This window comes from Pseudogemmobacter sonorensis, from assembly GCF_042762395.1.
In the GTDB taxonomy this organism is placed as follows: Bacteria; Pseudomonadota; Alphaproteobacteria; order Rhodobacterales; family Rhodobacteraceae; genus Pseudogemmobacter; species Pseudogemmobacter sonorensis.
In genome coordinates this window covers 1-167,306 of sequence record NZ_JBEFZE010000007.1, presented here as the reverse complement: position 1 = coordinate 167,306, position 167,306 = coordinate 1, and the positions used below count along the sequence as shown (strand labels likewise).

The 167,306-nt window shown below is 67.2% G+C and carries 151 protein-coding genes, 6 tRNA genes and 5 pseudogenes; 73 read left to right on the top strand and 89 right to left on the bottom strand.

Annotation, left to right across the window (positions count from 1 at the left end; translation table 11 throughout):
- The 4 genes from ABNX41_RS08175 to ABNX41_RS08160 form a co-directional block, all read left to right on the top strand.
- Window positions 1–240: hypothetical protein (locus tag ABNX41_RS08175; protein ID WP_438669227.1), on the top strand; the 240-nt coding region annotated here is incomplete at its 5' end.
- A 136-nt stretch (window positions 241–376) separates the two neighbouring features.
- Window positions 377–1,258 (top strand): hypothetical protein, encoded by an 882-nt coding sequence (locus ABNX41_RS08170; RefSeq protein ID WP_438669226.1) that lies wholly within the window; start codon window positions 377–379, stop codon window positions 1,256–1,258.
- A 287-nt stretch (window positions 1,259–1,545) separates the two neighbouring features.
- Window positions 1,546–2,619 (top strand): plasmid recombination protein, encoded by a 1,074-nt coding sequence (locus ABNX41_RS08165; RefSeq protein ID WP_438669225.1) that lies wholly within the window; start codon window positions 1,546–1,548, stop codon window positions 2,617–2,619.
- 187 nt (window positions 2,620–2,806) lie between these two features.
- On the top strand, window positions 2,807–3,685 hold the full coding sequence (locus ABNX41_RS08160) for a tyrosine-type recombinase/integrase (protein ID WP_438669224.1): 879 nt from the start codon (window positions 2,807–2,809) through the stop codon (window positions 3,683–3,685).
- A 62-nt stretch (window positions 3,686–3,747) separates the two neighbouring features.
- Here ABNX41_RS08160 and ABNX41_RS08155 read toward each other — a convergent pair.
- Window positions 3,748–3,821 (bottom strand) — tRNA-Cys (locus ABNX41_RS08155).
- Window positions 3,822–4,522: 701 nt separating this feature from the next.
- Here ABNX41_RS08155 and ABNX41_RS08150 point away from each other — a divergent pair.
- Window positions 4,523–4,852: pseudogene (locus ABNX41_RS08150) on the top strand (transposase); the annotation flags it as partial.
- A 28-nt stretch (window positions 4,853–4,880) separates the two neighbouring features.
- Here ABNX41_RS08150 and ABNX41_RS08145 read toward each other — a convergent pair.
- Window positions 4,881–8,594 carry a vitamin B12-dependent ribonucleotide reductase gene (locus tag ABNX41_RS08145; RefSeq protein WP_438669223.1) on the bottom strand — a complete coding sequence of 1,238 codons (3,714 nt, stop codon included), beginning with the start codon at window positions 8,592–8,594 and terminating at the stop codon, window positions 4,881–4,883.
- Between the two features lie 720 nt (window positions 8,595–9,314).
- On the opposite strand from ABNX41_RS08145, the gene eno reads away from it, so the two are divergent.
- From eno to ABNX41_RS08090, 11 genes are all read left to right on the top strand, one after another.
- Entirely contained in the window at window positions 9,315–10,595 is a 1,281-nt protein-coding gene (gene eno, locus ABNX41_RS08140; protein WP_438669222.1) for a phosphopyruvate hydratase, read from the top strand.
- Between the two features lie 929 nt (window positions 10,596–11,524).
- Window positions 11,525–12,070 (top strand): pseudouridine synthase, encoded by a 546-nt coding sequence (locus tag ABNX41_RS08135; protein ID WP_438669221.1) that lies wholly within the window; start codon window positions 11,525–11,527, stop codon window positions 12,068–12,070.
- Entirely contained in the window at window positions 12,067–12,558 is a 492-nt protein-coding gene (locus ABNX41_RS08130; protein ID WP_438669220.1) for a cupin domain-containing protein, read from the top strand. The genes ABNX41_RS08135 and ABNX41_RS08130 overlap by 4 nt, the downstream gene beginning before the upstream one ends.
- A gap of 569 nt (window positions 12,559–13,127) precedes the next feature.
- A complete protein-coding gene (rarD, locus tag ABNX41_RS08125; RefSeq protein WP_438669219.1) occupies window positions 13,128–14,159 on the top strand; it encodes an EamA family transporter RarD in 1,032 nt (343 codons plus the stop codon).
- A 162-nt stretch (window positions 14,160–14,321) separates the two neighbouring features.
- Window positions 14,322–15,323 (top strand): type I glyceraldehyde-3-phosphate dehydrogenase, encoded by a 1,002-nt coding sequence (gene gap / locus ABNX41_RS08120; RefSeq protein ID WP_438669218.1) that lies wholly within the window; start codon window positions 14,322–14,324, stop codon window positions 15,321–15,323.
- Window positions 15,324–15,378: 55 nt separating this feature from the next.
- Window positions 15,379–15,522 (top strand): hypothetical protein, encoded by a 144-nt coding sequence (locus ABNX41_RS08115; RefSeq protein WP_438669217.1) that lies wholly within the window; start codon window positions 15,379–15,381, stop codon window positions 15,520–15,522.
- Window positions 15,523–15,609: 87 nt separating this feature from the next.
- Window positions 15,610–16,611, top strand: a complete 1,002-nt coding sequence (gene gap / locus ABNX41_RS08110; RefSeq protein WP_438669216.1) for a type I glyceraldehyde-3-phosphate dehydrogenase — start codon at window positions 15,610–15,612, stop codon at window positions 16,609–16,611.
- A 188-nt stretch (window positions 16,612–16,799) separates the two neighbouring features.
- A complete protein-coding gene (locus ABNX41_RS08105) occupies window positions 16,800–16,976 on the top strand; it encodes a hypothetical protein (RefSeq protein ID WP_438669215.1) in 177 nt (58 codons plus the stop codon).
- A gap of 140 nt (window positions 16,977–17,116) precedes the next feature.
- A tRNA-Gly gene (locus ABNX41_RS08100) sits at window positions 17,117–17,190 on the top strand.
- Window positions 17,191–17,259: 69 nt separating this feature from the next.
- Entirely contained in the window at window positions 17,260–17,574 is a 315-nt protein-coding gene (locus ABNX41_RS08095; protein ID WP_438669214.1) for a hypothetical protein, read from the top strand.
- 120 nt (window positions 17,575–17,694) lie between these two features.
- Window positions 17,695–18,048 (top strand): RidA family protein, encoded by a 354-nt coding sequence (locus ABNX41_RS08090; protein ID WP_438669213.1) that lies wholly within the window; start codon window positions 17,695–17,697, stop codon window positions 18,046–18,048.
- 152 nt (window positions 18,049–18,200) lie between these two features.
- On the opposite strand, the gene pgi is transcribed toward ABNX41_RS08090, so the two are convergent.
- The 4 genes from pgi to ABNX41_RS08070 all read right to left on the bottom strand — a co-directional run bounded on the left by pgi (window position 18,201) and on the right by ABNX41_RS08070 (window position 22,838).
- Window positions 18,201–19,808, bottom strand: a complete 1,608-nt coding sequence (gene pgi, locus ABNX41_RS08085) for a glucose-6-phosphate isomerase (RefSeq protein ID WP_438669212.1) — start codon at window positions 19,806–19,808, stop codon at window positions 18,201–18,203.
- Between the two features lie 10 nt (window positions 19,809–19,818).
- Window positions 19,819–20,490, bottom strand: coding sequence for a 6-phosphogluconolactonase (gene pgl, locus ABNX41_RS08080; protein ID WP_438669211.1), 672 nt, complete (start codon window positions 20,488–20,490; stop codon window positions 19,819–19,821).
- Entirely contained in the window at window positions 20,487–21,941 is a 1,455-nt protein-coding gene (gene zwf, locus ABNX41_RS08075; protein WP_438669210.1) for a glucose-6-phosphate dehydrogenase, read from the bottom strand. Before zwf ends, pgl begins: the two co-directional genes overlap by 4 nt.
- 177 nt (window positions 21,942–22,118) lie before the next feature.
- On the bottom strand, window positions 22,119–22,838 hold the full coding sequence (locus tag ABNX41_RS08070) for an MgtC/SapB family protein (protein WP_438669209.1): 720 nt from the start codon (window positions 22,836–22,838) through the stop codon (window positions 22,119–22,121).
- A 175-nt stretch (window positions 22,839–23,013) separates the two neighbouring features.
- Here ABNX41_RS08070 and ABNX41_RS08065 point away from each other — a divergent pair.
- Window positions 23,014–23,090, top strand: a tRNA-Arg gene (locus tag ABNX41_RS08065).
- A gap of 406 nt (window positions 23,091–23,496) precedes the next feature.
- On the opposite strand, the gene ABNX41_RS08060 is transcribed toward ABNX41_RS08065, so the two are convergent.
- The 10 genes from ABNX41_RS08060 to iscR all read right to left on the bottom strand — a co-directional run bounded on the left by ABNX41_RS08060 (window position 23,497) and on the right by iscR (window position 32,202).
- Window positions 23,497–24,717, bottom strand: coding sequence for a cysteine desulfurase (locus ABNX41_RS08060; protein WP_438669208.1), 1,221 nt, complete (start codon window positions 24,715–24,717; stop codon window positions 23,497–23,499).
- Window positions 24,710–25,309 carry a YIP1 family protein gene (locus ABNX41_RS08055; protein ID WP_438669207.1) on the bottom strand — a complete coding sequence of 200 codons (600 nt, stop codon included), beginning with the start codon at window positions 25,307–25,309 and terminating at the stop codon, window positions 24,710–24,712. The genes ABNX41_RS08060 and ABNX41_RS08055 overlap by 8 nt, the downstream gene beginning before the upstream one ends.
- Window positions 25,306–25,803 carry a YIP1 family protein gene (locus ABNX41_RS08050; RefSeq protein ID WP_438669206.1) on the bottom strand — a complete coding sequence of 166 codons (498 nt, stop codon included), beginning with the start codon at window positions 25,801–25,803 and terminating at the stop codon, window positions 25,306–25,308. The genes ABNX41_RS08055 and ABNX41_RS08050 overlap by 4 nt, the downstream gene beginning before the upstream one ends.
- 9 nt (window positions 25,804–25,812) lie before the next feature.
- Entirely contained in the window at window positions 25,813–27,099 is a 1,287-nt protein-coding gene (sufD, locus tag ABNX41_RS08045; RefSeq protein ID WP_438669205.1) for a Fe-S cluster assembly protein SufD, read from the bottom strand.
- The gene (gene sufC / locus ABNX41_RS08040; RefSeq protein WP_438669204.1) at window positions 27,099–27,878 is read right to left on the bottom strand and encodes a Fe-S cluster assembly ATPase SufC; all 780 of its coding nucleotides are present in this window, start codon (window positions 27,876–27,878) and stop codon (window positions 27,099–27,101) included. Before sufC ends, sufD begins: the two co-directional genes overlap by 1 nt.
- Before the next feature lie 10 nt (window positions 27,879–27,888).
- A complete protein-coding gene (locus tag ABNX41_RS08035) occupies window positions 27,889–28,497 on the bottom strand; it encodes a hypothetical protein (RefSeq protein ID WP_438669203.1) in 609 nt (202 codons plus the stop codon).
- Window positions 28,498–28,551: 54 nt separating this feature from the next.
- Window positions 28,552–28,905, bottom strand: a complete 354-nt coding sequence (locus ABNX41_RS08030; protein ID WP_438669202.1) for a hypothetical protein — start codon at window positions 28,903–28,905, stop codon at window positions 28,552–28,554.
- A 3-nt stretch (window positions 28,906–28,908) separates the two neighbouring features.
- The gene (gene sufB / locus ABNX41_RS08025) at window positions 28,909–30,465 is read right to left on the bottom strand and encodes a Fe-S cluster assembly protein SufB (RefSeq protein ID WP_438669231.1); all 1,557 of its coding nucleotides are present in this window, start codon (window positions 30,463–30,465) and stop codon (window positions 28,909–28,911) included.
- Between the two features lie 67 nt (window positions 30,466–30,532).
- Window positions 30,533–31,579: a cysteine desulfurase family protein gene (locus ABNX41_RS08020; RefSeq protein WP_438669201.1), complete on the bottom strand. Its 1,047-nt coding sequence runs from the start codon at window positions 31,577–31,579 to the stop codon at window positions 30,533–30,535.
- A 104-nt stretch (window positions 31,580–31,683) separates the two neighbouring features.
- A complete protein-coding gene (gene iscR / locus ABNX41_RS08015) occupies window positions 31,684–32,202 on the bottom strand; it encodes a Fe-S cluster assembly transcriptional regulator IscR (protein ID WP_438669200.1) in 519 nt (172 codons plus the stop codon).
- A 424-nt stretch (window positions 32,203–32,626) separates the two neighbouring features.
- On the opposite strand from iscR, the gene ABNX41_RS08010 reads away from it, so the two are divergent.
- From ABNX41_RS08010 to typA, 7 genes are all read left to right on the top strand, one after another.
- Window positions 32,627–33,286: an alpha/beta hydrolase gene (locus ABNX41_RS08010; RefSeq protein WP_438669199.1), complete on the top strand. Its 660-nt coding sequence runs from the start codon at window positions 32,627–32,629 to the stop codon at window positions 33,284–33,286.
- Window positions 33,287–33,290: 4 nt separating this feature from the next.
- Window positions 33,291–33,554 (top strand): hypothetical protein, encoded by a 264-nt coding sequence (locus ABNX41_RS08005; protein WP_438669198.1) that lies wholly within the window; start codon window positions 33,291–33,293, stop codon window positions 33,552–33,554.
- A 7-nt stretch (window positions 33,555–33,561) separates the two neighbouring features.
- Window positions 33,562–34,767, top strand: a complete 1,206-nt coding sequence (locus ABNX41_RS08000) for an HD domain-containing protein (protein WP_438669197.1) — start codon at window positions 33,562–33,564, stop codon at window positions 34,765–34,767.
- A gap of 154 nt (window positions 34,768–34,921) precedes the next feature.
- Window positions 34,922–36,136, top strand: a complete 1,215-nt coding sequence (locus ABNX41_RS07995; RefSeq protein ID WP_438669196.1) for an NADP-dependent isocitrate dehydrogenase — start codon at window positions 34,922–34,924, stop codon at window positions 36,134–36,136.
- Window positions 36,137–36,310: 174 nt separating this feature from the next.
- Window positions 36,311–36,913, top strand: a complete 603-nt coding sequence (locus ABNX41_RS07990) for a YitT family protein (protein ID WP_438669195.1) — start codon at window positions 36,311–36,313, stop codon at window positions 36,911–36,913.
- Window positions 36,914–36,975: 62 nt separating this feature from the next.
- Entirely contained in the window at window positions 36,976–37,590 is a 615-nt protein-coding gene (locus tag ABNX41_RS07985; protein WP_438669194.1) for a YitT family protein, read from the top strand.
- 92 nt (window positions 37,591–37,682) lie between these two features.
- Window positions 37,683–39,500, top strand: coding sequence for a translational GTPase TypA (typA, locus tag ABNX41_RS07980; protein ID WP_438669193.1), 1,818 nt, complete (start codon window positions 37,683–37,685; stop codon window positions 39,498–39,500).
- Between the two features lie 146 nt (window positions 39,501–39,646).
- On the opposite strand, the gene uvrA is transcribed toward typA, so the two are convergent.
- The 7 genes and pseudogenes from uvrA to ABNX41_RS07945 all read right to left on the bottom strand — a co-directional run bounded on the left by uvrA (window position 39,647) and on the right by ABNX41_RS07945 (window position 51,936).
- On the bottom strand, window positions 39,647–42,499 hold the full coding sequence (gene uvrA / locus ABNX41_RS07975) for an excinuclease ABC subunit UvrA (protein WP_438669192.1): 2,853 nt from the start codon (window positions 42,497–42,499) through the stop codon (window positions 39,647–39,649).
- Between the two features lie 302 nt (window positions 42,500–42,801).
- Window positions 42,802–43,359: a class I SAM-dependent methyltransferase gene (locus ABNX41_RS07970; protein WP_438669191.1), complete on the bottom strand. Its 558-nt coding sequence runs from the start codon at window positions 43,357–43,359 to the stop codon at window positions 42,802–42,804.
- A gap of 30 nt (window positions 43,360–43,389) precedes the next feature.
- Complete coding sequence (lpdA, locus tag ABNX41_RS07965) at window positions 43,390–44,787, bottom strand: dihydrolipoyl dehydrogenase (protein ID WP_438669190.1); 1,398 nt, start codon at window positions 44,785–44,787, stop codon at window positions 43,390–43,392.
- Between the two features lie 76 nt (window positions 44,788–44,863).
- Window positions 44,864–45,460 (bottom strand): DUF924 family protein, encoded by a 597-nt coding sequence (locus ABNX41_RS07960; RefSeq protein WP_438669189.1) that lies wholly within the window; start codon window positions 45,458–45,460, stop codon window positions 44,864–44,866.
- Between the two features lie 358 nt (window positions 45,461–45,818).
- Window positions 45,819–47,066: pseudogene (locus ABNX41_RS07955) on the bottom strand (MFS transporter); the annotation flags it as partial.
- A 242-nt stretch (window positions 47,067–47,308) separates the two neighbouring features.
- Window positions 47,309–48,337 (bottom strand): annotated as a pseudogene (queA, locus tag ABNX41_RS07950) (tRNA preQ1(34) S-adenosylmethionine ribosyltransferase-isomerase QueA); the annotation flags it as partial.
- Complete coding sequence (locus tag ABNX41_RS07945; RefSeq protein ID WP_438669188.1) at window positions 48,337–51,936, bottom strand: AsmA-like C-terminal region-containing protein; 3,600 nt, start codon at window positions 51,934–51,936, stop codon at window positions 48,337–48,339. The pseudogene queA and the gene ABNX41_RS07945, both read right to left, overlap by 1 nt.
- Window positions 51,937–52,513: 577 nt before the next feature.
- On the opposite strand from ABNX41_RS07945, the gene ABNX41_RS07940 reads away from it, so the two are divergent.
- The 3 genes from ABNX41_RS07940 to ABNX41_RS07930 all read left to right on the top strand — a co-directional run bounded on the left by ABNX41_RS07940 (window position 52,514) and on the right by ABNX41_RS07930 (window position 55,248).
- Window positions 52,514–52,987, top strand: a complete 474-nt coding sequence (locus ABNX41_RS07940; protein WP_438669187.1) for a peroxiredoxin — start codon at window positions 52,514–52,516, stop codon at window positions 52,985–52,987.
- Between the two features lie 427 nt (window positions 52,988–53,414).
- Window positions 53,415–54,758: a DUF5930 domain-containing protein gene (locus ABNX41_RS07935; protein WP_438669186.1), complete on the top strand. Its 1,344-nt coding sequence runs from the start codon at window positions 53,415–53,417 to the stop codon at window positions 54,756–54,758.
- Window positions 54,748–55,248 carry a bactofilin family protein gene (locus tag ABNX41_RS07930; RefSeq protein ID WP_438669185.1) on the top strand — a complete coding sequence of 167 codons (501 nt, stop codon included), beginning with the start codon at window positions 54,748–54,750 and terminating at the stop codon, window positions 55,246–55,248. The genes ABNX41_RS07935 and ABNX41_RS07930 overlap by 11 nt, the downstream gene beginning before the upstream one ends.
- A gap of 94 nt (window positions 55,249–55,342) precedes the next feature.
- Here the strand turns inward: ABNX41_RS07930 and ABNX41_RS07925 are convergent, their stop codons facing one another.
- The 5 genes from ABNX41_RS07925 to ABNX41_RS07905 all read right to left on the bottom strand — a co-directional run bounded on the left by ABNX41_RS07925 (window position 55,343) and on the right by ABNX41_RS07905 (window position 63,133).
- Complete coding sequence (locus tag ABNX41_RS07925; RefSeq protein ID WP_438669184.1) at window positions 55,343–56,104, bottom strand: DUF2189 domain-containing protein; 762 nt, start codon at window positions 56,102–56,104, stop codon at window positions 55,343–55,345.
- A gap of 451 nt (window positions 56,105–56,555) precedes the next feature.
- On the bottom strand, window positions 56,556–57,677 hold the full coding sequence (prfB, locus tag ABNX41_RS07920; protein WP_438669183.1) for a peptide chain release factor 2: 1,122 nt from the start codon (window positions 57,675–57,677) through the stop codon (window positions 56,556–56,558).
- A 101-nt stretch (window positions 57,678–57,778) separates the two neighbouring features.
- On the bottom strand, window positions 57,779–60,316 hold the full coding sequence (locus ABNX41_RS07915) for a penicillin-binding protein 1A (protein WP_438669182.1): 2,538 nt from the start codon (window positions 60,314–60,316) through the stop codon (window positions 57,779–57,781).
- Window positions 60,317–60,460: 144 nt separating this feature from the next.
- Entirely contained in the window at window positions 60,461–61,786 is a 1,326-nt protein-coding gene (locus tag ABNX41_RS07910; protein ID WP_438669181.1) for an N-acetylmuramoyl-L-alanine amidase, read from the bottom strand.
- A 183-nt stretch (window positions 61,787–61,969) separates the two neighbouring features.
- Window positions 61,970–63,133, bottom strand: coding sequence for a pyridoxal phosphate-dependent aminotransferase (locus ABNX41_RS07905; RefSeq protein ID WP_438669230.1), 1,164 nt, complete (start codon window positions 63,131–63,133; stop codon window positions 61,970–61,972).
- Between the two features lie 93 nt (window positions 63,134–63,226).
- On the opposite strand from ABNX41_RS07905, the gene ABNX41_RS07900 reads away from it, so the two are divergent.
- A complete protein-coding gene (locus ABNX41_RS07900; protein ID WP_438669180.1) occupies window positions 63,227–63,994 on the top strand; it encodes a DsbA family protein in 768 nt (255 codons plus the stop codon).
- A 24-nt stretch (window positions 63,995–64,018) separates the two neighbouring features.
- On the opposite strand, the gene ispG is transcribed toward ABNX41_RS07900, so the two are convergent.
- From ispG to ABNX41_RS07880, 4 genes are all read right to left on the bottom strand, one after another.
- Entirely contained in the window at window positions 64,019–65,161 is a 1,143-nt protein-coding gene (gene ispG, locus ABNX41_RS07895) for a flavodoxin-dependent (E)-4-hydroxy-3-methylbut-2-enyl-diphosphate synthase (protein WP_438669179.1), read from the bottom strand.
- Window positions 65,162–65,368: 207 nt separating this feature from the next.
- A complete protein-coding gene (locus ABNX41_RS07890) occupies window positions 65,369–66,580 on the bottom strand; it encodes a helix-turn-helix domain-containing protein (protein ID WP_438669178.1) in 1,212 nt (403 codons plus the stop codon).
- Between the two features lie 121 nt (window positions 66,581–66,701).
- Complete coding sequence (gene hemA, locus ABNX41_RS07885; protein WP_438669177.1) at window positions 66,702–67,931, bottom strand: 5-aminolevulinate synthase; 1,230 nt, start codon at window positions 67,929–67,931, stop codon at window positions 66,702–66,704.
- Window positions 67,932–68,527: 596 nt separating this feature from the next.
- Window positions 68,528–68,932, bottom strand: a complete 405-nt coding sequence (locus tag ABNX41_RS07880) for a hypothetical protein (protein ID WP_438669176.1) — start codon at window positions 68,930–68,932, stop codon at window positions 68,528–68,530.
- A gap of 216 nt (window positions 68,933–69,148) precedes the next feature.
- On the opposite strand from ABNX41_RS07880, the gene ABNX41_RS07875 reads away from it, so the two are divergent.
- Together ABNX41_RS07875 and ABNX41_RS07870 are read left to right on the top strand one after the other, a co-directional pair.
- Complete coding sequence (locus tag ABNX41_RS07875) at window positions 69,149–70,555, top strand: M20/M25/M40 family metallo-hydrolase (RefSeq protein WP_438669175.1); 1,407 nt, start codon at window positions 69,149–69,151, stop codon at window positions 70,553–70,555.
- Window positions 70,552–71,028, top strand: coding sequence for a GNAT family N-acetyltransferase (locus ABNX41_RS07870; protein ID WP_438669174.1), 477 nt, complete (start codon window positions 70,552–70,554; stop codon window positions 71,026–71,028). The genes ABNX41_RS07875 and ABNX41_RS07870 overlap by 4 nt, the downstream gene beginning before the upstream one ends.
- 390 nt (window positions 71,029–71,418) lie before the next feature.
- Here ABNX41_RS07870 and ABNX41_RS07865 read toward each other — a convergent pair.
- From ABNX41_RS07865 to ABNX41_RS07850, 4 genes are all read right to left on the bottom strand, one after another.
- Window positions 71,419–71,495, bottom strand: a tRNA-Asp gene (locus tag ABNX41_RS07865).
- A 30-nt stretch (window positions 71,496–71,525) separates the two neighbouring features.
- Window positions 71,526–71,602, bottom strand: a tRNA-Asp gene (locus ABNX41_RS07860).
- Window positions 71,603–71,867: 265 nt separating this feature from the next.
- Window positions 71,868–72,806 (bottom strand): pirin family protein, encoded by a 939-nt coding sequence (locus ABNX41_RS07855; RefSeq protein WP_438669173.1) that lies wholly within the window; start codon window positions 72,804–72,806, stop codon window positions 71,868–71,870.
- Between the two features lie 438 nt (window positions 72,807–73,244).
- A tRNA-Val gene (locus ABNX41_RS07850) sits at window positions 73,245–73,320 on the bottom strand.
- Window positions 73,321–73,945: 625 nt separating this feature from the next.
- On the opposite strand from ABNX41_RS07850, the gene ABNX41_RS07845 reads away from it, so the two are divergent.
- The 4 genes and pseudogenes from ABNX41_RS07845 (at window position 73,946) to ABNX41_RS07830 (ending at window position 78,241) form a co-directional block, all read left to right on the top strand.
- Complete coding sequence (locus ABNX41_RS07845) at window positions 73,946–74,710, top strand: esterase/lipase family protein (protein WP_438669172.1); 765 nt, start codon at window positions 73,946–73,948, stop codon at window positions 74,708–74,710.
- Between the two features lie 852 nt (window positions 74,711–75,562).
- Complete coding sequence (locus ABNX41_RS07840; RefSeq protein WP_438669171.1) at window positions 75,563–76,624, top strand: metal ABC transporter solute-binding protein, Zn/Mn family; 1,062 nt, start codon at window positions 75,563–75,565, stop codon at window positions 76,622–76,624.
- A gap of 221 nt (window positions 76,625–76,845) precedes the next feature.
- A pseudogene (locus ABNX41_RS07835) lies at window positions 76,846–77,106 on the top strand (hypothetical protein); the annotation flags it as partial.
- A gap of 28 nt (window positions 77,107–77,134) precedes the next feature.
- A complete protein-coding gene (locus ABNX41_RS07830) occupies window positions 77,135–78,241 on the top strand; it encodes a metal ABC transporter ATP-binding protein (RefSeq protein ID WP_438669170.1) in 1,107 nt (368 codons plus the stop codon).
- Between the two features lie 153 nt (window positions 78,242–78,394).
- Here the strand turns inward: ABNX41_RS07830 and ABNX41_RS07825 are convergent, their stop codons facing one another.
- From ABNX41_RS07825 to ABNX41_RS07800, 6 genes are all read right to left on the bottom strand, one after another.
- A complete protein-coding gene (locus tag ABNX41_RS07825; protein ID WP_438669169.1) occupies window positions 78,395–79,600 on the bottom strand; it encodes an ABC transporter permease in 1,206 nt (401 codons plus the stop codon).
- The gene (locus ABNX41_RS07820) at window positions 79,597–80,523 is read right to left on the bottom strand and encodes an ABC transporter ATP-binding protein (protein WP_438669168.1); all 927 of its coding nucleotides are present in this window, start codon (window positions 80,521–80,523) and stop codon (window positions 79,597–79,599) included. Before ABNX41_RS07820 ends, ABNX41_RS07825 begins: the two co-directional genes overlap by 4 nt.
- A gap of 11 nt (window positions 80,524–80,534) precedes the next feature.
- Entirely contained in the window at window positions 80,535–81,800 is a 1,266-nt protein-coding gene (locus ABNX41_RS07815) for an efflux RND transporter periplasmic adaptor subunit (protein WP_438669167.1), read from the bottom strand.
- A 383-nt stretch (window positions 81,801–82,183) separates the two neighbouring features.
- Window positions 82,184–83,734, bottom strand: a complete 1,551-nt coding sequence (locus ABNX41_RS07810) for a TerC family protein (RefSeq protein WP_438669166.1) — start codon at window positions 83,732–83,734, stop codon at window positions 82,184–82,186.
- 1,013 nt (window positions 83,735–84,747) lie between these two features.
- Window positions 84,748–85,860: a 3-dehydroquinate synthase gene (gene aroB / locus ABNX41_RS07805; protein WP_438669165.1), complete on the bottom strand. Its 1,113-nt coding sequence runs from the start codon at window positions 85,858–85,860 to the stop codon at window positions 84,748–84,750.
- Between the two features lie 3 nt (window positions 85,861–85,863).
- Window positions 85,864–86,406 carry a shikimate kinase gene (locus ABNX41_RS07800; protein ID WP_438669164.1) on the bottom strand — a complete coding sequence of 181 codons (543 nt, stop codon included), beginning with the start codon at window positions 86,404–86,406 and terminating at the stop codon, window positions 85,864–85,866.
- Window positions 86,407–86,638: 232 nt separating this feature from the next.
- Between ABNX41_RS07800 and ABNX41_RS07795 the strand changes: the two genes are divergently transcribed.
- From ABNX41_RS07795 to ABNX41_RS07765, 7 genes and pseudogenes are all read left to right on the top strand, one after another.
- On the top strand, window positions 86,639–86,773 hold the full coding sequence (locus ABNX41_RS07795; protein WP_438669163.1) for a hypothetical protein: 135 nt from the start codon (window positions 86,639–86,641) through the stop codon (window positions 86,771–86,773).
- A gap of 1 nt (window position 86,774) precedes the next feature.
- Window positions 86,775–88,424: a hypothetical protein gene (locus tag ABNX41_RS07790; RefSeq protein WP_438669162.1), complete on the top strand. Its 1,650-nt coding sequence runs from the start codon at window positions 86,775–86,777 to the stop codon at window positions 88,422–88,424.
- A 137-nt stretch (window positions 88,425–88,561) separates the two neighbouring features.
- Window positions 88,562–89,656, top strand: a complete 1,095-nt coding sequence (locus tag ABNX41_RS07785) for a site-specific tyrosine recombinase XerD (protein ID WP_438669161.1) — start codon at window positions 88,562–88,564, stop codon at window positions 89,654–89,656.
- A gap of 716 nt (window positions 89,657–90,372) precedes the next feature.
- Window positions 90,373–92,283 (top strand): ABC-F family ATP-binding cassette domain-containing protein, encoded by a 1,911-nt coding sequence (locus ABNX41_RS07780; RefSeq protein ID WP_438669160.1) that lies wholly within the window; start codon window positions 90,373–90,375, stop codon window positions 92,281–92,283.
- A 725-nt stretch (window positions 92,284–93,008) separates the two neighbouring features.
- Window positions 93,009–93,626, top strand: a complete 618-nt coding sequence (locus ABNX41_RS07775) for a nitroreductase family protein (protein ID WP_438669159.1) — start codon at window positions 93,009–93,011, stop codon at window positions 93,624–93,626.
- Window positions 93,627–94,600: 974 nt separating this feature from the next.
- Window positions 94,601–94,696, top strand: a pseudogene (locus ABNX41_RS07770) (hypothetical protein); the annotation flags it as partial.
- Complete coding sequence (locus tag ABNX41_RS07765; protein ID WP_438669229.1) at window positions 94,676–94,963, top strand: FadR/GntR family transcriptional regulator; 288 nt, start codon at window positions 94,676–94,678, stop codon at window positions 94,961–94,963. The pseudogene ABNX41_RS07770 and the gene ABNX41_RS07765, both read left to right, overlap by 21 nt.
- Before the next feature lie 417 nt (window positions 94,964–95,380).
- Here the strand turns inward: ABNX41_RS07765 and rhaI are convergent, their stop codons facing one another.
- On the bottom strand, window positions 95,381–96,655 hold the full coding sequence (gene rhaI / locus ABNX41_RS07760; protein ID WP_438669158.1) for an L-rhamnose catabolism isomerase: 1,275 nt from the start codon (window positions 96,653–96,655) through the stop codon (window positions 95,381–95,383).
- A 5-nt stretch (window positions 96,656–96,660) separates the two neighbouring features.
- Window positions 96,661–98,763, bottom strand: coding sequence for a bifunctional rhamnulose-1-phosphate aldolase/short-chain dehydrogenase (locus ABNX41_RS07755; RefSeq protein WP_438669157.1), 2,103 nt, complete (start codon window positions 98,761–98,763; stop codon window positions 96,661–96,663).
- 190 nt (window positions 98,764–98,953) lie between these two features.
- On the opposite strand from ABNX41_RS07755, the gene ABNX41_RS07750 reads away from it, so the two are divergent.
- The 7 genes from ABNX41_RS07750 (at window position 98,954) to ABNX41_RS07720 (ending at window position 106,071) form a co-directional block, all read left to right on the top strand.
- Complete coding sequence (locus tag ABNX41_RS07750) at window positions 98,954–99,763, top strand: DeoR/GlpR family DNA-binding transcription regulator (RefSeq protein ID WP_438669156.1); 810 nt, start codon at window positions 98,954–98,956, stop codon at window positions 99,761–99,763.
- A 29-nt stretch (window positions 99,764–99,792) separates the two neighbouring features.
- Window positions 99,793–100,785 carry a rhamnose ABC transporter substrate-binding protein gene (gene rhaS, locus ABNX41_RS07745; RefSeq protein WP_438669155.1) on the top strand — a complete coding sequence of 331 codons (993 nt, stop codon included), beginning with the start codon at window positions 99,793–99,795 and terminating at the stop codon, window positions 100,783–100,785.
- Between the two features lie 70 nt (window positions 100,786–100,855).
- Window positions 100,856–102,385: a sugar ABC transporter ATP-binding protein gene (locus tag ABNX41_RS07740; RefSeq protein ID WP_438669154.1), complete on the top strand. Its 1,530-nt coding sequence runs from the start codon at window positions 100,856–100,858 to the stop codon at window positions 102,383–102,385.
- Window positions 102,382–103,371 carry an ABC transporter permease gene (locus ABNX41_RS07735; protein ID WP_438669153.1) on the top strand — a complete coding sequence of 330 codons (990 nt, stop codon included), beginning with the start codon at window positions 102,382–102,384 and terminating at the stop codon, window positions 103,369–103,371. The genes ABNX41_RS07740 and ABNX41_RS07735 overlap by 4 nt, the downstream gene beginning before the upstream one ends.
- Window positions 103,368–104,354 carry an ABC transporter permease gene (locus ABNX41_RS07730; protein ID WP_438669152.1) on the top strand — a complete coding sequence of 329 codons (987 nt, stop codon included), beginning with the start codon at window positions 103,368–103,370 and terminating at the stop codon, window positions 104,352–104,354. Before ABNX41_RS07735 ends, ABNX41_RS07730 begins: the two co-directional genes overlap by 4 nt.
- A complete protein-coding gene (gene rhaM, locus ABNX41_RS07725) occupies window positions 104,354–104,668 on the top strand; it encodes an L-rhamnose mutarotase (protein ID WP_438669151.1) in 315 nt (104 codons plus the stop codon). The genes ABNX41_RS07730 and rhaM overlap by 1 nt, the downstream gene beginning before the upstream one ends.
- On the top strand, window positions 104,665–106,071 hold the full coding sequence (locus tag ABNX41_RS07720) for an FGGY-family carbohydrate kinase (RefSeq protein ID WP_438669150.1): 1,407 nt from the start codon (window positions 104,665–104,667) through the stop codon (window positions 106,069–106,071). Before rhaM ends, ABNX41_RS07720 begins: the two co-directional genes overlap by 4 nt.
- Window positions 106,072–106,733: 662 nt before the next feature.
- Here ABNX41_RS07720 and ABNX41_RS07715 read toward each other — a convergent pair.
- A complete protein-coding gene (locus tag ABNX41_RS07715) occupies window positions 106,734–107,159 on the bottom strand; it encodes a GFA family protein (RefSeq protein ID WP_438669149.1) in 426 nt (141 codons plus the stop codon).
- A gap of 120 nt (window positions 107,160–107,279) precedes the next feature.
- Entirely contained in the window at window positions 107,280–107,828 is a 549-nt protein-coding gene (locus tag ABNX41_RS07710) for a helix-turn-helix domain-containing protein (protein WP_438669148.1), read from the bottom strand.
- Between the two features lie 87 nt (window positions 107,829–107,915).
- Here ABNX41_RS07710 and ABNX41_RS07705 point away from each other — a divergent pair, with 87 nt between their 5' ends.
- The 3 genes from ABNX41_RS07705 to ABNX41_RS07695 all read left to right on the top strand — a co-directional run bounded on the left by ABNX41_RS07705 (window position 107,916) and on the right by ABNX41_RS07695 (window position 109,629).
- Window positions 107,916–108,620: an AzlC family ABC transporter permease gene (locus tag ABNX41_RS07705; RefSeq protein ID WP_438669147.1), complete on the top strand. Its 705-nt coding sequence runs from the start codon at window positions 107,916–107,918 to the stop codon at window positions 108,618–108,620.
- A complete protein-coding gene (locus ABNX41_RS07700) occupies window positions 108,613–108,906 on the top strand; it encodes an AzlD family protein (protein WP_438669146.1) in 294 nt (97 codons plus the stop codon). The genes ABNX41_RS07705 and ABNX41_RS07700 overlap by 8 nt, the downstream gene beginning before the upstream one ends.
- Before the next feature lie 147 nt (window positions 108,907–109,053).
- A complete protein-coding gene (locus tag ABNX41_RS07695; RefSeq protein ID WP_438669145.1) occupies window positions 109,054–109,629 on the top strand; it encodes a retropepsin-like aspartic protease family protein in 576 nt (191 codons plus the stop codon).
- A gap of 449 nt (window positions 109,630–110,078) precedes the next feature.
- Here ABNX41_RS07695 and ABNX41_RS07690 read toward each other — a convergent pair whose 3' ends face one another.
- A complete protein-coding gene (locus tag ABNX41_RS07690) occupies window positions 110,079–110,570 on the bottom strand; it encodes a DNA polymerase III subunit chi (protein WP_438669144.1) in 492 nt (163 codons plus the stop codon).
- Window positions 110,571–110,631: 61 nt separating this feature from the next.
- Window positions 110,632–112,104 (bottom strand): leucyl aminopeptidase, encoded by a 1,473-nt coding sequence (locus ABNX41_RS07685; RefSeq protein ID WP_438669143.1) that lies wholly within the window; start codon window positions 112,102–112,104, stop codon window positions 110,632–110,634.
- A gap of 212 nt (window positions 112,105–112,316) precedes the next feature.
- Between ABNX41_RS07685 and lptF the strand changes: the two genes are divergently transcribed.
- The 6 genes from lptF to rsmA all read left to right on the top strand — a co-directional run bounded on the left by lptF (window position 112,317) and on the right by rsmA (window position 120,070).
- On the top strand, window positions 112,317–113,441 hold the full coding sequence (lptF, locus tag ABNX41_RS07680; protein ID WP_438669142.1) for an LPS export ABC transporter permease LptF: 1,125 nt from the start codon (window positions 112,317–112,319) through the stop codon (window positions 113,439–113,441).
- Window positions 113,438–114,535, top strand: a complete 1,098-nt coding sequence (gene lptG / locus ABNX41_RS07675; protein WP_438669141.1) for an LPS export ABC transporter permease LptG — start codon at window positions 113,438–113,440, stop codon at window positions 114,533–114,535. Before lptF ends, lptG begins: the two co-directional genes overlap by 4 nt.
- Window positions 114,535–116,718 (top strand): LPS-assembly protein LptD, encoded by a 2,184-nt coding sequence (locus ABNX41_RS07670; RefSeq protein ID WP_438669140.1) that lies wholly within the window; start codon window positions 114,535–114,537, stop codon window positions 116,716–116,718. Before lptG ends, ABNX41_RS07670 begins: the two co-directional genes overlap by 1 nt.
- A 113-nt stretch (window positions 116,719–116,831) precedes the next feature.
- Window positions 116,832–118,157 (top strand): peptidylprolyl isomerase, encoded by a 1,326-nt coding sequence (locus ABNX41_RS07665; protein WP_438669139.1) that lies wholly within the window; start codon window positions 116,832–116,834, stop codon window positions 118,155–118,157.
- 13 nt (window positions 118,158–118,170) lie between these two features.
- Window positions 118,171–119,190, top strand: coding sequence for a 4-hydroxythreonine-4-phosphate dehydrogenase PdxA (gene pdxA / locus ABNX41_RS07660; protein WP_438669138.1), 1,020 nt, complete (start codon window positions 118,171–118,173; stop codon window positions 119,188–119,190).
- A 43-nt stretch (window positions 119,191–119,233) separates the two neighbouring features.
- Window positions 119,234–120,070: a 16S rRNA (adenine(1518)-N(6)/adenine(1519)-N(6))-dimethyltransferase RsmA gene (gene rsmA, locus ABNX41_RS07655; protein WP_438669137.1), complete on the top strand. Its 837-nt coding sequence runs from the start codon at window positions 119,234–119,236 to the stop codon at window positions 120,068–120,070.
- A 1,199-nt stretch (window positions 120,071–121,269) separates the two neighbouring features.
- On the opposite strand, the gene ABNX41_RS07650 is transcribed toward rsmA, so the two are convergent.
- From ABNX41_RS07650 to ABNX41_RS07590, 13 genes are all read right to left on the bottom strand, one after another.
- The gene (locus ABNX41_RS07650; RefSeq protein WP_438669136.1) at window positions 121,270–122,286 is read right to left on the bottom strand and encodes a DUF4167 domain-containing protein; all 1,017 of its coding nucleotides are present in this window, start codon (window positions 122,284–122,286) and stop codon (window positions 121,270–121,272) included.
- Between the two features lie 291 nt (window positions 122,287–122,577).
- Complete coding sequence (gene prmC, locus ABNX41_RS07645; protein WP_438669135.1) at window positions 122,578–123,417, bottom strand: peptide chain release factor N(5)-glutamine methyltransferase; 840 nt, start codon at window positions 123,415–123,417, stop codon at window positions 122,578–122,580.
- A 380-nt stretch (window positions 123,418–123,797) separates the two neighbouring features.
- On the bottom strand, window positions 123,798–124,853 hold the full coding sequence (gene prfA / locus ABNX41_RS07640; protein WP_438669134.1) for a peptide chain release factor 1: 1,056 nt from the start codon (window positions 124,851–124,853) through the stop codon (window positions 123,798–123,800).
- Window positions 124,854–124,884: 31 nt separating this feature from the next.
- Window positions 124,885–125,838, bottom strand: a complete 954-nt coding sequence (locus tag ABNX41_RS07635; RefSeq protein ID WP_438669133.1) for a hypothetical protein — start codon at window positions 125,836–125,838, stop codon at window positions 124,885–124,887.
- On the bottom strand, window positions 125,835–126,809 hold the full coding sequence (speB, locus tag ABNX41_RS07630; protein ID WP_438669132.1) for an agmatinase: 975 nt from the start codon (window positions 126,807–126,809) through the stop codon (window positions 125,835–125,837). The genes ABNX41_RS07635 and speB overlap by 4 nt, the downstream gene beginning before the upstream one ends.
- A 193-nt stretch (window positions 126,810–127,002) precedes the next feature.
- Window positions 127,003–127,428, bottom strand: coding sequence for a DUF6636 domain-containing protein (locus ABNX41_RS07625; protein ID WP_438669131.1), 426 nt, complete (start codon window positions 127,426–127,428; stop codon window positions 127,003–127,005).
- Window positions 127,429–127,540: 112 nt separating this feature from the next.
- Complete coding sequence (locus tag ABNX41_RS07620) at window positions 127,541–128,707, bottom strand: M20 aminoacylase family protein (RefSeq protein ID WP_438669130.1); 1,167 nt, start codon at window positions 128,705–128,707, stop codon at window positions 127,541–127,543.
- A gap of 926 nt (window positions 128,708–129,633) precedes the next feature.
- The gene (locus ABNX41_RS07615; RefSeq protein ID WP_438669129.1) at window positions 129,634–129,909 is read right to left on the bottom strand and encodes a hypothetical protein; all 276 of its coding nucleotides are present in this window, start codon (window positions 129,907–129,909) and stop codon (window positions 129,634–129,636) included.
- Window positions 129,906–130,409, bottom strand: coding sequence for an N-acetylmuramoyl-L-alanine amidase (locus ABNX41_RS07610; RefSeq protein WP_438669128.1), 504 nt, complete (start codon window positions 130,407–130,409; stop codon window positions 129,906–129,908). The genes ABNX41_RS07615 and ABNX41_RS07610 overlap by 4 nt, the downstream gene beginning before the upstream one ends.
- An 84-nt stretch (window positions 130,410–130,493) precedes the next feature.
- Entirely contained in the window at window positions 130,494–130,853 is a 360-nt protein-coding gene (locus tag ABNX41_RS07605; RefSeq protein ID WP_438669127.1) for a hypothetical protein, read from the bottom strand.
- Window positions 130,850–130,972, bottom strand: a complete 123-nt coding sequence (locus tag ABNX41_RS07600; protein ID WP_438669126.1) for a hypothetical protein — start codon at window positions 130,970–130,972, stop codon at window positions 130,850–130,852. Before ABNX41_RS07600 ends, ABNX41_RS07605 begins: the two co-directional genes overlap by 4 nt.
- The gene (locus tag ABNX41_RS07595; RefSeq protein WP_438669125.1) at window positions 130,969–134,067 is read right to left on the bottom strand and encodes a hypothetical protein; all 3,099 of its coding nucleotides are present in this window, start codon (window positions 134,065–134,067) and stop codon (window positions 130,969–130,971) included. The genes ABNX41_RS07600 and ABNX41_RS07595 overlap by 4 nt, the downstream gene beginning before the upstream one ends.
- Before the next feature lie 73 nt (window positions 134,068–134,140).
- Entirely contained in the window at window positions 134,141–135,112 is a 972-nt protein-coding gene (locus ABNX41_RS07590; RefSeq protein WP_438669124.1) for a hypothetical protein, read from the bottom strand.
- A 240-nt stretch (window positions 135,113–135,352) separates the two neighbouring features.
- Here ABNX41_RS07590 and ABNX41_RS07585 point away from each other — a divergent pair, with 240 nt between their 5' ends.
- The 5 genes from ABNX41_RS07585 to ABNX41_RS07565 all read left to right on the top strand — a co-directional run bounded on the left by ABNX41_RS07585 (window position 135,353) and on the right by ABNX41_RS07565 (window position 137,200).
- Window positions 135,353–135,643 carry a hypothetical protein gene (locus ABNX41_RS07585; RefSeq protein WP_438669123.1) on the top strand — a complete coding sequence of 97 codons (291 nt, stop codon included), beginning with the start codon at window positions 135,353–135,355 and terminating at the stop codon, window positions 135,641–135,643.
- A complete protein-coding gene (locus ABNX41_RS07580) occupies window positions 135,640–135,984 on the top strand; it encodes a hypothetical protein (RefSeq protein ID WP_438669122.1) in 345 nt (114 codons plus the stop codon). The genes ABNX41_RS07585 and ABNX41_RS07580 overlap by 4 nt, the downstream gene beginning before the upstream one ends.
- Window positions 135,985–136,234: 250 nt before the next feature.
- Window positions 136,235–136,525, top strand: a complete 291-nt coding sequence (locus ABNX41_RS07575) for a type II toxin-antitoxin system RelE/ParE family toxin (RefSeq protein ID WP_438669121.1) — start codon at window positions 136,235–136,237, stop codon at window positions 136,523–136,525.
- The gene (locus ABNX41_RS07570; RefSeq protein WP_438669120.1) at window positions 136,526–136,819 is read left to right on the top strand and encodes an addiction module antidote protein; all 294 of its coding nucleotides are present in this window, start codon (window positions 136,526–136,528) and stop codon (window positions 136,817–136,819) included. It abuts the gene before it with no gap.
- A gap of 81 nt (window positions 136,820–136,900) precedes the next feature.
- Window positions 136,901–137,200, top strand: a complete 300-nt coding sequence (locus tag ABNX41_RS07565; protein ID WP_438669119.1) for a HigA family addiction module antitoxin — start codon at window positions 136,901–136,903, stop codon at window positions 137,198–137,200.
- Between the two features lie 19 nt (window positions 137,201–137,219).
- On the opposite strand, the gene ABNX41_RS07560 is transcribed toward ABNX41_RS07565, so the two are convergent.
- A complete protein-coding gene (locus ABNX41_RS07560; protein WP_438669118.1) occupies window positions 137,220–137,768 on the bottom strand; it encodes an Arc family DNA-binding protein in 549 nt (182 codons plus the stop codon).
- 81 nt (window positions 137,769–137,849) lie between these two features.
- Between ABNX41_RS07560 and ABNX41_RS07555 the strand changes: the two genes are divergently transcribed.
- From ABNX41_RS07555 to ABNX41_RS07530, 6 genes are all read left to right on the top strand, one after another.
- Complete coding sequence (locus ABNX41_RS07555) at window positions 137,850–138,020, top strand: Arc family DNA-binding protein (RefSeq protein ID WP_438669117.1); 171 nt, start codon at window positions 137,850–137,852, stop codon at window positions 138,018–138,020.
- Between the two features lie 72 nt (window positions 138,021–138,092).
- Window positions 138,093–138,509 carry a hypothetical protein gene (locus ABNX41_RS07550; RefSeq protein ID WP_438669116.1) on the top strand — a complete coding sequence of 139 codons (417 nt, stop codon included), beginning with the start codon at window positions 138,093–138,095 and terminating at the stop codon, window positions 138,507–138,509.
- Entirely contained in the window at window positions 138,506–138,976 is a 471-nt protein-coding gene (locus ABNX41_RS07545; protein ID WP_438669115.1) for a hypothetical protein, read from the top strand. The genes ABNX41_RS07550 and ABNX41_RS07545 overlap by 4 nt, the downstream gene beginning before the upstream one ends.
- On the top strand, window positions 138,973–139,764 hold the full coding sequence (locus ABNX41_RS07540) for a Rha family transcriptional regulator (protein WP_438669114.1): 792 nt from the start codon (window positions 138,973–138,975) through the stop codon (window positions 139,762–139,764). The genes ABNX41_RS07545 and ABNX41_RS07540 overlap by 4 nt, the downstream gene beginning before the upstream one ends.
- On the top strand, window positions 139,764–140,516 hold the full coding sequence (locus ABNX41_RS07535; RefSeq protein WP_438669113.1) for a hypothetical protein: 753 nt from the start codon (window positions 139,764–139,766) through the stop codon (window positions 140,514–140,516). The genes ABNX41_RS07540 and ABNX41_RS07535 overlap by 1 nt, the downstream gene beginning before the upstream one ends.
- Window positions 140,516–141,022 (top strand): hypothetical protein, encoded by a 507-nt coding sequence (locus ABNX41_RS07530; RefSeq protein WP_438669112.1) that lies wholly within the window; start codon window positions 140,516–140,518, stop codon window positions 141,020–141,022. The genes ABNX41_RS07535 and ABNX41_RS07530 overlap by 1 nt, the downstream gene beginning before the upstream one ends.
- Window positions 141,023–141,202: 180 nt before the next feature.
- Here the strand turns inward: ABNX41_RS07530 and ABNX41_RS07525 are convergent, their stop codons facing one another.
- Window positions 141,203–141,583, bottom strand: coding sequence for a helix-turn-helix domain-containing protein (locus tag ABNX41_RS07525; protein WP_438669111.1), 381 nt, complete (start codon window positions 141,581–141,583; stop codon window positions 141,203–141,205).
- Window positions 141,583–141,879, bottom strand: coding sequence for a type II toxin-antitoxin system HigB family toxin (locus ABNX41_RS07520; RefSeq protein ID WP_438669110.1), 297 nt, complete (start codon window positions 141,877–141,879; stop codon window positions 141,583–141,585). Before ABNX41_RS07520 ends, ABNX41_RS07525 begins: the two co-directional genes overlap by 1 nt.
- Before the next feature lie 129 nt (window positions 141,880–142,008).
- Here ABNX41_RS07520 and ABNX41_RS07515 point away from each other — a divergent pair, with 129 nt between their 5' ends.
- The 5 genes from ABNX41_RS07515 to ABNX41_RS07495 all read left to right on the top strand — a co-directional run bounded on the left by ABNX41_RS07515 (window position 142,009) and on the right by ABNX41_RS07495 (window position 144,984).
- On the top strand, window positions 142,009–142,761 hold the full coding sequence (locus tag ABNX41_RS07515; protein WP_438669109.1) for a hypothetical protein: 753 nt from the start codon (window positions 142,009–142,011) through the stop codon (window positions 142,759–142,761).
- Window positions 142,762–142,903: 142 nt separating this feature from the next.
- Complete coding sequence (locus ABNX41_RS07510; RefSeq protein ID WP_438669108.1) at window positions 142,904–143,491, top strand: YfjT/YkfB family phage-associated protein; 588 nt, start codon at window positions 142,904–142,906, stop codon at window positions 143,489–143,491.
- Complete coding sequence (locus tag ABNX41_RS07505) at window positions 143,467–143,838, top strand: Rap1a/Tai family immunity protein (RefSeq protein WP_438669107.1); 372 nt, start codon at window positions 143,467–143,469, stop codon at window positions 143,836–143,838. Before ABNX41_RS07510 ends, ABNX41_RS07505 begins: the two co-directional genes overlap by 25 nt.
- A 33-nt stretch (window positions 143,839–143,871) precedes the next feature.
- A complete protein-coding gene (locus tag ABNX41_RS07500; protein WP_438669106.1) occupies window positions 143,872–144,219 on the top strand; it encodes a hypothetical protein in 348 nt (115 codons plus the stop codon).
- A gap of 147 nt (window positions 144,220–144,366) precedes the next feature.
- Complete coding sequence (locus ABNX41_RS07495; protein ID WP_438669228.1) at window positions 144,367–144,984, top strand: hypothetical protein; 618 nt, start codon at window positions 144,367–144,369, stop codon at window positions 144,982–144,984.
- Here ABNX41_RS07495 and ABNX41_RS07490 read toward each other — a convergent pair.
- From ABNX41_RS07490 to ABNX41_RS07370, 25 genes are all read right to left on the bottom strand, one after another.
- On the bottom strand, window positions 144,884–147,139 hold the full coding sequence (locus tag ABNX41_RS07490) for a hypothetical protein (protein WP_438669105.1): 2,256 nt from the start codon (window positions 147,137–147,139) through the stop codon (window positions 144,884–144,886). The two genes, ABNX41_RS07495 and ABNX41_RS07490, sit on opposite strands and share 101 nt — an antisense overlap.
- Complete coding sequence (locus ABNX41_RS07485; protein ID WP_438669104.1) at window positions 147,139–149,055, bottom strand: transglycosylase SLT domain-containing protein; 1,917 nt, start codon at window positions 149,053–149,055, stop codon at window positions 147,139–147,141. The genes ABNX41_RS07490 and ABNX41_RS07485 overlap by 1 nt, the downstream gene beginning before the upstream one ends.
- A gap of 76 nt (window positions 149,056–149,131) precedes the next feature.
- Window positions 149,132–150,202 (bottom strand): hypothetical protein, encoded by a 1,071-nt coding sequence (locus ABNX41_RS07480; RefSeq protein WP_438669103.1) that lies wholly within the window; start codon window positions 150,200–150,202, stop codon window positions 149,132–149,134.
- Window positions 150,156–150,608: a hypothetical protein gene (locus tag ABNX41_RS07475; RefSeq protein WP_438669102.1), complete on the bottom strand. Its 453-nt coding sequence runs from the start codon at window positions 150,606–150,608 to the stop codon at window positions 150,156–150,158. Before ABNX41_RS07475 ends, ABNX41_RS07480 begins: the two co-directional genes overlap by 47 nt.
- Window positions 150,609–150,622: 14 nt before the next feature.
- Window positions 150,623–152,044 (bottom strand): hypothetical protein, encoded by a 1,422-nt coding sequence (locus ABNX41_RS07470; protein WP_438669101.1) that lies wholly within the window; start codon window positions 152,042–152,044, stop codon window positions 150,623–150,625.
- A gap of 38 nt (window positions 152,045–152,082) precedes the next feature.
- On the bottom strand, window positions 152,083–153,024 hold the full coding sequence (locus ABNX41_RS07465) for a phage adaptor protein (RefSeq protein WP_438669100.1): 942 nt from the start codon (window positions 153,022–153,024) through the stop codon (window positions 152,083–152,085).
- Window positions 153,025–153,032: 8 nt separating this feature from the next.
- The gene (locus ABNX41_RS07460; protein WP_438669099.1) at window positions 153,033–153,887 is read right to left on the bottom strand and encodes a hypothetical protein; all 855 of its coding nucleotides are present in this window, start codon (window positions 153,885–153,887) and stop codon (window positions 153,033–153,035) included.
- A 68-nt stretch (window positions 153,888–153,955) separates the two neighbouring features.
- The gene (locus ABNX41_RS07455; protein ID WP_438669098.1) at window positions 153,956–154,915 is read right to left on the bottom strand and encodes a phage major capsid protein; all 960 of its coding nucleotides are present in this window, start codon (window positions 154,913–154,915) and stop codon (window positions 153,956–153,958) included.
- A 41-nt stretch (window positions 154,916–154,956) separates the two neighbouring features.
- Complete coding sequence (locus ABNX41_RS07450; protein WP_438669097.1) at window positions 154,957–156,135, bottom strand: hypothetical protein; 1,179 nt, start codon at window positions 156,133–156,135, stop codon at window positions 154,957–154,959.
- Window positions 156,128–156,397: a hypothetical protein gene (locus tag ABNX41_RS07445; RefSeq protein ID WP_438669096.1), complete on the bottom strand. Its 270-nt coding sequence runs from the start codon at window positions 156,395–156,397 to the stop codon at window positions 156,128–156,130. Before ABNX41_RS07445 ends, ABNX41_RS07450 begins: the two co-directional genes overlap by 8 nt.
- A gap of 13 nt (window positions 156,398–156,410) precedes the next feature.
- A complete protein-coding gene (locus ABNX41_RS07440; RefSeq protein ID WP_438669095.1) occupies window positions 156,411–156,893 on the bottom strand; it encodes a hypothetical protein in 483 nt (160 codons plus the stop codon).
- Complete coding sequence (locus ABNX41_RS07435) at window positions 156,890–157,174, bottom strand: hypothetical protein (RefSeq protein WP_438669094.1); 285 nt, start codon at window positions 157,172–157,174, stop codon at window positions 156,890–156,892. Before ABNX41_RS07435 ends, ABNX41_RS07440 begins: the two co-directional genes overlap by 4 nt.
- 3 nt (window positions 157,175–157,177) lie before the next feature.
- Complete coding sequence (locus tag ABNX41_RS07430) at window positions 157,178–157,627, bottom strand: DUF2829 domain-containing protein (RefSeq protein WP_438669093.1); 450 nt, start codon at window positions 157,625–157,627, stop codon at window positions 157,178–157,180.
- Complete coding sequence (locus ABNX41_RS07425; protein ID WP_438669092.1) at window positions 157,624–157,965, bottom strand: hypothetical protein; 342 nt, start codon at window positions 157,963–157,965, stop codon at window positions 157,624–157,626. Before ABNX41_RS07425 ends, ABNX41_RS07430 begins: the two co-directional genes overlap by 4 nt.
- 3 nt (window positions 157,966–157,968) lie before the next feature.
- Window positions 157,969–158,283 carry a Gp49 family protein gene (locus tag ABNX41_RS07420; protein ID WP_438669091.1) on the bottom strand — a complete coding sequence of 105 codons (315 nt, stop codon included), beginning with the start codon at window positions 158,281–158,283 and terminating at the stop codon, window positions 157,969–157,971.
- A 78-nt stretch (window positions 158,284–158,361) separates the two neighbouring features.
- Entirely contained in the window at window positions 158,362–160,656 is a 2,295-nt protein-coding gene (locus tag ABNX41_RS07415) for a hypothetical protein (protein WP_438669090.1), read from the bottom strand.
- Window positions 160,657–160,670: 14 nt separating this feature from the next.
- The gene (locus tag ABNX41_RS07410) at window positions 160,671–162,197 is read right to left on the bottom strand and encodes a hypothetical protein (protein WP_438669089.1); all 1,527 of its coding nucleotides are present in this window, start codon (window positions 162,195–162,197) and stop codon (window positions 160,671–160,673) included.
- A gap of 33 nt (window positions 162,198–162,230) precedes the next feature.
- Entirely contained in the window at window positions 162,231–162,455 is a 225-nt protein-coding gene (locus ABNX41_RS07405; RefSeq protein ID WP_438669088.1) for a sigma factor-like helix-turn-helix DNA-binding protein, read from the bottom strand.
- A gap of 66 nt (window positions 162,456–162,521) precedes the next feature.
- On the bottom strand, window positions 162,522–162,917 hold the full coding sequence (locus tag ABNX41_RS07400) for a hypothetical protein (RefSeq protein WP_438669087.1): 396 nt from the start codon (window positions 162,915–162,917) through the stop codon (window positions 162,522–162,524).
- On the bottom strand, window positions 162,914–163,984 hold the full coding sequence (locus ABNX41_RS07395) for a hypothetical protein (RefSeq protein WP_438669086.1): 1,071 nt from the start codon (window positions 163,982–163,984) through the stop codon (window positions 162,914–162,916). Before ABNX41_RS07395 ends, ABNX41_RS07400 begins: the two co-directional genes overlap by 4 nt.
- Window positions 163,981–164,250, bottom strand: a complete 270-nt coding sequence (locus ABNX41_RS07390; protein ID WP_438669085.1) for a spike base protein, RCAP_Rcc01079 family — start codon at window positions 164,248–164,250, stop codon at window positions 163,981–163,983. Before ABNX41_RS07390 ends, ABNX41_RS07395 begins: the two co-directional genes overlap by 4 nt.
- Before the next feature lie 74 nt (window positions 164,251–164,324).
- Complete coding sequence (locus ABNX41_RS07385; protein ID WP_438669084.1) at window positions 164,325–164,822, bottom strand: hypothetical protein; 498 nt, start codon at window positions 164,820–164,822, stop codon at window positions 164,325–164,327.
- Window positions 164,823–164,837: 15 nt separating this feature from the next.
- On the bottom strand, window positions 164,838–165,332 hold the full coding sequence (locus ABNX41_RS07380; protein ID WP_438669083.1) for a hypothetical protein: 495 nt from the start codon (window positions 165,330–165,332) through the stop codon (window positions 164,838–164,840).
- On the bottom strand, window positions 165,329–166,354 hold the full coding sequence (locus ABNX41_RS07375) for a DUF1376 domain-containing protein (protein WP_438669082.1): 1,026 nt from the start codon (window positions 166,352–166,354) through the stop codon (window positions 165,329–165,331). The genes ABNX41_RS07380 and ABNX41_RS07375 overlap by 4 nt, the downstream gene beginning before the upstream one ends.
- Complete coding sequence (locus ABNX41_RS07370; protein ID WP_438669081.1) at window positions 166,351–167,163, bottom strand: adenine nucleotide alpha hydrolase family protein; 813 nt, start codon at window positions 167,161–167,163, stop codon at window positions 166,351–166,353. Before ABNX41_RS07370 ends, ABNX41_RS07375 begins: the two co-directional genes overlap by 4 nt.
- Between the last annotated feature and the right edge of the window lie 143 nt (window positions 167,164–167,306).

The following is a 167,306-nucleotide window of genomic DNA, read 5'->3' as shown; positions in this document are numbered from 1 at the left end:
GCCCCGCTCGGTGATCTGAGCGACCGCGTCACGCTTGAAGTCGTCGCTGAAAAAGCCTGTGCCCATCATGGCCTCCTTGCCTCAAAATTAGCAAAAAAGGCGGCCAAAAAACATGGGGCTATTAAAATCGGTCTTCACGGATTTGCAATCCGGATCGAAGCGTTGAAATCATTGAAGATGGCTGTAAACGCCCCCGGTTTGTTCACGGTCGAAAATCAACGGCTTATGAGCAGTGTGTAAACGGCCAAAACCGATTCTCGACCCGAGGTGAAAGTGCCGAAGCGGGGCACGCCCACCCCGGCAACAATCAAAGTCTCGACAGCTTTGGATTCTACATCAGCGGCCCCTGTGACGCAAGTTTTGTGGGGGTTGAACGATGAGCTATCATGTTGAATCCCGCTGTTCGAACCGGAAATTTGGCAGCGCGCCGCGCAAACAAATCGCGATGTATCTTGCGAACAAGGCAGGCGATGACGGGAGCGGCATCTGGTGTTCCAAGCACACCATCGCGCGGGACACCGAACTGAGCCTCGCGACTGTTAAGCGCACGATCCGCGATTTTCTGGCCGAGGGTATTCTGGTCGCAATCGGTATGCGTGAAACTTCGCGCCACGGTCAGACCGTGATTTACCGTATCGCACTCGAAGTGGTCGACGAACTGGAGCCGCTTCTACCCGCCAAGGCCATATCTGCAACCGGGGTCACAGTGAACCCGGTTCAGCCAGCACCTGCAACCGGTGTCAGGGTGAGCCCCCCACCGGGGTCACAGCGACCCCCAAACAATCCTATGAACAACCCTATGAATCATCCTCCCTCGCGGCATGCGCAGTCCGAGGCTGAAGAGGAAGATTTGCAGCCGATCTGGGATGCCTTCCCAAGCGACCGGCGCAGGGATCGTGCAGCGTGCAGGCGGCATCTTGCAGCGGCCTTGTCGGAGGCGTCCCGCGACGAGTTGGTCATCGCCGCAAAAGCCTATACCGAAGAAACTGCCGAGTACACCCGCAGGACCGTCATGTTCTTCGATAACTGGCTGCGTGTTGGCAGATGGCGGCGATACGTCGAGGCGCATCGTCAGCAACGCTCAGAGGCCGAGGCGCGGGACAAAGTGAACGATGAAACGATCATCGCGAACGCCGCCAAATGGATCCAAGAGCGCAGCGATATGTGCAGGCACGTCCCCCTCAAGCGCGCGGCAGAAGCTGTTAAGCGGGGGCTTGTCACGCGAGAACAAGCGCAAGCAGCGGGGGTGATGCCATGAGTTGGGGCAACACCATCGGCGCGGGTGTCTGCGCTGTCGCGTGGCTTGATCCGGCCAACGAGCATTGGCACAGTATACGAGGCAATCGCTTCGCAAACCCCGACCGCAGCGCCCACCACGAGGCTGGCGGAGGTCGGGGTTTGCAGCCTCCATCGGAGGCTTCGATCCGTAACGGATCGGCGGCGCAGCCGCTGGCTGGGTTGAGGGGCGCAGCGCCCTTACCGACATGTTGTTCACAACATAATAGTCGGTCAGTATTGCGTTTCTTTGGGAACGGGGGCTGACACATGGCCGGACCCCAGTTTTTCCATCTTCAATCCTATTCCCGCAAGCCCAACAAAGCCGGGCAATCCATCGCGCAGGTGCTGGGCGAAGCCGCCCGCTTGCCGGAATTCTCCCACCATGTGCCGGCCCCTAAGCCCTGCCGGGTGATCTTCGGGCTTTCGCCTGCCGAGGTCCAAATCCGACATGACGCGATGGTCGCGGCGGGCCGTTGCGAGGTCACGCTCAAGGACGGCATCACGGCAATGCGCGGCATCCGCAAGGATCGCCACACGTTGATGACTGCTGTGGCTTCGCACCCGTATCTGACGACGCAGATCAACGCCAATCCGGAAGCGCGCGCCGACTATGATGCATGGGTCGCCCGCAATGTGGCCTATCTGCGGGACCTTTTCGGCGATCAACTCGTCAGCGTGATCGAGCATAGCGATGAAGAGCATCCCCATATCCACGCCTATATCCTGCCCTTGGATGATCCCGCCTGCGAGGCGCGGCATTTGAACCCGTCTTGGGTGGCGAAGATTACAGCGGAAGACGCGGCACGGGCCGAGGGGGAGCCGGACAAGATCGCGGTGAAAATCGGCAATGCCGCCTATCGTAGCCGGGCGAGAGAGCTTCAGGACGACTATCACCTCCGGGTGGGCATCCCTTCGGGCCTGACCCGCACAGGGCCAAAGCGCAAGCGCCTGTCGCGCCAGCAGTGGCGCGAGGAGAAAGCCCAAGCCTCGCACATGGCCAAGATGATGCAGACGATCAAGGGACTGACAGATGACCTCGAAGGTCGGGAAGATGATTTGGCCCGCTCTATTAAGGTTGCGGCGGACGAACTGGCGGCGAGGCTCGATCAGGCCGAAGCCCTGCATAATGAGGCCGAGGACGACAGGCTTCTTGCCGCGCAGGAACGTGACCGGCTCGCGGTCCTTGCTGTGGCGCAGGAAAAGGAAGCAGCAGCCCGGCGGGCCGCTGCGGAGGAGGAGGCCAGAAGAGTTCGGGAGAAGGGTAAGAAAGATGCCGCAGATCTCGTCGCCAATGCCGAGCGGGCCGCGCTGAAAATCCGTCAGAATGTTGAGGTGTCCTAGCTTACCCAAAGGCGTCCACGCAGTACGCAAGGTGCGCGCGGATGGGGTTGTCTTCCACTTCTACGCTTGGCGTGGTGGCCCAAAGTTCTGGAGTGACACAAAGCACTATCCGAACGAGCCAGCCTTCCATGCGGCTTTTGCAGAGGTGATCAAACTGCCGAGGCCCTCGGCCTATATGACCTCGACGATGGTGGACGACTTCCTGTCCTCGCCGCATATGCCGAAAGGAAAACGCACTAGAGACGATTATCGCAAATGGGCTCTGCGCTTCGCCGAGGCGTTCAAGGACGATCCTGCGGCGATGTTCGAGGAGCCGGAGTCGCGCGGCGAGGTCAATGAATGGCGCAAGCAGTGGGGCCATTCCCCGAAGCAATATGACTATGCCGGGACTGTCGTGACACGGGTTCTGAACTGGGCATGGAAGGATGCGGGCAGGATCAGGCAGCATCATTGCGCCGGATTTACAAAGGTTTATGAAGTGGACCGTTCTGAAATTGTCTGGACCGCAGCCCAACGCAACGCCGTTGTCGCTATCGCGCCCGAGTGGGTTACTCGCATACTGACGACGGCCTGCGAGACGGGCCTGCGAGTTGGAGATTTGATCCGGCTGTCGTGGTCGCATATCGAGGAAACACCGAAGGGGCGGCGCATCCGTGTGCGCACCAATAAGCGCAAACGGGCAGCCACTATCCCGGTGACGCCGGAAATGGGCGCTATTCTGGATGCGACACCTCGGGACAGGCTGCTGATCTTGGTCAACGCCAGCGGCGGCGTTTTGAAAGAGCATCGCGCTTCGGAGGGCTTGCGCCAGTGGCGTGACAAGGCTGGGTTGACGCCAGAGGCCTTGGGTTACGATCTACGCTTGCAAGACGCTCGTGGGACGGCTGCAACCCGCCTTCTCAACGCTGACCTGTCACTGGCCGAGATTGCCGCCCACATGGGCTGGAGCGTGCGCCATGCCGCAGCGATCATCGAGCATTACGCGAGGGTTTCACCGGACGAGTCTGACGCGGTTCTGGTCAAGCTGGCACGCGCCCAAAAGGGCACATCAGGAACAAAACTGTAAACGCAACTGTAAACGGCTGGGCCGTTCAGCAACGAGAGGATAGCTAAGTGTTTGAAAAGATTTGGAGGCGGGTACCGGAATCGAACCGGTCTTCACGGATTTGCAATCCGCTGCGTAACCTCTCCGCCAACCCGCCGGAACAGCCGCCTCATTAGGTTTTTCCGGCGCGGGCGTCAAGCCGTCATCACTCCGGCTGTCCGGCTCGTTGGTCTTGACGCCGCGACCGGACCTTAGCGATTTTTCTGGTCACGGCTCCGCGCGGAACGCTGCATCCTTGCCGAGAGGCTCTGGCTCCGAAACCCGCAGCCTATTGCAGGCGCAAGGCGGCGAGGTTTCACCTCGCAACACGGTGCGGCGGGATGATCCAAGGCGCCCTCCACTGCGTTTTTGAGGTCGGCTTGGGGTGACGCAGGCAAGCTGGACGACGGAAAACACATGCATAGCAAGATCTTGGTCACTTCGGCTGCAGTCATCCTCGGCGCGGCAACAGGAGCGCGGGAAGCCTCCCCCTTTGGCTGGGCGGCGGATCATTCCCCAGGTCTGGCGGAGGCGGGATGGGATTGGCGGCCCGGAGACCGGAGAGATGGTCTTTCGCGACGAGACCGAAGAGGCGCATGTTTGACCTTCGATGGGCCGCGATTTCTTGGCAAAGCCGCGGCAGCCCCCACGTCTTTTCGTGGATCAGGAAAGCGGCGCGACGACGGCTGCGTTTCACGAATCGGCTGAGGGTCGCAGCCTCCCTTTCCCCGGGCAAACCTATCCTGCCGCCTGAGTGATGGGTGCTCCTAGCGCCGTAAAGCTACCCGAGCATTCCGGTTCTCCGAGGACGGCTTTGTCCATATCGAGGGGGAAATCCCCAGGCTCGATGCCGAGATCGCCCGCCGGGCGAAAGAGAGCGATGTCGCCCGGCGCCTGATGACGTTGCCAGGGATCGGCCCAATTATCGCCACAGCCTTGGCCGTCCTTGCACCACCGCCCGAGACGTTCCGAAGGGCGCGGGACTTCGAAGCCTGGCTCGGCCTGGTGCCACGGAAGCATTCGACCGGTGGCAAACAACGGCTCGCGGCCACGACAAAGATGGGCGAGCGATCCCTGCGGCGCTTGCTGATCATCGGTGCCAACAGCGTCATCATCAAACGACACGTCCATGCCCGCGCCCGTCCGGGCATACGGGCATAACAGCGCCCGGACCGCCTCAGCTACACCCGGTCGTGCCGCCGCAGGTGTTGCATTTCAGGCAGGTGCCGTTTCGGACAAGCGTGTAATTGCCGCATTCGCCGCACGGGTCGCCGGTATAGCCCTGCATCTTGGCCCGGCTGCGCGCGCCCTCGGTGCCTGCCGCTTTCGGCGCGAAGGCCGGGGCGGCGTCGGCGAAGCCCGCGGCCCGGGTTTGCGGCACCAGAGTCTGCGGCACCAGCATGTTCAACGCGCTCACGGGATCGCCGCCGGTCGCATCCCCGCCGCGCAGGGGCATCAGCTCTTGCGGCAGGCGCTTTCTCAGATAGCCGGTCGAGGAGATCGACTTCAGCAGTTCCACCGATTTCACCGCCGCCGCCTCGCTGACCCGGTCGATGTTCGCGCCGCCCTGCCCCCGGCCTTCTCCCTCGCCCCCACCCTCGCCATGGCCCAGATCGTCGAAACTCGCGCCCTTGGGGGCGACATGGGCCAGATCGGTGCGGTCGAGGTAGGAGATCGCCAGCTCGCGGAAGATATAGTCGAGGATCGAGGTGGCATTCTTGATCGAATCGTTGCCCTGCACCATTCCGGCGGGCTCGAACCGGGTGAAGGTGAAGGCCTCGACGAATTCCTCCAGCGGCACGCCGTATTGCAGCCCGACCGAGACCGCGATGGCGAAATTGTTCATCATGGCGCGGAAACCCGCACCCTCCTTGTGCATGTCGATGAAGATCTCGCCCAGGCTGCCGTCCTGGTATTCGCCGGTGCGCAGATAGACCTTGTGGCCGCCGACCACCGCCTTCTGGGTATAGCCCTTGCGCCGTTCGGGCAGTTTCTCGCGATGCGAGCGGACGATTTCCCGCACGATCACCTTCTCGACGATCTTCTCGGCCAGCACCACGGCCTTTTCCTGCGCGCTGCCGGCGGCGAGGATCTCTTCCGCCTTCTCGTCGTCCTCGATCAGGGCCGAGGCCAGCGGCTGCGAGAGTTTCGAGCCGTCGCGGTAGATCGCATTGGCCTTGACGCCAAGCGAATGCGACAGCGCATAGGCGTCCAGCACATCCTCGATCCGGGCCGCATTCGGCATGTTCACCGTCTTCGAGATCGCGCCCGAGACGAAGCTCTGCGCCGCCGCCATCATGCGGATATGGCTTTCGACCGACAGGAACCGGGTGCCGGTCTTGCCGCAGGGATTGGCGCAGTCGAAGACCGGGTAATGCCGCGGCTGCAGGTGCGGCGCGCCCTCCAGCGTCATGGTGCCGCAGACATGGTCGTTCGCGGCCTCGATCTGGGCGCGGGTGAAGCCCAGGTGGCGCAGAAGGTCGAAGGTCGGATCGGCGAGCTTCGCCGCCGGGATGCCCAGGCTTTCCTTGCAGAAGGCCTCGCCCAGCGTCCATTGGTTGAAGACGAAGCGGATGTCGAAGGCTGCGGGCAGCGCGACCTCGATCTTCTCGATCTCGCGCGGGCCGAATCCGTGGCCGACCAGCGCGGTGTGGTTGATCGCGGGGGCCTGCGCCAGGCTGGCATGGCCCACGGCATGGGCGACGATCTCGGCCACCTGATGGGGCGCATAGCCAAGCGCCTCAAGCGCGGCCGGGACCGACTGGTTGATGATCTTGAAATAGCCCCCGCCCGCCAGCTTCTTGAACTTCACCAGCGCGAAATCGGGCTCGATCCCGGTGGTGTCGCAATCCATCACCAGGCCGATCGTGCCGGTGGGGGCAAGGACCGAGACCTGGGCATTGCGAAAGCCCTGCCGGGTGCCGAGCGCGAGCGCCTCGTCCCAGGCCGAGCGCGCCAGCGCCACCAGCGCCGGATCGGGGCAATTCTCGGCATCCAGCGCCACCGGGGCCACGTTCAGCCCGGCATATTCCCCCGTGCCCCAGGCGGCGGCGCGGTGGTTGGCGATTACCCGCAGCATGTGGTCGCGGTTCTTCGCGAAGCCCGCGAAGGCGCCAAGCTCGCCCGCCATCTCGGCCGAGGTGGCATAGGCGACGCCGGTCATGATCGCGGTCAGCGCGCCGCACAGCGCCCGGCCCTCGGCGCTGTCATAGCCCAGCCCCATGTTCATCAAGAGCCCGCCGATATTGGCATATCCCAGGCCCAGGGTGCGGAAATCATGCGATTTCTGCGCGATCTCCCGCGATGGGAACTGCGCCATCATCACCGAAATCTCAAGCGTCAGCGTCCAGAGGCGGCAGGCGTGGATATAGGTCTCGGCGTCGAAACCGCCGTCGCGATAGAAGGCCAGCAGGTTCATCGAGGCCAGGTTGCAGGCGGTATCGTCGAGGAACATGTATTCCGAACAGGGGTTCGAGCCCCGGATCGGCCCGTCCTCGGGGCAGGTGTGCCAGGCGTTCACCGTGTCGTGGAACTGGATGCCGGGATCGGCGCAGGCCCAGGCGGCATGGCCAACCTGGTCCCACAACGCGCGGGCGCGGACGGTCTTTGCCACCCCGCCATCGGTGCGGCGCAGCAATGCCCAGGGCAGGTCCTCGCGCACGGCGCGCAGGAAGGCGTCGGTCACCCGCACCGAATTGTTGGAATTCTGGCCCGAGACGGTGACATAGGCCTCGCTGTCCCAATCGGTGTCATAGGTGGGGAATTCGATGCTGTCGTAGCCCTGGGCGGCATATTGCAGCACACGGTTGGTATAGGTGTCGGGGATCATCGCCTTGCGGGCGGCGCGGATCGCGGCCTTCAGGGCGGGGTTCCTGGCGGGATCGACCGAATCCTCGGCCGAGCCGTCCCAGGCGCGGATGGCGGCGAAGATCTCGTTCAGGCGCAGCTCATGCGCCTTCGATCCGGCGACGAGCGAGGCGACCTTCTGCTCCTCGATCACCTTCCAGTTGATGAAAGCTTCGATATCGGGGTGATCCATGTCGCAGATCACCATCTTGGCGGCGCGGCGCGTGGTGCCGCCGGATTTGATCGCCCCCGCCGCGCGGTCGCCGATCCTGAGGAACCCCATCAGCCCCGAGGACCGGCCGCCGCCCGAAAGCCGCTCGCCCTCCGCGCGCAGCGAGGAAAAGTTGGTGCCGGTGCCCGAGCCGTATTTGAACAGCCGCGCCTCGCGGATCCACAGGTCCATGATGCCGCCCTCGTTCACCAGATCGTCCGAGACCGACTGGATGAAACAGGCATGCGGCTGGGGGCGGGCATAGGCGCTGTCCGAACGGACCGGGCGGCCCGTGCGCGGATCGACATGGAAATGGCCCTGCCCCGGCCCGTCGATGCCGTAGGCCCAATGCAGGCCGGTGTTGAACCATTGCGGGCTGTTGGGCGCCGCCATCTGCCGCGCGAGCATGTGCCGCATCTCGTCCAGATAGGCCCGCGCATCGGATTCCGAGCCGAAGCAGCCGCCCTTCCAGCCCCAATAGGTCCAGGCCCCCGCCAGCCGGTCGAAGACCTGCCGGGCCGAGGTCTCGCCGGTGAACCGTTCCGCTTCGGGCAAAAGCGCCAGCGCCGCCTCGTCGGGGGCCGAGCGCCACAGGAACTCGGGCACGCCCTTTTCGCGGATCTTCCTCAGCCGCGCGGGCACGCCCGCCCGGCGGAAATACTTCTGCGCCAGCACGTCCGAGGCGACCTGGCTCCAGCCCTCGGGCACCTCGACGGCGTCGTTGCGGAAAACGATCCGGCCATCGGGGTTGCGGATCTCGGAGCTGGTCAGCGTGAAGGCCATGGCGCCATAGGCGCCTGCGGCCTCGGTGGTCAATCTGCGCTCGATCTTCATGGCCGCACTGGTTCCCTTTGCACCGGGGCCCGGCCGCCGGTCCCGGCGGGCGCCCTGAAATTACGCCGAAGCAGCGCGGGCCGGTCGATTCCCGGCGCCGGGGCTGTGCAACGGGAAATCCCCTCCCGTCCCGAAGGGGCCGGGCGGGACGGCAAGGGGGTGAAACGCCTGCCGGATTGTCGGGATCCCTGCGCCCGCGGCGCGCTAGATTTTGTGGCCCGCCGCGCTGCCCGGACAAACTGTCGTAGAAACCGACCCGCTTCAACGCGTTTTTTGACAGGGGGTGCGGTTTTTTTCGCTTGACCCCGTCGACGGGCCCGGGCGGCGCCGGGCCTTCCCCGCCCCCCCTGCGCCGCCGCGCGCCGAACCCCTGCCGCCGCACGGCGGCGAGGGTGTTCGCGGCCGCGCGGAATTTTCGCCGAAAGTGCCGCCTCTTGGCGCGCGCGGCTCAGGCCGGGCATGAACGCTACGCGCCCGGCCTCCGATCCGCGCCCCCGGCGATTCTCCGCCGCGCCGCGCGCGGGCGGGACGGATCGCCGCAGCCCGGCCGCAGAGCGCCTCGAAGGCCGCGAACCGGCGGCCCCCGCCGGAACCGCCCGGGAATCGGGCAGCGGCACCGGCATGCCACGGCGCCCCGACTGTTAGCGCAAGCCGCCTTTCCCTGCGGCCCCGCTCCCGCTAAACCGGGGGCGCATTCAACCCCGTCGCGCCGGAGGCCCCATGAGCACGATCATCGACATTCACGCCCGCGAGATCCTCGACAGCCGGGGCAATCCCACCGTCGAGGTGGATGTGACGCTGGAGAGCGGCGCCTTCGGCCGCGCCGCCGTGCCCTCGGGCGCATCGACCGGCGCGCATGAGGCGGTGGAGAAGCGCGACGGCGACAAGACGCGCTACCTGGGCAAGGGCGTCCTTGAGGCCGTCGCCGCCGTCAACGGCGAGATCGCCGAGGAACTGGTGGGCTACGACGCCACCGAACAGGTCGGCATCGACCGCACCATGATCGAGATGGACGGCACGCCCAACAAGGCCCGCCTGGGCGCCAATGCGATCCTGGGCGTCAGCCTGGCGGTCGCGAAGGCGGCGGCGGAATTCTCGTCCCAGCCGCTTTACCGCTATGTCGGCGGCACCTCGGCCCGGGTGCTGCCGGTGCCGATGATGAACATCATCAACGGCGGCGAACATGCCGACAATCCGATCGACATCCAGGAATTCATGATCATGCCGGTCGGCGCCGAGAACATCCGCGACGCGGTGCGGATGGGATCGGAGGTGTTCCACACCCTGAAGAAAGAGCTGTCCTCGGCGGGCCTTTCCACCGGCATCGGCGACGAGGGCGGCTTCGCGCCCAACCTCTCCTCGGCGCGGGTCGCGCTCGACTTCATCCTCAAGGCCATCGAAAAGGCCGGCTATGCCCCGGGCGAGGACATCTTCCTCGCGCTCGACTGCGCCTCGACCGAATATTTCAAGGGCGGCAAATACGAGATGAAGGGCGAGGGGCTGAGCCTGACCCCCGAGGAGAACGCCGATTACCTCGTCGCGCTGTGCAACGACTATCCGATCATCTCGATCGAGGACGGCATGTCCGAGGACGACTGGGCGGGCTGGAAGCTTTTGACCGACCGGCTGGGCGGCAAGGTGCAACTGGTGGGCGACGACCTTTTCGTGACCAACCCGCGCCGGCTGGCCGAGGGCATCAAGGCGGGCGTGGCGAATTCCATGCTGGTGAAAGTCAACCAGATCGGCACCCTGACCGAGACGCTGGAGGCGGTCGAGATGGCGCATCGCGCGCGCTATACCAATGTGATGAGCCACCGCTCGGGCGAGACCGAGGATGCCACCATCGCGGATCTGGCGGTCGCGACCAACTGCGGCCAGATCAAGACCGGCAGCCTTGCGCGCTCGGACCGGCTGGCGAAATACAACCAGTTGATCCGCATCGAGGAATTGCTGGGCGAGACGGCGGAATATGGCGGCCGCGCGATCCTGAAGAACGCCTGAGGGCGGCGGGAGGATCGCGCCCGATACGCCTCGCGCCGCCGGGCGCGGATACGGCCTGACGGGGCCGGGCGCGGAGAACGCCCGAGCGCGCAGGACGCGCGCCCCGCTGCGGCGCAGCGCCGTGACATAGCCCGACCATGGACGGGCGCCCCCCGGGCGCCCGTTCGTCTTTTGCAAGCGCAATGTCTTGCAATCGCACGGTTCTGCAAACACTTCGGCCTGCAAGTCCGTGCCAGACCGCTGCGGGACGGGCCCGAAGTCGACCTCGCCAGGGCCACAGGGCCACAGGGCCACAGGGCCACAGGGCCACAGGGCCACAGGGCCAGGAAGCCGCCTCACCCAACGCCCTGGTGTCAACGCCTCCACCGACATCTTGTCCCCGACCAGCCTTCGCGCGACCCGCCTTCCCGGCTGTGTGGCGACCTGCCCACTCCGTTGCGCGGCCTGCCCTCTCCGACACTGGCGTGGCAAGGCCGGGCGGCACACCAACCCTCGGCGCTGCCCGGCACGGGGATCGGTCCCACTGGCTGCCACAGCAAGACCGGCCCGATGGACAGCGCCGGAAAGTCCGCTCGCATGAAAGCGGGACCGCCGCGCGACACGAGCCTACGATTGCGCCGAAAAGCCCCCCCCCTTACCTGCCGCGCCCCTTGGATCGGCTGATCTCGACCAGCCCGTGCGCTTGCCTCTCCGGGAGGGACCCGGAGCGGCCGGTCGTTGCAATGCCCGGTCCTGCGGCGCGACGCCCGGGCCCCTGCAGCGCCAGGTCGCAAGGGGGGCGCAGGGCACAGGGCCGGAACGATTCGGACCGGCCTGTACGTCGGCCCCATCTGCCTGGCCCCTGCCATCCGCCCGGTCTCCGGCGCCGGGGGGCGGAACCGCCCAACCCCGCCATTCCCTTTCCGGCCCCGTCATGGCACACCCATGCCATGCGCCGCCTGATCCTTCTGAACAAGCCCTATGACATGCTCTGCCAGTTCACCGACCTGAAGAGCCCCTCGCCCCGCCCGACGCTTTCGGCGGTGCTGGACCTGCCGGGGGTCTATCCCGCGGGCCGCCTCGACCGCGACAGCGAGGGGCTGGTGGTGCTGACCGACGACGGGCGGCTTCAGGCCCGGATCTCGGACCCGCGCCACAAGACCGCGAAGACCTATCTCGCCCAGGTCGAGGGCATCCCCGACGCCGCCGCGCTACGCGCGCTGGAAGAGGGCGTCACGCTCAAGGACGGCCCCACCCTGCCCGCCCGCGCCCGGCTGGTGGATGCGCCCGGCTGGCTCTGGCCGCGCGAGCCGCCGATCCGGGTGCGGCCGTCGATCCCCGACACCTGGCTGGAGCTGACGATCCGCGAGGGCCGCAACCGCCAGGTCCGCCGCATGACCGCCGCCGTCGGCCATCCGACGCTGCGGCTGATCCGCTGGCGGGTGGGCGACTGGACGCTGGAGGGCCTGGCCCCCGGCACATGGAGAGAGGCATGACCCCGGAAACCGACCCCGAGAAGACCCGCGCACCCGCCCCAGGCCCGGCAGCGGATGGAACGGCCCGAAACCTCATTGCCCGGCTCGACCTTCGGCCCCATCCCGAGGGCGGCTGGTATCGCCAGACCTGGATCGGCCCCGAGGTGACGCTTGCGGATGGCAGCCGCCGCGCTTCGGGAACGGCGATCCTGTTCCTCTTGCGCGCGGGAGAGCGCAGCCACTGGCACCGGGTCGATGCCGACGAGATCTGGCTCTGGCACGCGGGCGCGCCGCTTGCGCTGAGGATGGGGCTCGACAGCCACCGCACGACCCGGCTCGGCCCCGATGTGGCGGCGGGCGAAAGCGTGCAGGCCCTGGTGCCCCGGGGCTGGTGGCAGGCGGCCGAAAGCCACGGCGCCTGGACGCTGGTCAGTTGCACGGTCAGCCCGGGCTTCCGGTTCGAGGGCTTCGAACTCGCGCCCGAGGGCTGGACCCTGCCCCCGGCCTGATTGCCTCGCCGGAAAGGGAACGGCGCCGCCACGGGTCCGTCGATGAGGCGCAAGTGGCGCGAGGCTGGCCACAGAGTCGGCGCCCGCGCGCGGATCGACGCCCGGCGCTTCCCACGAGAGTGTTTGAGCGAGAGAATGCTGCAGCGCCCCCCCCGGTCGCGCCAGCAAAGGCTTTGGCAGATGGAAGTTCCTTCCTCAGCCTCGGGCGTTGAAACCGGATTGTTGGCACCCGTTCCGGCGATACGACCCCCGATGCCTCGGCGAGATAGCTATCCGGGACATGGTCGACCGATACCGGCTCCCCGATGCGGGTCGCGGGAGGCTCCCGAAGAAGGATGCGCTCGGGAATGGGGAATTGCTCTGGAAGCGGACCGGGACCAGCACACCGGACGGCCATGGGCGTCCCCCCTTTTCCCCGGGGCCAGAGCCCCCGAACCGTAACATCCGGCCGTGCGATCGACAACCGCCGGGCGTCGGCACCGGCCGGGATCGAGGCCGCGCGGACCGCGATTGTGTCCGGCACAAGATCGCCATGGCGCAGGGCCCGGCGCCGTCCTATGACCCGGGATATGGAAAACCCCGCCCCGAACAGCCTGCCCCCCGCCGTCGCGGGCCGATCCGCCGCCTTGGGCCCGGGCGCCGGTTACGAAGGCCCCGCCTTCGAAAGCGCCCAATCCGAAAGCGCCAGGTCCGAAAGCGCCAGGTCCGAAAGCCGGACCGGCTTTTTCTACGCCCTTGGCGCCTATCTGCTCTGGGGCCTGCTGCCGGTCTACATGAAGGCGCTGTCGCATGTGGCCCCGGTCGAGGTCGTGGCGCATCGGGTGATCTGGTCGGTGCCGGTGGCGCTTGGGGTCCTGATCTGGTTGGGGCGGACCTCGGACCTGCGCGCGGCGCTGCGCCAGCCCCGCATGCTGGCGATGGCCGCGGTGAACGCGGCGCTGATCTCGGTCAACTGGGGGATCTATGTCTGGGCCGTGGGCGCGGGCCGGGCGCTCGACGCCGCGCTAGGCTATTACATCAACCCGCTGTTCTCGGTCTTCCTGGGCGCCGTGCTTCTGGGCGAGCGGCTGCGGCCCACGCAATGGCTCGCGCTCGGGCTGGCCGCCGGGGGCGTCGCGCTGGTGACATGGGAGGCGGGCTCCCTGCCGCTGGTCGCGCTGTCGCTGACCCTGACCTTCGGCTTCTACGCCTATTTCAAGCGCGCCCTGCCGATCGGCCCCAACCAGGGTTTCGCGCTTGAGGTGCTGATCCTTCTGCCCTTCGGGATCGGCTTCTACCTGTGGTTCGCCCTGCGCGGCGAAAGCCATTTCCTGACCGGGAACGCGCTGGACAGCCTGCTGCTTCTGGGCTGCGGCGTGGTGACGGCGGTGCCGCTGATCCTTTACGCCAACGGCGCCAAGCGCCTGCGGCTGACCACCATCGCCATGATGCAATATATCGCGCCGACCATGATCTTCCTGACCGCCGTCTTCGTCTTCGGCGAGCCCTTCGGCGGGCGGCGGCTGCTGGCCTTCGGGCTGATCTGGTCCGGGCTTGCCATCTACACGCTGGCGCTGCGCGGGGGCGAGGGGCGGAGCGAGGGGCGAGGGCCCCAAGTCTAAAGGCATCGGGGCGAAAGCCCGGATGCGGGCCGTCAAGGTTAGCGCAAACAGCGCAGGTTTGCGCTAACAAACTGAAAATCCCGGGTTTTCAGGCTAGGCATACCAAGGCATACCGATTAGCAGAGCCCCAAAGCTGAGACTCGCAATCCCGGAGGCCCCGCCATGACCATCACCCTCGGCATCAACGGCTTCGGCCGCATCGGCCGCTGCACGCTTGCCCATATCGCCGAATCCGGTCGCAACGACGTGCAGGTCGTGGCGATCAACGCCACCGGCCCGGTCGAGACCAACGCCCATCTGCTGAAATACGATTCCGTCCACGGCCGCTTCCCCGGCACGGTGAAGGTCACCGACGGCGGGCTGGATCTGGGCCGCGGGCCGATCCGCATGATGTCGAGCTACGACCCCGAGACGCTGGACTGGGAGGGCGTGGACATCGTCCTTGAATGCACCGGCAAGTTCAACGACCGCGCCAAGGCGGCCGTTCATCTGGGGCGTGGCGCGAAACGGGTGCTGGTCTCGGCGCCCGCGAAGAACGTGGATCGCACCGTGGTCTACGGCGTCAACCATCGCGGCCTGCTGCCCGAGCATCTGGTGATCTCGAACGGGTCGTGCACCACCAACTGCCTCGCGCCGCTCGCCAAGGTGCTGAACGACGCCATCGGCATCGAATCGGGGATCATGACCACGATCCATTCCTATACCGGCGACCAGCCCACGCTCGACCGCCGCCACAAGGACCTCTACCGCGCCCGCGCCGCCGCCATGGCGATGATCCCGACCTCGACCGGCGCCGCCCGCGCGCTTGGCGAGGTGCTGCCCGAGCTGAAGGGCAAGCTCGACGGTTCGGCCATCCGGGTGCCCACCCCCAATGTCTCGGCCGTGGACCTGACCTTCATCGCCGAGAAATCCGTCACCGCCCAGGAGGTGAACGAGATCGTGCGCGAGGCCGCCCAGGGCCATATGGGCAAGGTCCTGGCCTATGACGAAGAGCCGAAGGTCTCGATCGACTTCAACCATACGCCGCATTCCTCGATCTTCGCGCCCGACCAGACCAAGGTGGTTGGCCGTTCCGTCCGGGTTCTGGCATGGTATGACAACGAATGGGGCTTTTCGTGCCGGATGGCCGATGTGGCCGCAGTGATGGGACGGCTGGCGGGCTGAACGGCCCGCGCCCCCGGTCATCGCGCTCGGGGCCCTTCAGCGATGTGAGGATGCCTTGACCAACCGCGCCGCCCTTGTCCTTGCCCTGGCGATCCTGGTCGCGCTGGCGGGGGATTTCCTTTTCACCGGCGGCAAGGGTGCCGTTTTTCTGGCCGGGCGCTTCCTCGACCTGATCGAATGGGTGGCCTTCTGGCGCTAGAGGCGTCAGACTGCGGTTGCATTCGTGTGGATGATGGCAAAGATCTGCCAGCACGCGCGAAAGACCGCAGCACCGGAGGTATTGGTCATGGTCGTAAAGGTTGCCATCAACGGATTTGGACGGATCGGACGCAATGTCCTGCGTGCCATCATCGAATCGGGTCGCACCGATATCGAGGTGGTCGCGGTGAACGACCTGGGCCCGGTCGAGACCAACGCGCATCTTCTGCGTTTCGATTCGGTCCATGGCCGTTTCCCCGGCGAGGTCGTCACGGGCGAGGACTGGATCGACGCCGGGCGCGGCAAGATCAAGGTCACCGCGATCCGCAATCCCGCCGAACTGCCCTGGGAGGGCGTCGACGTCGCGCTGGAATGCACCGGCATCTTCAATTCGCGCGAGAAGGCAGCCGCGCATCTTGAGAACGGCTCGAAGCGGGTGCTGATCTCGGCCCCCGGCGACGGCGCCGACAAGACCGTGGTCTACGGCGTCAACCATGACGTGCTGACCGCCGGGGATCTGGTGGTCTCGAACGCCTCCTGCACCACCAACTGCCTCGCCCCGGTGGCGAAGGTGCTGCATGACGCGATCGGCATCGAAAAAGGCATGATGACCACGATCCATTCCTATACCGGCGACCAGCCCACGCTGGACACGCTGCACAAGGATCTTTACCGCGCCCGGGCGGCGGCGCTCTCGATGATCCCGACCTCGACCGGGGCGGCCAAGGCGGTGGGGCTGGTGCTGCCCGAGCTGAAGGGCAAGCTCGACGGTTTCGCGATCCGGGTGCCGACGCCGAATGTCTCGGTGGTGGATCTGAAGTTCATCGCCGCCCGGGCCACCTCGGTCGGCGAGATCAACGAGGCGATCACCGCCGCCGCCGAGGGGCCGCTCAAGGGCGTGCTGGGCTATACCAAGTTCAAGAACGTGTCCTCGGATTTCAACCACGACCCGCGTTCGAGCGTATTCCACCTCGACCAGACCAAGGTGATGGATGGCACCATGGTCGCGGTGCTGTCGTGGTATGACAACGAATGGGGCTTTTCGTGCCGGATGGCGGATACCGCCGTCGCCATGGGCAAGCTGATCTGATCCCGGGATCAGACCGCAAACCGCCGCAAGGGGCCCCTTCGGGGGCCCTTTTCCATGGCGCCCGCCATGCCGCCAACGCATGGCGGGGTTGGCGGCGGCCCGGGTTGTTAGCGCAATCATCGCCGATTATCTCGGATGGGACATCGGGCGGGGCCGCATGGCCCTGCCCCAACCATAAAGGAAAAACCATGTTCGAGAAATTCCGCGAAGCCGCGCGCAGGCGCGCCCTTTACCGCCGCACCCGGGACGAGATCGCCCGCCTGCCCCGCGATGTCGCGCTGGATCTGGCGATCTTCCCCGAAGACGCCGCCCGCATCGCCCATGATGCGGTCTATGGCCCCCGCCGCGGCGGCAAGACGGCCTGAGCCGCCCCGCCCGCTCCGGCGGGCCCGACCTGCAGACCGCCCCGCTTGGGCGACAAGACGGCCCCGCCCGTTCCGGCATCCGGCAGCCCTTCGGGGACGCTTGCCATCCCGCCTCGCAGCCGCTAAACGGAACATGTGATGCGGGTATGGTGAAATGGTATCACACGAGCTTCCCAAGCTCTTGGCGCGGGTTCGATTCCCGCTACCCGCTCCACCCTCTCCCATCGGAACGACGATATCCACCGCACCGGCGCACGGCCCGGCCCCGAGAGAGACGTTTCGCATGACCCGGATCCCGTCCCGCATGGCCGTCCTGGCCGCAGCCCTCGCCTCCTCCTCCCCCGCCCTCGCAGCCGGCACGCCCCGGGCGTTCGAGGGCCGCTGGGATTGCCAGATCGGCGAATTCGTCTTCGACGGCATGCGCTACGATCCCGGCACCGGCCCGATCGAGATCCAGGAGATCGAACACGACGGCGATGTCTTCATCCTGCGATTCGCGGATGGCTATCAGATCTTCCTCGCCCTGCACCCGGACGGCACCATGGGATGGTTCTCGCCCGCCTCGGGCGAGGCCTTCGAATGCCGCCGCCTGGATTGAGCGGACCGCGCCGCGCCCCCGGCGGAGAGGCGGGTGGCGGGACGGCCGGCGGGCTTTCCTTCGCTCCCGCCAGGCTCTATGCGAAGGAGCACAAGACACCCATCCCCGCAGGAGAACATCATGTCCACCGAGATCAAGCGTATCGGCACCGGCGCCCGCATGTCCGAGGCCGTGGCCTATAACGGCATCGTCTGGCTGGCGGGCCAGGTCGGCAATCCCGGCGACAGCGTGGCCGACCAGACCCGCCAGTGCCTTGCCGAAGTGGACCGGATCCTGGCCGAGGCCGGGACCGACAAGACCCGCATCCTCTCGACCCAGATCTGGCTGGCCGACATGGCCGATTTCGCCGAGATGAACGCGGTCTGGGACGCCTGGGTTCCGCAGGGCGACACCCCCGCCCGCGCTACGGGTGAGGCGAAACTGGCCGCCCCCGCCTACAAGGTCGAAATCATCGTCACCGCCGCGCTGAAGTAAGCGCCCGGGCCAGAGGGCGGAAAGGGGGCCTGCGGGCCCCTTTTTCATTGCTCGATCCGAGGGCGCGAAGTGGACCGAGCCGCCGCACGGCCCCCGACCCTCGGGCCCCGCCGCCGCCCGGACCCGGCGGGCACAAAGCTGCTCAGGGCCGCTCAGGGCCGCAGGAAATCCAGCAATTGCGCGGTCGAGCCATCGCGGTCCCCCGCGCCCCCCTCCTTGCCCTGCAACACCGGATGCAGCGCCAGCGCCAGTTCCTTCCCCAGCTCCACCCCCCATTGGTCGAAGGAGTTGATGCCAAGGATCACCCCCTCGACAAAGACGCGATGCTCGTAAAGCGCAAGGATCTGGCCCAGCACGAAGGGGGTCAGACGCTCATAGGCGAGCGTGGTCGAGGGGCGGTTCCCCGGAAAGACGCGGTGGCGGGCCTGACGCTCAAGCTCCGCGCCCTCCATCCCCTTCTCCCGCAGCATCGCCCGCGCCTGATCCAGCGAGCGGCCGCGCAAAAGTGCCTCGGATTGCGCAAGGCAATTGGCGACCAGAAGCAGGTGCTGATCGGCCAGCTCCAGCTCATGCCCGTGTTTTCCGACCATGAATTCGCAAGGCACGATGCGGGTGCCCTGATGGATCAACTGGTAGAAGGCGTGCTGGCCATTTGTGCCGGGCTCACCCCAGACCACCGGGCCGGAATGCACCGCCAGATCGCTGCCGTCCATCGCGGTGCGCTTGCCGTTCGATTCCATCTCAAGTTGCTGGAGATAGGCCGGAAGCCGGGACAGACGCTGCTCATAGGGCAGGACCGCGCGGGTGGCATGGCCGCAGATCTGGTTGTGCCAGATCCCCACCAGCGCCAGCAGGACCGGCAGGTTACCCCCCTCGGGCGCCGCCAGGAAATGCCGGTCCATTGCCCGCCCGCCGGACAGGAATTCCTCGAACCGCGCGGGCCCGATGGCAAGGACCAGCCCAAGCCCGATCGGCCCCCAGAGCGAATAGCGCCCGCCGACCCAATCCTCGAAACCGAACACCCGTTCGGCTGCGATGCCGAAATCCGCGGTGCGCGCCAGCGCGGTCGAGACGGCGGCGAATTGCGCCCCCGGATCGCGCACCCGCGCCGCCATCCAGGCCCGGGCGGTTTCGGCATTGGCCATGGTCTCGACCGTGGTGAAGGTCTTCGAGGCCACGATGACCAGCGTCGTCTCGGGGTTCAGCCCCCGCAGCACGTCATGGACATGCGCGCCGTCCACGTTCGAGACGTAATGCAGCCGCGGCCCGTCGTGATAGGGCGCAAGCGCCAGCGTCGCCATCGCGGGGCCCAGGTCGGATCCGCCGATGCCGATGTTCACCACATCGGTGATCGCGCCGCCCTGCCCCCGGAACGCGCCCGAGCGGACGGCATCGGCGAAGGCGGCCACCCGCGCCTTGACCCTTGCGATGCCGGGGATCACATCCTCGCCATCGACGAGGATCCGGTGCTCCTCGCCCGCGCGCAGGGCGACATGCAGGACGGCGCGGCCCTCGGTCTCGTTGATCTTTCGGCCCGCGAACATCGCCGCGCGCTTCTCGCCCAGGCCCGAATCCCGCGCAAGCTGCAACAGAAGGTCGCGCGCGGTGTCGTCGATCGCGGTCTTCGACCAGTCGAACAGCAGCCCGTCGGCGCGGGTCGAGAATCGCTCGGCCCGCCGGGGATCGGCGGCGAAAAGGCCCATGATCGACCGATCCGCAAGGCTTGCGTGATGGGCCCGCAGGCCCGCCCATCTGTCCATGATCCAGACCTTATTCCGCCCAATGCACCTCGGCCTGATCCAGCACGACCCGGATCGGCGCCGCCTCGGGCGGCAGGCCGGTGGCCTGTTCTAGCGCAAGCTTCTTGGCCTCGCCAGTGATCAGCAGATGGATCTTGAAGGCGGCGCGCAGCACCGGCGCGCTCAGGGTCACGCGCGGCTCGACCGCCGCCTCGGCCCGCATCGCCACCAGCGGCGGCGCCTCGGGCGACAGCGCCTCGGCCAGCCCCTCGCCCCCCGGGAAAAGCGAGGCGGTGTGCATGTCCGCCCCCATCCCCAGCAGAAGGACAGAGACCGGCAGATGCGGCTCCAGCCCCCGGATCAGATCGGGCAGCGCCTGTTCGGGCGCGGCGGCGGGGGCGACCAGCGGGATCAGCCGCGCCCGCGCCGCGGGGCCCTGCAACAGCCGCTCGCGCAGAAGCCGCGTGTTCGAGCGGTCGGAATGATCGGGCACCCAGCGTTCGTCGTTGAGCACCACCGACACCAGCCCCCAGTCGAGATCGACGCCCGAGAGGATGTCGAAGACCGGCCCCGGCGTGGTGCCCCCCGGCACCGACAGCGTGGCCCTGCCCTCGCGCCGGATGAAATCGGCAAGCTCTCCGGCGATGGTATTGGCCAGCGACAGATACATCAGGTCGCGGTCGGGATAGGCGTGGAAATTCATGCCCGTATCTCTCTCCAGCGCCGCCCGTCGCGGTGCATCAGCATCAACGCATCCTCGGGGCCGGAGGTTCCGGCATCATAGGGCTGGGGCTTTTCGCCGCGCGATTCCCAGCCCTCGATCACCGGATCGGTCCAGGCCCAGGCCGCCTCGACCTCGTCGCCGCGCATGAAAAGCGTCTGGTTGCCGCGGATCACATCCATGATCAGCCGCTCATAGGCGTCGGGCGCGTCCTCCGCCGCATCGCCGAGCGCCTCGGCGAAGGACATGTCCAGGGGCACCTGCACCAGCCGCATGCCGCCCGGGCCCGGCTCCTTGATCATGACCTTCAGGTTGATCCCCTCGTCGGGTTGCAGCCGGATCACCAGCACGTTGTCGCGCCAACCGCGATGGTCGTCGAAGATCGAATGCGGCGGCTCCTTGAAGGTGATGGCGATCTCGGATTCGCGGGCGCGCAGGCGCTTGCCGGTGCGCAGGTAGAAGGGCGTGCCCTTCCAGCGCCAGTTCGAGATGTTCACCTTCAGCGCGATATAGCTTTCGGTCCGGCTGGCGGCGCTTTCGACATCCTCCAGATAGCCCGCGCCGCCCTGCCCGGCCAGATACTGGCCGCGCACGATATCCTCGGGCCGGACCGGATCCAGCGCGCGGATCACCTTGAGCTTTTCGTCGCGCACCGCATCGGGGTCGAAGTGATAGGGCGGCTCCATGGCGATCAGGCACAGAAGCTGCATGATATGGTTCTGCACCATATCGCGCATCGCGCCCGATTTGTCGTAATAGGCGCCGCGCCCGTTCACGCCCACGGTCTCGGCCACGGTGATCTGGACATGGTCGATATATTCCGACTTCCACAGCGGCTCGAACAGGATATTGGCGAAGCGCACCGCCATCAGGTTCTGCACCGTCTCCTTGCCCAGGTAATGGTCGATCCGGTAGATCTGGCTTTCGTCGAAATGTCGCGCCAGCGTGGCGTTCAGCGCGCGGGCCGAGGCGAGGTCGTGGCCGAAGGGCTTCTCCACCACGATCCGCGCCCCGGGCCCGGCGATGTCATGGGCGCGCAGGCGCTCGGCGATGGCGCCGAACAGCGCGGGCGTGACCGAGAAGTAGAAGGCCTGGATCACGTCGCCGCGGATCTCGCGCTTCAGCTCGCTCCAGCCGATCTCGCCGGTGGCGTCGATGGCAATGTAGCAAAGCCGGTCCAGAAAGCCCTCGATCGCCTCGTCCTGCCGCCGCGCGGGCGGGACGAATTCGGCGATGGCCGCGGCGACCATCTCGCGGAAATCGCCGGGCGACAACTCGCCCCTCGCGGCGCCGATGATGCGGCATTCGGGCAGGATCTGCCCGGCGAGGAAGCGCAGGTAAAGCCCTGGCAGGATCTTTCTGCGCGCCAGATCGCCGGTGGCGCCGAAGACGACAAGGTCGAAGACCTCGACCGGAATGACGCGAGACGCCATGGTTTCCCCCGTGCCGACGGCAAGCTGTTAGCGTTAACGGCGCCCTTCTAGACCGCCGCCTGTCCCCTGTCTAGCATCCGGGGCAAGGCCCGCAACCGCCACGCGCCATGGGCGCGCGCGAAATCCGGCGCCCGGGCCGGGACATGCCCGAAAAACATGCCCGATGCTGCGGGCGGATCAGCCCTCCTCCACCGCCTCCCACCTGACCCGGGCCAGGCCGGGCACGGCGGCGAGGTGCTGGACCGCCTGCTCCAGCTTCTGCCCGCCGCTGTCGTCGTCGGTCACGGTGGCGAGGAGCTCGATCCCCTCGGCTTCGTCCCCCTCCTCCGCGCCGCGCTTCAGGGCCCGCCTCTCGATCGCGCCCAGATGCAGCCCGCCGATGGAAAGCGTGCTGAGCATCAGGCTGCGGGTGGCCGCCTCCTGCGCGGGCGCGACGCTGACGCCGATGCGCCAGACCCGCACCCCAGGCATCCGCGCGGCCAGGCGGCGCTTGAGCCATTGCACGAAGGGGCGCAGCGCGAAATTGACGAAGACCACCATCCCGGTCGCCACCAGCGCGATCTGCCAATGCCCGCCCCCCGCCAGCAGCCCCACCGCGGCCGAGCACCAGAGCGTGGCCGCCGTGGTCAGCCCCTGGACGTTGAACCCGTCGCGGAAGATGATGCCCGCGCCCAGAAAACCGATGCCGCTGACCACCTGGGCGGCGACGCGGCTGGGGCTCATGTCGCCCTCGACCAGCATGGAGAACACCATATAGGCCGAGGCGCCGAGCGCGACGAGCGCATTGGTCCGCAGCCCCGCCTTGCGCTGGCGGATCTGGCGCTCGATTCCGATCAGCGCGCCGCAGCCAAGCGCGACCGACATGTTGATCGTGGCGGCAAGCAGGGTGACGGGCATGGCGCGCTCCTTGGTTCGGCGGCACAGCCTTGCACGGGTCGCGAAGAATTGTAACGCTTTTGTAACGGAACTTTCGGAATGCCGCCCATGCCGCACCTCGCAGAAAGAGGTTGCAACTGCGCGCCCCAACAGCTAGGGCTGCGCCACATCGTCCGGCATCGGCCAGGGCGATCTGGCACCCGTAGCTCAGCTGGATAGAGCGCTGCCCTCCGAAGGCAGAGGTCACAGGTTCGAATCCTGTCGGGTGCGCCATTTCGCTTTACCCATGCTTTCCCCTCCTAACATATTGAATGCTATAGTGGTTTCCGGAGTTCGAAACCCGTTTTTCCAGTCATGAGGCAACCTTTTGGCGAAGGTCAGTCTTAGCACCGTTCGCTTGTCTTCCAAACGATCAGAAACCTATAATTTACAATGGTTTGTGAGGAAAATCATCGCGAGTTCGAACATTTCTTCGAAGGTGCGACGCCGCCCCGGCCCGTTTGCCAGTTTTTCATCCACCGCCAGCTTGTCGCGTTCGAGCGCGACGATACGGCGCGCGCAGCCGCGTGGTCAGCGCGCCGCTTCATCCCTATATCATGGAGCTGATCGCCGCGCAGCACCGCAGCCCGGCATAACGGCGGCCCTGCGGCGAAGGCGGGGCGTCAAACCTGCAGGGCCGTCAGCCGAAGAGATCTCGGCAAAGCTCCAGCCCCGAGACCAGTGCCTCGACCTCTTCCTCGGTATTGTAGAGCCCGAACGAGGCGCGGCAGGTCGCGGAAACGCCGAAATGCTGCATCAAGGGCATGGCGCAATGGGTGCCCGCGCGCACCGCGATACCGCGCTTGTCAAGAACGGTCGATATATCATGTGGATGCGCGCCACCTTGAAGGGTGAAGCTGAAGATCGCCCCCTTGCCCGCCGAATTGCCCTGCACGTTGAGCCAGTTCAGCCCCGCCAGCCGCGCCCGGGCATGGTCGCGCAACCGACGCTCATGCGCGGCGATATTCTCCATGCCGAGGCCGGTCAGATAGTCGATGGCGACGCCCAGCCCGATCTGGTTGACGATGCCCGGGGTCCCGGCCTCGAACCGCATCGGCGGGGTGGCATAAGTGACCTCGTCGCGAAAGACATCGCGGATCATGTCGCCGCCGCCCAGGAAGGGGCGCATCTCCTCCATCCTCTCACGACGGATGAAGATCGCGCCGGAACCACTTGGCCCGTATAGCTTATGCCCGGTGATCGCGTAGAAGTCGCAGCCGATCGCCCGCAGGTCCACCTGCCTATGGACCGCTGCCTGCGAGCCATCGACCAGCACCGGAACCCCCCGCGCCCGCGCGCCCGCGCAGATCGCCGCGACATCGACCACCGTTCCGGTCACATTCGACATATGGGTGACGGCGACCAGCCGGGTGCGCGGCCCGATGGCGTCGATCACCGCCTGCGGGTCAAGATCGCCATTGGAGTCGCATTCGACCCATTTCAACACCACGCCCTGGCGTTCGCGCAGGAAATGCCAGGGCACGATATTGGCGTGATGCTCCATCACGCTCAGCACGATCTCGTCCCCCGCCTGCAGGCGCGGCGCCGCCCAGGAATAGGAGACGAGGTTGATCGCCTCGGTCGCACCCGAGGCGAAGACGATCTCCTCCTCGTCGGGGGCGTTCAGAAAGCGGGCGATCTTGCCGCGCACGGCCTCGTATTGTTCGGTCGCAAGATTGGAAAGGTGGTGCAAACCCCTGTGGACATTGGCATATTCCATCGAATAGGCCCGCGTGATCGCATCGATCACCACGCGCGGCTTCTGCGCCGAAGCGCCATTGTCCAGATAGACCAGCGGCTTGCCGTTCACCTCGCGCGACAGGATGGGGAAATCCGCGCGCACCTTGGCGATGTCATACATTTTGCAAAACCTCCGGGCCGATCAGGGCCGCCAGCAGGATGGAAAGGATCAAGATCATCGCGCAAGCCGTTGCGATTATGCCAAGAAACACCCATCTCATCGACGGGAAACCATGCAGTTCGGCGACAAATCCGGTCAGCAGCCACAGGAAGACCGCGACGCCGAGCGACATCAGCACCGCCGCCAGCCCGGGCAAGACCAGCATGACGCCGATCAGCGCCAGTTGCACCGCCAGCATCACCACTTCCAGCCAGGCCACCGCGAGAAGCGCCGCCTGGATGCCGCCGCGCCCTCCGGCCATGCGGCCGATCCAGCAAACGAGTTGCGCCATCAGAAGCAGAAATCCAAGCTGGATCAAGGCGGTGGAGATCGGACCTCCCATATCCAGCAGCGACGGGCCCGAGCGGCCGCCCGGCAGCAGCAGCCGCAGAAGATGCATGGCGAAAGCTGCCAGAACCGCCGCCAGCGCCAGCGCGGTCATCGCCGTGCCAGGCGGCAGCACCAGGCCGAGGATCAGCCGCATCGCCCGGCGCGGATCGGCCAGGCTCAGCCGCAAAAGCTCGCCCAAGCCGACACCGCCCCGCACCGTCATTGCCGCGCCGCCCGCAAGAGCCGCAGCCACAGCCACAGGAACCCCAGCCCGACCAGCACGCCAAGCAGATGCAACCCCGGCCCCGGCCCGACGAACCCCGCCACCAGCCCCTGCAGCAGCATCAGCGGCGCGGTGGCCAGAAGCGCCCAGAACAGCGCGATCCGCGCCCCGTAGCCCGAGACACGGACCCCGAACAGCCGCAGCAGAAGCTGCGACAGCCCCGCCACCGCGTAAAGCGCCAGCGGCGCGATGAAGAGCAGCGCGAAAAGGTTGATCCCCATCAGCGCCTGCAGGTCCGGCAGGCCCGGCTGGCCGGAAAGGCCGTTGAAATGCGCCTCGCGCGCCAGTCGCGGCCATTGCGCGACAAAGGCCAGCAGGCAGGCCCCCATCAGGACCGCGATCGCCCGATCCTCGCGCGGGCCCTGGGCCAGCCTGCGCGCCATCGCCTGCGCCGGGTGGCGCCAGGTCTGGAAGATCTCGGACGTGATGGACATCCGCCCGCCTCAGCCGCCGTGCCGGTTCAGCCAGCCCTCAAGCCGGCTGCGGATATCCTCGGCGATGGTCTCGTCGGCGATCTCCTCGATGGCCTCGGCCAGGAAGGCGAGCACCAGAAGCCCCTGCGCCGCCCGCTCGGGCACCCCGCGCGAGCGCAGGTAGAAGAGCGCCGTATCGTCGATCGCGCCCGAGGTCGAGCCATGCGAGCATTTCACGTCATCGGCATAGATCTCCAGCTCGGGCTTGGCGAGGAAATTGCTGTCCTCGTCCAGAAGCAGGGCCTGGCTGATCTGGTAGCCGTCGGTCTTCTGCGCGCCCTGTTTCACCAGGATCTTGCCCTGGAACACCCCGGTCGCGCCGTTGCGCAGGACCTTCTTGAACACCTGGCGGCTCTCGCACCGCTCGGCGGCATGGGTGATGAAGACGGTGTCGTCCTGAAGGAAGTCCCGGTTCCCCATCGCGGCGCCCGCGACATGGGCGATGCTGTCGTCGCCGGTCAGCTCCAGCACCGCCTCGTTGCGGGTCAGGCGGCCGTTCGCGGTCATGGTGAAGCTTTTGAACAGCGACTCGCTGCCCAGCCGGGCAAAGATATGGGTGACCGCGCGACGCTCGTGGTCGCGGCCCTGGGCGCGGATGTGGTGGAAGGCGGCGCCATCGGCCACTTCGACCTCAAGCACCGAATTGAACCGCGCCGCCGCAGGGCCATTCTCCAGCAGGGTGAATTCCGCGCCATTCTCAAGCTTGATGCAATGGTGGAGCATCGCATCGGAAGCATCTGAAACATGGTTGTAAATGATCGAGACCGGCTTTTCCGCCTTGCCCGTCACCCGGATCAGGATCCCGTCCGGGGCGAAGGCGGAATTCAGCGCCGCCAGAGGCCGTTCGACCGGCTTCTGCCCGCGCGCCTCAAGCACGCCGTAAAGCCCCTGGGCCCAGTGGATGTCGCGCGTCCCGGCCTCGGCCAGGCGCTCGATCTCCACCCCGGCCAGCGAAAGGTCGTCCGAGGCCGCGGCGTCGAAGACGCCATCGGTGAAGACGATCCGCAGCCGCTCGATCCCGTCGAAGATCGGGCTTTCGTCCGAGGCCTCGAAAGGCGCCGCCGCGACCGGAGCGGCCGAGGTCAGCGCCGCCGGATCGGTGTAGCGCCAGTATTCGTCGCGCCGGATCGGCAGCCCCATGGCGCCAAGCCGCGCCAGGGCCGAGGCCCGCGCCGCGCCCTGCCAGCCGCTGTCGGCAAAGGAAAGCCCGGCGATCCGCGCCGCCAGCGCGTCCTGTTTCAGTTTCGCCAATGCCATCACACCGCCCCGTTCCGTTCGGCCCCGTCCACTTCGGCCAGCAGATCGCCATAGCCGTTGTTCTCGACCTCAAGCGCCAGTTCCGGCCCGCCGGTCTTCACGATCCGGCCCGCCGCCATGATATGGACCACATCCGGTTTGATATGGTCGAGCAGGCGCTGGTAATGGGTGATGACGAGGAAGCTGCGCCCGGCGTCGCGCAAGGCGTTCACCCCGTCGGAGACCAGTTTCATCGCATCGACATCCAGGCCCGAGTCGGTCTCGTCCAGGATGCATATCTTCGGCTCAAGCATAGCCATCTGCAGGATCTCGTTGCGCTTTTTCTCGCCGCCCGAGAAGCCGACATTGACCGGACGCTTGAGCATGTCGGCGTCGATCTTCAGGGCCTTGGCCTTTTCGCGCACCAGTTTCAGGAAATCGCCCGCCGAAAGCTCTTCCTCGCCGCGCGCCTTGCGTTGCGCATTGGCCGCGGTGCGCAGGAAGGTCATGTTGCCGACGCCGGGGATCTCGACCGGATATTGGAAGGCCAGGAACAGGCCCGCCGCCGCGCGCGCCTCGGGCTCCATCTCCAGAAGCTCCTCGCCCTCCAGGCTGGCCGATCCCTCGGTCACCTCATAGCCGTCGCGGCCCGCCAGCACATAGGAAAGCGTCGATTTGCCGGACCCGTTCGGCCCCATGATCGCATGGACCTGGCCGGGGCCGATCTCAAGATCCACGCCGCGCAGGATGACCTTGTCCTCTTCCTCAAGCTTCACATGCAGGTTTTCGATCTTCAGCATCTCTCTCTCCTCAGACCGGTTGCAGCAGCGCCCGCATATAGGCGCGCAGCCGGTCCGGCGTCAGTTGAACGGGTTTCATCTCGAACCGGGCCATGCGCCCGATCATTTCCACGGGGGCCACGAGATCGGCGGCCTTGTGATAGGCCTCGCGCGGCAGGTAATCGTCGAAGAACAGCGTGACCGGACGGGTGATCCGATAGGCCACGGTCAGGAAGCAGCCCAGCCGGAAGCGACCGTCGACCAGCACGAGGTCCGGGTGAGAAAACCCCGGCAAGTCCCAGACCTTCAAGGCATAATCCGGCCAGCGGCGGAAAGCGGATTCGTCCAGCGGATGGCCCCATTCGCGGGTGGGCCCGATGTCGGCGTGATGGACATGCACCCGGGCCGCCGCGGCGGCGGGATCGCGGGCGAACCAGTCGCGCATCCGCCCCGCCCAGGCCGCATCCGATTCCACCGACCAGACCTCGGCCCCCGAACCGGCCGCGACCAGCGTCGAGCCGCCCGAGCCGTATTCCAGCACCACCCCGGCCCGCGCGCAGGCCGAAGTCCAGGCCCGGGCCTCGGCTTCCGGCAGCGTCAGTTCGGGGGGTGTGGGATCAATGCTCTGCAAGACGGCCATCTCACACGGGTCGAAACGCCGCCCATCGGGCAACGAAGGAAGGGGCGCCCAGTCTCATTCCGCCTGCTCCTCGGCCGCGCGCTTTGCTCTCGCAGCCGCCCGCAGGCTCGATCGCGCGGCAAGGGTCGTCAGAATGATCAGCGGGCCCACGGCATAAAACAGCGCCAGCACCGCCGCCCCGATCCCGCGCGAGGCACCGCGCGCGATCAGCCATTCCCCGACCACCGCCCCGACTGTGGCGCAGAGGGCGAAGGTCAGCACCACCACCAGGACGAATGGACCCGCCTGCGTCCGGCCCGCCGAATAGGGGCTCCGCCCGGCCAGCATTCTTGCCGCCCGGGCGTTCCAGCGCGCCTCCACCCGCTCGAACCAGCGCTCGGGCGCCGAGGAATAGGGCTCGCGCGACATGGATCAGCCCACCGAACCTTCAAGCGAGATCGCCACCAGGCTTTGCGCCTCCATGGCGAATTCCATCGGCAGCGCCTGAAGCACCTCCTTGCAGAAGCCGTTCACCACCAGCGCCACCGCCTCTTCCTCGTCCATCCCGCGCGAGCGGCAGTAGAAGAGCTGGTCGTCATCCACCTTCGAGGTCGTCGCCTCATGCTCGCAGCGCGAGGAATTGTTGCGGATCTCGATATAGGGCACGGTATGGGCGCCGCATTGATCGCCGATCAACAGGCTGTCGCATTGGGTGTAATTGCGCGAGCCCTTGGCCCGGGGATGGACCGAGACCAGACCGCGATAGATGTTCTGGGCGCGGCCCGCCGAAATCCCCTTCGAGACGATGCGCGATTTGGTGTTGCGGCCCAGATGGATCATCTTGGTGCCGGTATCGGCCTGCTGGGCGTTGTTGGCGATGGCGATCGAATAGAACTCGCCCTGGGCATCGTCGCCGCGCAGGATGCAGGAGGGGTATTTCCAGGTGATCGCCGATCCGGTCTCCACCTGCGTCCACATCACCTTGGCGCGGTCGCCCCGGCAATCGGCGCGCTTGGTGACGAAGTTGTAGATCCCGCCCACCCCGTTCTCGTCACCCGGATACCAGTTCTGCACGGTGGAATATTTCACCTCCGCATCCTCCAGGATCACGATCTCCACCACAGCCGCGTGAAGCTGGTGAGTGTCGCGCTTGGGGGCGGTGCAGCCTTCCAGATAGCTGACGTAAGACCCCTTTTCCGCGATGATCAGCGTGCGCTCGAACTGGCCGGTGTTCTCGGCATTGATGCGAAAATAGGTCGAAAGCTCCATCGGGCAGCGCACGCCCTCGGGGATATAGACGAAGGAGCCGTCGGAAAAGACCGCCGAATTCAGCGTGGCGAAGAAATTGTCCGATTGCGGCACGACCGAGCCGATGTATTTCTTCACCAGTTCGGGATAGTCGCGGATCGCCTCCGAGATCGGGCAGAAGATCACGCCCGCCTTCTTCAGCTCTTCCTTGAAGGTGGTCCCGACACTGACGGAATCGAACACCGCATCGACCGCGACGCGACGCTCGCCCCCCGGCGCCTCACCCTCGGGCGCCTCGACCCCGGCCAGAAGCGCCTGCTCCTTCAGCGGGATCCCCAGCTTGGCATAGGTCGCAAGCAGCTTGGGATCCACCTCGTCCAGCGATTTCGGCTTCACGTCCATGCTCTTGGGCTTGGCGTAGTAATACTGGTCCTGATAGTCGATCTCGGGATAGTCGAGCATGGCCCAGCGGGGCTCTTCCATCTTCAGCCAGCGCCGATAGGCGGCCAGGCGCCAGTCCAGCATCCATTCCGGCTCGCCGTTCTTTTCCGAGATCAGCCGCACGATGTCTTCCGACAGGCCCTTGGGGGCATATTCGGTCTCGATCTCGGTTTCCCAGCCGTATTTGTATTTCCCGGCCATGGCCTGGACCGTCTCGATGGTCTCGCGGTCGACGCCCTCGCGGACCTCGATCTCGTCCGCGCCGGAAAGCCCTCCGGCGGCGGCTTCGGCGCCATCCATGCGGGCCGCGTCCGGCCGGATCCCGTCCCTGGCCAATTCGCTGTCCATCACCTTCAACTCCCGTCCGTTACGCCAGGCGCATCCGCGCGCGGCCATAGGCCTTGGTCCAGCTTTCGGCGAACCGCAGCACGTCTTCCCTGGTCACGCCCGGCCCGATCGAGACGCGGACCGCCTGCGCGGCGCGTTCCTCGTCGAACCCCATGGCGCGCAGCACCTTCGAGACGCGCACCTTGCCGCTGGAACAGGCCGAGCCCGCCGAGACGGCGAAGCCCGCCAGATCCATCGCCATCACCTGGGTCTCGCCCTTCCATCCGGGCGCGATCAGGTTCAGCGTATTGGGCAGGCGCGCGACATCGCTGCCCACGGAAATAATGCCTTCCGCGCCGGCCATCAATGCTGATTCTAGAATATTTCTAATCTCGGCGACTTCCTCCCAGACCCCACCGGCCAGATCCCGCGCCGCCGCCTCGGCCGCCGCGCCGAAACCGGCGATGCCGATCAGGTTCTCGGTGCCCGCGCGCCGCCCGCTTTCCTGGCCGCCGCCGCGCAATTGCGGCGCCAGATCGACGCCCTGCCGCAAGACCAGCGCGCCGATGCCGCGCGGCCCCCCGGCCTTGTGGGCCGAGACGAGGCCCCCCTCCACCCCCAACCAGTTGAAGGCGAAGGCGATCTTGCCGAAACCCTGGGTCAGGTCCGAAACCGCCAGCCCCGCGGGCAGCTCCTGGATCACCCCGGTTTCGGAATTGGCCAATTGCAGCGTCGCGCGGCCCGGCTCTGGCACACTCACCCTGCCCCCGGCATCCACCGCGAGATCCGCGGCGCACCAGGCCGCCACAGCCTCATGCTCGACCGGCGCGCAAACCATCCCCCGGCCCGCGAGCGCCAGGGCCGCCGCCTCGGTCGCGCCCGAGGTGAGGACCAGATCCGCCCCCCCGGCGCCAAGCGCCTCCAGCACCTGGCCGCGCGCGCGCTCCATCAGCGCCTTGGCGGCCCGGCCCTCGGCATGAACCGACGAGGGATTGCCGACGACATCCATCGCCGCCGCCATGGCCGCCCGCGCCTCGGCCCGCAGGGGCGCCGTGGCATTCCAGTCGAGATACAACCGCGCCGCCATTCCGCCCGCGCCCCTTCATCTTGGCAAAAATATCCTCGGGGGTGAATTGGCCGCCAGGCCAAGAGGGGGCGGACAGCCCCCTTCCTTCCGCGCCTTCCCCCCAGTCAGCCCGCCGCCGCCTCTTCCTCGTCCACCACCCGGAACAGGTTCGGCACCGCCGGACAGGGCGTCAGATCGTTTCCGATCACATCCGACAGCCGGGTCTGGTGCAGGAACACATAGACATTGGCCGAAAGGCTCTGCCACAGCCGGTTGGTCAGCGACTGCGCCCGCGTCCCCGAGGATCCCCCCGTGGCGCCCGCGCCGGTATGCATCGCATCGACCGTCTCCTCGACCGCCTGCAGCACCTCGCTCACCCGGATGGCAGCGGGGCTGCGCGCCAGCCGATAGCCGCCGCCCGGACCGCGCACCGCCTCGACCAGGCCCGCGCGGCGCAGCTTGACGAAAAGCTGCTCCAGATAGGGCAGAGAGATATCCTGCCGCTTCGAGATCTCGGAAAGCGAGACCAACTCCTCCCCCGTCCCGCCCGCGCCGGTCGCCGCCTTGCGCGCCGCCTGCGCCTCGATCATCGCGAGATCGGCCAGCGCCACCATCGCGTAACGTCCCTTGGTCGAAAGTTTCAACGCCGCCTCTCCCTTCCAGATACGGGCCCTCGGCCCCTGGCCCGCCCGGGCCCGATCCAACCGCAATCCGGGCCCGACCGCAACGCGGGCCAAGCGCAATCCAAGCCCGCCCGCGAGTCGGACACCGCGAGTCAGACAATGACGCCGCCGCCCGGTCCGACCGCAAGAGCGCCATCGGCGCTCCGGCAGGCCGCCGCGCGGCACCGCCCCTGCCAGACGACGCCCGCCAGATAACACCGGCCGACTTCCCCGGGGCGATTGCCCACCCGGCTTCGCAGGCGATTCCCCAAGCAATTGCATTGACGCCGCCGGAAGCGGCCATTACCTCAGGTCCGATCCCAAAAGGCGATCCAGCCTTTTAGAACAGTTCTAATATCTTCCGGCATTTCCGTCAAGAAATCCCGGTGCATCCCAGGCGAGGCCCATGCCCGAAGTCATCTTTGCCGGCCCCGATGGTCGTCTCGAAGGCCGTTACCACCCCCAGAAGGACCGCGACGCCCCGATCGCCATCGTGCTTCATCCCCACCCCGCCTATGGCGGCACGATGAACAACAAGGTGGTGTATAACCTGCATTATGCCTTCTACAACCTCGGCTTCACGGTGCTGCGCTTCAATTTCCGCGGCGTCGGCCGCAGCCAGGGCGAATACGACCAGGGCATCGGCGAACTCAGCGACGCGGCCTCGGCGCTCGACTATCTCCAGGCGATGAACCAGAACGCCAAGCATTGCTGGGTGGCGGGGTTCTCCTTCGGCGCCTGGATCGGCATGCAGCTTCTGATGCGACGGCCCGAGATCACCGGCTTCGTCTCGGTCGCGCCGCCCGCCAACATGTATGATTTCACCTTCCTCGCGCCCTGCCCCTCCTCGGGGCTGATCATCAACGGCTCGGCCGACAAGGTGGCGCCGCCCAAGGACACCCGCAGCCTGGTGTCGAAGCTGCACGAGCAGAAGGGCATCACCATCACCCATACCGAGATCGAGGGCGCCGACCATTTTTTCAAGGACGAGGAAAGCCACATGAAGCCGATGATCGGCACGGTCTCGGATTACGTCCGGCGCCGCATGACCGAAAGCTCGCGCTGACGCCATGGCCGATTTCATCCAGAGCCTTGCCGACGATCTTGCCCGCGACGTGCTGGCCGCCCAGGCCGATCTGGGCGACGACCGTTTCTACGAACAGGTGGCGCGGGTGCTGATGGCCGCCTCACCGACACTGCAAGAGGCCTTCATGACCTCGATCCGCATCCGCCTGGCCGAGGCGCGCGGGCGCGACTTCCTCGACCGCGCGCTGCGGGCGCTGCGCGAAGGGGCCGAGGCCCCCGCCGCGCCGCGCGACACCGGCGGGCATTGAAGCGGCGATGACCGACCGTCTGGCCGCGCAATTCGCCTTTCTCGAAGAGGCCGACCGGCTGAAATCGGTCCTGCGCGCCAATGTGCTGCTTGACGGATCGCGGCCCGAAAACGTGGGCGAGCATAGCTGGCACCTTGCGCTTTGGGCGCTGGTGATGGCGGGGTCCCAGCCGGGCGTCGACCTGGCAAGGGTCGTCGCGATGCTGGTCCTGCACGACCTGCCCGAGATCGACACCGGCGACCAGCCGATCCATCTCGACCATGACGCGCCCGCCCTCGCCCGGGCCGAGGCGCAGGCCGCAAGGCGGATCTTCGGCCTGCTGCCCCCGGACATCGGCGCGCCGCTCCTGGCGCTCTGGCAGGAATTCGAGGCCGCCGACACCGCCGAGGCGCGGCTGGCCAAGCAGCTCGACCATGCCCAGCCGATCTTCCAGGTGCTGATGTCGCCCACGCCCCTGGCCGATCACCTGGCGGTGGTGCGCGACAACCTCGCCTCCGGCCGCGCCGCGCGCTTTCGCGACGAATGGCCCGAGGCCTACGCGCTGGCGCAGGACCTGCTGGCCGGGCGGCCCGGCACGGCCCCCGGGGAGTTGCGCGCGCGCCTGTCCTTCCTGGCCGAGGCCGACCGGCTGAAGTCTGTCCTCCGCGCGACCACGCTCTGCGACGGATCGCGGCGCGAGAATTCGGGCGAGCATAGCTGGCATCTGGCGCTCTACGCCATGATCCTGGCCGATCAGGCGCCCGGAACCGTGCGGATCGACCGGGTGATCCGCATGCTGGTCCTGCACGACCTGGTCGAGATCGACACCGGCGACGTGCCGATCCATTCGGCGGGCGGCACCGCCCATGCCAGCGCCGAGACGCTGGCCGCCGAGGCCCGCGCGGCGGATCGGATCTTCGGCCTGCTGCCCGCCGCCCAGACCCGCGAATTCCGCGCGCTCTGGGACGAATTCGAAGCCGCTGAGAGCCCCGACGCGGTCTTCGCCAAAAGCCTCGACCGGGTGCAGCCGGTGATGCAGAACCTCGCCTGCGGCGGCGGCACCTGGACCAGCTACGGCGTCAGCTTCGACCAGCTTGAATCGCGGGTGGGCGTCAAGATCGCCCGGGGCGCGCCCGGCATATGGCAATGGGTGCGCGCAAGGGCGCTGCCCTGGTTCGAAAACCGCGGCCTCGGCCCCGCCCCCTCGCTTCCGCCCGCGCCCGGCCCAGGATGAACGCGGCGCAGGTCGGGCCTGAGATCGGACAGAAGATCGGACCGGGCGAAAATCGGGCGAATACTCGGTATGCCATTGCATACCACCTTCCCCGGCCGGCAAGTTTGGGCTAGAACCCCGATCAGGCGAATCCCCAACAGCAAAAGGGCATGGCATGACCAAGATCAAGGTGGACAACCCCGTCGTCGAACTCGACGGCGACGAGATGACCCGGATCATCTGGGACTTCATCAAGAAGAAGCTGATCCTGCCCTATCTGGACATCGACCTGAAATACTACGACCTGGGCATCGAAGAGCGCGACCGCACCAACGACCAGATCACCATCGACAGCGCCAATGCGATCAAGCAATACGGCGTCGGCGTGAAATGCGCCACCATCACCCCCGACGAGGCGCGGGTCGAGGAATTCGGCCTCAAGCAGATGTGGAAATCGCCCAACGGCACCATCCGCAACATCCTGGGCGGCGTGATCTTCCGCGAGCCGATCATCTGCAAGAACGTGCCGCGCCTGGTGCCGGGCTGGACCCAGCCCATCGTGGTCGGCCGCCACGCCTACGGCGACCAGTATCGCGCGACCGACTTCCTGTTCCCGGGCAAGGGCAAGCTCACGCTGAAATTCGTGGGCGAGGACGGCACGGTCATCGAAAGGGACGTGTTCGACGCCCCCGGCGCGGGCGTGACCATGGCGATGTACAACCTCGACCAGTCGATCATCGACTTCGCGCGGTCGTCGTTCAACTACGGGCTGCTCAAGGGCTGGCCGGTCTATCTCTCGACCAAGAACACCATCCTCAAGGCCTATGACGGCCGGTTCAAGGACCTGTTCGCCAAGGTCTATGCCGAGGAATTCGAAGACAGGTTCAAGGCGGCGGGCATCCATTACGAACACCGCCTGATCGACGACATGGTGGCTTCGGCGCTGAAATGGTCGGGCGGCTATATCTGGGCCTGCAAGAACTACGATGGCGACGTGCAATCCGACACCGTGGCGCAGGGCTTCGGCTCGCTGGGGCTGATGACCTCGGTGCTGCTGACGCCCGATGGCAAGACCGTCGAGGCCGAGGCGGCGCATGGCACCGTGACCCGCCACTTCCGCCAGCACCAGAAGGGCGAGCAGACCTCGACCAATTCGATCGCCTCGATCTACGCCTGGACCGGCGGGCTGAAGCATCGCGCGAAACTCGACAACAACACCGCGCTGGCGAATTTCGCCGCGACGCTCGAAAAGGTCACCGTGCAGGCGGTCGAGGACGGCTTCATGACCAAGGACCTCGCGCTGCTGGTCGGGCCGGACCAGAAATGGCTCACCACCATGGGCTATCTGGAAAAGGTCGACGAATATCTCAACAAGGCGCTGGCAGGCTGATCTCGCCAACAACGCATCCCGAAAGGGCCGGTCCCCCGCGACCGGCCCTTTTCCTTTGCCCCTCCCCCTCTCGAAACGCCCCGGCTTTCTTCTTTGCAGAAATATCCCCGCCGGAGGCGCAGGCCGCACCCTGCGAAGACTTTACTCCCGGCGCGATCCGTCGCATCTGGTCTCATGAACAAAGCCGAGCGCCATACGATCTTCGACGATGCCCAGGGGCTGGTGTTCGGCACGCTGATGTGCGCGCTCGGACTGCAATTCCTGCAGCATGCGGGTTTCATCACCGGCCAGACCGCGGGCCTCGCGCTGGTGATCTCCTACGCCGGGCATTGGGCCTTCGGGCCGGTGTTCTTCCTCGTCAACCTGCCGTTCTACTGGTTCGGCTGGCGCAGGCTGGGCCCGGCCTTCACGGTCAAGAGCCTGGTCTCCGTCACGCTGCTGTCGCTGATGGCGCAGGCACTGCCGCATCTGATGGATTTCTCGCATCTCGATCCGCTTCTGGCCGGGGTGCTCTTCGGCTTCACCACCGGGGCGGGCCTTCTGGCGCTGTTCCGCCACGGGTCGAGCCTGGGCGGCATCGGCATCGTCGCGCTGATGGTGCAGGACCGCACCGGCTTTCGCGCGGGCTGGTTGCAGATGGGATTCGATGCGGTGCTCTTCGCGCTGGCCTTCCTGTGGATCCCGGCCGAGCGGGTGCTGTGGTCGATCCCCGGCGTGGTGATCCTGAACCTCGTGCTGGCGATCAACCACCGCCGCGACCGCTATATCGCCACCTGAAGCATGGCTGCCATGCGCCATGCGCAATGGACGGCGGGCCGGGATTGGCGCAGAATAAGGTCATGAAAGCTGACCTTTCCACCGGAAAACGCTATACCCTCTTCGAGGATGTCCAGGGCCTGATCGTGGCCTCGGCGCAGGCCGCGCTCGGCATCCACCTGCTGCGCGCGGCCGGGCTGGTGACCGGCGGCACGGCGGGAACGGCGCTGATCCTCGCCTATGCCTTCGACTGGAATTTCTCGGCGGTGTTCTTCTTGATGAACATCCCCTTCTTCGCCTTCGCCTGGATCGCGCGCGGGCCGGTGTTCTGCGCCAAAAGCGCGGGCACGGTCACCCTGGTCTCGCTGATGGCCGAGGCGCTGGAGCCCTTGCTGCAGGTCGCCCATATCCATCCCGCGGCGGCGGCGGCCCTGTTCGGGATCAGCGCGGGCGTCGGGCTTCTGGGGCTGTTCCGCCATTCCGGCAGCCTTGGCGGGGTCTCGATCGTGGCGATGATCCTGCAGGACCGCTTCGGCTTTCGCGCGGGCTGGACCCAGTTGACCCATGACCTGATCCTGTTCGCGATCGCGATCTGGCTGCTGCCGCTCGACCGGGTGGCCTGGTCGCTCCTCGGCGCGATGATCCTGAACGCGGTGATCGCCTTCAACCACCGCCGCGACTGGTATGTGGTGAACTGATCGCGGCCCTGATCGCGATTTCCCTGCACTGCGGCATTTCCAAACCCGGTTTCCTCGTGTATCTGCGGCACCGCAGCAAACAGGTAGAGCTAATGGACCTTCGCAATATCGCGATCATCGCCCACGTCGACCACGGCAAGACCACGCTGGTGGACGAACTCCTGAAACAATCGGGCACCTACCGCGAGGGTCAGGCCACGACCGAACGCGCGATGGACTCGAACGACATCGAACGCGAACGCGGCATCACCATCCTGGCCAAGGCCACCTCGGTCGAATGGAAGGGGCTGCGGATCAATATCGTCGACACCCCCGGCCACGCCGATTTCGGCGGCGAGGTGGAGCGGATCCTGAACATGGTCGATGGCGTCGTCCTGCTGGTCGATGCGGCCGAGGGCCCGATGCCGCAGACCAAATTCGTCACCTCCAAGGCGCTCGCGCTCGGCCTGCGCCCCATCGTGGTGCTCAACAAGGTCGACAAGCCCGATGCCGAGCCCGAGCGCGCGCTGAATGAGGTCTTCGACCTCTTCGCCAATCTGGGCGCCAGCGACGAACAGCTCGATTTCCCCCATCTCTACGCCTCGGGCCGCTCCGGCTGGGCCGACGAGACGCTCGACGGGCCCCGGAAGGATCTCTCGGCGCTGTTCGAGCTGGTGGTGCGCCATGTTCCCGCGCCCAGCCAGGTCGAAAAGGCCGACCAGCCCTTCTCGATGCTCGCCACCACCCTGGGCGCCGACAATTTCCTCGGCCGCCTGCTGACCGGCCGGGTCGAGAGCGGCACGCTCAGGACCGGCACCACCCTCAAGGCGCTCTCGCGCGACGGCGAGCGGATCGAGCAGTTCCGCGTCACCAAGATCCTCGCCTTCCGCGGCCTCGCCCAGACCCCGATCGAAGAGGCGGTGGCGGGCGATATCGTGACGCTCGCGGGCATGACCAAGGCCACCGTGGCCGATACGCTCTGCGCGCCCGAGGTCGAGACCGCCCTTCCCGCCCAGCCCATCGACCCGCCGACGATCACCGTCACCTTCGGCATCAACGATTCGCCCCTGGCCGGCCGCGACGGATCCAAGGTGCAAAGCCGGGTGATCCGCGACCGGCTGATGAAGGAAGCCGAGCAGAATGTCGCGATCAAGATCGCCGACACCCCCGGCGGCGAGGCCTTCGAGGTCTCGGGCCGGGGCGAACTCCAGATGGGCGTGCTGATCGAGAACATGCGCCGCGAAGGGTTCGAACTGTCGATCTCGCGCCCGCGCGTGATCTTCAAGGAAGAGGACGGCATCCGCATGGAGCCGGTCGAGGAAGTCATCGTCGATGTCGACGACGAATTCTCCGGCGCGGTGATCGACAAGCTGACCGGCGAGCGTAAGGGCGACCTGGTCGAGATGCGGCCCGCCGGCGTCGGCAAGACCCGGATCATCGCCCATGTGCCCTCGCGCGGGCTGATCGGCTATCACGGCCAGTTCCTGACCGACACCCGCGGCACCGGCGTGCTGAACCGGATCTTCCACGGCTGGGTGCCGCACAAGGGACCGATCCAGGGCCGCCGCCAGGGCGTGCTGATCTCGATGGAGAACGGCGTCTCGGTGGCCTATGCGCTTTGGAACCTGGAGGAGCGCGGCAAGCTCTTCATCGGTGCGCAGGAACAGGTCTATACCGGCATGGTCATCGGCGAGCATTCGCGCGACAACGACCTTGAGGTAAACCCGCTCAAGGGCAAGAAGCTGACCAATATCCGCGCTTCCGGCACGGATGAGGCGGTGCGCCTGACCCCGCATATCCGCCTCAGCCTGGAAGAGGCCATCGCCTATATTCAGGACGACGAACTGGTCGAGGTCACGCCGAAGATCATCCGGCTGCGCAAACGCCACCTCGACCCGCATGAGCGCAAACGCGCCAGCCGTTCGGAATGATCGAAGGCGGCGCCTGTCGGCGCCGTTTGCCTCCGGCGGGGATATTTAGGCAAAGAAGAAAAGCCGATCCTTTCTTCTTTGCACAAATATCCCACGGGGGTCCGGGGGTGTGAAACCCCCGGCATCGCCCGGGTCGGGCAAGGCGCCTATTCCGCCGCGACGCGCCTCGGTTTCAGCATTTCCTTGAGATAGCGCCCGGTATGGCTGGCCTCGCTCGCCGCCACCTTTTCCGGCGTGCCGGTGGCGACGATCATGCCGCCGCCGTCGCCGCCCTCGGGGCCGATGTCGATGATCCAGTCGGCGGTCTTGATCACATCGAGGTTATGCTCGATCACCACGACGGTATTGCCTTGTTCGACAAGCGAATGCAGCACTTCGAGGAGTTTCCTGACATCCTCGAAATGCAGGCCCGTGGTCGGCTCGTCCAGAATGTAGAGCGTGCGGCCGGTGGCGCGGCGCGAAAGCTCCTTCGAGAGCTTGACCCTTTGCGCCTCGCCGCCCGAGAGCGTCGTCGCCTGCTGTCCGACCTTGATATAGCCAAGCCCGACCTCGCACAGCGCCTCCATCTTGTCGCGAATCGACGGCACCGCCGAGAAGAAGTCGCGCGCATCTTCGCAGGTCATGTCGAGAATGTCGGCGATGCTCTTGTTCTTGAACTTGATTTCCAGGGTTTCGCGATTGTAGCGCTGGCCCTTGCAGGTCTCGCAGGTGACATAGACATCGGGCAGGAAATGCATCTCGATCTTGATGACACCGTCGCCCTGGCAGGCCTCGCAGCGCCCGCCCTTGACGTTGAACGAGAACCGGCCCGGCCCGTAGCCGCGCGCCTTGGATTCCGGCAGGCCCGAGAACCAGTCGCGGATATGGGTGAAGGCGCCGGTGTAAGTCGCCGGATTTGAACGCGGAGTCCGGCCGATGGGCCGCTGGTCGATGTCGATCACCTTGTCGAGATGTTCGAAGCCCTTGATCGTCTCGCAGGGCGCGGGGTTTTCATGCGCGCCGTTCAGGCGGCTCGCGGCGGTCTTGAACAGGGTCTCGATGGTCAGCGTCGACTTGCCCCCGCCCGAGACCCCGGTCACGCAGACGAATTTCCCCAGCGGGAAATCCGCCGTCACATCGCGCAGGTTGTTGCCGCTGGCCTTGACCACCGTCAGCTTCTTGCCGCTGCCCGCGCGGCGGGTTTTCGGCACCGCGATCTCGCGCGTGCCCGACAGATACTGGCCGGTCAGGCTGGCGGGATCGGCGGCGATCTCGGCCGGGGTGCCGCGGGCCACCACCTGGCCGCCATGCACGCCCGCACCGGGGCCGATGTCGAAGACGTAATCGGCCTCGCGGATGGCATCCTCGTCATGTTCGACCACGAGCACGGTATTGCCCTGGTCGCGCAGCCCCTTGAGCGTGGCGAGCAGCCGGTCGTTGTCGCGCTGGTGCAGGCCGATCGAGGGTTCGTCCAGCACATAGAGCACGCCGGTCAGCCCCGATCCGATCTGGCTCGCCAGCCGGATCCGCTGGCTTTCGCCGCCCGAAAGCGTGCCGGCATTGCGGGCCATGGTCAGGTAGTTCAGCCCGACATTCACAAGGAAACCAAGCCTTTCGCCGATTTCCTTCAGGATGGCGCGGGCGATTTCGTTCTGCTGGTGGCTCAGGCTGGCGGGGACCGAGAGGATCCAGTCGAGCGCCTCCTGGATCGACATCCGCACCACCTCGCCGATATGGAGACCGGCGATCTTCACCGCCAGCGCCTCGGGCTTGAGCCGGTAGCCGCCGCAAGCCGAGCACGGGCGGTTGCCCTGGTAGCGCTCCATCTCCTCGCGCGACCAGGCGCTGTCGGTCTCGCGATAGCGACGCTCCATATTGGGGATGATGCCTTCGAAGAGGCGGCGCACCTTGTAGACTCGGCCGGCCTCGTCATAGGTGAAGTCGATCTCCTCGCCTTTCGATCCGTAAAGGAAAAGCGCGCGGATCTGTTCGGGCAGGTCGCGCCATTTGGTCTTCTTGTCGAAACCGTAATGTTTCGCGAGGCAATCCACCGTCTGGGTGAAATAGGCCGATTTCGACTTCGCCCAGGGGGCGATGGCGCCCTGCGGGATCGAGAGGCCCTGGTCGGGCACCACCAGGCGTTCGTCGAAGAAGAGTTCCACCCCCAGCCCGTCGCAGGAGGGGCAGGCGCCGAAGGGCGCGTTGAAGGAGAACAGCCGCGGCTCGATTTCCGCGATGGTGAAGCCCGAGACCGGGCAGGCGAATTTCTCGGAATAGGTCTTCCGCTCGGCACCCTCATCGGCCAGTTCGATCACCGCGATGCCGTCGGCAAGGTTCAGCGCGGTGCGGAAACTGTCGGCAAGCCGGGTCTCCAGCCCCTCACGCACCACGATGCGGTCGACCACCACGTCGATATTGTGGCGGAACTTCTTGTCGAGCACCGGCGGCTCCTCCAGCTCGTGGAAAGTGCCGTTGACCTTGACGCGCTGGAAGCCCTGTTTGCGCAACTCAAGGAATTCCTTGCGATATTCGCCCTTTCGGTCGCGGATGATCGGGGCCAGCAGATAGGCGCGCGTCCCCTCGGGCATGGCCATCACCGCATCGACCATGTCCTGGACCTGCATCGCCGTGATCGGCAGGCCGGTGGCGGGCGAATAGGGCGTGCCGGTGCGGGCGTAGAGCAGGCGCAGGTAATCGTAGATCTCGGTCACCGTGCCGACGGTGGAGCGCGGGTTCTTCGAGGTGGTCTTCTGCTCGATCGAGATCGCGGGCGAGAGGCCCGAGATATGGTCGACATCGGGTTTCCCGGCCATGTCGAGAAACTGCCGCGCATAGGCCGAGAGGCTTTCGACGTAGCGCCTTTGCCCCTCGGCATAGATCGTGTCGAAGGCGAGGCTGGACTTGCCCGAGCCCGAAAGCCCGGTGATCACCGTCAGCCGGTCGCGCGGGATGTCGACATCGACCCCCTTGAGGTTGTGTTCGCGCGCGCCGCGCACCTCGATGAACTTCTGTTCCGCCATGGATCCACACCCCCAGGATTGCGCCAGAGATAGGGCAATCCCGGGTGTTTTCCAACCGGATTTTGTGAACTTTAGGCGAACATTTGCGGGGATGGGCGGGATCTGCCCGGATCGGGGCGGCCTTGGTCGGGTGGGCGGCAGGCAGGAAGGGGGCGCTGCCCCCTTGGGCGCGTGACGCGCCCTACCCCCGGGATATTTCGGCCAAGATGAAAGGGGGGAAGGGGAAGGTTTTTTAGCGTGCCGGGGTGTTGGCCTGGTGGGGATGGCGGATGAGGCGGCGACCCGGAGTTTTTTGGGGCGCCTCAGGCCTTCTGGCCCATGGCCCAGGCCACGACGGGAAAATCGGGATCGTTGTTCAGATCGTCTTCCGGGCGCGCCTCGGGTGGCCAGGGGGTTTCCAGGTTGCGCAGCGCGGCGGCGCGATTGCCCCATTGCGCGGTCATGATCGAATCCGGCTCGAATCCGGCCTCGGCCAGCAGGTTGCGCAATCCGCGCGCCGACCAGCGCGAGCAATCCACCGGCACGGCATGGAAGGGCACGAAGAACGGCACCGCCAGCCAGAACCAGCCGCCCTTTCGCAGCATGCGCAGCACGTTGCGGGTGGCGGAATGCGGGCGGTCGATATGTTCCCAGACCTGGTTGGCGAGGATCACGTCGAAATGCATCACCTTGCCGTCCTTGTCGCGGAACGGGCCCAGGCAAGGGTCGTGATCGGGGTAATGGAAGCTGCGAAAGCTGCGAAAGCCCAGTTTCGCCCCCCATTCGCCGGAGATTTCCGCCGCATCCAGCCGGGCGGGGCCGAGCGAGGCCAGCCAGTCGCGGCTGACCTTCTGCATCACGATGCGGTTGAGCGAGGTCATCGCCGCCCTCGCGCCCCTGCCCGCGCGGGGTCAGAAATGGATCGCGCGGCCATAGGCGTTCAGCACGGATTCATGCATCATCTCGCTCAGCGTCGGATGTGGGAAGACGGTCTCCATCAGTTCGGCCTCGGTGGTCTCCAGCGTGCGACCGACGACATAGCCCTGGATCAGTTCGGTCACCTCGGCGCCCACCATATGGGCGCCCAGAAGCTCGCCGGTTTTCGCGTCGAAGACGGTCTTCACCAGCCCCTCGGGCTCGCCCAGGGCGATGGCCTTGCCGTTGCCGATGAAGGGGAAGCGGCCGACGCGGATCTCATGGCCCGCGGCCTTGGCCTTGGCTTCGGTCAGGCCGACCGAGGCCACCTGCGGCGTGCAATAGGTGCAGCCGGCGATGGAGCCGGGCTTGATCGGATGCGGATGGCCGCCCGCGATCAGTTCGGCCACCATCACGCCCTCATGGCTGGCCTTGTGGGCAAGCCAGGGCGCGCCCGCGATGTCGCCGATGGCATAGAGGCCCGCGACGCCGGTGCGGCAATATTCGTCGGTCACGACATGGGTGCGGTCGACCTTGACGCCAAGCGCCTCAAGCCCCAGCCCCTCGACATTGCCGACGATGCCGACGGCCGAGATCACGGTGTCGAACTCCTGGGTGGCAAGTTTGCCGTCCTGCTCGATATGGGCGGTCACACCCTTGCCGGGATGGCGGTCGAGCTTCTTCACCGCCGCCTTCTCCAGGATCTTCATCCCCTGTTTGACGAATTGCTTCTTCGCGAAGCCCGAGATCTCCTCATCCTCGACGGGCAGGATCCGGTCCATCACCTCGACCACGGTGGTCTCGGCGCCGAGCGTGTTGAAGAAGCTGGCGAATTCGATGCCGATCGCGCCCGAGCCGATGACCAGGAGCTTCTTCGGCATCCGGCTGGCGACCAGGGCGTGCTTGTAGTTCCAGACCAGATCGCCGTCGGCCTCGAGCCCCGGCAATTCGCGGGCGCGGGCGCCGGTGGCGAGGATGATGTTCTTCGCGCTCAGCACCTCGGCGCCCTTCTCGGTCTTGACCTCGACCTTGCCGTTTCCGGCCAAAGTCGCCGCGCCCATCACCACGGTGACCTTGTTCTTCTTCAGCAGATGGCCCACGCCCCCCGCCAGTTGCTTGGCCACCCCGCGCGAGCGCGCGACCACGGCGGCGAGGTCATAGCCGATGCCATCGGCCTTGAGCCCGAATTCCTTGGCGCGATGCATCAGGTGGAACACCTCGGACGAGCGCAGGAGCGCCTTGGTCGGGATGCAACCCCAGTTCAGGCAGATGCCGCCAAGATGCTCGCGCTCGACCACCGCCACCTTCTGCCCGAGCTGGGCCGCGCGGATCGCGGCGACATAGCCCCCCGGGCCCGCACCGATCACGATGACATCGAAGCTTTGATCCGCCATTCCAAACCTCCCGTGGAAAAGTGGTTTACCCTTAAACTATACCCCTGATCCGCGCAACCGGGGCCGGGCCGGGGGCCTATGCGCCCTCTGCATGGCTTTCAGGGGCGTCGCGCAGGCTTTCGACCAGGGCGGCATAGCCGCCCGCATTCATGAAGCCGACCTCAGCCTCGGTGCTCTCGCGGCCGAGCGCGGCATTGCGGAAGGGAAAGCGGCCGAAGCGGCGGATGATCTCGCGATGCGCGCGGGCATGCAGCAGGCTTTCGGGGCTTTCCGGCATCCGCTCGGCGAAAAGCCGCAGGGCGAGATCCTGGTCGGCGGGGTCCTCGGAATGTTCGAAGGGCAGGTAGAAGAACTGCCGGTCGGGCTCGGGCGCGCCCATGTCCCAGCCCTCGTCCAGGGCGCGGCGGGCGGCGGCGCGGGCACGGGCATCGGTGGCGAAGGCCTCGGCCCGGCCGCGATGGATGTTGCGCGAAAACTGGTCGGCCACCACCAGATAGGCCAGCGTGCCCACCGTGCCGTCGACCCAATGCTCCAGCCCGCCGCCGTCGAGCGCCTGCCACAATTCGCCGAAGCGGGTGGCGCAGGCGTCGTCGATCTCGGGCGAGCCGAGATACCAGCCCTCGGGCCCGATCTCGCCCAGCCAGAATTCCAGAACCTCGACCGGATCCGACATGGCACCCCTCCCCGCCCCTTGGTGATGCGGGCGGGGGATCCGCGCCTAGCGGCCCTGCCCCTGCCCGTCTCGGTTGAGGCCAGACTGGCAGGGGATCGGTTGCGGCGCAACCTCGGCCTTGCGGGGAACGGCGGTTTTCGGGGTCTCAGCGGTTTTCCGGGTCGGGGCGGTTTTCGGGCGCGGGCGCCTCGGCGGGCTCACGCCCGGGGGCCCCGGGGCCTGCCTCCGGTGGCGGCGCGGTCGGCTCCGCCTCGGCAGAAGGCGCGGTCGGCTCCGCCTCCGGAAGCGGCGCGGTCGGCTCCGCCTCCGGCGCTGGTGCGGGCTGGATCACCAGCGCCTCGGCCGCCGCCAGCGCCGCCTCGGGCGTCTCGGGCGAGGGGCCGATGTCGGGCGCGGCCTCGATCACCGAGATCGCGGCCACGGGCGAGGCGGTCGGGGTCAGCCCCACGAACCCCCCGGTGACCGAAGGCGTCGCCCGCCTGCGCATCCGCCACAGGGCATAGCAGGCCTGAATCGCGTAAAGCAGGCCCATGAAAAGGAAAAACCCGCGCGGCCCGACCTCGCCCATCAGCCAGCCGGTGACCAGCGGGCCGAAGATCGCGCCGAAGCCGTTGAGGAAGATCAGCCCCGCCGAAGCCGCCGCCATCTGCTCTTTCGACAGATAGTCGTTGGTATAGGCGATGAGCAGCGAATACATCGGATAGGTGATGCCGCCCACCAGCGCCGCCACGAACAGCAGCGCCCAGAACGGCAGCGGGAAGAAGGCCGCCAGCGCAAGCACGAAGGCCCCGGTCAGCGCCAGCCCCAGCATGATCCGCCGCCGGTCCACCCGGTCCGACAGCCAGCCGACCGGATATTGCAGCACCAGACCGCCGATATAGAGGCATGAGGTGAAAAGCGCGATCTGCTTGACGCTCAGCAGGCTCATGGTGCCCCAGACCGAGGACATGCCGAACATCGCCGAGAACACGCCGCCCGAGATCAGCATCCCCACGCAGCCCAGGGGCGAGATCGCGAAAAGCTCGCGGAAGCCAAGCCGCGCGGTGCTCTCGAAAACCGGGGCCTGGGTCGCCGACAAGAGGATCGGCAGGAAGGCGAGCGAGACCAGCACCGAAGGGATCAGGAACAGCTCGTATCCCAGCGGATCGCCCCAGGTCAGCAGCACCTGGCTTGCGATGATCCCCAGCATCTGCACGATCATATAGGCCGAAAGCGTCTGGCCCCGCGTCTCGTTGGTGGCGGCGTTGTTCAGCCAGCTTTCGGCGGTGATGTATATCCCGGCGAAGCCGAAGCCGATGACGATCCGCATCAGCGCCCAGGCCTGCCATTCGACCAGCATCGGATAGACCACCAGCACCGCCGAGATCAGCGAGCCGAGCGCGGCGAAGACGCGCACATGGCCGACCCGGTGGATCAGATGCGGCGCCAGCCGCGACCCCATCAGGAAGCCGAGGAAATAGGCCGACATCACAAGCGAGATATGGAAGGTCGAAAACGCCTCCAGCGTGCCCCGGATCCCCAGAAGCGTGCCCTGCACCCCGTTGCCCAGCATCAGAAGCAGCACGCCCAGCAAAAGCGGCCAGGTCGTGATCAGGACGCGGATCATGCGGTCTTCCCCCCTTCTGCGCGACGGCCGATCCCGGCGCCGCCGTCTTGCGCGCCCATGTGCCGCGCGCGCCCGTCCGATGTGCCCGCGTCCGAGGTGCCCGCGTCCGAGGTGCCCGCATCCGGCGCGCCCGCCTCGGCAAGACCCGCCCCGGCAAGACCCAAGTCAGGACGCCCCACTTCCGGCGGCCCCACCACATCCGGCGCCCCGCCCTTCCCCTCATCCGCCCCCGGCACCGCATCCGGCACCAGCAGCGAGGCATCGCCGTAAGAGAAGAACCGATAGCCCTCCGCGATGGCATGGCCATAGATCCGGTCCATCCGGTCCTTCCCCATCAGGGCCGAGACCAGCATCAGCAGCGTCGATTTCGGCAGGTGGAAATTGGTCATCAGCGCATCGGTCACGCGGAACCGATAGCCCGGATATATGAAGATATCGGTAAACCCTTGCCAGGGCGCGATCTCTCCGCCCCGGGCGGCGGTCTCGATCAGCCGCAGGGCGGTGGTGCCCACCGCGATCACCCGCCCGCCCGCCGCCCGGGTGGCGGCGATCTCGGCGGCGGCGGTGTCCGAGACCTCGCCCCATTCGGAATGCATCCGGTGGGTGGTCACATCCTCGACCTTGACCGGCAGGAAGGTGCCCGCGCCGACATGCAGCGTCACCTCGGTGAAGGCTACGCCCATGGCCGCCAGCGCCTGCAACAGCGCGGCGTCGAAATGCAGGCTGGCCGTGGGTGCCGCAACCGCGCCGGAATGGCGGGCAAAGACGGTCTGGTAATCCTCGCGGTCCCGGGCGTCGGCGGGGCGTCGGGCGGCGATATAGGGCGGCAGCGGCATGGCGCCGGTCTCGGCCAGGGCGGCCTCGAACGCCTCGCCCTCGGCATCGAAGACGAGCGTCAGATCGGTTTCCCCCTTCGCCAGCACCCGGGCGGAGAGGCGGTCGGAAAAGCGGATCTCCTCGCCCTCGCGCAGCTTGCGCAGGGGCTTTGCCAGCGCGCGCCAGCCCTGGGCCTGGGGCTCCAGCAGGGTGACCTCGACCTTCGCCTCCGCCGCGCCGCGTCGGCGGGTGCCGAAAAGGCGGGCCGGAATCACCCGGGTGTTGTTCAGCACCAGCCGGTCGCCGGGGCGAAGGACCTCGACCAGGTCACGCACATGCAGGTCGGCGATCGCATCGCCCTGCGCCAAAAGCAGCCGCGCCGCCGTGCGCGGGCGGGCGGGGCGCGTGGCGATCAACGCCTCGGGCAGGTCGAAGTCGAAATCTGAAAGCCGCATCAGCCCCCGCCGTCCAGAACCGGCGCCGGGCGCCGGAATATCTCGCGGAACATCCCCGGGGTCAGGATCGACAGGGGATTCACGCCGACGCGCGGATTAGCAGCGGATCCGGTCAGGCGGTAGCTGAATCCGAACAGCCCCTCGCCCTTTCGGGTGAAGATCTGGCCGATGCCGTTGATCAGATAGATCGGCGAGATGGTGCCCTGGATGTCCACCGTTCCGGGCGCGCCGCCCCGGCCGTTGCGGTAAAGCCCCTCGAAGGAGATCCCCATCGAGGCGCCGATCGCCGCGCCCCGTTCGATCTGGATCCCGTCGGGATGGACGGTGAATTCCACGTCGCCCTCGGTGAAGACGATGCCCTGGCCGTTCAACTGCTCCAGAAGCCCGATGACCGAGGCGGCGGCCAGCATCTCGGCCAGGGCGGGCGCGTTCTGGACCGAGAGGGCGCCGAAGCTTGCCTGGCCGCGATAGCGCCCGGCCGCGCCCAGGGGTTGCAGGGTCAGGTCCAGACTGCCGCCCCGCCCGCCCCGGAAGATCCCCGCCGCCGCCATCACCCGCCCGGCATCCTGCGAGGTGATGCGAAGCGCGGTGCCGCCGTTCCAGGGCATGGCGGTGCCCGCGACCCGGCCCGCCCCATTGACGGCGGCGACGAAATTGCCGTCGAGCCCGCCCGATTTCGGGGTGAACTTGCCCGAGAATCCGGTCAGGGCCAGCCCCTGGCCGATCGACAGCCGGTCGAGATTGACCTCGATCGGGGCGGCCAGCGTCGCGCCCCCCGCCCCCGCTCCGGCCCCTGCTCCGGCCCCCGCGCCCTGCGGCAGGCCCGAAACCTCAAGCCGTCCGCCGGTCAGCCGCAGGGTCACGCCCGCGCCCTGGCCGTGCGCCCGGATTTCGGCGCTGGCGTCCAGCCAGCTTCCAGCCACCAGCCGGTCGAGCCGCATCGCCTCAAGCCCGCCGCCCGCGCGCAGGGTGATCGCGCCCTCGGCCACCAGCCCCGGCGCGGTCAGCGCGAAGCGGCTGACCTCGGGCACCGGGCCGAGGCGCGCGGTCAGTTCAAGCTGGCCCGCCGTGCCCGTGCCCTTGGACCAGCCCAGGGGCGGGATCCGCAGCCCGGCCCCGCGAAGACCGGAGGTGAGCCGCAGCACCGGCACGCCCCCCTTCGGCAGATCGACCGAGAATTCGGCGGGCGTCTCGCCGGTCAGCCAGCCCTCGGGCAGATCGACGCCCAGCTTGCGCAGATCCCCCGCGCCCAGCCCAAGGCTGCCGGTCAGCCGCGCCGGTGCCGCATCGGCGCCGAAGGGCTGGTCGAACCGCGCCGTCGCCGCCACGCCGTCCAGCGTGAACGCCCCCTCGACCACCATGCCGCGCGGGGTCACCCGCAATTCGGGCGCCTCGGCACGCACCACCCGCCCCGGCACCAGCAGGGTCGAGGAGAAGCCGCCGATCCGCCCGGTGACCTCGTAGGAGACATCGGCGGGCGCGACCCTGGGCACCATCGGAAAGCGCATCACCGTGCGCAGCCGCGCGCGCCCCTCGCCCAGGTCGACCGGGCGCCCGGCCTTCGAGATGAAGCGGAACGGCTCCTGGTCCAGCAGCGAAAGCGTGGCGGTCAGGCTGGCGTCGGTGTGCAGCGTGACCTCGGCCTGGGCCGGGCGCTGCGTGATGTCGAGCACCTGGAACACCGAGCCGCCGACATCGACCTGGCCCCCGGCGGCGGCGGTGACATGGCCGCCCTCCATCACCAGCGTATAGACATTGCCGAAGATCGAGGCCCGGCCATGCCCGTCCGAGATCGGCGGCAGGGTGCGCAGGAAGCGCACCTCGGCGCCCGAGAATTTGTAGTCGAGCGCGAATCGCGGCTCGCGCCCCGGGATCAGGCGCAGGGCGGCGGTCACATCGGTCAATTCGCCCTGCCCCACGTTCTGCGCCAGCCAGTCGCGGGTGCGCGGCACGGCGACCAGGGGCCAGAGCCGCATCAGCCGCTCGGTGTCGATCCGGTTCAACTCGACATCCAGCGCGCCTTCCCAGCCGTCCTCGGCAGGCATTTCGGCGGCAGGCATTTCGGCGGCAGGCATTTCGGCGGGGATCCCGCCCGGAAGGCTGGTCTCGTCGCCGGTCACCTCCAGCCGCCCCGAAAGCCGCATATATTCCTCGCCCTCGCGCAGGACCAGTTCCCCCACATCGGCGCGGAACGGCCGCAGCCAGATCCGCGCGCTGGCGACACCTTCGGAAAACCGCACCGGCGCCTCGAAAAGCCCCTCGGGGTCGACCATCACGCCCTTGAACTCAAGCTGCGTGACCAGCGCGTCGGGCAATTCCCCAGGCCCCGCGGGCGCGCCCGAGGCATCGACCAGATCGACGGTGCCGCCGGCCTCCAGCCGCAGCGAGGCGCTTTCCACCGAAAGCCGGTCCAGCACCACCCGCTGGGACCCGGGATCGTAGCGCAGGGCGGCCTCGCCGCGCTCGAAGGGGATGGCGCGCCCGCCGCCCGCGGGATGGATTCGGCCCTCGCCCACGCTCAATTCGCCCTCGAAGCGGCCCATCCGCCCCTCGACATCCAGCTCGCCCAGGATCCGGCCCGAGATCGGCGCCTCGATCACCTCAAGCAGCGCCAGAGGCGGCGCCTGCGCGGCAAGATCCCCGGCGTCGATCCGGTCGAGCGAGGCCCAGAACCGCGCCGAGGCATCCGATTTGGAGCTTTCGAGCGTCATGGTCACCCGCCCCGGCGAGCCGCCGTCGAGAAGCGAGACGCCCAGTTCCGCCGCCAGCGCATCGGCGCGGCTCTCGATCACCAGCCGCCCGTCGCCCATCTGCCAGTCCCGCCCGGCCCGCGCATCCTGAAGCGTCAGCGCCAGCGCCTCGCCCTCGATCACCCGCAGGCGCGACAGGACGGGGCTTTCGAACATGCGATGCAGCGCCTCCAGCGTCTGCGCCAGATCCTGCGCGCCCTCGGCGCCCGAAAGGCCGCCGAAACTCAGCCCGATCCGGCCCTCGGCATCGCGGGTGATCGCCATCCGCGCCCCGGTGACGCGGACCGAGGTGGGCCGCACCTCGCCGCGCAACAGCGCCCCGGGGGCGAGCGCCGCGCGGATTTCGGGCAGCGCGACCACCGACTGGCCCGAGCCCTCGATCAGCCGAAGGTCGCGCAGGGTGAATTGCGGCACCAGATCGCGGCCGACCGCGATCTCGACCCCCCCGAGCGAGATCGACTCGCCCTGGTTCAGATGGCTTTCGCCCAGAAGGGCGTTGAGCTGCCCCTCGATCCCCGCGACGGCGACGACCGGCAGCGGGATGACCCGCCCGGTCAGCACCACGCCCGCCCCCGCCACGCCAAGGACCAGCAGCGCGAGCACGAAGGCCAGCCGCAGCCCCAGGCGCAAGGCCGGACGGGCCGGCGCGCGGCGGCGGCGCTCCCGCCCGGCCGCGCCGCTATTGGCCTTGCCGCCACCATCCGGCGGAGCGATGGCGGGCGCGGGTGCGGGTGCGATCGGGGCGCGGGCTGCCGAGGCAACGGCGGGAACCTCGGGCGCCGGTGCCGGGTCTGCCGATGCCAATTCGACCGGCGGGGGCACTGCGGGCTCCGGCGCTGTCGGGTCCATGGCGGATCCGGCCGGTGCGGCTGCCGCCGGCGCAGTGGCTGCGGGGACCGATTGGACCAGTGCGGAAGCGGCGTCGACGGGCAGGGCCGCGACCGGCGCCGGGGCGGCAGGCGGCGAGTCGGCAGGCGCGGGGTCGACGGCGGCGGCTGCGGTGGTGGCAGCGGCATCGACCGGCAAGGCACCAACCGGCAGGGCACCGGCGGGCAGAACACCAACGGGCGGCGGCGCGGCGCCGATCCGCTCCGACCTGTCCTCCGTTCCGGCAGGGTCTTGCCCGATCCCGTTCAATTGCGCCCTTGCCTCTTGTCCCGCGCGCGCCCCGGCCCGCTTCGCCCGCAGTTCCCGGCGGCTTGAGCCGCGCTTTTCCGCCCCGACCGGGCCGGAGAGGCCGCCGCCCCCGAACCCCATGCCGGAAAGCCCTGTCCCGGGCCTCTCCCTCAAAGCCCCTTCCGACCCCCGAAGGTGGCCGGAAACGGGTGGTGCGACCCTCCGCCGACCCCTCCGCCCCTTGCCTTTATTCTGAACCGAAGACAACAAGAAGGGAAAGTCACATGATCCTGAAAGCAAGAGGCCGCCCATGACCCATCTGACCGCAGGCGACATCGCCCCCGACTTCACCCTGCCGCGCGATGGCGGGGCAAGCGTGACGCTTTCCGCCTTCCGCCCCGGCAAGGTGGTGCTCTACTTCTACCCCAAGGACGACACCCCCGGCTGCACGCTTGAGGCGCAGGATTTCACCCGGCTCGCCGATCGGTTCGCGGCGGCGCAGACGGTGGTGATCGGCATCTCGAAGGACAGCGTTACGGCGCATGACAAATTCTGCGCCAAGCACGGGCTGTCGGTGATCCTGGCCTCGGATGCCGCCGAGGGCGCGGGCGTTTCCGAAGCTTATGGCGTCTGGGGCGAGAAGAAGAATTACGGCAAGACCTACATGGGCATCACCCGCGCGACCTTCCTGATCGACGGCGCGGGCAAGATCGCCCGGGTCTGGCCCAAGGTCTCGGTCAAGGGCCATGCCGAGGAGGTGCTGGCGGCGGCCGAGACGCTCTGAGCCCGTTCCCGGCTTCGGCGCGGGCGGGACGGGACGCGCGGCCCCCGACCGCGACACCGATCCCGCCCGATCCGGCACGGCCCTGCCCATCACCGCACGACCCCGCCCGGACCGTCCATCGGCGCCGCCGGTTCCCCGAACCCGCGCAGATTTTCCGTCCATCGGCAGGATCTTGCCGACAATCCCGCCGGATCGGCACGGTTCCGGCCTCGGCCGGTCAAGATTGTTGCGGGGCTGTGATCGCGCCGCTAATCAGGTCGCGCCGGGGGGATGGCTTCGCCGGGGCCGGGACGAGGGGCGCGGTCGCCCCCTGCCCCGCCCATCCTCGCCCGCCCGGCCTCGCCCGCCCGGTCCCTGATGTCCGGGCCAGACAGACCGCCCCAGGCCGGATCGGCCAGCGGGCTTCCAAGGACCGGGACCGAACTTCGTGCTCACACGCATCGCCTTCCGCATCAATTCGGCGCTGGAACGCTACTTCCCCGAACAACGCCTGTTCCTGAAATCGGACCACGGCACCCATTTCATCCGGCTGCGCCCGCTGACCCAGACCTTCGTCGTCACCGTGGGCGCGCTTGGCCTCGCATGGACCATCGTCGCCACCGCGTTGATCATGATGCAGACCATCGGCGCCGGATCCGCCCGCGAACAGTCGCAGCGCCAGAGCCAGATGTTCGAGCAAAGGCTCGCCCTGCTGTCCTCGGACCGCGACCTGCGCGCGCAAGAGGCGGTCCAGGCCCAGGAGCGGTTCAACTTCGCCCTCGACCAGGTCTCGGCCATGCAGGAGATGCTGCTCGCCTCGGAAGACCGGCGGCGCGAGCTGGAGACCGGGATCGACGTGGTCCAGAACACCCTGCGCAGCGTCATCCGCGAACGCGACGAGGCCCGCGCCGAGATCGAGCGCCTCGGCCTCGTGATGAGCGAGCAGGGCAGCGGCGGCGCGACCGAAATGGGCCGGATCCGCGATACCGAACTGACGCTCGGCTATCTGACCTCTGCCCTTGGCCGCACCGCCGAGGAGCGCGACGCCAAGGAGGCCATCGCCGAGGCGACCCGGGCCGAGCTGATCGCCGCCGAACAGGACCGCCGCACCGAAAAGCTGCGCAACGACGCGATCTTCGCCAAGCTGGAAGAGGCGGTCGAGGTCTCGATCGGCCCCCTGGACAAGATGTTCCGCGATGCCGGGCTGAACCCCTCGGACCTGATCGCCACGGTGCGCCGGGGCTATTCGGGCAGCGGCGGGCCGCTGTCGCCGATCTCGGCCTCGACCATGGGCGGCGCGCTCACGCCGGAAGAGGCGCGCGCGAACGCCATCCTCAAGGCGATGGAAGAGATGGATCTCTACCGCATCGCCGCCTTCATGGCCCCCTTCGACAGCCCGATCAAGGCCGGGGGCATCCGCATGACCTCGGGCTTCGGCACCCGCAACGACCCGTTCGGCGCCGGAAGGCGGCGGCATGAGGGGCAGGACTATGCCGGGCCTTACGGCACGCCGATCCTGTCGACGGCCGACGGGGTGGTGACCTTCGCGGGCTGGCAGTCCGGCTACGGGCGTCTGGTGAAGATCCAGCACGCCTTCGGGATCGAGACCCGCTACGCCCATATGTCACAGATCCGTGTGCAGGTCGGACAAAAGGTATCGCGCGGAGACCGGATCGGTGATATGGGCAATTCGGGCCGGTCGACCGGCACTCATCTTCACTACGAAGTCCGCATCGGCGGCACCGCCGTCAATCCGATGAACTTCATAAGGGCAGCCAGAAATGTTTTCTAAGAGCCGTATCAACGAACCGGGCACCAAATCCGAGTCGGAAAAGACCAAGACGGCGGAGACCCCGGTGACCAAACCTACGATGGACTTCTCGACCTCTTCGCCCAAGGGCAAGACCGTGGCCTCGGTGCTGTCGTCTGACCTGACCGTGGTGGGCAATCTTCGCACCACCGGCGACATCCAGGTCGAGGGCACGGTCGAGGGCGACATCCGCGCCCATCTGCTGACCGTCGGCGAATCCGCCACCATCCGGGGCGAGATCGTCGCCGACGACATCGTGGTCAACGGCCGGGTGATCGGCCGGGTGCGCGGGCTGAAGGTGCGCCTGACCTCGACCGCGCGGGTCGAGGGCGACATCATCCACAAGACCATCGCCATCGAATCGGGCGCCCATTTCGAGGGCTCGGTCCAGCGCCAGGAAGATCCGCTGGCCCAGGGCCGCCCCGCCGCCCTGGCCCCGCCGCTGAAGGCCGAGGCCATCGAGGCCCCCTGAGGGATCCAGGCCCCCTGAAAGATAGGGACCCGGGCGATCCGGCCCGGCTTCGTTTCGCAAGGCCCCGCCCGTCCCGGCGGGGCTTTCGCATGTCTCAGCCGATGGCGCGGCGATAGAGATGCCAGCTCGCATGGCCGAAGACCGGCAGCACCAGGAACAGCCCCAGGAACCCGGGCAGCATCGCAAGGAAGGTCCCGGCGCCGATCAGCGCGCCCCAGCCCAACATCAGCCAGGGATTCTCGCGCACCAGCGCGAAGCTGGTGATCATGGCGGTGACGTAATCCACGTCGCGGTCCAGAAGCATCGGCAGGCTGACCACGGTCAGCGCGAAGAGCAGCGCCGCGAAGCCCGCCCCCACCAGCGTCCCGGCCACCAGGAAGGCAAGCCCCTCGGGCGTGGCGAGGATGGCGAGCGAGGTCGAGACGTTGATCATCGCCGCCCGGCCCAGAAACAGCGCGAAGACCATATGCGCCAGAAAGTTCCAGAACAGGAAATAGACCACGATCACCGCCGCCATCGAGGGGATCTGGCGGTCCTTCTGCCGGAAGACCACGGCAAGGATGCCGCGCCGGTCCAGCGCCTCGCCCCGCTCCAGCCGGCGCGAGATCTCATAGAAGCCGCAGGCGATGAAGGGCCCCAGGATGGGAAAGCCCGCGGCTGCGGGCAAAGTCCACCAGATCCGGCCCTCGGCGGTCAGGGCCCAGACCACGAGCCAGCCCCCCAGCACATAGACCCCCGCGAAGAACAGCCCCAGAAGCGGCGCGCGACGAAAATCGCGCCAGCCCCGGACCAGCGCCTCGCGCAGGTCCGCCGGTTCAAGATGCCCGATCACGGGCGGATCGGCTTCCGCGTTCATGTCGGCTCCTCCTTTCGGGCAACCTATGTGCCGGGGGGGGCTTCACAAACATGTATTTTCAATGCGATTTATGTGCCGGGCCGGGGGCACCCGGGGGTCGCCGAAAGACGCGCGGTTGCGGATCAGGCCGCAGGGCCCCATTCCGCAGCCCGTTCGCAGAACCGGGGCCTGACAGAGCGATGGAAACCCCATGCGGTGGCCCCGGCGGATCCGGGATCGCGCAAATCGGCACGATCAGGGCAGGAACATGCTCTGTCTGAGGTGATTTTTCACGATGCCGGAAAAAATTTGAGCCGGAAGAAAGCTTGCCTGAAGAGGCTTCCGCCGCAAGACAGTCCCCTCCAAGGCCAGCCCGCCCTCAAGGTCACCCAGCCCCCAAAGGCCAGCCCGGAACAATTTGACCGCAGCCCGCCCAGGCGACCCTTGCCCAGCCACCCCGACCCGGGCCGCTTCACTCCTCGGCGTCGGCCCGGCTCTTGCCTGCCATGTCGAGCGCGAGCGTCGCCGCCATGAACCCGTCCAGATCACCGTCGAGCACGCCCTGCGTGTCCGAGGTCTCATGCCCCGTGCGCAGGTCCTTCACCATCTGGTAGGGTTGCAGCACATAGGACCGGATCTGGTTGCCCCAGCCCGCATCTCCCTTGGCGTCATGGGCCTCGTTGGTGGCGGCGCTGCGCCGGTCCAGCTCCATCTGGTAAAGCCGGGCCTTCAGCGCGTTCATCGCGATCTCGCGGTTCTGGTGCTGGGACTTCAGGGACGAGGTCACCACGATCCCGGTCGGGAAGTGGGTGATCCGCACCGCCGAGTCGGTCTTGTTGACGTGCTGGCCGCCCGCGCCCGAAGAGCGGAAGGTGTCGATGCGGATGTCCTTGTCCAGCACCTCGATCTCGATATTGTCGTCGACCACCGGATAGACCCAGACGCTGGCGAAAGAGGTCTGGCGCTTGTCGCCCGACCCGAAGGGCGAGATCCGCACCAGCCGGTGGACGCCGCTTTCGGTCTTCAGCCAGCCATAGGCATTGTGGCCCGAGACCTTGTAGGCCACCGACTTGATCCCGGCCTCTTCGCCCGGGGTTTCCGACAGCAGTTCCACCGTGAAGCCGCGCCGCTCGGCCCAGCGGGTGAACATCCGCGCCAGCATCTCGGCCCAGTCCTGGCTTTCGGTGCCGCCCGCGCCCGCGTTGATCTCAAGGAAGGTGTCGTTGGCGTCGGCCTCGCCGTTCAAGAGCGCCTCAAGCTCTTTCGAGGCGGCCACGTCGACCAGCGCCTTCAGCGCCTCCTCGGCCTCGGCGACCAGCGCCTCCTCGCCCTCGGCCTCGCCCAGTTCGATCAGCTCGACATTGTCGTTCAGCCCGGCCTCGATCAGCTTGTAGCCGTTGACCGCATCCATCAGCGCCTGACGCTCGCGCATCAGCTTCTGGGCCCGGGCGGGATCGTTCCACAGGTCGGGCTGTTCGATCAGGGCGTTGAATTCCTCAAGCCGGTGGGGCGCCGTCTCCCAGTCCATCCTTTGCGCCAGAAGGCCCAGGGATTTGCGGATCTGTTCGATATAGCCTTGCGTTTCGGCGCGCATCTTTCACCCTCTCGATCTTCGGTGAGGCTCATATCCCCTGCCCCGTTGCGAGACAAGAGCGCGGGGGCGCTCCGCGGGCGCTAGGGGGGGGGAGGGAAGGCTCAGTAAAGCCCGCCCGAGGACACCGTGCCGAAATCGGCCTTGCCAGGAATGACGACGGTCTCGCCCGTGGAGGTGGTCACCGATTCCGACCGCGCCCCGGCGGTTTCGCCATAGGCGTAAAGCGGCAGGTTCTGGCCCATCTCGAACCCGCCATCCACCAACGCGCCCATGCCGAAGATCGGATCCTCGCCCTCGCGGAAATATTCCGCCACCACATGGTCGCCGGTGGCATTGTCGGGCAGTCGCGCGCCGGTGAAACGGTCGATCTTCACGAAATAGCCGCCCGGGGGCACCTTGAAGGCGGTGCCGCCATGCTTCTTGATCGCGGCGCGCATGAAGGTCTCGAACACCGGGCCGCAGGTGCCGCCGCCCGAGACGCTGCCAAGGCTTTGCGGCTGGTCGAAGCCGATATAGCAGCCCGCCACGATGTTCGACGTATAGCCGATGAACCACACATCCTTGGAATCGTTGGTGGTGCCGGTCTTGCCCGCCACCGGCACCGGCAGGTTGATGCCGCGCGCGGTGCCGCGCTTGACCACGCCCTCCATCATCGAGGTGAGCTGGTAGGCGGTGATCGCATCCATCACCCGCTCGCCCTTCGAGACCAGGGTGACGCCCGCGCCGCGCGGCAGTTCGGCCAGGGTGCAGTCCAGGCATTCGCGCCTGTCATGGACATAGACATTGCGCCCGTAGCGGTCCTGCACCCGGTCGACCAGCGTGGGCTCCACCCGCTCGCCGCCATTGGCGAACATGGCATAGGCCGCGACCATCTTGAACAGCGTCGTCTCCTGCGAGCCGAGCGCATTGGCCAGATAGGGCCCCAGCCGGTCGTAGACGCCGAACCTTTCGGCGTAGGAGGCGACGACATCCATGCCGATCTCTTCGGCCAGGCGGACGGTCATCAGGTTCCGGCTCTGCTCGATCCCGGTGCGCAGGGGCGTCGGGCCATAGAAGCGGTTCGAGGCGTTCTTGGGCGTCCACAGCCCCTGGGGCGTGTTCACCTCGATCGGCGCGTCGATCACGATCGTCGCCGGGGTGAAGCCGGAATCCAGCGCTGCGGCATAGACGAAGGGCTTGAAGGACGATCCGGGCTGGCGCATCGCCTGGGTGGCGCGGTTCCAGATCGAATGCTGGTAGGAAAAGCCCCCCTGCATCGCGATCACCCGGCCGGTGTTCACATCCATCGCCATGAAGGCGCCCTGCACCAGCGGCACCTGGCGCAACGTCCAGCGCATGAAGCCGCCGTCGCTGTCGCGGGTCATGCGGCGGACATGGACCACGTCGCCGGGTTTGAAATTGTCGTGGAAGCTGCCGCGCATCCATTCGATGTCGTTGCGCGGGACCACCTGCGGCTCGGCCCCGGTCTCGGTCACGCCCTCGATGCCGATCCGCATCTCGCGGTCGCCCACCTCGCGCACCACGGCGACGAACCAGCCGTCGATGTCGCGCGCGACCTCGACCGAGGCCAGCGCGGCGCGCCAGGCCTCTTCGCTTTCCAGCGCCTCGGCGGGGATGGTCTCGCCGGTGCCGCGCCAGCGGCCGAGGCCGCGGTCATAGCGTTCCAGCGCGCTGCGCAGCGCGCGTTCCGCCTCGCGCTGCAATTCGGGGTCGATGGTGGCGCGGATGGTCAGGCCGCCGTTGTAGAATTCGTCGCGCCCGAAATCGGCCGAAAGCTGGCGGGCGATTTCCTCGGTGAAATAGCTGCGGTCGGGCAGCGCGTCGCGGAAGGACGGGTAGTCGCCGCTCTGCACCGTCCTCAGGGGCAGTTCGCGCTCGGCCAGATAGGTGGCCTCGTCGATATAGCCGTTGTCCCACATCTCGCGCAGGACGTAGTTCCGGCGCCAGACCGCATCGTCATACTGGCGCACCGGATGCAGGTTGCCCGGCCGTTGCGGCAGCGCGCCCAGATAGGCGGCCTCGCCCGGGGTCAGCTCGTCCAGGGTCTTGTTGAAATAGGTCTGCGCCGCCGCCGCCACGCCGTAGCTGTTCAGGCCGAGGAAGATCTCGTTGAGGTAGATCTCAAGGATGCGATCCTTCGACAGCGTCTCGACCAGCCGGGTGGCCAGGATGATCTCGCGGATCTTGCGCTCGATCCCGCGGGTGCCGCGCCGCTCGCCCGAGAGCAGCATGTTCTTCATCACCTGCTGCGGGATGGTCGAGGCGCCGCGCAGGTCCTGCCCGCGCGAGACCACCGCGTCGCGCAGGGCCGAGATCATGCCCCCCGCGTCATAGCCGGCATGGGTGTAGAAATGCTTGTCCTCGGCCGAGATGAAGGCCTGTTTCACGAGGTCGGGAATATCCTCGGCCGGGACGAACAGCCGCCGCTCGCCGTTGTTGACGAATTCGTCGAGGATCCGGCCCTCGCCGGTATAGATGCGGCTGATGGTCGAGGGGGCATAGCCCGCCAGCACCTCATGGCTGGGCAGGTCGCGCGAATACATCCAGAAGATCGCGCCGATGGTCAGCGCGCCGAAGAAGATGCCCAGCGTGACCGCCGTGAAAATCGCCCCGAAGAACGCGCCGATGAATCGCAGCACTTCCAAACGTCCCCTTTGTCAGGCCCCTGCTATACCAGAGGGTCTTGCTGCTCGAAACCCCGCCGCGGGCCGGATCGGGCGGGATTGGCGGGATCACGCAGGCGAGATCACGCAGGATTGTGGCCCCCCCCGGGGAGGTCGCCATCAGTCCCCGCGCGCGGCGCGGATCGCCAGATCCTCGGCCGCCCAGTCCAGAAGCCCCGCCCGCAGCGCCTCGGCCATGCGGGCGCGCCAGTCGGGATCGGTCAGCCGCCGCAAATCGCGGGCCGAGGACATGAAGCCCAACTCGATCAGGATCGAGGGAATGTCTGGCGATTTCAGCACCGAGAAGCCGCCGCTCTGGCGTGGCTTGCGGTGCATGCGCAGATCCGCCCCGGTGATCGCGGTCTCCAGCGCCAGCGCCAGCCGCTCGGTCCGGGGGCGGGTTTCGGTCCGGGCCATGTCCATCAGGATCGTTGCCACCACGTCGTCCTGGTCCGAAAGGTCGATCCCGGCCAGAAGGTCGTCGCGCTCATGCCGTTCGGCCAGCGCGCGCGAGGCCTCGTCGCTGGCCTCTTCTGACAGGGTGTAGAGCGTGGCGCCCTGCGCCTCGCCCTCGGCCAGGGCATCGGCGTGAAGCGACAGGAAGACATGCGCGCCCGCCTCGCGCGCGACCGAGATCCGGGTCTCCAGCGGCACGAAGACATCCTCCTCGCGCGTCATGACCACGCGAAAGCGGCCGTCGCGCAACAGATGCTCCTTCAACTCGCGCGCGAAGGACAGCATCAGGTCGGCCTCCTTCAGCCCGTCCTTCTCGGCGCCGGGGTCGATGCCGCCATGGCCGGGGTCGAGGACGACGACGAAGGGCCCCTCGCCGCGCGCGGCGGGCCTGGGCAGATCGGCGGCATCGGGCAGGCGCCATTCCTCGGGCTCGGGCAGCGCGGCGGCGGCGGCGAAAGCGCCGGGATCGGCGGGCGAAAGCCGCAGCCGCACCTCGGCGCCGGCGCCCGAATGCTGGGCGCCGGTGCGCATCTCGGCCAGGTCGGCCAGATAGGGGCCGTCCAGTTCCAGCACCAGCCGCGACCAGCCCGCGCGGAAGGTGCCCGCCCGCAGCGTCACCGCCCGGGGCGCGGGCAGGCTCAGGCGCTCGATCCCGCTCCAGTCCACCTCGCGCATGTCGAGGATCAGCCGCGGCGGCGCATCCAGCACGCGCACCCGCCAGGGCACCGGCTGGCCGATGCCCAGATCGAGCGCCAGCCCCCGCCCCTCGGCCCGGATCGAGGAGGCCTGGGCGTCGAACCGCGCCAGCGCCGAAAGGCCCGTGCCGCCGTCTGCGGGGCCCGCTCCCGAAGATCCGGCATCAGGGAGGCCGACATCAGGGGGGCTGGCATCGGCGGTTCCGGCGTCAGAGGGCCCCGCCCCCTCGGCGCCCGCGACCGTCGGCGCGAAGGCCATCAGCATGCAAAGGAAAATCGCCTTGAGCCGCCCCATTCCCGCCCCGTCCTGTCGCCCGCGTCCCGTCGCCGGGGCCTGCCGTCTTTTCGTTTCGTTGCGGGACGCCCGCCCCCCGGCGCCACCCCCGGGAAATCCCGTCCCGGCGGATCCGGCGGCCTTCGCGCCGACTATCCGGCAAGGCGCGCGCGAAGTCCATTCAACTCGGCGCGGTCCCCCGTCCTAGCCCCCAGCCCGCCGCCCGGCCATGAAGGCCTTGAGCCGCGCGAGCCCCTCGACGATATCCTCGGTGCCGCGCGCATAGGAGAACCGCAGCCAGCGGGCGCCGCGCCTGGGGTCGAAGTCGAGCCCCGGCGTCACCGCCACCCCGGCCCGGTCCAGGATCTCGGCCGCGAAGGCCAGGCTGTCGGCGGTCAGTTCCGACACATCGGCATAGATGTAGAAGGCCCCGTCCGGCGGCGCGATCCGCTCGAACCCCGCCTCCTTCAGCCCGGCCAGCATCAGACGGCGGTTTTCGGCATAGACGGCGCGGTTGGCCTCCAACTCGTCGATGCAATCCAGCGCGGCCAGCGCCGCGACCTGGCTGACATGGGGCGGGCAGATGAACATGTTCTGCGCCAGCCGCTCGACCCGGCGGACCTGGTCCTCGGGGACCACCATCCAGCCGATGCGCCAGCCGGTCATCGAGAAATATTTCGAGAAGCTGTTGATCACCCAGGGGCTGTCCGAGATTTCCAGCGCGCTGACCGCGCGGTCGCCGTAATGCAGGCCGTGGTAGATCTCGTCCGAGACGAAGGGGATGCCCCGCCCCTCGGCCCAGCCGACCAGCGCCGAAAGCGCGCCATGGTCCAGCATCGTGCCCGAAGGGTTCCCGGGCGAGGCGACGATCAGCCCGTCGAGGTCGTGGCCCTCAAGATCGGCGGGGACGGGCTGCAGGCGGTTCTCGACGCTGGCCTGGATGCCGACGGGCGTCAGCGACAGCGCGCGCAGGATCTGGCGGTAGCTGGGATAGCCAGGCTCGCCCAGGCCCACCCGCGCACCCGCGTCGAAAAGCGCCGTGAAGGCCAGCAGGAACGCACCCGAAGAGCCCGGCGTCACCACCACCCGGCCGGGATCGAGGTCCACGCCATACCAGCGCGCGTAAAGCCGCGCGATGCCTGCGCGCAGTTCCGGCAGGCCAAGCGCCACCGTATAGCCAAGCGGCCGGTCCAGCGCCGAGGCCAGCGCGCGCCGCGCGCCCTCGGGCGCGGGGGTGCCGGGCTGGCCCACCTCCATATGCACGATATGGCGGCCCGAGGCCTCGGCCAGCCGCGCGCGCTCCATCACATCCATCACGATGAAGGGATCGACATCGCCTCTTTGCGAACCCTGCCTTGATCTGCCCATCATCCGCCCCTTATGGTCCGTCCTGCTTCCCGCTGCCGCCTGACTGCCTTCCGGCGGGGCGGTTGGTCAACCCCGGATCAGGATAAACCGACCATGCGCCCTTGCCTTTCCCTTGCCGCCGCCCTGCTCATCTCGGGCGCCGCCCTGCTGCCTTTCGCTGGGGCGCGGGCCGGGGGGCTTCTGGACATGACCGGGGAAGAGCGCGCGGCCTTCAACGATGCGGTGCGGGCCTATCTTCTGGAAAACCCCGAGGTGCTGCTTGAGGCGATGTCGGTGCTTCAGGTCCGCGAGGAGGCCCTTGCGGCCGAGCGCGACCTGCTGCTGGTCGAAGAGCATCGCGCGTCGATCTTCGAAAGCGCGGACGACTGGTCGGGCGGCAATCCGCAGGGCGATCTGGTCGTGGTCGAATTCATGGATTACCGCTGCGGCTACTGCCACCAGGCCTATGACGAGGTGCATGAGCTGGTGGCCTCGGACGGAAATATCCGCTTCGTTCTCAAGGAATTGCCGGTTCTTGGCGATGCTTCGGTGATGATCTCGAAATTCGCCATCGCGGTGCGGCAGCTTCATGGCGACGCGGCCTACAAGGCGGCGCATGACGCGCTGTTCTCGTTGCGCGGCGCCGCCGATCTGGCGACGCTGGAGCGGCTGGCGGCGGAACTGGGCCATGAGCCGGGCCCGATCATGGCCAGGATGCAGGATCCGGCGGTGCAGGCGGTGATCGACCGGAACTATGCCCTGGCCGGCGCCCTGGAACTGAGCGGGACGCCCACCTTCGTCATCGGCGAGGCGCTGGTGCGCGGCTATGTGGCGCTGGACGGGCTGCGCCAGATCGTCGCGGCGGAACGGCTGGACGGCTGATCGCGGGGGGCCCTCGGCGGCGCCTTACTGCGCCGCCTGGCTCGCGGCGGCGGCTTCGGCGGCGTCGATCTCTTCAGCGCGCTTCTCGACCAGTTCGACGATATGGTCGATCATCTCGGCATTCGACATCTTGTGGCTTTGCTTGCCGGCCATATAGACCATGCCGTTGCCCTTGCCCGAGCCGCCGCCGGTGAAGCCGATGTCGGTCATCAGCGCCTCGCCCGGGCCGTTCACCACGCAGCCGATGATCGACAGCGACATCGGCGTCTTGATATGTTCCAGCCGCTGCTCCAGCGCCTCGACGGTCTTGATCACGTCGAACCCCTGCCGCGCGCAACTGGGGCAGGAGATGATCTGCACCCCCCGCGTGCGCAGGCCCAGCGATTTCAGGATCTCGTATCCGACCTTGACCTCTTCCACCGGATCGGCCGAGAGGCTGACGCGGATGGTGTCGCCGATGCCGAACCACAACAGCGAGCCCAGCCCGATCGCCGATTTCACCGTGCCCGCGACCAGCCCGCCCGCCTCGGTGATGCCAAGATGGATCGGCGCGTCGGTGGCGGCGGCAAGCTGCTGATAGGCGGCGGCGGCCAGGAACACGTCCGAGGCCTTCACCGAGATCTTGTATTCGTGGAAATCGGCGTCCTGCAAAAGCTTGATATGGTCGAGCCCGGATTCCACCATCGCATCCGGGCAGGGCTCGCCATATTTCTCAAGCAGGTGACGCTCCAGCGAGCCCGCATTCACCCCGATGCGGATCGAGCAGCCGTGGTCCTTCGCCGCCTTCACCACCTCGGCCACGCGCCGCGCATCGCCGATATTGCCGGGGTTGATGCGCAGGCAGGCCGCGCCCGCCTCGGCCGCCTCGATGGCGCGCTTGTAGTGGAAATGAATGTCGGCGACGATGGGCACCGGACTTTCGCGGGTGATCTGGCGCAGCGCCGCGGTCGATTCCACATCCGGGGCCGAGACCCGGACGATATCGGCCCCCGCCGCCGCCGCGCGGCTGATCTGGTCCAGCGTGGCCGCCACATCGGGGGTCAGGGTGTTGGTCATGGTCTGCACCGTGATCGGCGCGTCGCCCCCCACCGGGACCGAGCCCACCATGATCTGACGGCTCTGGCGGCGCTCGATGTTGCGCCAGGGACGAATGGGGTTGAGACTCATGCTCCGGTCACTCCGAGGAACGTCTGGCACGATAGATAGACGCGAAGCCCCCGCGCGGCAACCGGCGGGGGCATCCGATCAGCGGAAGGTGACGCGGCGCATCGCTGGCCCCGGGCCGGATCGGCCCCGACCCAGGATCGGGCCGGACCGTGTCCCGGCCCGCGCCCCATCAAAGGGCCCAGGCCGACAGGCCCCGGCCCGCAAGCCCTAGTTGGTGGAAACCGCCGAAGAAGCATCGGCGGTCATGATCCGCTCAAGATCGCGGTCGCGGGCCTGGTCGGCCTCGGCGAAGCTGTCGGTCAGGGCCTCGGCGGAAAGCGCAATGTCCTTGACCACATTGGCGCCGGGGGCGGCCGGGCCGTAGGTCTCGCCATTGACGACGAAATAGACCCCGCCGGAATTGCCGGTGCGCAGCCGCGCCGGTTCCTCAAGCGCGGGCACCGCGAAACGCTCGCCCGCGTCGAGGATCTTTTCCAGCAGCACCGTGCCGTCGGCCGATACGATCCGCACCCAGGCCGGGCGCACCGCAAGCACCTCGACCCCGGGCTTGACCTCGGCGGTGACCTGAACGTCACCCCCCGCCAGCGCCTCGGCGACGGCGGCGTCGATACCGCCCGCCGCCACGCCGGACACGGTCGAGCCGCCCGCGCGCGGATCGATCGCAGCGATCGGGCCGTTGCGCGAGGTCAGGACCGGCACATCCAGCGCCTCGGGGCGGTAGAGGCGGTCGGCGGCATCGCTGGAAGTCCCCGGCACGGCGGCCGCCGCGGCCCCGGCATCGGCCATATCGGTCCCTCCCTGGGTTCCGACCGGGGCGGCGGGCCAGCCGCTTGGTTGCAGCGGGTCGATCGAGACCACCACCGAAGGCGCCTGATCCACCGGGGCAAGCTGAACGCGCTGCACCTCTTGCAACAGCGACCAGCCGCCGTAGCCGATGGCGCCGATCAGCACGACCAGCACGCCGAGCGAGCCGAGCGCGCCGGGCTCGATCCGGCTGAGCACCGATTCACCCTTGGGGATGAAGGCGGCGCTGGCCAGCGGATCGGCCTGTTCGTTGCGCACCCGCACCTGGGCCGCCCGCGCGGGCGCCGCGCCCGCCGACATGCCATGGGCCGGGGTGAAGCCCGCCTCAAGGCAGAAGCGGCGGAAGGCCTCGTCCGGGTCCATGCCCAGATAGCGCGAATAGGACCGCACATAGCCCGCGATGAAGCCCGGGCTTTCGAAGGCCGAGACATCGGCATTCTCGATGGCGGCGATATAGGTCGCCTTGATCTTCAGCTCGCGCTGAACATCCAGAAGCGATTTTCCAAGCGTGGCGCGTTCGCCCCGCATCAGGTCGCCCAGACGAAGATCGAAATCATCGAAGCCCTTCGGCTTCTCGTCTTCCGCTGCCTGAGGTTTTGACCTCCAGCCGATCATGCGAAACCTGTCCCTTGAGGTGCCTGCTTTTTGTCCCGGTGATGCCGCCGGGGCGACTCACCGGAAGTCGTATTGCGGAGACGCTAGCACAGGGCAAGCGGTTTTGCACATGCAGGATGGCTCAGGCCGAGGCTTCGGCGCGATTCAGCGCACAATGGCCCCAAAGGCTGTCGAGCGCCCGCACCAGCGCGTCCGTCTCGGCCGGGCCATGCACCGGAGAGGGGGTGAAACGCAGCCTTTCGGTGCCGCGCGGCACGGTGGGGAAGTTGATCGGCTGCACATAGATGCCGAACTGCTCAAGCAGCATGTCCGACAGCATCTTGCAATGGATGGGGTCGCCGACATGGACGGGCACAATATGTGACCCGTTGTCGATGATCGGCAGGCCAAGGCCGCGCAGCCGCAGCTTCAGCGCCGCCGCCTGCGCCTGGTGGCGTTCGCGCAGGGCCCGCCCGCCCGCGCCCTTCAGGAAGCGGATCGAGGCCGCCGCCCCCGCCGCCACCACCGGCGGCAGCGAGGTGGTGAAGATGAAGCCCGGCGCATAGGAGCGCACCGCATCCACCATCTTCGCACTTGCAGCGACATAGCCGCCGAAGACGCCGAAGGCCTTGCCCAGGGTGGCGTTGACGATGTCGATGCGGTGCATCTGGCGGTCGCGCTCGGCCACGCCCGCGCCGCGCGGGCCATACATGCCCACGGCATGGACCTCGTCCAGATAGGTCAGCGCGCCGAATTCCTCGGCCAGGTCGCAGACCTGCCTGATCGGGCCGAAATCGCCGTCCATGGAATAGACCGATTCAAAGGCGATCAGCTTGGGCGCCGCCGGATCGTCTGCCTCAAGCAGTTCGCGCAGATGGTCGAGGTCGTTGTGGCGGAAGACCCGCTTCTCGCCGCCGTAGCGGCGCACGCCCTCGATCATCGAGGCGTGGTTGAGCGCGTCGGAATAGATGATCAGCCCGGGAAAGATCAGCCGCAGCGTGGAAAGCGTGGCGTCGTTGGCGATATAGGCCGAGGAAAAGACCAGCGCCGCCTCCTTGCCGTGCAGGTCGGCGATCTCGGCCTCCAGCCGCTTGTGCCAGACCGTGGTGCCCGAGATGTTGCGCGTGCCGCCCGATCCGGCGCCGGTGGCGTCCAGCGCCTCGTGCATGGCGGCCAGCACCTCGGGGTTCTGGCCCATGCCCAGATAGTCGTTGCCGCACCAGACGGTGATCTCGCGCTCGGATCCGTCGGGGCGGGTCCAGACCGCCTTGGGAAACTGGCCGCGACGACGCTCGATGTCGATGAAGGTGCGGTAGCGCCCCTCGTCATGCAACCGTCCGAGGGCCCGGTCGAGAGCGGCAGAGTAATCCATGGGTCGCGTCCTCACGTCTTTGTGCGGGCCAGTTCATCATGCGGGCCGGTGGTGTTTATATCAATTCTAAACCCGCTGACCATCCCCGCCCTTGACCTGCATCAAGACCGGGCCAGGAAACAGAGGGCGAATTGTCGCCCCCCATATATAGCTTTTCCCCTGCCGGTGGTTTTCCGCGCCGGAGCGGTTTCCCGAACGTGAATACATGCCGAAGCGTTTTGCTGTCGGCGGTCTCCGGTGCAGTTGCGCCTTCGCGCCCCCCGGATTCCGTCCGCGGATGTCGGAAGAGCGCGACCCGCCTCAGAAGGCCCGGTCTTCCCGGCCAGTCTTTGGGCAAAGTCTTCCGGGCTCATTCGGTGATGCAATGGCGCCAATGTCGGCTCCGGGATCGGGTGGCCGGGGATCAGTCTCGAAAGACTCGTTTTTTCGGGCCGACATCAGAGATCAATTTCCGAGAACCATACGCCGGGGTCCTTCTCCGAAGGCCAATCTCCGGGGGCCAGCCTTCGCGAGATCGCCGCCGAAGGCGCCGCGCGACACGGGGCGAAACATCCCGGACGCCCCTCCCGACGCCCCTCCCCCGGCCCGCCCGCCGCTCAGGGCCGGGTTTCGACCTCAAGCACGATCTCGCAGGCCGCGCCGCCGCTCCGGGCCGCCTCGCAGGCTTTCAGCGCCTCGGCCGCCGCCGTGTCGGCATCGGGCAGTTCCGACAGCGCCACCGCCGAGGCCACCGGCTTGCCCGCGCGGATCAACCCCTCGGCCGGCGCCACCGCCAGCGCGGCATGGCCCGCGCCGCCCTGCACGAAGACCGCGAGCGCCTGGTCGTTCACCAGCACCAGCCGCAGCAGCGCCAGTTCCTCCGCCGTCAGGAAATCGCGCGGATGCAGCGTGACCGTGGATTTCCCCAGTTCCGCCGTCTCGACCGCATCCGCCTGCCCCGAGGCCGACACCGTTCCAAGGGCAAGCGCCAGCGCGGCGCCGATCATCGCAAACCGTTTCATCAGACCCTCCTCTTCAGGTCACACCCCATATACAGGCGGCAGCATATGCCAATTTCCACCCCCGCGTCCCGGTTCCGCCCATCCGGTCCGGGCCGGACGGCCCCGGTCGGGCGGCCGCGCGCACTGGCCCGCCCGGCCATAGCCGATCCCGGCGGCTCTGGACAGTGCCCGCGCGCCTGTTACGTTCGCGCCCACAACACGAAAAGGAGAAGGCCGATGGCCCCTCAACCCGAAGCGGCGGCGCGGATCGACGCCGTTCTTGCCCGTATCGACGCCGACCTGCCCGAGGCGCTGGAGCGCCTGCTGGCGCTTTTGCGCATTCCCTCGATCTCGACCGATCCCGCCTTCGCCGCCGATTGCACCCGCGCGGCCGGGCATCTGGTCGAGGATCTCGCCGCGCTCGGCTTCAGGGCGGAACTGCGCCCCACCCCGGGCCATCCGATGGTCGTCGCCCATGCGGGGGAGGAAGAGGCGGGCGGCCGCCACATCCTGTTCTACGGCCATTACGACGTGCAGCCGGTCGATCCCCTGAACCTGTGGAACCGCGATCCCTTCGACCCGGCGGTCGAGGAAACCGCCAAGGGCCGGGTGATCCGGGGGCGCGGCGCCTCGGACGACAAGGGCCAGCTCATGACCTTCGTCGAGGCCTGCCGCGCCTGGAAGGCGGTCCATGGCCGCCTGCCCGGCCGGATCACCATCTTCCTTGAGGGCGAGGAGGAATCCGGCTCGCCCTCGCTGATCCCCTTCATGCGCGAGAACGCGGCCGAGCTTTCGGCCGATATCGCGCTGATCTGCGACACCGGGCTTTACGACGACGAGACCCCCGCGATCACCACCATGCTGCGCGGTCTCGCCAAGACCGAATTCACCGTCCATGCCGCGAATCGCGACCTGCATTCGGGGATGTATGGCGGCGTGGCGCGCAATCCGCTGACGGTGCTGGCCAGGATCCTGGGCAATCTGCATGACGAGAACGGGCGCGTCACCGTGCCGGGCTTCTACGACGGCGTGGACGAGCTTCCCGATGCGCTGCGCGCGCAATGGCAGGCGCTGGCCTTCGACCATGCGAAATTCCTGGGCGATGTCGGCCTGTCGATCCCGGCGGGCGAGGTGGACCGCACCCCGCTTGAGATGATCTGGTCGCGCCCCACCGCCGAGGTGAACGGGCTTTGGGGCGGCTACAACGGCGCGGGCTTCAAGACCGTGCTTCCGGCCGAGGCCCATGCGAAAGTCTCGTTCCGGCTGGTCTGGCGGCAGGAGCCGGAGAAGGTGGTCTCGGCCTTCCGCGCCTGGCTCGAGGCGCAGCTTCCCGGCGATGTCACCGTGGAATGGCACGACGAGATCACCGGCAGCCCCGCTTCGGTGATGGAGATCGGCGACCCGGCCTTCGAGGCCGCCCGCGCCGCCCTCACGCAGGAATGGGGCAAGCCCGCCGCCTTCATCGGCTCGGGCGGGTCGATCCCGATCGCGGGCTATTTCAAGACCATCCTCGGCATGGATTCGATGCTGATCGGCTTTGCCCGCGACGACGACGGCATCCATTCCCCGAACGAGAAATACGATCTGGAATGCTTCCATCGCGGCATCCGGTCCTGGGCGCGGGTGCTGGCGGCGATCGCATGAGCGCGATCATCCGCACCGCCCGGGCCGGGGACGAAGCCGCCTGGCGGAGGCTTTGGGCCGAATATCTGGCGTTCTACGGCGTCGATCTGGCGCCCGGCGTCACCGATCTGACCTGGGGGCGGATCCTCGATCCGGCCTCGGCCCTGTCGATGCGCCTGGCCTTCGCGCCGGGGGGTGATGGCGGGGGCGAGGGGCAGGACGAGGGGGCGATGCTGGGCTTTGCCACCCATCACAGCCATTGCTCGACCTGGGTCGCGGGCGAGGATTGCTACCTGGAGGACCTGTTCGTCGCCCCCGGCGCGCGCGGCCAGGGCCTGGGCCGGGCGCTGATCGACGATCTGGCGGCGCTGGCGCGGGCGCGCGGCTGCCATCGGCTTTATTGGCATACCGACGAGAAGAACGCCCGGGCGCGGGCGCTCTACGACAGCTATTGCGAAAGCGACGGGCATATCCGCTATCGCTTCCGGCTGTAGCGGCGGTCCGCGCCTGGCGGCGGAACCGGAGCGGCGCGCGCCCCGCTTCGGCCTTTCCCGACCCGAGGATCGGGCCCGCGCGCGGTGGCGGTGAGTCGGGAACACGGGTCGCAAGCTCGGCCTACCGCTGGCCACGATCAGGCGGCTGAAAAAGCGGCAACGCGGCATGGAAGGCAGAGGAACAGATCCGAAAACGCCAGGAAATCCAATGCTTCCGGCCGGGCTGCACCAGTCGAGGAAGCGTTTCCGCCGCAACGCGGGCCGAAACCTTCCCGGCAGCCTGTGGCGCGCATTGCGTCAGGCGCCCCCCGGCACGGCCCACCAGCGCCATCGCAGCCTTCCACAGGCAACCGCCGATGGCTGCCCCGGATCTGCGAAGATAAATGAAAGTGGCGCGGTTGACGGGGCTCGAACCCGCGACCCCCGGCGTGACAGGCCGGTACTCTAACCAACTGAGCTACAACCGCGCATACGCTGCGGGATCATCTGGAAGCAAGTGGCGCGGTTGACGGGGCTCGAACCCGCGACCCCCGGCGTGACAGGCCGGTACTCTAACCAACTGAGCTACAACCGCCCTTGCTTCCCGGCGAACCGGGCGTGGAGGGGTAGATACTTGGGGTCGCGGGGCACGTCAAGCGCCGCCCGGCGAAATAATTCGGGATCGGGAGATCGGGGCATCCGGCCCGATCCGCCGCCGCCTTGGCGGATGAAACCGGCCCACCGGCGACCTGCCCTGCGGACCGACCCCCAAGACCGGGGCCCCAGACCCGGCCCCGGAACACCCGGCCCAAACCACCCGGGCCAAAGACGCGAGGGCCCGGGATCGGGGCCCCGGGACGTCAGCGCTCCGGCGCGGGAATGAATTCCTGGTCGTCCCCCGGCGGCAGGCTGAAGCGGCCATGCGCCCAGTCCCCGGCGCGCCAGGCCTCTTTCGCGGCATCTATCCGCTCTTTCGACGAGGCGACGAAATTCCACCAGATATGGCGCGGCCCGTCCATCGTGGCGCCGCCCAGAATCATCACCCGCGCGCCTCGGTCGCCCGCCCGGACCGAGACCCGGTCGCCGGGGCGGAAGACCAGCATCCGCCCGGCCTCGAAGCTCTGCCCGCCCGAGGTGACCTCGCCGGTCAGGACATAGACGCCTCGGTCCTCGTGGTTGTCGGGCAAGGGGATCGCCGCGCCGGGGTCGAGCAGCGCATCGGCGTAGAACACCTCGGACGGCATCTCCAGCGGCACGCGCGCGCCCCAGGCCTCGCCCAGGATCAGCCGCAGCTTCTTGCCCTCGCCCTCCAGCTCGGGCAGATCTGGCTTGCCGACATGGACGAAACCGGCTGGATCGTCCTCGCGGTCCTTCGGCACCGCAAGCCAGGTCTGAAGGCCGAACATCGACATCGGCGCGCGCCGCGCCGCGCCGTCGGTGCGCTCGGAATGGCTGATGCCGTAGCCCGCCATCATCCAGTTGACCGCGCCCGGCTCGATCCACTGGTCGGTGCCCAGGCTGTCGCGGTGATGCAGCCGCCCCTTCAGCAGATAGGTGACGGTGCCCAGGCCGATATGGGGATGGGGGCGCACGTCGATGCCCTCGCCGGTCAGGAATTCGGCCGGGCCCATCTGGTCGAAGAAGATGAAGGGGCCGACCATCTGGCGCTGCGCCGAGGGCAGCGCACGGCGCACCTCGAACCCGCCGAGGTCGCGGGCGCGGGGGACGATGACGGTTTCGATCGCGTCGACCTGGTCGCCGATCGGGATCGAGGGGTCGAGAATGGGGTTCCAGCTCATCAGGTGCCTCCTTCCGGTTCGCCTGACAGATGTAGCGCGAATCCGCTTGCGCAAGAATGCCGGGCCGCGCCATGGCATATGTGCGATTTCGCACACATCTCCGCCTTGGGCCCGGATCCTGTGCCCGATCGCCCGAAGTCGCGGGCCTGCCGGGCGGCATGGGACAGCGGTCGCTGCAGGATCCGGCGGGTGCGGGTCACCTTGGGGACGGGGCGCCTCGCTGCCATACGTCGGCAGATGGCGGAGGCCGGGGTGCCGATGGCGGAAATCAGCCAATATCCCGGGCGCTGGAATACGCGGATCGCCGCCTCTTTCCCTGCCCGATTCCCGCCACAGCATCTGTCGAAAGCGGCGGGAGCTGTCGGGCTTCGCAGAGGCGCGAAAGGTTTGGCGCCTCCTGGCGATGGACGCAGGACCCAAATAAATCATCAAAGTTTTTGGTGGGTGGTGAGGGGCTCGAACCCCCGACATCCTCGGTGTAAACGAGACGCTCTACCAACTGAGCTAACCACCCCAGGGGCGCAAGGCCGCCCCGACAGGCCTGCGGGCGGCGAAGCGGATCCTGCGCGGCAAAAGGCCCGGGCCGTGCCGTCGGTTCGCTGTCGCCACGGGCCGGGTGGATACCCTCGCACCGCGCGCGGCGCAAGCCCCGATACACCGGGGCGGTCCCGCAAGGCGCGCGGGCCTCGGAGGCATGATCCGCGGCAGCTTTGCGAGACCCCCGCCATCGGCCTCGCAAGGGGCCTCATGCGTCTAGGGACGCCCGAAGGGGTTGGTGGCGCGGGACATCTACCCTTCGCAGAGGAAGGACCGCGACGCAGCGGCGGCGCGGGCCCTTTCGGCCTCGGCCGCCGCGCCGCCTTCGGCAAGGGTTTGCGCGGCGGGTGGCACAGGGGCGCAGGCGCGGGCTTGCGGGGCTTGACGGCACGGCTCTCGGTGGGATGATCGCAACCATGGCAGGCGCGCAGATTCCAGAGAGATCGTTCCGGCAAGGCGGCTCGTTCCGGCAAGATGGACCGTTCCAATCGGGCGGATCACTCCGGCTCCCGGCGCTTTTGCGTCGGCGAGGCCCGGGCCCGGCGGCCCGGTTGCGGGGGCCCTCCCCCTCCCGCCTCGCTTGCGTCCTGGCGCTTTCCGCCTTGCCGTTCTGGCCCGGCACCGCCGTCGCCCAATCCCTGCCGACAGACGCCGCAGAAACCCCGACCGCCGAGACCGACTGCGTGATCCTGGTCCATGGCCTGGCCCGCAGCGAAACCTCGCTTCTGATCATGGAGGCGGCGCTTGAGGCCCAGGGCTATCTGGTGGTGAACCACGGCTACCCCTCGACCCAGGCCGGGATCGCCGAACTGACCGGAAGCCTGACCGGGGCGCTGGCGCGATGCGGCGCGGCGCGGGTCCATTTCGTGACCCATTCGATGGGCGGGATCCTGGTGCGCAGCCTGCTGGCGCAGGGCCATCCGGCGAATCTGGGGCGGGTGGTGATGCTCGCGCCGCCCAACCGGGGCTCGGAACTGGTGGACCGGATGGGCGAGATCGGCGCCTTCGAATGGATCAACGGGCCTGCGGGGCTGGAACTGGGCACCGGGCCCGAGGACCTGCCCGCCCGCCTGCCGCCGGTGGATTTCGAGCTTGGGGTGATCGCGGGCAGCCGCTCGATGAACCCGGTCTATTCGGGGATGATCCCGGGGGTGGACGACGGCAAGGTCTCGGTCGAGAGCACCCGGGTCGAGGGGATGGCGGCGCATCTGACCCTGCCCGTCACCCATACCTTCATGATGCTCAGCCCCGAGGTGATCGCCCAGACCACCATCTTCCTGCGCCATGGCCGGTTCGCGCCAGCCCTCGACCTGGGCAGCGCGATCGAGATCACGCTGGGCGCCCAGCCCGGGGCGCTGTTCCGCTAGGCAGCGGCGCACAGACTGGGCCGCTTGGGCAAGGCCGCGTGGACAAAGCCGCTTGGGCAAGGGCGGGGGCGTTCCCCCCGCCGCGCGCCATGCGCAAGCGCAGGGGCGAAGGATGGAACCCCTCTCGACCGGCAATGATAGCGCAATGCAGCGGCGGAAGGTGTTCGGAAAATCACCGCGCCCAAGGTGCCGCGCAGTGCCGGAGGGGCGCGCGGCTGGAAGTCTCAAGCAACATTTCCCGAGGCCGCACGACAGCGAATGCGCACAAAGGGCATGCGACGGGCAGGAGGCGCCCACAGTGCCGAACGGGGATGCGGCGGGTAGATCTCAGGCAGCATCTCGCGGGGCCGCATGGCAGCGAATGCGCACAAAGGGCATGCGACGGGCAGGAGGCGGCCCTGCCCCTGATGTGCCGCAAGGGCACGTAGGCAAGGTCTCCAGGGGCGTCGCGCAGGGCCGCATTGTGGTGGATTGGCGAAAGGCGTAGGACGAGACTGACGAGAGGGCAAGATCGGGCCCATCGGGAAGGGGCTGGCCCGGGCGCGGGTCGTTCGGCCCCGGATCTTCGCGACGCGCGGGGGGCGGGCGAAGGGCAAACTTCCGCTCCCCTGCCCTCGCGCATCGTCTGGCGAGTCTCGGAGGCGAGGTCTGACCGGGGCCTTCCGCCTGCGCCCCTTCCCGACCAAGGCCGCTCCCGGCAGGTCGCGCGCGCCCCCCTGGCCCGGGCGCCAAGGCCTTGCAACCGGGGAAGATCCAGAGCGATCCGGCCGAAGGATCCGGCCTCCGGGGCTTCCCGGGGGGCGCTTGCGGATTACAATTGCAAATGGTTATCATTATCATATCTTGCCCGACATGGAAAACAGAACCGCGCAATTCGTCCCGCCCCGCCCCCTGCCCTGCAACCTCCGGCCAACCGGCATCCGCCCCGGGGCCGACCGCCCCCCCGCCGCGCCTCTCGCCGCCGCCATGCTGGCCGCGGCGCTGGTCGCCCTTCCCGCGACCGGGGCGAGGGCCGAGACCGCGCCGACCGCCGTCCTTGGCACCGTGGGCATGATCTCGGACATCGCCGCCCGCATCGGCGGAGATTGCGTCGCCGTCTCGACCTTTGTCGGGCGGGGCGCCGATCCGCATCTTTTCACCCCCGCCCCCTCGGACCTGCGCAAGCTCCGGGACGCCGGGATCCTGCTCTATGGCGGGCTCAACCTCGAAGGCCAGTTGGGCGAGGTGCTGGAGCGGCTGTCGCAAGGTCGGCCGGTCCTGGCGGTGTCGGAACTGGGCGTGGTGCCCGAAGACCTTCTGCGCGACGGGGCCGAGCCGGACCCCGCCCAGCCGGACCCCCATGTCTGGATGGATCCGGACCTCTGGGCCGGGATCGTGCCGGTGATCGCGGGCGCGATTTCCGAGGCGCGGCCCGACTGCGCGCAAACCGTCATGGCCGGGGCCATCGCCACCGAGGCCTTGCTGGCCGAGCTCGACGCCTGGGCCGCCGCCTCGATCGCCACCATCCCCGAGGCGCAGCGCAACCTGGTGACCACCCATGACGCCTTCGGCTATTTCGGCCGCGCCTATGGGATCGAGGTGACCGCGATCCAGGGCGTCGCCACCCCCCCGGAAGCCGCCATCGCCGATATCGAGGCCGTGGCCGCGCTGGTGGCCGAGGTCGGCGTGCCCGCCGTCTTCGTCGAATCGACGATCAACCCGCGCACGATCCAGGCGCTGATCGAGGCGGTGGCGGCGCGCGGGGGCGCGGTCGGGATCGGCGGCGAATTGTTCGCCGATGCGATGGGGGCAGCGGGCACGCCCGAGGATACCTATCCGGGCATGGTGGTGCATAACGTCTCGACCATCACCCGCGCGCTTGGCGGCGCGCCGGTGGAACTGCCCAAGCTTGTCTCGCAGGCGGTGGCGCCGTAACCTCGGTCGCCGGGCGGGCCCGTTCCTCCCGGCCCGTTCCCCCTGGCCCGTTCGCCGCAACCGTTCCCTGCGCGCCCGCCGGTCCGGGACGAACCCCGCGCTTCGGCCCGCAGCGCGCCCCAAGGGCCCGCCCTTGCCAACCCACGTCCCCCGCGCGGCATTCCAGACCCAGTGGCCCGACCCGAGCCGGACCCCTTACCCGAACCCGAACAGGCCCCCAGATGCACGAAAGACCCGACGACGACCAGCCCGCCCCCTCCCTGCCTTCCCCGTCCCCGCCTTCCGCGTCGGCGCCTTCCGCGTCCCTACCTTCCTCGGGCCTCCACGAACCGCATCTGGCGCTTCATGCCGAGGAGCTGACCCTGGGCTACGGCGACGATCCGGTGCTGCTGGATGCCGACATCGACATCCCCCCCCCCGGGGTGATGGTGGCCATCGTCGGGCCGAACGGGGCGGGAAAGCCCAGCGTTCCGAAAGCCTGCCCGGGGCTGGTCAAACCGGCGGCGGGCCATGTCTATTTCTTCGGCCAGCCGCTGGCGCGGAGGCGCGGGCGGGGTGGGCTATGTGCCGCAGCGCAGCTCGGTCGACTGGGATTTCCCGACCACCGTCCTCGATGTGGTGACCATGGGGCTTTACGGCCGCCTCGGCCTTCCGCGCCGCCCCGGCAGGGCCGAGCGCACCCACGACATGGCCGCGCTGGAGGATATCGGCATCGCCGACTACGCCGCCCGCCAGATCGGCCAGCTTTCGGGCGGCCAGCAGCAACGGGTCTTCATCGCCCGCGCCCTGGTGCGGGACGCCGACCTCTGCTTCCTCGGCGAGCCGATGGCCGGGGTCGATGCCACGACCGAGGCGATGATCGTGGCATTGCTGCAAAGGCTGCGCGACCGGGGCAAGACCGTGGTGGTGGTCCATCACGACCTTTCCACGGTGAAACGCTGGTTCGACTGGCTGGCGATGCTCAACCGCCGGGTGATCGCGCAGGGGCCGGTGGCGACGACCTATACCGCCGCCAATCTGCGCGCGACCTGTGGCGGCCAACTGGCGGTGCTCGACCCGCAGACCAGGGGCTTGACGAAGCGCCCTCGCAAGGCGGGCAAGGCTGATGCCCGGCGCGCTTCTTTCCGCACTGATCACGCCGGGCCCGGTGCAGACCGTGCGGTCGGCACCGCGCTTCTGGGCGCGCAGGTCGGCGCGCTCGGCTGCTTTTCGGTGCTGCGGCGCCAGAGCCTGATGGGCGACGTGCCGCGCTGCCCGGGATCTGCGCGGGCTATCTGCTGGCCGGAGGACGCAGCCTGCCCTTCCTCGTGGGGGGCGGCGCTGGTCGCGGGGCTTCTGGCGGCGGGATCGGTGCAGGTCATCCTGCGGCTGACCCGGATCAAGCCCGATGCCGCCATGGGGGTGGTGCTGTCGAGCTTCTTCGCGCTTGGCACTGTGCTGCTGTCCCTGATCCAGCACCGGGGCGGCGCGGCGGGCGAAACCGGCTGGCCTTCGCCACCCGCAACATGGTCAGCCATCTTCTGGCCCATCAGGACGGCCCGGAACGCAGCGTGGAAAACACCGTCGCCGCGCTGGAGGACCACCTGCACTGGCCGCGCGCGCAGGTGGAGGGGGTGATCCTCTCCGGCCTGGATCGCGGGCTGATCCGGCGCGACGGCGGGCGGCCTCGACTGACCCCGCTGGGCCAAGGCGACCGCAGATGAGACGCTGGCCAAGGTCGCCCCCGCCGCCAGATGAGCCCGCGCCCCGTCGCCGGGCGGGCGGCGGGCGCTACTGGTGGCGCAAAGCCTCGATCGGATCCAGCCCCGCCGCCCGCCGCGCCGGGAAAAAGCCGAAGACCAGCCCCACCACCGCCGAGAACAGGAATGCCAGCCCGATCACCGGGGCCGAGGGCGCGAAGGGGATCGCCATGAACGCCCCCGCCCCCCAGGCCATCGCCAGCCCCGCCGCGATGCCGATGGTGCCGCCGAACAGCGTCAGCACCACCGCCTCGACCAGGAACTGCGTCAGCACCTGGCGCGAGGTCGCCCCGATGGCCAGCCGGATGCCGATCTCGCGCGTGCGCTCTGTCACCGAGACCAGCATGATGTTCATGATGCCGATCCCGCCGACCAGCAGCGACACGGCCGCGACCGAGGACAGCATCCCCGCCAGCACCGAATTCACCGCAGACAGCATCGAGGCCACCTCCTGCATGTCCGAGACGTTGAAGTCGTCGGCCTGGCCCAGCCCGATGCGGCGCCGCTCGCGCATGGTGTCCTGGATGATGCGGATGCCGTCCTGCGTGGTATAGCCCGGTGCCACCGCGACCTGGATCGCGCCGACGTCGGTGTTGCCGTTCAGCCGCCGCTGCACCAGCCGGATCGGCATGACGACGATATCGTCCTGGTCCTGGCCGAAGGCGCCCGCCCCCTTGGGCTGGAACAGGCCGATCACCTCGCAAGAGATCGCGCCCACGCGGATCGGCTGGCCCAGCGGGCTGGCGGCGCCGAACAGCTTTTCACGCACCGACTGGCCGATCAGGCAGAAGGGCGTGCCCGACCGGGCCTCGGCCGCGGTGAAATTGCGGCCCTCGGCAAAGCTCCAATTGGCGATTTCGGCGAAAGCCTCGTTCGAGCCGGTGATCGAGGTGTCGACATTGGCATTGCCGAAGACCACCGTTGCCGAGGCATTGGCCGTGGGCGCGACCAGCCGCGCCACAGGAAGCTCGGCCAGCGCATCGGCGTCGCGCAGCGTGAAGCGGCGGGTGCCGCCCGATCCGCCGGGGCCGAAGCCGCGCTGGCCCGGGCGCAGCACCAGCACATCCGATCCCAGCGACGAGACCGAGGCCGAGACCTGCTGCGACGACCCCTGCCCCACCGTGACCAGCGCGATCACCGCCGCCACGCCGATCACGATCCCCAGCATGGTCAGGAAGGATCGCAGCTTGTTGCGCAGGATCGACCGGAAGGCCAGCCGCACCGCCTCGACGATCATGGCCGCGCCCCCTTTTCGCCCGGGGTTCCGGATTCGGGGGCGCCCGCCGTGTCGCCCGTTTCGCAGCCGACCGCCCCCGCGGGCCGCTCGACCGGGGCGTCGCGGGTGATCCGGCCATCGGTGAAGATCACCAGCCGCCGGGCATAGGCGGCGATCTCGGGCTCGTGGGTGACCATGACGATGGTGATCCCCTCCTTGCGGTTCAGTTCCTGCAAAAGCAACAGGATCTCATGGCTGCGCTGGCTGTCGAGATTGCCCGTCGGCTCGTCGGCCAGCATCACCATCGGGCTGCCCGCCAGCGCGCGCGCGATCGCCACCCGCTGCTGCTGGCCGCCCGAAAGCTGCGAGGGATCATGGCTCTCGCGCCCCGCAAGCCCCACCTTCTCCAGCGCGGCGCGGGCGCGGGCCGCGCGCTCGGCACGCGGAAGGCCCTTGTAGATCAGCGGCAGCTCGACATTCTCCAGCGCGCTGCTGCGCGCGAGCAGGTTGAAGCCCTGGAAGATGAAGCCCAGGTAATGGCGCCGCAGCAGCGCGCGGGCGTCCTGCGAAAGATCCTGCACCGCCACGCCGTCGAAACGGTATTCCCCCAGGGACGGCCGGTCGAGACAGCCGATGATGTTCATCGCCGTCGATTTCCCCGATCCCGAAGGCCCCATGATGGCGACGAATTCGCCCCGCCGGATGGTCAGGTCGACATCGTCGAGCGCGCGCACCTCGGTCTCGCCCGCGCCGTAAAGCCGCGAGACATGGCGAAACTCGATCAGGGGCGCCGCTTCGGGCAGGGGCGCCGCTTCGGGCAGGGGCGCGGCATCCGGCAACGGCCCGGCAACGGTCGAGGCCGCCGCGACCCGGGCCGGAGCCCCGGCGGCGGGCCCTGCCGCCCCCGCCCCGGAAACCGTCCCGGAAACGCTCGCCGAAGCCATCGCCGAAGCCATCAGCGGGCCTCGCGCTGGCTCAGGATCACCTGATCCCCCTCGGCCAGATCGCCGCCCCGCACCACGATGCTCGACCCGTCGCTCGCCCCCGCGGTGATCGCGACCCGCCGCGGCGCGCCCTCGCGCAGGATCCAGACGCCCGAGCCATCGGCCCGGCCCGCCGCCGCCCCCGGGGCCCCGGGGCCCCGGCCGGGCGGGCCCGGCATCACCAGCCCGATCAGCCCGCGCCCCGAGCGGTCGCCCCCTGCCGCCGCCGCCGCCGGCGCATAGCGCAGCGCCGCGACCGGGATCAGCAGCACGCCCTCTTCCTTCGAGATGACGATCGTCGCCGTCGCCGTCATCCCCGGCCGCAGCAGCAGATCGGCGTTGTCGACCGAAAGCACCGCCGTATAGGTCACCACATTGCCCGAGGTGTCGGGCGCATAGCGCAGGCTGGTGATCACCGCGTCGAACACCTGGCCGGGATAGGCGTCGACGGTAAAGCTCGCCGCCTGGCCGACCTTGACCCGGCCGATATCGGCCTCGTCCACCGCGACGCGCAACTCCATCCGCGCCAGATCCTCGGCCAGGGTGAAAAGGATCGGCGCGTTCAGCGAGGCGGCCACGATCTGCCCCCGCTCGGCCGCGCGGTCCAGCACGATGCCGTTGATCGGCGAGCGGATCTCGGCCTTGTCCAGATCGGCCAGTTGCGACGACAGGTTGGCCTCGGCCAGCGTCACATCGGCGCGGGCGATCTCGACCGCGGCCACGGCGCGGTCATGGGCGGCGCGGGCGGCGATGTAGGTCTGCCGGTTGTTCAGCCCGCGCCGGTCCAGCGCCTCGGCGGTGACCAGGGCCTCGGCGGTCTCGGTCACGGTGGCCTCGGCCGAGGTCAGCCGCGCCCGCGCCGAGAGCAGTTGCGCCTCGGCATTCGAGACCTGGGCGCGCAGCTTGGTATCGTCGAGGCGCGCAAGCACCTGGCCCTCGACCACCTCCTGGTTGAAATCGACCTCGACCGCGGCCAGCGTGCCCGAAAGCTCCGATGAAAGCTCGACCCGGGTGGTGGGCTGGACGGTGCCGGTGGCGATCACCGTCACCACCAGATCGCCGGTGCGGGCGGGCTGGCTGTCGTAAAGCACCGCGACCGCGGCCTGGCCCGCGCGCCAATACCACCCCCCAGCCAGCGCCAGCGCGACCAGAAGCAGGACCCAGAACCATATTCCCCACCGGCGGCGGCGGGGCATTCTGGCAAGGCTGGCGAGATCGGGGCGAGCGTCTGTGTTCAAGATCTGGTTCCGGATGTTTTCGATGATACGACCGCAGGCATCCTTTCCGTCGCGCCCCGGCCAGACGCCAGGGAAAGAAAACCTCCCCCCCCTCGCCCGCATGGCGGAGACCCGGCCCGACGAGAACAGGTCGCCGCTCCGACAAGATCACTGCGACGCGGCCGCGATGCAAGCCCAGGTCGGGAAAACCACCCCCCGAAACGCCCCCCCCAAAAAACGCCATGACGGCCCCATCCCAACCAGGCCCGCCCCCATTCCGCAAGAGCCTCCGACCGAGGCAACCGCCCCCTTTCCCCTTTCTTCTTTGCAAAAATATCCCGGGGGTGAGGCGCCAAGGGCGCCGAGGGGGCAGCGCCCCCTCCCGCCGCCGCCGCCCCGAAACCTCAGGCGTCCACCCGCCGCACCCGCAGCTTCGAAATCGCATGCCCCTCCATCGCGACGATCTCGAAGCGCAGCCCCCCGGCCTCGACCATTTCGCCCTCCTCCGGCATCCGGCCAAGCTGCCACAGCACATAGCCCGCCAGCGTCGAATAACGCTCGTTGTCGTCGGCCAGGTCCAGATCCAGCAGTTGCGAGGCCCGGCGGATGTCCACCCACCCGTCGACCAGAAGCGAGCCGTCCTCGCCACGTTCCTCGGTCACCGGCTCCTCGTCCTCGTCGGGGAAATCGCCCGCGATCGCCTCGAGCACGTCGGTCGGCGTCACGATCCCTTCGAGCGAGCCGTATTCGTCGACGATCACCGCAAGCTGGACCGGGGCGCGGCGAAGCTGCTCCATCAGGCGCAGCACGTTCACGCTTTCATGCAGGATCAGCGGCTCGCGCACCGAACGCTCCAAGTTGATCCGGCCCTCGGTCAGCAGGTCGCGCATCAGGTCGCGGGTCAGCGCCACGCCCTGGAACTCGTCCAGACTGCCGCGCCCGACCAGGAAACGTGAATGGCCCTTTTCCAGGATCTGCTCGCGGATCTGTTCCTCCGGGGTGTTGAGGTCGATCCAGTCGATATCGGTGCGCGGCGTCATGACCGAGGTGGCGGGCCGCTCCGACAGGCCCAGGACGCCCTCGATCATCTCCTTTTCCTCGGGGGCGAACAGGCCCGCCTCGGCGGCGCGGTCGGCGATCACATCGGCGGTGCCGCCCAGTTCCTCGCCCTTGCGCCCGCCCAGAAGACGCAGCACCGCCTCGGCGGTGCGGTCGCGCAGGTCGCCCGAGGTGATGAACCGCTCGCGGTTCCGGCGCCCGATCTGGTTGAGCGCCTCGATCCCCACCGAAAAGCCGATGGCGGCGTAAAGATAGCCCTTGGGCACATGGAAGCCGAAGCCCTCGGTGATCAGCGAGAAGCCGATCATCATCAGAAAGCCCAGGCACAGGATGACCACGGTCGGATGTTTCGAGACGAAGGCCATCAGCGACTTCGCCATCAGCAGCATCACCGCCATGGCGACGATCACGGCGATATACATGATCGACAGATGCTTGACCATGCCGACGGCGGTGATCACGCTGTCAAGCGAGAAGACCGCGTCCAGCACCACGATCTGAAGGATCACCTGCCAGAAGGCGACCTGCACCACCCCGCCTTCCTTCTTCGCGGCATGGCCTTCCAGCCGCTCGTGCAGCTCCATCGTGCCCTTGAACAGCAAGAACAGCCCGCCGAAGATCAGGATCAGGTCGCGTCCGGAAAAGCCGTGGCCGAAGAGCGCGAACAGTTCCGATTGCAGCGTGACGATCCAGGCGATCGAGGCCAGCAGCACCAGCCGCATCCCAAGCGCCAGCCCAAGCCCCAGAAGCCGCGCCTTGTCGCGCTGATGGGGCGGCAGCTTGTCGGCCAGCACGGCGATGAAGACAAGGTTGTCGATCCCGAGAACGATCTCAAGGACGATAAGTGTCGCAAGGCCCGCCCAGGCGGCGGGGTCGGACATCCATTCGAAGAACACGGGGGTCAGGGCTCCATAAGGGGAAACACCGCGCGGGGAAGTCCGCGCGGAGACGGGTTCGGACCGGGCGCGGCCCGGTGGTGCGAAGATCGGTGGTGCGAAGGTCGGCGACGCGCGGGCCAAGAGGCGGATCCGCTGCCAAGCCCCCCGCCCGGGGCCGGATGGCAACGCAGGGCGCGGGCCGGACGAGGGATCGCGGTGGGGATCGCGGCGGGGATCATCGCGCATTCCCGCAAAACGACACCGACGACCGACGACAGCCTGTCGGCGGGCGAGACGGCATCGAAGGACGGCACCATACGGGAAGCCGACGGCATGTCGGCGGGCGGCGTTCCATCGAAGAAGGGAAAGGTGTCGACAGCCGACGCGGGAACGGCCGCCGTCAGGCGACCGGCGGCTGACGCCATGAGCGCGACCGCCCTCTTGCCGAAGGTCCGCGCGATCCGCATTTCGAGGAGCCCCGCGTTGCGCCAAGGCCCGGGGCACCAAGGCCCGGGGCTCGGGCGCCTCAGGACCGCGACGGTGTTCGCGCGCGCCAGATACCCGGACCGGGGCCGGGCGCTACATCGGGGAGGTTCCGAGGCACCCTCGGATTCGGTGTCGGACTTGCCGCCGCACAATCGGCCCGTGGCAGGTTCCGCCCCCTCGGGCACATCCGGGGCCGCCGTGCCCGAGGGGGCGGCGGGACGGGCCTGGCGGTCGGAACAGCTTTTCGCTGCAAGCATCTTGTCGGACCATTTCCTGGCGGTTGCAGCCATGGTGGCAGTGTCAGGCATCTCGGCGGTAGCAGCATCGGGGCGGCGCAGCATCGGAACCAGCGAAATCACGGCCTGTAAAGTCGAGGCCTGTGAAGCCGACGCAGGGATCCGAACTGCGGCATGGACCGCGATCTAAGGGCAGGTTCCGCCATCGGACAAGTGTTTTCTTGCGCGCGCCCCGCCAAGGCATCGGCGGGTTTCCGCTGATCGCCTGCCCCGATAGCTGCCCCGGGACCTGCCCAAGCGTCGGGCCGGTCAGGCCGCCGCCAGCGCATCCTCCAGCAGCGCAAGCACCGCCCCGGGCGGAACGTCGGCGGCGACGAAAGCCTCGCCGATGCCGCGCGCCAGCACGAAACGCAGCTTGCCGTCGACCACCTTCTTGTCCTGCCCCATCAGATCCAGCAGCGCCGCCGCCCCCGGCAGATCGCCCGGAATATCGGCCAGATCGACCTTCATCCCCATCGCCTTCAGATGCGCCCGGACCCGGCTGGGCGCCTCTTGCGCGCAAAGCCCCAGCCGCTGCGACAGCTCGAACGCCAGCGCGCAGCCGATCGCCACCCCCTCGCCATGCAAAAGTCGACCGGAATAGCCGGTGGCCTTCTCCAGCGCATGGCAAAAGGTATGGCCCAGGTTCAAGAGCGCGCGGTCGCCCTCCTCGGTCTCGTCGCGCTCGACGATGCGGGCCTTCATCTCGACCGAGCGGGTCACCGCATGCAGCCGCGCCGCGCGCTCGCCCCCGGCCATCGCCGGGGCATGGGCCTCCAGCCAGTCGAAGAAGCCGGCATCCCCCAAAAGCCCGTATTTCACCACCTCGCCATAGCCCGAGAGGAAATCGCGCGGCGGCAGCGTGTCGAGGGCGCCGATATCGGCCAGCACCAGCGAGGGCTGGTAAAAGGCGCCGACCAGGTTCTTGCCCTGGGCGGTGTTGATCCCGGTCTTGCCGCCGACGCTGGAATCGACCTGGGCCAGAAGCGAGGTCGGGATCTGCACGAAGCGCACGCCGCGCCGCAGGACGGCCGCGGCAAAGCCCGCCAGATCGCCGATCACCCCGCCGCCAAGCGCGACGACGATGTCGCGCCGCTCGACCTTTTCCTCAAGCAGCCATTCGGTGGCACGGGTAAATTCGGCCCAGCCCTTGGTCGCCTCGCCTGCGGGCAAAGCCAGCGCCGAGACGGCGATGCCGCGCGCCTCAAGCCCGGCGCGCAGGGCGGGCAGATGGGCGGCGGCCACGGTCTCGTCGGTCAGGACGGCCACGCGCGGGCGCTTCAGAAGCGGCGCGATCTCGTCGCCCGCGCGCGCGATCAGCCCCTCGCCGATGCGCACCTCATAGGCGCGCGCACCCAGATCCACCGCCACCACATTCGTCATGTCCTACACCTCTTCCAGCACGTCGGGCCGGGCGCGCAGGGCCTCGACCACCCGGGCGGCCATCTGCTCGACCGTGATCTCGGGCGCCGAATCCACCGCGAGATCGGCCTCGCGATAGGCCGGAAGCCGCGCCTCGTAAAGCGCGCGCAGGGTCTCGCGCGGGTTTTCGGTGCGCAAGAGCGGGCGGGTGTTCTTGTGGCGCACCCGCTGCCACAGAAGCGCCAGATCCGCCCGCAGCCAGACCGAGACCCCCGCCCCCGCGATCAGCGCGCGGTTGCGCGGCGACAGGAAGGCGCCGCCGCCGGTGGAAAGCACGCAGGGATCGGCGCGCAAGAGCCGCCCGATCACCTCATGCTCGCGGTCGCGGAAGAAGGCCTCGCCGTCGCGGGCGAAGATCTCGGGGATCGAGCGGCGCGCGGCGCGGGTGATCTCTTCGTCCGAATCGAGGAAGGCCACGCCAAGCAGACGGGCCAGCGCGGTGCCGACAGCGGTCTTGCCCGCCCCCATCATGCCCACCATCACCACGGTCTTCTTCAGACGAAACATATCTTCACCATCGCGTGACGCCGGGGCGGATTTTCGCGATCCGGCGCTTTCCTTGCCTCAATGGCGTGATATCTCGCGGAAAGCCATATATATTCGGGACGGCGAACCGGCCGGGGCGCGCAGGATGTCCGTCGTGCGGCCGGGGAAAGCCCTGCCCGATCCGGCGGGAAACCACCCACGCGGGCGCCGGACGGACAAGACGGAAACAGGCATACAGGGACGGAACGCAATCATGAGGACGCTTATCAAACTGGTGTTCGTGCTGGCCGTTCTGGGCCTGGCCGGGCTGAGCGGCTATGCCTATCTGGCGGATCTGAGCCCGACCCAGACCCAGGTGACCAAGCCCGTGGTGCTGGATGCCCGCTGAGATGATTCCCCGCGCCCTGCCCTGTCCTGCGTTCGGCCCGACGCCCCCTCCTTGCGCGCCCCGCCCGGCGGCCAGGGCGGGGCTTCTGGCGCTTGGGCTGGCGCTGCTGTGGCCCCTGCCCCCGCAGGCCCGCGCCGGAGAGGAGCCGCTTTCCGCCATCGACTGGCTGTCGCAATCGGTGACGGCGCCCGCCGTCCCGCCCGCGCCCGCCGAACCGCCGGTCGCCTCGGGCGGGGCGCTGCCGATCACCGTGGTCTCGACCCCGCTCGACGGGCCCGCGCCCGATGCGATCGGGCTGATCGCGCCCGCGGTCTCGGGCCTGCCGCAGGCGCTTTGGGGGGCGGGGCTGAGCGCGGAAATCTCGGAAGCCGTGCTGCGCAACCGGATGGAGAGCCTGCCCGCGCTGCGCCAGCTTTTCCTGACCATGCTGCTGGCCGAGACCGCGCCGCCGATCGATTCGGGCGGCAAGGGCACGCTGCTGCTGGCGCGGATCGACAAGCTGTTGCTGATCGGGGCGCTGGAACAGGCGGCGGCGCTGCTCGACATCTCGGGCACCGCGACGCCCGAGCTGTTCCGCCGCGCCTTCGACATCGCGCTGCTGACCGGGCGCGAGGATCGGGCCTGCGCGCGGATGCGCGAGGCGCCGGGCCTGGCCCCCACCCTTCAGGCCCGGGTCTTCTGCCTGGCCCGGGCAGGCGACTGGGACGCCGCCGCGCTGACCCTTCAGACCGCCGGCGCGCTGGCCGAGATCGACGGCACCCGCGCCGAGATGCTGGCGCGCTTTCTGGACGCCGAGCTTTTCGAGGGCGATCCCCTGCCCCCGCCGCCCAATCCGGTCACGCCCCTGGACTGGAAGATCCACGAGGCCGTGGGCGAGACCATCCCGACCGCCGCGCTGCCGGTGGCCTTCGCCTATGCCGAAACCTCGGCCCAGTCGGGCTGGAAGGCGCAGATCGAGGCGGCCGAGCGCCTGACCCGCGCCGGGGCCATCGCGCCCAATGTGCTGCTCGGGCTTTACACCGAGCGCGCGCCCGCCGCCTCGGGCGGGGTCTGGGACCGGGTCTCGGCCTTCCAGCGCTTCGATGCCGCGCTGCAATCGGGGGCGGCCGAGCGGATCGCGGCGGCGCTGCCGCAGGTCTGGACCCGGATGCAGGAGGCCGAGCTTGAGGTGCCCTTCGCCCAGTTGTTCGGCCGGGAGCTGGCCGGGATCGTCGGGCAGGCGCTGGACGATCCCTCGGCCTTCCCGCCCGAGACCCGGCGCATCGCGCTGCGCGTGGCGCTGCTGTCACCCGAGGCCGAGCGGCTGGCCACCCGCCTTCGCGCCGCGCCCGAGGCCGGGCTGACGGCGGAGGAGGCGTTCCTGGTCGGCCTTGCCCTTGGCCGGGTCGAGGGGCTGCGCGCGCCGACCGCCATGGGCCGGGCGATATCGCCCGCCTTCCTCGCCCCCGCGCCCTCTTCGCGCAGCGCCACGCTGGTCGCCGAGAAACGGCCGGGCGAGGCGATCCTGTCGGCGATCGAAGAGATCGCGCGCGGGGTCGAGGGCGATCTGGCCGGGGTGACGCAGGGGCTTTCGCTCTTGCGCGAGATCGGGCTGGAAAGCTTCGCGCGCCGCACCGCGCTGGAGCTGATGATCCTTGAGCGGCGGGGCTGAGGCCGGTGTCGCGCCCCTCCGGCGGTTCGGGCCCGGGTGGTTCGGGGTCTGGCGGTTCGCGCTCTGGCGGCTCGGAACCGCCCGGTCCGCAAACCGCCCCGCCGAAGGCCGCCGGGCGCAAGACCCGCCCGGGCGAAATGACTGAGCGGACAGCGCCAGATCCGACGACCGGCGCGCCGAAGCCCGCCCGAGGAAAAAAAACCGGATCTGCAAAGCCCGGAGCCGCAGGTTCCGCGGCGAAAGACGCCCCCCGCAGGGGTCGCCCGCCGCATTCCCCCCAGGACGCCGGCCTCACCGGCCCGGCCGCGCGCTGGATCTCGACCTTCCTCGACGCCATCGCCGCCGAGACCGGAGCGGCGCGCAACACCCGCCTGGCCTATGGCCGCGACCTGGTCGATTTCGCGCAATGGGCCGGGGCAAGGGGGCATGACCTGGCCGGGATCCCCCGGGCGGGCGTCGAGGAATATCTGATGTTCTGCGACGACCAGGGCTTGTCGAAGGCCACCCGGGCGCGGCGGCTGTCCTCGATCCGCCAGCTTTTCCGCTTTGCCCATGAAGAGGGCTGGCGCGAAGACAATCCCGCGCTGCGGATCGCGGGCCCCGGCAAGGCGCAGCGCCTTCCGAAGACCCTGGGCACGGAAGAGGTGGCGCGGCTTCTTGTCACCGCGCGCGGCCATGGCCGCAATGCCGCCGAGCGGCTGCGCAACGCCGCGCTGATGGAACTGCTCTATGCCACCGGCCTGCGGGTGAGCGAGCTGGTCTCGCTGCCGCAGGCGGCGGTGCGGGGCGATCCGCGCATGATCCTGGTGCGCGGCAAGGGCGACAAGGAGCGGATGGTGCCGCTTTCCTCCCCCGCCCGCGCGGCGCTGGCCGAATGGCTGGCCGCGCTGGACGCCGAGGCCGAGCTTGCCCGCAAGGCCGGGCGCGCGGTGCCGAGGCATCTTTTCCCCGGGCGCGGCGCCGAGGGCCATATGACGCGGCAGAACCTGTTCACGCTGCTCAAGGCGCTGGCGATCGGCGCCGGAATCGATCCCGATCGCGTGACGCCGCATGTGCTGCGCCATGCCTTCGCCACCCATCTGCTGGAGGGCGGTGCCGACCTGCGGGTGATCCAGACGCTTCTGGGCCATGCCGATATCGCCACGACCGAGATCTATACCCATGTGCTGGACGAGCATCTCAAGGCATTGGTGTTGAACCATCATCCCTTGGCGGACGGCGGGGGGGATTGAGGGGGGGTGGAAGGGGGCGCTGCCCCCGTCCGCGCGCGGCGCGGACTCCCCCGGGATATTTTTACAAAGAAGAAAGGGCTTTTGTCTTGCGATGCGGGGCTGGGGGCCGTTTGCCCTGCGCTTCGGGTGATCGGTGCGGATCCGCTTTGGCGCTTGGCCGGAAGGGCCGGGCTTGTGCGCCGGAAGGCGGGGCGTCTTGAGTTGGCCTGAAGCGGGTGGTTTCGGGCCTGGTGTGGAGGGGGGCGACCAGTGCGCGGGCCTGGGAGGCTTTTGCGGCCGTCCGTCGAGGGCGGGCAGGGCTTTGCTTTGCGTTCCGGGCCAGGCGTCACGCGGGGAAGCCGTTGGACAGGTTGGGCGCCGCAGTCGCGTCGGGATCGGGTTTGGCAGGGCCAGCGATCATGTTCGACAGGCTCGGGGGCAGGTTCTGGGCTCGCGGGCATTGGGGCCGCCTCGCCGCCGGACGGGAGAACGGGCCCTGGCCGCGGCCGTTGTCCTTGCCGCGACCGCGATCTTCCGGATGGGACATGCGCGCGGGCTCTGCTCCCAAGCCGTCAGGGGTAATCTGCGCCCTCTTTCGGTTTCCGGCGAGAGACTGGTGCAGTGGCGCCATGTCGGGGAGATGCCTCGCGGCATCCGGCGCTTGCCTCGGGGCGCGCGCGTGCGGGGGTTCCCCGGGGGCGATTGACCTTGGCGCGCGGCTGGGGCATGGCGGCGGGATGCTGAAGATCGAGGACATCACCTATTCCGTCGAGGGCCGCCCTTTGTTCGAGGGCGCCTCGGCCACCATTCCCACCGGCCACAAGGTTGGCCTGGTCGGGCGCAACGGCGCGGGCAAGACCACGCTCTTCCGCCTGATCCGGGGCGAGCTGTCGCTGGAGGGGGGGACGATCTCGCTGCCCTCGCGGGCAAGGATCGGGGGCGTGGCGCAGGAGGTGCCCTCCTCGGAGGTCTCGCTGCTGGAGACCGTGCTCGCGGCCGATACCGAACGCGCCGGCCTTCTGGCCGAATCCGAGACCGCGACCGATCCCGGCCGCATCGCCGAGATCCAGGCCCGGCTGGCCGATATCGACGCCTGGTCGGCCGAGGGACGGGCCAGCGCGATCCTGCGCGGGCTGGGCTTCGATGCCGATCAGCAGCGCCAGCCCTGTTCGGCCTTTTCCGGCGGCTGGCGGATGCGGGTCGCGCTGGCGGGCGTGCTTTTCGCCCAGCCCGACTATCTGCTTCTGGACGAGCCGACCAACTATCTGGATCTGGAGGGCGCGCTCTGGCTGGAAAGCTATCTGCGCGACTATCCCCATACCGTGCTGATCATCAGCCACGACCGCGGGCTTCTGAACCGCGCGGTCCAGGGCATCCTGCATCTGGACGCGCGCAAGCTGACCTATTGGCAGGGCGGCTACGACCAGTTCGCCCGCCAGATGGCCGAGCGCCGCGCGGTCCAGGCCGCCGAGGCCAAGAAGGTCGAGGCCCGGCGCGCCCATCTGCAGAGCTTCGTCGACCGTTTCAAGGCCAAGGCCTCGAAGGCGGTGCAGGCGCAGAGCCGGGTCAAGATGCTGGAAAAGCTGACCCCGATCGCGGCGCCGGAAGAGGCGCGGCGCGCCGTCTTCACCTTCCCCGAACCCGAGGAGCTTTCTCCCCCGATCCTGACGCTGGAGGATGTCTCGGTGGGCTATGGCGGCGCGCCGGTGCTGCGCGGGCTTTCGCTGCGGCTGGACCAGGACGACCGGATCGCCCTTCTGGGCCGCAACGGCGAGGGCAAGTCCACGCTTTCGAAACTGTTCGCGGGCAAGCTGCCGGCGGCGGGCGGGCGGATGCATCGCTCGTCCAGGCTGCGGATCGGCTATTTCGCCCAGCATCAGGTCGATGAGCTGGTGGTGGAGGAGACGCCGCTGGCCCATGTGCAGCGGCTGCGGCCTGGCGAGCATGCCTCGAAGCTGCGGGCGCGGCTGGCGGGGTTCGGGCTGGGCCCCGACCAGGCCGAGACCGAGGTGCGGCGGCTTTCGGGCGGGCAGAAGGCGCGGCTTTCGCTGCTTCTGGCCACGATCGACGCGCCGCATCTGCTGATCCTGGACGAGCCGACCAACCACCTCGACATCGAAAGCCGCGAGGCGCTGGTCGAGGCGCTGACCACCTATTCCGGCGCGGTGGTGCTGGTCAGCCACGACATGCATCTGCTGGGTCTGGTCGCCGACCGGCTGTGGCTGGTGAAGGGGGGCACGGTGGCGCCCTATGACGGCGATCTTGAGGATTACCGCCGCCTGCTGCTGACCCCGGAAAAGGCGGGCGGGCGGGCGACGAAAGCGGGTGCGAAGGCCGAACGCGGCGCGCGCGGCGGGGCCGATGCGGCGCGTGCGGGGGCTTCGGGCGCGGAACAGGCCGGGGCGACGCGCGGCGATCCGGCCGCGCTGCGCGCCGAGTTGCGCAAATGCGAGGACTGGCTCGAAAAGCTCAATGCGATGCGCGAGAAACTGGCCGAGAGACTGGCGGATCCGGCGCTTTACGAGGATGCGCGCAAGCGCGACCTGGCCGATCTGAACCGAAAATATGCCGAAGTGACCGAGGGCATCACCCGGGCCGAGGCGCTGTGGCTTGCCGCCCAGGAGCGGCTGGAGGCGGCGGAAGGCTGAAGGGGTGGGGGCTGAGGCCGCTAAGAGTCGGACCACCCGAAGCCGCGCGCGATCTCTGGCCGGTTTCAGACGCTGGCGAGTTTCGGGGCCCGCTTGCCGTGCCTCGTTAGCAGGCCGCTGAAAAAGTCATGCTGCGGCGTCGGCTTGCGCGGAAGATCATCAGATTGGTCCGGTCGCGGGCCAGAACATGCGGTTTCCGCAGTGGTGATCGAGGATGCGGGGAAAATTTCCGTCCCGAACTTGCCCCAAACTTTTTCAGCCGCCTGTTCGCGGCCGTTTCGGGTTCCGGTTGCTTCGGGTTCCAGTCTCGGGGCGACTGTCGGGGCCGCTTTCACGGCGGCCTGCCCTGCCGCCATCCCGGCCGCTTGGGGGGCCGCTTCCCGGGGCGGCCTCGGGGTCGGTTTTTCGGGACTGGCGCGGGGCAAGGTGCAGGACCAAACCGCCGCCCGGCCAGCGCCATCCGCCCGTTCGCCCGCTGCCCAGACCCCTAGACCCCTAGACCCCTAGACCCCTAGACCCCTAGACCCCTAGACCCCTAGACCCCTAGACCCCTAGACCCCTAGACCCCTAGACCCCTACCCTTCCAATCCCGCGAAAACGCTGTCAATAGTCAGTTCTCAACCCGAACCCTGCGTCGATGCACAGTCAGGCCCATTGAGCTGCGCGCGGCACCGGCGCAGATAAATACCTCCTCCTCCATGTTTCCGCCACGAAGGCCTTCCGTCATGACCAATTCCGCCATCACCGTCCTCAAGACCCGCCGCAGCCAATATGCGCTTGGCAAGGACCTGCCGCTGTCGAAGACCGCGACCGAAGATCTGATCAAGACCGCGATCCGGCTCTCGCCCTCGTCCTTCAACTCGCAAAGCTCGCGCGCCGTGATCCTCTTCGGAGCCGAGAGCGACCGCTTCTGGTCCATCGTGACCGAGACGCTGCGTGCCATCGTGCCCGCCGATGGCTTCGCCTCGACCGAGGCAAAGATGCAGTCCTTCGCCGCGGGCGCGGGCACCGTGCTGTTCTATGAGGATCAGGACACCATCAAGGGCCTGCAGGAACAGTTCGCGCTTTACGCCGATGCTTTCCCGGGCTTTTCCGAACATTCCTCGGGTATGGCGCAGCTTTCGGTCTGGAACGCCCTGGCCACGGCCGGGATCGGTGCCAGCCTGCAGCATTACAACCCCGTCATCGACGCGGCGGTGGCCGAGGCCTTCGAGGTGCCCGCAAGCTGGAAACTGCGCGCACAGATGCCCTTCGGTTCGGTCGCGGCGCCCGCGGGCGAAAAGACCTTCATCGCCGACGAGGGCCGCTTCCTGACCTTCGGCACCGACATCGCAGCCGAGTGATCGCGGCCCTTCCCGCCCTTCAAGGGCGGGGCCCAGGGTGGAAAGGCCGCAGCCGCAAGGTTGCGGCCTTTTGCTTCGGGGGCCCAGGGGCTGCGCTTTCGCCTTGAGCCCCGCCCGGTCGCCGGAGCCGGGACCGCAAGGGGTTGCGCGCAGAGGCGCGCGGGCGGCCCCCCGGCGGCCTGCCTTCGGCAGGGGGCTTTACCGGGTCCAGCCAAGAACTCCCCGATCTGTCCGTTGTTGAGGCGCCGTGTCCGCGCAAGGGGCCTTTCCGAACCGCCCCCAGACTTGCCCGGACCGAGCCAGTCGCGGGATGCGATTCCCTGCCCTTGCGATGGAGCGCCTGGACCGCTCCCGCGGTGCCATACCCCGCTCCGCCCGAGGTGCGTCGGGGGGAGCGCGCTTGCCGCGTTGAGGACGGCCCCGAGCGGCGGCGGGCCACGCCGCGCTATCCACTCCATCGGCAAGACCCGAACCTGTCGGCGCGAAATAGCCCGCCCGGGGGCGAAAAAGCAGCGCGATGGAGTGAGAGCCAGGCTGCGCGGCCTCTCGCGCCGCATACCCCGGATTTGAGAGGAATGCGGCGATAACATTTGTCATCCCCTTAAAATCAAAATTTTAAAAGGAAGCTCTGGATCGAGGCCCGCCGCCGGGCCCCGGGATCCCGGGATCCGCAAAGTTTGGGCCGTCATATTTACTGCTACTTCCTCCCTGGAACTTGGTTAATGCGTCAGAACCTTTGACAGGAAACCCCTGGCCCGATCTGTTTTCGGAGCGGTGAAGAACGTCTCCGGGTCCCCGTCCATCCTGTGTCGCGACATCCTCCCGATGGCGATTTGGCGACGATTCTTTACTTGAAGTTTTTGGAATTGGGGTCAGCCAAGATCAAATTGGTTCAGAACCGATGCAAAGATGAACAATATTCTTGAGGACCAGCGGCGTGGCCGAGGGCGAGAGGCTGCCCCCCCCCCGAACGCGAACTGGCGGAAAAGCTTGGCCTGCCCCGCTGCGCGCTGCGCAAGATGCTTGCCGAGCTGGAGGCCAGCGGCAAGCTGACCCGCCAGGTCGGGCGGGGCACCTTCGTCGGCTGCGGCAGCCCCCCCGCCCGCGCCGAGATCAGGACCTTTCCGGCCGAAGTCTTCGAGACCCGCCTCATCGTGGAGCCCGCCATCGCCTCGCTCGCCGCGCAGCGCATCTCCTCGCAGGAGTTGGATGAGCTGGAGCGCGTGCTGCTGCGCGGCGCGGCGCCGATCCGGCTTGGCGAGTTCGAACATCGGGATGCGATCGTTCACAAGGCCATCGTCGCCGCATGCCGCAATTCGCTGCTGATCGCGCTATAGGAGCAGATCGACGTGGTGCGGGCGGGCAAGCTGTGGGGAAGGTTGAAGGAAAACTCGCTCACGGAAGAGCGCATGGCGACCTGTCACCGGCACCACAGGGATATCCTCACCGCCCTGGGCGACCGCGACAGCGAAGCGGCGGGCGGGGTGATGCGCGACCATATCGGGGCGGCGAGGATGGGGATTCCGGGAAGCGGAAGGCGATGCGACTCCGGCGGCCGGTCGCCGCCTCGCAGGACCGGCCCGGCGCCCAGGACCGGCTCAGAAAAGGTTCCGACCGCAGATCTGCGCGGGTCCCGGCCGGAGCAGGGAAAACGGCGAAATGGTTTCGACAGCGCCCCCGGCAAAGCCCCGCCAAGACGCCCGCCCCGGTCGCCAAGGCCCGTGCCTGCGCGATTTCCGGCGCGGCAGGCGGGATCAGACGATCCCGCCGCCCCCGCCCGAGACCTTCGGGCGCACCGCCGCGACCCGGGCGCGATAGAGGCTGGCGCGGTAGGTGGCCACCGGGTCGATGGCCGCGCCCTTGCGCTTGCGCGCCATGGCGAGGATCGGCGACACATCGGTCTGGAAGGCGCGGCGCAGCGTCGCCGAGGCCATCAGCGCGTCGTTCGCCTCCTGATAGCCCGCCAGCGCCGCGCGGTCGACCAGGCTCGCCGCGACGAAGGCGCGCTCGATCTCCATGGCCGAGACCATCAGGCTCTCGATCGGGTCGGTCACGTTATGCGACTGATCGATCATATGGGCGAGGTTCAGGCCCGGCGTGTCCTCCAGCTCCACCAACTCGTTCCAGACCAGGAACAGCCGGTAGGGGTCGATGGTGCCCGAATCCAGATCGTCGTCGCCATATTTCGAATCGTTGAAATGGAAACCGCCGAGCTTGCCCGCCCGCACCAGTCGCGCCACGATCATCTCGATGTTCACATTCGGCGCATGGTGGCCGAGGTCGACGAGGCATTGCGCCTTGTCGCCCAGTTCCTGCGCGATCATCAGGCTGGAGCCCCAGTCCTGCACGACGGTGGAATAGAAGGCGGGCTCGTAGATCTTGTGCTCCGAGAAGATCCGCCAGTCGCCGGGCAGCGCCCTGTAGATCTCCTGCATCGACGACAGATAGCGGTCGAACTGCTTTGAAAGCGAGGTCTGGCCGGGGAAGTTGGACCCGTCGCCGATCCAGACCGTCAGCGCCTTCGATCCCAGCTTCTCGCCGATCCCGATGGTCTCGATATTATGCTCGATCGCCTGTCGGCGCGTGGCGGCATCGGTATGCGAGAGCGAGCCGTATTTGAAGCTCAGCGCCATATCGGCGTGGTCCTGGAAGGTGTTCGAATTCATCGCATCGAACGCCAGGCCCCATTCCTCGGCCTTCGCCAGAAGGTCGGCCGGATCGGCCTTGTCCCAGGGGATATGCAGGCTGACCCCGGGTGTCGCGCCGGTCAGCCGGTGGATCACGCCGCAATCGTCGAGCTTGTCGAAGATGTTGCGCGGCTCGCCCTCGCCCGGAAAGCGGGCAAAGCGGGTGCCGCCGGTGCCGGTGCCCCAGCTTGGCACCGCCACGCCGAAGCGGCCCGCGCGGGCGGTCAGGGTCTCGATATCGATGCCCCGGCGGGCAAGCTGCGCCCCAAGGGCTTCGTAATCCTCGGCCAGCGCGGCGTCGCGCCCGGCGTTCTCGGCCTCGATGATGGATGGGTCGAACATGGCGCTCACCGCGTGAAGGCCTGGACGTTGCCCGCATCGACATTGAGGATGTTCCCCGTCGATTTCGCGGACAGGTCCGAGGCGAAGAAATGGATGCCCTCGGCGATATCCTCGGGCAGGACGGAACGCTTGAGCATCGACCGCTGGCGATACATCTCCTCCAGCCCCTCCTTGTCGGTCTTGTAGGTCGAGGCGCGCTGGTCCAGCCATTCGCCCGACCAGATCTTCGAGCCGCGCAGCACCGCGTCGGGGTTGACCACATTGACGCGGATCCCGGCCTCGGCCCCTTCCAGCGCCAGGCAGCGCGCCAGATGGATCTCGGCCGCCTTGGCGGTGCAATAGGCCGAGGCATTGGGCGAGGCCGCCAGCCCGTTCTTCGAGGCGACGAAGACCACCGAGCCGCCGATCCCCTGCGCGCGCAGCAGCTTGAACGCCTCGCGCGAGACCAGGAAATAGCCGGTGGACAGGATGTCCATGTTCTTGTTCCAAAGCGCGAGCGAGGTCTCCTCGACCGGCGCCGAGGAGGCGATCCCGGCGTTCGAGACCAGGATGTCCACGCCGCCGAACGCCAGCGCCGTCTCGGCATAGGCGCTGATCACCTCCGCCTCGGAGGTGACGTTCATCGCGACCGAACGGACCACATCCTTGCCGAAGACCCCGGCCAGGCCCGCGGCCACATCCGCCGCCGCCTTGCCGTCGATATCGGCCAGCACCACGCAGGCGCCGTCCTGCAGCAGCCGCTCGGCCGTGGCCGAGCCGATGCCGCCCGCCCCCCCGGTGACCAGCGCGACGCGCCCGGCCAGGGCCCTGGGCTTGGGCATGCGCTGCAGCTTGGCCTCTTCCAGCAACCAGTATTCGATGTCGAAGGCTTCCTGCTCGGGCAGGCCCTGATAGGTGCCAACGGCCGAGGCTCCGCGCATGACATTGATCGCATTGACATAGAACTCGCCCGAGATCCGGGCCGTGGCCTTGTCCAGCGCGAAGGTGATCATGCCCACGCCGGGGACCAGCCAGACCACCGCATTCGGATCGCGAAGCCCGGGCGAATCGGGCTTCCTGCAACGCTCGTAATAGGCGGCGTAATCGGCGCGATAGTCCTCGGCCGCCGCTGGCAGGCTGGCGAGGGTCTTTTCCAGATCCGGGTTGGCCGGGTCGAAATCCACCACCAGCGGGCGGATCTTGGTGCGCAGGAAGTGGTCGGGGCAGGATGTGCCAAGCGGCGCCAGCGTCTCAAGCGCATTGGAGCCGACAAATTCCAGCACCGCGTCCTGATCGTCGAAATGGCCGACCTTGTGGCGTTCCTTCGAGATCAGGCCGCGAATCACCGGCATCAGCCGGGCCGCCACCGCGCGGCGCTCGTCCTCGGGCAGCACCGGCACCTTGGCGCCGCCGAAAGCGGGCTTCCCGGCGGTCTTTTCCTCCAGCCAGGCGGCGGCCTTGTTGATGATCTCCAGCGTGGTCAGATAGCAGTCTTTCGCATCGTCCGCCCAGGTGAAAAGGCCGTGGCTTTCCAGCACCGCGCCGCGCATTCCCGGATTTTCGGTGGCCAGCTTCTCCAGCCACAGGCCCAACTCGTAACCCGGCTTCTTCCAGGGCAGCCAGCCGATCTCATCCCCGAAGATCTCTTTGGTCAGTTCCTTGGAATTGACCGAGGCCGCGATGGCGATGATCGCGTCGGAATGGACGTGATCGACATGTTTCCTGGGCACATAGGCATGCAAGGGCGTGTCGATCGAGGCCGCGCGGGGATTGAGGTTGAAGGTGCAATGCGGCAGGTAGCCGACCATCTCGTCCTCGAACGCGACGCCGCGATAAAGACCCTTCAGCGCGCGCAGCTTCTCCATGTAAAGCGTGGAAAAGCCGTCCATCTTCATCGAGCCGATATCCCCGCCCGAGCCCTTGACCCAGAGCACTTCGGCCCCGGCCCCGGTCAGCGGATCGGTCTCGATCACCTTGGCCGAGGTGTTGCCGCCGCCGTAATTGGTGACGCGCTTGTCCGAGCCGAGCAGATTCGAGCGGTAGAGCAGCTTTTCCGACTCGGTCATCGAGGCGGCTTTCGCGTCGTCCCACAGGTTTTCAAGCCGGTTCCCGGCGGGGGTGCTGACCATGATGTCCTCCCATTGCGCAGGCCGAATGCCGCGCCTCCTTCGCCCGGAAAAATGGCTTAGGCTGCGACAGGATGTCAATCAATTTCGATCATAAACGATCATTATGCAGGTGCAGAATGAATTTCTGCGATTGAAATTGATTGACAATGATCGGAACTCCAGAGAGGCTTCACCTCAGAGGGAGGCAGATATGCACGAAACGGAACGCCACAGGGTCATTCTCTCCGCCATTCAGGAGCGGCCGGTCGTCACCGTGCCGGACCTGTGCGCGATGACCGGCGCGTCCGAGGCCACGGTCCGGCGCGACATCGCCACGCTGCATGTCCAGAAAAAGCTGCGCCGCGTGCGCGGCGGGGCCGAGGCGATCTCGCCGCCGAATTTCGTTGGCATCAACGCCCGACCCTTCGCGGTGCAAGAGAGCATAAGGATCGCCGAAAAGCGCGCCATCGCCCGGGCGGCGGTCGATCTTTGCGACGACGGCGATGCGATCATCATCAACGGCGGCACCACCACCTTCCAGATGGTCCATCCGCTGACGACGAAGCGCTGCCAGATCTTCACCAACAGCTTCCCCATCGCGGAACACCTGCTGAACCATTCGAAGAATACCGTGATGCTGCCCGCAGGCGCCATCTACCGCGAGCAGAACATCATCCTGTCGCCCTTCGACGAGGACGGCAGCCGCCATTTCTATGCGCGCCGCATGTTCATGGGCTGCCGGGGCCTTGGCCCGCTGGGGCTGATGGAGGGCGATCCCCTGCTGGTCCAGGCCGAGCAGAAGCTGATCGGCCAGGCGGACGAGCTGATCGTGCTGGCCGACAGTTCGAAATTCCACGGCCGCTCCAGCCTGCTGCTGTGCCCGCTGTCGCGCATCCATACCGTCATCACCGACGACCGGGTCGAGGACCGCGCGGCGCGCATGATCGAGGCGGCCGAGGTGAAGCTGATCGTGGCCCCGGTGGCCGCGTCGGAACGCAAAACCCGCGCGCAGGAGGAATAGCGCGCAAAACCGCTCAAGGGAGGAACCGCATGAGCATCCTGAGAAAGGCCCTGACCACCGCCGCGCTGGCCACCGCGCTGATCGCCACCGGCGCGGCCGCCGAAACCAAGCGCATCGCGCTTGTGGTCAAATCCCTGGGCAACGGCTTCTTCGAGGCCGCCGCCCGTGGCGCCGAAGAGGCCGCCAAGGAACTCGGCGATGTCGAGATCATCTACACCGGGCCCACCACCACCACCGCGGCGGGCCAGATCGAGGTCATCAACGCCCTGATCGCCCAGCGGGTCGATGCCATCGCGGTTTCGGCCAACGACACCGACGCGCTGGTGCCCGCGCTGAAACGCGCCATGGATCGCGGCATCGTCGTGATCTCGTGGGATTCCGGCGTCGCGCCCGAGGGGCGGCAGATGCACCTCAACCCGTCGTCGAACCCGCTGATCGGCAATACCATCGTCAAGCTGGCCGCCGATCACCTGCCCGAGGGCGGCGATGTGGCCTTCCTGTCGGCCACCACCACCTCGACCAACCAGAACATCTGGATCGAGGAGGCGACCAAGGTCCTGCCGAACTACCCGGGGATCAATGTCGTCGCGACCGTCTATGGCGACGATCTTGCCGACAAATCCTACCGCGAGACGCAGGGGCTGCTGCAGACCTATCCGAACCTCAAGGCGATCATCGCCCCCACCTCGGTCGGCATCGTCGCGGCGGCGCAGGCCGTCACCGATGCGGGCAAGGTGGGCGAGGTCAACGTCACCGGCCTCGGCCTGCCCTCGGAAATGGCGGGGCATGTGAAATCGGGCGCCTCGCAAAGCTTCGCGATCTGGAATCCGGTCGATCTGGGCTATGCCGCGACCTGGATCGCCTATGAACTCGCCTCGGGCAATGCCACGGCCGAGCCGGGGGCCGAGATCCCGATGGGCCGCATCGGCACCGTCACGCTGGACGAGAACACCGAAGGCGCGATGTCGGATCCGTTCACCTACGACGCCTCGAACATCGACGAATTCTCGTCGGTCTTCTGATCGGCGGGCTTTCGCGGACCCGGTCGGCCAGATCGGCCGGGTCCGCATCTTCTTATTCAGGTCACGTTCCATGCAGGCTGCAATCCCGGCCGCCATCGGCACCAAACCGGTGCTGAGCTTGCGCGGCATCTCGAAAAGCTTTCCCGGCGTGCGTGCGCTGTCGGACGTGCGGCTCGACCTCTGGCCCGGCCAGGTCACCGCCCTGATCGGCGAGAACGGCGCGGGCAAGTCGACCATCGTCAAGGTGCTGACCGGCATCTACCAGCCCGATGAGGGCACCATCGCCGTCAACGGCGCCGAGACGCGCTTTCCCACCGCCCAGGCGGCGGGCAAGGCCGGGGTGACCGCGATCCATCAGGAAACCGTGCTCTTCGACGAATTGACGGTGGCCGAGAACATCTTCATCGGCCATGCGCCGCGAGGCCGCCTGGGCCTGATCGACACCCGCCGGATGGAGGAGGAGGCGCGCCGCCTGCTCGCCTCGATCGGCGCCGATCTCGACCCGCGAGTGCGGCTGCGCGAATTGGGAATCGCCTCGAAACACCTCGTCGCCATCGCGCGGGCGCTGTCCATCGACGCCCGCGTGGTGATCATGGACGAACCCACCGCCGCGCTTTCACACAAGGAAATCCACGAGCTTTACGATCTGGTGGAACAGCTCAAACGCCAGGGCAAGGCGATCCTGTTCATCAGCCACAAGTTCGACGAGATCTTTCGCATCGCCGACCGATGGACGGTGTTCCGCGACGGCCAGTTCGTGGGCGAGGGCCATATGTCCGACGCCACCGAGGCGAAGCTGGTGCAATTGATGGTGGGCCGCTCGGTCGACCAGATCTATCCCAAGCGCCCGGCCCGCATCGGCCCGCCGGTGCTGACGGTAGCGGGCTACAGCCATCCGACCGAATTCGAGGATATCGGCTTCACCCTTCACGCGGGTGAGATCCTTGGCTTCTACGGCCTGGTCGGCGCGGGCCGGTCCGAGGTGATGCAGGCCCTGTTCGGGATCACCCGCCCCTCCAGGGGCGCCTGCCGCATCGGCGAGCAGGTGCTGGCCCTGCGCTCGACCTCCGAGGCGGTCGAGGCCGGGATCGTCTATGTGCCCGAGGATCGCGGCAAGCAGGGCGCGGTGAAGGGGCTGCCGATCTTCCAGAACGTCACCCTGCCCTCTCTGCGCGCGACCTCGCGCGCGGGTTTCCTGCGGCTGACCGAGGAATTCGCCATGGCGCGCGAATATACCCGGCGGCTGGACCTGCGCGCGGCCAGCCTCGATCAGGACATCGGCCTGTTGTCGGGCGGCAACCAGCAAAAGGTCGTCATCGCCAAATGGCTGGCGACGAAGCCGAAGATCATCATCCTTGATGAGCCGACCAAGGGCATCGACATCGGATCGAAGGCCGCCGTCCACGATTTCATGTCCGAACTCGCCGCCCAGGGGCTGGCGGTGATCATGGTCTCCTCCGAGATCCCCGAGGTTCTGGGCATGTCCGACCGGGTGATCGTGATGCGCGAGGGCCGGATCGCCGCCGAATTCGAAGGCGGGCGGATGACCCCGGAAAACCTGGTCCGCGCCGCCGCGGGCATCGAGGGAGAGGCGGCATGAAGACATTTCCGAAATCGCGCGAGGCCATTCTGGCGCTGGCGATCCTGCTGCTGCTCGCCGTGGTCGCCAGCCGCTTTCCCGGCTTCGTGCGGCCGGTGAGCCTTGCCAATGTGCTGACCGATACCTCGCCCCTGATCATTCTGGCGCTTGGCCAGATGGTGGTGATCCTGACCAAATGCATCGACCTGTCGATGGCGGCGAACCTTGCACTTTCGGGCATGGTCGCGGGGCTTTTGAACATGGCGGGCGTGCCGCTGCCCCTGATCCTGATCGCGGTGGTCGCGCTTGGCGCGGCGCTCGGCGCGATCAACGGGCTTCTGGTCTGGAAGCTGGCGATCCCCTCCATCGTGGTGACCTTGGGCACGATGACGATCTATCGCGGCGCGATCTTTCTGCTGACCAAGGGGCAATGGATCAACGCCCACCAGATGAGCGACGGGTTCAAGGCCTTTCCGCGCGCGGTGTTCCTGGGCCTGCCGGTCATGGCCTGGATCATGATCGCCATCGTGATCGCGGCCTGGGTGGTGGTGAACCGCACCCCCCTCGGCCGGGCCTTCTTCGCCGTGGGCGGCAATCCCCATGCCGCCGTCTATACCGGGATCTCGGTGGGGCGGACGCAGTTCTGGGCCTTCACGCTCGCGGGTGCGCTGGCGGGGCTGACCGGCTATCTGTGGGTCGCGCGCTATGCGGTGGCCTATGTCGATATCGCCAACGGGTTCGAGCTCGACGTGGTCGCGGCCTGCGTGATCGGCGGCATCGCCATCGCCGGGGGCGCCGGATCGGTCGCGGGCGCGGTGATGGGGGCGATCTTCCTGGGCATCGTCAAGAACGCGCTGCCGGTCGTCGGCATCTCGCCCTTCGCGCAGATGGCGATTTCCGGCACCGCGATCCTGATCGCCATCGCCTTCAACGCGCGCGGACAGGGGCCGAAGGGCCGCATCATCCTGAAAAAGGCCGAACACAGGACGCTGGAGGCAGGCGCATGAGCATCTCGCAAGGACGCCGGATCCCCGACCGGCTGGTGCCCGGCTGGCAACGCGCGCTGAAAAGCTGGGAGGCGCTGCTGCTGGCGGTCGCCGTGGCGATCTTCATCTTCAACTCCTTCGCCTCGCCCTGGTTTCTCGATCCGTGGAACCTGTCGGACGCCAGCTTCAACTTCACCGAAAAGGCGATGATCGCCTTCGCCATGGCGCTTTTGATCATCGCGGGCGACATCGACCTGTCGGTGGCCTCGATCATGGCGCTGGTCTCGACGGTGATGGGGGTGGCGATGGCGGCGGGGGCCGCGACCCCGGTGCTGGTGGCGCTCGGCCTTGGCACGGGGCTTTTGTGCGGGGCCTTCAACGGCATGCTGGTCGCGGGCTTCGGCCTGCCCTCGATCGTGGTGACCATCGGCACGATGAGCCTGTTTCGCGGCATCTCCTACATCGTGCTGGGGGACGGGGCCTTCACCGGCTATCCGGCGGATTTCGCCTTCTTCGGCCAGGGCTATGTCTGGTGGGTGATCACTTTCGAACTGGTTCTGTTCGCGGTCTTCGCCCTGGTCTTCGCGGTGCTGCTGCACGGCACCTCCTTCGGCCGCAGCGTCTATGCCATCGGCAACAACGCCACCGCCGCGCGGTTTTCCGGCATCCGGGTAGACCGAGTCCGCTTCATCCTGTTCCTGCTGACCGGCGTGATGAGCGCCATCGCCGCGATCTGCCTGACCTCGCGCCTCGGCTCCACCCGCCCCTCAATCGCGCAGGGGTTCGAGCTTGAGGTGGTGACGATGGTCGTCCTCGGCGGCGTCTCGATCCTCGGCGGGTCGGGCTCGATCCCGGGCGTGGTGCTGGCCGCGCTGATCATGGGGCTGGTGACCTTCGGCCTCGGCCTTCTGAACGTGCCGGGGATCGTCATGTCGATCATCATCGGCGCGCTGCTGATCGGGGTGATCGCGCTCCCGCGCCTCTGGGCCATGGTGCGGCACTGATGGAACGCTACGCCTTCCGCATGCAGTTGAACCCGGGGATGGCGGCCGAATACCGCCGCCGCCATGACGAAATCTGGCCCGAACTGGTCGCGCTGCTGAAAGCGGCCGGGGTCTCGGATTACTCGATCTGGCTCGACCCCGAGACCGGCGCGCTCTTCGGCCTCCTGACCCGGACCAAGGGGCACGGCATGGCCGCGCTGCCCGCCCATCCGGTGATGAAACGCTGGTGGGCGCATATGGCCGATCTGATGCAGACGCACCCGAGCAACGAGCCCGTCTCGGTGCCGCTCACCCCGATGTTCCACCTGCCATGACCGCCCGCCATATCGCCGTCATCGACATCGGCAAGACCAATGCCAAACTCGCGCTGGTCGAGGCCGGAACCCTGCGCGAGCTTGCGGTGGTGACGCGGCCCAACATCGTGCGCCCCGGCCCGCCCTGGCCGCATTTCGACCTCGACGGACATTGGGAGTTCTTCCTCCATCATCTGGCGGCCTTCCATGCCGCGCATGGGGTGGATGCGATCTCGGTCACCACCCATGGCGCGGCGGCGGTGCTGCTCGACGCGCAGGGCGCGCTCGCCGCGCCGATGCTGGATTACGAACACAGGGGCCCCGACGATCTGGCGCGGGAATACGACGCGATCCGCCCGGATTTCGCGCAGACCGGATCGCCGCGTCTGGGGCTGGGTCTGAACCTCGGCGCGCAATTGCACTGGCTGTTCCGCACGCAACCGGGATTGCGCGAGCGCACCGCCCATGTCCTGACCTATCCGCAATACTGGGGCTGGCGCCTGACCGGAGAACTGGCGAGCGATGTCACCTCGCTGGGCTGTCACACCGATCTGTGGAACCCGTGGGAGGGGAAATTCTCCTCGCTGGTCGGCCGCCTGGGGCTGGAGGATCGCCTCGCCCCCGCCCGCCGCCCGGGCGAGGTTCTGGGCGAATTGCGCGCCCGGATCGCCGCGCGCACCGGCCTGTCGGCGCGGACGCCGGTCGCGGTCGGGATCCACGATTCGAACGCCTCGCTCTACCCGCATGTGCTGGCGCGGCGGGGGGCGTTCTCGGTCGTGTCGACGGGAACCTGGGTGGTCTGCATGGCCGTCGGCGGCGCCCGGACCGATCTGGACCCCGCGCGCGACCTGCTGGTCAATGTGAACGGGCTGGGTCGGCCCGTCCCCTCGGCCCGTTTCATGGGCGGGCGGGAATACGAGATCATCCGCGCCGGTCGCGATCCGCATCCCCTGCCCGCCGACCGCGCGGCGGTGCTGGCCGGGGGCGTGATGATCCTGCCCGCGGTCGAGCCCGGATCGGGCCCGTTCCAGGGGCGCCGGATGCGGTGGAGCGCGGCGCCCGCCTCCGAGGGGCAGCGGCTTACCGCGCTCTCGCTCTATCTGGCGCTGATGACCGGGACCTGCCTGCGGTTGATCGGCGCCGAGGGGCCGGTGATCGTCGAGGGGCCGTTTGCCCGCAACCGCGATTATCTGGACATGCTGGCCGCGCTGCGGCCCGGCGGGGTCGAGATCGCCGCATCGGCCACCGGAACCTCGGTCGGCGCCGCGCTGCTGGCCCTGCCCGGGGCCATCGCGCCCACGGCCGCGGTCCGCCACCCGCCGCCCGCGGATCGGCATGCCTTGCGGGCCTATGCGAAGGATTGGCAGGCCCGGGTGGCCGAAGATCACGATCCCGCCTCCGAAGAACCGCCGCGATCGCCCTGATTTCCGTCGGTCGGCACAACGCCGCCCGGCCCGCATCGCTTTCGGCCGATGGCCCGGCGGCCACGCGCCGCCCCATCGCATTCCGGGTGACCGGCGCCGCCAAGCCCGACATCTTGCACAACGCGCCGGGGTCCGGCGCCTGCGAAAGACTTCCGTCATTGCCGTGGCATGGCCGCGCGCCCCAATCTGCGACCGAAGGGCATAACGGGGGCGGACATCCCCCCGACCTTTAGCTCGTCTATGTCCTGGCCTGCCTCGTGCTGCTGGTCACGCCGGGGCCGAACGGGTTGCCCTGCATCAATCACTCCGTCCGTTTCGGCCCGGGCCGAACCTTCCGGACCTCGCTGGGCAGCGGGGCGGGCGTCCTTTTGATGATCGCGGCGTCTATGGAGGGCCTCGGCGCCATTCCGCTCGCCTCCGAGGCGCTGTTTTCACTGGTGAAATGTCTGGGTGCGGCGGATGAGCGCGTGGCTGGCGCGGAACGGAAAAGCGTTCAATCGCGCGACAGCCTGCATGTTCGTCGGGATTGCCGGTATGGCCCTGACCTCCGAACGCGCGAGATGACATGGGACGGCCCGGGGTTTTCGCGTCGATCCGGCCGATCCGCGCGGCAGCGATCTCGACGGATCGGCGGGACCGGGCCGCCGATGGCGGCTGCGCAGCTATTCGGCGGGACCGAACCTCAAGACCCCCGCAACCCGCGGACCGCCCTCGCTATCCGAGGGGTGGGAGACGCCGTCCATGACCACGACTTCGGGGAAATCGAACGGGCTGACCCCGTCGAGACATGCGACGTTGATTCCGAACTGGCTCGGGTTCGAGCGGCGCCGGTGGTGGGTGTAGATCCCGCAGGTCTTGCAGAAATAGTGCTTCGCCGCCTTGGTATTGAACTGATAAAGCGTCAGATTTCCCTCGCCTTTGACGAATTCGATATCCGCGAGATTCGCCGACACCGCGATGGCGCCCCGCATCCGGCAATACGAGCATGAACAGCGCCGGATCGTGTCGAACCCGTCCGTCAGCCGGACCTTGAACTGCACCGAGCCGCAATGGCAGGCCGCATCGTGCTGGTGTCGCGGGTCGTTCATCGGTGGTCGCCTCCTTGCCTGACCGCGAGGCTAGGCACCCGGCCCTCCCGCGGCAATAGGCCTTCGCGCCGATCCGGCCAGTGGCCGCGACACCGCACGCGGCGCAGCATCGCGCCAGGGCTAGCGCGGACTGTCCATGACGAGGAGCAGCAGCGCGTCCCCGTCGAGCGCCTCGTAGCAATGCGCGACATCGCCGGAATAGCGGTAGTAATCGCCCGGAAAGATCTCCGCCGCATTCTCGGGCGGCCCCAGCCTCACCCTGCCGCGGCACAGGAAGGCATGCTCCACGGTCCCGCGCGGATGCGGGTCCGAGCGGCGCACCGAACCCGGTTTCAGCAGGACCCGGTAAAGGTCGCGCCGCCGGTCGGGGGGGGATTTGTCCAGCAGCACCGTCTCGAAAGCCGACTGGCCCGAGCCAAGGCTGACACCCTCCCTCGCCCGGATCAGCGCGCCGTGCGACGATGCGCTCTCGAAGAGCGAGCTGAACGGAACGCCGAGGGCGTTGGCGATGGCCCAGAGGGTCTCGACATTCGGATTGCCCTTGCCGGCCTCAAGTTGCGACAGGGTGGATTTGGCCAGCCCCGCCCGCGCGGCAAGGGCCGAGAGGGTAAGCTGGGCCTGCTCCCTCTCACGGCGGATGGCGGCGGCGATGATGGTGTTCGGCGACATTCGTTCATTATAGCACCACAAGGTTCGATTTGACGAACGGTTTTGTTTCGTTCATCATATCGAACGATGTTCGACAAGGTGACCCCCATGACCGATGAACCCCAAACGCCCGCCGCCCGGGAATTCCGCCGCGGCCTGCGCGACATCACCCCGCTGTCGGTCGGCGTCGCCGTCTACGGCCTCGCCTTCGGGCTGCTGGCGGCGGGCCAGGGGATGGGCGCGCCCCTCACCGGCCTCATGGGGGCGCTGGTCTTCGCCGGTTCGGCACAGATCGTCGCGGTGGAGCGGCTGGCATCGGGGGCGGGCGCCCTGCTGGCGGTGGTCGCGGGGCTGGCGCTGAACCTGCGCCTTCTGCTGATGACGGCCGCGCTGCGCGGCGAATTCGGCGGGCGGCCGCTCTGGCAGGTCATGCTGGGCACGCATCTGACCTCGGACGAGAACTGGGTGCTGATGCATGCCACCCGCAATGGCGGAGGGCGCGCCGGATACTGGTATCTCGTCGGCGGCGGCACGAGCCTGATCGCGGTCTGGGTGGCCTCGACGGCCCTGGGGGCCGGTTTCGCCCGCTCCCTGCCCGATCTGGCGGCGCGCGGCATGGATTTCGCCTTCACCGCCGCGTTCATCCTGCTGCTCACCAGCCTCTGGCAGGGGCGGCAAAGCCTGCCGCCCTGGGCGATTTCGGCCACGATCGCGGCGGGCTGCGCTGTGCTTTTGCCGCTCGACCCGTCCTGGGGCCTGATCGCGGGCGCCATGGCGGGGGCGGGGGTTGCCGGGATGCGCCGCCATGGCTGAGCATCTGGTCGTCATCGCCGGGCTGGCGCTCGGCACCTTCGCGATCCGTTTCGGGGGCTATCTGCTGGGCGCGCGCATCCCCTCCGGCGGCCCCTGGGGGCGCGGGTTGCAGGCCTTGCCGGGCTGCCTGATCGCGGCCCTGCTGGCGGTGATCCTGATCCAGTCGGGCCCCGCCGAAAGGGTGGCGGCGGCGGTGGCGCTGGCCGTCGCGCTGGTGTCGCGCAGCCTGCCGCTGACCATGATCGCCGGGGTCGGCTCGGTCTGGCTGCTGCGCGGCCTCGTCTGAGTCGCATGGGCGCGACCCGCCCCCCGTGGCAAGGGGGCCCGGCAGCGAAGTCGAAGGCCCGAGCCTGTCGCCCGGCAAAGCCCCGCCCTTCCCTTTCCCGCCGTCCCGCCCCATATCTGGCCCCGACGAAGCCCTGAAAGGACCCCGATGGACGGCGATCTCTACGGCCGCGCGCTTTACCTCGTCCTGCTTCTGGCGGCGGTGGGGGGCTGGGTAATCGTGGAATACCGCGCCCGCCTCGGCACCGCGCTGCGCACCGCCGCCGCCTGGGGGCTGATCTTCCTGGGGGTGATCGCGGGCTACGGCATGTGGAACGACATCCGCCGCGACGTCTCGCCCCCGCGGATGATGGCCAGCGAATCCACGGTCGAGCTGCGCCGCGCGGCGGACGGGCATTTCTACGCCGATCTCATGCTCGACGGCACGCCGGTCCTGTTCATGGTCGACACCGGCGCGACCAATATGGTGCTGAGCCGCCGGGACGCGCAAAGGCTGGGGCTGGACCCGGACGGCCTGGCCTATCTCGGCTCGGCCCAGACCGCGAACGGCACCGTCCGCACCGCCCGCGTCGGCCTGGACGAGGTGGTGCTGGGCCCCTTCCTCGACACCGGGCTTGCCGCCTATGTGAACGATGGCGAGATGGAGGGATCGCTTCTGGGCATGGACTACCTGCGCCGCTTCTCGATCAGGATCGAGAGCGACCGGATGATCCTGAGCCGCTGAGACGGGCTTCGCCCCCGCCCGCGCGCACCCGGGTTGCGGGCGGCAGGGTGCGCATGGGATCACCCTGTGCGACGCGGCGGGGCGAGATGTCCCCCCCCCTTCCGCGCGCGCTGCAGGTCGCTTTCTGAAACGCTGTTCCGCGCCCGCCGTTGCCCCCCCGCGCGCGTTGCGGGACCTGCCCGGCCGACCCGGGACCTGCCCGATCTCGCACGACCAAGCCCGCCTGCGCCCTGCCCTGCGGAGCCCTGCACCCGGCCCCGCCCCCCGACCCGACCCCCTGGCCCGATCAGGCCAGCGGACCACCTCTGCACGCCCCGGACCGGCCTACGGACCGGAAACCTGCCCCGGAAGCCTGCCAAGGCCCGTTCCGGGGCCATCGGGCCCGACGCCCCGGCACGGAGCCGACCCCAGGCCCCGCCCCCAAGCGGCGGCGCCCGGGAAATCCGCGGCTAGGACCCCGATTGCGCCTTCTTCTCCCACCGGCCGCTGGCGTCGGACCAGAATTCGGCCACCAGCCCCGCCGCGCAGACCGCGCGCCATTCGGCCCTCGCCGCCTCAAGCTGCGCGGGGTCGCGCGCCTCGAACAACAGCCACACCCGCTCCATCCGCCGCGACTCGTCGGGATCGACCTGCGCGCCGCCCAGAAGCAGCACCGCCCTGGGATCGTTCGCCGGGGTCGGCGTCGCCATCGGGGCACCGGAAGCCGCGCCCGCGCCGATCAGCACCGGCTGCCGCGCGTCATGCGGCCCGCCCTCGACCCCATGGGGCAGGAAGCCGTTCGCAGGCGAAAGCCAGAGCCGTTCGTCCAGCAGCGCAAGCGCCGCGCGGTCGGGCCCGCGCAGGCTGACCGGCCAGCCCTGCGCCAGCGCGCCCTCCAGCAGCGGGCGCACCGCATCCTCCAGCGCGGTCTGGCCAAGCTGGTAGAATTTCACCGCCCCCATCGGACGCCCCCCTTTCCGGCGCCCTTCCCCGCGCCCGTCCCGGTAATCCTCGCCGCGCCCCTCATCCCCGCTCGAACCTGTCGCGGATCAGCCGGTCAAGCGACAGCACCCCCCAGCCGGTGGCGCCCTTCGGCCCATGCGCGGTATCGGCCTTCACATAGGCCGTGCCCGCGATGTCCAGATGGATCCAGGGCATGCCGGTCCGGACGAAGCGTTGCAGGAACTGCGCCGCGGTGATCGAGCCCGCCTCGCGCCCGCAGGAATTCACCATGTCGGCGATGCGGCTCTTGAGCTTGGCGTCATAGCCCGGGCCAAGCGGCAGCCGCCATGCGCCCTCGCCCTCGGCCTCGGCGGCCTTGAGGAAGGCATTGCACAGCGCGTCGTCGTTGGAGAACACCCCGGCATTGTCATGGCCGAGCGCGACGATCACCGCGCCGGTCAGCGTGGCGAGGTCGATCACCCCTTTCGGCTCGAACCGCTCCTGCGCATACCAGAGCACGTCGGCCAGCACGAGCCGCCCCTCGGCATCGGTGTTGATGACCTCGATCGTGTCGCCCTTCATCGAGCGCACCACATCGCCCGGGCGCTGCGCCCGCCCGTCGGGCATGTTCTCGACCAGACCCACCAACCCCACGACATTGACCCGGGCCTTGCGCAAAGCCAGCGCGCGCATGACGCCCGCCACGGTGGCGGCGCCGCCCATGTCCATGGTCATCTCCTCCATCCCCGCCGCGGGCTTGATCGAGATGCCGCCGGTGTCGAAACAGACCCCCTTGCCCACCAAGGCCAGCGGCGATTCGCCCGCCGGGCCGCCGCGCCACTGGATCACCACCACCTTCGACGGGCTCTCGGACCCCTGGCCCACGCCAAGCAGCGCGCGCATGCCCAGCCGGGCCAGGTCGGGCTCTTCCAGGATCTCGACCTCAAGCCCCAGTTCCTGCATCGCGGCAAGGCGGGCGGCGAATTCGTCGGTGGTCAGCACATTGGCGGGCTCGGACACCAGGTCCCGGGCGAAGAACACGCCCTCGGCCAAGGCGGCCAGCGGACCGGCCTCGGCCGCGACGGCCTCGGGGGAGGCGACCATCACCACCGCCGGGCCGCGCGGCTTGGCCGGGGCCGAGCGGTAGACCTCGAATTCATAGGCCCGCAGCGCAAGGCCGAAGGCGATCTGGCTGGCGCGGGGATGGGTCTCGGCCAGGACGGTCAGCGCCGCGCCGCCATGGCCCCGGGCGATGGTGGACCCGGCCTTGCGCGCCGCCGCCTGGTCGGCGCGGCGCGGCAGGCGCAGGATCTGCACCGCCTCGGCCACCAGCCCCGCCGGAAAGGCAAGCTCCAGCGCCTCGCCCGGCTTGAGGGCGGCGAAGGCCTCGGAGCCGGTCGCGCGCGAGATCGCCCCCCGCGTGGCCCGGTCGAGCCTGCGCGCGGCAGGCGAAAGCGCGGCCCCCGCATCGGCGAAAAGCGCGATCCGGCCGGGAGTTTCGGCCAGCGCGCCCGGATCGGTTTCGCGGAACTGGATTTCAAGCGGCTGCGGCATCTGGGATGATCCTTGCGTGGTTCTTCGGCTGGGCGCGGGTCGGGCCATGCGCACCGGAACGACCCCCCGAAGGGCCCGGATGACCCCCGGGACCCCCGGGGACCCTCGGCGCGGAAGGCTAGCCCCCGGCGCGCCGATTGGCCAGATATGAGTTTTACCCCATTGCGAAATCCGCTAGGGTCCCGGCCAGATCTGGTAGAGGCCCTGTGCGCGTGTCGAGATTCGACCGATATATGCTGTCGCAACTGCTTGCGCTGTTCGGCTTTTTCAGCCTCGTTCTGGTGGCGGTCTACTGGGTCAACCGGGCGGTCGGCCTGTTCGACCAGTTGATCGGCGACGGACAGACCGCGCTTGTCTTCGTAGAATTCTCGCTCTTGACGCTGCCCAATGTGATCCGGCTGGTGCTGCCGATCTCGGCCTTCGCGGCCTGCCTTTACGCCGTGAACCGGCTGATGCAGGAATCGGAACTGGTGGTGATGCAGGCCACCGGCTTTTCCGCCTTCCGCCTGGCCCGTCCGGTGGTGTTCTTCGGATTCTGCGTCTGCGTCATGCAGCTTCTGTTGACCAATCTCCTCGTCCCGATGAGCCAGACCCGCCTTGCCGAACGCTCGGCCGAGATCAGCGAGAACATCACCGCGCGCTTCCTGAACGAGGGGCGCTTCATGCATCCCGCCAGCGGCGTCACGCTCTATATCCGCCAGATCAGCCCCTTGGGCGAGTTGAACGACCTTTTCCTGTCGGACGAGCGCAGCCCCCAGACCGCGACCGTCTATACCGCGCGCCAGGCGCTGATCGTGCGCGGCGAGGCGGCGCCGCGCCTCGTCATGCTCGACGGCATGGCCCAGACCATGAGCCGCGACGGCAGGCGCCGGATCTCGGTCACCCGTTTCGCCGATTTCACCCTGGATCTGGGGGCGATCATCGGAACCTCTGCCGGACGGCTGCAAAGCCTGCGCGAGCTTGCCACGCCCGAATTGCTGCGCGCCTCGGCCGAGACCGCCGAGCGCACCGGCGCCTCGCGCGCGGCGCTGCTGGAAGAGGGGCATTCGCGCCTGGCCGGGCCGCTGCTGGGGCTGGCGGCGCCGCTTCTGGGCTTTGCGGCGATGATGCTGGGCGGGTTTTCGCGCTTCGGGCTGTGGCGGCAGATGGGGGGGGCGGTGCTGCTGATCATCGCGCTGCAGATGCTCAACACCTCGGCCTCGGGCGCGGCGCTGCGCTCTGAAAACGGCTGGCCCGCGCTTTACGCCGCGCCCCTGTTCGGCGTGCTGGCGGCGGGGGGGCTTTTGTGGATCGCACAGCGCCCCCGGCGGCTGCGGCGCGCGGCGGTCCCGGCATGACGCTTTCGCTTTACATCGCGCGCCGCTTCCTGGGCAGCGTCGGCATGGTCTTCCTGATCTTCTTCGGGATCCTGCTGCTGATCGACATGATCGAGCAGTTGCGCCGCTTTTCCGATGCCGGGGTCTCGATGGGCACGACCTTGCAGCTTGCGCTGATGAACGTGCCCGAGACGCTCTACCGCATCCTGCCGCTGATCTTCGTCATCGGCTCGGTCGCGCTGTTCCTGGCGCTGGCGCGGTCGTCGGAGTTGGTGGTGGTGCGCGCGGCGGGGCGTTCGGGGCTGCGCTTCCTGGCGACGCCGGTCTTCGTGTCGCTGGTGGTCGGGCTGCTGGCGGTGGCGGTGCTGAACCCGATCGTCGCCGCCACCTCGAAGGCCTATGAGGATCTGCGCGCGGGCCTGTCGGCGGGCGGGCAATCGGTGCTTTCGGTGTCGGATTCGGGGCTGTGGCTGCGCCAGGGCGGCGATTACGGCCAGACCGTGATCGAGGCCGCCCGCGCCAATCTGGACGGGACCGAGCTTTACGACGTGACCTTCCTGACCTTCGGCCCCGACGGCATTCCCGCCAGCCGCTACCACGCCGCGCGCGCCCGGCTCAGCCCCGGGGCCTGGGTGGTCGAGGGGGCCAAGTTCTGGGACCTGACCGCCGCCAATCCCGAACTGGTCTCGACCGACCTGCCGGGCGAGACCCGCCTGCCCTCGGACCTGACGCCCGAGCGGATCCGCGACAGTTTCGGCACCCCTTCCGCCGTGCCGGTCTGGGACCTGCCCGACCATATCGAGGGGCTGGAGCGCGCCGGATTTTCCGCCCGCGCCTATCGGCTGTGGTTCCAGATGGAACTGGCGCAACCGCTGCTTCTGACCGCGATGGTGCTGGTCGCGGCGGGCTTCACCATGCGGCATGCGCGGTTCGGCAAGACCGGGATGCGGGTGCTCTATGCGATCCTCAGCGGATTTGCCCTGTTCTTCCTGCGCAACTTCGCGCAAGCCTTGGGCGAGTCGGGACAGATCCCCATCGCGCTTGCGGCCTGGAGCCCGCCCGTCGCGGCGGTGATGCTGGCGCTTGGCCTGTTGTTGCATCTGGAGGACGGTTGATGGGCCCCGTGACGCTCCCGGGCCGCATCCTGCGCATCCTTGCGCTTTGCGCGGCGCTGCTGGCGCCCGCCGGCGGCCTGCGCGCGCAGGAAAGCGCCACGCTGGTCTCGGACCGGATCGAGGTCACCGGCGACAGCCGCCTGATCGCCAGCGGCAAGGTCGAGGTGCTTTACAAGGGCACGCGGCTTTCCGCGAGCCGCATCACCTACGACCGCGCCACCGAACGCCTTGAGATCGAGGGCCCGATCACCCTGGTCGAGGCCGGGGGCGACAGCGTGATCCTCGCCTCGGCCGCCGATCTGCGCTCGGACCTGTCCGAGGGCATCCTGACCAGCGCGCGGCTGGTCCTGAACCAGCAGCTCCAGATGGCCGCGAGCCGCCTCGCCCGGGTCGAGGGGCGCTATACCGCGATGGACCGCGTCGTCGCCTCGTCCTGCCGGGTCTGCGCCGCCAGTCCCACCCCGCTGTGGGAGATCCGCGCCACCCGCGTCGTCCATGACGAGGTGGCGCGCCAGATCTATTTCGACCATGCCCAGTTCCGCATCTCGGGCGTGCCGGTCTTCTACATCCCGCGCCTGCGCATGCCCGATCCCACGCTCGACCGCGCGCAGGGCTTCCTGCCCGCGCGGCTGCGCACCACCTCGGACCTGGGGACGGGGCTGAAGATCCCCTATTTCATCCCGCTCGGCGCCTCGCGCGATCTGACGCTGGCGCCCTATCTGACCACGACCGGCGCCACCACGCTTGAGATGCGCTACCGCCAGGCCTTCCGCACCGGCACCATCGAATTCAACGGCGCGATCAGCCGCGACAACCTGACCGACGACAGCCTGCGCGGCTATCTCTTCGGCAGGGGCGCCTTCGATCTGCCGGACGACTACCGCCTGACCTTCGGCATCCAGGCCGCGTCGGACAATGCCTATCTGCTGGACTACGGCTATTCCGATCTCGACCGGCTCGACAGCCGGGCCGAGATCAGCCGGGTGCGCCGCAACGGCTTTCTCTCGGCCCGGCTGGTGGCCTTCCAGTCGCTGCGCGACGAGGACGACAACGACACCCTGCCCTCGCTGGTCGCGGATGTGACCTTCCACCGGCGCTTCTCGCTGGGCCCCCTGGGGGGCGAGGGCGGGCTGAGGATCCAGACCCACAACCATTACCGCACCTCGGACGATCCCCTCGACGGGCCCGATCCCGACACGATCGCCGACGGGCGCGACATGGGCCGGGTCTCGGCCCGGATCGACTGGCGCCGCAGCCTGATCCTGCCCGGCGGGATCGAGGCCACCGCGCTTGGCGAGGCTCAGCTCGACGCCTATTCCATCCGCCAGGATGCGATCTACGGCGGCAATTACGGGCGCGGCCATGCGGCGGCGGGGATCGAATTGCGCTGGCCCTGGGTGCGCGCGGGCGGCGGCAGCGGCGGCGCGACCACCGGCGCGACCCATGTGATCGAGCCGGTGGCGCAACTGATCTGGGCCAACCGCCACGGCGACGCGATCCCGGACGAGGATTCGACCCTGGTCGAGTTCGACGAGGGCAATCTCTTCTCGCTCGGCCGCTTTCCCGGCGCGGATGCGGTGGAAGAGGGCTACCGCGCCAATCTGGGCGTGACCTGGACCCGTTTCGACCCCGAGGGCTGGAACCTGGGCCTGACCCTGGGCCGGGTGATGCGGGCGCGCGACGAAGGGCAGTTCGGCCCGGCATCGGGGCTGGGGGGGCGAAGCTCGGACTGGCTGGCGGCGGTGAACCTCGACTGGGAAAGCGGCGTGCAGACGACGGGGCGGGTGCTCTTCGACAATGATTTCGAGATCACAAAGGCCGAATTGCGCTTCGATTTCGTCGACGAGATCTTCTCGCTCTCGGGCTCGGCGCTCTGGGTGATCGCCGATCCCGCCGAGAACCGCCCCGATCCGACGCGCGAATTGCGGCTCGACACCGGCTGGCAGGTCACCCCGGCGATGAAGGCGAAATTCCGCGGCAGCTACGATTTCGAATCCCATCGCGGCACGCTGGCGGGGATGGGGGTGGAATTCCGCAACGACTGCGTGTCGGTAGATCTTTCCCTCTCGCGCCGGTTCACTTCCTCGACTAGTGTGTCGCCGACCACCGATTTCGGCCTTTCGGTCGATCTGATCGGCTTTGGCAGCAGCAAGGCGGCGGGGCCGACGGGGAGATGCTTCTAGGAGATCTTCCCGGGCGGAACACCCGGCAGAGATCGGGACAGGGATCGGGGCCGGACCGGGCGGACAGCCCGCAAGGGCCAGGGAACCGGACAGGCGATGCAATCGGACGGACGATGAAACAGGCGGAATTTCGGTCGAGACTTGAAGCGGCATCGGGGCGGCGCGCAAGCGCGGGCGGCCTGGTGCGAGGCTGCGCGCTTGGCGCGGCGGTGGCGGCGGGGCTGGGCCTTGGCGGCCGACCGGCCGACCTGGCCCCGGGCCTTGCTGCAGGCGCCCTCTTTCCCCCGGCGCAGGCGCAGAACCTTTTCGCCCCCAGCCTTTACGTCAACGATCAGGTCATCACCCGGTTCGAGGTGATCCAGCGCGCGCTTTTCCTGCAGGTGCTGCGCCAGCCCGGCAACCCCGAGGAAGAGGCGCTGAAATCGCTGGTGAACGAGCGGCTTCAACGCAGCGAGGCCACCCGGCTGGGCATCCGGCTGAGCGAGGCCGAGGTCGTGCAGGGGATGGAGGAATTCGCCGCGCGCGCCAGCCTTTCGGCCGAGGAACTGGTGGCCGAATTGCAAAAGGTCGGCATTGCCGCCGAAACCTTCCGCGATTTCGTCTCTTCGGGCCTGCTCTGGCGCCATGCGGTGCGCGCGCGCTACCTCGGCCAGGTCACCGCGACCGAGGCCGAGGTCGACCGCCTCCAGCAATCCCTTGCCCGTCCGCGCGCGCTGAAGGTGCAGCTTTCCGAACTGGTGATCCCGATGGAGCCCGGCAACGAGGATGCCGCCGTCGCGCTTGCCACCCGCCTTTCGGCCCAGATCGGCAGCGAGGCCGCCTTCGCCGCCGCCGCCCGCAACCATTCCGCCGCGCCAAGCGCCGCCTCGGGCGGGCGGGTCACCGGCTGGCTGCCCCTGTCGGAACTGCCCGGTTCCATCGCCGCCCAGATCGTCGCGCTTGGCGAGGGCCAGGCCTCGGCCCCGGTGGTGGTGCCAAATGCGGTGGTGCTGTTCCTGCTGCGCGAGATCGCCCAGGACGAAACCGCCGCCCCGGTGCGCGTCACGCTGGACTGGGCCGATTACCTGATCCCCGCCGATCCCGAGGCGGCGGCGGCGGAAATCGCCCGCGTGCGGACGGGGACCGACACCTGCACCGACCTTTACGCGCTGAACGCGGGCCGGGGCGACAGCCTGCTGAGCATCCACAGCCAGCCCCTGGCCCAGGTGCCGCAGGATGTGGCCCTGGAGCTTGCCAGGCTCGACCCCGGCGAGTTTTCGACCGCGCTGACCCGCGACGGCTGGCGGCGCCTGGTGATGCTGTGCGGGCGCAAGGCCGAGATGGAGCCCGAACCGACCCGCGACCAGTTGCGCGAGCAGGTGATCAACCAGAAGATCGAAGGGCTGGCGGGCGGCTATCTTGAGGAATTGCGCGCCGCCGCCTTCATCCGCGAACCGTGAGCGGGCGCGAACCGTGAGCGGGCCTGGTAAAGGCGCAGGCGCGGAGGCGGGCGAGTTTCGGGGCCTGCCGCCCCTGGTGCTGACCTGCGGCGACCCATCGGGCATCGGGCCCGAGATCGCGGTGAAGGCGCGCGCGCGGCTTGGGGCCGAACTGCCGTTCTTCTGGCTGGGCGATCCGCGCCATCTGCCCCCGGACACCCCTCACGCCGAGATCGCCACGCCCGCCGAGGCCGCGCGCGTCGCGCCCGACCTTCTGCCGGTGCTGCGCCACGACTTCGCCGCCACCGCCCCGCCCGGCCGCCCCGATCCCGCCAATGCGCAGGGCGTGGTCGATGCGATCGCCCGCGCCGTCGATCTGGTCCAGGGCGGCCAGGCGCTCGGCCTCGTCACCGCGCCGATCAACAAGAAGGCGCTGAAGGACGGGGCGGGCTTCGGCTTTCCCGGCCATACCGAATATCTCGCAGCCCTTGCGGGGGTCGGGCGGGTGGTGATGATGCTGGCCTGCCCGGGGCTGCGGGTGGTGCCCGCGACGATCCACATCCCGCTCTCCGAAGTGCCCGGCGCGCTGACGGCGGAACTGCTGGAAGAGACGATCCGCATCACCCGCGACGGGCTGATCCGCGATTTCGGCGTCGAGGCGCCAAGGATCGCGGTGGCCGGGCTGAACCCCCATGCCGGCGAAGGCGGCGCCATGGGCCATGAGGACGAGCGGATGATCCGCCCCCTGCTCGCGCGGCTGCGGGCCATGGGCATGGACCTGCGCGGCCCCCTGCCCGCCGATACCATGTTTCACGCCGCCGCCCGGGCAGGCTATGACGCGGCGGTCTGCGCCTATCACGACCAGGCGCTGATCCCGATCAAGACCATCGACTTCGCGGGCGGGGTCAATGTGACGCTGGGCTTGCCCTTCGTGCGTACCTCGCCCGATCACGGCACGGCCTATGACATCGCCGGGAAGGGGATCGCCGATCCCGCCTCGCTTCTGGCGGCGCTGCGGATGGCGCGGCAGATGGGCGCGGCGCGGCGGATGTGAAGCCCTTTCCGGGGGCATGTCTCAGGCAAAGAAAGGACCGGCCTTGGCGACGATCGACGGCCTGCCGCCCCTGCGCGAGGTGATCCGGGCGCATGATCTGGTGGCGAAGAAGCAGTTGGGGCAGAACTTCCTGCTCGACCTGAACCTGACCGCGAAGATCGCGCGCTCTGCGGGGGATCTGTCGGGCGCGGATGTGCTTGAGGTCGGCCCCGGCCCCGGCGGGCTGACGCGCGGCCTGCTGGCCGAGGGCGCGCGCCATGTGGTGGCGGTCGAGAAGGATCCCCGCGCCCTGCCCGCACTGGCCCAGATCGCGCAGGCCTGCCCCGGTCGGCTGACGGTGCTGCAGGGCGATGCGCTGGAACTGGACGTGTCGGCCCATCTGACCCCGCCGGTGAAGGTGGTGGCGAACCTGCCCTATAACGTGGGGACCGAGCTCTTGATCCGCTGGCTGACCCCCGGCACCTGGCCGCCCTTCTGGCAGAGCCTGACGCTGATGTTCCAGAAGGAAGTGGCCGAGCGCATCGTGGCGCAGCCGCGCGGGGACCATTACGGCCGCCTCGCGCTTCTGGCGCAATGGCGGTGCGAGCCGCGGATCGTCATGCATCTTCCGCCCGAGGCCTTCACCCCCGCGCCCAAGGTGCATTCGGCGGTGGTCCACCTGACCCGGCTGGAGGCGCCGCGCTATCCCGCGCCCGAGAAGATCCTCGGCCGGATCACCGCCATGGCCTTCAACCAGCGCCGCAAGATGCTGCGCTCCTCGCTCAAGGCGCTCGGGCGGGATATCGAGGCGCGGCTGGAGCGCGTCGGCATTCCCCCCACCGCCCGGGCCGAGGAGATCGGGCTTGAGGCCTTCTGCGCCCTGGCGAGAAGTTTCGAATAGGCCCCGCCGCCGCGCCCGGACCGTCCCGGGCCGGGGCGCGGACCCCATAGTTCGGACCCCAGAGTTCGGACCCCAGAGCTCGGACCCCGGGGACGCTCGGACCGGATCCTGCGCCGGGGGCCCCAAAGGGAGAAGAACCAGGCCCCTGGAAGCGGAACAAGCGTCGGCTCGACGCCGAAGCCTCGAAATCAGGACTTAGCAGGCTGCTGAAAAAGAATTTTGGGGCGGTCTTGAAGCGAAAATCTTCCCGACAAGGTAGAAAATTGGACCGAAAACGGCCTGTTTTGGCGCGCTATCGGTCGAATTTCCTGTTTTCTGACGCAAGCTGCGGTTGCACATGACTTTTTCAGCAGCCTGTCAGGCCGGGGTTCGGGCCGTGGGGTCGGACCATGGGAAATCGAACCCGGGGCTCCATCCCCGCGACAGGGCGGGAGCGGGAGAACGGGCGGACTCGAAATCAGAACTTAGGACGGGGATGTGAGCCGTGGGGGGGGCGGGCCAGAGGAGGGGAACTCGCGCCCCTCGCGAGAGGGCCATGGCCGGAGAGTGGGCGGCCTCGAAATCAGGACTGCGAACGAGGATGTGAGCCGTGGGGGCAGGCCTGAGAAGGAGAACTCGCGCCTCGCGACACCGGAGAACGGGCCATTCGTTGCCCACGACTTGGCACTTCGCCTGAGAGCCGGGGAACCGAGACCGGGACCAAAGGCTTGGAGCGCGGGCCCGAAGCAGAGGCTTTGCCAGCGGACCAGCACCGTGGGCGCCCATGAAGCGACCGACTGTCGCTGAGGCCAATGCCCTCCCGAGTTTGAGCAGCCCGAGGTTCGAACAGAGGGATGGAATGGGGCAGGTCCCGGTTCAAACACCGCCACCGGCCGCAGGCCCCCCCAGCCCGGGATTTGAGCTCCAATCGGAGGTTGGAACGCGAACCGCCGGAACGATAAAAGGGCGGCTGGGCCGCCCCTTTTGATGCTCCAACCTCGGGATCCTTCCTGGCCCAGCCTTGGGATTGTCCCGCGCCGTGCCCTCGCCTGCGGTGGCTTCCGGTCTCCGGTCTTGGCCGAACTCGCAGACCTGCCCGCAGGGGGGGCCTTTGCGCGGAGACGACCATCCGGGCGCATTGGCCGGAACCGCCGAGGCGAATGCGACCGTCCCGCCCCTGCGTTCCGGCCCCCCTGCCCGCAGCGTTAGCGCAAAGGCGTTTACTCCGAACCGTCCGAGCCCGCGACGGTCACCACCGGATCGGCGGCGGCTTTCTCGCGCGGTTTGCGCGGTGCGCGGGGACGGCGGGGCTTGGCTTCGGGCTCCCCGGCTGCTTCGCCAGCAGCACCCCCGGCGGCTTCGCCAGCGGCAGGCGCAGGCTCGGACGCGGCCGGGGCTTCGGCGGCGAAAAGATCCGCCTTGGCCTTCGCGGCCTTCGGCTCGGCCCGGGAGGCGGCCCTGGGCGCACGACCCTCGGCACGCGGCTCTGGCCCCGACTCGGGCCCCGGCTCGGAGCCGGGCAGGCCGGTGATGAAGCTGGGCAGATCGGCGGCGCTCTCGCCGCCGTCGGCGCTCACCGCCTCGGGGCGGGGGCCCGGAGCGGGGGTCTGAGCCGCCTCGGCACCGCCCTCGCGGCGGCGGTCGTCTCGGTCGCGGCGGAAATTCTGGCGGTCGCGACGATCGTTGCGGCGCTCGGGGCCGCGCTCGGCACGGGGGGCTTCGGGCAGTTCGACCAGGCCCGCATCCTCGTTGCCGAAGTCGATCACATCGGCGGGGGTCTCGCCGGGTTGCTCGCCGGTTCCGGGCGGGCGCGGGTCCTGGCGCTCGAAACCGCGATCACCGCGCTCACGCGAGTCGTTGCGCTCGGCCCGGTCCCGGTTGAGGTTGTCGCGGTTCGCGTCGCGACCGGCATTGTCGCGATTGCCGTTCTGGTTGCCATTCTGGCCGCCACCGTTCTGCTGCCCCTGGCGCGCCTCATGCTCGGCGGCAAGCTCGCGCTGCGCCTCGGCCAGCATGCGGGTGTAATGCTCGGCATGCTGAAGGAAATTCTCGGCCGCCACACGGTCGTTCGAGAGCTGCGCGTCGCGGGCGAGCGTCTGGTATTTCTCGATGATCTGCTGCGGCGTGCCGCGGACCTTGCCCTCGGGGCCCGAGGAGTCGAACACACGGTTGACGATATTGCCGAGAGAGCGCGGGCGGTTCTGATTGGAACGCGAGCGTTTCTTGGAAGAGCGCATCTTTGCCTATGATCCTGGGATCTCGATGCCCCGCCTCGTGCCGCTGGTGTCGCGGCCGGAACAATCGGGGGGCGTGATCGGGTTCTTGCGGGGGATGGGGGGCCGAATGCGCCGCGCCCTCCGCATGGGGTTGCTAAACCATGGCAGGCGCGCGCTGGCAAGCGGTTTTTGCCGCCCCTGCCGCGGATTTCGCGGGTTTTCCGCCGCCTCCGGGGCACATTCCCCGGCCATTCCGTAGAAATGGGGGCTGGGGCGGCGAAATCAAGGCCTGGCCGCGGCCTTGCGCGGGTTTCAACCCGGCCGCCTGCCGCCGACCACCCGGTCGCGCCCGTCCAGATCGGGCAGTACCCGGATCCCGCCCAGCCCCGCCGCCGCCAGAAGCGCGGCCACGCCGGCGCCCTGGGTCGGGCCGATCTCGAACAGCGCCCGGCCGCCGGGGGCCAGCAGGTCGCAAAGCCCGGCGGTGATCGCGCGATAGGCGTCCAGCCCGTCGCCGCCCGGGGTCAGGGCCAGGGCGGGATCCCAGCCGCGCACCTCGGGCGCAAGGCCCCCCATCTCGGCGGCGGCGATATAGGGCGGGTTCGAGACCACGAGGTCGAAGCGCCCGCTCTCCTCCGCCAGCCCCGCCGCCCAGCCCGGCGCGCTCCAGTCGGCCGCGCGGAACGCGGCCCGCTCGCCCAGGCCGAGCGCGCGGGCATTCCCCCGCGCCACGTCGAGCGCGGCGGCGGAAAGATCCGCGCCAAGGCCCGAGGCCCCCGCCCTGTCACGCAGGCAGGAGAGCAGGATGCAGCCCGATCCGGTGCCGAGGTCGAGAAGGCGGGAGAAAGGCTCGCGCAGCGCCTCGGCCACCAGGATCTCGGTCTCGGGGCGGGGGTCGAGCACCTCCTCGGTGACGCGGAATTCAAGCCCCCAGAACAGCCGCCGCCCGAGGATCTTCGAGACCGGCTTGCGCGCCAGCCGGGCCGCGACGGCGGCGCCGAAAGCGCGGGCCTGCCCCTCGGTCAGCGGATCGCCGACATGCAGGCTCAGCCGCTCCGGCCCCAGGGCCATGGCATGGGCCAGCAGCGCGCGGGCATCGCGGGCGGGATCCTCGATCCCGGCGGCCCGCAAAAGCGCGACGGCGCGAGCCAACGCAGTTTTCACGGGACGGCCCGCATCGAAACCGGGGTCGGCGGGGGAAATGCGGTCGGGGGGGGCGAGGTCGGAGAGCCGGGCTGCGAGGTTCGGACTGCCGGGGTTCGGATCGCCGGGCTGCGACGGGTCGGAAGCGCAGGCGCCCGGGCCCGACGGGCCGGTGGCCGGATCGACGTGACGGGAAGGGTCGAGGATCGGCAGGCCCGGCCCCTGACGATCAGGTCCCGGAAGGTCGGAACCGGCGTGGCCGGGGCCCGGGTGGCCCGGCCTCGCACAATCGGGAGCGGAGTCGCCGGAAGCCGGATGGACCAGACCGGAGGAATGGGGGGGCGGCTGGTCGGGCCCCGGATAAGCGGCCCCCCGCTCCGGCGGCAAGCTCACGCCTCCATCTCCGCCAGCCGCGCCGCCTGGTCATGGGCGGTCAGCGCGTCGATGATCTCGTCCAGACCGCCAGCCATCACCTGCGCCAGCGCGTAAAGCGTCAGGTTGATGCGGTGATCGGTCATGCGGCCCTGGGGGAAATTATAGGTGCGGATGCGTTCGGACCTGTCGCCCGAGCCGACCTGGGCCTTGCGCTCGGCGGCGCGGGCATGGTCGAGCCGGTCGCGCTCCATCTCGAAAAGCCGCGCGCGCAGCACCGCCATGGCATTGGCGCGGTTCTGGTGCTGGGACTTTTCCGACGAGGTGACGACCAGCCCGGTCGGCAGATGGGTGATCCGCACCGCCGAATCGGTGGTGTTCACATGCTGGCCACCCGCCCCCGAGGACCGCATCGTGTCGATGCGCAGGTCCCCGGCGGGGATGTCGATATCGACCTCCTCGGCCTCCGGCAGCACCGCCACGGTCGCGGCCGAGGTGTGGATGCGCCCGCCCGCCTCGGTCTCGGGGACGCGCTGCACGCGATGGACGCCGGATTCGTATTTCAGCCGCGCATAGACCCCCTCGCCCGAGATGCGGGCGGTGAATTCGCGGATACCGCCCAGATCGGAAAGCTGCTCCTCCAGCACCTCGAAGCGCCAGCCCCGGGCTTCGGCATGGCGCTGATACATCCGCGCCAGATCGGCGGCGAAGAGGCTGGCCTCCTCGCCCCCGGTGCCGGGGCGGATCTCAAGGATCGCGGGGCGGGCGTCGGCGGCGTCCTTGGGCAGAAGCGCCAGCCGCAGCGCATGTTCCATATCCGGCAGCGCGGCCTTCAACCGGGCGATCTCTTCCTCGGCCAGCGCCTTCATCTCGGGATCGGCGCGCATCGCCCCGGCCTCGTCCAGATCGGAAAGCGCGCGGCGATAGGCCTCGATCCGCTCGGCCAGCGGCTTCAGCTCGGCATATTCGCGCGACAGCGCGGCGATTTCCGAGGCGCCGGGGCCCGCGTTCAGCCGCGCCTCGACAAAGCCGAAACGCTGGGTGATCTGGGCGAGTTTTTCCAAGGGGACCATGGCGCGGGTTTGGCAAGGGCAGGGCGCGGGGTCAAGCCCCCTCGCCCTGCCCTTCCGCCCCGGGCAGATCCGCCCGCCCCTGATCCACCCGTCCCGAATCCTCTGGCGCCAGATCCGCGCGCAGCCGCGACAGCAGCCGCTGCCGCACCGGGCCCAGATAGCGGTCGGACCATTCCATCCTGCGGCCCTTGCGGTCGACGACCACCGCGCCTTCGGGCAGCGAAAGCAGCACCTCGGCCTTGACCTCTTCCCCCGGCAGCGTGATCGCGACCAGCCCCTCGCGCCGCGCCCGGACCCAGGGCAGCGCGCCATAAGCCCGGCCGAACCACAGCCAGGGGAACATGAATTCGGTCGGGAACTTGACCGCCAGCCCGCGCGGCACCGCCCGCATCACCGGCTGGGCGACCCAGCTTATGAAGCGCTCGTCGGCGCGCAGCGGCTTGATGCCGAAGCCGGGATGGCGTGCCATCTCCTGCCAGAACCGCTCGGCGACGAAGCCGCAATGCGCCGGATGCCAGACCACGACCGAGGAATTGCCGCGCGCATAGCGCCTGCCGCCGCTGAGTCGGCAGACGAGCCGGGCGAGGGCCCCGAAGGGCAGGATCGCGCTTTGCAGAAGCGCGATCTCCTGCGGGGCGCGGCAGGCCGAAAGCAGGCGCGACAGATCGCCCATCACCACGGTGTCGAGATCGACGAAGATCGCGGGCAGATCCGCGGGCAGCACGCGCCGGTCGAACATCGCGAGCTTTGCCTGGCAGCCGCCCCGGATCAGCTCGGGCGCCAGATATTCGGGCGGAAAGGCGCGGGCCTCGACCATCGGGGCCAGCCCCTCGCGCGGGCGGTCGGTTATCAGGACCACCCGGGCGGGCGGATGGGCGCCCGCCCGCGCGGCGCGGATCTGGGCGTTGATCTCGGCGGGGCCGTATTTCGTGCCCCAGCAGATCAGCACCAACTGCCATTCCCCGTCCATGCCCTTCGCGCTCATGCCGCGCCGCGCCGCGTCTTCGCCCAGTGGTAAAGGCACAGGATCTCATGCGCGACATGGGCACCCGCGATCGCGGTGGCGCCGGTGGTGTCGTAGGGGGGCGAGACCTCGACCACATCGCCGCCGACCAGGTCGATCCCGGCCAGGTCGCGCAGGATCGCCGCCGCCTGCCAGCTTGCCAGCCCGCCCCAGACCGGCGTGCCGGTGCCGGGGGCGAAGGCCGGGTCCAGCGCGTCGATGTCGAAGGTCAGATAGGTGGGATGGTCGCCCACGATCTGCCGCGCCCGCGCCGCGACATGGGCCGGGCCCTTCTCATGCAGCTCTCGCGCGTCGATCACGTTCATGCCGAGGTAATCCTCGGTCACGGTGCGGATGCCGATCTGGACCGAGCGCCGCGGATCGACATAGCCCTGCCGCACCGCCTTGAACATCATCGTGCCGTGGTCGATGCGGCCCATGTCGTCATCGGGCCAGAGGTCGGAATGGGCGTCGAACTGGATCACCGAGAGGGGGCCGTGTTTCTCGGCATGGGCCCGCAGGATCGGCAGGGTGATATAGTGATCGCCCCCCAGCACCAGCGTCCCCGCCCCGGCGGCAAGGATGCCCCTGATATGGTCGGTCAGCGCCTGCGGGAAATCGGCGACCCGGGCGTAATCGAAGGCCAGATCGCCGTAATCGACGATGTCGAGGTCCTCCAGCGGGCTGGTCGGCCAGCCGAAGGGCGGATCATAGGGCTGAAGGCTCGACGCCTCGCGGATCGCGCGGGGGCCGAAGCGGGCACCGGCGCGATGGGTCACCGCCTGGTCGAAGGCCACGCCCGTCACCGCCAGATCGACGCCGGTCAGGTCCTTGGTATAGCGGCGGCGCAGAAAGGAGGTGGCGCCGCCGAAGGCGTTCTCATAGGCAAGGCCGCGCAGGCTCTTGCGGGTGAAGGCGGTGTCCACCTCGGTCTTGGCATCCTCAAGGGCCATGGGATCTTCCGTGCGAAAGGGCGCGATGTCGTTCTTGCGGGGACCCGGGGCTGGCATTGCCTGTGCCGGACAACCGGCCCGGGCGCGCCGGTCCCCTGCCCCGGATCATGGCGTCGGAGACGTATGGACCGGGACCGGAACGGCCTGGCAGCCTCCGCCCCGATCTATCAAACGCCACGCGGCCGGGGTGAGGTCAATACACCCGCTGGCTTGCGCGGGCAACGGTGAATCCGTGCCCCTGCCGGTTCGTGCAGGTCATGCCGCTGCGCTCCGATATGCAGGTGACCCCGCCCAGGGAAATCGACTGGCCATATCCCAGGACGATGGCATTGCCGTTGTAGACGGCATCGCCCACGCAGATCGGCCTGCCCTTGCCCCCACCCTCGCGCACCGCGAAATAAGCCCCCCAATCGGCATCGCAATCGGCGGGTGCCTGCGGGAAGGACATCGTCAACTCCCGCAAGTCGCAGCGCGCATATCCGCCCAGATCGTCCGACACGATCTCGCAGGAGATGTTCCCCGTAGGCGAGCGGAAGCTGATATATTCCGCCAGAGCGGGCGAGGCGATACCGACCCCCACCCCGGCAATGATGGCCAGAAGAACCCTGCTACGCTCCATGGCTGTGTCCTCTCATTGAGGAAGGCGTGAAAAGAGGAAACCGATGCAACCAGCGACCGGGGCGACCTGCGCAGGCTCTCACAGCCGGACCGGCGGCGTCAACGGAAACCGGTCAGCCGCGCGGAGGCTGGGCGCGCTCGACCAGGCGGGCGAAGAAGCTCGCCCCAAGGGGCGCGGCCTCGTCGTTGAAGTCGAAGGCCGGGTGGTGCAGCCCCGCCCCCGGCCCGGTGCCGAGGAACAGATAGGCGCCCGGCCGCGCCTCCAGCATGTAGGAAAAATCCTCGCTGCCCATCTCGCGCGGCGCATCGGCCACCACCGCCCCGGGCCCCGAGATCTCGGCCGCGACCGAGGCCGCGAAGGCGGTCTCGGCCTCGTCGTTGATGGTGGCGGGATAGCCCCATTCGTAATCCACCTCGGCCGCGACCCCGAAGGCGGCGGCGGTGCCCGCGACGATCTCGTGGATGCGCCGCTTCAGAAGCGCGCGCAGGTCGGGCTTGAAGCAGCGGATGGTGGCGGCGAAAGTGCCGTCCTCGGGGATGATGTTGCTGGCCGATCCGGTGTGGATCATGGTGACCGAGACCACCGCCTCGTCCAGGGCCCTGACATTGCGCGCCACGATGGTCTGGATCGCCTGCACCATGGCGACGATGGCGACCACCGGATCGGTGCATTCATGCGGCGTCGCGCCATGGCCGCCCTTGCCGGTGACCCGGACCGAGGCGGTGTCGACCGAGGCCATGATCGGCCCCGGCGTGGTCTGGAAATGGCCAAGCGGCACATTGGGCGCATTGTGGATGCCGAAAACGCGCGAGATGGCGAAGCGGTCCATGATGCCCTCGCGCACCATGGCCTCGCCGCCGCCGCCCTCTTCCTCGGCCGGCTGGAAGATCAGCGCCACCCGGCCCGAGAAGTTGCGCGTCTCTGCCAGATAGCGCGCGGCGCCCAGAAGCATGGTCACATGGCCGTCGTGGCCGCAGGCATGCATCAGGCCCGGGCGCGTGCTGGCATGCTCTGCCCCCGTGGTCTCGGTGATCGCCAGCGCGTCCATGTCGGCCCGCAGCCCGATCACCGGCCCCTCTCCCTGCCCGTCGATCAGCGCCACGATCCCGGTGCTGGCGATGCCCTCGTGGATCTCGTCCACGCCGATCTCGCGCAGGCGCGCGGCGATGAAGGCGGCGGTCTCATGGCAGTCGAACGAGAGTTCGGGATAGCGGTGCAGATGTCGGCGCCAGGCCTTCATGTCTTCGGCAAAGGCGGCGATCCGGTTGAGGGCGGGCATGGCGGGCTTCCTTGCGAGCGGGCGCGCGCGCCCCTGGGTCCAGCTTTCGTCAAAGCCGAAAATCCGCCGCTTCGCAATGACCCTTCGCCGGAGGGGCGGGGTCGGGGCGGCCGGTCTTGACGCTGTGGCCATGGCGGGCGGCATGGGCGGAAATCTGGGGGCGGAAATCTGGGAACGGTGATCTGGCGGTAAGGACACGGTGGCGGGGGGCGACGACGCGGTGAGCGGTGAGCAGTGAGCGGTGAGCGGTGAGCGGTGAGCGGTGAGCGGTGAATGATAATCCGGCGGTGGGATCCCGCAATGGATTTGCCCCCGCGTCCACGGTCGACCAATGCGCCTCGAAGCAGCGTCCAGGCGCACCCCGGGGCCGCCCCCTGCCCCGACCAAGACCGCGCCCGCCCGCATCCAGATGCGCTTTCGCCACGGCACCGCCAGGCCCTCGGACCGCCAGGCCCCTGAATCGCCCGGCCCCACAACCCCAGACCCCGCAACGCCAGACCAGGCGGGCCCAAAGGAAAAGCCCCGGAAAAATCCAGGGCTTTTCAAGGCAATGATGGTGGGCGATAACGGATTTGAACCGCTGACATCTTCGATGTGAACGAAGCGTGTGCGGCGCAAAATGCGATAATCTCAGCAAAGGAACGCTTTTTATGTGAGCCCTAATCGGCGTTTTCACCATCTGTTCGGGTTCTCGGCAGTTCAGTGAACCAAGGAACGCTTCGTTAGTCTACCGATGCCCCCGTTGCAGCCGAATTGGTCACGGTCGCCCACCAACCGCCGCCCGCACCGTCTCCAGCTTCTCATTCGCGCAAAGCCGCCCGGCCTTTTCGGCCGCTGCCGCCCGGGCAAACTGGCCTTCGGTGCCCGGCCTCGGGCCCGTCCAGCCCGGGCAGGGATCGAGGTCCAGGAGGGCGATGGCGGGGGCCTCAGGGCCACAGGCGGCCAGCAGCACCAGACAGATAATCGCTAAGCGGCGCATCGGCCCCCTCCCCTTGTGCAAGCTCGTGATCCATGGCCTGGGCTTCGGCGCGCAGGGCGGCCTGCCGCGCGTCCTGATCGCGGCGCATCCGCGCGGCCTCCTCATAGGCCGAGACCATGGCCTCGGCCGCCTCGGCGCGCGCCTGGGTCCGCTCCACGCGCCAGGTCTGCACGGCGGCGACGGCGGTGGCGATCAGGGCCAGTATGGCGACGGCGCGCGTCACAGCCAATCCTCGGAGACCACCCGGAAGCCGGGGCACAGCTTGTTCGCGAACTGGTTGTGGCCGGTGACCCGGGCGAGGTCCGTCTTGGCTCGGATGTCGCGGATCAGGGCCTTCACGCTGTCGCGCTGCGCGCGAGTATACCAGTCGTCGAACCGGCTGATCCGCAGAACATCCGTGATCGGCACCATACAGATATGCACCACGCCCTGGTTGCGCCCCGCCACGCCCGCGCCGATCACGGAAAGCGCCCGGCCGTTGGCCCAGGTGCCATCGGGGGCGACGACGAAGTGATAGCCGATGTCGCGCCATTTCAGGGGGGCGGCCATATGCCAGCGGCGGATTTCGTCCCGCATCTGCGCGGCCGTCTTGCCTTGCCACCAGCGCGCGGTGGTGGCCGAGGTGTGCAGGCAGACCTCGGTGATCGGATGGCCCGCCGCCCCCTGGGTCACGCGGGTCCGGGGCTCGGACGGCGGCGATTGACGATTGCGGCTCAGATCCATGATTTCACCCCCAGATAAATCAGCAGCACGATGGCGACGGCGACCCATGTCCGGGCCTCTTCCTTCAGCACGCGGCGCAGGCAATCACGCATCACCGCCTCCAATGCTCTTCTGGGCGCGGGCCTCGACCACGGCCGCCAGGACCTTGACGAAGCTCATGCCCAGCGTCCCGGCGACGAAGGCCGCCATGGCGATGCTGTCGGGCGTGTGATCCATGCGCAGGGCCCACAGCACGCCGGGCCACAGATAGGTGCCGGACACCGCGCCGCCGATCACAGCGAAAACCCCGTCGCGCAGCCGCCTGCGGGCCGAGGAAAGCCAGCGGATCAGGCCGCCCAGCCCCGCCGCGACCAGGACGCGGCCGGTCTCCCCTCCGAGCCAGACAAGCGCGACCGAGGCCCATAGCAGGAGGTTGTGAATTAGCCCGGGGGTGCTGTCGCTCATGATCTTTCCTTGGGTGCGCGCACCGGCACCGGCGTCCAGTCGTCGGGGTAGCGCGTCGTGATGGCCTGCCGGTCGATGGCCGCGATCTCGCGCGGGGTCAGGATGCGGGGATGGGTCATGTCAGCCATCCGCGCGGCGTGAAGATGGCCGCGATGATCGCCGTCACCATCGGCGCATAGACCGTGCTCAGCCAATGCACGTTGTCCGACCGCAGCGAGGCGGGCACCGTGTCATCGTTGATATCGATCAGGTCTTGCGCGGTTGGCGTGATGCCCATCACAGATAGCGCATTGTCGATCAGCCAGCGGCGGGCGTTGAACGTGTTCTGCGGCCACCGTTTCTGGATCGCCTGCTCTAGGTCCAGCAGTTGCAGGTAGCGCGATGCATCCGTGGCGGTGCGCCGCTCTGTCGCGTAGTTGCCGTTGGGCGGCGGGATCACGACGAAGCGGCCATTGCCCCGTTCAGCCATGCGCTCGACAACCGGCGCGATCGAATCGAGCACCAAGCTCTGGTTCGCCCAGTTCACCTCGTTGCGGCCCAGATGGATGATCATGATCGAACGATGCAGCGCCTCCACCTGCACCGCCTCGCGAATGAAGGGGGTGCCGGGGGGGCAGCGCACGGGCAGCACCTGGCCTTCGTCGGGGATGAAGCGGAAGGTCGCCACGTCCTGGCGCCGCAGTCGGCCTGTCACCGATCCGATGGAGCCCCGGATGATCTGCAATTCGGTGTCGGAGGGCGTCGAGTTCGGGCCATTGATATCGGACGGTGCCGCGCCGTCGAAGGCCGTCACCACGTTGAGACCTTCGATGATCTGGTCATTCTGGATCGTGACGCCGTAGACATAGCCGCCGATCCGCGAACTGATCTGCCGCGACCGCTGCCCGCCCACCCCCAGGTTGACCACCGGAAAGCCGGTGGCGCTCGACCAGGCCGCCGCATTCGGGGCCGGAGAGGACAGGCTGTCCCCGAGTAGCACGATCTGGTTCAGCAGGGCCTGGCCGGTCGGGCCCGCCCCGGAGCCTGGCGTTCCCGCCGGTCCCTGCGGTCCCACGAGGCTTTCCAGCCACTCCTCTTCGTCGCCGATGAAGCCGTTCGCCACCGCGACCTCGTAGGCCGAGGGACCGGCGGGTCCGGTGCCGCCACCACCTCCACCGCCGCCGACCAGCGTTCCGTCCGACGCATTGGCCGGGTTCGACCCGCTCTTGGTGCGCAACTGGCCGGAGCCGTCCATCCAGAAGCGATGCGGGCCAAGCCGCAGCTTTGCCGTGTTCCACGCCCCGCCGGTTGCGGTGTCACCGATCAGCACATCGCCGGAATTGTCACCGAAGAAAGTAACGCCACCGCTGCCCACGCGATGCCGAACATTCGCGGTCCCGGGCACCATGAAATCGACATTGGTGCCCGCCAGGGTGCCGGGGCTTTGGCGCCAGAACCGCACCGTATGCGTGCCGGTGGGATTTTCCTGGCCCTTGTCGATATCGAGGAAATCCTCCTGGGCCCAGAATGTATAATCCTGATGCCGGTCGCCGCCGACCCGGATGTTGGGTGCGGCATTGACCTTGCTGTCCCGATCCATGACGAACCGGGTGAAAGTCCCCAGGCCATAGCCCTCGACATGATAGGCCGCCTGGGCCCGCCACTTGCCATCCGTGCCGACCGCCGTCTTGTAATCGTAGCTGCGACCTTCGAAATCGAGGCCCGAGGCTCCGGCCCGGAAGAGGAAGTTGTAATGGACCTCGCTGGACGCATCCTGTTCGGCGAAGCTCTTGATGCCGTTCGAATTGCCCGTGCAGTTGCGGAACTTGTGTCCGGTGCCGCCGATCGACCAGCCATGGGTGAAACCGTCCTGAGCCTCGACGTTGACGAACTGGTGCGTGCTGCCGTGGAGGTAGATGTTGCCCCAGGTGTTGTCGCCCCGGCCCGACCAGATCGCCTTGCCGTTTGCATATTTGTTGTTCGACCCCGAGGCGTAGAGGCCCGACTTGAAGTTCATGTCGAGGTAGAAATTCGAGAAGATGCAGTCCGAGCTTTCGACATACATCCCGTGCCCCTGATTGTAGGAGGCCACGAAGTTATCGAAAAACACCTGGTAGCTGGAATGGTTGAGCCGGATCCCGTCGCCGCTCGACCGGCCGACATAAAAGCCATAGGCCACGCAATGCTTGACCTTGGTCAGCCCGGCGTCGTTGTCTTCCTTGTTCGCGCGATAGGGCTGGAAGGCGCCGCCGGTATTGCCCGCCTGCGCCTCGAACTCGATCACGCTGCTGTAGCTGGCCTCGCCATGCGCGCCGTCGAAGGTCAGCCCCTCCCAGCCGATCAGATCCGCATTGGCCGGGATCAGCAGCAGGATGCCGCTCGATCCCGCCGCGCCCCGGATGATCGAGGCGCCCGGGCCGTCGCCCTGTAGCTTCACCCGCGACTTCAGCACCAGGTTGTTCGGCCGATAGATCGCGGGCGGGAAATACACGCATCCGCCGCGACGGCTGCCGAGCGGCGCGCGCGAGGCATGGTCGATGGCCGCCTGTATCGCCGCCGCCTCGCTGGGCCCCGCGCCGGGTTTCCAGCCGAAGTGCTGCGGCGTCACCCGGCCGGACGGCGCCCATCCGGGGGCATCCTCGAACTCGGCCGCGCCGCTTTCGCGCACCACCTCGCACAGGATCCCGCCCGAGATGAAATTCGCCTTCTGCGCCAAGACCGGGATCTCGGCCGCCTTCCAGTCCTCGCGGCTTTCGAAATCCAGCGGCGTGCCATCGCCCGGCGGGCCCGGCTCGCCTTCCAGGCTGGCCAGCCATTCCGCCTCGGTTCCCAAGAAGCCCTGCGCCACCGCGACCTCGTAGGCCGAGGGACCGGGCGGGCCCCCGCTGCCTCTCACAATCCAGTTTCCGGCATAGGTGGCGCCCGGTCGATCCACGAGCGCAATCAGATAGTCTCCCACCGAAAAGGACACCCCGTCCACGATGCCAGCGACGGAGACGCGCCAGGTGTCCCGCGCGCGGATTGGCGTCAGATCCGGCCGCTTGGTCGGAAAATCGACCAGGGCCGGCCATTCCCCGATCAGGTGCGAGCCATAGTCGAAGGTGGCATTGATGCCGTTCACAAGGTCATCAAGCGAGACGTCGAGATCTTCCCGGTTGATGTGGTCACGGGCAGAAAACTGGTCGGTCAACCGATAGATGCGCTCGAAGCGTCCGGTTTCCGGGTTGATGGGCATCTGGTCATCCTGTCTCGCACTGCCGCCGACAGAACCCTAGCCCACCCCCTTTCAGCGGTGCGGCGAGGCGCGATCAGTGGAAGATCGCCACCGAAATCCGTTCGAGATTTGCGATGGCGTTGTATCCCCCGTCTGCCGTGCCACTGACGTATCCGCTCACGATCCGCAGGGATCCCGCAGCGATATCTCCGGGGGATCTCGGCTGCGCATGATAGGACCAAGCGCTGCCGGGACTGGCCGCAGGCTTTGCCGCCGTGGCGATGATCGAATAGTTCGCGCTCGGCATCGCCCCGATGAAGGCAATGGTGTAGTCCCCCACCCCATTGCGCGTCACGGCAGCGACATTCCCTGATCCGAGGATCGTCGGGACGGCTGTGGTTCCGTCGAACAGAACCCATGCCCGGCAAGCGAAAAGCGGACCCGGGGTTTCGCCCGCGTTCATGGCCGCACGGACGGCCGCCCTGGCCTTCACCGGCGAAATGAGGCTTTCAACCGCGCCCTCGCCCGCGCGCCACGTCGCGGCATCCTGAGACCGGGCGGATTCTTCGAGCGCGACAACGATGCCGGTTTCGCTGTCCACCCCATTGCCGTTGGTGACGCTGATCCGGCTGCCCCCCTCGATCTGCCGGGTGCTCCATTCGTCGTCGCTGACCTTGACCACCACACCCGGATCGCCAGCCGTCACCCCGATCTTGACCCGCTCGGCCTCCTCCACCGCGTCATAGGCCTGATCGCGATAGTTCCGTGCCTCCGATGCCGCCAGCGCCGCGGCGGCGATATGCTCCGCTGCCGCCGCGGCGCTGGCTGCCGCGCCCGCGGCGCTCCCGGCCTGCGCGCCCGCATACGAGGCCTTGGTGGCATAACCCTGCGCCAATGCTGCGGCGGCTTCAGCCGCCGCCCGGCCCTCAAGCGCGGCATTGATCGCGGGCGTGAAATCGTCCAATGCCGCATCGAGGTCTTCGCGGTTGATGGTCTCGCTCGGCGCGAAACGATCCACGAAATGCCACAGGCGGGCAAAAAGGCCGGAAACCGGATTGATCGGCACTGGCAAGCCCCCGTTCCAATGAGCGCGGGCGTGGCGCCCGCCTTGTGCAGCGGACTATCGCAGGCGCGCGGGGGGAGGTGCGGCGAAGGTGGACCTAGCAGAGGAACCTATTTGGGTCTCATGACCTTGAAACAGTATGTGCAGCGCCGAGCCATGAATTTTTCTCGACATTGCCCATCTTGACGTTGAAGGTGTGATCGAAGACAGGTCCCACACATCGGACCGGGGATGACAAGAGATATGGCGGCTATCTACCTGCTAACAAAGCTAAAAAATGAGCAGACGCCGGAGCAACGGAAGACGCTGAAAGAGAATCTTGAGCAGATCTATCCTGGTCAATGGTTCGATCTTGGGCGCGACTGCTACCTTGTTGCAACAACGAGGCCGACCGTGACCCGCGATCTCGCTATAGAGCTTGGGGTGCGCGATGGCAGCTTGGGCAACTATCTTGTCACCAAGGTCGAACAACACGCGGGCTATGCTTCAAGCACCGTTTGGGAGTGGTTTGGCAACATGAGGGACCTGGAATGAACAATCCAGACATCCCCACATCTGATCCCGAGGTATCATCGCCCGCGCCGGATGATCGGCCGCGCGGCGGAGGCGTCGGCGCGGAGCAATGGATCATGAAATCGCTTAACGATCTTCGTGAAGACATGCGCGACCTTAAGGGGTCAGTTGGCGGGATGGATACGCGACTCGGTAGCCTTGAGCGCAAGATCATGCGCGCGATCTGGACGGTCGGCGGAGGAGTGATCGTAATCGGTCTCCTCTGGACCGGATGGCAAATCCTCACCAGCCAATACAATATCACCCTTACGCCGAAGGCGGAATCCACAGCGCAAGCTTCGCCAGCTTCCCCAGGCGAGTAGGATTGGGCGAAGGTGGTCAGCGAGGATCGGGGCGCGAGGCCTCCTCGGCCTGCCAGTCGATTTGCTCCTGAACCCAATCCTCGATCCGTCTATTCTGCATGGCTCCCTCTGTTATGGCCTATCGCCGAACAATGGCCCAGGAAGGCGAAAGCAGATCCCTCGACATGGTTATGCGTTCTGCACCTGATGACGAGTAATGCGACTGTAGCTCATAGTTGACAACCCGCCCCGTGATAACTATAAACTACACATGCCGAACGAAGTCCGCAAAACCTCCGAGTTTCACAACTGGCTGACTGGTCTCCGCGATCAGCGTGCCATGGAGAAGATCGCGCTTCGGATCGTCCGGCTGGAAGCCGGTTTGTTCGGGGATGCCAAATACTTCGATGGTATCGGAGAGCTGCGCATCGACTACGGGCCGGGCTACCGTCTCTACTTCTGCCGCCGTGAGGCGGTCATCGTCATTCTGCTGTGCGGTGGGGACAAATCATCGCAGAAGCGGGACATCAAGAAGGCCATTGCCATGGCAAAGGAGGTCTGAATGCCCATCGAAACCACACCATTCGACGCCGCCGAATACCTTGGCAGCCCCGAAGCGCAGGCTGAACTGTTCCGCGATGCCCTGGAAACCGGGGATGCGGGATACATCGCCCATGCCCTGGGCGTGATCGTTCGCGCCCGTGGCATGTCGCAGGTTGCCCGTGACGCGGGCCTGAGCCGGGAGGCGCTTTACAAAGCGCTCTCGCCGACCGGTAACCCTACGCTTTCCACCCTGCTGGGCGTGACGAAGGCGCTGAACATCCGGCTTGAGGCCTCAGCGATACCGGCCGAGTAACCCGCGCAGATGCACCTCGATGTGGCGCTTGCCGCCGTTGGCAATGGTTTCGACTTCGAGCAATACCACTAGGAGGCTCAGATGACCCGCAACCCAGACCGCTGCCCTTCCCACCCCGGCGCGATGCTTCGGGAAGACATCATCCCTGCCATCGGGAAGCCGAAGACCGAGATTGCCACCCTGCTCGGCATTTCCCGCCAGCATCTCTACGACATCATGGCCGAGAAAAAGCCGGTCAGCCCCGAGGTTGCCGTCCGGCTTGCCAAGATGTTCGGCGGCGCCCCGCTGGCCTGGGTTCGCATGCAGGGCGCCTATGACGCATGGCATGCCGCCCGTGCAGTGGATGTCTCCGGCGTCCCGACCCTGTTCGCCGCCGAATAACCGCGTCCGGGCCATCAGCCTACGGCCCACCCTTAGGCTTCGTCTGGACCCTCTTTACGCGATCGACCCGCTGGGTAGCACCCCTCTCGCCCTGCCCGGCATGTGGCAGGATTTCCTCAACGACGAAGGGTGGAGACTCGTGGAAGGTTGCGAACGGCGCGGGCTGGCTCCCGGCTCCCCCCTCGGTTTCGAACGCCTCAGGGATTATCGTGCCTATTGTTGCCTCCACCAGAGGGCGCGGCAGGGTTTCCATGTTGTCGAGCAGGAATCTCATTGCCTTGGCGTAGGCATCCCTAAATCGGCGGTTCTCCTCTTGCGCCAGCGTCATGGTCCGCTGAAAGTGGTCGGCCTGTTCCTTCAGCGCGTCCAGCCCCGCCTGAATCTTCACAGCCGCCTCACCCACAAACTCTTCTGGGGATTGCGTAAAACTGCCATCAAGCCGGGCGACAATCTCCGCATTCATCGAGCGGTTGTTGCCCTCAGCCGCAGCCTTGATCCGGTCCCGCATCCCGTCTGGGAGGCGGACGATAACCTTGTCGAGGGATCTGCTTTCGCTTTCCTGGGCCATTGTGCGGCAATAGGCCATAATCCAGATTGCATCAATGTTGGCCTTCTGCCATATTGGCCTTAGGCCATAATAGAGGGAGCCATGCAGAACAGACGAATCGAAGACAAGTTCATGATGCGGCTGCCGGACGGCTGGCGTGATGCGATCAAGGTCGAGGCCAAGAAGTCGCATCGTTCTATGAACGCTGAAATTCTTGCCGCCATCGAGGTGGCCATGCGGATCAAGGGGGTGCGGCTCGAAAGCACATCCTAAAATGAAAGCGGCCGCGCCGGTGCTGTAACACCAAACGCGGCCTTAACCAGCAATCCCTACGAGGAAAAAGCAATGGCTGAGGCCAAACATATCACCATGTCAGCAAAACCGGAAGACCCCGATCGCCGCGGGTTTCTTCTCGGCCTCCCCGCCACCGGCGCCGCCCTTGTCGTCGCAGGAGCGTTGCCAGTCGCGGCGCAAGGGGTCGATACGCCCATCCTCCGGCTGTTCCGCCAGCACTGTGCCATCATGGACGCGACGAAGATCTGCATCTCTGCTTCCACCGGGAAATCCGGGGATGAAGAGGTGGAGCGGCTGTCCTGCTACTCCGGCGAGATCGAAGATGAGATGATGGCATTGCCCTGCACCTGCGCCGCCGATTTTGCAGCCAAGGTGATCGTGGACACCTGCCGTGGCGGCATCTTCTCTGCCTGGGAAACCGGCGCTCTCTGGATCGAGGCGCGTGCGCTGACGGGGAGCGAGATATGAACACGTACTCCAACGCCTCCACGAATCGCCGCCGCCTTTTCGGCGCCATCCCCGCCTTCAGCTTCGGCGCGCTGGTTGATGCCGGGGCCTCTTCCGCCAAGACCAAGGGGGAGAGCGACCCCATACTGCCACTATTCCGGGAATGGGTTGCCGCTCGGAAGGAATGGTATCGCCATGCCGACCCGCCGGGCAACGGCAACTGGGACATGCCTGAGAGCAAGGCGGCCGAGGCCAGGGAAAACGCCGCATTCCGGGCGGTGCTCGAAATGACCCCAACCAGCATGGCCGGGATCGCTGCGCTCGCTACCGTCATGTGGGATCTCAACGAGGCGGTGGATGGCAGTCACTGCGAAGGCCTCGCTGAGACGGTCGAACAGCAAAACGAAAAGCTGATCGCAGCAATCTATCGCGCCGCCAGCGGCAGGAACGAAATTCCCTTCTGGGACAACACCGAGGCACTGGCATGAACATGCACACCGTCTCCCGTGACCTGGGCGCCCTGGTTGGCGCCAACCTTCGGACCAGCAGCCGCATCATCGCGGAGAAGTTCGAGAAGAACCATCGGGACGTGCTGCGCGCGATCCGCGATCTGGTCGAAAGCAACCCGGATTGGGGTATGCGCAATTTTGCGCAGACCCCCTATGTCGATGCCCAGAACGGCCAGACCTACCAGATGTATGAAATGACCCGCGACGGATATTCGCTGCTGGTCATGGGCTTCACCGGCAAGAAGGCTATGGACTGGAAGATCAAGTTCCTCGCCGCCTTCAACGCGATGGAGGAACGCCTGCGGTCCGAGCGTCAGGCGGCGACCATCGACCTGAACGACCCGGTTCTTCTGGTCCAGCTTCTCACAGAACACGCCAGCAAGCGCATCGAGGCTGAACAGCGCGCCGCAGTTGCCGAGGCTAAGGCTGACGCCATGCAGGAGGATGTCGCCGCGCACGAACGCCTGACCAAGGCCGATGGCTCGCTCAACATCACCGAGGCGGCGAAAAACCTCGGCATCCGCCCGAAAGACCTGTTCGACTGGCTGTCGCACAACGGCTGGATCTACAAGCGGGCGAACAGTCAAACATGGCTCGGCTTCCAGACGAAGTGCAATCAGGGCCTGCTGGAACACAAGACCACGACCGTGTTACGCGCGGATGGCTCCGAGAAAATCACGGAACAGGTTCGCGTGACGCCGAAAGGACTCGCCGCCCTGGCAAAGTTGGTCCGTCCTGTTCTCTATGTGGTGGGGGAGCGGTTCTGATGGCGAGCAAGACTGAAACCTCCCTGCACATCGACACCCTGAAACAAGGCCGGATCAATCTTCGCATCATCGGAACAAAGCCACTATATTTCAATGCAATGAGCGCAAAGACCAAGCGCACACTGCTTCTCGGCGGCGGCAGGAAAACTGCAGCTGAAAAACGCGAACTGAAGCATGATCCCGAACAGGAGTTCCGCGACAGCATTTATCGCCTGCCATACGGCCGGACTCTCTTGGGCTTTCCTGCTCCGGGTGTGAAGGGCGCGATGGCAACGGCAGCCCTGGAAACGCCCGGCGTGACGAAGACCAGCGTCCAGCGCCTGATCTTTCTGCCGCAGGACAAGATCAGCGTCTGGGGCAAGCCGATGTTGAAATGCGATGTGGTTCGCAGCGCGGACATGGCGAGAACGCCCGATATCAGGACTCGCGCTTACCTGCCCAGATGGTGTGCCGAAGTTCAAATCGCATTCGTCACCCCGACGCTGAGCTTGCATTCGGTCGTGTCGCTGCTGGCAAACGCAGGCGTTGTCTGCGGGATCGGAGACTTCCGGCAGGAAAAAGGAAAAGGCAGCTTCGGCACATTCGCTGTCGCCGGGGAGGATCTAGGCGACTGGCAAGGGGTCTGGGACGAGATCACGGCTGAGGATCGCGCCATTCAGGAAGCGGCGATGGCGATTCCCGAATTTGCGGATCAGGAGACGGCAGATCTGATGGCGATGCTGGGCGAGGAACGCGCGCGGAGGTCGGCATAATGGCTGGCTTCCCGATGAAAGAGCGGCAAGCGATCATAGATGGCTATCTCGGCGCCACGGGCCGCAATCTTTTCAATCCGGCCGAGTTCATTGACTGGCTCGAAGGCCAGCCCGACCATGAGGCGTTCCCGTGGTTCTTCGGAATGGACGATGCAGCCGCCGCACGAGAACACCGCGTTGCGATGGCGCGGCAGATGGCAAACGGGCTGCGCATCACGGCCAAGGTGCAGGAGATACCGATGGCGGCGGCTCCGATGAGGGTTTCGTTCAGGGAGTTTCCGGCAATGGTTTCTCCTGTAGATGGCCGGAGACAAGGTGGAGGATATGTTCCGTTCGATCCGAACGACCCAGATTTGGCGGCCGAGTTGCTTCGGCAAGGCGCCCAGGCTCTGCGGTCTTGGCTGGCAAGGTATCGCGGCATTTCCGAAGCTTCTGGAATCAGTGTGGGCTCAATAGAAGAAATCGTCGGCGCACTGGATATCGCCGGTGGGGCGGACGCGGCTTAGCGCGCGACCGCAGGTCACGGTAAGGCGGTCAAGGCTTGGTCCGGGCAGGCTACCTGCTGCGAGTTTTGGATCGGCGAGGCGAGGCGGTCAGGGCGGGGCCGGATTTGGTTTCCCCCGGCTAGGCGTGTCGAGCCAGCGCAACCACAGGCGCGACCGGCTTTTGTCGGCCGCGCCTATTCATCATTCCGCCGCCATCAGGTGATACGGCTTCACAAGGCAATCAGCAGGGATGTGCCATTCACTGCTGAGCTTGTGGATCATGTCCACCGTCAGTGCGCGCTTGCGGTTCAGCACTTCCGACGCGCGCGGTCGAGATCCGAACAGGTTGGAAAGATCGGACTGGCTTCGGCCTGTCGCTTCCATGTGGGATTTCAGGAGGTCAATGGGTTCGACTTCGGGAAGGGGGTAATGACGGTCCTCATAGGCCTCGATCAGGTCGGCCAACACGTCAAAGCGGTCGGCCTCTGGGGTGCCTGGCACAGGCTGGTTGTCGAAGTAGGGGGAGATTTCAGCAAGCGCCCAATCGAGATCGGCTTGGGTGCGGATCGGTCGAATGTCCATCAGATCGTCTCCGGGTTGATCTTGTCATATTCCTTGTGGGTGCCGACAAACTTGATCAGCGCCCGGCGATACGGGTAGGCGAAGTGAACGATCAGGCGATACTTGTTGCCGCCGATGTCGAAGATCACGCGGTTGTCGCCCACGAAATCGATGGTCGTTCCGAAGGCTTTCTTGACGTCCGCGGGGCCAGTCCATTCGGCTTTCGAGGCGATCGCATACCAGGCCAGCAAGGGCGCCTCGGCCCGGGGCTCACGCTCCCAGAAGGTTCGTAGGGTCGATTTGGCGATGACCTGCATGTCCGCTCCGCGTTCCCGTATTGGGAATATCATGCAGAACGGAACCGAAGTCAAGATAAATTCTCAAAATGGGAACCATTGCGACACGAAGCGGATTGAAAATGCATGATGCGGCCATATGTCGGATTCATGGATCTCCCAATTCGACATTCCCGACCATCATCCGTCCCGCACTGCGGTCCTGGCCCGATCCCGGAAGTCGGCGAGCCTTGGGGGGCCAGGAAGAGACGCGCGAAACGCGCTGGCGCAGGTCTGATATCCGAGATCACGACGCTTGCAGCGCCCCCGGCGATGCGACACCAAGCCCTGACTCCTATCCAGAAGATAATGCCGTCTCTGCGATCCGAACTCGACCGCATTGGCCTCAAGCGGGTTCGCCTGGGTCACGAGGCGCGCGCCGAATGGCAGGGTGCTTTCGCGATCACCGGCGACGGTGCGCTTGAGATCGTGATCGGCGCCTCGCTCGATCCCATGAAGACCCTGCATCACGAGGTGATACACGCGCTTCGCCACATGGATCTGTTCACCCCGGCGGAATGGGGGGCTCTGGAGCGCGCTGCGGTTTCCGGCTGGATCGAAAAGCACGATATCGATGCGCGTTACCCGGATCATTCCTATTCCGAGCGGATTGAGGAGGCGATTGCGGAGGCCTTTGCCGAGGTTTCAGCGACAGGCGCAGTAATACCGGCTGGCCCCCTGGCTCGGGCATTCGACAAGATCGCCAGGCTTTTCCGGGCATTCCGCAACGCCCTACGCGGTTGTGGTTTCCAGACCGCCGAGGATGTGTTCGGGCGTGTTCTGGCCGGGAAGATCAGCGCGCGGCAGGCGGGCGATACCGGGACGGTGATGCGTATCGCTCCGGCACATCAGGCGCGCAGGTAAGGCGGCAGGGGCCATATGGGGGCTTCTTCGCGCTCCGGCATGCTTCGGGGCGCCTGCGCAAGGCGATTCAGTGCATTGCCCCAGGCACCGAAGTGTCGGACAAATCTTGTCATCAAGAATCGGTTGGCAGGAAAGCTTTCAGGTGACCGAGATCAGAATTCGCGCGGCAGCCGAATACCTGCTATGCAGAAGGGATCCGCGTCTTGATGGTTCTGGGCGATCTGGCACGGCCGGTCATGAAGTTGGATCGCGAGCGGATGAACTGAAGGAGATGGTTGTGCGGTTAGTGTTTTCTGTAATTTTCGCTGCAATCCTTGCAAGTAGCGCCATTGCCTTTGGAAACGATGAAGCATGGGAATCGGGTTGGGGCATGGGGATATCGGAAGCCATCATAACCAAGGGCCAGGGCAATAAGATATATGTTGCTTGTGGCATCCCCACACCTGGAAGACCTGTGACCTCCATCAGCTTTGCCCTCATAGGAAATGCCCCGAACTCCTCATCCATACTGCTGACATTCGACGGTGAGGCACCGAGAGAGGTATTTCTTTCAAATGGGTCGATTGAATCCGCGAGCCGTGCAGGGGCAAGCCAGTTTGATTACATCATAGGAAAGTTTCGCGAGAAGCAGTGGGTAAATGTGCGATATATGGACGGCACCAATGCAACATTCACCCTGAATGGTGCAAGTGATGCCATAGGCATATGCCCCTCGGACCTTTTACAATGAAAGCGCGCATAAAAGCCGTTATGGCAGCTTTCGCCGTTTTTTCGTGCAGCATGATTGCGCCGCTAAAGGCACAGCACTTCGTTGACGGCAACGCCCTCTGGAAACTATGTCAAGAATATCCGTCACACGCAGAGCATTATGTCTCTGGCGCTGTTGACGCGATCATTGACACTTCCTTAATTTATTCGGCTCCAGGTCAATTCTGCATGAGGGCTAACTTGAGCTCTACCCAGGTAAAGGACGTTGCTTGCAAATTCCTTGCCGAACACCCCCAAGTTAGAGACGCGGCCGCCGCTAAGCTTGTCCATGCGGCCATTAATATTAGCTTTCCATGCCCTGACCACTAACCCCTCATAGTCATGCCGCAGCATTAACCCGCCATGCACACACCTGAAACCTTCCCTCTCGAATCCTTTCTTTCAGCCATCATCATTGGACTGTTAGGGGTGCCGGTGATCTTTTTTCTTTATATGGCCGACAAAAGAGAAATTGAAACCGGAAGGCCGAATTATTGGCATGTTTCCATGATGCTTGCGCTATGCGGATTTCCAGCCGCAACGATGTTCCTTCCATGGGTTCCCAGATTTCTTCTTACCCTTGGCGTCATGTCATTGGGAATCGTTGGTGGCGCTTCCTTTTCCTACTACGCACTGAAGCTCGCCCCCAAGGCATACTGGGCGATCCGATACTTCATCTGGAAGCTTACAGGACTCTGGCCGAACCGTTGACTGGGCTACGCCCGACAGCCGCAGGCGGCGCAACACCCTGTCCCACATCAGGTGTCGGCTCTGCCTGCGACTGATCCCCGGCGCCCGCCTCGCCGGGGGGGGGATCACCCGCTTTCGCGGGGATCTTCGATCTGAACAACGTGGCACATAGAGCCGCATCCGTATCAGATCGAAGGGGATGCCAAACTTGGCGTTCCAGCCCTGCGGTGGACCGAAGGCGACGATCTTGGTAATGTGGAATCGCTGATCGAGGTCAGCACGGCGAATCTCTTTTCCCTCATTCCGCAGGCCGCAGATGCGCGATACGATTTCGCAACCCGAACCTTCCGATCTGGTGAAGGCAAGCCCCTCTCTTCTTGGGATCTGGATGAATGGGCATCTTCCGCCAGAGGAAGTGGAAAGGCGCGCCTTGGGAGCAATACGGTTAAAAGAGGCGTTCTCCTCAATACCCTGGCACGCGCGGAAAGCGGCGAGCGACCCGGATTACTGGAACAGGCTCTACGCCAGCAGCGTGAACTGGTAACCAACGGCGGCCTGCGCGACATCTTCTATCAACGCCAGTTGAACCTTGAAGCGGCCGCCGCGACCGAGGAAATCCACCGCATCATGCCGCGCCTGCGGGCAGAGCTTGACCGTCTCGACCTGAAGCGGGCATCGAACCCAATCACCGCCCCTGCACAAAGTTTAGCGCGCCCTGCCCTACATCCTCGGCGCCACGCGGAAGCATGGCGCCGAGGATCGCAGATACTGCCCGGTTCGTCATGATGCCCGCTTCAGGTCCGACAGAATGACCGCTGCGTGCGCTTTCCATCGCGGCCAGCAAGTCGCTCCCTGCGCCCTGTCTCGTCAGAAGATCAGCCAGTTCAGCTTTCGCGTCGGCAGAGGTGCGCTTTACCGCCGTTTTGCTTGCCCCAAGTGCCGTTGCAATAGCATCCTTGGCCCATGCGACCGGCTTTCCTTGTCGCATGAGGCTGGGGCTAATCGCTTCATCCAAGGCCTCGTTGGCCACGCCGCGCGCGAATGTGGCGCTATTCCTTGCCGTGCGAGAGCGCAGTTCCAAAGCGCGATAAGCCTTTGTGATGGAATCCTTGAGCGGTTGCCACCCATCGCCAAGCAATGCCTTCATCTTCGACTGGGACGCCGGAGAGCCGAGTTGTCGAAGCGCCTCCATCGCCTGGCGTGGCTCAATCGAATGGTCCGAGATGACGGCCCGAACGTTTGCAAGCTTCTCATCAATGAAGGATCTTGCTCCGCGTTTCATCGCAGCAATCTCGGCCTGAGAGGCATCCTTCACCGCGTCGAAGATCTCTTCCCGGGTGGTCGATGGGGAAAAGATCTTCATGCCGAGATCGAGCGCGTTCTTCTCGCTGATCGCATCGGACGCTATGTCTAGCGCCTTGCCGTATTCGGGAACAGCTTCCTTCACTGCGCCACGAAGATCCTTGGACAGCCCACCAATCGCCCGCCCAAGCGCCGTGGTGCCGCCAAGCTTGCCCTGCCCATCTGCTGCTGCGGCGACATCGTTCAACGCCCGCGTGATGTAATCGAGTTGCCGAACATCCGGCATCCGCATGAATGTGACCGCGCCATCATCGCCGATCTGGGCCATGATCTGCGCGCTTTGCAGTCCCTCGATCGACATCAATTCGTTGGCGCGCCGGATGGCGGAATCCGGGACGCGCTTCAGAAGATCCTCAATGCGGAGCCCGGCCTCACTGGCATAGTCGATGGGTGCGGCGTAGGCTCGCTTATATGCGGAATCCCTGGCTTTTGCTGTCCCGCTCCGAATGGAATCGGATAGACCCCGGGGGCCAAGTTTAACCCATCCATCAGCCTCTCTGGGAACACCCGCCTGCTTTGCGGCAAATTCAGGGTTGTAGGGAACGATCTCCGCACCTCGGGCAGCGCCGGGTCTGCCGAGAGAGTCATCCAGCGCCCCGGTCAGATCGCGCGCAGCCTCCGTGGCTCGACCAGTGATCCGATCATGCGCGACACGCGCGGCGCGGCCTGGGGATTGCATAGCCACATCAAGGGCGCCAGCGGCGGCAGGGCTGGCGTCTGCCATCATGGCATGAGGACCGGCATCATCAAGATAGGACCGGATAGCGGTCGGATCATCCACGCCGAGGGTTTCCGACAGGGCGCGGGCCGTTTCCGGCTTGATCCCATATTTCTTGGCGATCTCGATCGCCATGCGGCTATTGCCAAAGGATTCTTTGACTGACCGGACGGCTTTGCCTGCGGCGTGACCGGCGACAGGGATCGCCCCGCCAAGAATGGCCCCTGCCCCCGCGCCAATCGCGCCAGATCCGGCACGATCCGCCACGCCGCCTTCCCCTTCCATAAAACCCTGTGTTGCACCCGCACCAACGCCCATCAGTGCGCCCCTTCCCGCCACCCCGGCCAGCGATGGCGCCTTTGCTGCCACGCCGACACCTGCGGCAGCCGGGATCAGACCGCCCGCAAGATCGGCGGAGAGGCGGCCCATCGTGGACATGTTGTCTTCGTTCGCCCGGAAGCGGCCAAGCTCCCCCTCATAGGTTCGTCCCGGCAACATGGAATAGGCGGCCGCATTGGCCTCATCTCCGACAATGCCGAGGGTTGCACTCTCACCAGCGCGGTTCAGCCAAGTGCCCAGACTCTCGCCATAAGATTGGACTCCATCATCGGGATCGCCGATCACATTGTCATATAGGACTTGACCGATACCCCGTGCCGGTGGCGGCGGGTTCACGGTCATGTCCGACAGTCTGGCAAGACCATCGGTCATAGCGGCGGATTGCGCGGCGGGCTCCGCTGTCACCGCGTCAGCGCCTGGCGCGGGCGAGATCACCTCATCCTTTTCCCACCACCGATCCTCGGATGCTGTCGCGGGTCCTACAATCGGATCGTTCAGCCACCATTGATCTTCGCCAGCCATTACGGCTTCCTCCTGCGGTTCCCCTCGGGGTCGATGTATTCAGCCCCCGGCGGAAGGGCGTCGTAATCGGTGCGGCTGCCGATCTGGACCGGGCCCGGTGCTGGCGCCGAGCCAACGGGTGCGCCGGGGACAGCGCCGAATCCGAATTCAGCCGAATTCGGATATGCGGCGGCTTTTTCCATGATAGAGGAATAGATCCGGTCAAGGCGATCCAGATTATAGAGCAACTGATCCCTGCTTTGCGACTGTGCCAAACTACCCATAACGGCCTGAAGCGTGGCAAGCTCGCGCTCTGTGATGGATCCGAGTGCGCCGCCAGTTGGGCTGGCTTCTCGCATCTGCTGCAACCTGTCGAATCCGACATTGGCCTGAATCGTGAGGATGGTCTGTTGCAGATCGTGGGCGCCGGTTCCGCCGATGTTCGACAACAAGCTGCCTGCGGCACCTGTTACCGGCATAATCCCGCCATTCGCCACCTGCTCTTTTGCCCGGCCAATGTCTTCTCTGACAATCTCAGCCGATGTCATGGCCTGATCCGCTCGCATCGCCCCCTTATCGTTCGCCGCAGCAATTGCCTGCGCCGCAGGACTGCCGGGAACAGGTGCCGCCATAGGAAGCCCTTGAGGATCGAGCTTTATCTTACCCGTTTCAGGATCCACGATATAGGCATAGTCGGTGCTGAGTTTGCCAAGCCCCGGTGCCCCGTCACCCACATTGACCGTGGTCGCCCCAGCACGCCTCGATTGCAGCCCCCATTCGTTGAACGAAACCGGCTCTCTCCCTGCTTCGATCTCCTGTTGAGCGTAGAATTGGTAATTTCGCTGATCCGTGGTCGGGTCAACCGTATCCACATGCCCAGGGATGGGTATCACCCCTGCGGCCGGATTGCTTGGATCAGCCCACATATGTCCGGCCGGGGCTCCTTTCGTTGCATCGGAAACTCCGGGGTTTCTCAGTCTTTCCAGTTCGAGTTGTGCAGTTTCAAGCTTGATCGCATCCATGGGGTTGGAGGGCGTCATCATCCGATCGAGCATTTGAGCGGCCAGGGATTTCTGCTCATTTGTCGCATTCGGGTTGTTCATCACACCGAGAAGCTGCATCGCCCGCTCTCGATCCACCCCCGCCCCTGCCCCGGGCGCAGACGCGGGCGCACCAGGTCCAGAAGCCGCCACGGCGGCACCGCCCCCGGCAGATCCCGCCCCGGCCCCGTAAGCATCATTGAACTTGCCAAGCCAGAGATTGGCGAATTGCCCCGCAGTCATGTTGGGATCACCGCCGTTCAGCCGGACAGCATCAACACCGACAACGGAAGATGCGAGAGCATCGGGATTCGCCAAAAGCTTAGACGCCCCGCCCGCGCCCTGCTGATGCGCGAGATATAGCTCTGCGGCGGTAGGCTCTCGTCCAAGCGCGCGCCGGAGGGTGTTTGCATTGTCAACCGCGAGGCGGGCGGCGGCATCCGTTGCCTGCGCAGGGTCGAAACGATCAGAAAGCCCATATGTCGACGCCGTACTGTCGATGAACTGAAAGAGTCCGCCCGCGCTGGAATTCGGATTCTTCGCATTGGGGTCCATGCCGCTTTCAATGTGCGCGGTCAGCGCAAGATATCCCGGCGGCAGCCCATATTGCTGTTCCACGGCGGCAAAGGGGTTTTCCCCGTTCCATGATATCGACCCGCGGCTTTGAGTCACTCCACCGCCACCGATTCCTGCTGGCATCATGGAGTTCAGCAAGGTGTCGGAGATGCTGCTTGCCTCTGCCGCCCGCGTTTCATCGCGCTTTCTCGTTGCCTTTTTGCCAATCGCTGCCCCGGCGATTGGGGTCAGGAAGGCCGCAAGCGGACTTCCCGAACCGCCGGACGAAGCCATGGCCTGCGCGAGAAGCTGCATTGTAAAGTCGTGCTGATCATCAGTCATTTTCGACTTCTGGGCCGGGTCTTGCGGGGCGGGAATAGGGTTTGCGGCCCCTGCCCCCTGGCCGAACTTCGCCATTTCAGTTCACCTCCGCGCCCGAAATCTCCCGCTCCAGGAGTGCGATTCTCATCAGCGCCGCCTTCAGGCCTGCGGTCAGGACGCCGAGGTGGTCGATGAAGGCGATATGCGTGCCGTCGCCCAAACCCGTCAGGTCCCGGAAATCCTCGGCCATGGGCCCGAGGTGATTTTCGGTCCCGAAGCCTTCGGGCGCCGACTCCGGCCTGTAGGACCACAGATGCACCGGCATCTGCATGATGGTGGCGGCGGCCGCATCAAGATCGACCTCGGGCCCCACATCCTTCGCGGTGCGGGTGCTCTTTCCGGCGGTGAGCAAAGCGCCACCGAGCGAGCCGAGTGTGCCGAGGGTCGAGTTTCTGGATTGCTGGTCGGCGTAATATTGGTTCAGGTCGCTCTGATATTGCTGATTGACCAGACCGCTGTAGTCGACACTTGCGGCCTGGCCGCTGGCGACGTTGGATGGCGGATTGTAGCTGCCGGTCATCGCCGCCATGAGTTCCGAGATGGCGCTTTGGCGCTCCGCGCTGTCGAGGGCAAAGAGCCGCGATTGCTCCGTCGATGCGGCTTGCGTGGCACCCAGGGTCAGGTTTTGCAGCGCGTCGTTCACGCCTTGCTGCTGCGTATTGTAGGCGTCCGTGAAGGCCTCGGCCCCGACAGGTATGCCGCGCGCCTGAAGGTTCGAGAGCAGGCGGTTGTTTTCCTGCTCGAACTGCGGCGCCATCCTGGCGTATCCGGTATCGTAGATCTGCTGCGCCAGCGCCGAGGTGTCCTGTGCTGTCGCGGCTTCCGGCAGGTTGTTCACGATATCCGAAACCTGGCTGACCAGGCTGACCGAGGTCGGCTGCAGGATTTCCCGGATCGCCGTCTCCCACGGCGATTCGACGGTCGTTACGGCGGACTGATACCCCTCGGGCGCCACGCCCTGCACGAAATTGCCGTTGGCATCGGTATATCCGTATCGCGTGCCGCTCCCTGCGGGGGAGTAGGTATCGAGGCGGTTGACCTGCGCCTCTGCCGAAGCCGTTTCATACGGATCCGGCGCCGCGGGCGCGCTGCTGCTTCCCTTGCCCATATCCCAACCACCTGCATCTGCCTCTGAACTGCTGAAGCACTATCAGCGGGGAGCCGTCCCGTGCGGCGAAGGGAATGATCGCCTGGCGCTCGAACCCCAGCTTGGTCGCAAGGTTCAGGGATAGAAGGTTGGTCATCGGAACCAGAACCGTGATGGCCTCGCAGCCAAGCTGCACAAAGGGGAAATGGAAGAGCGCGAACAGCGTCCGCCGATCCGCCCAGGCCGAGCCCGGTAGCGCCGCGATGGACACCTCGCAATGAAGACCGTTCCACCGCTCATAGGTCACGCCCGCGACCAGATCACCATCCTTGATGACGCCAAGCGCCCGGGTGTCGCTCTCCGGTCGGTAACCAGGAATGCGGCCTGCGATCCATGCCGCAACCTCGGCATCCGCGCCGTAAAGCACGTTTCCGAGGCGCCTCAGCCGATTCCCGCCTGAAGGCTCACGATTTCCGCCCATTGCGCGGTAACCTCCATGGTGATCTGGAAAACCGATCCGGTCACATCCTGCGCGATCAGATCCGACAGGGTGACGGTCGCCCCCGGCTCTTCCGGTCTGATCCTGACAACCTGCGTTGCCTCGGCAATGTCTGCGGGGGTGTCGTTGAAATCGGAAAGCACCCGGATCGTCACGTCCAGCGGCGCCGATGCCCTGATGGTGGGCTTGACGAAGCGGACGGTTCGGGACGGCCCGCCCGCGCTGAACCACGAGCTTTCCCACCGCGCGGTCACGGGCTGATCCGGGTTTTCCCGGCTGAACCGCGCCAGCCTGCCGTCCAGCCCGGTTCCCTCAAGCCGCCCGCCAAGATTGTGCAGGTCGCGCACCGGCCAGCTTGCGGTGGACCATGATCTGGATTTCGTCCAGTAGATCAGTTGCCGCGCCTGTAATGTCGTGGAGTTCGAGCCGGAGATCACGATGCAGGAACCATCGTCGTTCACGGCCATGGTCCAGGAATACCCGCCCTCCTCGATCCAGTCGCGCACGAGGTTCGCGATGGGGATGGATATATCGCTGACCAGGGCCATGACGGAGGTGCTGATCGACTGGCGCACCGATACGACGCCATGGGGCGTCAACATCCACACGTCAGATCCGATCTGAGCAAAGGCCCGGGGCGAGACGGGACATGCCGCCTCGACCCGCGCGGACAGGCTCCAACCCGTGGCATCGCCCGGGTCCAAGCCCTCGTATATGATGATCTGGCCTGTCGAGGTGAAGACCGCCAGCGCGTCATTGACGTTGTTCGCGCCGTCGAGGGTGAGCGAAAGCATCGCCACGATGCTGCCCTTGATGTTCCCGAGGCGCGACATCGGGAACCGCTTCAACTCCCCGGTTATCGCGCCCACGTCGCCGTAGTAGACGTCAGCCGTCGACCGGCTGTCCCAAGCGAAAACCCTGTCGTGGTGAACCACGACGCCATCCAGCCTTTCGGCCGATACGCCCGCATTGGTTTCGAATTCCGAGATGGAGAAGGCCAGGCCGTTGTATTGGACCGGCCGGGATATCCCGTCGAAGATCAGCAGGTTGTCGGAGATCTTCGCCGCGGAGACACTGGCCGAGAACGTGCGGCTGATCTTGTGGTTGCCACAGACCGCCTGATCGGGCCTGATCTCCACATATTTCGAATAACCGGCGGCATCGAAGGGGATCCGGCGCAGGATCGGCGCGTGAAGCCCGATCCAGTTGATGCCCGGGACGGTGCGCAGCGCCACGCCCGTCGACATGAGGTTCTCAAGTGCTGCGGCATAGACGCCGTTGACGATTCCCGACCGCGCCTCCACGAACAAGCCGCTGGTCGGCAGCGGGATGTTCGTGATCTGGACGGATTTCTGGGATGCCATCTGGCGGCGTTCCCGCTTTGCTCTCTGGCGGCGCATGGTCAGGACACCAGCCATCTGCCGTCGCCGAGCGGCGCCACCGCGGCGCTGCCGCAATCCACCCCGAGGCGGAAGGCCCGCCCCCCGCCCGCGTCGGCGGCAACCTTGGCCTCAATCTCGGCCTCATATTCCGCGGCGATCTCCGCATAATCGAGACCGAGCGCGCGGCGCAGGCGGAACGTCATGCCGAGCGAAAGCGGATGATCGTCCTCGAAGGCGGGAAGATCGTCGTCGGCCGTGAATTGGGGGCGGCGGACCTGCGGCAGCGGGGCAATGCCCGAGGTGACCGAGATGCGGCGCAGCTCCTCGAAGGTCTCGGGCCCCCAGACGGCGATATCGTATCCCGGTGGCGCGTCATATTCGCCCTGGTTCTCGACCGTGGGCGCAACGGGCGCGGCAAGGTCGATATGACCGTCGCGCGGAACGAAGGGTGCGGTGCAGATCGGTGGTGTCTGGCTGGCGTCGTAATCCCCGGCCTTGATCCCGGACACCACCGGATAGCGGGAGATGTATTCGATGGTGACCAGTTCCATGGCGGCAGGCACCGGCTCGAACCAGATCAGATTGTTCCTGATCCGCCAGCCCATCGAGGCGGGCGCCGCCGCGCCGCCGTGCAGCCAGTTGGCCCAGGACCTCGGATTGGCCGGGCCGATCAACCCGAGCGGCCAGCCGCCGCGATGCTCGGTATCCGGTATCACGCGCAGGAAATCGGGCGGAAGCGGATAGGCGTATCGGCGAGGCACGAGGGTAAAGGCCCATGTGGATTGGAATTCGCTGGTGCCCACGGTCCCGGTCTTGGCCAGGAATTCGCGCATCGTGTCGGAGGCGGCGCGGCGAAGGATCTTGGAGACCTTGTTATCGGTGTCGAACAGCTTTTCGGGAGCGGGCGCCGTGGCGTCCCGCTCCGCTGCTTCTTGCGCGATCTCAAGGATTGTGCGCGCCATCGTGCGACTTACTTCCCGCGCTTCCCGCGCGTGATGCCGAGCGGATCATCGTTCGCGGGCGCAGGGTCGTTCAGATCGTCGGAGCCGCTGACAAGGCCGCCGGTGAACAACTCCTCACCCTGACCCGCGTCGAAGCTGTCGCCCTCGATCGGCACGGCACCGGCCGCCGCGACCAGCGCATTCTGTGCGATCATGCCCGGCACGGCCTGCGCGCCCGCCCCCATGGCCTTCATCGCGTCGATCTGCGCCTGAAGCTGGATCGCGCGCTGTTCGGCCGCGATCCGCGCCGTCTCGGCCGCCACCGCCTTCTGCTCCAGCGCAGTTTCGCGCACGGCTGCCTCGGTCAGATCGGCGTTCTCGGTCTTGCGCTCCAGCCAGAGCGTGGCAACGCGCCAGGCGGCGTGAACGTCGATCCCCATCATCTGGACACGTTCCGAGGGCAGCGAAACCAGATCCTCGATCGAGCGGATATTGTGGATCAGCAGGAGGCCGATCTGCGCCTGACTGATGCCGGGCAGTTCCGCAATCGGCGTGCCCGAGGTGGGCACCTCGCCCGTGGCCTTGAACTGGGCGAACTGTTGCGGATACTCGCGCATGGCCTGCGCCTCGGAAATGAAGCGGGTCGCGACGGTCTTGCTGTCGCCCTTCGGCATCTTGGCGATGCAGAGCTTGGTGACATAGCCGCCGTTCTTGGCCGGGTCGGGGTCCGTCACCCGCAGTTGCAGGTAGAAAAACTGGATGTGAAGCCCGCCCGAACCGGCGACCGGCGCCATGTCATGGCTGAGGTCGGAGCCGGTCAGGTTCGGCGCGAAGGACGATCCCGCAAGGCTGGCGGGCGAGAAGGAAGACATTGCGGGATGCACAGGGGCGCCTCCTTGAGGGGTTTGCGATGGGATAGGAGGGGGCCCGACCTTCACCGGGCCCCCTCGTGTCAGTGGGTCAGGACCGCGTTCAGCATGCGGTTGTTGCAGATCCAGTTCCCCATGCCCGCGATGACAACCGTGTCCGAATCCTCGGTGAGGGGGCGGCGCGGGCCGCCCAGGACAACATTGTTGCGCTTCTTGTGCATGATGATCTCGATGGTATCGAGGTTCAGGAACCGCATGGCGCCCGCCTCGGCAAAACCACCCATGCCACCATCGGCCACGACCGGAACCATCTCGAACATGATGTTCTGGAAGCCCGCCGACGCCAGGTTCTTGTCCATGAACCGCTGCTGTGCCTGCAGGCCGCCCGAGAAGGTGGCGTAGTAGCTGTTGTCCGACACGATCAGGTTCGGCTTGTCCGTGCCGCGCGACGTGCGCAGGTAGAGTTCCAGCATCGAGGCGTAGATGTTGGAGGTCAGCGGCGCGGCGCCCAGGATGGAACGCTGATTGTCCCACCAGACCGAAACGCCGGAGTTGATGCCGCCATAGGTGGCACCCGGGGTTTCGCCGACCATCAGCTTCAGGCCGCCGAATTCCTTGCCGCCCGCGCCGGTGCCGTCGCCGTGCGCGGATTGGTGCATCTGGTTCACGATGGTCTTTTCGGCGTGCTGGACGCGCGCCGCCATCATGTCGATGACCTGCTCTTCGCCATCGTTCATCAGCATCTCAAGGCCGGAGATGGAGACGCCGCAGGCGTATTGCTTCCACGGAATTTCGGCCGAGGTCAGCACTTCCTGACCCGCGATGTTCAGGGCCTCACGCCCGACATACCATTGGAAGTTGGCATTCTCGACCCCGACCATGATCGGGGTCGAGATCGTCCGACCGCCGCCGATCGTCTTTTGACGGCCACGCCGACGCATCTCGTGCATCAGGATGTTGTTCTTGGAGATGGCGTCAGCGGTCTTCTTCCGGCGGTGCGCCAGGGTCGCCGTCACCATTTCTCCCCAGTTCGGGTTCGCCATGATATCCTCACGTCATATCCCGCCCGGCTCGTCCGGCCGGATCAGCGCGCCTGCCTCAGGAAATGGGCAATGGTGCCGCGCAGATCCGCACCATCCGGTGGAGCGGAGTGACGGTCGGCACCTTGGCCAGAGCCGTCCAATTGTTTGCTGGCCGCCTGAGCCCGGGAAATCTTCCCGTTGGTCTCGGGGGCCGCTGGTGTCTGTGCAACCTGTGCCACAACCGGCGGCGGCGGTGCGGCGGGCGTGAACAGGCCGCGCATCTGGTCCTCGGCCTCGCGATAGAAGCGGTCGAGATCCTTGATGGTCACGGGATGACCCGTGCGCGCGCGCTCGTCGGTGGCGCGCTGCGCCACCTGCGGATGCAGGTTGTCCCAGAACGGCCGCTTGAGCGTGCCATCGGGGTTCTTTTCGGTCGCGAACGCCCCAAGCTGGTCCTGCGGCGACTGCACGTCAGGCCCGAACGGAAGGCGGCGACCCTGGGACTTGAGCGTGCGGTTCTCCTCGCGCAGCTTCTTGATCTCCTCATCCTCGAAGGGATCGGCCTCGGGCTTCGTCACCTTGAGGCCAAGGTGTTCCGCCGCCTTGATGATCACCGCCTCGGGATCGGACCCAAGCTGCGTTGCCGCCCAGGCCAGATACTGGTCCGGGTTCTTGTTGGCATATTGGTGCAGGCCCAGAAGGTTCGAGATCGCTTTGGCCGGGCCGCCCTCGCCCTGCGAGATCGCGTTCAGCACATCCTTGTTGCTGGCAAAAACCTCGTCCAGACCTTCGTATCCCGCCATCCGCTCGCGGATCTTGCCCGCGCGCTCGGGATCGATCCCTTCAAGCAGGGAATCCAGGTCGGATTTCGGCTCGGCAGGCGCGGGCGCGGCTTCCGTCTCCCCCGTTTCATCCTTTTCGGCGGGCGCGTCGGCTTTTTCCGGCGCGGCCTCGGCCTGCGCCGCCGCCGGTTCTTCGGCCTCCGGCGGGTCGGCATCCTTCCGCTTCGCCCCGGGCTGGTTGGCCTTGTCGATCAGCTTCAGCCCCTCGTCGGGGGAAATCGTGGTGATTTCCTGATCGGGCAGAGGATCGAGGTCGAAATCATCCGACGCTGGATCGGGATCGTCCGAGCCGGAGTGCATGGCCCTGCGCAGGACGGCGCGAAGCTCGTCCTGATCGTCATCGACCACGCCAAAATCGTCGTCACGTTCGATGTCGTCGTCGGTCTCGATATCAGCCATGGTCGTTCTCTCCGTTCTGGTCGGGTGTGATGGTGTGGCCAAGGGCGATCATCGCCTGCATCCCGGCATCGATCAGGGCGCCGTGAACCAGATGCCGGGCCCGGCGCGCGGCAGGCGGCGCCGTGCGGGTGTGGATGGCGCCGTCGACCGCCGTCATGATCTGTCCGCCCAGGCGATTGAACGCTTCGGCCAGGCGCTGCGCCTCGGGCGCATCGGTGATGATCGACAGAGGGATCAACTGCGGCCTGTCTTTGCTGTTCACGCGCTGATCTCCGTCACGTCGAAATCTCCATGCTGGTGATGTCGATCTCGCCCGCACCCCCGGTATCGGTCTGCCCGATCACGTCGACCGGCGGCCGGTTCAGCGGGTCCTCTTGCTGCGCGCGCTTGAAATCATGCACGAAATCCTCTTTCCACTGACGCTCTGTCGGGCCGGGATCGGGTTGGACGCCATCATCCCATTCGACCAGATCGTGACGGTCCATGAATTCGCGCTTGGACCGGCGGTCGCCGATGATCTCGGCGGTTTCGGTCAGCCCTGTGCGGAATTCATCGAAGCGCGGCGCCAATTGGGGGGCGGCAAGGTCGCGGTTTCGGCGCGGCGCCTCGGAACGGCAGTTGTGCGGCCAGGCGTCCAGCCGGTGCCAGCCGCCACAAACCCGGCAAAGCCGCTGGCGCCCGGCCCCCGCATCCTCGGGCTTCTGGCCGAAGATGCGGTCGTATTCACTGCCGAGGTCGGAGATGGCGAGGCTGGTCAATGTGATCCCCTGCCCGCACTGCGGCGCATTTCCCGGGTCAACCCCTCAACCCCGCCCTCGCGCTGTTCGGCAAGGGCAATGAAATCGCGCCAGTCGTCGGGCTCGGTCTCGATGAAGAACGGGGCCCCGGTGAAGGGATTGCTGATGACGATCGGCTGGCGCCCCAGATAGGCGTGGGCAATCATCATCCGCTCAAGAAGATGTTCCGGCTGGGCCGGGATCGACTGCGGCGAGGTGATCGACGTGCTGCACAGTAGGGCGGCGCGTTGGGTGATCATCATGGGTCAGGCCTCCTGAAGTCCAAGTTCGGCGGCGATCAGCGCCGACAGATCGCCGGGGGCGGGCAATCCCCGCGCCGAAAGCTGGTGTTTGGCCGTCGCGAGCAGCGCCGCCCGCGCGTTGGCGGATCTGGGGTCGATGCGCTCGCGCTCGAATTCGTCCAGCGCGGCCGAGACGACGCGGCGGACGATCTTGCGCACCGGGTCGGGCGCGCCCGGGATAGCGGCGATCTGCGGCACGATCTGCCAATCCTCGGCCAGAAGATCGGTTTGTGACGCAAGCCACGGCACCATGTCGCCCTGCGCCGTGCGCATGTAGATGTAGGGCAGCGTCATGAGGCTGCCCGGGTCGGGGCGCTGGACGGAAAGCCACATGCCCTTGCCGTTCCACCCAGCGCGGGAAACGCGATCACCGTTCTTGAGGGCGCGCAGGGCCATGGAGAAGTCGAGGTTCATACCGGAAAATCCTCGTCATCCTCGTCACCCTCGGTATCTCCGAAGTCATTCCCGATCTGCCTTTGGGCCCTGTAGCCGACCGGGCGCGGCGGGCGAGGATCGCGGGCGGCGCAGTGATCGCGCGCCACCTCCTCCGAGATCGGCCGCAGGGCATAGATCGACGCCGAGCCGTAGTATTCGGTCGCGTAATCCTCGCCTTCGGTCGGGATATCGATCCGCAGCATGAGGCCGCCTGCAATCTCCTCCTCTCGGGCGAGGCCGACTCGCTGCCGGTGGCCCATGAGTTCAAGGAGGATCCAGCCGAAATCGCGCGGGGTTTTGGGTTCGGTGCTGGACATGGGTCAGCCCTCACCATGGAGCCGTTCGCGCAGGAGGTAGCCCTCCAACCCCCAAACTTCCGCGATCGCCTGATCCCGGGCAATCTTTCTCCCCAGATCGAGATTGAAATTTTCGGGGTCTGCCGGTGCTGATTTGCCGATGACGGTGAAACCGTTGATCAGCGTGAGGACACAGATGGTGACGTGAGGCGCAGCGGAGGGATGCAGGTATTCCTCACTGTCGATGCGGGAGAGGATATGGTCGAGAGTGACCCGGTTCGTGGTCTTCGCAACAGCTGCGGCTTCCGCCTCGCCCTGTTGGTGTCTGGTCTCAGTCATATGCAAGGCTCCATGGCCGCTGTGTGTGTGCGAATCACATGCCACGCCCCGGCCCCGCCGTGCGGCGAGGCTGCGCGTTCAGACGGCGGCGACAGCCTGCCGCTCCGCTTCGGGCGGTTTCGGGCGCTCGCCACGGCGCCGAGGGTCCGTGCCCTTGTCGGCCGCATCCGCGATCAGATCGACGCCCTTGAGCCTGACCTCGTGGGCGCGCTCCTTGTCGGCGTCCGCCATCTCCATTTCCTTGAGAAGCTTGTCGGTCTCCGCGCGGATCTTGGCGACCGTGACCTGCGTCTCCTCGCGCGGCGGGCCCTGCGGTTCCTCGGGAAGCTGGTTGATCATCCCCTCAAGGGTGCGGGATTTCGGGAAGGACCGGATGCCGAACAGCAGGAGTTCCTTGACCGTCTTCATGTCGAACTGCCCGGAGCCCATCAGCGGCATGAGCTGCTGGACGAAGGTCGAGAAGGCCCCCAGGAATTCGATGCGGGCCTCTTTGTCGGCCTGCTCGTCGGCAAGGATCGTGGAATCGGTCTCGATGGTGAGGGTGATCTTGCGGCTGAAATCGTCCCGCAACCGATTGTGGACCATCTCCCAGGAGGTTTCGGGCACCCGGTCGAACTTCGGTTCCTGCGGCGGCGGCGGCAGGGGTCCGACCTGCTGCCCGGCCTGCTGCGCCTGTTGTGCGATGGCCTGCAAGGCCTGATAGGCCTGCATCTCCTGCGCGAAGACCATGCGGGCCTGCTCGATCTGCATCAGGCGCATATGCCGCTCGGCCTCGCTGATCGGCAGATCAAGGCCGCAGATCTCGGCGAGCCGCGCGGTGTCGAACATCTCAAGCATGATCTCGACCATGATCCGCAGCATGTCTCGCGCGAACACCGCCATATGGCGCTGGCGCACGGAAAGGCGCATCCCGGCATATCGCCCCTTCAACTGCTGCGCCGTGGCGGTTTCCTTGGGATCGCCCTGGGCGCGCATGATGTCGGACACGCCCGAATGCTCGAACATCGCCTGCTTTGAAGCCTCACGCATCATCGAGAGGGCATTGAGGCAATTCATGATCTGCTCCAGCGGCAGCCACTGGATCATGTTGGCCGTGCCTCCCTTTTCCATCAGGGAAATCCAGCTCTGCACCGGGATCAGCTGGTTCTTGCCCGAAAACAGCTGCTTGAAGGTGTCGGTTTCCGCTGCCGGAAACAGGCCTGCCACCGCGAGGGTTTCCAGCAGTTCCTTCATTTTCCGGGTCGCCTTATCGATCTCTCGGGCACGTTCGGCGTAATAGCTGATGTCCGGACGCGGCGTGAGGTTGTCGCCCCGGGTTGTGGAAAGGAGCGGCTTCGGCATGGGCCAGAAATGCTCAAGCTCAAGCGGATCGTCCTGCTTTTCGAGGATCACGCCTGGGCAATCGGGCGACCAGAAGACGATACGGCGCTCTTCCTTGACCCAGATCTCCCACACCGTGGCGACGGCAAAAGGGTTGAGGCTGATCTCTCCGGTCCGGTCCAGCGTCGATCCCATGCGGCCGGTGTCGCGCTCATCGTCCCCCGGCGCGCGCCCCTGCCCCGCCAGCCCGGGCGTCGTAAAGGCGAAATCATTGACGTGATCCGGGAACCGCTTCGCAATCCTGGATCGCGTCATCGGGGTCTCAAAGGCGATCCATGGCGTGGATTCGAAGCTGTGACCGGGGCAGAACAGGGCACGACGCCACTCCCAGGCCTTCGGGATCACCTCCTCGCTGGTCTTGACGGTTTCGGAGACCGGGATCCCGGTGGCGGGATCGATCATCGGCGCGCCTGTCGTCGGATCGACCACCGGCTGTTCGCCGAATTCCGCCTTGTAGAGCGCCCGGGCCACGCCGCGCCCGGCGATCAGCCAATCGTCCCGGGCCCGCTCCATGGTCTGGTCGAAGCAGGTGGTCGAAAGGATCCACTGCGCGATGCGCTGCCCCGCTTCGGCCGCCATCAAGTCGGTTTCGTCGGACCTGCCGTCGCCGCGCCAGCGCCGGGTGACGATGGGGGTTGGGGTTTCCGAGAAGACCAGCGGCTTGAGGACATCGATATTGGCATGGATGAAGCTGACATCATCGGTGATCAGGTTCATCTTGGGCGCCTCATCCGAGGATGTGACGCCCGGGTCCTGATCGGGGCCGAAATACAGGTTCTCGGCGTTCAATGCCTCCTGACGCCACCGCCGCTCGGAGGTCAGCGCGGCTTCGATCTGTGCCTTCCAGAAACCTGCGTTCTCCAGCGCGCCTTGCGCCTCGGCCTCAGGATCGCTTTCCGGCACCTCGAAGAGCGCGTTGCTCGGATCATAGGATGAAATATCCTGGTCCGCGGTGCCGACGCTGCCCGCTGGCACGATGTTGTTCCCGATCATACCTTTTCCCGGCGCTACCGATCCTCATGGCGCGACCATAGGTCATCCAGCGTATCCCCGTGCGGCGAGGGCGGCTTTCCGGGGTGCTGGCCCGCCACGATCCGATCGAGCGCGCGCCCGAACAGCGTTGCGGCGTCCACGGTATCGTCATGTCTGCCACCTGGGAATTGCAGTAGTTCCTTTTCGAACTCCTCAAGGTGTGGCAGCCAAGCGGCGGGGCATGTGTGGCGGTGTGGCAGAAACATCTTGCCCATGGCAGCCCATCCCAAGAGGGCCTGGGCGCGCGGGACTTTCTTCATGTCAGATACGATCTGGACGCGGCTCACGAAAACCCGGTGCTTCTGCATCATCGTCCGAATCATCGGGCCGACTGACTTGATGATCTGCCCTTGTTCCTCAAAGGCGCGGAGAGGCTTCCATTTTTTCACCAGCCGCAGCCAGTGCATGATCCATTCGTCAGATTGGGTGCGACCACGCCACATATCGAGCAGGTAGATATTATGCTCGCCATCAACCCCCCACACCATATGGACAGTGTAATCTGGATCGGTTGACTCGCCGTCTGCAGTGACTGCGTAATCAGAGGAGATGTAGGTTTCTAGGCGCGTCAGATCGACCTTGTTCAGATCAAAGCGGGTGACGTGATCGCGGGTGAAAAGAATACCCTCATCCGGGCTCGGGCGCTGTTGATAGAGGGCTGACCAGATGAACCCGCCCCGCATCTGGGCAACGCGGAACTTATCGGCAAACTCTTCAGGCCACATCGGTTCGCCTATCTTGCGCCCGAGCGGGTCATCATCGCGCTCGGCAATGGCAGGCAGACTGAGAACATACCATTTCTCGCCGGTCTCGCGGTCCTCATACCATCCTGTGCGACCATCGAATCCCAGGGGGAGAATGCGGCCTGCGGGATCATCTTCATGCCAGCGTGTCGTGACGATCAGCTGCTTTTTCCGGCCCTGCAGTGATGAAACGAGGTCAGCTTTATAGGTCTCCCAAGCCTCTTCCCGCATGTGAGGCGACAGCGCCATTTTTCGGCCTCTAATCAGGTCATCCATGATCAGCCAGGAAGCCGGGTTCCCGTGCGTTGACCCACCCATAAGACCAAAACCGTTATACTCGCCCCCCTCTGTCGTCGCCCACTGCGATTTTGCCTGGCTGTCCGTCGCCAACTGAGTGTCGAAAGGGAATTCCGGTGCGCGCAGCAGATTTCGCACAATCTTGCCTGTTTTCTCGGCATATTTTTGCGTGTGAACTGCCGACATGATGAACTCGCGAGGATAGATTCCCATGAGCCATGCAGGGAAAAGTTGGGTGCAAAGCGTGGATTTCGCCATACGGCGCGGCATGAAAACCATGCCGCGGTCGATCAGGTTATCCTCCATCGCCTGAAGAAATCGGCAGGTCAGCTTATGGTGTGGTTGCGGCATAAAGCCCGTCATACGCATGTAGAACGCGAGGAAGCTGGACCGCGCCCGCCGCTTGTCCAGTTCTTCCAGCAGCTCAAGCTCTTCCAGATCCTGCGGCCCGAGCATCCTCATGGCGTCACCGATCCGGCGCGATCAGATCCCGCATCATGCGCCGGGCCAGTATCCCGCGCGCACAACCTCTTCGGGTTCGCCGCTGTATTTCAGATCATCGGCGAGGACCTTGCGCATGAGCGAATTGAGATTGGCGCCATCGACACCGGCCGCCCGCGCGATGGCATAGGCGGATTCTCCGCGGCACCGGCGCTGGATCTGGTCGAGGATTTCAATGTCCCGGGCGCGGGGCACGTCGCGGATTGCTGGTTTGGCCATGATCCCGATTCCTCTGACTTCGCTCAGGGAATCGCACATCGGGGCCATGGTGTGCGGCGGCCCGGGTCAGCCGCCGGTGGAGGTCTCGACCGCCAGCCCCATCACCGCATGCGCCCGGTCGGGCGCCAGGCCGACCACGGCAAGGATGCGGCCAGGGATCGGCGCGTCCCAGACCTCCTCGCCATCATCGCCCATGGTGGCGGCCAGGATCTGCACGGCGGCCTGGGCGATGGCGGCGGCGGCCATGTCAGCGCCATAGGGCGGCTCTACCAGGACTGATACGGCATTGGTCACGAAGGCAGGGTGCACGGGGCCCGAGGCCACCGCATATCCACCGATGCGCTGGCCGCGCTCGAAGGTGTCGCCATCGGCCTCGGTATAGCCGATGCACCGCGCGAGTTGCCCCGCCTCGTAAAGCAGGGCCAGCGGCGCGGCGATGGTCACGTCGATCAGTCCGGTCATGGCGCCAGTCCCTCCCAATAGCTTCTGATTGCGGCCTCTTCGGCGGGCGAAAAGGCGCCCTGGCGAAGGATCACCCCGGCCTGGCGGGCTGCCAGCAGCGCATTGGCGGGGTCTGACACTGCGTCCACCGTCACCGCGCCGAGGTGATCGACCCAGGCGCGGCCGTAGGTGCCAGCGGGCAGCGACACCGGCAGGCTGTCGCCGCCGTCATCCCAGAGGTGCCAGACGTCCGGCACCCCCGGCTCAGTCACGTCATGGGGGCCGCGATTGTGCTGGAGCGGCGTGGCGGTCGCGCCAGCCTCGAATTGCAGCCCCGTGAGCCGATAGGTCACATCGACAACCGCGCCCGAGGTAAAGCCCAGGGTCACGACTGTTTGCGCGCTGGCGGCCGTGGCGTCGGTCAAGGCGCGCGTCAGCGTGACGGTTGTATCCTCGGCCGAGGTTGCGCCCACGGCCGATCCGCCGCCCGCAACCCAGACCCCCGAGGCATTGCGCTCCTCTATGTTGATGCGGATTCCGGGGATGGCGACCCCACCCGGGGCAGATCCGGCGATGACGCGGGCCGTCACCCGCGCCGTGAATACCTCGCCCGAAGCGGCGGGGGCATTGGAGTTGGAGATGATATAGGCGCCCGCATGTTGGGTCCCGGCAGCCAACCCCTGATACCTGACGTCGACGTAAGGCACCCCGTCCTCGACGCCGGTCGCGATCTTGGCCGCAGTGATGCCGTTGCTCGTGACCGCCTCGGGCCAATAGGCCGCATCGCCCACGGCCTGCGCCCCATTGGCGAGATTGCGCCGTCCGCCCCTCGGCCATCGCGACAGCGTCGGACGGGACAGGGCCACGGGCTGCGCCGCATCGACCGTGCCCGCAGCGCGGCGGGCAAGGCCCACGGGCTGGCCGGGGCCGGTCACCGGGACGCTGCCCGCCGCATCCTGGGCCAGCAGGTCGAGGCGGGCGGGGTCGATCCAGATGCCGGGGGTCGCGGGCCCGAACAGCGCGCCGGGGGTCCAGACGGGGGCCGCCCGCCGACCAAGCACGACACTGGTGAGGGAGAGACCGATCACCAGACCCCCACGATGTCGGTGGCATCGGTCCCCGTCGCCCAGACCCGCGTGACGCGCCCGGGCAGCGGAAGCCCGGCAACCATCGGCAGGGTGACCGGATCGTCGCTGTCGATCAGGCTCACCCGCACATTGCCGTCGCCCGTGCAGTAGAGCGCGCGGGGGATCTGATGCGGGGGCAGATCCTCGGTGTCGCTGGGGATGATGGCCGCGCCAGCACGAAACGGCGCGGTGTGCGAGGTACCCGGAAATTGATCATCCTGGCGCATGTTGGGCTCCCGATCTGTGCATCAAGGGGATCTTGCGCATGGATCGGGGGGAGGTGCGGCGGCCTGGCGCTATCTCATTCCTCATCCCGCTCCGAGTTGACAGAATCCCGCGCCCGCAACTCCGCAAGGCGCCGCTCGATCGCATCATCTGACATCTGCGCTGGAGGCGTATCGCCGGGAACGCCCTCGGCCTCTTCCTTCCTGAGAACCCATTCGGCAAGATCGACGTTGCCGGTCGCCGCATACAGATCCTTGAACCGGCGCGCGATCAGCAGATACAGGCCTGGCTTGGCATTCGGGTTATTCCGGTTCTTGGCAATCTCCCGCGTCCAGAAGGTTTGAAGCAGGATGCGGCCTTGAATGACGGCCTCGCGAAACTCCTCATGCGCCTGCGCCCAATTGCGCATGGTTTGCGGGGTGACGCCGATCTCAGCCATCCAGGCCTCGGGAAACTCGCCCTGCTGTGCCAGATCGCGCACCATCTGCGGATGCGTGTCAGGGTCGTATTTGCAGTTTCGAGACCTTTCGCCTGCCTGCTGCCCTATGACCATCAGAAATTCGCGCGCCTGCATATCCCTGCCCCGAAGTCACAACATCGCCGCGAGTCCGGTGGCGCTGACCTGAAACCCCTTTTCGGGCGCCGCCTCCACCCACCCTCGGGCATAGAGCAAGGCCAGCAGGTCGGCGGATTCATCCTCGCCGCAGGACAGCGCATCCCGCACCGCGCGCTGCGCCGATGAATAGCCGATGCGATCCCGAATAGCACACATGGCGCGGTATTCCCGCGGCGAAAGGCTGGCGTTGAGAATGCAGCGCGGCGCATAACCGCCGCCGGTTCTGGTGGCGAAATAGGCAAACCCTTCGACGGCGGCCATAGCGATCCGCTTGGTCGAGCCGATCAGCCAGCCGGTCTCCTGAAGCAGCCTCACCAGTTCGGCCAGCTCGTGCAGGCCCGGATTCGTGGCCCGGTCCTGTGCGACCAGGCCAACGTGATAGGTCACGAAATCCCGAGGCTTGGCGGTCGCGGCCCAGATGCGAAGATCCCGCGCCGAAGCGACCATGTTGGTGATTGCGATGGTCATCGGATTCCCCTCTCCCGCAGCCTTTCGATCGTCACAAGACCCTTTTCCACCAGCGCATCCCGCATCAGCGACGAGATCGCGCTGCCGGGCAGCGGCCTTGCACCATTGACCCAATCCGCGAAGAATTTCAGGCGATCCTCCGGCGAGGACGGCGGCTTGCTGGCCTTGGCGGGCGTGTCCCGCCCTGGCCTGACGGCAGCGGCGGATTTGCTCGCCTTGGCGGCTTGCGCCATCCAGCGATCAAGCGCCTTGGGCCCGTCCGGCGGATCGGGATGGCGCGCCCGGCTGGCCTTCGCCTCGGCCACGATCCGGTCAGGGGCGAGCGGCAGATCGAGCCAAGCCCGGGCGTGCTCCGAAAGCGACGGATCGGACCAGTAGGTCCCGACCTCGTGGGGCTGGATGCCGAGGGCGTGGCGGATGTCATCGAGCAGGCCCGCCGGGATCGGCGTCAGGCCTGGCGTCTCGGGGGGCGGATCCGGCGGTGGTTCCGGGGGCGGATCGGGCTCGGCGGGGCCTGCGGCAGCCTCTTCCGAAAAACCAGAGATCGCCTCGCGCGCACGCGCGCCCTCCTCCTCCTTCTTATCTATATCTATATCTTTATTCTCCCCCCCCGTTGGGATATGCGGTGGCATCGCGCTGGCCGGTGCGGTGGGGCTTGCGATGGCAGAAGCTATCCCCTTGTTTTCATGCGCTTTGGCTCCATTTTCGCGCTGTTTTTTCTCGTATCTTCTCAGTTTTTCCGCTTCTTTATCTGCGCGTTTATTCGAGATAATCCCGAGATTATCCTGAGATAATCTCAAGATCAGCTTTTTGCGGGCGATCAGGTCGGCGCGGATCTGGTTCCATTTGCGAACGCTGCACCCGAGATTCCCGGCGATGAAGTGGGGGTCATCGGGCAGATCCCCATCATGGAGATAGATAAGATCGAGGATGATCGAATAGGCGCCCTTGAGTTCGAGCGACCACCCGGTGGTGGCGTCGAGGAAATTCCGAGTGTAGCGGGGGTAGTAGGGTAGCGTCACGCCATACACTCCCCGTCATTGGCCTGGCAAAGCGCTCCCTCGGTTGACAGCGCCCAATCGCCCTGACGCTCCATGAATTCGCGCAGTTCCCGGCGGCTATAGCGGTCACTGAACTGATGGTTCCGGCGGCACTCGTGCGCCTCCCACCACGCATGGCGCAGCGGCATGTCGCGCGAGAGTGCGGACAGGAACGCCTCGGATTTCAGGAAGCATCCGTCGCAGTTTCCTCCCACGGTCTTGCCGTTGACCAAGGGCAGCGCGAGGTCGAAGGGCTGGCTGCGCCAGAACGAGGCGACCGCATGCTTCGACACGCCTGCGGCTCGCAAGGGGAACCATGGGGTGGACCTGTTGTCCGGATACGGGGAGCGGTGCTTTTCGTCGGCGCGGAACCCGATGGCGCTGGACCACGACCGCCAGCCAATGGAGCGGAGGTATCTCTTGGCCGTCAGCGTCTTGAGTTCGGCGCTGCACCATTTCTTGAACTGGTTCGGGAGAGCCTGCTTCTTGGCGATCAGGGCGTCAAACGGCTCGCCGTTCCTGCTGGCACCTTGGTAGCCGACCAACTCGAACAGCGGCTTTGCGGCTCGGTATTCGAGCCATGTGATCATGACGCCGAAGCGTCGCCCGACCTCGGCAACGAAATCCAGCGTCTGTGGCATCTCGCGGCCAGTGTTCTGAAAGCTGACAATCACGCCATCGCGCAGGCCGCCATTGGCCTCAAGGATCTGATGCAGCATGTAGGCGCTGGTGCGGCCGCCGCTGAATGCGATCTGCACATTGCCGTCGGGAAGGATGTAGGGGCTCGCCATCTACCGCGTCTCCCCTTCTCCGGGGGTGGTGAGGGCGCTACGGATGTGGGCAACGGCGTTGTTGATTTCGTCCCATGCCCGCTTGCCCAAGCCAAGGTTGGTCTCCCCAACGTTTGCCGCGATGGTAAGCCCTTCGAGCGGGA

Coding starts and splice junctions, on each gene's coding strand:
- ABNX41_RS07750 (WP_438669156.1), top strand. CDS start 98,954: ATGCACGAAACGGAACGCCACAGGGTCATTCTCTCCGCCATTCAGGAG.
- ABNX41_RS08030 (WP_438669202.1), bottom strand. CDS start 28,905: ATGTCGCGCGAGCCCTATTCCTCGGCGCCCGAGCGCTGGTTCGAGCGG.
- rarD (WP_438669219.1), top strand. CDS start 13,128: ATGGAAAACCCCGCCCCGAACAGCCTGCCCCCCGCCGTCGCGGGCCGA.
- ABNX41_RS07595 (WP_438669125.1), bottom strand. CDS start 134,067: ATGCCCATCAACCCGGAAACCGGACGCTTCGAGCGCATCTATCGGTTG.
- pgl (WP_438669211.1), bottom strand. CDS start 20,490: ATGAATTTCCACGCCTATCCCGACCGCGACCTGATGTATCTGTCGCTG.
- ABNX41_RS07780 (WP_438669160.1), top strand. CDS start 90,373: ATGCTGAAGATCGAGGACATCACCTATTCCGTCGAGGGCCGCCCTTTG.
- ABNX41_RS07450 (WP_438669097.1), bottom strand. CDS start 156,135: ATGGCTGATATCGAGACCGACGACGACATCGAACGTGACGACGATTTT.
- ABNX41_RS07390 (WP_438669085.1), bottom strand. CDS start 164,250: ATGCGCCAGGATGATCAATTTCCGGGTACCTCGCACACCGCGCCGTTT.
- ABNX41_RS07900 (WP_438669180.1), top strand. CDS start 63,227: ATGCGCCCTTGCCTTTCCCTTGCCGCCGCCCTGCTCATCTCGGGCGCC.
- ABNX41_RS08090 (WP_438669213.1), top strand. CDS start 17,695: ATGTCCACCGAGATCAAGCGTATCGGCACCGGCGCCCGCATGTCCGAG.
- ABNX41_RS07465 (WP_438669100.1), bottom strand. CDS start 153,024: ATGGCGCGCACAATCCTTGAGATCGCGCAAGAAGCAGCGGAGCGGGAC.
- ABNX41_RS07730 (WP_438669152.1), top strand. CDS start 103,368: ATGAGCATCTCGCAAGGACGCCGGATCCCCGACCGGCTGGTGCCCGGC.
- ABNX41_RS07425 (WP_438669092.1), bottom strand. CDS start 157,965: ATGTCCAGCACCGAACCCAAAACCCCGCGCGATTTCGGCTGGATCCTC.
- ABNX41_RS07540 (WP_438669114.1), top strand. CDS start 138,973: ATGAACATGCACACCGTCTCCCGTGACCTGGGCGCCCTGGTTGGCGCC.
- ABNX41_RS07995 (WP_438669196.1), top strand. CDS start 34,922: ATGACCAAGATCAAGGTGGACAACCCCGTCGTCGAACTCGACGGCGAC.
- ABNX41_RS07795 (WP_438669163.1), top strand. CDS start 86,639: ATGAGGACGCTTATCAAACTGGTGTTCGTGCTGGCCGTTCTGGGCCTG.
- ABNX41_RS07455 (WP_438669098.1), bottom strand. CDS start 154,915: ATGGCGAACCCGAACTGGGGAGAAATGGTGACGGCGACCCTGGCGCAC.
- ABNX41_RS07410 (WP_438669089.1), bottom strand. CDS start 162,197: ATGAGGATGCTCGGGCCGCAGGATCTGGAAGAGCTTGAGCTGCTGGAA.
- ABNX41_RS07670 (WP_438669140.1), top strand. CDS start 114,535: ATGGGCCCCGTGACGCTCCCGGGCCGCATCCTGCGCATCCTTGCGCTT.
- ABNX41_RS07565 (WP_438669119.1), top strand. CDS start 136,901: ATGACCCGCAACCCAGACCGCTGCCCTTCCCACCCCGGCGCGATGCTT.
- ABNX41_RS07515 (WP_438669109.1), top strand. CDS start 142,009: ATGGATCTCCCAATTCGACATTCCCGACCATCATCCGTCCCGCACTGC.
- ABNX41_RS07650 (WP_438669136.1), bottom strand. CDS start 122,286: ATGCGCTCTTCCAAGAAACGCTCGCGTTCCAATCAGAACCGCCCGCGC.
- typA (WP_438669193.1), top strand. CDS start 37,683: ATGGACCTTCGCAATATCGCGATCATCGCCCACGTCGACCACGGCAAG.
- ABNX41_RS07545 (WP_438669115.1), top strand. CDS start 138,506: ATGAACACGTACTCCAACGCCTCCACGAATCGCCGCCGCCTTTTCGGC.
- ABNX41_RS07620 (WP_438669130.1), bottom strand. CDS start 128,707: ATGCCCGCCCTCAACCGGATCGCCGCCTTTGCCGAAGACATGAAGGCC.
- ABNX41_RS07525 (WP_438669111.1), bottom strand. CDS start 141,583: ATGGACATTCGACCGATCCGCACCCAAGCCGATCTCGATTGGGCGCTT.
- ABNX41_RS07830 (WP_438669170.1), top strand. CDS start 77,135: ATGTCTATTTCTTCGGCCAGCCGCTGGCGCGGAGGCGCGGGCGGGGTG.
- ABNX41_RS08095 (WP_438669214.1), top strand. CDS start 17,260: ATGACCCGGATCCCGTCCCGCATGGCCGTCCTGGCCGCAGCCCTCGCC.
- ABNX41_RS07520 (WP_438669110.1), bottom strand. CDS start 141,879: ATGCAGGTCATCGCCAAATCGACCCTACGAACCTTCTGGGAGCGTGAG.
- gap (WP_438669218.1), top strand. CDS start 14,322: ATGACCATCACCCTCGGCATCAACGGCTTCGGCCGCATCGGCCGCTGC.
- eno (WP_438669222.1), top strand. CDS start 9,315: ATGAGCACGATCATCGACATTCACGCCCGCGAGATCCTCGACAGCCGG.
- ABNX41_RS07570 (WP_438669120.1), top strand. CDS start 136,526: ATGCCCATCGAAACCACACCATTCGACGCCGCCGAATACCTTGGCAGC.
- ABNX41_RS07415 (WP_438669090.1), bottom strand. CDS start 160,656: ATGATCGGGAACAACATCGTGCCAGCGGGCAGCGTCGGCACCGCGGAC.
- ABNX41_RS08135 (WP_438669221.1), top strand. CDS start 11,525: ATGCGCCGCCTGATCCTTCTGAACAAGCCCTATGACATGCTCTGCCAG.
- rhaI (WP_438669158.1), bottom strand. CDS start 96,655: ATGTTCGACCCATCCATCATCGAGGCCGAGAACGCCGGGCGCGACGCC.
- ABNX41_RS08170 (WP_438669226.1), top strand. CDS start 377: ATGAGCTATCATGTTGAATCCCGCTGTTCGAACCGGAAATTTGGCAGC.
- uvrA (WP_438669192.1), bottom strand. CDS start 42,499: ATGGCGGAACAGAAGTTCATCGAGGTGCGCGGCGCGCGCGAACACAAC.
- ABNX41_RS08145 (WP_438669223.1), bottom strand. CDS start 8,594: ATGAAGATCGAGCGCAGATTGACCACCGAGGCCGCAGGCGCCTATGGC.
- ABNX41_RS07710 (WP_438669148.1), bottom strand. CDS start 107,828: ATGTCGCCGAACACCATCATCGCCGCCGCCATCCGCCGTGAGAGGGAG.
- ABNX41_RS07405 (WP_438669088.1), bottom strand. CDS start 162,455: ATGGCCAAACCAGCAATCCGCGACGTGCCCCGCGCCCGGGACATTGAA.
- gap (WP_438669216.1), top strand. CDS start 15,610: ATGGTCGTAAAGGTTGCCATCAACGGATTTGGACGGATCGGACGCAAT.
- ABNX41_RS07790 (WP_438669162.1), top strand. CDS start 86,775: ATGATTCCCCGCGCCCTGCCCTGTCCTGCGTTCGGCCCGACGCCCCCT.
- ABNX41_RS07960 (WP_438669189.1), bottom strand. CDS start 45,460: ATGTCGGATCCGGTCGAGGTTCTGGAATTCTGGCTGGGCGAGATCGGG.
- ABNX41_RS07370 (WP_438669081.1), bottom strand. CDS start 167,163: ATGGCGAGCCCCTACATCCTTCCCGACGGCAATGTGCAGATCGCATTC.
- ABNX41_RS08055 (WP_438669207.1), bottom strand. CDS start 25,309: ATGACGGTGCGGGGCGGTGTCGGCTTGGGCGAGCTTTTGCGGCTGAGC.
- ABNX41_RS07785 (WP_438669161.1), top strand. CDS start 88,562: ATGACTGAGCGGACAGCGCCAGATCCGACGACCGGCGCGCCGAAGCCC.
- ABNX41_RS07400 (WP_438669087.1), bottom strand. CDS start 162,917: ATGACCGGACTGATCGACGTGACCATCGCCGCGCCGCTGGCCCTGCTT.
- ABNX41_RS07985 (WP_438669194.1), top strand. CDS start 36,976: ATGAAAGCTGACCTTTCCACCGGAAAACGCTATACCCTCTTCGAGGAT.
- ABNX41_RS07720 (WP_438669150.1), top strand. CDS start 104,665: ATGACCGCCCGCCATATCGCCGTCATCGACATCGGCAAGACCAATGCC.
- ABNX41_RS08130 (WP_438669220.1), top strand. CDS start 12,067: ATGACCCCGGAAACCGACCCCGAGAAGACCCGCGCACCCGCCCCAGGC.
- ABNX41_RS07600 (WP_438669126.1), bottom strand. CDS start 130,972: ATGACCCATCCCCGCATCCTGACCCCGCGCGAGATCGCGGCCATCGAC.
- ispG (WP_438669179.1), bottom strand. CDS start 65,161: ATGAGTCTCAACCCCATTCGTCCCTGGCGCAACATCGAGCGCCGCCAG.
- ABNX41_RS07820 (WP_438669168.1), bottom strand. CDS start 80,523: ATGGCTTCGGCGAGCGTTTCCGGGACGGTTTCCGGGGCGGGGGCGGCA.
- ABNX41_RS08035 (WP_438669203.1), bottom strand. CDS start 28,497: ATGGCCGTCTTGCAGAGCATTGATCCCACACCCCCCGAACTGACGCTG.
- ABNX41_RS07870 (WP_438669174.1), top strand. CDS start 70,552: ATGAGCGCGATCATCCGCACCGCCCGGGCCGGGGACGAAGCCGCCTGG.
- ABNX41_RS07685 (WP_438669143.1), bottom strand. CDS start 112,104: ATGCCGCAGCCGCTTGAAATCCAGTTCCGCGAAACCGATCCGGGCGCG.
- ABNX41_RS07855 (WP_438669173.1), bottom strand. CDS start 72,806: ATGAGCTGGAACCCCATTCTCGACCCCTCGATCCCGATCGGCGACCAG.
- lptG (WP_438669141.1), top strand. CDS start 113,438: ATGACGCTTTCGCTTTACATCGCGCGCCGCTTCCTGGGCAGCGTCGGC.
- ABNX41_RS07825 (WP_438669169.1), bottom strand. CDS start 79,600: ATGATCGTCGAGGCGGTGCGGCTGGCCTTCCGGTCGATCCTGCGCAAC.
- ABNX41_RS07380 (WP_438669083.1), bottom strand. CDS start 165,332: ATGACCATCGCAATCACCAACATGGTCGCTTCGGCGCGGGATCTTCGC.
- ABNX41_RS07905 (WP_438669230.1), bottom strand. CDS start 63,133: ATGGGCAGATCAAGGCAGGGTTCGCAAAGAGGCGATGTCGATCCCTTC.
- ABNX41_RS07970 (WP_438669191.1), bottom strand. CDS start 43,359: ATGACCTCGCTCAACCGCATCGTGATGCAGAAGGTCAGCCGCGACTGG.
- hemA (WP_438669177.1), bottom strand. CDS start 67,931: ATGGATTACTCTGCCGCTCTCGACCGGGCCCTCGGACGGTTGCATGAC.
- ABNX41_RS07775 (WP_438669159.1), top strand. CDS start 93,009: ATGACCAATTCCGCCATCACCGTCCTCAAGACCCGCCGCAGCCAATAT.
- ABNX41_RS07800 (WP_438669164.1), bottom strand. CDS start 86,406: ATGTTTCGTCTGAAGAAGACCGTGGTGATGGTGGGCATGATGGGGGCG.
- ABNX41_RS08020 (WP_438669201.1), bottom strand. CDS start 31,579: ATGGCGGCGCGGTTGTATCTCGACTGGAATGCCACGGCGCCCCTGCGG.
- sufD (WP_438669205.1), bottom strand. CDS start 27,099: ATGGCATTGGCGAAACTGAAACAGGACGCGCTGGCGGCGCGGATCGCC.
- ABNX41_RS07500 (WP_438669106.1), top strand. CDS start 143,872: ATGCACACACCTGAAACCTTCCCTCTCGAATCCTTTCTTTCAGCCATC.
- ABNX41_RS07550 (WP_438669116.1), top strand. CDS start 138,093: ATGGCTGAGGCCAAACATATCACCATGTCAGCAAAACCGGAAGACCCC.
- ABNX41_RS07480 (WP_438669103.1), bottom strand. CDS start 150,202: ATGGGCAAGGGAAGCAGCAGCGCGCCCGCGGCGCCGGATCCGTATGAA.
- ABNX41_RS07385 (WP_438669084.1), bottom strand. CDS start 164,822: ATGCAGGCGCGCGAATTTCTGATGGTCATAGGGCAGCAGGCAGGCGAA.
- ABNX41_RS07485 (WP_438669104.1), bottom strand. CDS start 149,055: ATGACTGATGATCAGCACGACTTTACAATGCAGCTTCTCGCGCAGGCC.
- speB (WP_438669132.1), bottom strand. CDS start 126,809: ATGGCCCTTGAGGATGCCAAGACCGAGGTGGACACCGCCTTCACCCGC.
- ABNX41_RS07535 (WP_438669113.1), top strand. CDS start 139,764: ATGGCGAGCAAGACTGAAACCTCCCTGCACATCGACACCCTGAAACAA.
- ABNX41_RS07580 (WP_438669122.1), top strand. CDS start 135,640: ATGAACAATCCAGACATCCCCACATCTGATCCCGAGGTATCATCGCCC.
- ABNX41_RS07420 (WP_438669091.1), bottom strand. CDS start 158,283: ATGACTGAGACCAGACACCAACAGGGCGAGGCGGAAGCCGCAGCTGTT.
- ABNX41_RS08010 (WP_438669199.1), top strand. CDS start 32,627: ATGCCCGAAGTCATCTTTGCCGGCCCCGATGGTCGTCTCGAAGGCCGT.
- ABNX41_RS07635 (WP_438669133.1), bottom strand. CDS start 125,838: ATGAGCGCGAAGGGCATGGACGGGGAATGGCAGTTGGTGCTGATCTGC.
- ABNX41_RS07990 (WP_438669195.1), top strand. CDS start 36,311: ATGAACAAAGCCGAGCGCCATACGATCTTCGACGATGCCCAGGGGCTG.
- ABNX41_RS07435 (WP_438669094.1), bottom strand. CDS start 157,174: ATGATGATCACCCAACGCGCCGCCCTACTGTGCAGCACGTCGATCACC.
- ABNX41_RS07940 (WP_438669187.1), top strand. CDS start 52,514: ATGACCCATCTGACCGCAGGCGACATCGCCCCCGACTTCACCCTGCCG.
- ABNX41_RS07605 (WP_438669127.1), bottom strand. CDS start 130,853: ATGAGCGACAGCACCCCCGGGCTAATTCACAACCTCCTGCTATGGGCC.
- ABNX41_RS07700 (WP_438669146.1), top strand. CDS start 108,613: ATGGCTGAGCATCTGGTCGTCATCGCCGGGCTGGCGCTCGGCACCTTC.
- aroB (WP_438669165.1), bottom strand. CDS start 85,860: ATGACGAATGTGGTGGCGGTGGATCTGGGTGCGCGCGCCTATGAGGTG.
- ABNX41_RS08165 (WP_438669225.1), top strand. CDS start 1,546: ATGGCCGGACCCCAGTTTTTCCATCTTCAATCCTATTCCCGCAAGCCC.
- sufB (WP_438669231.1), bottom strand. CDS start 30,465: ATGGATGGCGCCGAAGCCGCCGCCGGAGGGCTTTCCGGCGCGGACGAG.
- ABNX41_RS07690 (WP_438669144.1), bottom strand. CDS start 110,570: ATGGGGGCGGTGAAATTCTACCAGCTTGGCCAGACCGCGCTGGAGGAT.
- ABNX41_RS07505 (WP_438669107.1), top strand. CDS start 143,467: ATGCCCCTCGGACCTTTTACAATGAAAGCGCGCATAAAAGCCGTTATG.
- ABNX41_RS07625 (WP_438669131.1), bottom strand. CDS start 127,428: ATGGAGCGTAGCAGGGTTCTTCTGGCCATCATTGCCGGGGTGGGGGTC.
- ABNX41_RS07575 (WP_438669121.1), top strand. CDS start 136,235: ATGCCGAACGAAGTCCGCAAAACCTCCGAGTTTCACAACTGGCTGACT.
- ABNX41_RS07430 (WP_438669093.1), bottom strand. CDS start 157,627: ATGAACCTCGACTTCTCCATGGCCCTGCGCGCCCTCAAGAACGGTGAT.
- lpdA (WP_438669190.1), bottom strand. CDS start 44,787: ATGGCGGATCAAAGCTTCGATGTCATCGTGATCGGTGCGGGCCCGGGG.
- ABNX41_RS07880 (WP_438669176.1), bottom strand. CDS start 68,932: ATGAAACGGTTTGCGATGATCGGCGCCGCGCTGGCGCTTGCCCTTGGA.
- ABNX41_RS08060 (WP_438669208.1), bottom strand. CDS start 24,717: ATGTATGACATCGCCAAGGTGCGCGCGGATTTCCCCATCCTGTCGCGC.
- ABNX41_RS07665 (WP_438669139.1), top strand. CDS start 116,832: ATGAAACAGGCGGAATTTCGGTCGAGACTTGAAGCGGCATCGGGGCGG.
- ABNX41_RS08070 (WP_438669209.1), bottom strand. CDS start 22,838: ATGCCCGTCACCCTGCTTGCCGCCACGATCAACATGTCGGTCGCGCTT.
- prfA (WP_438669134.1), bottom strand. CDS start 124,853: ATGGTCCCCTTGGAAAAACTCGCCCAGATCACCCAGCGTTTCGGCTTT.
- ABNX41_RS08160 (WP_438669224.1), top strand. CDS start 2,807: ATGGTGGACGACTTCCTGTCCTCGCCGCATATGCCGAAAGGAAAACGC.
- ABNX41_RS07735 (WP_438669153.1), top strand. CDS start 102,382: ATGAAGACATTTCCGAAATCGCGCGAGGCCATTCTGGCGCTGGCGATC.
- ABNX41_RS08105 (WP_438669215.1), top strand. CDS start 16,800: ATGTTCGAGAAATTCCGCGAAGCCGCGCGCAGGCGCGCCCTTTACCGC.
- pgi (WP_438669212.1), bottom strand. CDS start 19,808: ATGGACAGATGGGCGGGCCTGCGGGCCCATCACGCAAGCCTTGCGGAT.
- ABNX41_RS07695 (WP_438669145.1), top strand. CDS start 109,054: ATGGACGGCGATCTCTACGGCCGCGCGCTTTACCTCGTCCTGCTTCTG.
- ABNX41_RS07740 (WP_438669154.1), top strand. CDS start 100,856: ATGCAGGCTGCAATCCCGGCCGCCATCGGCACCAAACCGGTGCTGAGC.
- ABNX41_RS07875 (WP_438669175.1), top strand. CDS start 69,149: ATGGCCCCTCAACCCGAAGCGGCGGCGCGGATCGACGCCGTTCTTGCC.
- rhaM (WP_438669151.1), top strand. CDS start 104,354: ATGGAACGCTACGCCTTCCGCATGCAGTTGAACCCGGGGATGGCGGCC.
- ABNX41_RS07930 (WP_438669185.1), top strand. CDS start 54,748: ATGTTTTCTAAGAGCCGTATCAACGAACCGGGCACCAAATCCGAGTCG.
- ABNX41_RS07755 (WP_438669157.1), bottom strand. CDS start 98,763: ATGGTCAGCACCCCCGCCGGGAACCGGCTTGAAAACCTGTGGGACGAC.
- ABNX41_RS07530 (WP_438669112.1), top strand. CDS start 140,516: ATGGCTGGCTTCCCGATGAAAGAGCGGCAAGCGATCATAGATGGCTAT.
- ABNX41_RS07840 (WP_438669171.1), top strand. CDS start 75,563: ATGGAAAACAGAACCGCGCAATTCGTCCCGCCCCGCCCCCTGCCCTGC.
- ABNX41_RS07705 (WP_438669147.1), top strand. CDS start 107,916: ATGACCGATGAACCCCAAACGCCCGCCGCCCGGGAATTCCGCCGCGGC.
- ABNX41_RS07945 (WP_438669188.1), bottom strand. CDS start 51,936: ATGGACCCGACAGCGCCGGAGCCCGCAGTGCCCCCGCCGGTCGAATTG.
- sufC (WP_438669204.1), bottom strand. CDS start 27,878: ATGCTGAAGATCGAAAACCTGCATGTGAAGCTTGAGGAAGAGGACAAG.
- ABNX41_RS07490 (WP_438669105.1), bottom strand. CDS start 147,139: ATGGCTGGCGAAGATCAATGGTGGCTGAACGATCCGATTGTAGGACCC.
- ABNX41_RS08050 (WP_438669206.1), bottom strand. CDS start 25,803: ATGTCCATCACGTCCGAGATCTTCCAGACCTGGCGCCACCCGGCGCAG.
- prfB (WP_438669183.1), bottom strand. CDS start 57,677: ATGCGCGCCGAAACGCAAGGCTATATCGAACAGATCCGCAAATCCCTG.
- ABNX41_RS08005 (WP_438669198.1), top strand. CDS start 33,291: ATGGCCGATTTCATCCAGAGCCTTGCCGACGATCTTGCCCGCGACGTG.
- rhaS (WP_438669155.1), top strand. CDS start 99,793: ATGAGCATCCTGAGAAAGGCCCTGACCACCGCCGCGCTGGCCACCGCG.
- zwf (WP_438669210.1), bottom strand. CDS start 21,941: ATGGCGTCTCGCGTCATTCCGGTCGAGGTCTTCGACCTTGTCGTCTTC.
- ABNX41_RS07910 (WP_438669181.1), bottom strand. CDS start 61,786: ATGGGGCGGCTCAAGGCGATTTTCCTTTGCATGCTGATGGCCTTCGCG.
- ABNX41_RS07585 (WP_438669123.1), top strand. CDS start 135,353: ATGGCGGCTATCTACCTGCTAACAAAGCTAAAAAATGAGCAGACGCCG.
- ABNX41_RS07715 (WP_438669149.1), bottom strand. CDS start 107,159: ATGAACGACCCGCGACACCAGCACGATGCGGCCTGCCATTGCGGCTCG.
- ABNX41_RS07890 (WP_438669178.1), bottom strand. CDS start 66,580: ATGATCGGCTGGAGGTCAAAACCTCAGGCAGCGGAAGACGAGAAGCCG.
- ABNX41_RS07560 (WP_438669118.1), bottom strand. CDS start 137,768: ATGGCCCAGGAAAGCGAAAGCAGATCCCTCGACAAGGTTATCGTCCGC.
- ABNX41_RS07555 (WP_438669117.1), top strand. CDS start 137,850: ATGCAGAACAGACGAATCGAAGACAAGTTCATGATGCGGCTGCCGGAC.
- ABNX41_RS07925 (WP_438669184.1), bottom strand. CDS start 56,104: ATGAACGCGGAAGCCGATCCGCCCGTGATCGGGCATCTTGAACCGGCG.
- ABNX41_RS07470 (WP_438669101.1), bottom strand. CDS start 152,044: ATGGCATCCCAGAAATCCGTCCAGATCACGAACATCCCGCTGCCGACC.
- ABNX41_RS07610 (WP_438669128.1), bottom strand. CDS start 130,409: ATGGATCTGAGCCGCAATCGTCAATCGCCGCCGTCCGAGCCCCGGACC.
- ABNX41_RS08000 (WP_438669197.1), top strand. CDS start 33,562: ATGACCGACCGTCTGGCCGCGCAATTCGCCTTTCTCGAAGAGGCCGAC.